Raw genomic sequence first — 182,442 nt, 5'->3', positions numbered from 1 at the left:
GAACCGAGATGCCCGCCGGTGCTGCCTACCGCCGAGATCGTCTCGGCACGCAGCTCGTCGGCCAGTTGGCGGAGCTGTTCGGGCAGCAGCTTGCGGAGATCATGGGGATTGGCGACCGTATCGAGCAACGGCGTCGCGGGAAGCAAAGACATGGCGGTGTCCTAACCGACCAAATTTGGTAACACAAAGCCCGTTTGCCGGTTGGCGCCGCAATGTGGCCTTGCAAGCACCGGCACCGGCGTGACAATCGCTCGCCGCCGCTGCTTCGGAGCCATTCGTTTGAGTACCAACACCGTCATCCATCGGATCGTCCGCCGCCCGGTGCGGCTGCTGGCGAGAACCGGCGCAACGCCGAACCAGGTGACCACGGTGCGGCTGATCACCGGGCTGATCGCCGCGGGCTGCTTCGCGCGGGGGCCGGGCATGGCGATGATCGCGGGCGGCGTCGTCTTCGTGCTGTCGATGCTGCTCGACCGCGCCGATGGCGAGCTCGCCCGCCAGACCGGGCAGATGAGCGTATGGGGCTATCGCTACGATCTCGCCTGCGACTGCCTGGCGAGCGTCGCCACCTTCATCGGCTTGGGCGTCGGCCTGGCCGGCGGCCATGGCCCGGCCGCGGTTTGGCTGGGCATCACCGCGGGTCTTGGCATCGGCATCTTGTTTGCCGAACTCAACATCCTCAATCTCGCCGATGTCCACGGCTTCGAGGTCAGCGACGGGATCACGATCGATCCCGACGATGCGATGATCCTGGTGCCGGTCCTGATCTGGTGCGGGCTCGCCTGGCCAATGACAATCGCCGCGGCGATCATCACCCCGGCGGCTGCGCTGGTGCTCGCGCTGCTAGCTGCGCGCCGCCGCTAGCGCCGGGCCGAGCGCCGCGACCAGCCGGTCGAACGCACCTGGCGGGATCGCGCCGATGCAGCCAATCCGGAACGAATCGCCCCTGGTGAGCTTGCCCGGATAGATCACGAACCCCGCCGCCGCGAGCGCGGCGTAGAAGGCGTGGAAATCAAACCCTGCCGGCGAGCGGAAGGTGGCGATAATCGGCGCCTGCACCGTACCGTCGAGATACAGCTCGATGCCGAGCGCCGTGGTGCCGCGCAGCAGCGTCTCCAGATTGGCCGTATAGCGCGCGAGCCGCGCTGCGGGGCCGCCTTCCGCCTCGAGCCGCCGCAACGCCTCGACCAGCGCCGCGACGACCTGAACCGGCGGGGTGAAGCGCCATTGGCCGTTCGCCTCGAACCCCTGCCATTGCGCGTGGAGATCGAGGCTCATCGAAGCGCTGCGGCCGGCGCAGCCCGCCAGCACCGCGCGGTCGACCAGCGCGAAGCCGATCCCCGGCGTCCCCTCGAGGCATTTGTTGCTCGAGGCGAGCACCGCCGCCGCGGGCAGCGTGCGCAGATCGATCGACAGCGCGCCGAAGCTCGCCATCGCGTCGACGATCAGCAGCCGCCCTTCTGCCGCCACCGCGCGTGCGACCTCCTCCAGCGGGTTGAGCAGACCGGTGGTGGTCTCGACATGGACCAGTGCGACATGGCTGATCGCGGGATCGGCGGCGAGCCGCTGCGCCACCGCGGCCGGGTCGACCGGCTCGCTCTCGTCCCAGCGCATCGTCTCCACCCGGTGGCCGAGCCGGGTGGCGATCGCCGCCATCCGCTCGCCATAGGCGCCGTTGATCAGCACCAGCAGCGTATCCTCGGGCCCGAGCAGCGTGCCCGCCGCGGCTTCGAGCGCATAGGTGCCGCTGCCCTGGATTGCCACCGCGACATGCGATCCCTCGCCATGCGCGACCGCGACCAGCCGCTGGCGCATCTCGAAGGTGAGCGCGATAAACGCCGGATCGCGCGAGCCCCAATCGTCGAGCATCGCGCCGCGTACCGCGGGATCGGTGGTGAGCGGGCCGGGGGTAAGCAGCAGCGGCGCGTCGGTCATCGTCATCCTTCCTGGGGCGCGGCCGGCGCCCGCTCCATCCTGTGCCACATGGCGAGCCCCGGCAGCCCGAGCGCCAGTTCGCGGCCCCGCCGGATCAGCGACAGGGCGAGTGCCTGTTGGGGCGCGATGCCGAACATCGCGCAGATCAGCAGATAGCCGCCTTCCTGCACCCCGAGTGCGCCGGGAATGAGGAAGCCGATGCCGCGCACCGCCTGCCCCAGTCCCTCGATGATCATCGCTTCGCGTAATGATGATGGCAGGTCGAGCACATGAAGCGCGCCCCAGGTCTCCAGCCCCCCGAGCAGCCAGGAAAGGAGGTGAAAACCCGCCGACGGCAGCCAGCGCCGCGGCTGGCGATAAAGATCGATCACCGCGGCGTTAAGCCCGGCGAGGTCGCGGCCGGCAGTCCAGCGCGCAACCGCACGTTCGACCAGCCGGAACAGCCCGAAGCGCTGGGCGACCACGAACGCGCCCGCCATGACGGTGGTGGCGATGATCGCGCCGATCGCCAGCGGGATCGCCTCGCCGCCGTGGGGCCCGAGGATCAGCAGGCCGACGCAGAGCAGGGTGAACACCGCCTGGGTCACCGCCTCCATCGACAGATCGACCATCACCGTGGCCATGCTCGCCGCCATCGTCGGGCCGCGTTGAGCGAGCAATCGCGCGCGCACCAGATCGCCGCCGATCTGCGCGACCGGCAGTAGTGCGTTGACCGACTCGCGGATCCATCGCAGCGGATAGGCAAGGCTGAGCCCCGGCCGCTCGCGTCGCGCGAACAGCGCGTCCCAGCCGAGCGCCGAGGCGAAGGTCTGCGGCACGTGCAGCAACGCCACCAGCAGGATGCCCCAACCGGCATGATGGAGCGCGGCAGCGATCTGGCCGACATCATTGGTGGCGATCAGCGTCGCCGCCAGCACCAGGCCGATCAGGATGGCGACGATCGCCGACCGCTTCACCGCGCCAGGAACGCCTTGAAGCGGCGCGCCACGGCCTCCGGCGTCACGGTCGGGCGGCCGAGCGTCTTCATCGACCCCGGCGCGATGCGCAGGTGGATCATCGCCGGGCCGGCTGCGGCATGGGCCTCGCGCCAAGCAACGTCGAACCCGGCGAGGTCGTCGACCAAGGCGGCATGGGCATAGCCGCAGGCGAGCGCGATCGCGGCGAAATCGACCGACGCGGAGACGGTCGCCTGGCCGCCGGTCGAATCGTGCACGCCATTGTCGAGCAGCAGGTGGACGAGGTTCGCCGGCGCCTCGGCGCCGATCGTCGCCAGCGTGCCGAGCTTCATCAGCGCGGCACCGTCGCCGTCGATCACCACCACGCGCTTGTGCGTGTTGAGCGCGACGCCGAGCGCCATGCCCGCCGCGCCGCCCATCGAGCCGACCTGGTAGAGGTGCTGCTCGCGATCGGCGAGGGTGAACAGTTCGCGGCCCGACTTGCCGGTGGTGGCGATCACCGCGGTGTCGTCGTCGGTCAGCGCGAGAAAGCGCTCGAGCACCGCGACCCGGGTCGGCCGCTCGCCGTGGCGGCGATGATCGGCGTAGCGTCCCGGCGCTGGCAGCGCGCGCGTCGGCTGGTCGAGCGCGGTGTCGGCAACATCGCCCTTGGCCATGACGAAGGCGAACGGCTGGCTGCTCGCCGCCATCGCGGCGGTCGCCTGGGCGAGCGCGGGCGCGACGTCATCGGCGGTGTTGGGGAACGGGCGCTGCTTGATCCCCATCAGCCCGAGCAGATGCTGGGTGATCTCGCCCATCACCACATGCTGCGGCTCGTCGGGCTCGCCCGGGCGGCCGCGCCAGGTGGTGATCAGCAGCGTCGGAATCGCAAACGGCGCATTGAGCGAGGTCAGCGGGTTGACCATGTTGCCGAGGCCGGAGTTCTGGCACATCGCCACCGTCTGCCGGCCGGCGAGCCAAGCCCCCGCCGCGATCGCAACGGCCTCGCCCTCGCTCGCCGCGCCGACATAGCGCAGCGAGCGATTGGAGAGGACGCCGTTGATCAGCGGCGTGAGATAGCTGCACGGCACCCCGGTGTAGAAATCGAACCCGGCCGCCGAGGCCGCGTCCATGAACGCATCGGCGGTGATCATCAGGTGAAGTTGCGCGCGTCGGCGACGTCGGCGAGCGTGTTGACGTCCATCCAGTGGCCAGTGAAATACTTTACCCGCACCGGATGCTTGGCGGCGATGCGGGTGAGCAGCAGCGGCAGGTCCGCGGTCTCGAGCAGGCCTTCCGCGTCGAGCGCGGCGATCTCGTCGCGCAGCCAGCCGGTGCCGGTCGCGCTGAACCGGGCGAGGCCGACCCATTCGCCGCTAACCGCGGCGCCGAGATCGCTGCCCATGCGGGTGAGATGCGCGGGTGCCTCGTCGAGATAGCTGCCGGAAAAGGCGTGGTCGGCGAGCACCAGATCGCGCACCGCCTTGCCCTCACGCGGCGTCGCATCGACGGCGAGGACGATGTCGGCCTTGCTCGAAAGCAGGCTCTCGAGGATATAGTTGCGGAACAGTACGTCGCCGTAGGACACCACCACCTCGCCGGACAGCACATCGGCCGCCTGCGCCAGCGAGAACACCTCGCCGGTTTCGGCGAAACGATCGTTGTCGACGGTCTTGATCCCCTTCAGCGCCACGGCGTCCTTGGCAAAGCCACGGACTACGGTGACATCGCGAATCCCGGTGTCGGCGAAGGTTGCGACCTGACGGGCGAGCAGCGACTGGCCGCGGACGTCGATCATGCACTTGGGCTGGTCGCGGGTCAGCTCGCCGAGGTCGCCGCCGGATGCCGCGAGCACCACCGCGCGCGGGCGCGGCGTCTCGGGCAGATAGCGCTTCTCGGCCTCTTCCAGCTCGGCATTGCCCATCAGCCGGAACACTTCCTTGACCGGGATCACCCGACCTTCGATGTTCATCAGCGACTGCTCGGCGTGGATCGTCTTCGCCGTCTCGCGCATCGCGGTGATCGAGGCGCGCATCAGATGGTTGGCCCAGATCACCGTTGAGATGTTCGCCTCGCGGAACTGGTCGGTCGGGATCGGGTAATAGGTCGTCGGCACGATCACGACGGGCGCGCGATTGCCCCAGCGGCGGCAGAATTCGAAGATCTCCTTGCCGTCCGCCTTCTTGGAATGGATCAGGATCGCGTCGGCACCGGCGGCGTGATAGGCCTCGGCGCGGCGCAGCGCCTCTTCCATCGGCCGGCTCGAGATGAGCGCCTCGACGCGCGCGACGATGACGAAATCGTCGCTGGTCTGGCTGTCCTTGCCCGCGGTGATCCGCCCGCAGAACTCGCCGATATCGGCGAGCGGCTGTTCCTCGCCGATGAAGGAATTGGTCTTCGGGAACAGCTTGTCCTCGATGCACACGCCGGCAATGTTGCGCTCGCCGAGCTTGCGGACGAGGCGGCGGACGTTGTTGAAATTGCCATAGCCGGTGTCGCCGTCGACCAAGATCGGCAGCGTTGTCGCGTCGGCCATATATTCCAGCACGTCGAGCACCTGGGTCCAGGACGCCTCGTTGCTGTCGCGCAGGCCGAGGCTCGCCGAGATACTGAGGCCCGAGGCCCAGATGCCGCCGAATCCCGCTTCCTCGACGATCTTCGCCGACAGGCCGCTGTGCGCCTCCATCAGGAAGGCGAGCTCGGCGCCTTCGATGGCATTACGCAGCAAGGTGGCGCGGCTCAGGCCCGGGGCGGGCGTGACGAAGCTGGTCGATTGATCGTTCATGAAGCGCGGGACTTTCGGTGGGTATAAATCACGGGCGTCGCGACGAAGCCCCCAGTGTCCTTGGCCGCGGCAAGGGCGCTCGTTATAGCCGCTTGCCCATGCAGACAAGCCAAGCCAGCCCGTCCCCTTCGGAAACAATGCGTGCCCCCGCAGATGACCAGGCGCCGATCGCGATCCTCCTTGCCGCCGGCGTCGGCCGTCGACTCGGCGAGACCCACGACGGCCCCAAGGTGCTGCTCGATTTCGCCGGTCGCTCGCTGATCGAGCGTCATCTCGAAGCGCTCGCCGCGGTGGGCGTGGACGACATCGTCGTTACCATCGGCCATGAAGCACCCGTGCTCGCCGCTGCGCTGGGGACGCGTGCCGGAACGATGCTGAACCCCGATTACCGCCAGGGCAGCCTGATATCGTTATGGGTGCAGCGCGACCGGCTCCGTGCCGGGCGGCCCGTACTGCTGATGGACGGCGACGTGCTCTACGATCGGCGCATCCTCGAGCGGCTGGTCGCCGCGCCGGGCGAGGCGGTGCTGCTGGTCGATCGCGAGCTCGAGCCCGGCGACGAACCGGTCAAGGTCTGCTTCCGTGGCGAGACCATGGTCGATTTTCGCAAAAAGCCCGAGCATGACCATGACTGGCATGGCGAGTCGGTCGGCTTCTTCAAATTTGCGCCGGCGGTGGCCGCCAGGCTCGCAGACGCCTGCGACCGTTATGTCGCCGCGGGTCGCACAGACGTCGAATATGAGGAAGCCATCCGCGATCTGATGCTCGCCCATCCCGCCGACTTCTCCTACGTGGACGTCACGGACCTGCCCTGGACCGAAATCGATTTCCCCGAAGACGTCGCCAAGGCCCGCGACGCCATCCTCCCGCATCTGGTGAGCTGACATGTCGCTGCACGATTGCCTTCCCCTGACGCCCGATGACATCGCCCATTTCGCCGAAACCGGATGGGTCGCGAAGCGCGGGCTGTTCACCCCGGCCGAGGCGGCCGAGATCGCCGGCTGGACCGACGAACTGGTCGCGCTGCCCGAGGAACCGGGCCGGCACATGGTCTATTACGAAGATAGCGTGACCACCCCCGGCGAGCGGGTGATGCAGCGGATCGAGGATTTCTGCCCTTATCATCCCGCGTTCGACGCGCTCGTCCGCCACGGCCGGTTGTCCGACGCGGTGGCGCAGCTGCTGGGCGGCCCGTCGCTGCTGTTCAAGGAAAAGATCAACTTTAAGAAGGCGGGCGGCGCTGGCTTCGAGCCGCATCAGGACCAGCAGGCGGGCTGGACCAGATATGCGCCGATGTTCGTCACCGCGCTGGTCGGGATCGATCGCGCGACGACCGAGAACGGCTGCCTCGAAATGACCAGCGCGCCGCGGATCACGACCATGGTCGGCGAGGAATGGCAGCCACTGACCGCTGAGCAGATGGACGCCTTCGCGCTGATCCCGATCCCCACCGAACCCGGTGACGTGCTGTTCTTCGACAGCTATGCGCCGCATGCGTCCAAGCCGAACCTCACCGATGCGCAGCGCCGGATCCTTTATCTCACCTACAATGCCGCCGCCGACGGCGATCACCGCCGGCAATATTACGACGACAAGCGCGCGAGCTTCCCGCCGGACATCGAGCGGGCGCCGGGCGCGACATATAAGTTCAGGGTGTGAGCTAGCGGCGACGGTCTGCGGGCGCCAACATTACGCCCGACCGCCGCGACCCCACCCGTCGTCATCCTGAACTCGTTTCAGGATCCATGGGCCGACCGTGCCGCGAGTGGCACCGGCAGGTGATGGATGCTGGAACGAGTTCAGCATGACAAGGTAAGAATGGGCCGCGGCTCATGCCCGATCCTCACCCCGCCTTGTTCGCGGCGATATAGGCGTCGACCTGCTCCTCGAGCACGTCGAGCGGCAGCGCGCCGCTGCCGATCACGACCTCGTGAAACGCCCGGATGTCGAAGCGCGGGCCGAGCGCAGCCTCCGCCTTGTGGCGCAGCGCGGTGATCCTGAGCTGGCCGACCATGTAGCTCGTGGCCTGGCCCGGGTTGTTGATGTAGCGATCCACTTCCTTGACGACGTCGCGCTGCGACAAGGGCGCGTGCTCGGTGAAATAGGCGATCGCTTGCTCGCGTGACCAGTGCTTGGCGTGGATGCCGGTATCAAGCACCAGTCGGCACGCCCGCCAGATCTGCAGCGAGAGCATGCCGAATTCTGAATAGGGATCCTTATAGGCGCCCATCTCCTTGGCGAGCCGCTCCGAATAGAGCCCCCAGCCCTCGGTATACGCGCCATAATAGCCGAACCGGCGGAACTTGGGCACGCCGGTCAGCTCCTGCGCGCGCGCGATCTGGAAGTGGTGGCCGGGTGCGCCCTCATGATGGGCAATGCCCTCGACCTGGGGTTTCTGCACCTGGTTCATGTCGGCGAGGTTGACGTAGAAGATCCCGGGTCGCGAACCATCCGGCGCGGGCTGGTCGTAGAAGGCGACCGCGGCGGTGTCCTGCCGCCAGGTCTCCACCGCGCGCACTTCGAGCGGCGCCTTGGGCAGGCGACTGAAGAAGCGCGGCGCCGCCGCCATGATCTCGGCAATCGCGGCGCGCGCGTCGGCGAGATATTGCTGCCGACCGCCATCGGTGTTGGGATATTTGAACTTGGGGTCGGTGCGCAGCGCGGTGAAGAATTCGCCGAGCGTGCCCTTGAAGCCGATCCGCTGCTTCACCGCCTCCATCTCGGCGGTGATCGCCTTGACCTGGTCGAGGCCGATCTGGTGGATCTGGTCGGCGGTCAGCGCGGTGGTGGTGTAATAGTTGAGCCGCGCGGCATAATAAGCGTCGCCATTGGGCAGGCTCCAGGCGCCGTCATTGCCCTTGGCCTTGGGCTCGATCTCGTCGAGCGCGGCGAACAGCGTATCGAATCCCGCGCGGAACGGGCCGGTGAGCGCCGCGCTCGCCTCGCCGATCAGCCGCTGCTTGGTCGCGTCCGGCACCTTAAGCGCGCTGACCTTCTTCTTGACGTCGGCGAGCAGCGAACTGTCGGGGCCATTGTCGAACGGCGCGCCGGTGATCACCTTGTGGGCATCCGCCCGCGCCGGCGCAAACACCATCTTCGGCGGCACGATGCCGTGCGCCGCCTGATCGCGCATCGTCGCCGCGACCTCGGCCATCACCCGCCGGCTGTCGCGCAACCGGGCGATATACGCCTCGGCATCGCCGACCGTGTCGATCCGATGCTCGTTGATGAGGAACACCGGAATGTTGCCCGCCGGGCTGCCGTTGGTCGAGACCGGAAAATCATAGTTGCGGAACGCGAACTGGCGACGGTCGGTCTCCACCTGATCTTCGAACAGGCGGTAGCTGAGCCGCGCACTGGGGCTCAGCCGCGCCGGGGTGAAGCTCTTGCGGAGATCCGCGAGCTGTTTTTGCTCAAGCGCCATACGGCGTTGCGCGCCGGCGTCGGTATAATCGTCGAGCTTGCTGTAATCGGTCTTAAGACCGAGGCTGGTCATCGTCTGCGGGCTGAGTGCGACCTGCTGGTCGAACGCGGCATCGAGGAACGTGAGCAGGCGGGCGTCTTCCGCAGCGGTGGCCGGAGCCGGCTGGGAGACCGGCGCGGAGGACTGTGGGGCGGCCGCGACGATTGGGGCCGCCATCGATCCGATGAGCAACAGGGCAAGCGAGCGTCGCATGATCACGGAGGCAGATCCTTCGGGCGGGAGCAGTCGAGCGGGTGATGCTATCGGGCGGTATGGTCGGGCGCAATGCGCGTGGCCTGGCACGGTCGTCATCAGACGATATGATCGAGAACCCAGCCCACACCTCTTGCGAGTGAGTTGCATTATATGTCATGGCGCGATGGCGGCGGGGATGATGTCGCGCGACGCAAGGAGGCATCGGGGTTGGACGGCAGTGACATCGACGCAGCGCGCGCGGGTATGGCTGCCGAGTTGGTGCCGCCGACGCGCCGAGCGGCTGCGTCGACCGACGCGGGGTCGGCGGTTCCGCCAGCCAAGCGCAAGCGCAAGTTCCGCTCCTGGTGGATGAAGCAGCTCCACACCTGGCATTGGATCAGCGCGGCGCTGTCGCTCGCGGGCATGCTGCTGTTTGCGGTCACCGGCCTCACCCTCAACCACGCCGGCAGCATCGGCGCCACGCCCCGGGTCACCACGCGGGCGGCGACGCTGCCGGCGCCGCTGCTCGCCTTGCTCAAGAAGACGCCCCCTGCCGCCGACGCGCCACTGCCGGCCGCGGTGTCGGCGCATCTCGCGATGGCGGTCGGCCTCGATGCCGCGGGCAAGCCCGCCGAATGGTCCGACGATGCCTATGTCGCCCTGCCCGGCCCCGGTCGCGACGCCTGGGTGAGCATCGATCGCAGCACCGGCGCGGTGTCCGCCGAGATCACGGATCGTGGCTGGGTGTCCTACCTCAACGACCTCCACAAGGGCCGCAATGCCGGCACGGTCTGGTTCTGGTTCATCGATGCCTTCGCCGCCGCCTGCATCGTCTTCACCCTCACCGGTTTCCTGCTGCTCCAGCTCCACGCCCGCCATCGGCCCTCCACCTGGCCGCTGGTCGCGGTCAGCCTCGCCATCCCGGTGCTGATCGCGTTGTTCCTGATCCATTGACGACCACCCACGAATGGTGCCCGACACGATGCACAAGTCCCTGCTCCTCACCGGCCTGATCGCGGCGCCCGCGACCGCGGGCACGGTCAGCGTCACCATCCCGCGCGTGGCCGTGGCGGAATATCACCGGCCCTATGTGGCCGGCTGGCTGGAACCCGCCGCCGGCGGCGCGGCGAAGACGCTGTTCGTCTGGTATGACGTCAAGAAGCGCGGCAACGAGCCCGGCACCAAATGGCTCGCCGATCTGCGCAGCTGGTGGCGCAAGGGCGGGCGCAGCCTCGCCCTGCCCGCCGACGGCGTCAGTGGCGCAACCCGCGCGCCGGGCACCTATACCGTGCCGCTCCCCGCCAATCTGCCCGCCGGCCAATATGTCCTCCACGTCGAGGCAGCGCGCGAGACCGGCGGACGCGAGCTGGTGTCGCTGCCGATCTCGGTGCCCGCGAAGGCCGCCGCCACTGCCGGCACCACCGAACTCGGTGCCGTGTCCCTCCGCTGAAAGGCCTGACGATGTTGAAGCAACGAATCCTCGCCGCGGTCGCCCTGATCGCGATCGCCGGTCCGGCGCTGGCGCACCGCCCCTGGCTGGTGCCGTCCGCCACCACCTTCTCGGGCACCGACGATTGGGTGACGGTGGACGCCGCCATTTCCAACGACCTGTTCTACCCCGACCACTTCCCGATGAGCACCGACGGCATCAGAGTCTGGGCACCCGATGGCTCGACGGGCCAGATCGAGAATGCCGCCAAGGGGCGCTATCGCTCCACCTTCGACGTCCATCTCGACAAGCCCGGCACCTGGAAGATCGGTACCGAGGACACCAACGTCGGCGGCACGTTTACGCTCAACGGCGAGGAATGGTCGGTCGGACGCCGGCGCGGGCCACCACCGGGGGCCAGCGCGGGTGTCGGCGCCGGTGCGGGCCGCGAGCGGCCGGCAGGCGCGGCGATGCCGCCCCGTGCGCAAGCTGCTGGCGGCGCAGAGGGCCCCGGCGGCCCGGGCGGCCGAATCCCTCCGGCACACAGCGTCGCCACGCTGGCCGAGATCCCGGCCGGTGCGACCGATCTCAAGCTCACCGAGACGATCAGCCGCAACGCGATCTTCGTCACCGCCGGCGCGCCTACGCAGACCGTGTTCAAGCCCAGCAACAAGGGGCTGGAGATGGTGCCGGTGACGCATCCGGACGAGCTGGTCGCCAACGAGCCGGCACGGCTGCGCTTCCTGATCGACGGCAAGCCTGCCGCCAACCTCAAGGTGACGCTGGTGCCCGGCGGCAAGCGCTATCGCGACAGCGAGGGCGCGCAGGACCTTACCACCGGCGCCGATGGCGTGCTCACCATCCGCTGGCCGTTCGCCGGCATGTACTGGCTCAACGCCACCGCCAGCGACGATCACCCGAGCACCCCGCGCGCCGCCCAGCGCCGGATGAGCTACACCAGCACCCTGGAGGTGCTCGCCCCGTGATCGGCGCGGCGCCCGCCGCCGCTCCCCGCCACGCCGTGCCGCTGGCGATTGATCCCAACGCGCTCGCCGCGATCGATCCCGGGGCGACGATCGCGCGGCTTGGCGGCGAGACGATGGGCACCGGCTGGCGTGTGCTCATCGCCATGCCCGCGGGCGCCGCGGTCGAGCCGCTGCACACGGCGATCCAGCAGCGGCTCGACGGGCTGGTCGCGGAAATGAGCCACTGGCTGGCCACGTCGACGCTGGGCCGGTTCAACCAGGCGCCCGCCGGCAGCGCGACCGTGCTCCCCCCCGATTTCGCCCATGTCATGGCCGCCGCGCTGGACATCGCGGCGCGTTCGGGCGGCGCGTTCGACCCTGCGCTGGGGCGGCTGACCGATTGCTGGGGCCTCGGCCCGCGCACCGTGACCCAGCCGCCGGCGGCCGACGCGATCGCCGCCGCTCGGGCAGCGTCGGGATGGCAGCGGCTCGCCTTCGATCCTGCGGCGCGCCGGCTGCACCAGCCCGGGGGCGTGTGGCTGGACCTGTCCGGCATCGCCAAAGGCCACGCCGCCGACGCGGTCGCGGCGACGATCGCGGCGGCAGGCCATGACCATGCGCTGGTGGAAGTGGGCGGCGAATGCGTCGGGCGCGGCATCCGCCCCGATGGCGATCCCTGGTGGGTCGAGCTCGAGGCGCCGCCCGGCGTCGCCCTGGCGCCGTTGCGGGTCGCGCTTCATCAACTCGCGGTCGCGACCTCGGGTGATTATGTCCGCGGCGCCCACACCCTCGACCCGCGCACCGGTCGGCCGATCGGCCATGACACCGCGGCGGTGAGCGTGCTCCACGCCTCCGCGATGGTCGCCGATGCCTGGGCGAGCGCGCTCACCGTGATCGAGCCGGAGGCGGCGCTGGCGATGGCGACGCGCGAGCAGCTGGCGGCGCGGATCGCCTCGCGATCGGGCCGCGAGTGGCTGAGCCCGGCACTGGCAGCGATGCTGTAGCAACGTCGACGGGGCAAAATATCGAGCATCTTCCCTGTCGTTTTCCGCTGTCGTTCAGCGTAGAGCGAGGTTGATCGTGCGAGGGTCTGCGCGATCCTACAAGGGCCGATATGCACAGCATCTCCACGACGACTTCCCGCTTGATCCGCACCGTCGCGGCCTCCGCCCTGCTGGCATCGCTGCCGTTTTCGGCGGTGGTCGCCCAGACCAACCCGTTGCCCGTGGACCAAGGCCAGACCCCGCCGCCGCCGGTCTCGCTGCTGCCCGCGCCGATGCCCGCCGCGCCACTGCCGACGTTGAGCGATGCGCAGGCCAGGCAGCTCGCCAAGCTGCTCGATGCCGATCGCCTCGCGCAGGGGCTGAGCACCTCAGGCTCGCTGCCGGTCGGCGCCGGCGACAGCGACCGGCTGGTGCGCGAGGCGCTCGATCACGCTCGCGCGGTGCACGCCGGTCGCCTCGCCGAGGCCGATTTCCAGCGCGACTGGGGCCTGCGTCCGCCCGCCTTCGATCCGTTGCCCGGCTTTGCCGACGCGGTCCGCCGTGACCGGCTCGCGGCCTGGTTCGCCGCGCTGCCGCCGCCCTATACCGGCTATGACAGCCTCAAGACCGGGCTCGACCGCTATCGCCAGATCGCCGCCGACGGCGGCTGGGCGACGCTCGCCGCCGGCCCCGACATGACGATCAACGCCACCGGTCCGCGCGTTGCGGCGTTGCGCAAGCGCCTCGCGATCGAGGACAAGTCAGTGGCGGCGAGCGGCGACACGTTCGACCTCGAACTGGTCGAGGCGGTGCGCCGCGCGCAGCGCCGCTATGGGCTCAATCCGAGCGGCATCGTCGCCGGCCAGACCCTCGCCGCGCTCAACGTGCCGGCCGCGCAGCGCGTCCACCAGATCATGGCGAACATGGAGCGCTGGCGCTGGCTGCCGCAGGATCTGCCGCGCGACCGTATCCAGGTGAACATCGCCGCCGCGGTGCTCACCGTGTTCGACGGCGACAAGCCGGTCACTTCGATGCGCGCCGTCACCGGCCGCCCCGGTGACGAGACGCCGATGCTGTCGTCGGCAATCCACAGCGTCGTCATCAACCCGCCGTGGAACGTCCCGACCGGGATCGCCACCAAGGAGCTGTGGCCCAAGGAGAAGGCCAACCCCGGCTACTTCCGCCGCAACGGCTTCAAGGTGATCGATGGCACGCGGCTGCAGCAGCAGGCCGGCGACCAGAGCGCGCTCGGCCGCTTCAAGTTCGATTTCGCCAATCCCTATTCGGTCTATCTCCACGACACGCCATCGCGCGCCAAGTTCGCCAGCTTCAGCCGCCTCGCCAGCCACGGCTGCGTGCGCCTGGAAAAGCCGGAGGAACTCGCGAACCTGCTGCTCAAGGGCGATGCGACCTGGACACCCGAGGCGGTGACGGCGGCGGTCGACAAGGGCGACACCGTCCGGGCGCGGCTCGCCAAGCCGGTCGCGGTGTACCTGCTCTATTGGACGGCATTTGCCAGCGGCAACGGCCAGATGAATTTCCGTGACGATCCCTATGGGTGGGACGGCACGCTCGCCGCAAAGATCGAGGCGCGATCGGCGCGCCAGGCGCTCGCGCCACGGTGAAGGGACAGATGATGACGATCAGGATTACCAAGACCCGGCTCGGCCTGGCCACCGCCCTGCTCGCCGCCGCGGCGCTTGCCGGTTGTTCGAAGGCGCCGCACGACGACGCACCGGTGATGGAGAATGCCGTCACCGACCCGGGGGTGCCCGAAGAGGCGGCGCCGACGCCGGCACCCGAACTGCCGCCCGCGCCGGCGGTGGAGACCAACGCCAGCGTCGCCACCCCGCCGCCCGAGGCCGAGATCGCGCCCGACGTCCAGGTCCAGGACGATGCCGATGCCACCGGCATGACCGCGCACATGCCGCGCGACGAGCAGCCCGCGAACAACACCGAGCCGCAGTGACCCGGCAGATCATGCAACGAGGGCCGGCGGTGGTGCTAGCCGGGGCCGCGCTGCTGCTCGGCACCGCCGGCGCAGCACGCACTGCGCCGGCGCTCAGCCCGCCGGCGACGGCACGCGCGGTACGGCCGGTGTCGGCGATCCTGGTCGATGCCCGCGACGGCAACGTGCTCTATGCCCAGGGCGCCAATCTCGTCCGCCGGCCGGCCTCGCTCACCAAGATGATGACGCTGTTCCTCGCATTCGACGCGCTGGACAGCGGCAAGCTGTCGCTCGGCGATCGCGTGCCGATCTCGCGCAAGGCGGCGAGCCAGCAGCCATCCAAGCTCGGCTTGCGCCCCGGCAGCTCGATCACCGTCGATCAGGCGATCCGCGCCATTGCGGTGAATTCGGCCAATGACGTCGCGGTCGCGCTCGCCGAAAAGCTCGGCGGCAGCGAAGCCGCGTTTGCGGCGCAGATGACCGCCAAGGCGCACAAGCTCGGCATGCACGAAACCGCCTTCACCAACGTCACCGGCCTGCCCGGCGCCAACGTTACCACCGCCACCGAGATGGCCAAGTTGGCGATGGCGCTGCTCAACCAGCATCCGCGGCGCTACGCCTATTTCAGCACCCGCACGTTCGACTGGGGCCCCCGCCGCCTCCAGAACCACAACCACCTGCTCGGCAAGTTCGACGGGCTGGACGGGATCAAGACCGGCTATACCGTCGAGGCCGGCTTCAACCTCGCCGCCTCCGCCAAGCGCGGCCGCCGCCGGCTGATCGCGGTGGTGCTCGGCGAAAAGAGCGTCGCCGCGCGCGACCAACGGGTGGCGCAGATGCTCGACGAGGGTTTTGCGAGTGTCGACACGCAGAGTGCGATGGGAGCCCCGTAGCAGTCAGGATAACCGTCACTGACCGGCGTCGGTGACGATCGCCGTCTGCCGCGCCGCGGGATCGCGGCGGCGGGCGAGGACGATGCCCGCCAGATTCTTGGCGCGCGGCACCTGCCTGAGCCGAAGCCGCGGGATCGCGGCGGCGCCCGCGCGGAAGGCGGCCAGATACTCTTCGAGCTGCGGGCTGGTGCAGCGCCAGCGCCCCCGCGCCTGCTCCACCACCAGCGTCGAATCGCCGACAAAGGTGACGTCCTGCAGCCCCGCCGCGGTCGCCAGCTCGAGTGCCAGCAGCAACGCCAGCCACTCGGCCTGGTTGTTGTCGCCCGTGCCGAGGCCAAGGCGGACGTGCGCCTCGCCGCGGATCACCGCCGCCGCCTCCATCGGCCCGGGGTTGGGGTGGCAGCCGCCGTCGAAGAACACCTTCATGGCGCGGGCGCGATCACGGGATGAGCACCGTCGCGCCGTCGGTGTCGCCTGCCTCGAGCGCGCGGTGCGCGGCGGCTGCATCTTCCAGCGCGAACCGCTGGCCGACCCTGGGGCTGATCGCGCCCGAGGCGAGCATCGCGAACAGCCGGTCGGTGCCCGCCTGGCGCTCGTCCCGGCTGCGGTAGTAATCGAACAGGGTGGGTCGGGTCACGAACAGCGACCCCTTCGCCGCCAGCGTCCCGATCGCAACGCCCTCGATCGGGCCACCGGCGTTGCCATAGCTGACGATCAGCCCGCGCCGCGCAGTGGCGTCGAGCGTCGCCGGCCAGGTCGCCATGCCGACGCCGTCGAACACCACCGGCACGCCCTCGCCACCGGTGAGCTCGCGGACTCGCTTGGCGACATCCTCGTCGCGGTGGCGGATGACATGGTCGGCGCCCGCCGCCGTTGCCTGCGCCGCCTTGTCGACCGAGCCTGCGGTGCCGATCACGGTGGCGCCGATCGCCTTCAGCCAGCCGACCATCAGATGACCGACGCCGCCGGCCGCCGCCCAGACCAGCACGGTCTGGCCGGGCTGGACCCGCGCGCACCGCTCGATCAGGCATTCCACCGTGCTGCCCTTGAGCAGCAGCGCCGCCGCCACTTCGTCGGTGACGTTGTCGGGCAGGCGGATCAACTCCGCGGCGGGCAGGTTGCGTGCGGTGGCATAGGCGCCACGGGTTGGCCCGAAGGTGCCGACCCGGTCGCCCGGCGCAAACCCCGCGACGCCATCGCCGACCGCCTCGACCACGCCGGCCGCCTCGCTGCCGAGCCCGGTGGGCAGATCGATCTTGTAGACCCCGCTGCGATGATAGGTGTCGATATAGTTGAGGCCGACCGCGTGGTTGCGCATCCGCACCTCGCCCGGGCCGGGCGCCGGCAGGTCTACATCCACCCAGCGGATCACCTCGGGGCCGCCGACCTGCTCGACGCGGGCGACACGCTCGCTCATCGCGTCGCTCCGCTGCCGAGGGTCACGGCAAGGCGTCGGGCGGGCTGGGTCATCGTCGGAAATCCTCGCATGATCGGAGAAACTGATCGCGCGGCGAACGCCTGGCCGCGAACGCGGGTTGCACCGCGCCTCAGGCAAATAGGTCCACCACCTCGGCATCCTCGGCAACCGCCGCGAGCAGCAAGGTGCGATGGCAGTGGCACGGATCGCGCTCGTAGCAGAGCAACGCGCTCGGCATCTCGGCGGCAAGCCCGAGCATGATCGCCGCCTGCGCCTGCGCCTCGGGCAAGGCGAGCTGCCCGTCGTAAACCGCTTCGAGCGTCGCGACATCGCCCTTCTTGGCGGCGTCGCGGCCGGCCTTGGGCGTGCCGAGCGCCTTCAGGTGGACATAGCCGATCCCCGCCTCGGCGAGCGAAGCCGCCAGCGACGTCTTGGAGAAGCCCGGCCGGCGCGACAGCGGCAGCGCGCGCACGTCGATCACGCGCCGGACGCCCGCCTTGTCCAGCGCAGCGATGAACTCGCTCATCGTGGTCGCTTCATAGCCGATGGTGAAGATGGTGGTCATCGTCGCAATATGGCGCGCGAGCGATTACAGGCAATATCATGACCAACCACGACATCCATATCATCGGCGGCGGGCTTGCCGGTTCCGAGGCCGCCTGGCAGCTTGCCGAAGCCGGATTCAGCGTCCGCCTGTCCGAGATGCGCGGCAGCGGCGAGGCCACCGCGGCGCACAAGACCGATGGGCTCGCCGAGCTCGTCTGCTCGAACAGCTTCCGCTCCGACGATGCCGACAGCAACGCCGTCGGCTTGCTCCACCAGGAGATGCGCGCGATGGGCTCGCTGATCATGCGCGAGGCAGACCGCCACAAGGTGCCTGCCGGCTCGGCGCTGGCGGTGGACCGCGACCTGTTCTCGCAAAGCGTCACCGCCGCGCTCGACAGCCACCCGCGCGTCACCCTGGTGCGCGAGCGGATCGACGCGCTGCCGGACGGCCCGGCGATCATCGCCACCGGCCCGCTCACCGCGCCCGCGCTCGCCGAGGGCATCGGCGCCGAGACCGGGCGCGAGGCGCTCGCCTTCTTCGATGCGCTCGCGCCGATCGTCCACCGCGACAGCATCGACATGGACACCGCCTGGTTCGCCAGCCGCTGGGACAAGGGCGAGGGCAAGGACTACATCAACTGCCCGATGAACAAGGACGAGTATCTCGCCTTCCATGCCGGGCTGGTCGGCGGCGAGAAGACCGAGTTCAAGGAATGGGAAAAGGACACGCCTTATTTCGACGGTTGCATGCCGATCGAGGTGATGGCGGAACGCGGGGTGGATACGCTGCGCTACGGGCCGATGAAGCCGGTCGGCCTCGATGATCCGCGCACCGGGCGCTGGCCCTATGCGGTGGTGCAGCTGCGCCAGGACAATGCCCAGGGTACGCTGTGGAACATCGTCGGCTTCCAGACCAAGCTCAAGCATGCCGAGCAGGTCAGGCTGTTCCGCACCATTCCCGGGCTGCAGAACGCCGAGTTCGCGCGGCTGGGCGGGCTGCACCGCAACACCTTCATCCGCTCGCCCGAACTGCTCGACGCGACGCTGCGGCTGAAGAGCCGGCCCAACATCCGCTTCGCCGGCCAGATCACCGGCTGCGAGGGTTATATCGAGAGCGCCGGGATCGGCCTGCTCGCCGGCCGGTTCGCCGCCGCCGAGCTTGCCGGCACCACGCTGGTACCGCCGCCGGTGGAGACCGCGTTCGGCGCGCTGCTGGGCCATATTACCGGAGGTGCCGAGGCCGAGACCTACCAGCCGATGAACGTCAACTTCGGCCTGTTCCCGCCGATCACCGGCCGCACCAAGAAGGCCGATCGCAAGAAGATGTACACCGAGCGCGGCCGCGCCGCCCTGGCCGCATGGCTCAGCTCTCCTGGTCTGCCGCCGACTCAGCCGGCGGACACTTCACCCGAACCGGCGTTTTCCGCTTGACCGCGGTGGTGGCGAATTCGGTGGCGTCCATACCGCCGGATTGGTCGCCATCGGCGGCGGCGAACTTGGCGGTGGCCTTGATCGCCCATTCGTCGAAGCTCAGCCGCCCGTCGCCATCGGTGTCGAGCCGGGCATAGGCCTTGCGCCGCGACGCGAGATACTCGTCGCGCGTCACCTTGCCGTCGCGATCCTTGTCGTAACGCGCGAAGCGCTTCTCCTCGCGGGTAGCGGGCGTCGCCTCGGGGGCGTCGTCGGGCAGCGCCGAAGCATGCCCCGCGCCCCGTGCCGCGGCGGCGCTGGCGCTGGCGAACGGCAGCGCCCGGCGGGTCTCGCCATGCCCGCCGATCATCATCACCACCGCCGCAATTCCCGCCGCCACCGCACCCGCACCTGCCACATATCGCCACATTGCCGCTCTCCCCCGCGGCGAGGCTAGCAGCCGCTGGGACCGCGACAACCTGCGGTGATTACGGGATCAGCGGCCGGTCGCGCGCAGCCGCAGCAGCGCCGCTAGCTGTCGTGCCCGTGTCCAGCGGCCCGGTGCCGGCGCAAGCGCGAAACGGGCGAGCAGCGCCAGCGCCGCGAGCGGTCGCCCCGCCTGCGACCAGGGCGTCGCCAGCGCGGCTTTTACCCGGTCGCCAGCGAGTGTGGCGGCCATATCGCCGATCCGCAGATCGCTGACGTGGCCGGCGAGATCGGCGAGCGCCCAGCCTTCGCCAGCCCGCTCGATCGCTTGGTCGCTAGCGCCGAGCACCGCCGCCATCGCGGCGAACAGCCCGCCGCCCCGCGCCTCGGCAAAGCTTGCCACCGCGTCGCGATCGAGCGGCTCGCGCAGCAGCATTTCCCAGCCGTCGATCACCCGCGCCAGGCTTGCACCGGAGACCCCGGCCGGGATCACCGCCCCGGCAAGCGCCTGCAGCACCGGCTGCGCGGGCGGGCGGCCATGGTCCAAGGCGATCACGGCCTCGCGCCACCAGGTCAGCCGCATCTGCCCGACCAGCGGCTCGCGCGTGGAAGCCAGGATCGCCCCCATCTCGCGATCGAACGCTGCCAACGCCTCGAGCGCGGCGCGAAACGCTGGCGGCACGGGCGCGAACGCCAGCGCCATCATCGGGGTAAACGAACTCGCGTCGGTCATGCAGCACTATCCACAGGGTAGGCTTTACCGCAATTTTCGCCGCCGGCGAGTAGCCACCGATGGTCTGGGGATGTCCCATGCCATCGAAAGATCGATCGCCTTGAACCGACCTACGCGCCTTGCTCCGACATTGACCAGGCTGGCGCGGGACCGGCGCGGCAACGTTCTTGCCCTGTCGGCGGCGGCGCTGGTGCCGATGATGGCGATGATCGGCGGCGCGATCGATCTCAGCCGGCTGTACATGGCCAAGACCCGCCTGCAGCAGGCATGCGACGCCGGCGCACTCGCCGGGCGGCGTGCGATGAACGATGTCCACATGCTGTCCGACAGCGAGAACGACACAGCCCGCAGGTTCTTCGCCTTCAACTTTCCAGAGCACACCTACTCGGCGACCACCGTCAATGCGGTGTACACGCTCGGCGACGTCGGCGTCGTCAACGGCCAGGCCTCGCTCAGCATGCCGATGACGATCATGCACATGTTCGGGATGGGCAATAAGACGCTGAGCGTCACCTGCCAGTCGACGCTGCTGATCCCCAACACCGACGTCATGTTCGTGCTCGATGTCACCGGGTCGATGGCCCAGACCACCGGCAGCGACACCGTGTCGAAGATCGACGGGCTCAAGCAGGCGGTGAAGGACTTTTTCTCGGCGCTCGGCGCCGGCGCGGCAAGCGGCCCGGGGCGGATCCGCTACGGCTTCATGCCCTATTCAAGCAACGTCAACGTCGGCAAGATCGTGCAGGGGATCAGTGCCAGCTATATAGCTGGCGGCACCTCGCCGGAACAGCCCAACTATCGATCGCGCAAGGCCATCACCACGGTCGATCATTATCTGGACACGTCAGGCTACGGCACCGAAGGCCCGAAGACCTCGGGCAGTTCGACCGATTCCACGGCCAGCGCCTGGACCAACTGGGTCGACGTCGGCGGCTCCGCCGCGAACTATTCGGGGATCACACAAAGCGCCTGTTCGGCAAAGACGCTTCCCAACTCGAGCACCACCAATACCGGTTCACCGTCTGAAACGATGACTGGCCGCGAAACAGTCGCGTACCCCGACACAAGCCAGACGAGCTATTACTCCTCCGCTCAGGGCAAGACGAAGACGAGATACCAATACGTTTGGACCAAGTCCAACGGCCAAGGTAGCAGCGCCGTGGGCACTTGCCGGCTGCAGTCGTCGACGCAGACCTATACGACCACGACGACCTCGACGACTGATCGCAGCGTCACGTGGTTGTCTCGCGACAAATTCGATCGTTGGGTCTACCTGCTCAGGAACGACATCGACGTGGCGCCGGTGGTGCAGAACGGCACCATGACCAACCCTGCCTATTGGTCCGGCTATTACACGGGCACCAATCCCAATACCGATGGTGCGCCGACCACCGTCGGCTGGGGCGGCTGCATCGAGGAGGCACGCACCAACAGCGGTATCACCGCGACGTCGTCGCTGAGCATTCCGTCGGATGCCTACGACCTGCAGATCGATCTCAAGCCCAATTCCGCCGACACCAGGTGGAAGCCGTTCCTCCGCGACATCCAATATGATGCCGGCGGCAACTGGCTCGGCCGTAGTTCGGGGTGGGTGAACAGCAATTATGCCGCCTGCCCGCGTCAGGCGAGCCCCCTCACCCAATACACCTCCGATTACGTCAGCAGCACCAAGTCGTCGGCCGCGTTCACCAGCTATGTCGATGCACTCGCGCCGGGTGGTTTCACCACCCACGACATCGGACTGATCTGGGGGGCACGTTTCCTGTCGCCGGACGGCATCTTCTCGGCGACCAATGCTGATTCGACAGGTCCCGGCGGCTATCAGATCTCGCGGCACATCGTGTTCATGACCGATGGCACGCTCGAGATCAGGACCAACAACAACGATGCCTGGGGGATCAACAACCTTGAAGGTCGCGTCGCCGCGTCCGGCACCGATCAGAACGGGCTGACGGATATCCACCGCCGCCGCGTCAGCATGATCTGCAACGCCATGAAGGGGAAGGGCTTCACCGTCTGGGTGGTCGGCTTCGGCATCACCACCATGCCCCAGGAGCTGCAGGAATGCGCCAGCGACAGCAACCATTGGTCGCTGTCGAACAACGCGGCCGAGCTCAAGGCCCGCTTCCAGGCGATCGCCCAGACCATCGGCGGCCTCAGGCTCTCGCAATGAACCGCGCCCTTGTCCAAGACCAGCGCGGCGCCGCCGCCGTCGAATTCGCCATCGTCATGATCCCGTTCCTGCTGCTGCTGATGGGCGGCATGGATCTGGGCTATCAGGCCTATCTGCGGGCCACCGTCACCGGCGCGGTCGAGCGCGCGGCGCGCCAGGCGACGGTTGGCAACCGCACCCAGGCACAGATCGTCACGCTGATCAGAAACGAGGTGCGCGCCATCCTGCCGCTCTCGGTTCGCGACGATCCCGATGCGATCTCGGTGACCCCGCTCAACTATTACAACTTCTCCAGCGTCGGCGGCGGCGAGCGGATCACCGGCGATACCGCGCCCGTCGGCGTCTACAACAGCACCGACTGCTACGAAGACCGCAACGGCAACGGCCATTACGATGCCACCGGCGGTGGCGGCAGCGGTCTCGGCACCGCGGACGACATCGTCTATTACACCGTCACCGCGACCGCGCCGCGGCTGTTCGGCTTCACCTCGCGGATCGGCTGGGGCGCCAATGTCGTCGCCACGACGCGCACGCTGATCCGCAACCAGCCTTATGGTGCCCAGCAGGTCGTGATCCGATGCTCGTGACCCTTCACGGCATCGCGCGCGCCGCCGCCCTCGCCCGGCGTGTCGGTACCGACCACTCCGGGCTCGCGCTGATCGAATTTGCCTATGCGCTACCGCTGCTGCTTACGATTGCGCTCGCCGGCACCGAGGTCGCCAATCTCGCCATCACCGTGCTGCGGGTGAACCAGCTAGCGATGCTGGCGGCGGACAACGCCGCGCGCGTCCGCAGCTCGATCGACGACACCGACATCAACGAGATCATGACCGGAATGCGGTTCGCCGGCTCGGGGATCAAGTTCGGCAACTACGGCCGGGTGATCATCTCCAGCCTGCAGGCCAATGGCCAGACCGGCAACAAGGCCGGCTACAAGATCGACTGGCAGCGCTGCTTCGGCGCCAAGATTGCTACTTCCAAATACGGTGTCGCCGGGACCGGTGCGACCAATGCTGCCATCCCTTACGGCGTCAAGCCAGGCGGGCTGGCGACCAACGTGGCGGAAGGCACCGTACCCACCCCCAATGGCGCGCTGATCACCGCGGAGATCACCTATACCTATCATCCGCTGATCGCGCCGGCGTTCATGGCGCAGCGCGACCTCCATGCGACGCAGACCTTCCCGGTGCGCGATCGCGCGCAGCAGACCCTGACCAACAACACCGCCATCGCGACCGCCAACCAGCGGCTCTGCGACAACAATCACCTGTCGGCGACCTGATCGGCGCACCACCTTTGCGTAGGCAAAGCGGCTACCAACAAGAAGGGCGCGGTAGCCTTCGCTGCCCGCGCCCTTCTCACCTTCAAGCTCGTTAATCGATCACCCCTTGGGGATGATCTTGCGCACCGTCGCGATCACCTTGTCGGCGGTGATCAGCGCGAGCTTCTCGAGGTTGGCGGCATAAGGCAGCGGCACGTCCTCGTTGGCGACGCGCAGCACCGGCGCGTCGAGGTCGTCGAAGCCTTCTTCCATCACGATCGCGGTGATCTCCGACGCGATCGAGCAGGTCGGCCAGCCCTCTTCCACCACCACCAGGCGGTTGGTCTTCTTGAGGCTCTCGAGCACCGTCTGCTTGTCGAGCGGGCGCAACGTGCGCAGGTCGATCACCTCGGCGTCGACGCCTTCGGCGGCGAGCTTCTCGGCGGCTTCGAGCGCGAGCCCGACGCCGATTGAATAGCTCACCAAGGTGATGTCCTTGCCCTCGCGCATGATCCGCGCCTTGCCGATCGGCAGCACGTAATCGTCGAGCTTGGGCACCTCGAAGCTGCGGCCGTACATCAACTCGTTTTCGAGGAACACCACCGGGTCTTCCGAGCGAATCGCCGCCTTGAGCAAGCCCTTGGCATCGGCGGCGTCATACGGCGCGATCACGATCAGGCCGGGGACGGATGCATACCAAGGCGCGTAATTCTGGCTGTGCTGCGCGCCGACCCGGCTCGCCGCGCCGTTGGGGCCGCGGAACACCATCGGGCAGCGCATCTGGCCGCCCGACATATAGTTGGTCTTGGCGGCCGAGTTGATGATGTGGTCGATCGCCTGCATGGCGAAGTTGAACGTCATGAACTCGACGATCGGCTTGAGCCCGCCCATCGCCGCGCCGGTGCCGATCCCGGCGAAGCCATATTCGGTGATCGGCGTGTCGATCACGCGGCGCTCGCCGAACTCCTCGAGCAGGCCCTGGGTGACCTTGTACGCGCCCTGATATTGCGCGACTTCCTCGCCCATCACGAACACGCGGTCGTCCGCGCGCATCTCTTCGGCCATCGCGTCGCGCAGCGCCTCGCGGACGGTGAGCTTGACCATCTCGGTACCGGCCGGGATCGCCGGATCGGCCTTGCCCGGCTTTTCCGCCGCGGCGACGAGCTGGGTGGTGCCGGTCTCCTGCGCCTTGGGCGCGTCCGACTGGACTTCGGTGTTCTGGTCCGACGGCGCCGGCGCCGCAGCCTCAGGGGCCTTAGCCGGGGCGGCAGCCGCCGAGTCGGCGCTCTCGCCGTCCTCGAGCAGCGTCGCGATCACGGTGCCGACCTTGACGTTATCGGTGCCCTCGGCGACGGTGATCTTGCCGATCGTGCCCTCGTCGACGGCTTCGAACTCCATCGTCGCCTTGTCGGTCTCGATCTCGGCCATGATGTCGCCGGACTTGACGGTGTCGCCTTCCTTGACGAGCCACTTGGCCAGCGTGCCTTCCTCCATCGTCGGGGACAGCGCGGGCATCTTGATCTCGATCGCCATCAGTAGGACTCCACCAGGACGTCGGTATACAGCTCGGCCGGATTGGGCTCGGGCGTGCTCTCGGCGAAATCGGCAGCTTCGTTCACGACCTTGCGGATCTCCTGTTCGATTTTCTTGAGCTCGTCTTCCTTGACGCCCTGCTCGTCGAGCAACTTCTTGACGAATTCGATGGGGTCGGACTTGTCGCGCACCGCCTGCACTTCCTCGCGACTGCGATACTTGGCCGGGTCGGACATCGAGTGGCCGCGATAGCGGTAGGTCTTCATCTCGAGGATGATCGGGCCCTTGCCTGCGCGGACCCAGGCGAGCGCCTCCTCGGCGGCACCGCGGCAGGCGAGCACGTCCATGCCGTCCACCTGGATGCCGGGGATGCGGAAGCTCTCGCCGCGGCGATAGAGCTGGTCCTCGGCCGACGAGCGGTTGACGCTCGTCCCCATCGCATATTGGTTGTTCTCGATCACATAGACGATCGGCAGCTTCCACAGCTCGGCCATGTTGAAGCTCTCGTACACCTGGCCCTGGTTCGACGCGCCATCGCCGAAATAGGCCATGCAGACGCCACCGTCGTTGCTGTACTTGTGCTTGAAGGCGAGGCCCGTGCCCAGGCTCACCTGCGCGCCGACGATGCCGTGGCCGCCGTAGAACTTATGCTCGGTGGAGAACATGTGCATCGAGCCGCCCTTGCCGCGGCTGATGCCGGCCTCGCGCCCGGTCAGCTCGGCCATGATCACCTTGGGGTCGATGCCATAGGCGAGCATGTGGCCGTGATCGCGATACCCGGTGATCACCGAGTCCTTGTCGCCGTCGAGCGCCGACTGGAGGCCCACCGCGACCGCTTCCTGGCCGATATAGAGGTGGCAGAAGCCGCCGATGAAGCCGAGGCCGTAGAGCTGGCCCGCCTTCTCCTCGAAGCGGCGGATCAGGAGCATGTCCTTGTAGAATTTGAGCAGATCGTCGCGGGTGGCGTCGAACGGCCTGGGCTCGTTCGGGCGCTCGCGGTTGGGCGCAGGCGGTTCGGCAGTACGGACGGGCATTTTGGCCACGGGTTACCTCGGAGGTCCTGGGGAGATGTGGCGCCTATAGGCCCGGTTCGCCCGGAACATCAATTCCCCGGTATGCCGGTTCGCCGTTACGGTTTGTTTCGGGACAGTCCGTTGGCGCACAACCGGATGGAATGCCGCCGTTATTCCTCGCCCCGTCGTTCCCCTCACCGCCGCAAATGCCAAGTTTGTTGCCCTTTGCCCGCCCCCGCGCCAAAGCCGGCGCCGATGACCCACGCTCCGCATCCGTTCCGGATCGCCAACTTCCGTGCCTATTGGGCCGCACGCCTGTCGATGACGCTGGCCCAGAACGGCATGATCATCATCATCGGCTGGCAGACCTATGCGATCGCCAAGCGGACGATGACGCCGTCGCAGGCCGCCGCGCAATTGGGGCTGATTGGCCTGCTCCAGTTCCTGCCGCTGTTCCTCACCACGCCGATCACCGGCTGGGTGGCGGACCGGTTCGACCGGCGCTGGATCGCGAGGCTCACGATTTCGCTGCAGCTCGCCTGCGCGCTGGTGCTGGCGGTGACCACCTATCAGGGCACGATCGGCCTGCCCGTGATCTTCTCGGTCGCGGTGGCGCTGGGGCTCGCCCGTGCCTTCGCCGGCCCGGCGCTCGGCGCGCTCGCCCCCAATCTGGTGCCGCGCGAGGTATTGCCCACCGCGATCGCGCTCAGCTCCACCTCGTGGCAGGTCGGCGCCATCGTCGGCCCGGCGCTGATCGGCTACGCCTATGGCCACTCGCCGGGGCTCGCCTATTCCCTCGCCAGCGGCCTGTTCGCGCTCGCCGCGGTCGCGATGTTCCTGATCAGCCCGGTGGCGCGCAGCATCACCCCCGGCAAGGCTCACCCGCTCCGCCAGATCGTCGAGGGCCTCGTCTATGTGGGCCGCAACAAGCTGGTGCTCGGCGCGATCACGCTCGATCTGTTCGCGGTGTTCCTTGCCGGCACCACCGCGCTGCTGCCGATCTACGCCGCCGACATCCTCAAGGTCGGCGAAGGCGGCCTCAGCGCGCTCGCCGGCGCCCCCGGGGTCGGCGCGATGCTGACCGCAACCTTCTTCTCGATTCGGCCGCTCAAGACCAATGTCGGCCCCAAGATGCTCGGCGCGGTCGTGGTCTATGGCCTCGCGACGATGATGTTCGGCATCTCCACCTGGCTGCCGCTCAGCCTCGCCGCGCTCGCGCTCGCCGGCGCCGCCGACATGTTCTCGGTCTACATCCGCCAGTCGCTGATCCAGCTCTACACGCCCGACACGATGCGCGGTCGGGTCGGCGCCGCCTCGCAGCTCACCATCTCGGCGTCCAACGAGCTCGGCGAGGCGGAATCGGGCTTCCTCGCCGCCGCTTTGGGCCCGGTCGGCGCGGTGCTGGTCGGCGGCGGCGGCGCGGTGCTCGTCACCGTGATCTGGACCTTCCTGTTCCCGTCGCTGCGCAACGCACGGACCTTCGATCCGCCCCCGACGTTGATCGATCCGATCCCTGACCAGCCCAAGCTCAACCCCATCGACACCAAGGAAACGGAGCAAGCACGATGAAGGCCACCACTGTCCTTGAGACCATCGGCAACACCCCGCACATCCGCATCCAGCGGTTGTTCCCCAACTCCGAAGTCTGGATCAAGTCCGAGCGGGCGAACCCCGGCGGCTCGATCAAGGACCGCATCGCGCTCGCGATGATCGAGGCGGCGGAAGCCGCTGGCGATCTCAAGCCGGGCGGCACGATCATCGAGCCGACCAGCGGCAACACCGGCGTCGGCCTCGCCATGGTCGCCGCGGTGAAGGGCTATAAGCTCGTCCTCGTCATGCCCGAATCGATGTCGCTCGAGCGGCGCCGGCTGATGCTCGCTTATGGCGCCACCTTCGATCTCACCCCGCGCGAGAAGGGCATGAAGGGCGCGATCGAGCGCGCGATCGAGCTGGTCGAGCAGACGCCCGACGCGTGGATGCCGCAGCAGTTCGAAAACCCGGCCAACATCGACGTCCACGTCCGCACCACCGCACAGGAGATCCTCGCCGATTTCGCCGACTCGCCGATCGACGTGCTGATCACCGGCGTCGGCACCGGCGGCCACATCACCGGCGTCGCCGAGACGCTCAAGAAGAGCTGGCCCAACCTCAAGGTGTTCGCGGTCGAGCCCGCCGCCTCACCGGTGATCGCCGGTGGCCAGCCCGGGCCACACCCGATCCAGGGGATCGGCGCGGGCTTCATCCCCAAGAACCTCCACACCCAGGCGATCGACGGCGTGATCGAGGTCGACGCCGCGGTCGCCAAGGACATGGCGCGCCGCTCGGCGACCGAGGAGGGCCTGCTGATCGGTATCTCGTCGGGTGCGACGCTCGCCGCGATCCTCCAGAAGCTGCCCGACCTGCCCGATGGCGTCCGCGTGCTCGGCTTCAACTACGATACCGGCGAGCGCTATCTGTCGGTGCCGGACTTCTTGCCCGAGCAGTGAGCGCCCTCGCCCCGGCGCGCAGCCCTGCCACCGTCACCGGGGGCCTGCGCGCGATCCTCCTCGCAACCGCGGTCGCCGCGATCGCGGTACCGGCCTATGTCGTCACCCATGCGCCGGCGATGCCCCACCGCCATCGGCCGCGCGTGGTGCTGCCGCCGCCGCGGGTGGTGCCGGCCGCCGAGGTGCCGGCGGTGGAGCCGGTCGCCTTCGTCGACCTCAGCCCCGACGATGCCCGCGCCTATAATGCCGAGGTGCCGTTTTCGACCGAGCCCAATCCGGCGGCGCGCCCGTTCCGCTTCGTCGGCAGCGACGAGGAACGCGCCCGCGCCACCGACTGCCTCGCCGCCGGCGTGATCTACGAGGCCGGCGACGATGCCACCGGCGAGCGCGCGGTGGCGCAGGTGATCCTCAACCGGCTGCGCCATCCCGCCTTCCCCAAGACGGTGTGCGGCGTGGTGTTCGAAGGTGCTGAGCGCAGCACCGGCTGCCAGTTCACCTTCTCCTGCGACGGTGCGCTGACCCGGTGGAAGCCGTCGGATGCCGGTTGGCGCCGCGCCCGCGAGGTGGCGACGCTGGCGCTCGCCGGATCGGTCTATGCACCGGTCGGCTATGCGACCCATTACCATACCGACTGGGTGGTGCCTTATTGGCAGTCGAGCCTCGACAAGATCGCCGCGGTCCACACCCATCTGTTCTTCCGCTGGAGCGGCTGGTGGGGCACGCCGCCGGCGTTCAATCGCCATGTCGATCCCCACGAGCCAGTGATCGCGCAGCTCGGCCTCCTGTCCGACGCGCACAAGACCGGCGCCGCGCTCGAACAGGCCGCGGCGGCCCTGGCCGAGGTGGCGACCGTCACCGGCGCCGCGCCGACGCCGGTGGCGAGCGACAATGCGAGCTTCCTCGTCACCATCCCGCGCGGCACGCTTGCTGAGGGCTATCCCGCGCTCGCCAAGCAGGCGTGCGGCGACCGGCCGTCGTGCAAATATTCCGCCTGGGCGGATCCGGCGGCGACCCCGACCGCGCTGCCGCTCGAGCCCGCCCAGATCGCGGCGATGACCTTCAGCTATCTGCGCGACCGCGCCACCGGCGTCGACAAGGCGCTGTGGAACTGCCAGCAGGTCCGCCGGCCCGACCGCAGCCAGTGCATGAAGCAGCAGGTGCTGGTCACCGCGGTGCCGGTTGCCGCGGCGCCCCCCGTGGCGACGGCGACACCCGCCGATGGCCCGGCCGTGCTCGACGGCGTGCGCCGCAAGACCGCGACCGCCGAGGCGCCCGCGCCGGCGAAGACCGACGCCCCGGCCAAGGAACGCCGCTCGACGATCATCCGCCGCGCGCCGTCGCGACTGCCGATGGGCGGCACCGACTAGCCAGCGCCCGCTTTCCCCGTCGTCCTGAGCTTGTAGAACCGCACGAACCTCAAGGTGCTTCGACAGGCTCAGCACGAACGGTGGAATGAGTCGGCGCCGCTCCTCCTCCTCCGTTCGCCCTGAGCCTGTCGAAGGGCCTGGGTCTCCAACTGCTTCAACAGGCTCAGCACGAACGGCGGGATGTGTCGGCGGCCCCCTCCTCCTCCGTTCTCCCTGAGCCTGTCAAAGGGCCTGGGTCTCCAGCTGCTTCGACAGGCTCAGCACGAACGGGCGGAGGTTATGCAATCCGCCCTTCGCCAGCATCGAGTCCCTAGCCTCGGCGCCGGCCTCACGCCGCCCGGAACATCTCCGGCGGCAGCGCCATCAGCGATTCGGCGCCGCCCTCGATCTTGCGCCGCAGCGCGCCGGCATCGGGCATGATCCGCTCGGCGAAGAAGCGCGCCGTCACCAGCTTGGCGTCGAGGAACGCGGCATCGCCCTCGCCCGCGGCCTTCAGCGCCGCTGCGGCCCGCGCCATTCGCAGCCACATCAGTCCAACCGCGACGATCCCCATCAGATGCATGTAGCTCACGGCGCCGGCACCGACATTGTCGGGGTTCTGCATGCCATTGGCCATGAACCACATCGTCGCCGCCTGCAGCTGGCCGAGCGCCTTTTCCAGCCCGATCGCGATGGCGGCGGTCGCCTCGTCGTCCTTGCCCGCCGCCGCCTCCTCGGCGACGATCGCGAAGAACGCCTGCACCGCGCGGCCGCCCTTCTGGGCGAGCTTGCGGCCGACCAGATCCATCGCCTGCACGCCGTTGGTGCCCTCGTAGATCATCGCGATCCGCGCATCGCGGACATACTGTTCCATGCCCCATTCGGCGATATAGCCGTGGCCGCCATAGACCTGCTGCGCGTTGGTCGCGATCTCATAGCCCTTGTCGGTGCCGACGCCCTTGATCACCGGGGTCAGCAGCCCGATCAGATCAGCGGCCATCTGCCGCTCGTCCTCGTCGACCGCGCGATGCTCGAGATCGACCTGGAGCGCACCCCACAGGCAGAGCGCGCGCAGCCCCTCGGTCCAGGCCTTGCCCTCCATCAGCATGCGGCGGATGTCGGGGTGGACGAACAACGGATCGGCCTTTTCGTTCGGCTCCTTGGGGCCGGTCAGCGCCCGGCCCTGGCGGCGGTCGCCGGCGTAGATCACCGCATTCTGATAGGCGACCTCGGCGATACCCAGGCCCTGCAGGCCGACGCCCAGCCGCGCCGCGTTCATCATGATGAACATCGCGGCGAGGCCCTTCATCTCCTCGCCGACCAGCCAGCCCTTGGCCGCATCATAGTTCATCACGCAGGTCGAGTTGGCGTGGATCCCCATCTTGTGCTCGATCGACCCGCAGCTCACCGCGTTGCGCGCACCGAGGCTGCCGTCGTCGTTGACCAGCACCTTGGGCACCACGAACAGCGAGATACCCTTGGAGCTGTCCGGCGCCCCCGGCGTCTTCGCCAGCACCAGGTGGATGATGTTGTCGGTCAGGTCATGCTCGCCCGCCGAGATGAAGATCTTGGTCCCGGTGATCGCATAGGAGCCATCGGCCTGCGGCTCGGCCTTGGTGCGGATCAGCCCCAGATCAGTGCCGCATTGCGGTTCGGTGAGGTTCATGGTCCCGCCCCATTCGCCCGACACCATCTTGGGTACGTAGAGCGCCTGCTGCTCGGCCGACCCTTGCGCGACCAGCGCCGCGATCGCGCCATGGGTCAGCCCCGGGTACATCGCGAACGCCATGTTGGACGAGATCATATATTCCTGGAACGCCGTCGACACGACGTGCGGCATGCCCTGGCCGCCATGCTCGGGCTGGTTGCCGAGCGTCGCCCAGCCGCTCTCGACATATTGTTGATAGGCTTCCTTGAAGCCGTCGGGCGTGGTGACGGTGCCGTCGTCGTGGCGCGTGCAGCCCTGCTGGTCGCCCGACAGGTTGAGCGGGAACAGCACCTCGGCGACGAAGCGGCCGCCTTCCTCCAGCACCGCGTCGACGACATCGGGCGTCGCCGCCTCGAACCCCGGCACATTGGCGTGGCGCTCGAGGCCGACGACATGCTCGAGCACGAAACGGGTGTCGCGGACGGGGGGCGTATAGCTCGGCATGGGATTATCCTCTCTCGTCTTGGGCGCGGCCTGCTTCGAGCAGGTCCACGAATTCGGTCAGTTCGGTGATCGCGGCATCGATGTCGTGCTTCTGCCGCTCGAGCGTTTCCACCCGCGCGCGGCACCGGTCGATCGCGGTCTGGCGCTGGGCGCGACGGCCATCGCCGAGATCGTAGAGATCGATCATCTCGCGAATCTCGCCGAGGCTGAACCCCACCCTTTTGCCGCGCAGAATCCAGGCGAGCCGCGCGCGATCGCGGTGCGAATAGATCCGCTGGGTGCCACGGCGCTCGGGTGCGATCAGCCCCTCATCCTCGTAGAAACGCAGCGCCCGCGCGGTGACGTCGAACTCCGCGGACAGGTCGGAGATGGAGAACGACTCGCGATCGTCGCGAGGGTCGATCACGGCATAAGCAGGTGACGTGGCCATGGCCCGAACTACCTGACCTTTACGTCAACGTCAACCTGTGCAGAGCGGCTTGCCACTGGGCGCGCGCAGCGTTTCCGCCTCCGACGCCGAGGCGCTCAGCCGCTCCACCGACACCGCCGACAGCGTCGCTCGGCCGGTGCAGAGCGCGTCGCAGGCGGCGGGCAGATCGGCCGGAAAGCTCAGCCGCTCGCCATCGAACTGGGCATCGAACCGGCAGCCGCCGAAGCTCACCGCCACCTTGTCGCCCGATTGCCGCGCTGTGCCCGAGGCGACACAGCCCTGCCCCTCGCCATAATCGATCAGCACGCCGAGCCGGAGATTGCGGCTGTCGCCGGCGGCGGCAGGCACCACGCACATCCGGTCGGTCTCGCGCGCCCAGGAGCCGACGAGGCTCGCGCGTGCCGGATCGGCGACAATCCCCGCCGCGCGGGCCGCCTGCTCCAGCTGCGCGCCGGGCGAGCGATCCACCGCCGCGGGCTCGTCGCCGCACGCCGCCAGCATTAGCGCCGCGGTGATCACGATGCGCCTCATGCCACCGGCACGAGCGCGTCCCCCTCGAGCCGGCGGTAGAAACAGCTCGCCGCGCCGGTGTGGCAGGAGGGACCGGCGGGATCGGCGATCACCCACAGGGCATCCTGGTCGCAGTCGATCCGCATCTCGACCACGCGCAGCACGTTGCCCGAGGTTTCGCCCTTCTTCCACAGCCGGGCGCGGCTGCGCGACCAGAAGGTCGCCTCGCCGCTCGCCCGGGTAAGGGCCAACGCCTCGGCGTTCATGTGCGCGACCATCAGCAGCGCACCGGCGCGGTCGGTCACCACCGCGGTGATCAGCCCCGCGGAGTCATATTTGGGATCGAGGACAAGTTCGGTTTCGCGGGGATCGGCCATGACGCTTCCTATCCCGACCGCCGCCGCGACGGAAGCGCCGCCGCTGGTCCCAACTCTCTTCTACTTGTGGTCCCGGATCGCCTTGGCTAGGCCCGCCTTGTCGAGCTTGGAGCGTCCGGCGATCCCGATCTTGCGTGCCTCTTCCAGCAGGTCCGCCTTGCTGCGCGCCTCCAGCTTGGTGCTGCGATGATCCAGCGAGCCATTGGCCTTGGCGTTGGCGATCCGCGCCGCCTTTTCCGCCGAATTACCTTGGCTTCGCAGCTCTTCGTACAGGCCGTCGTCCTTGATCTGACGGCCGTGATCCTTGGCCATGGGCTCTCTCCTTCCGGGGTGCGAAAACCCGCGATGAGACGGATGGGTTCGTTTTCCTGTGACAAACACGCGACAAATCCGCCCGCGGTGCCTATATGGCGCCTCGCACGCCCCACCTGCCGCCCCGCATCACGTGAGCCCTGCCATGCTGACTACTCATCCGTTCGACGACGACAAACTCCGCGAAGAGTGCGGGGTATTCGGTGTCTCCGGTAGCGACAGCGCTGCCGCGCTCGTGGCGCTGGGCCTCCACGCCCTGCAGCACCGCGGCCAGGAGGCGGCCGGCATCACCAGCTTCGACGGCCATCATTTCCACACCCATCGCGCGATGGGCCATGTCGCCGGCAATTTCGACCGCGACGACGTCATCCGCGCGTTGCCGGGCGACCATGCCGTCGGCCACGTCCGCTATTCCACTACCGGCGAAACGGCGCTGCGCAACGTCCAGCCGCTCTATGCCGAGCTCGCGAGCGGCGGCTTCGCGGTCGCGCACAATGGCAACATCTCCAATGCGATGAAGCTGCGCCGCGAGCTGATCCGCCGCGGCTCGATCTTCCAGTCGACCAGCGACACCGAGACGATCATCCATCTCGTCGCCACCTCCAACTATCGCACGCTGCTCGATCGCTTCATCGATGCGCTGAAGCAAATCGAGGGCGCCTACGCGCTGGTGGTAATGACGCCCGAGGGCATGATCGGCTGCCGCGATCCGCTAGGCATTCGCCCGCTGGTGATGGGCCGGCTGGACGGCGCGGTGATCTTCGCTTCCGAAACCGTCGCGCTCGACGTCTGCGGCGCCACCTTCGAGCGCCAGATCGAGCCCGGCGAACTCGTCATCGTCCAGGGCGACGAGGTCCGCTCGATCCGTCCGTTCGCGCCGATGGCGCCGCGGCCGTGCATCTTCGAATGGGTCTATTTCTCGCGCCCCGACTCGATCGCGGGCGATCAGTCGATCTATACGGTGCGCAAGGCGATCGGTGCCCAGCTCGCGATCGAATCGCCGGTCGAGGCCGATCTGGTCATCCCGGTGCCCGATTCGGGCGTGCCCGCGGCGATCGGCTATGCCCAGCAATCGGGCATCCCGTTCGAGCTCGGCATCATCCGCTCGCATTATGTCGGCCGCACCTTCATCCAGCCGGGCGACAAGGTCCGCCACCTCGGCGTCAAGCTCAAGCACAACGCCAATCGCGCGCTGATCAAGGGCAAGCGGATCATCCTGATCGATGATTCGATCGTGCGCGGCACCACCAGCCTCAAGATCGTGCAGATGATGCGCGATGCCGGTGCGGCGGAGATCCATATGCGCATCGCTTCCCCGCCGACGCGGCATAGCTGCTTCTACGGCGTCGACACGCCGGAACGTGCGAAGCTGCTCGCCGCCAAGCTCGATCTTGGCGGAATGACCGACTTCATCCATGCCGACAGCCTGGAATTCGTCTCGATCGATGGGCTCTACAAGGCGCTCGGCGAAGCCCGCCGCGCCGAAATCCGTCCCAAATATTGCGACGCCTGCTTCACCGGCGACTATCCGACGACGCTGACCGACCATGACGATACCTCGCCGGTCGATCAGTTCCAGATGCTCGCCGAGCGCGTGATCTGATCATCGGCGTGACCAAGCCTCTTCAGGACCAGATCGCGATCGTCACCGGCGCCAGCCGTGGCATCGGCGCCGCGACCGCGATCGCGCTGGCGGCACAGGGCGCGCATGTCGTGCTCACCGCCCGCACCGCCAAGGATCTCGAGGCGGTGGAAGAGGTGATCTTCGCCGCCGGCGGCTCGGCGACGATCGCGCCGCTCGACCTCACTCAGACCGACAGCATCGCGCGGCTCGCCATGGCGATCGGCGAGCGCTGGCAGGCGCTTGACCTGCTCGTGCTCAATGCGGCGATGCTCGGCAGCCTGGCGGCGGTGCCGGCGATCGACCCCAAGGAACTGGCGCAGGTTCTCACCCTCAACATCAGCGCGCAGGCGGCGATGATCTCCGCGTTCGATCCGATGCTGCGCCGTGCCCGGGCCGGTAAGATCATCGGCCTCACCTCCAGCGTCGGCCGCCGCCCGCGCGCCTATTGGGGGGCCTATGGCGCCTCCAAGGCGGCGTTCGAGACGTTGCTCGGCGCCTATGGCGACGAAGTGTCCGAGATCAGCCGCATCCGCACCGCGATCATCGATCCCGGCGCCACCCGAACCAAAATGCGCGCGCGCGCTTATCCGGGCGAGGATCCGCAATCGGTGAAGGAACCCGCGGTGGTAGCGGACCGCATCGTCGCGCTGGCGATCGAGGGCTTTGCCGAAGGCCATGTCGAGCGCGTCGACGCCTGACGGGCACCGTCATCCCAGCGCAGGCTGGGATCTCTGGCGCCTCTTTCCGCTCCATGGCGAAAGGCCCCAGCCTGCGCCGGGATGACGATACGGCTCAGCCCTGCTTCACCAGCGTGACCAGCGCGACATCGATCCCGCGCCCGCGAAAGCCGCCTTCGCAATACATCAGATAATAGCGCCACAGCTCGCGAAACTTACGGTCGAGCCGCGCCGGCAGCCGGCCGTCGTGATCCGCCGCGTCGAACCGCTCATACCAGTGGCGCAGCGTCTGCGCATAATCGATCCCGAACGCCTCGTGATCGGTCCATGCCAGCCCGCGGGCCTCGGCGAGCGCGCGAAAGCGGCTGTCGGAGAGCAGCATGCCGCCGGGGAAGATATAGCGCTGGATGAAATCGACGCCGTCGGCATAGGCGGGGAACACGTCGTCGGCGATGCTGATATATTGGATCGCCGCCCGCCCGCCGGGCTTGAGCACCCGCGCGATCGTGTCGAGATAGGCAGGCCAGTAGCGCTGCCCCACCGCCTCCACCATCTCGATGCTGGCGACGGCATCATAGGTGCCGGTGACGTCGCGATAGTCGGTCAGCGCCACGCTCACCCCGGGCAGCGCTTGGGCATCCACCACCGCCTTCTGCTCGGTCGACAAGGTAAGCCCGTGGACTCGCCTGCCGCCGGCGCTGGCCGCCGCGGCGAACGATCCCCAGCCGCAGCCGATCTCGAGGATGGCATCGCCCGGCTTGGTACCGGTCCGCGCGAGCACCGCGGCGAGCTTGCGCGCCTGCCCCGTCTCCAGCGTGTCGCCGCGCGCGAACATGGCGCTCGAATAGGTCATGCTCGGGTCGAGCCACTCGCGGTAGAAATCGTTGCCGAGGTCGTAATGGTCGGCGATGTTGCGGCGCGATCCGGTGCGGCTGTTGCGACGCAGATAGTGGTAGAAGCGCAGGGCCAGCCGCGACAGGCCGCCGGCGCGCGCCACGCTCGCCAGGGGCACGCGGTTGCGCATGAACAGGTCGAAGAGCGGCACCGGATCGGGGCTGGTCCAGTCGCCCGCGGCCCAGCCTTCGTACCAGCCCACCGAGCCGCCGGTGGCGAGCCGCACCAGCGCCCGCCAGCGCCTGATCACCACGATCGGCACCGGCCCGGGCTTGCGCCCGCCGAGCAGCCGCTGCGATCCGTCCGGCAGCCGCGCCTCGATGCCGCCTGCCTCCAGGCCGGCATCGATCCGGTCAAGGAAGCGATGGAAGATCGGCGCGACCAGGCGGGCGGCGCGGCGCGGGCGGTTATGTTGCTGGATCGTGGCCCGGGCGTTCATCGCGCGGCTCATGCCGCAGCGCAGGCCGATGGGGAAGATGGCAATGCTGGGTCCGCCTTCCCCGCTACAGCCCGAATGCTTCCCCCAGCGTCATGATCGCGCGCACGTGCCGTTCCGCCAGCACCATCGCGTCGTCGCCATAGCCACCGCCCACCGTGCTCGCCAGCGGCACGCCTCGTTCACGCGCCAGCCCCGCCACCAGCCGCTCGCGGCGCGCCAACCCGTCGTCGCTCAGCGCCAGCCGACCCAGCCGGTCGACCGCCAGCGGGTCGATCCCCGCCTGGTAGAGGATCAGCTGCGGCCGCACCTCGTCGAGGAACGGCGCCAGCGTCTCGGCGAGCAGCCGGCAATAATCATCGTCGCCGGTCCCGTCCGCGAGCGGCACGTCCAGCGTCGAGCGGGCCTTACGCGCCGGGAAGTTCTTCTCGGCATGGATCGAATAGGTCGCAATCCCCGGCCGACCGGCGAGCAGCGACGCGGTGCCGTCTCCCTGGTGGACGTCGCAATCCACCACCGCGATCCGCTCGACCTCGCCCTCCTCCACCAGCCGCACCGCGGCGAGCGCGAGATCGTTGAACACGCAATAGCCAGCGCCGGTGTCGGCCAGCGCATGGTGGCTGCCGCCGGCGGTGTTGGCAGCAAAGCCATGCGCCAGCGCCAGCCGGCCCGCGAGCCAGGTGCCGCCGGGTACCGCCTGCGCGCGCCGCGCCACCTCGGGTGTCACCGGAAAGCCGATCCGCCGCGTCTTGGCGGGCGGCACCCGCACTTCCAGCACCTCGGCGACATAGTCGGGATCGTGCACCGCCTCCAGCCAGGCGAGCGGCATCGGCTCGGGCTGGTGCCAGCCGACGCGGGTCCCCGCGGCGACTAACAGGTCGCGGATCAGCCCGTTCTTGTTCCAGCGATAGGTGGAGCGCGCCGGCGCGGGCGCGACATAGGCGGGATGGTGGACGATCGGAATCACCCCGCCTAGGTAGGAAGCCCGCCGCTTCGCCCCAAGCGGCGCCGGAGTGCCGCATGACCGATCCCGCCGCCGCCCCTCACGTCCGCCCCGATGTCGCGAGCTTCCTCGGCTATCTCAACAATCTTCCCGGGCCGCATACTCACCAGATGACGCCCGACGAGGCGCGCCGGCAGTTCGTGGCGATGAAGGATGTCGCCGATCTGCCGGTCGGCGAGCTGGCGACGATCATGGACCTGGCGATCCCGGGCCCCGCGGGCGCCATCCCCGCCCGCCTGTTCGACGCCCGCGCCGCGCGAGAGCCGGGGCCGGCGCTGGTTTTCTTCCACGGCGGCGGCTTCGTCATCGGCAATATCGATACCCACGCCAGCCTGTGTGCCGAGTTCGCCCGCGTGCTCGATCTGCCGGTGATCTCGGTCGATTATCGGCTCGCGCCCGAGCATCGCTGGCCCGCCGCCCCCGACGATTGCGAGGCCGCGGCGCGCTGGGTGGCGGGCAGCCCCGCCGTGCTCGGCCGCGCCGTCACCAGCCTCGTCCTTGCCGGCGACAGCGCCGGTGGCACGCTGGCGATCGTCACCGCGATCGACTTGCGCGATGCCCCCGCCGCGGTGCCGGTGATCGTCCAAGGCCCGATCTACCCGGCCGCCGATACCGCCACGCACTACCCTTCCTTCGCCGCGTTCGGCGAAGGCTATCTGCTCAGCCGCGAGACGATGATGTGGTTCGCGGATGCCTATGCCGCCGACGTCGGCCATCACCGCGGCTCGCCGATGGCGGGCGACCTGGCCGGCCTGCCGCCGGCGGTGGTGCTCACCGCCGGGCTCGACCCGCTGCGCGATCAGGGCCGGGCCTATGCCGGCGCGCTCGCCGCCGCCGGCGTCCCGGTCGTGTTCCGCGAAGCGGCGGGCACCATCCATGGCTTCGCCACCCTGCGCCGCGCGATCCCGTCGAGCCGCGGCGACATCGCCGGCTTCCTCGCGGCGCTCAAGGCGACGATCGGGGAAGCCGAAGCCGCACGGGTGATGCTACAGGCGGCGGCATGAGTGATTCTCTCCCTTATCGTCCCTGCGCCGGCGTGATGCTGATCAATGCCCGGGGCCAGGTGTTCGTCGGCCAGCGCATCGATACCACCGTCGAGGCGTGGCAGATGCCGCAGGGCGGGATCGACCGCGGCGAGGAGGCGGCCACCGCCGCGATCCGCGAGCTCGGCGAAGAAACCGGCGTCACCCCCGACAAGGTCGAGCTAATCGCCGTCGCCCCCGACGAACTGTTCTACGACCTGCCGGCGGATCTCGTCGGCAAGGTGTGGCACGGCAAGTGGCGCGGTCAGCGCCAGCGCTGGTTCCTGTTCCGCTTCCTCGGCGAGGACAGCGACGTGAACATCGCCACCGACCACCCGGAGTTTCGCGCCTGGCGCTGGAGCGACCCCGCCGATCTCCCCGCGATGATCGTGCCGTTCAAGAAGACGCTGTACGAGCAGATACTCGCCGCATTCGCACCACAGCTCGGCGCAGCCGCCGCGCGCTAGGATGTCGCTGCCGATCGGCCTGGCTAAGGGTGTAGCCGTGCGTAATTTGCTTGTTTTGTTCGCCGTGCCGCTGCTGCTCGCCAATGCAGCCGCGCCTGGAGCGCCGGGCAATGATCCGGTGCCGATCCCGGCGGCGATCCGCTCGATGCTCGATGCCGCGATCCAGTCCGGCAACGACGGCGATGTATCGGTGGTGGTGAAATATGCCCGTCTCGCCGATCCCGCGAGCGCCGATGCCGTGCTCGCCATCGCCCAGAAGTGGCGCAGCGACCGCGCCACCGCGCGTAACGAGAAGATCAAGCAAGCCCGGGTGTTCGATCTGTGGACCGGCAAGGCCGAGCTCGGCGGTTATCTCACCACCGGCAACACCAAGTCGGCGGGTGGCAGCGCGGTGCTCGATCTCGTCCGTGAAGGCCTGCGCTGGCGCCACAAATTCCACGCCCAGGCCGATTATCAGGAAAACGACAACATCACCAATCGCGAGCATTATCTCGCAAGCTACGAGCCCAACCTCAAGATCGACGACCGGCTCTATATTTACGGCTCGGCGCAGTATGAAAGCGACCGCTTCCTCGGCTATTTCGATCGTTATTCGGCCTCAACGGGGTTCGGCTACAGCGCGATCAAGTCGCCTGCAATCCGGCTCGATGTCGAGCTCGGGCCCGCTTATCGCTATACCTCGTTCACCGACGACACGATCCAGAGCAACGTCGCCGCGCGCGGCTCGGCGGTGTTCAGCTGGAAGATCCTCCCCGGCCTGTCGGTCACCGAGAACGCCAATGGCTATTTCCAGAGCGCCAATTCGACGCTGAGCAGCACCACCGCAGTAACCGCCAAGCTGATCGGGCCGCTGTCCGCCTCGCTGTCATACAATCTCCAATATGAAAGCGAGCCGCCGGTGGGATCGGTCTCCACCGACACAGCGACCCGCGCATCGCTGGTGTACAGCTTCTGATCCTTGCCGCTAGGATGCCGCAATGACAGGGCTTTCAACGGCGGAACAGGCAGCAGTCGATCGGATCGACCAGGCGGCGATGCTCGCCCGGGTGGAGACCTGGGCGGCAATCAACAGCGGCACGCGCAACCTCGCCGGCGTTGCGACGATGGCCGGCCTGCTCGCCGACGCGGCCGCCGCGCTGCCCGCTACCATTCGCCTGGTCGAGCCGACTTCGGTCGACGCGGTTGATGCCGATGGCCGGGTCAACGCGCTGGCGCACGGCCGGCATCTCCACGCGGTGGTCCGCCCGGAGGCGCCGGTGCAATTGCTGTTCACCGGCCACATGGACACGGTCTACGGCCGCGATCACCCGTTTCAGGCCCTCCACCATCGCGACGACGGCACGCTCAACGGTCCCGGCGTTGCCGACATGAAGGGCGGCCTTGCGGTGATGCTAGCCGCGCTCGATGCGGTTGAGGCCAGTCCTGCGGCGGCCGACCTCGGCTATGAGATCGTGATCAACAGCGACGAGGAAACCGGCTCGCTGTCATCGGCTTCGCTGCTCGCCGAGGCGGCGCGCGGCAAGCACGCCGCGCTTACCTACGAGCCCGCGCTCGCCGACGGCACGCTCGCCGGCGCGCGCGGCGGCACCGGCAACTTCTCGATCGTGGTCCGCGGCCGCAGCGCCCACGCCGGCCGCAACCCCGATGATGGCCGCAATGCGATCGTCGCCGCCGCTGACCTCGTGCTCCGCCTCGCCGAGGCGCGCAGCCCGCACCTGTCGGTCAACCCCGCCCGGATCGATGGCGGTGGCCCCAACAACGTCATCCCCGACCTCGCGGTGGTGCGCGTCAACTTCCGCCCGGCGAATGTGGACGAAATCGCCCGCGCCCAGGCGCATATCGACGCCGCCGTCGCCGCGGTCGCAGCCCGGCACGACGTCCACCTCGAGCTCCACGGCAGCTTCAATCGTCCACCCAAGCCGATCGACGCGGGCGCCGCCCGCCTGTTCGCGCTGATCGGCGAGGCCGGCGGCGATCTCGGCCTCGATATCGGCTGGCGCGCGACCGGCGGCGTGTGCGACGGCAACAACATCGCGGCAGCAGGGGTACCGGTGGTGGATACGATGGGGGTTCGCGGCGGCTCGATCCATTCGGCGGACGAATATATGATCGTCGACAGTCTCGCCGAACGCGCGGCGCTCTCCGCCGTCACCATCCTGCGTCTTGCCGCACGGGGCCGGCCATGAGCTACCGCATTCGCGCCGCCACCGTCGACGATCTCCAGCATCTCTACGAAATGGCCAAGCTCACCGGCGGCGGCTTCACCAACCTGCCGCCCGATCGCCGCGCGCTGCGCGCCAAGCTCGAGCGCAGCGACGAGGCGTTCGCGCGCACCGACGACAGCCTGGCCGACGAGGCTTTCGTGCTGGTGCTCGAGAATGTCGCCACCGGCGACGTCCGGGGCACCTGCCAATTGTTCACTCAGGTCGGCCAGCGTCACCCCTTCTACAGCTATCGCCGCGGCACGCTGACCCAGCACAGCAAGGAGCTCGGCCGCACCTTCCGTGCGGAGATGCTCTCGCTCGCGACCGATCTGGAGGGGAGCTGCGAGGTCGGCGGGCTGTTCCTCCACCCCGGCGAGCGCGCCGGCGGGCTTGGCCTGCTGCTCGCGCGCAGCCGCTACCTGTTTATCGCCGCGCACCGCGCGCGCTTTGCCGATCGCATCCTCGCCGAACTGCGCGGGATCATCGACGAGGCCGGCGGCTCGCCTTTCTGGGACGGGATCGCCGGCCGCTTCTTCGGCATGAACTTCCAGGATGCCGACGAATTCAACGCGATCAACGGCCACCAGTTCATCGCCGATCTGATGCCCAAGCATCCGGTGTACATCGCCATGCTCACCGACACCGCCCGCGCCGCGATCGGCCTGCCGCATCCCAACGGCCGCGCCGCGATGCGCATGCTCGAGAACGAGGGCTTCGCCTTCGACAATTACGTCGACATCTTTGATGGCGGCCCGACCATGACCGCACGCACCGATCGGGTGCATTCGGTGGCCGAGGCGAAGCGCGCCTCGGTGATCGCGATCGATGCCGATGGCGGGGTGGAATCGCTGGTCGCCACCGGCCGGTTGGCGGACTTCCGCTGCACCTTCGGGCAGGTTCGCACGGTGGGTGACACCGTGGTGCTCTCCACCGACTGCGCCTGGGCGCTCGGCGTCAACGAGGACGATGACGTGCTTCACGTGGGCCGCTGGTGAGCGCCGGGATGAAGCTGGTCGAGATCAACTTCGACGGCATCGTCGGGCCGAGCCACAATTATGCCGGCCTGTCGCCGGGCAACCTCGCCGCCACCGCGCATGCCGGGCAGCTGTCGCGCCCCCGCGCCGCTGCGCTGCAGGGCATTGCCAAGATGCGCGCCAACCTCGCGCTCGGGCTCGTCCAAGGTGTCCTGCTGCCTCATGCCCGCCCCGACCACCGCTGGCTGGCGGCGCTCGCCACCACCCAGGCCGACGCCCCCCGGCACCTTCAGGCGCAGGCGATGTCCGCCTCGGCGATGTGGGCCGCCAATGCCGCCACTGTCTCGCCCGCGCCCGACACCGCGGACGGCCGCTGCCACTTCACGGTCGCCAATCTGATGACGATGCCGCATCGCAGCCACGAATGGCCCGAGACGCTCGCGCAGCTCCGCCTCGCCTTCGCCGCCGACGCCTTTGCCGTCCACGGCCCGATCCCGGCGCCGTTCGGTGACGAGGGTGCCGCCAACCACATGCGGCTGTGTGCGCGCCACGACACGCCGGGGATCGAGATCTTCGTCTACACCCTGCCCGGCGGCCCCTTCCCCGCGCGCCAGCATCGCGATGCCAGCGAGGCGGTCGCGCGCGCTCACCGGCTCGATCCGGCGCGCACCCTTCTGGTCCAGCAATCACCCGAGGCGATCGCCGCCGGCGCCTTCCACAATGATGTCGTCGCGGTCGCCAACGAGCGCGTGCTGTTTGCGCACGAACAGGCGTTCGCCGACCGGGACGGCTTCTACGCCGATTGCCGCCGCCTGCTGCCCGAGGTCGAGATCGTCGAGGTGCCCGCTGCCGAGGTCAGCCTCGCCGATGCGATCGCCTCCTATCTGTTCAATGCGCAACTGGTGACGACGGCGGCCGGCATGGCGCTGGTGGTGCCGAGCGAGGCGCGGGCCAATTGTGCGGTATGGGGCTGGCTTGAGCGCCACGTCGCCGGCAACGGCCCGATCCGCCGGGTCGAGGTGGTCGACGTCACCGAATCGATGGCGAACGGCGGCGGCCCGGCGTGCCTGCGCCTGCGCGTTGTCGCCGATCCGGCCACGGTCGATCCGCGCTTCCTGGTCGACGAGGCTGCGCTCGATCGGATCGCCGCGACCGTCACCGCCACCTGGCCGAGCGAGATCGATCCCGGCGATCTCGGCCGCGACGCGCTGATCCGCGATGTCGAGGCCGCGCGTGCCGCTCTATTGGAAACGTTGCACCTGTCGGGTTAACTGACAGCTAACCATATCAGCCTCGGCTGGAGTGGCGGATTTCTGGGATTGGCATTGTCCTTGCTGATCACCCGGCATGTGGAACCGTATCCGTCGCCTGTTCATCATCAAGACCAAGTTCGAGGCCTTCCTGATCATCTACGGCCTCGGGCTCGGCGCGGTGGAACGGGGCATGCACTATCTGCAGCAATATCCCGGCTATGGTGGCTGGCTGCTGTTCGCGGCCTGCCCGGTGGCGGTGTTCATGGCCGGCGGCCAATTGATCGATTCGGTCGAACGACGGCAGGGGGACCCGCACGCCCGCTAGGGCGCGGCACAGGATAAGTTGATCGCGCGCGGCGAACCGGCCACTATTTGAGGTGGCATGAGCGGGCCCACCCATCTCGATCGCCTCGAAGCCGAGAGCATCCACATCCTGCGTGAAGTCGTCGCCGAGGCCGAGCGCCCGGTGATGCTCTATTCGGTCGGCAAGGATTCCGCGGTGATGCTGCATCTCGCGCGCAAGGCCTTCTTCCCGGCACGGCCGCCGTTTCCATTGCTCCATGTCGACACCACCTGGAAGTTTCAGGCGATGTATGCGCTGCGCGACCGCGCCGCGGCGGCCGCCGGCATGGAGCTCATCGTCCACAAGAACCCCGACGCCGCGGCGGCCGGGATCAACCCGTTCGATCATGGCAGCCGCCACACCGACCTGTGGAAGACCGAGGGGCTGAAGCAGGCGCTCACCACCGGCGGCTATGATGCGGCGTTTGGCGGCGCCCGGCGCGACGAGGAGAAGAGCCGTGCCAAGGAGCGGATCTTCTCGTTCCGTTCGGCCGGCCACGGCTGGGATCCCAAGGCGCAACGCCCCGAGCTCTGGCATCTCTACAACGCCCGCATCCACCGCGGCGAAAGCATCCGCGTCTTCCCCCTGTCCAACTGGACCGAGCTCGACATCTGGCAATATATCCTCGCCGAGGGCATCGAGATCGTGCCGCTCTACCTCGCCGCACCGCGGCCGACGGTGGAGCGCGACGGCATGCTGCTGATGGTCGACGATGATCGTTTCAGGCTGCGCGACGGTGAGGTGCCGGTTGAGCGCTCGATCCGCTTCCGCACCCTTGGCTGCTATCCGCTGACCGGTGCGGTGGAGAGCGAGGCGACCACGCTGACCGCGGTGATCCAGGAGATGCTGCTCACCACCACCTCCGAACGCCAGGGCCGGGCGATCGACCACGACCAGAGTGAAAGCATGGAAAAGAAGAAGCGCGAGGGGTATTTCTGATGGGCCACTCCTCCCGCGTCCGCGTCGCCGGGGCAGACGCATGACCGCCTACACCCCCGACGCGCTGGTCGCCGCCGACATCCACGCCTATCTCGACCTTCACGCGCGCAAGTCGATGCTGCGCTTCATCACCTGCGGCTCGGTCGATGACGGCAAGTCGACGCTGATCGGTCGCCTGCTCTACGATTCCAAGACGATCTTCGAGGACCAGCTCGCCGCGCTCGAGGCGGACAGCCGCCGGCTCGGCACGCAGGGGCAGAACATCGATTTTGCCTTGCTGGTCGACGGCCTCGCCGCCGAGCGCGAGCAGGGCATCACCATCGACGTCGCTTATCGCTTCTTCGCCACCGAGAAGCGCAAGTTCATCGTCGCCGATACCCCCGGTCACGAACAATATACCCGCAACATGATCACCGGCGCGTCGACCGCCGATTGCGCGGTGATCCTGATCGACGCGCGCAAGGGCGTGCTAACCCAGACGCGGCGCCACTCGTTCCTCGCGCATCTGATCGGCATCCGCCACATCGTGCTCGCGGTGAACAAGATGGATCTTGTCGGCCATGATCAGGCGCGTTTCGACGCCATCGTCGCCGACTATGCCGAATTCGCCGCCTCGATCGGCATCGCCGGCTTTACCGCCATCCCGCTGTCCGGGCTCAGCGGCGCCAATGTCGCGAGCGCCTCGCCCGACATGCCCTGGTACATCGGCCCGGCGCTGCTGCCGCATCTAGAGGCGATCCCGGTCGAAGCCGATCGCGCCGCCACGGCGCCGTTCCGCATGCCGGTGCAATGGGTCAACCGCCCCAACCTCGATTTCCGCGGGTTCGCCGGCACGATCGCCAGCGGCACGGTCCGCCCCGGCGACGCAGTGCGCCTCGTCCCCTCGGGCCGCACCACCAGCATCGCCCGGATCGTCAGCTTCGCCGGCGATCGCGACCAGGCGAGCGCCGGCGACGCGATCACCCTGGTGCTCGCCGACGAGGTCGATTGCTCGCGCGGCGACGTCATCGCGGCGGCGGAGCACCCGCCCGAGGCCGCCAACCAGTTCCTCGCGACGATGGTCTGGCTCGCCGACGTTCCGCTGGTCCCCGGCCGCGGCTATTGGCTCAAGCTCGGCACCCAGACGGTCGGCGCCACCGTCCAGCCGCCGCGCCACGTGGTCGATGTCAACACCCAGGCCGAGCTCTCCGCCAAGACGCTCGCCCTCAACGACATCGGCGTCGCCGAGGTGTTCACCGACCGGCCGGTCGTGTTCGCGGCTTATGCCGAGTCGCAGGAGCTCGGCGGCTTCATCCTGGTCGATCGCGAGACCAACACCACCGTTGCCGCCGGCATGATCGCCCACGCGCTGCGCCGTGCGCAGAACGTCCACTGGCAGTCGATCGACATCGGCCGCGAGGCGCATGCCCGTCAGAAAAGCCAGGCACCGCGGCTTCTGTGGTTCACCGGCCTGTCGGGCTCGGGCAAGTCGACCATCGCCAACCTCGTCGAGAAGAAGCTCCACGCGCTCGGCCGCCACAGCTTCCTGCTTGACGGCGACAACGTCCGCCACGGCCTCAACAAGGATCTCGGCTTCAGCGATGCCGACCGGATCGAGAACATCCGCCGCGTCGGCGAGGTCGCCAAGCTGATGACCGATGCCGGGCTGATCGTGCTGACCGCCTTCATCTCGCCGTTCCGCGCCGAGCGCGCGCTGGTCCGCAGCCTGCTGCCCGCCGGCGAGTTCGTCGAGATTTTCGTCGACACGCCGCTGGAAACGGCGGAAGCTCGCGACGTGAAGGGATTGTACGCCAAGGCGCGCGCCGGAGAGATCGCGCATTTCACCGGCATCTCCAGCCCGTATGAGGCGCCTGAGGCGCCCGAGATCCGCGTCGACACCCGGCGCGAAAGCCCGGAGGCCGCCGCCGAGCGGATCGTCGAGCATGTCTTGGGCGTATGGAGCCCGGACCTGTGACCCCAAGCCATGACTGATGCCGATCTCGCCCGCGCGATCGCGCTCGAGGCCGGCGCGCTGCTGCTCGACATCCGCGCCCATAGCGGCTGCACCGGCCGCCTCCTCGGCGACCGCGGTGACGAGGATGCCAACCAGCTGATCATCAGGCGCCTGCGCGCCGCGCGCCCGGCCGATTTCATCCTCTCGGAGGAGTCGATCGACGACACCGCCCGCTGTGCTGCCAGCCGGGTGTGGATCGTCGATCCGCTCGACGGTACCCGTGAATATGCCGAGGGCCTCGCCGATTGGGCGGTCCACATCGGCCTCGCGGTGGATGGCCGCCCCAGCATCGGCGCGGTCGCGGTGCCCGCCGCCGGCAAGGTCTATGTCACCAGTGACGCGCCTTATGATCACCCCTGCAGCGATCCACCGCGGATGGTGGTCAGCCGCACCCGCGCCCCCGACGTCGCCCGCCGCGTCGGCGAGGCGCTCGGCGCGACGCTGATCCCGATGGGTTCGGCCGGTGCCAAGGCGATGGCGGTGGTCGACGGCCGCGCCGATATCTACCTGCATGACGGCGGCCAGTTCGAATGGGACAATTGCGCGCCCGCCGCGGTGGCGCTTGCCGCCGGGCTGCACGCGTCGCGGATCGACGGCGCGCCGCTGGTCTACAATTGCCACAACCCGCTGTTGCCCGACCTGCTGATCTGCCGCCGCGACCTTGCCGCCCCGGTGCTCGCCGCGATCGCCGCGGCAGGCTGACCAGACCGGGCGAATGCCCCTCACCCGTTCGTCGGTTGCCCTTGGACGTCCTGACCTGCCGCGGGTGCCCCCGCATAACGCCGCGCGATCAGCGCGCAGGCGATCAGCTGGATCTGGTGGAACAGCATGATCGGCAGCAGCACCACGCCCACCTGCGCCGCCGGAAACAGTACCCCGGCCATCGGCACTCCCGAGGCCAGGCTCTTCTTCGAGCCGCAGAACAGCAGCACGATCGCATCCTCGCGGCTGAAGCCCAGGGCCCGCCCGACCAGCCAGGTCACCCCCAGCACCACGCCGAGCAGCACCGCGCACAGCAGCAGGATGATCCCGAGACTGGCGGGAGACACCCGGTGCCACAGCCCCTCGACCACCGCGGCGCCGAACGCACTATAGACCACCAGCAGGATCGACCCGCGATCGACCACGCCGAGCAGCGCCTTGTGGCGGCTGACGAAGCCACCGATCCACGGCCGCAGCAACTGCCCGGCGACGAACGGCACCAGCAGCTGCAGCACGATCGATTCGACCGCGCCAAGCGAGATGCCGCTCCCCCCGCCACCCATGCCGCCGATCAGCACCGCGACCAGCGCCGGGGTGAGCACGATGCCGATGAGGTTGGAAAAGGATGCGCTGCACACCGCCGCGGCGACATTGCCGCGCGCGATCGCGGTGAAGGCGATCGAGGATTGCACCGTCGAGGGCAGCAGGGTGAGGAACACCATGCCGATCGCAACCGGCGCGGTGAGCCCGGGCACGTGGCTCATGGCGATCCCCAGCAACGGAAACAGCACGAAGGTGGTCGCCAGCACCGCAGCGTGCAGCCGCCAGTTGCGCGCGCCCTCCCAAATCGCCTCGCGCGACAGCTTGGCGCCGTGGAGGAAGAACAATAGCACGATGCCGACATCGGCGGCGTAGGCGACCACCGTGGCGGCCTCGCCGCGGGCGGGTAGCACCGTGGCAAGCAGCACGGTGGCGAGCAGCATCAGGATAAAGGGCTCGAACAGCGACAGGAAACGGCGGATCATGCGCCGGCCTTAGCGGTCCTGCCGGACCTTGGCATCCCCGAGTCCGGCGGATCAGGCGATCCGCTTCAGCCGCATCGCCGACCAGTCCTGATCGATCGCGATCTGGCTCACCGTGTCCAGCCGGCGCGTGATCATTGCCGCCCGAATCAGGTCGCGATTGAGGTCACGGGCCAGAAGGGAGGTCAGCTTGGGATAGCCGACCCACAGGATGCAGCCCTCGCCGAGGCGCGGCAACCATGTGTCGAGGCCTGCGTCGAGCGCGGCGCGGTCAGCGGCGAACAGCAGCACCACCTCCGCCTGGTCCGGCGCGACCCGCGCCTCGGGCCGCCCAATCGCGGCGTCCACCGCCGCCGGTGCCTCGATCACGGCGAGGCGACGATCGCCCTTCACCTGCAGCCGTTCGCCAATCGACTTGTCCGACATCGCGTCCTCCTGCCTTCGCCGGCAACGCTTGCCGACGATGCGAGATTATCGCCGCACGTCTGGATGGGAAGGGCAGCACCGATCGCCGCCACAAACAACAATCCCCGCCAAGCCGGGGCTTGAGCGGGGATGGTGGTGCACCCAGAGCGATTCGAACGCCCGACCCTCAGATTCGTAGTCTGATGCTCTATCCAGCTGAGCTATGGGTGCATTGGAGGCGCGCTGATAGCAGACCGATGAAACCACGCAAGTGCGTTGCGTCACTTTTCTCCGCCGCATAGACCCGCGTCATGAAAATCACCGCCGCCGCTCTCGCGTGCCCGATCGTCCTCGCCCCGCTACTCGCGGCCTGCGCCACCGACTCGGGCACCTACCCTTCGCTGGCGCCGCGCCCGATCGAGAAGCTCGGGTTCGCCGAACCCGCCACCAGGCCGGTGGAGGCCAAGCCGGATCCGGCGCTTGATGCCAGGATCGCGACGCTCGGCACCTCGCTCGAGGGCGTCGCCAATGGCTTTGCGGCGGATGCCGCCAAGGCCGATGCGGCAGGCCGCAAGGCGCGCGGTGCCGCGGTCGGCAGCGATGCCTGGCTCGATGCGCAGACCGCGCTTGCCCAGCTCGACGATTGGCGCGCGCAGGCGTCGTCGCTTCTCACCGACCTTGACCAAGCCGCGAGCGATCGCGCGGCGAGCCTAGCGCCCGCCTATCCGGCGCTGACCACCCTGCGCGGCAAGGCCCAGGAAGAGGTCGACGCGCAGACCGCGACCATCACCCGCCTGCAGCACGCCCTACCCGCCGCCTAGGATGAGGGGCGGGCGGCGCCGATCAATGCTGGCGCCACTTGAGAAGCGGCAGGATGGTCGAATAATCATCGGTCCAGGCGGCGAACCCCGGCCGGGCGTGGATCGGCGCCCAATCGGCATCGAGCGCCTTGAGCGCCTTGAGCGCATTCGGGTTACGTGACAGCGCGATCCACTGGCTCGGCGAGGCGCCTGGTTCGAGCGGCGTCGGCCGATACATCAGCTGCAGCGCGCTCCAGCCGCCGTCATGCGCCGCAGCCGCCACCACGGGTTCGAGATCGAGGAAGCGATTGGAAATGTGCACCAGCAAAAGCCCGTCGGGCGCGACCACCCGCGCATACGTCGCGAACGCCTCGGCGGTCATCAGATGCATCGGGATCGCGTCGGACGAGAAGGCGTCGAGCGCGAGGAGATCGAGGCTCGCTGGCGTGTCGTGCGACAGGCTAATGCGCGCATCGCCGAGCCGGATGGTCGGCCGCGGCAGGCAATCGCGCAGATAGGTGAACTGCCCGGTGTCGCGCGCAATCCGCACCACCGCGGGGTCGATCTCGTAGAAGCGCCATTGCTGGCTGGGCCTGGCGTAGCAGGCGAGCGTGCCAGTGCCGAGCCCGACCACGCCGACCTGCGCGTGGGGACCATAAAGCGCGTCGAGCAGTTCCATCGCCTGGCCGACGCCCGAGCCCCGCGCATAATAAGTGGTCGGCGTACGTTCGCGCACCGGACTGCCCTTGAGCTGGATGCCATGCACCGTGGTGCCGTGATCGAGCTCGCGCACCCCGGACCGTTCGCGCACGGTGTAGACGCCGAAATAGCTGCGCGTCCGCGCTCCGCTCTCCCACGACAGCGCCACCGAGCGGTAGCCGCCGAACAGCGTCAGCGCGGAAGCGAGGATGATCGCATAAGGCAGCTTGTTGCCGACCGAGAGCAGGCCGATGCCGGCGATGACGATGAACGCCACGCCCTGATGGCCCTCGCCGAACAGATCCTGCGGCCCCGCAAAGGTCAGCACGAACAGGACCAGCAGCGCGACGGCGATCGCGCCATAAGCGGCGAACTTGCCGTTGCCCCACCATAGATTGCGGATTCCGGCGGTGAGATAGACCTGCGGCACCAGCAGCCCGGCGGCGAAGATCAGCAGCGGATATTCGTAGGTCCAGTCGAACAGCACCGGCGCGATCAGGCCGGCGAACACGCCGCCGAGCGCGCCGCCGAGCGCCATCGCCAGATAGAAGCCGGTCAGCCGGTCGGGCGCCGGGCGCAGCCGGTAGAGGTGGGTGTGCAGCGCCACCGACACCATGAACAACAACAGGAGCGCCATCGAGACGTTGATCAGCGGCTGGGCGTTGAACCCGCCGATCATCACGCCGCCGAACAGCAGCACGGTGATCGGCGCCACCCGGGTGAGCAGGTCCGCGGTCTCGCGTCGTGCGGCGAAGGCGATGGTGAAGCTCAGCAGATAGAGGCCGAGCGGCAGCACCCACAGCAGCGGCATCGCGACGATGTCGGTGGTGATATAGGTGGAGGTCGCCAGCATCAGCCCCGAGGGCACCAGCGACAAGGCGATCCAGTGGAGCACGCGGCGGCGACTGGCCGGCGCGCTGGTCGGCAGCACGTGCGCAGCGACCGCGGCGCGCGGCAGCCGGGTTGCGCAGGCGAGCACCAGGGCGATCACCAACAGATAACCGCCGCTCCACAGCCAGCTCTGGCCATGCAGCGCCATCAGCGGCTCCACCAGCAGCGGGTAGGCGATCAGCCCGGCGAAGCTGCCGACGTTTGACGCAGCATAGAGCGCATAGGGATCACCGCCGCGGCTCGACAGCGCGAACCAGCGCTGCACCAGCGGTGCCTGCGCCGCGATCGCGAAGAACAACGGCCCGATCGACGCGCCGAGCAGCAGCGGCACGCCAAGCGCCGGCGTGAGCGTCGCCGGCAGATCGATCGCGACGAGGCCGATCGGCAGCCAGGCCGCGGCGACCAGCAGCACGCCAAGGTGGATCGCCGCCTGCGCGCGCGGCTTCAGCGCGCCCAGCGCATGGGCATAGGCATAACCGCCGAGCAGCAGCGTCTGGTAGACCAGCATCGCCGAATTCCACACCGCCGGCGCGCCGCCGAGCCGCGGCAGCGCCATCCGCGCCACCATCGGCTGGACCAGGAACAGCAGGAACGATCCGGCGAGGATCGTCACCACGAACAGGGCTCGGCCACCCCGCCCCATCGTGCCGGCGGTATCGGCCGCGGCGCGATCAGCCATTCATCAGCCGCGCGGCATGAGCGGCATGATAGGTCAGCACGCCCGAACAACCGGCGCGCTTGAACGCCATCAGCGTCTCCATGACGAGCGCGTCGCGGTCCCCCGCCCCGGCCGCCACCGACGCCTCGATCATCGCATATTCGCCCGACACTTGATAGGCGAACACCGGTACCTCGAAGCGCTGCTTCACCCGCACGATGATGTCGAGATAGGGCAGCCCGGGTTTGACCATCACCGTGTCGGCGCCCTCGGCCAGGTCTAGCGCCACCTCGCGCAGCGCCTCTTCGGCATTGGCGTGGTCCATCTGGTACGTCTTCTTGTCGCCCTTCAGCAGCCCGCGGCTGCCGACCGCGTCGCGGAACGGGCCGTAGAAGCCGCTGGCATATTTGGCGGCATAGCTCATGATCTGGACATTGTGGGCGCCCTCCCCCTCCAGCGCGGCGCGGATCATGCCGATCCGGCCGTCCATCATGTCCGATGGCGCGATGATGTCGGCACCGGCCCGCGCCTGGTTGAGCGCCTGCTCGATCAGCAGCTCGGCGGTGGTGTCGTTGACGACATAGCCGGCCTCGTCGACCAGTCCGTCATGACCGTGGCTGGTGTAGGGATCGAGCGCCACATCGGCGAGCACGCCGACCTCGGGCACCGCTTCCTTGAGCGCGCGGATCGCGCGGCACATCAGGTTGTCGGGGTTGAGCCCTTCGCGCCCGTCCGGGGTCTTGAGCTCCGCCGGCGTGTAGGGAAACAGCGCCACGCACGGGATGCCGAGGTCGCGGGCCTCCTTGCCGCGGGCGATGATGCCGTCGACCGACCAGCGCGACACCCCCGGCAGCGCTCCGATCGGCTGTTCCACGCCCTCACCATCCACCACGAACATCGGCCAGATCAGGTCGGCAGGCGTCAGCACGGTCTCGGCGTGCAGGCGCCGGCTCCACGCGCTGGCACGGGTGCGGCGAAGACGAAGGGCGGGATAGCTGGACATGCGCCGGCTTTGCGGGATCGGACGGCGAATGCCAAGCGTTGCGGGGGCGTAACTTGTGGGATGATCGAGTGAACGCCATCAAGTCCGCCGCGCTGATCGTCAACGCCAAGTCCCGTAAAGGACAGCGGCTGTTCGAGCGCGCCTGCGCGGCGATGGCCGATCTGCCCTATCCGGTCGACGCGCATGCGGTGGAGGAACCCGAGGACCTCGAGGACACGGTCAACAAAGCACTGGCGAAGAAGCCCGATCTCGTCATCCTCGGTGGCGGCGACGGCACGATCAGCGGCCTTGTGGACCTGCTGGTCGGCAAGAACGTGATCCTCGGCGTGCTCCCGCTCGGCACCGCCAACAGCTTCGCGCGCACCCTTGGCGTGCCGCTCACCGTCGAGGGCGCGATCGAGGTGCTACGCAGCGGCCATCCCAAGCGGATCGACCTCGGCATGATCGACGGCGACTATTTCGCCAATTGCGCGGCAATGGGGATCAGCCCGCAGATTGCCGAAACGGTGCCGCACAACCTCAAGAAGGTGCTCGGCCGGGTCGGCTATCTCGGCTGGGCGGCGTGGCAGTTCGTGCGCTTCCGGCCGTTCACGCTGATCGTCGGCGACGGCACCCAGGAACACCGCATGAAGGTGGTCGAGGTGCGCATCTCCAACGGCCCCTATCACGGTGGCCAGGAACTGGTGGACGCCGCCGAGGTCGATTCGGGCGAGATCGTCATCCAGGCGGTGTGCGGCCATGTGAAGCGCAACCTCGTCAAGAACTGGGTTGCCAGCGTGTTCCGCCACGACGCCCGCCACGAGCACACTCGCGACTTCCGCGGCAAGAGCCTCACCGTCCGCACCGAGCCGCCGCTGCCGATCTCGATCGATGGCGAGGTGCTGGCCAAGACTCCGGTGACGGCGAAGATCGCCGCCGGCGTGATCGAGGTGATGGTGCCGATCGAGGCGTAGCACGAAGACCCGCCCTCTCGTCGGCTCGGCATGGCTCCAGCCTACCCCGTCGGCTGCAACCGCCCGCCCGGCTCGCCCGCGGCATGGGCATGCTCGCCCGCCTCGTCGGGGTCCGGCGGCACCACCACCGAGCCGCGCCGCCAGTTGCCGTACCGGTAATAAGCGATCGCCATCGCCAGGTTCACGCACGATCCCAGCGGAAAGCTCCACCACAGGGCATCCGCGCCGATCCAGCCCCGCGCGCCGAGCGCGAAGCCGAGCCGCACCGGGTACATCGCCACGATCAGGCAGATCAGCGGCGCGATCACCGCGCCATTGGCGCGCACGGTGGCGAACAGCACCATGGTCATGCCGAAGATTACGAAGTTCCAGCTCGCGATCAGCTGGATGTGGCGCGCGATCGGCAGTGCCGGCGAGCCGCCGGTGACGAACAGCGTCATCACTTCGCGGTCGAACAGCAGGATCGCCACCACCATCGCCCCGGTCAGCCCGACGGTGTAAAACAGGCCGTAACGGGTGATGTTGCCCACCCGGTCCCACCGCCCCGCGCCGATATTCTGCGCCGCCATCGCGCTCACCGCAGCGCCAATCGCCATCGCCGGCATCTGGATATAGGTCCACAATTGCTGGCTCACCGCATAGGCCGCGGCGGTATCCACGCCCAGCCGGTTGACCAGCCCGACCATGGTAAGCCCCGCGGTGCTCATCACCAGCATCTGCGCGCCCATCGGCAGCCCCTTGCGGATGATCGTCGCCGCCAGCGTGCGGCTCGGCACCAGCCAGGCGAGCTCATGGCCCTTCAGCCGGATCGGCAGGTCGCGCGCATAGACATAGGCGACCAGCCCGAGCGCCGAGATGTGGTTGGCGATCAGCGTCGCCGTCGCCGAGCCGGCGATGCCCATCTTCGGGAACGGCCCGATCCCGGCAATCAGCAGCGGGTTGAGCCCCGAATCGAGCACCACGCTCAGCGCCATGAACCACAATGGCGTCATTGAATCGCCGGTGCCGCGCAGCCCCATCATCAGCAGCACCAGCAGCATCGAGGCGGGCAGGCCGAGGAAGATCACCTGAAGGTAATCCTCCGCCAGCCCCATCGCGCTGCCGGGCGTCGCGAGCAGCCTCAGGATATCGGCCGAGAACATCCAGCCGGCGAGCGCGATCGCGACCGAACCGCCGAGCACCAGCCCCACCGCCGAGCCGAACGCCCGCCGCGCACCCTCGAGGTTGCGCCGCCCGAAGCTCTGCCCGACCAGGATGGTGGCCGCCATGCCGAAGCCGAACACCGCGCCGAACATCAGGAACATGATGATATTGGCGTTGGACGTCGCCGCCAGCGCCCCCTCGCCGAGGAAGCGCCCGACCCAGATCGTGTTGATCGAGCCGTTGAGCGACTGGAGGATGTTGGAGCCCAGCGTCGGCAGCGCGAAGGCGAGCAACGTCGAGCCGATCGAGCCGCTGGTGAGGTCGCGCTGGAGCTTCGCCAAATCCTGTCCTCTCCTGGGTCGTGGATCGCTCAACAGTCGAGCGTTGAGGGCGATCCCGCCCGCTTGTTCCGCACCGACCAACACCGTCACCTTAGAGAACGCTGGGGTCTCATGCGGCTCCTTCTCGAATTGAGCCGCACGAGATGCCAGCCTGCGCTGGCATCTCGTGCGGGGAGCTTACCCCAGCCGCGCCAGCGCTGCCCCCAGCCGCTCGGCCTCGGCCGCCTTGTCGGCATGATCGGCCTTGGCTTTTTCCACCGCCTCGGGTTTGGCGCGCTCGACGAAGCTCGCATTGCCGAGCCGCCCGGCGAGGGCATCGCGCTCCTTGGCGGCGGCGGCGATCGCCTTGGCCAGCCGCGCCTTTTCCGCCTCGAGATCGATCACGCCCTCGAGCGGCAGCACATAGGTTGCCTCGTCGACCACCACCTGCGCCGCGCCACCCTCGGCGTCACCCGCGGCGAGCGTCACCCGCGCCAGCCGAGCGAGCACCGCCGCCTGCCGCTCGAGCCGCCCCGCGGTCTCGCTGCCGGCGTCGCGGACGTGGAGCGCCAGCCGCGCACCCGGTGGCACGTTGAGCTCGGTCCGCGCCGCGCGCACCTCGCTGACCAGCCGGATCAGCCAGTCGATCTCCTGCTCCGCCGCCGGATCGAGGCTGCGCGCATCCGCGATCGGCCAGCGCGCGACGATCAGGTCATGGTCGCGATCCGCCATCGCATGCCATAGCTCCTCGGTGATGAACGGCATGAACGGGTGGAGCAGCACCAGGATCTGGTCGAGCACCCAGCCAGCGACCGCCTTGCTCTCCGCGTCGATGGCGCCGCGCTCGTCGCCCACCGACACCGGCTTGATCAGCTCGAGATACCAGTCGCAGAACCGGCTCCACACGAACTGGTAGATCGCATTGGCCGCGCCATCGAAGCGATAGTCGGCCAGCGCCAGATCCACCGCCTGTACCGTCCGGATCGTCTCGGCGATGATCCACTGGTTGACCGCGAGCGACGCCTCCGGCGCCTCGAGCGTCGTCGACCCGCCGATGCCATTGGCCTGGCAGAAGCGGCTCGCATTCCACAGCTTGGTCGCGAAGTTGCGATAGCCCTCGACCCGCTTCTCATCCATCTTGATGTCGCGGCCCTGGCTCTCCATCGCCGCCATGAAGAAGCGCAGCGCATCGGCACCATATTGGTCGATCAGCCCCAGCGGGTTGACGACATTGCCCTTCGACTTGGACATCTTGGCGCCATCGGCGGCGCGGACCAGGCCGTGGAGGTAGAGCGTGCGGAACGGCACGTCCGCCATGAAGTGCAGCCCCTGCATCATCATCCGCGCATCCCAGAAGAACAGGATGTCGAAGCCCGAGATCAGCACGTCATTGGGGTAGCGGCCGCCAAGCGTCGGATCGGCGGCGTCGGGCCACCCCAGGGTTGCAAACGGCCACAGCGCGCTCGAGAACCAGGTATCGAGCACGTCGGGATCGCGCACCAGCGCCACGCCCTCGCCGGCTGCCGCCTGTGCTTCCGCCTCGGTCTCGGCGACGAACACCCGGCCGTCGCCGGCGAACCATGCCGGGATCTGGTGGCCCCACCACAATTGCCGCGACACGCACCACGGCTGGATGTTCTCCATCCAATTGAAGAAGGTCTTCTCCCAGGTCTTCGGGACGATCTTGATCTTCTCCGAGCGCACCGCCTCAATCGCCGGCCGCGCCAGCGTCGCCGCGTCGACATACCATTGATCGGTCAGCCACGGCTCGATCACCACGCCCGATCGGTCGCCATAGGGCGTCTGGATCGTACGCGGTTCGGCGTCATGCGCCTCGCCGTCCTTGTCGAGGTGCGGCACCAGCACGCCCGCATCCTTGAGCAGCTGGACGATCGCCTTGCGCGCCTCGGCGCGATCGAGCCCGATCAGCGCATCGGGGATCAGCCCGTCAGCGGTCTGGACGATGCGCGCCTTGGCATCGAGCATGTTGAGCATGTCGCGCGCGGCGATCCCGGCGCGCACGCCGACCTCGAAATCGTTGAAGTCGTGCCCCGGCGTGATCTTCACCGCACCCGAGCCAAGCTCGGGGTCGGCATGGTCGTCGGTGATGATCGGGATCAGCCGACCAGTGATCGGCAGGCGCACCTGCTTGCCGACCAGCGCCGCATAGCGCTCGTCGCTCGCATTCACCGCCACCGCCATGTCGGCGAGCATCGTCTCGGGCCGCGTCGTCGCCACCCGGATGGTGCCGCTGCCATCGGCGAGCGGGTAATCGAGGTGCCAGAAGCTGCCCTTGATCTCGCGCGTCTCCACCTCGAGGTCCGAGATCGCGGTGCCGAGTCCCGGGTCCCAGTTCACCAGCCTTTTGTCGCGGTAGAGCAGGCCCTGGCGGTGCAGCTCGACGAACACCTTGAGCACGGCCTTGGAAAAGCCCTCGTCCATGGTGAACCGCTCGTTGGTCCAGTCCATCGAGCAGCCGAGCCGGCGCAGTTGCTGGGTGATCTCGCCGCCGCTCTCCTGCTTCCAGGCCCACACCTTGGCGATAAAATCCTCGCGGCTGAGATCGGTGCGCTTCTCGCCCGCCGCCGCCATCTGCCGCTCGACCACCATCTGCGTGGCGATGCCGGCGTGATCGGTGCCGACCACCCACAGGGCGTCCTTGCCCTTGAGCCGCGCGTGGCGGACGAGGATGTCCTGCAGCGTGTTGTCGAGCGCGTGGCCGATGTGGAGGCTGCCGGTGACGTTGGGCGGCGGGTTGACGATCGTCCACGGTTCCGCGCCCGGACGGTCGGGGCGGAACAGCCCGTTCGCCTCCCAATGCTGGTACCAGCGGGTTTCGATCGCGGCGGGGTCGAAGGTCTTGGGAAGGTCGCTCATGCGGGTGGCTTTAGCGGGGCAAGGCGCGGTTCGTCACCCCCCACCGGGCTTCGACCACCAAGCTGCCAGCTCGGCCCTCATCCGCTACCACCGCACCGATCCGTCACCCCAGCGAACGCTGGGACCTCAAGCGGCTCCTGTCCGCCCGTGCCCCACGAGACCCCAGCTTTCGCTGACGTGACGGCGTCAGGCAGGGGCCAGAGCAACATCGGATATGGAACGCCTACTTCCCCGTCCACTTATCCATCCAGCCCAGCACCTCGCGATACCATTGCCGGCTGTTGGCGGGCTTGAGCACCCAATGGTTCTCGTTCGGGTTCACCACCAGCCGTGACGGGATGCCGCGCCGCTGCAGCGCGGTGAACGCCGCCAGCCCCTGGGTATAGGGGATACGGAAGTCCTTCTCGCCGGTGATCACCAGCATCGGCGTCTTCCAGTCCTGGACGTAGTTCACCGGGTTCCATTTCTCGAACGCCGCGGGGTCCTCATAATAGGCCTTGCCGCCATGCTCCCATTCGTCGAACCAGAGTTCCTCGGTTTCGTACGCCATGGCGCGGGCGTCGAACACGCCGTCATGCTGGACGATGCACTTGAACCGATCCGCCCAGCGGCCCTCGATCCAGTTCATCATATAGCCGCCATAGGACGCCCCGAGCGCGCAGGCGCGGTCCCCGTCGAGCCAGCCGAACTTGGCGGTCGCCGCGGCGAGCCCCTTCTGCAGGTCCTCGAGCGGCCAGCCGCCCCAATTGTTGCTGATCGCGTCGGTGAAGGCCTGGCCGTAACCCGTCGACCCATGGAAATCGACCGCGACCAGCCCGTAGCCACCCCCGGCGAACACCGCCGGGTTCCAGCGATACGACCAGCTGTTGTCGCTCGATCCCTGCGGCCCGCCATGGACCATATAGGCGACCGGCACCTTGCCGGTGCTGCCATAGGGCTTTACCGCATAGCCCCAGACGGTGTCGCCATGCGCCCCGACGAAGTTGAAGCGCGAGACGCTCGGCATGTCGATTCCGGCAAGCCGGGCAGCGTTGACGCTGGTCAGCCGCACCGGCCGGCCCTTGCCCGCCAGGCTGTAGAAATCATCGGGCGCGACCAGGCTGTTCATCGAGAACACCACGCCCTTCGGCGTCACCGCCACGCCCGAGACATGGCCCTGCCCGGTCAACCGCGTCGGCTTGCCGCTCGCCGCATCGACCGACCACAAGGGGTTTTCCTGCGTATCCTGCGCGGTGACGTAGATCTTCTTCGAATCGGCCGACCAGTTGATCGACCCGACCGACCGGTCCCACCCCTCGGTCAGCGCACGCACCTGGCCGCTGGCGAGATCGCGCACCATCAGCACCTGCCGATCGGCTTCGAACCCCGGCCGCTTCATCGCCACCCAGGCGAGGCTGCGGCCGTCGGGCGACACCGTCGGCAGCGTGTCGGTCGCCTGGTTGGCGGCGGTCAGGTTGACCGGCGCCGCCGAGCCATCCGCGGGCGTCGCCCAGATGTCGAGATTGGTCGAGCGCGGCTCGTTGGTGCCGGCGACGCGCAGCGCGAAATAGACGGTCTTGCCGTCCGCGCTCCATGCGGTTTCCTCGGCCCCGCCAAAGGGGCGCGACGGCGCGTCGCCATCCAGCCCATGCTCGATCGCGACGCCGTCGCCCGGCGCGCCGGCCGACGTCAGCGGCAGCACGAACAACTGCGAGTGGGTGCCGTCCGCCCATGTATCCCAGTGGCGCACGAACAATTTGTCATAGACGCGCGCCTCGCCGGCGCCGGGATCTTTCTTGGCGAGCGCCGGCGCCAGGCTCGGCGCGTTGGGCAGCCGATCGGCGAAGATCAGCACCTTGTCAGCCGCCGGTGATACCTTGAAGCCGGCGAACCCGCCCTGGAACCCGGTCAGCTTGCGCGGCGCACCGCCGGCCACCGGAATCGACCAGAGGGCGTCGTCGCCGCCCTTGTCCGACTGGAAATAGACGGTGCTGCCGACGATCTGCGGCGCATTCTCGTTTACCTCGGGTTCGGCGAGCAGCTTCTCGGGGCGAGACCCCTTGCGCGCCAGGTCGAGCTTCCACAGGTCATAGCGACCGCGGTTGGCGGCGAGATCGGTCTCGCGCTGCGCCCACACCAGCCAGCGGCCGTCCGCCGACACGGTCGGCGCGCCGATCCGGCTGAGCGTGGTGACATCGTCGATGGTCAGCTGGCGGGCGGCAGCGGGTGCCGCGAGCGTGAGGGCGAGCAGGCTCGCCGCGAGGGTCTTCTTCATGTCCCAGGTAAAGCAGATCGCGATCAGCCGGGCAACGACGCGCCGCGGGGCTCTGGCGCTTATCCCAGCCGACCGTCATTCTGAACTTGTTTCAGGATCCATGGCCCATCGCCGGCCGCGAGCTTGCAGAAGCGGCAGGTGATCGATGCTGAAACAAGTTCAGTATGACAGTCGATCGAGCGGACGCAGCGGAAACCCCGCCACGCCAGCCGTCGGGCCTCGTCCTCAGCGCACCTGCGCGGTAAGCTTGGCGATCTCGCGCGCGACGATGGTCTCGACCATGTCGGGCAGATGGGCATCGAGCCAGTCGCGCAGCATCGGCCGCAGCATCTCGCGAACCAGACCCTCCAGCGTGCCGTCGCCATTGGCATCGGGCTTGGTGATCAGCTTGCTGAGCGTCTCGAGCGCGCCGAGGCTCGCCGCGGCAGTCTGTTGCGACAGGATGGATTCGGGCTGCTGGCTGGTCATGGCTGGCTTGGGCGCAAGCGCCTCTGGCTCCTGTTGCGGGATGGATGGCGCCGGCGCGGGCGCCGCTGCCTTGGGGGCCTTCACCGGCTGCAGATGGGGCGGAACGCGCGGCGCGGGCGCCGGCTCGGCGCGCGCGATCGGCTCGGGAATGGGATCGCTGAGTTCGAGCACTTCGCTGTCGTCATCGTCATAGTCGGCGTCGACGACGGGTGGCGGCGCGGCGCGCGGCGCGCGGCGGGTGCGCGGCTGGCTGCCGTCCCCCTCCTCGGCGATGATCCGTTTGATCGACGACAGAATCTCTTCCATCGACGGTTCGACGCTCAAATCTCCCATCGCCCTGCTCACCCCTGTGCGACCCGCCCTAACGGCGGCTCGGTGCGTCAGCACCTGTCGTCAATGCCGGGCTCCTGTCAACCGGCGTATCGAGCAAAGGATCCGATGGCTTTGTGACTGTGGCATTTTGCGCAGGGCTCGCCGCGGTCGAGGTCGCCACTGCCGCCGGCTCCCCGTCGCTGGAGAAATCGCTGATCTTGTGATGGACGCGGTTGTAGTTCGCCACCGGATCGTACAGCGCGCCGCCGTCCAGCCCCAGATCGCGCGCCTCGGCATTGCCCATCGCCGCGAGCAACGCGAAGCCGGCGACATAGGCGTCGCGTCGCGCCGTCACCAGCGTCACCTGGCTGTTGAGCAATTCCTGCTCGGCGTTGAGGATGTCGAGGATGGTGCGGTTGCCGACGCCGTTCTCGGCGCGCACACCCTCCAGGCTGAGCTTGTTGGCGTTGACCGCGACTTCCGACGACTGGATCACCTGCTGCGCCGAGGTCCAGGCCGCATAGGCCGATCGGGTCTGCGCGATCACCGTACGCTCAGTGGCGGTGGCGTTCTCGATCGCCTGCGAGCGCAGCGCCTCCGCCTGGCGGACCTGCGCGCCGACCCGGCCGCCCTGGAACAGCGGCACGGTCACGCCCACCCCCAGCGTTCCCGAGGTGCCGGACTGGCCGACGCGGATGCCGCTGCCGGCGCCGAGAGCGCCGAGGTAATTATAGTAATTGCCGCCGCCGCCGATCGATATTTGCGGCAGCCGGCCAGCCTTGGCGACATCGATGTCATAGCGGGTGGCATCGCGCAGCCGTTGCGATGCCAGCAGCTGCGGGCTGTCGCGCAGCGCGGTGGTCACCGCGATCTGCGGCGTCGCCGGCAGCCCCGGAATCGCCGGCGGCTCCTCGAGCGTTGCCGGCGGGGTGCCGATCACGCGGATATAGGTCTCGCGGCTGGTGATCAGGCTCGCCTCGGCCGATTGCAGCTGCCCGCGCGCCACCGCCAGTCGCGCCTCGGACTGGGCGACGTCGGTGCGGGTGAGATCGCCGACCTGAAAGCGGTCGCGGCTTGCCTGAAGATTGACCTCGAGAACGTGGACGTTCTGCTGGTTGAGCCCGACGATCGCCTCGTCGCGGATCACGTCCATGTACGACTGCACCACCGCGGTGAAGAGATCCGATTCGGTGCCGCGCAACGTCGCCCGGCCCGCATCCACCCGGGTCTTGGCCGCGGTGATCGCGTTGCGCACCCCGCCGCCATTGTAGATCGGCACCGTCACCTGTCCCGAACTGGTCAGCTGGCGCGCCGGATTGGCGAAACTGTTGTTGCCGTTGAGCACATTGTTGCCATCGGCGGCGAACAGATTTTCGGTGTAATTGCCGGTGAGGTTGATCGACGGCAACCCGGCGGCGCGCGCGATCGGCACATTCTCGTCGGTCGCGCGCTGCGCTGCACGCTGCGCGGTGATCGTCGGATTGTCCTTGTAAGCCTTGACCAGCGCGTCGCGCAGCGTCTCCGCCCCGGCGGGTATGCCGGTCAAGACCAAGGCTGCCCCGGCAAGGAGCAGAAGCCGTGTCGTCATTCTCCTCCCCTCCCCCGGGATCAGTCTAGAAGCGAAATCCTGTCGGCGTCGAAAAGCCCGGCAGCTTCGCGCATTCGCTGTCGGCAAAAGCGCTGAGCCCGAAACCGCCATCGGTCTTGCGGCCGCTGGCGAGCCGCGTCACGCCGTGATCGATCAGCCCGGTGACCACGCGCCCGTCGGACCTTACCTGGCCGACCAGCGCATCGGACACCGCCTCGACCGCGCCGTCGATCACCAGCACGTCATAGGGGCCACTGGCGGGATGCCCACCGGTGAGCGGCGCCTCGACCAGCTCGACCGAGCCGAAGCCGGCCAGCGCCCCGCGCGCCAGCGCCACCAGCGCCGGATCCTGCTCGACCGCGACGACATGGGCGACGATCTCGGCAAGGATCGCTGCGGTATAGCCGCCCGCGGCGCCGATCAGCAGCACCCGATCGGTCGGACGCAGATAGGCTTCGGTGAGCAGCCGCCCGGTCGCCATCGGCAGGTTGATGGTCCGCCCGCCGCTCACCGGCAGCAGCGCGTCGCGATAGGCGATCTCGCGCAGCTCGGCGGGCACGAACGCCTCGCGCGGCACCCGCGCCATCGCCGCGATCACGCGTTGGTCGCTCACCGCGGTGGTGCGCAACTGGCTGGACACCATCGCGGTACGCATCGCCTGCGACGATGACGAAAGGGCGCCTTGGAACTCGGCAGTATCGAAGCTGGTCGTCATGATTACCCCTGTCGCACAACTGTCTTAGCTGTGCAATACACTTCTTGGTCAGCCGATCTGTACCGCGCAGCAGGGGCGTCGCCAAGCGGATGCTGCGCCCGGTGCGTCCTCGCCAGCAAAAATGCCATTCAGGCGCCGGCGACCGGTAAGCCTAGAATCGTTGCGTCTGGCCCGCCGCCGGTCTTGCCCGTAGAGGGCGGCGATGCTCCCAGCTTATTACCACCGCTTCATCGATTGGATCGGCGACGGCACCGGCCTGCCCGACACGATGCTCCACATCCACGCCGGCATGGCGGTGCTGATGATCGCACGGGTGCTCAGCCGCCGTGCGCTCGGCAGCTTCGTGCCGCTGTCGGTGGTGGCGCTCGCCGAAGGGATGAACGAGCTGATGGACCGGCTCAACTACGGCTCGTGGCGCTGGGAGGACACCTCGTCGGACATCGTCAACACGATGTTCTGGCCGACGGTGATCTGCCTCGGCATCCGCTTCCGGCCGCTGCTGCGGCACCGCCGCTGACGGCACGCCCGGCGCTGGAAGGTGGAGGCCCGACCGGGAATCGAACCCGGGTGCAAGGATTTGCAGTCCTCTGCGTCACCACTCCGCCATCGGGCCTCAGGAGCGTGGGAGGGCGGCTGATGGGAGGTTTTTCCCGGCCGGTCAACCACCCGCGTGGCCGCCGGGGTAAATTCCCCACGGGGCTGCCGCCGAGGGCCGTCGCGCGGCACGAGATGTGGCCTTGCCGGAAAGCGCAAGCAGTCCAGCACCGCGCCCGTCGGATCGCCGCAGCAATGGCGCAAAGCGCGCAGCGCTTAGATCAACCAAGGACATCGCCCTCTTGTCAGGCGCGCAGGACAGCACGAATCCACGGCGAGCCGCCGGCCTCTTGGGTCGTGGGTGGTGGCTCGCCGAGGAAAACGCTCAGTTGCTGTCCGAATCGTCGTCGTCATCGCTGTCGGCGATGATGATTACGCCGGCGATCACCGCCACGACTGCGATCGCCGCGATGATGAAGCCGCCACCGGCAAGATTGTTCTTCTTGGCCGTCGGGGTACCGATCCGCGCCGATTTCGCGACCGACAGGCTGGCAGCCGGGTTCGCCGGTGCCGCCGCAACTGGTGCCGCCACCAGCGCGGCAGCGGCTAGCGCCAACAGGGATTTGGCAATCATGATGCGCCTCCTCTTGTGAGTGCCGAGTGCATGCCCTTCACTGACTATTTACTATAGGACTGCGACGAACCGTGTATTGATCGCGACGGAATGTAACGCACATTTGCTTTCATTACCTGGTTTAACGATCATAGTTAGAGCGACTTCAGTGGACGTTCACCCGATTTGCCGTCGCATCAACGCCTCGACCAGTGGCAGGTCGGCCGGCGGCATCGCGAGACCCGCCATATCCTCGGGTAGCGCCCAGCACAGCTCGCTCGCTTCCAGCGCCTGAGGCACGCCCCGCCACGTGGAAACGGCATAAAGCAGCAGCAGCAGGTGCCGGCGCCCGAGATCGGCGCTGGCGAAGGCGGCCGGGGTGAGGTCAGCCACATCGACAACAATGCCGAGCTCCTCGCCGAGTTCGCGCACCAGCGCCGCCTCGGGCCGTTCGCCGGGCTCGATCTTGCCTCCGGGAAACTCCCACAGGCCGGCCAGTTCCTTGCCGTCGGGGCGACGCTGGAGCAGCACCCGGCCCTCGCCGTCGATCAGCGCCGCGGCGACCACCGGCAGCAGGGTCGAGAACATGACAGCCGTGTCAGCCATTCATTAAGCACTCCTCCGGTAATCACCCCGCATGCCATGCCGCCGCCTCATCCAGCAACTGCGCGCCCGTCTGCCGCGCGTTCTTCGCGACAGTCGCGGCGCCACGGCAATTGAATATGGGCTGATCGTCGCGCTGATCGTGATCGCGATGATCGTCGCGCTGAAGAACCTCGCCAGCACCACGATCGGCATGTGGAACAACGTCAGCACCAAGGTCGACCAGGCCAGCTGACCGTAAAATCCGCAGGCGCTTTAAACCTTTGGCAACCTCGTCACGGTATCCAGCACAGGCTGCTCCGGTCCGTCCGGTCCAGCCGGGTGACTGAAGCTTTGAATATGGAGACCGGAATGCAGAACATTCGCAAGTTCATCAAGAACTCCAAGGGCGCGACCGCGATCGAGTACGGCCTGATCGCTGCGCTGATCGCCGTGGCCGCCATCGCCGCCATGCAGGGCCTGGGCAACAAGCTCAAGACCACGTTCAACAACGTGTCGACCAACATGTCGGCCACGTAAGCACTGTCTTCTACCAGACAGGCGAAGGGCGGCGGAACCACGGTTCCGCCGCCCTTTTCATTAAGATCGGCCGCCGTCTCGCTCCACCCGGCGCTGGCCATCAGCCAGCAAGTCGGACCACCCGTGGGCGCGTCTACAGCCGCCCCATTGCCAGGAACTTCTCGCGCCGGCTCTGCCGCAGCGCCTTGGCGTCCATGCCATCGAGCGCCGCCAGCGCCTCCTCGATCGCATCGCCCAGGCTCGCGATCGCCACGTTGGGTGCGCGGTGCGCCCCGCCGAGCGGCTCGGTGACGATGGTATCGATCACCCCGAACGATTTGAGGTCCTGCGCGGTGACGCGCATCGCTTCGGCGGCGTCGGCGGCCTTGTCGGCGGTGCGCCACAGGATCGACGCGCAGCCCTCGGGGCTGATCACCGAATAGATCGCATGCTCGAACATCAGCACGCGGTTGCCCGCGGCGAACGCCACCGCGCCGCCCGAGCCGCCCTCGCCGACGATCGCGGCGATCACCGGCACACCGGCGTTGAGGCAGGCCTCGGTGGAGCGCGCGATCGCCTCGGCCTGGCCGCGCTCCTCGGCCTGGATGCCCGGGAACGCCCCCATCGTGTCGATCAGCGTCACCACCGGCAGCCCGAAGCGGTCGGCGAGTTCGACCAGCCGGATCGCCTTGCGATAGCCCTCGGGCTTGCCCATGCCGAAATTGTGCCGCAGCCGGCTTGCGGTGTCGTCACCCTTCTCATGGCCGATCGCCATCACCTTGCGGCCGCGGAAGGTGGCAAAGCCGCCCATGATCGCCTGGTCGTCGGCAAAGGCGCGATCGCCCGCCAGCGGCACGAACTCGTCGAACAGCCCGGCGGCATATTCCTTGAAGTGCGGCCGCTCGGCGTGGCGCGCGACCTGCGTCTTCTGCCACGGCGTCAGCTTGGCAAACGTGTCCTTGAGCAGCTTGTCGGACTTTGCCTGAAGCCGGGCGATGTCGGCGGCGAGATCCACCTCGCCCTCGGCGGCGGTGTCGCGGAGTTCATCAATCCGCCCCTGCAGCTCGGCGATCGGCTTCTCGAAGTCGAGGAAACTTACCATGAGCGGCGGTTAAGCGGGCCGCGCGGCTACGTCAACGAGGAGGCTTGGCGAGGCGGCGCATCGGCGAGGGGGTGGCGGGTGTTGACCAGCTCCACCAGCCGGCTGGCGTCGACATGGGTATAGATCTCGGTGGTGGCGATATCGGCATGGCCGAGCATCGATTGCAAAGCACGCAGGTCGGCACCGCCCTCGAGCAGATGGGTGGCAAAGGCATGGCGCAGCACGTGCGGGCTGACCCGGTCGGGCGGGATGCCCGCCTCCGCCGCCAGCGCCTTGACCAGCTGGTACAATCGGATCCGCGACAGATGCCCCTTGCCTGAGGGGAACAGCCAGGCGCGGTCAGCGGCAACGTGATCGCGCCACACCGCCACCGCGGCGCGGGCGCGGTCGGAGATCGGCACCAGCCGCTCGCGCCCGCCCTTGCCCTTGAGGATCAGGAACGGCCGGTCCGGCGCCACCGCGTTGCGCGGCAGGCTGACCAGCTCGGTGGCGCGCAGCCCGGATCCGTAGAGCAGCTCGATCAGCGCCGACAGCCTGAGGTCGTTGGCCAGGGGGTGCGCCGCCCCGATGCGCTCGGCGATGACGGCAAACAGGCGGTCGACGTCGGCATGGCTCAGCACCTTGGGCAGCGACCTGCCCGTGCCCGGCCGCGGCAGCGCTGCGCCCGGATCATCGGCGCGCAGCCCCTCGTCGGCGAGAAAGGCGAAGAACCGGCGCAGCGCCGCCGATTTGCGCGCCACCGTCGAGCGCGCCAGCGGCATCCAGTCCGCCGCCAGCGCCTGCAGCGCCGCGGTATCCGCCGTCGCGAGGCCACCATCGATCGCGGCGGATGCCAAGGCGAGGTCGCTGCGATAGGCGGCGACGGTGTTCGCTGCCGCACCGGCCTCGGCGCTCAGCATCTCGAGGAACCGTTCGATCAGCGCGCGATCCGTCGCCATGTCGCCGCCCCCCGCTTCCCTTGCCATATCACTCTTCCGCCCCCCCTCCGTTCGCTCTGAGCCTGTCGAAGGGCATGAGTCTCAATGTGCTTCGACAGGCTCAGCACGAACGGCATAGTTGGTTCGGCGCGTCAGCCGCGCGCAATCGCCTCGGCGGCGATCATCCGCGCTTCGCCATCGAGCCCGACGCCGCGCAGCGCGCTGACGATCCGGTACAGCATTGCCGGCGCGACGCCTTTCCACGACGAGGTCTGCATGCCGATCGCGGCGAGCAGCACCACCGTGCCCGGCTGGTTGGCAGCGACAGCGCGGTCGAGCGCCTCGGTCCAGCGGTTGGTGGCACCGACCCGCACGTCGAGCGCCTGCGCTGCCCGCTCGACGTCTTCGGGCGACAATCGCCCGAGCCCGGCGAGCCCCGCAAAGAACAGCCGCTGCTTGAACGCGGCGTCACCGTGGCCGGCATAGGTGGAAAGGTCGCGATAGCTGCGCCGTGCGTCACGGTCGGGATCGGCGAGCAGGATCATCGCCCAGGCGTCGCTGCCTTCGGGCACCGCGTCCAACCACCGCGCCGCGCTGCGATCGAACCCGGCCGACAGCATCGATGCGACCAACCAGCCGGCATCGTTGATGCCCGTGCTAGCGGGCAGGCGCCCGGCGGCGCCCGCAGTCAGCACCAGCCGCGCATAAGCGGGATCGGCACTGGTCGCGCCCCACAATTGCCGCATCGCCGTCACCCGCCCATCGTAGGTCGGCGCGGCATAGGCCGCCTGCAGGTCGTTCGCCGCTGCGGCGGCCTGGCTCGGCATGTCGTCCGCGGCATCAACCGCGCCATAGGCATCGACCAGCGCTGCCGAGGACAGCACGCCCTGCGCCGCCGCCGCTTCCGCCGATCCCAGTCGATCGGCCAACCGGATGCTCGGCGACAGCGCATACCAATAGCGCGTCTGCGCGCCGGACGATCCCAGCAGTTCGTCGGGGATCGCCACGCCGGTCGCGGTGGCGAGGCCGAACCGCCACGCGCTCAGCCGGTCCACGCCGGCCCATTCGATCGTCACCGCCTGGCCGCCGTTGGGTCCGGCGCCGACCACCTTCTGGGTCAGCTGCAGGTCGACCCCGGTGGCGATGTTGCGCCGCCGCGCCGCGGTCAGCAGCGCCTTGGCGCGCGCCGGCTCGCCGACCAGCCCGGCACAGATCGCCTGCGCCATCGTCCAGCCGCGCTCATGCGTGGTGGCGAGGGCCGCGTCGGCGAGCGGGCACAGCTCGGCCGGGTCGCCGGTCGCAAGCGCGGTGTTCATCGCCACCTGGTAGAGCTTGGCCGTATAATGGGCGTTGTCGACGCTCTGGACCACCGCGCGGGCCGCCACCGCCTCGCCCATCCGCAGCAACAGCCAGGCGCGCTCGGCGGCGAAGTCGGCGCCGTTGAGGTTGGTCGGCGTCTGTACCTGCGCCGCCAGCGTCCGCCGCAGCAGGATCGACAGCCAGCGCGACGGCAGCGGCGCCGCGGTGCGCCGCATCAGCCCTTCGAGATACCGCCCATCGGCATCGCCGAACGCATCCGCCGCCAGCGCGCCCTCGCGGGGTCCCGCCGGTCCGACCAGATCGAGCGAGCGCCGCGCCGACACCGGCATCTCATATTGCGCGAGCACCGCGGGATCGATCGTCGCCGGGGTCGGCGTCGGCGACGGGGTCACACTGGGTGCGGGAAGCGGCAGCGGCTGCACCGCCGCGAGCGGCGGCACACCTGGCGTCGCCACCGGTGCCGGCGCGTTGCCCGTCGGTCGCGGCGTCGGCGCCGGCGGCGCGGCAGGCTCGCCAAACCCCGGCGGCAGGATCGACTGCGGCTTGTCCTGGCCAAAGGCCGGCAGCCCGGCGACGGCGCCGGTGACGACCAGCGCCAGCAGCGCGACGCCGGCGCGCGCGCTAGCTGAGATTCGCAAGCGTCACGGCCTTCTCGACATGGGTCTGCGGCCGCTCGCTGGCCCGGCCAGCCAGCAGGAACAGCCCGCCCACTACCACCACGACGAGGACGATGACCGAGATCGCGAAGCGTGACATACCAAACCTTGTGAACTGACGCCGCCGGAGCCTGTTGCCCGGCGGTTGCCCGCTGTATAGCGCGCTGAGCCATGTTGCAAAGCGCCAACCCCCGGCCGGTCGGGCCCGACGGTCTACCCGCACGCCCGATCGTGCTGGTCGGGCTGATGGGCGTCGGCAAGTCCACGGTCGGCCGCCGCCTCGCCAGCCGGCTGCGCCTGCCGTTCGTCGATGCCGACCACGCCATCGAGGAAGCCGCGGGGATGACCATCCCCGAGATCTTCGAGCGGTTCGGCGAGCCCTATTTCCGCGACGGCGAGCGCCGCGTCATCGCCCGGCTGGTCGACGGCCGCCCCAAGGTGATCGCCACCGGCGGCGGCGCGTTCATCAACGACGAGACCCGCGCGCTGATCCTCGCCGAAGCCACCGCGATCTGGCTCAACGCCCACCCCGACGTGCTCGCCGAGCGGGTCGGCCGCCGCGACACCCGGCCGCTGCTGCGCGGCCGCAACCCGCGCCAAGTGCTCGCCGAGCTCGCCGCGGTCCGCAACCCGATCTACGCCGAGGCGCACATCCACATCGTCAGCAACAAGGGCCCGCACGAATCGACCGTGCAGGCCATCCTCAAGGCCATCACACCCAAGGCGCCCCCCGCATGACCACCATCACCGTGTCGCTCGGCGCGCGCAGCTATCCGATACATATCGAGGCGGGCCTGCTCGCCCGCGCCGCCGAGCATCTCGCCCCGCTCGCCCGCGGCCGGCGGATGGCGATCGTCACCGACGAGCATGTCCGTCCCCATCTCGCCACCCTCCAGGCGTCGCTCGATGCCGCCGGGGTTGCCAGCGAGGCGATCGTGCTGCCGCCGGGCGAGAAGACCAAGAGCTGGGCGCAGCTCGAGGCGCTGTGCGACGCGCTGCTCGCGCTCGGCATCGAGCGCGGCGACCATGTGATCGCGCTCGGCGGCGGCGTGATCGGCGACCTCGTCGGCTTCGCCTGCGCAATCCTCAAGCGCGGCTGTCGCTTCGTCCAGATCCCCACCACGCTGCTCGCCCAGGTCGACAGCTCGGTCGGCGGCAAGACTGCGATCAACACCCGCGCCGGCAAGAATCTGATCGGCGCCTTCCACCAGCCCGCGCTGGTGCTGATCGACCCGCTGGTGCTGGAGACGCTGCCGCCCCGCGAGCTGCGCGCCGGCTATGCCGAGGTCGTCAAATACGGTCTGATCGACGACCCTGGTTTTTTCGAATGGTGCGAGGCCAATGGTGCCAAGCTCCTCGCCGGCGACCTGCCCGCGCGCGAATATGCCATCGCGCATGCCGTCGCCGCCAAGGCGCGGATCGTCGCCGCCGACGAGCATGAAACCAACGGCATCCGCGCGTTGCTCAACCTCGGCCACACCTTCGGCCATGCACTCGAGGCCGAGGCCGGTTTCTCGTCAGCGCTGATCCACGGCGAGGGCGTCGCCGCCGGCTGTGCGCTCGCCTTCGCCTTCTCCACCAGCCAGGGCATCTGCACCGGCCAGGACGCCGGCCGCGTCGCCGCCCATTGGCGCCAGGTCGGCCTCCCCGACGGGCTCGCCGCCGCCGGCATCGCCGCGTCGGGCGCCCGCCTCGTCGAGCACATGCGCCACGACAAGAAGATGGCGGCGGGCACCCTGCCCTTCCTCCTCGCCCGTGGCATCGGCGAGACCTACCTCGACAAGAATGTCGACCTCGCGGTGGTCGAGCAATTCCTCGACGCGCAACCGCGCTGAACACAGCCCACGCCGCCCGTCATCCCAGCAATCCGGGATAGCGGGCGGGCGCGACGGTAGCCGTGATGGCCCCGGTCAGAACCGGAAGCGCACGCCGAGCGAATAGGCCCGCTCGATATACAGCACCTGGCGGCGATAATTGCCGTCGTCATATTGGCGGTCGCGCTGGATCGGGTTGCCGAGCAGATTGACGATGTCGAAGGCCAGCGTGATGTTGGGCAGCGGGGTCATCGTCGTCGAGAAGTCGAGCTGCCCACGACCCTTTTCGATCGTCGGATGCGCAATCGGGTCGAACGTCTCCAGCGAATAATAGGACACGAAGTCGGAGCGGTAATTATAGGCGAGCCGCGCCGAGAAGCGTGGCTTCTCGTACAGGGCGATTACGTTGTACGCCCATTTCGACACGCCGGGGAAGCGCTGCTGCTGGTTGTCGTAGGTGGCGCCGAAGTTGGGTTGGAGATCGCCCTTGGCATCGATGAAGGTGCCGTTGGCCTGGACGCCGAACCCCTTCGCCCACTCGGGCAGCCCGTTGATGTCGAGGAAGCTCGTAAACTGCACTTCCGCGCCCTGGAGACGGGTGCGACCGAGATTGACCGGCTGGTCGACCGCGACCAGTCCATAGGTCGGATCACGGTAGACGTTGTTGACCGTGGCCAGGAAGCCCTTGACGTCGTGGCGGAATACCGCCGCCGTGAACGAACCCGTGCGCGAGAAGTAATATTCCAGGCTGACGTCGTAGTTGTTCGAGGTCAGCGGCTTCAGATCGGGATTGCCTTCCGAGCCGCCCCGCGCGCAATTGCGGCTGTTGTAGGTCGAACTCGTCGGATCGAGGCACGGGCTGCCTGCGGGGAACGTGGGCGGGGTGCCCAATGTCAGATTGGGTCGCAGATCGATGAAGTTCGGCCGGGTCCGCGTCTTGGTATAGGCGAGCCGCAGCTGCAGCTTGTCGGTGAACGCGATGCGCGCGCTGCCGTTCGGCAGATAATCGGTATAGTCGTTCTTGGCCGTGCTCGGGGCGATCACGCCGTCGATGTTCGACGTGGCATCGACGCGAGTCTTGGTCTTCACCGCGCGCAGGCCGGCCAGCCCGTCGATGGTGATGCCGCCGAGGTCGAAGCCGTATTTCAGCTGCGCATAAGCCGCGTAGGACTTTTCGTTCGCCCGGAAGCGCTGCAGCGGATCGAAGGCGACGGTCCCTGCCGGCTCCTTGAAGAAGGTGCGCAACGCGGCCAGATTGTCGCGGATGCTGTCGCGGGTCATCGCCGCATAGGCGACGTTCGGCTGTGCATTGTTGAAGGTGAAGCCTGGCAGGGTGGTCCGCACGTCAGCCCCCGGAAGCGAGGTCAGCGGTATGGCCTGGTCTTCGAAGAAGACGTTCGGCGCCCCGTTGACGCCGGGGATAGCGACGTTGTTGTAGATGCTGCCGAAATCGCGCGCGGCGTCACGATCGTCATAGCGTACGCCGAGCTGCAGCCGCTTGAGGAAACCGAGGTCGAGGTCGTAGGAAAGGTCGGTGCGGGCCTGCCAGTCCTTGCCGCTCACCACCGTCAGTTCCTGGTATAGGCCACGGGCGACGAAATTGGCCGGATCGGCGATGTTGTAGTTGAGGAAGGTCTGCGACGGGCCGCCATCCTTGTCCGCCGACACGTCGAAGTTCGAGAAGTGGCTCGGCACGCCGCGCGTGGCATAGTCGACGTTGACCAGATTGGCGGTGTAGGTGCTGTCGGTATAGGCCACATCGGCCGAGATCTGCAGCCGGTCCTTGGTCCAGTTGGCGCCGACGCCCCCCTGGTAGGTATCGGTCTTGCCGTTGAACGAACCGGTATAGCCGTCGGGTCGCACCGCGCCGCTCACGACCGCGCTGGCGATCTGGTTGGTGCCCGGGATGGTGGTCACGTCCGTCAGCGTGATTGCGCCGAAGTTCGGGATGAACATCCAGCGGTTGTAATCCTTCGACCGGAAGCCCTGATACAGGCCGTCGGCGTAGATCTCCAGGTTGGAGGTTGGCTTCCACTGGAAGGCGGCATTGGCAGACGGCCGATAGCGCGCGCCATAGCCGAGGAAATTGCCCTGCGCGTCGGGGAAGCGGAGACCCGCCGCGGCACCGGGCGCGCTGTTCCCCACCGTGCCGTCTGCATTGGGCGTATTGGTTGTGGCGATCACCACCGACTGTTCGCGCGAGGAATCCATGAAGTTGATGCCGACATAGGACGCATTCAGCAGCAGCCCCATTTCGCCGATGCCGGTGTTCCAGCGATCGCTGATCAGCAGGTTGCCGTTGGGCACGATCTTCTCGGACTGCTGCGAGAGCACGCCGTTCAGCGAGCCGGACAGCTCGAAGCCGTTGAAATCGAACGGTCGACGGCCGCGCACGTTGATCTCGCCGGCGATCCCGCCCTCGATCTGGTTGGCAAGACCCGACTTGTACACCTCCAGCGCGGCAACCGTACCGGCGGGAAAATCCTGGATCTGGACGTAGCGCCCCTCGGCAGTGAAGATCTGCCGGCCATTATAGGTGGTGGTGAGATCGGGCAGGCCGCGCACGGTGACACCCGCCGACTCGCCGCCACCGCGGGTCACGGCGACGCCGGCGACACGCTGCAGCGCCGACGAGGCGAAGGTGTCGGGCAGCTTGCCGATATCCTCGGCAACGATCGCGTCGACGATGCCGTCGGAGGTGCGCTTGATCGTCTGCGCCGATTCGAGGCTGCGGCGAAGGCCGGTGACGATGATGTCGCCGCTACTTTCGGTGGGGCTTTCCTGGGTCGAAGGCTGGGGCGTCGCTGGATCGGCACTCTGGTCGGAGGCGGTGGTCGGCTTGGGCAACTCCTGCCCGGTCGCCTGCACATCGCTCGCGCTCGTGGCCACCTGATCCGTCGTCTGTGCAGTTGCCGGCGTCAGTCCCGCCAGTGCCATGGTCATGGTCGCCACGGACGCGCACAGAAGTGCCTTCGCTTTCATACCCTCTCCCCTTCATTGCCGCGATTGTTGTCTGGCGGCTAACGGCTCCTGCTAAAATGATTGTGTCCGCGTCGCAACACGATTTTGTCCGACATATACGAATTGTGGCGAACTGCGTTCGATCAGCAACAATTGCCGGTTTTTATCGCCACGAAGACGGGGCAGGTTGCAAGCGATGACTACGTCCGGCTTGTCCGCCGGCCGGCGCGGCTACCCCGCCGTCACCAGCGGCGCATGCCGGTCGACCAGGATCGCGCTCGCCTCGTTCATCCCCACCACCTCGACGACGATGCCGTGGCGGCGCATCGCCGCGACCACATCCTCGAGCGCGCCGACCGCGGTAATGTCCCACAAATGCGCGGCGCGCAGGTCGATGCGGACGGCGCGCGCGCTGTCGCGCAGATCAAAGCGATCGGCGAAGATTGCGGCGCTGGCGAAGAACACCTGCCCGCTCACCGTGTAGACCCGGGTATCGCTCGCCGCGTCATAGCCGATTGCGACGTCCATCATCCGCGTCACCTTGAACGCGAAGAACACCCCACTCAGCAGCACGCCGATGCCGACGCCGGCGGCAAGGTCGTGCGTCGCAACCGTCACCGCCACCGTCGCCAGCATCACCGCACCCGATACCTTGGGGTGCCGACCTAGGTCGCGCAGCGAGCGCCATGAGAAGGTGCTCGCCGAGACCATGATCATGATCGCGACCAATGCCGCCACCGGCACCTGCGCCACCCAGTGGCGCAGCGGCACCATCACCACCAGCAGGAACACGCCCGCCACCAGCGTCGACAGCCGCCCGCGCCCGCCATAGCGGACGTTGCCCACCGTCTGGCCGATCATCCCGCAGCCGGCGATCCCGCCAAACAGGCCGGCGGCGATGTTGGCGAGGCCGAGCCCGGTGCATTCCTTTGCCTTGGGGCTGGTAGTCTCGGTGAGCTCGTCGACCACGCTCGCGGTCATCATCGATTCGAGCAGGCCGACCGCGGCCATCGCCAGCGCATAGGGCGCGACGATCGCGAGCGTCGCCCAGTCCAGCGGCACGCCCGGCCAGCCGAGGTGCGGCAGCGACGCCGGCAGCCGGCCGAGATCGGCGACGGTGCGCAGCGGCATCGGCACCCAGATGCTGATCGCGGTGAGCACCACGATGCAGATCAGCGGCGAGGGAATGGCCTTGGTGACGCGCGGCACCAGATAGATGATCGCCAGCCCCAGCGCGATCATCGCAAAGGTATGCCAGCTCACGCCGAGCATCTGCGGCACCTGTGCCGAGAAGATCAGGATCGCCAGCGCGTTGACGAAACCGGTGCGCACCGATCGCGACACGAAGCGCATCAGCACGTCCAGCTTGGCGAGTCCGAAGCCGACTTGGAACAGCCCGGCAAGCAAGGTCGCCGCGAGCAGATACGGCAGGCCATGGGCATGGACCAGCGCCGCGGCGACCAGCGCCACCGATCCTGCCGCGCCCGAGATCATCGCCGGTCGCCCGCCGGTGAAGGCGATCACGATTCCGATCACGAACGAGGCGAACAGGCCGACTTCGGGATCGATCCCGGCGACGAACGAGAAGGCGATCACCTCGGGGATCAGCGCAAAGGTGCCGACCATGCCGGCGAGCACGTCGCGGCGGGCGGCGGCGGGGCCGGCATACCATTGGCTCCGGTAGCGGGAGAAGGAGAAGGTCATGATCGAGAAAGTCCGCATGAGCCGCTGCGCGCGCCGCCAGGCGGTGCGCGGGTCAGGTGCAGGGCATTGCGTTGTCCGGCGGATCGGCGGCCGGAATAGCCACCCGGAATTTCACCGGGTCCAAGCGAATGCCGGCCGCATAGTCGCTGCCGCCGCCCGGTGCAATCGCACGGCCGTTCGTCAGCCGCGGCAATTCCACGAATCCACCCATCAACTTCGTCATCCTGAACTCGTTTCAGGATTCATGGCCCGCCCTCTCGGCCAAGCGGAACGGTGCGGCCATGGATGCTGAACCAAGTTCAGCATGACGAATGAGAGGCCCCTACCCCCGCAGGCGCCATGCCAGCCACAACCAGCCGCCGATCAGCAGCGCGCCGCCGATCGGCGTGATCGCGCCGAACCAGCGCGGCGCACCGATCGCCATTAGGTACAGCGTGCCCGCGAACAGCGCGCCACCGACCACGAACAGCCACGCCGGCCCGCGCGCCTCCATCCGCACCGCGACCAGCGCCGCGACCGCGTGGATCAGCTGGTAGTGCCCGCCGGTCTTGAGCCATTCGGCGGCCTCGCCGTGGGCGCCATGCGCGCCGAACGCCCCTGCCGCCACCGCGAGCGCGCCGGACAGCGCCGCCAGGATCGCGACGATCATCGCGGCTCATTGCCCCAGGGCTGCTGCGCCGCGACCAGCGAGCGCGCGGCACGGATGTCGCCCGCCTCGATCTGGATGCGCAGCCGCTCCTTGTCGCGCGCGCGGTACGAGCTTTCGGCGCGGTCGATGTCGGCGGTCGAGACGCCGAGCCCCTGCAGCGCCACCCGCGCCATCTTCACCGCCGATTCGAGCACCTCGCGCACCACATAATCGGCCGACCCCTTCTTGAGCTTGACCAGCGCCCGCCGGTCGAATGCGCGCACGTAGATCGCCGCCTTGGGAAAGGCCTCGTGCACGCCTTCCAGCGTGTCGGGCTCGATCTGGTCGCCATCCATGCAGAAGCAGATCATCTCGGCATCGGCGGCGCCGGCCTGACGCAGCAGGTCGAGCCGCGTGCCGTCGCCATAATAGACCTTGGCGCCGAACTCACCGGCGATGTCGATCATCTCGATATCGGTGTCGATCAGCGTCACCGGAATGTCCTGCATGCTCAGCATCTGCCCAACCGTTTGGCCGAACCGGCCGTAGCCGACGATGATCGCATTGGCGCCGTCCGCCTTGGGCCCGTCGCGCTGCTGGTCCTTGGCCACCGGCTCCTCGCGGAAGCGGCGGGTGATGCCCATCAGGAACGGCGTGGTCGCCATCGACACGGTGATGATCGCGGTGAACAGGCTGACCGCCTCGGGCGCGACCAGATAGCCCGCCTGCGCCTGGGCGAACAGCACGAAGCCGAACTCGCCGCCCTGGCTGAGCAGCAGCCCCAGCGCCAGCGCGCTGCGCCAGGTCATCTTGAAGCCCATGCCGATCGCGGAGATCACCGCCGTCTTCGTGGCGATCAGCGCCAATGCCATCGCGATCACGAACACCGGCCGCTCGGCGATGGCGTTGAGATCGAGCAGCATGCCGACCGCGAGGAAGAACAGCCCGAGCAGAATCGAGCGGAACGGCTCGACATCCGCCTCCAGTTCGTGGCGATACGGGCTGTCGGCGAGCATCACGCCGGCGATGAACGCGCCGAGCGCGGTCGACAGGCCCAGCGCCTCCATCACCGCCGCGCTCGCGATCACCGTGAACAGCCCGGCAAACACGAACATCTCGCGCTCGCCGAGATTACCGATCAGCCGGAACAGCGGCCGCAGCAGGAAGCGCCCGGCGAGGATCAGCCCGCCAACCGCCACCAGCGTGTAGATCGCGAGCAGCCAGCCGGGCGGCGCGTTGGCGTCCGCCGGGTTGCGGCTCAGCGCCGCGACGATCGTGATCAGCGGCACGATCGACAGGTCCTGGAACAGCAGGATCGAGAAGGCGCGCTCGCCAAACGGCGTGCGCAGCCGCCCCGCCGATTGCAGCATCGGCAGCACCTGCGCGGTCGACGACAGCGCCAGCGGCAGCCCCAGCGCGAGCGCCGCGGGCAGCGAGAACCGCCCGAACAGCCACACCACCGCGGTCAGCGCCACCCCGCACAGCGTCACCTGGATCAGCCCGAGCCCGAAGATCTCATGCTTCATCCGCCACAATCGCGACGGGTTGAGCTCGAGCCCGACGAGGAACAGCAGCAGGGTGATGCCGAGCTCGGCGATCCCCATCTTGCTCTCGGCATCGCCAACCAGCCCGAGGACATGCGGCCCGACCACCGCGCCTGCGACCAGATAGCCCAGCGTCGCGCCGAGCCCCAGCCGGCGGAACAGCAGCACGAAGAACAGCCCGGCGCCGAGCAGCACCATGCCGTCGCGCAGCATCGATCCCGGTGCGGCATCATGCATGCGCGGGCGCTCCGTCGGCGGTGGCCCGCGCGGTCGCGGCGGCTTCGGCGGCGGCCTCGAACGCGAGCCGGATCGAGGGGTGGCGCGCGGTATAATCGAGCGCCGGCGCGAACACGTCCATCCCCGGCCAGTCCGGCGCCGCGCCCTCGCGCGCCAGCCAGGCGGTCAGCCCGTCGCGCGCCGCGGCGAGCTCCTCGGGGGTGCGCCCGAGCACATGCGCGGCGAGCAGCGACGACGATGCCTGGCCGAGCGCACAGGCGCGCACCAGCAGCCCGACGTCGCTCACCCGCCCCGCCGCGTCGACGCTGACGTCCACCGTCACCCGGCTGCCGCAGATCGGCGAGCGCCGCTCGGCGCTTGCCATCGGCGCCGGCAGCCGCTCATGGTGGGGGATCGAGGCGGCGAGCCGCAGGATCTCGGCATTGTACAAAGGCGCGGTCATGACGGGTCGCTCTCGTTGCCGGCGGTGGCGGCGGCGGGGTGGGCGGCGGATGGCGTGCGGCTGCCGAACACTGGCAGCCCGCGGCGGCGGCGGTCGACGAAATCGGCGATGCTGGCGCTGGTCGCGTTGAGCAAGGGATAGGTGCGCGAGTTGGTCATCCATGCCGGCCGCCGCGACGGGCCACCGCCGACCGTGTCGATCACCAGCGTCGTCAGCAGGAACGCGAGGCTCGCGAGGATCAGGCCCTTCAAGGCACCGAACCCAAAGCCCAGCGCGCGATCGACCGGACCCAGCACCGAGGTCCGCGTCCGGTTGCCGATCGCGGTCGCGACCAGCCGGCCGCCGAGATAGGTGACGCCGGCGATGATCGCGAACGCCGCCACCGCCGCGCCCGAGACGGTGCCGATGCTGCGGCTCAGCATCGCCGCGAGCGGCACGTGGAACAGCTTCAGCATCGCCACGATCGCCACCCAGGCGAACAGCGACAGCACCTCGGTGACGAAGCCGCGCTTCAGCCCGAGCAACGCCGCCAGCGCGACGCCGATCAGCACGATCATGTCCAATGCGGTAAGCCCCATGGGATCTTGATAGGGGCCCGCGCGCCGGATCGCTAGGGTGGGGTTACAGGGGTGCCCCGACCGGACTGCCCGCTGCCGCCTACCGTCGCCCCAGCGCAAGCTGGGTGACGATGGAGGAGCAGGAGCACCAGCGCCGCCCAAGCCGTCGCCCCAGCCCCAGCCCCAGCCTCACCCCCGCCCGAGCATATGATCCACGAACTGCGCCAGCGAGCGGAACCCCGACAGCCGCAGCGGCCCTTCGTCTTTGGCCATGCCGATCGGCACCATTGCCCGCTCGAAGCCGAGCTTGCCCGCTTCCTTCAAGCGCAGCGGCCCATGCGCCACCGGCCGCACCTCGCCTGACAGCGCGACCTCGCCGAACGCCACCGAATCCACCGGCATCGGCCGCTCCGACAAAGCCGAGATCAGCGCCGCCGCCACTGCGAGATCCGCCGCCGGGTCCTGCACCTTGTAGCCGCCCGAGACGTTGAGATAGACCTCGCACGCCGAGAAGGAGAGCCCGCAGCGTGCCTCGAGCACCGCGAGGATCATCGCCAGCCGGCCCGAATCCCAGCCCACCACCGCGCGCCGCGGCGTCGCCCCGCTCGCCAGCCGCACGGTCAGCGCCTGGATCTCGACCAGCACCGGCCGCGTGCCTTCCAGCGCCGGGAACACCGTGGTTCCCGTCACGCCCTCGTCGCGGTGGGTGAGGAACAGCGCCGACGGGTTGGCGACCTCGGTCAGTCCCTCGGTCTGCATCGAGAACACGCCGATCTCGTCGGTACCGCCGAACCGGTTCTTGATCGCGCGCAGGATGCGATACTGGTGGCTGCGCTCGCCCTCGAAGCTCAGCACGGTATCGACCATATGCTCGAGCACGCGCGGCCCGGCGATGCTGCCGTCCTTGGTGACATGGCCGACCAGCACCACCGCGGTGCCGCGCTCCTTGGCGAAGCGGATGAACTCCTGCGACGACGCGCGCACCTGGCTCACCGTGCCGGGGGCGCCTTCGATCAGGTCGGAGTGCATGGTCTGGATCGAATCGATGATCAGCAACGCCGGCGGCGCGGCGAGCCCCAGGGTGGTGAGGATGTCGCGCGTCGAGGTCGCCGAGGCGAGCTGCACCGGCGCATGGCCGAGCCCCAGCCGCCGCGCGCGCAGCCGCACCTGGTCGGCCGCTTCCTCGCCCGAGACATAGGCGACGCTCATCCCCGCCAGCGCCATCTTTGCCGCCGCCTGGAGTAGCAGCGTCGACTTGCCAATTCCCGGATCGCCGCCGATCAGGATCGCCGATCCTTCGACGAAGCCGCCGCCGAGCGCGCGGTCGAGCTCGGCGATCCCGGTCGTCATCCGCTCTGGCAGCGCGATCTCGGCATCAAGCCCGACGAGCTGCAGCGCCCGCCCGCCCGATTGCAGGTTATGCTTGGCGTGGAACGGCGTCGCCGCGGTATTGGCCTCTTCCACCAGCGTGTTCCACTCGGCACAATCGGCGCACTGCCCCTGCCACCGCGACGCCACCGACCCACAGGCCTGGCACACATAACGCTTCTGGATCTTCGCCATCCCGCCCCCCTAGCAGAAGCGGAACGATAGGGGAACAGAGCTGGAAAAAGTCCGTCTCCTCGGCGGCCGGAACCCCGCCGGATTAGCCTGGGCGGTCGAAGCAGAAGAGCACCCAAGCCACCGAATCGACAAGATCAAGCGCACTTATCGTTGACGATCCGGTAACCATCAAAGTGTCGTCCGTCTTTCTCGTAAGCAACGATCCGAGCCGCACCACGTTGTCCCCGGGTATCTTCACACCAGGAGAAGCATCGTGTCGAACAATCACGCCGTATCGAAGCTCGATGACCTGATCGTCACCACGATCGACAGCATCAAGGGTTATGACCATTCGGCCGAACACGCCAAGGACAGCGCGTTCGCGTCGTTCTTCGCGGACATGGCGCAGGAGCGACGCCAGGTCGTGGCGCTGCTCCAGGACGAAAGCCGCCGCCTCGGCGGCACCCCGGCCGATTACGGCTCCGCGGCCGCGACCATCCATCGCCGCGTCGAGGATCTGCGCCGCGTGCTCGGCGGCGGCGACACCGCGCTCGCCAGCGAGGTCGAGCGCGGCGAGGATTACCTCAAGGAGGAGTTCGAGCGCACCCTCGACGATGCCAAGATGGAGCCTGCCACCCAGGGCGTGATCCGCGACGCCTATCAGTCGGTGCTGCGCGGCCACGATCGCGCCCGCGAGCTCAAGCACGGGCTGCGCGCCGCGGCCTGATGGCCATGCTGTCTCGGGTCGGGGCGCGGCGATGAGCCTCGCCCTGGCCGAGCTGATGCGCCCGCCCGCCGGGCTGGCGTTGGATTTCAGCCAGCCGCCCGGCGAGCCCGCCTTGGTCGGCGCCGATTCGATATCGTGGCGGGTGTTCCGCAACCCGGTGTCGCTGTTCGTCGGCGGCGTCGCCGCGGTGCTGCTCGAGCTCGCCGAGCCATCGGTCTGTGCAGGCGTCTGGGATCACAGCAGCTTCCGCCGTGATCCGGGAATGCGCCTGCGCCGCACCGGCTTTGCCGCGATGGTCACCGTGTATGGGCCGCGCACCGCCGCCGAGGCGATGATCGCGCGGGTGGTGCGCATGCACGGCAAGGTCTCGGGTACCGATGCCGCCGGCCAGGCCTATCACGCCAACGATCCGCGCCTGCTCGACTGGGTTCAGGCGACCGCGAGCTTCGGCTTTGTCGAGGCGTACAGCCGCTTCGCCGAGCCGCTGTCGCCGGCGGAGAGATCCACCGCCTTTGCCGAGGCCGCACCCGCCGCGCTTCTCTACGGCGCCACCGGGGCGCCGCGATCCTGGCCGGAATGGGAGGCGCTGCTCGCGCGCACCGCGCCGACGCTGACCGGCACGCCCGTGCTCGCCGATTTCCTTGACATCATGACGCAGGCGCCGATCCTGCCCGCCCCGCTGCGCTGGCTCCAGCGCCTGCTCGTCCGTGCCGCGGTGGAGATGATCCCGCCGCCGGTCCACGCTCTGCCCCAGCTGGATGGCCGCGGCCTCCGCCGCGGCGAGGAACGGCTGGTCCGCCTGCTCGGCAGCGCCGCCCGTTATCTGCCGATGGGCTCTCTGCCACCCGGCCAGGCGGCCCGGCGCGTCGCCGCGCACTGATCGCGGCGCATTGCCAATCGCCGCCGCAAGCGGTTCGCAATGATGGCCCTGCCGCCCTTGCCCCGCTATGGCGCCGCTCGACATGAATCCGAAGGACATCCGCCTCGCCCTGTTCAGCGGCAATTACAATTACACGCGGGATGGCGCCAACCAGGCGCTGAACCTGCTGGTGGCGCATCTCCTCGCCGCCGGCGTCGCCGTGCGCGTCTATTCGCCGACGATCGATCCCCCCGCCTTCCCGCCGGTCGGCGATCTCGTCTCGGTGCCTGCGGTGCCGATGCCGGGCGGCCGCACCGAATATCGGCTCGGCCGCTATCTGCCGCGTGCGGTGCGCGACGATCTCGAGCGGTTCGCGCCGACGATCGTCCACGTCTCGGCGCCGGACCTGCTCAACCATGGCGCGGTCACCTGGGCGCGCCGCCACGGCGTGCCCTCGGTCGCCTCGCTGCACACCCGGTTCGAAACCTATCCGCGCTATTACGGCATCGGCTTCGTCGAGCCCGCGCTCCAGTGGATGCTGACCCGCTTCTACAATCGCGTCGATCGCGTCCTCGTCCCCAGCCCCTCGATTGCGACGCTGCTGCGCGCCTGGGGCGTCATCACCCCGATCGGCATCTGGTCGCGCGGGATCAACCACGATCGCTTCAAGCCGGCGCGGCGCAGCCTGGAATGGCGCCGCAGCCTCGGCATCGCCGACGGCGAGGTCGCGGTCGGCTTTCTTGGCCGCTTGGTGAAGGAAAAGGGCCTGGACGTGTTCGCCCGCGTCATTGACCAGCTGCGACGCCGCGGCGTCGCGCACAAGGTGCTGGTGGTCGGGAAGGGCCCGGCGCAGGACTGGTTCGCCGCGCAGGCGCCCGAGGCGATCTTCGCCGGCTTCCAGTCGGGTGACGACCTCGGCCGCGCCGTCGCCTCGATGGACGTGTTCTTCAATCCGTCGGTCACCGAGACCTTCGGCAACGTCACCACCGAGGCGATGGCCGCCGGTGTCCCCGTGGTTGCGGCGCGCGCGACCGGCGCGGTCGATCTGATCGAGGACGGCGTCACCGGCTATCTGGTCGAACCCACCGATATCGCCGGCTATGCCGATGCGATCGCCCGCATCGTCGCCGATCCGCAGCTCAAAGCCAGCATGGGTGCCGCCGGCCATGCCGACGCCGCCGGTTATCTGTGGGACACCGCCAACCAGGCGGTGCTCGACACCTATCTCGCGATGCTGGGCGACCACGCCAAGGCCGCCTGAGCCACCACCGGCTTGCCCGGCATCGGTCATCGCTCAGCCGTCATGCCGGCGACAGCTGCATCTTCCCGAGGCACGCCCACCGCCGGCCCCGCAGGACCGAGCGACAACCTACCCCTCGCGCCAGTCGAACGTCAGCGGCGCCTCGCGAAACGCGAACCGGTCGAGGTGGCTCGCCACCACCTCGCGCATCCGCTCGCTATCCTCCGCCTCCGGCACGGTGAGCACCACGTCGAGCGATTCGCTATCCGCCTGCATCGCCAGACGCGCGCCGTTGGGGAAGTCGATCGTCCCTTCCTCGGCCGTGAACACCACCGTCATCTTGTGGCTCCAGTGCTTGGCGAGTTGCTGGAGGTAGCGGCTCGCCGAATGGGTCGGCACCCGGGCAACGGAAATGCTCATTTCAGCCTCTCGATCTTCTGCGCGACTTCGTCGATCAGCGCCGCCACGTCGTGCAGCGTATCTTCGGTGATGTTACCCTGCTCGAGCCGGTTCTGCACCGCCATCCGGAGGTTGCCCATCGCGCGGCGCAGCGGCGCGCCGTTGGTGCGCTCGCGATGCTCGCCCACCGCCGCCAGCCGGGCGAACAGCGCCTCGACCAGCTCGGCATTCTGCTCGAGATGCGCGCGGCCCTCGTCGGTGATCGCGAACCGCTTCTTGGCGTCGTCCGACTGCTGCTGCGCGGTCAGCCCCATCTCGTCGAGCATCGACAAGGTCGGGTAGACCACCCCCGGGCTCGGCGCATAGGCGCCGCCGGTCAGCGCCTCGATCGCGCGGATCAGCTCATAGCCGTGCCGTGTCTCGTCGGCGATCAGCTTGAGCAGCACCAGCCGCAACTCGCCGCCGTCGAACATCCGCGGGCCGCGGCCACGCGGGCCGGCGCCGCCCTTCCACGCCATATATTCCTCGCCATCGCGGCCCCCGCCGCCGCGCGGGCCGCAGCCGCGAGGTCCGTGGTGGCCGCCATGATGGCCGCCGTGGCGATGCTGCCCGCGCTCGCCGCGGCCCCATCCTTCATGTCCCATACCGAATCGCATGATCGTCTATCTCCTGTGTATCACGATAGCGCTAAGATATATCTTTCTTGTAGTTGCGCAAGAGCGTTCAAGATATATCTTCGATCTCGACCGCGAGCGATATGCGTGATGATAGCGAAGTTACGGATGACGCGGAGGGCGGCGCACCCTACCTTGGCGGGCATGGCCGACCTGTTCGCGGGCTTCGATCCCCCTCCTCCCGACGAGGCGCCCGGCGCCAACGCGCCCCTCGCCGATCGTCTGCGCCCGCGGCTGCTCGCCGACGTCGTCGGCCAGGAGCATCTCACCGGCCCCGAGGGCGCGATCGGCCGGATGGTCGCCGCCGGCCGCCTGTCGTCGATGATCCTGTGGGGCCCGCCCGGCACTGGCAAGACCACCATCGCCCGCCTCCTCGCCGCCGCGGTCGACCTGCGCTTCGTCGCCATCTCGGCGGTGTTCTCCGGCGTCGCCGATCTCAAGAAGGCCTTTGCCGAGGCGCGCGACCATGCCCGCATCGGCAAGCGCACCCTTCTTTTCGTGGACGAGATCCACCGCTTCAACCGCGCCCAGCAGGACGGCTTCCTGCCTTATGTCGAGGACGGCACGGTGACGCTGGTCGGCGCCACCACCGAGAACCCGTCGTTCGAGCTCAATGCCGCCGTGCTCAGCCGCGCCCAGGTGCTGATCCTCCACCGCCTCGATGCCGCCGCGCTCGGCCAGCTGCTCGACCGCGCCGAGGCCGTCGAGGGCCGGCCGCTGCCGCTCACCCCGGCGGCGCGCGACGCGATCATCGCCAGCGCCGATGGCGACGGTCGCTTCCTGCTCAACCAGGCCGAGACGCTGTTCTCGGTCGCGCTCGATGCGCCGCTCGATCCCGCCGGCCTGTCGAGCTTCCTCCAGCGCCGCGTCGCCGTCTACGACAAGGACCGCGAGGGCCATTACAACCTCATCTCGGCGCTCCACAAATCGATCCGCGGCTCGGACCCGCAGGCGGCGCTCTACTATCTCGCCCGCATGCTCACCGCCGGCGAGGAGCCGCTGTTCCTGCTCCGCCGCCTCACCCGCGCCGCGGTCGAAGACATCGGCCTCGCCGATCCCCAGGCGCTGGTCCAGTGCATCGCCGCCAAGGACACCTATGACTTCCTCGGCTCGCCCGAGGGCGAACTCGCGATCGCGCAGGCCTGCCTCTATCTCGCCACCGCGCCCAAATCGAACGCCGCTTACAAGGCCCAAAAGGCCGCCTGGCGCAGCGCCAAAGAGACGGGCTCGCTGATGCCGCCCCAGAACATCCTCAACGCGCCGACCAAGCTGATGAAGCAGATCGGCTATGGCGCCGGCTACGCCTACGATCACGACGCCGAGGACGGCTTCTCGGGCGCCAACTACTGGCCCGACGAGCTGCCCCCGCAGACCTTCTACGAACCCACCGAGCGCGGCTTCGAGAAGCGCCTCTCCGAACGCCTGGCCTATTGGTCGCAGTTGCGGGCCGAGCGGCAGGGATGAAGCGGCCGATCAATTAGCCGTGGCGGGCTGATGATCGGCAGGCGCGGAACATCTGTTCGCCGCATCCGCTTGGCTCGCAACGACCAGGAGAGAGACGATGGACGATAGCCGCGTGTGGAGCTTCGAGCAGAGCCTGTGGACCGAGGGCGCGGAGAACTACCGCGAGAAGGTCGATCAGGAGGTGGTGATGGTGTTGCCCAGACCGCCGTTCGTGTTCACCGGAGAGGCGGCGATCAGCGCCGTCGCCGACACCCCGGTGTGGGACAGCGCCGAGTTGACCGAGCGGCAGGTGTCGCGACCGCAGGAAGGCCTCATCGCCATCGCCTACAAGGTCGATGCCCGGCGCGGCGGCGAGGCCTACGAGGCCCATTGCACCTCCGTGATCCGTCGTCTCGAGCATGAAGTATGGCGCGTGATCCAGCACCAGCAGACGCCCGTGCTCACCAAGGCGAGCTGAGGTTGCGGTTGATGGTCGCGGCGGGCGGGTCGCCGCTCGCCTGCCGCGTACCTGCCTCCGACCTGCGGCCGGCGTCCACAGGCTTGAACGGCGGCCGAAGTCATCGCCGCCGCGTCCCGGGCAGTACAGCAAGCAAGTGATGATGCGGAATGCCTGAGGGCTGATAGCCGCTACTGTGGTCCCCCTGCCGTTGGCGCGGCAGGGCAATGCGACGACACTGCCAGCACGGCCGCGCGACAGGATGCACCTGGCCGCCCAATAACGGTCTCGGCGCAGACCAAGATTAGGCCGCGATCTAAACAGGATCGGGAACCCGTCACGCGCCTGGACGCTGATAAGAGCAAACGTGGTAAGCACGTCGCAAGGGAGAGATGGATGACGACCGTTCTTACCGGCCTCGGCAGTGTCGCCATTGCAGCGTTGTCGATCGGCTCCGCCGCGGCGGAGGTCGCGAACGACGGCGCCTCCCTGAGGGAAAACGTCGGCTACACCATAGCCACGCCGGTCTCTCCCTCCAGCGCGACATCAACGGTTTCACCAAGCAGCGTTCCCCAAGCCATGGAACGCCTCAGTCGGAGCGACACGACAGCGGACGTATCGCTGGGGACCATCTATGCAGGGGGCAAGTTCGGCACGGGGTCGAACACCACGATCTGGAGCTCGGCACTTGGCGCTCGCGTCCGTTTGGGAGATGTGGCGCTCACCGCATCTCTGCCATGGATGCGGATCGAAAGCCGTTCAACGATCTTCACCGGGATTGATGCGACCCCCATCCTGGTGGCGCCGAACACCTCGCCCGCAAGAAGAACCGTCAAGGGTTTTGGGGATCTTACCCTGGGCGCATCCTACACGATTGCGCCAGACTCCTCACCGATCGAGATCGAGCTGTCGGGACGCGCCAAAATCAACACGGCAAGCGATCACAGCGGCTTGTCCAGCGGCAAGAACGACTATGCCGTCGGCACCGATGTATCGCTGCCGATTGGCAAGATCACGCCTTTCGCGTCGTTCAGCTACAGGTTCCTCGGCGATACAGCTGTCTACGACCTGAGGGATGGTCCGGCAGCATCGGCCGGCGCCTCATACGCGCTGAGTTCCGACAGCTTTCTGCTGGCGTCTTATCATTACTCCCGGGCTGCAACCCGACTGGTGGACGACGCGCACGAACTCTTTGCCGGGGCTTCTACCAGGATCCCGGGATCACCGCTCAGGCTCACCGGATTCGCGACTGCCGGCCTGTCTCGGGGCGCCGCGGCCGCTTCTGCGGGTCTGGCCCTCTCTGCCAGCCTCGGACATCGCAATGCCCTCTGATGCGGCACTTCGACCGCGGGGAACGCATCATCGATGCTGAGGCGCAGGAAACAGGCCGCCGAGGCCATTCAGCGCATCTACGCCATCGGCGACGTCCACGGCCGGTACGATCTGTTTCGCCAGCTGATGCACATCATCGAACGTGATCAAGCAGATCGGTCACCAATGCCGACACAGGTGCTGCTGCTGGGCGACATCGTCGATCGGGGTCCGGACTCGGCCCGAATGGTTAAAGGATGCATGAACCTGACCGCATCCACCGACCGTTTCATGGTGTTGAAGGGCAACCATGAGGAGATGATGGTGAAGGCCTTGAAGGGCGACCTGACGGTGTACCGACACTGGCTGACGTTCGGCGGCCGGGAAACTCTGATCAGTTGGGGCGTAGATCCCTTGATAGCCGAAGGACCTGCCACGATGGACAACCTCGCCAGTGCCGCAGCTACCGTAGGGACGGAGCCCGTGGCATGGCTCGAGAAGCTGCCCCTGCAGTATCGCCATGGCGATTACCTGTTCGTTCACGCAGGCATCAGACCAGGGATTTCGCTGAGGCGGCAGCATCCTGATGATCTGTTGTGGATCAAAGACGACTTCCTCGAATCCGACGCGTCGCATGGTCCGGTGATCGTTCACGGCCACTCCATTTCCGAAGCGCCGGTGTTCCGCACCAACCGCATCGGGATCGATACGGGCGCCTATCGCTCTGGCCGTCTGACGGCGCTTGCGATTGAAGGCAGTCAGCGCTGGACATTGAATACGGCCGAAGATCCAGCTTCGGACGGTGAAGACACCCTCGAATTGTCAACGCGGATGCGTTTGGCGCCAGCCTCTGCGCAGGCAGATCGTCATGATGGCGCGAGCGCATGAAAGCCATCGTCAGCGCCTTCGGCGACGAGCGTTTGGACACGGATCTGGCCACGATCCTCAAGCTGTCGAATGCGCAGGCTCCCGCGGGCGCCACGCCATCGGCCCGACGAGCGCTGACGTCGCTTGGGGTGTCGCGCCGGGCATCAGCCACCATCGTAACGGCGCTGTCATTTGCGCTGCTCGCTGGCGCGGGGCTCGTGCTGCTGAACTATGCCTCGAATGATGAAGCCGGTCCGACGACAAAGGCAGGTTCGTCGTCAGAGTTGGTGCCCACAGCGACAACAAAGGCGGCGGATACGGTCGTCGTTGCGTCGGCTCCGCCCACGAACGTCAACCATCGACGCCGGCCGGCTGGATCGCTGCGACGACACGAAGATGAGCCGAGCTTTGCGTCGACCACCGCAGGTGACACGGCGCCTACCCCGGCGCCGACCAGTGCTGCCAACCTCGCCACCGCAGACGCGCCAGCCGACACCGCTGGACAGGCGTCGTCGTCAGGCACCGCGGACGACAGAGGATGGACGCCGGCAGCGGCTCGGACCGAAGCAGACGAGCCGCGGGCGATCGCTCCGATCCAATCGGATGCCGAGCTGGCGGTGGCGCGCGCCCGACGAGACAGCGTGGCCGCTATTCGCGGGCTGCGGAGACAATAGCGATCGGCGACTTCTCGTCTCTCGGGACAATCTATGTCGAGGATTGCGGCACGGTGTCGGGTAAGAGCAGCCAGGGATGTTAGCTTGATCGCTAACATTCCGCGGTGGTCGATGCGCGACTTCGATCCAGTGTAGCCGGTCGCTGCAGATTTGATGGTGCCGGTTGCAGGAATCGAACCCGCGACCTTCGGTTTACAAAACCGCTGCTCTACCAGCTGAGCTAAACCGGCACTGGCCGCCCCATGCGACAGCCGCAGGCGCTAGTCCAGCCCTCGCGCGACGCAATGTCTCAACCGCCGGCAGCGGCGTCGCGCGGCGCCAGCCCGAGCAGCACGGTGGGGATGAGTTCCGACACGGTGGGGTGGATCGGCACCGCCCAGCGCAGCACGGACACCGGCTGATCGGCGTTCATCATGTCGAGGATGCCGTGGATCGCCTCGTCGCCGCCGGTGCCGAGGATCGCCGCGCCGAGGATGCGCTGCGTCTCGGCGTCGGCAACGATCTTGATGAAGCCCTTGGTCTCCCCCTTCTCCACCGCGCGACCGACCCGAGTCATCGGCCGGGTCGAGACCAGCAACGGTCGTCCCGAGGCCGCCGCCTGCGCCTCGCTCATGCCGACGCGGCCGAGCGGCGGGTCGATGTAGAGCGCATAACCGGGAATGCGTTGGTCAAGCCCGCGCTGCTCGCCGTCGAGCAGATTGGCGGCGACGATCTCGAAGTCGTTGTAGGCGGTGTGGGTGAAGGCGCCGCGGCCGTTGCAATCGCCGAGCGCCCAGATCCCCGGCACATTGGTCTGCAGTCGATCGTCCACGGTGATGTAACCGTGCGCATCGGTGGCGACGCCGGCGACGTCGAGCCCGAGATCGTCGGTATTCGGTCGCCGGCCGACCGCGAGCAGCACGTGGCTGCCGACCACCGTCGGCTCGCCCGCGGTGCAGTTGACCGACACCGCAACCCCCTCGGCATGTCGGGCGAAGGCGATGCACTCGGCGCCGGTGCGTACCGCGATGCCCTCGTCTTCGAGGATTTCCCGCACCGCTTCGGCAATGTCGGCATCCTCATGCCCGATCAGCCGCTCGCCGCGTTCCACCACCGTCACCGCAGCGCCGAAGCGGCGGAACATCTGGGCGAACTCCAGCCCGATATAGCTGCCGCCGACCACCACCAGATGATCGGGGACGACGTCGAGCGCGACCATGTCGGTATTGTCGAGATGCGGGACCTCGCCGAGGCCGGGCATCGCCGGCACGCTGGCGCGCCCACCGACGTTGAGGAAGATGCGCGGTGCGGTGAACGACCTCCCCTCCACCTCGATCACCTGCGGCGCGGTGAAGCGCGCATGGCCGCGCACGAAGGTGAGCCCGGTCATGCCTTCGAACCAGCGCTCGTTGCCGGTGCGGGCGTTCATCGTCACCTGGTGAGCGCGCGCGGCGACGGTCGCCATGTCGATGCTGATCGCCCCGGCATTGACGCCATACTCGCCGCCGCGGCGGGCGAGATGCGCGGCATAGGCGCTCGCGACCATCGTCTTGGTCGGCATGCAGCCGGTGTTGACGCAGGTGCCGCCGACCAGGTGGCGCTCGATCAGCACCACGCTCATCCCCGCTGCGGTCAGCCGCCCCGCCAGCGGTGGCCCCGCCTGACCGGCGCCGACGATGATCGCGTCGACCTGCTCTGTCACAGGTGGCCGATCACCAGCACGACGGCGACAATGGCGATCACGTCCTCGATCAGCGCCGCCGGCAGGTCGCGGCCAAAGGCAGCGGCCAAACGCGCCCGCAGTGCCGCGCCGCCATAGGTGCCGATCACCGCACCGACCACGCCCAGCACCACGCCGGTCGCCAGCGCACCGAGCCCGATGCCGATCGCACCACCGGCGACGCCGCCCGCAACCAGCCGCGCGCCGAACTGCGCGGGCACCTTGCGGCTGGGGGTGGAGGGTAGTTGATCGGTGATCAGCTCACCGATGGCGAGCAGCGAGATGATCCATGGCGTGTAGCGCCAGCCGAGGAACGCGAGCCAACTGCCATCGAGATCGAGCCGGCCAAGCGCGGCCGCCCAGGATACGGCGACCAACGCCATCGCCGCGCGAAGCCCCGCGATAATGCCGACGACCAATGCTAGAACGATCACGGGCCTGCCCTCCCTACCATCGAGGACGGGAAGGTCCCATGGCCGATGCCCGACGTCAATTCGATTCGCCCGCGTAACCGTCAGCGGGCGATGGCGACGTTGTTGGTGCGATCCTTGTCGGGCAGGTGATGCTCGGGATCGAGCTCGGCGCGGATCACCGGCGTCGCGCCCGGCACCGCGATCTGCGTCGCCGCCTGCCGGATCCAGGTCTCCGCCGGCAGCCTGATGTCCTGGGTAGCGCCGCCGCGGAAGGTGACGCGCAGCGTCACCGGCATCACCAGTTTGTCGCGCGCCTCGACCGTCACCAGCGAACCCGGCACGCCAGCCTTGGCGGGGAATGGCGCGATGCCGCCGACCGCCAGGTCCATCTGCCAGTTGTTGGCGTACCAGCCGTTCCACCACCACGACAGGTCTTCGCCGCTGTCGCTCTCCATCGCCCGGAAGAAGTCGGCCGGTTTGGGATGCTTGAACGCCCAGGCGGCGATGAAGCGGCGGAAGGCGGGGTCGAACCGCTCGGGGCCAAGGATCTCGTCACGCAGCAGCCGCAGGCCGAGCGCCGACTTGAAATAAGTCACCGGGTGGCGCCACTGCTCCACCACCGTATCGGCGCGCGACAGGATCGGCGGCGCGGTCGGGTCGGCGAGCACCGGCAGGATCTCGTCCACCGGATTGCCGCCGCCCGGCGCATATTCGCTGTCGCGCTTGGGCGCATATTCGCCGCGGTTGAAGTCATCCGACTGGAAGGTGTCGATGAAGGTGTTGAAGCCCTCGTCCATCCACGCGTGGCGGCGCTCGTCGAAGCCGACGATCATCGGAAACCAGCTGTGCCCGATCTCGTGCGCGGTGATCCAGAACAGTTGCTTGCCGGCGTCATCGATCCCGTCGAACACGATGCCGGGATATTCCATGCCGGACGCCGGCCCGGCGACGTTGACGGCGGCGGGCCAGGGATAGCGGAACCAGCGCGCCGAGAAGCGCTCGACCGAATCCTTGAGGTATTCGGTCGAGCGGCCCCATCTGGCCTCGCCCGCGCTTTCGGCGGGGTAGAAGGACATGGCGAGCGAGCTGCCGCCGCCCGGCAGGTTGATCCGCGCCGCATCCCAGGCGAACGCCGCCGACGCGCTGAACGCGACGTCGCGGGTGTTGTCCATCCGGTAATGCCAGGTGCGCGATCCGCCCTGCCGCGGCGGGGCTGCCACCTCACCCGGCGCGCGGATCATCACCGTCGCATCGCTCGCCTTCGCCCTGGCGAGCTGCGCGCGCTCGTGCGCGGTGAGCACCTCGTCGGGGTTCTGCAGCTCGCCCGATCCGGCCACCAGCATGTCGGCCGGCACGGTCAGCCAATAGTCGTAATTGCCATAATCAAGGTAGAATTCCTGCGCGAGATACGGCAGCGGATCCCAGCCGCGCAGATCGTCATAGACGGTGATGCGCGGATACCATTGCGCGATGCTGAAGATCGCCTGCCCGCTCTTCGCGGTCAGCCAGCCGGTGCGCCCGCCGAATGCGTCGGACGGCACCACATAATGATAGCGCAGCCGCAGGGTCAGCTTGGCGCCGGCAGCGAGCGGGGCGGCGAGGCGCAGCTGCGCGCGGGTATCGACGACCAGCGGCGTCACCGTCTGCCAGCGGCCGCCGACCTGCAGCTCGACCGCGTCGAGCGTCATGCCCTCGGTGTAGCCGCCGGCCACGCCGCCCTCGGCGAAACCGCCACGCGAACCGGGCCGGTAGAGGTTCTGCTCGAGTTGCAGCCAGAGCACGTCGAGCGCCTCGGGGCTGTTGTTGGCATAATCGACCTCGACGCTGCCGGTGATCGTCTTGCGCGTCGGATCGAGCGTCGCGCGGATCCGGTAATCGGCGCGGTTCTGCCAATAGGCCGGCCCCGGCAGCCCGTTGGCGGCGCGCACCGCGCCTGACGGCTGCTCCATGACGAAGGGCGCAAAGGTCTCGCGCGGGGCGTAGCGGCTGGCCACCGGGGCAGCGCCCGCCGGAACGGCGGCGGCGAGCAGGCCGAGGAGAGAGACGCCGACAAGGCCGAACGACGAACGGTGCGTATTCACGGCATCTCCTGAGACAGACCGCGACGGGCTAACAAAGCCGCAGGCAAACTTCCATAGCGCCCCGTCGATCAGATCGGCGCCGCCGGCAGCGGCCCGCGCACCGCGCGCCGGGCCGAGGCGACCAGCCCGCCGAGCGCCAGCATCGACGAGACCAGCGTCGCAACCGCCGCACCGATCGCGCCGAACTGCACCATTGCCACGATCGCGATCGCGAACAGCGCGATCACCGCGGTCAGGCGGATGCGGAAGATCTCGCGCGAGCGGCCGGTGCCGAGCAGCATCGGCTCGAAGCCGACGCTCATCACGTCGAGCGCGGTGGCGAGGCTGAGCAGCACCAGGATAGGATAGGCGCCCTTGAACGCGCTGCCGCCGACCAGCTTGAGGATCGGATGGCCGAGGATCGGCGCCAGCACGCAGATCGCCGCCCCGGTGGTCACCGTGAAGCGGGTCGCCTGGCGGAACAGCTTCTGCAGCCGATCGGCCGAGCCGCTTTCGTGCGCGCGGGTGAACTCGGGGAAGATCGCGCGCGAGAACATGTCGCCGAGCCGCGCCAGCGCCTGGCTGAGCTGGAAGGCAAGCCGATAGGCACCGGCCGCCGCCTGCCCCGCGATCACGCCGACCAGCACGATCAGCAGCTGCTTGCTGCCGGCATCGAGCGTCGAGTTGACGTTCACCGTCCAGGCGAAATGCCAGAAGCCGGCATGCTCGCGCGGTACCCCGACAGCGCCGCGCAGCGGCCCGATGACGCTGCGATCGGTCAGGATCGCTGCCGTCCAATAGACCAGCGCCGTGACGATCTCGGCGATCGCCCAGGCCATCAGGAAGCCGCTGACGGTGGCGCCGGACAGCACCGCGACGATCGCACCGGCAAAACGCGCGATCGGCGTCACCGCATCCGCCGCCGCGCCGATCGAGAACCGGTCGTGCAGCCTGAGGATGCCGACCGGGGTGGAACGGCTCGACAGCAGCAACACCCAGCAGAACAGCATCGCCTCCTCGCGCAACTCGCCCGACCAGCCGAGATGGGGGCCGATCAGGGCGATCACGGCGGCGGCAATCACACAGCCGACCAGCGCGGCGCCGAGATCGAGCAACGCGCAGAACCGGGTAAGCCGGCCGAGCGCCGCCTGCTGCCCCTCGCCGAGCAGCGCCACCCCGTAGCGGACCACGATCTGCCAGGATTGGAAGGTGACGAATCCCGCCACCGCCTGGCCGGCGCTGAGGATCAGGGTGAACTGGCCGAACCGCTCCAGCCCCAGGCTGCGCGTCGCCAATCCCAGGTAGACGAGGCTCAGCACCGCGCCGACGCCCTTGCCGGTCAGCAGCCAACCCACGTTCTGCAACGCCCGACGAAACGAACTCGACTGACTCATGTACCCTTCATCGGCTTTCCGTCTGGACGTTTCCCGCACTAAGGGGCGGGCATGCGGATCGCGTTCCTCTATATCGCCGAAGCGTACCAGTGCTACCATGGTGCGGCGATCGCGCTCGATCTCGCGGCGAGACCCGGCTGGGAGGTCGTGAGCTATTACAACGATCCCGACACGCCGCACCATCTCGAACGAATCCGCGCCGCCTATGACGCGCCACCGCTGGACATCCGGCCGCTACGCCGCAGCGCCTTCACCCGCGCGATGCAGCGCATCCGCATTCTCGGCATGTTCAAGGATCTGGTGATGCGCGACAATGCCGCCGCGCTCGACGGCTATGACGCGATCGTCGCGGTTGAGGACACGGTGGCGAGCATCCGCCGCTTCGGGGTGCGGCGGCCGGCGCTGATCTACATCCCGCACGGCGCTGGCGATCGCGCGCGCGGCTTCGTCAAGGAGGTCGCCCGGTTCGACTATGTGTTGCTCGCCGGCGACAAGACTGCCGCGCGGATGCTCGCCGACGGGTTGGTGCGTGCCGACGGTTACGCCGTCACCGGCTCCGCCAAGCTCGACACCGCCGAGCGGCTTGCCGATGCGACCGGCCTGCCCTTCGCCACGAGCCGGCCAGTCGTGCTCTACAACGCCCATAAGGCGCCGCGGCTCGGCTCGTGGTCCCGCTTCATCGAACCGATGCTAGCGGGGTTCGCCGCGGACCACAGCCTCAACCTGATCGTGGCGCCGCACGTGAAGCTGTTTCGCCGCCGCGACGAGGCGGTCCGCCGCCGCTGGCAGGCGCGCAGCACCGCCAACGTGCTGGTCGATCCCGGCTCCGACCGGTGCGTCGACATGAGCTACACCACTTCGGCCGACATCTATGTCGGCGACGTCAGCAGCCAGGTGTATGAATTCCTCATCCGCCCGCGGCCCTGCGTGTTTCTCAACGCCCATCGCATCGATTGGCGGGACGATCCGAGCTTCGCGCACTGGCATCTCGGCGACGTCGTCGACGATCCGGCCGCGCTCATGGCCGTGATCCACGCCGCTCCCGCCCGGCACCATCTGTACCGCGAGCGGCAGGCAGCGCTCGCCCGCGCCTCGCTCGGCGATGGCCGCCCCGGCGCCGCGATGCGCGCGGCAGATGCGATCGCGCGGTTCCTCGCGCGATGAAAATCGGTTTCCTGTTCAACCATGACGCGCTTCACCAGGTGCGGCACACGGCACCGGTCATCGCCGAACTCGCGCGCGATCCGGCAGCCAGCGTCTCGGTGCTGACCTCTAGCCCGGCGCAGGAGGCGGAGGTGCGGGCGCTGCTCGGCGAGCAAGCGGCGACTGTCCGCTTCGTCGCGCTGACGATCGGGCCGGTCGCCCGCGCGCTCGACGCCGGGCTGCGCTGGATCGCGCCGTTCCGCCGGGTCGCGATGCTGCGCGAGAACCTCGCCATCTTCGCCGCGCTCGACGTGCTGGTGGTACCCGAAACCACCTCACTGATGCTGCGCGACCGGTTCGGGCTGCGCGACCTCAACTATGTCTGGATCCCGCATGGCGCCGGGGACCGGTCGGTTGGCTTCAGGGCGGTCGCACGCGGGTTCGATCTGGTGCTGCTCTCTGGCGAGAAGGTGCGCGATCGCATGCTCGCAGCCGGCGTGATCACCCCCGATAATCACGCCATCATCGGCTATCCCAAATTCGACACCGTCGCATTCGGCAGCCCACCACCGCGGCTGTTCGCCAACCACCGGCCGACCGTACTCTACAACCCGCATTTCGATGCGGCGCTGTCATCCTGGTATGACTGGGGCCGTCCGATCATCGATTGGTTTGCCGGCCAGCGCCGCTTCAACCTCGTCGTCGCGCCGCATGTGATGCTGTTCCAGCGCCGCTGGCACGCGTCGGTGGAACATCGGCGGATCAGGTCGCCTGGCGGCGTGCCTTGCCTTGCCGGCGCCGATCACATCATCATCGATCCCGGCAGCGAGTGCTCGGTGGACATGACCTACACCCGGTCTGCCGACATCTATCTCGGCGACGCCAGCAGCCAGATCTACGAATGGATCGTCCGCCCGCGACCGGCGATCTTCCTCAATCCCGGACACGCGCCGTGGCAGGGCGACGCCAATTTCGCGCACTGGCGGCTTGGCGAAGTCATTGATCACCTTGACCAACTGCACCCCGCGCTGGCACGGGCGATGGACGATCCCGATGCGTTCCGGGCTCAACAGGAAGCGGCGCTCGCCAGCACTTTCAGCGTCACCGATGAGCCCGCGGCTCGTCGCGCCGCCCGGGTCATCATGGAGCGGTTCGGCTGACCTGCGCCGTGGCGATCATGGCAAATTGATGACGGCGATCGGAATATATTTTTCATCTGCCCGTCACATTTCTGTAGCCGCTTGCCGCGCTGGGGAATTACAGCGTTCTGGTGAACGGAAGCATTTACGACTTCGGGGCGCTGCCGCGGCTTGCCCTCCAGCCGACAGGTGATCGGCCCTTTACGGTCACGCGCCCGCCGCGCGTCGGCGGCCGACGTCTGCGGCTCGCGGGCCTGATCAGCAATCCGCGCAGTCATCGCAACATCGGCGGCAGCATTGCCGCGCTTGGCCGGTCGGACGTGATCGGTGCCGCCCCGGCGACCCGCGCCGAGCTGCGCGACGTCCTCGCGATGTTCGCCAGCAAGGATATCGACCTGCTGATCATCGACGGCGGCGACGGCACGATCCGTGACGTGCTGACCTGCGCCGGCGACGTCTGGGACACGGGCTGGCCGGACATCGCCATCCTGCCTTCGGGCAAGACCAATGCGCTCGCGGTCGACCTTGGCCTGCCGGACGGTTGGAGCCTGGACGCCGCGCTCGCCGCTGGCCGCCAGGGCCACACCGTCAGTCGTTCGCCGATCGAGATCGAGCAGCGCCACACCCAATCGCTCGCGGTGCGCGGCTTCCTGTTCGGCGCCGGTGCCTTCGTCGACGCCACCGAACTTGCCCAGCAGACCCATCGCGCCGGCGCCTTTAACAGCATCGCGGTCGGCCTCGCGCTCGCCTGGGGAATCGGCCAGACCTTGTTCGGCCGGGGTACCAGCGCTTGGCGTGCCGGCAGCCGCATCGGGCTCGGGTTCGATGACCGCGCGGTCCGGATGCACGACACCCGGCCCGATGGCACCGATGACCGCTATATCATGCTCGCCTCGACGCTCGAGCGGCTGCCGCTCGGGCTCAAGCCGTTCGGCAGCCAGCGGCCCGGGCTCAAGCTGCTGGTGGTCGATGCACCGCCGCGGCGGCTGGCGATGATGCTCGCGCCTCTGCTTGCCGGCCGCGAATCGCGTGCGCTCGAGAAGCATGGCTATCATCGCATCGACGCCACCACCGTGACGATCGATACCGATACCAGCTTCATCCTTGATGGCGAAAGCTTCCCGCGCGGCCATTACGTGTTGCGCCGTGCGCCGGCGCTGCGCTTCGTCGTGCCGTGACCGACACGCTCGGCGCGTTCGTTGAACGCGCTCTGGCTGCCCAGATCGTCCCCGCGGTGGCGACGCTGGCGAGCCAACTCGGTGCCGATGCGAAAGCCTGCTCGGTGCTGTTCTACGGCTCGAACCTGCGCAGTGGCGCGCTCGACGGCGTGCTTGACTTCTACGTGCTGACTCCCGGGTCGGTCGAGCACGGCATGTGGCCGACGGTAAGCTATCGCGAGATCGAGATCGACGGCGTGATGCTGCGCGCGAAGATCGCGACCATGCGCCTCGCCACCTTTGCCCGGGCCGCTGCCTCTCGGACTCTCGACACCACGATCTGGGCGCGCTTCGCCCAGCCGGCCGCACTCGCCTGGACCGCCGACGAGGCCGCGGCGCGCCTTACCCGCGACGCGGTCGCGGCGGCGGCGGTATCGGCGGCGCGCTTTGCGGCGGCGCTGGGGCCGGACGCCGGCGCCGCGGTAGACTATTGGCGGGCGCTGTTCCGCGCTACCTATGCGGCCGAGCTGCGGGTGGAACGCAGCGGCCGCGAGGAACAGTTCATCGCCCGTGATCACGATCATTACGTCGCGCTGCTGCCGCTCGCTTGGACGGCCGGCGGGGTCGGTTTCACCGCGGAAGGCGATCGCTACCGGCCGCAACTCGCCCCGGACAGCCGCGCGCGTCTACTGCGCGCATGGCGCCAGCGCCGCGCGATGGGCAAGCCGATCAACATCGCCCGACTGGTCCGCGCCGCCTTCACCTTCGACGGCGCGGCGCGCTACGGGGCGTGGAAGATCGAACGCCATACCGGTGTCGCCGTGCGCCTGACGCCATGGCGCGAACGCCATCCGGTGCTCGCCGCGCCCGGCGTGCTCCTTTCCGTCTGGCGCGCGCGCCGTGGTTGATCCCGTGGCCACGCCGAGAGCGCTGATCCTGGCCGGTTCGCGGCCCGGGGTCGATCCGTTCGCGGCCGAGGCCGGCGTGCCCCACAAGGCGCTGATTGCGCTTAACGGCAGCACCCTGCTCGCGCGGGTCGCCGCGAGCCTGCATGGGGCGGGGATCGCCACGGTCGGCGTGTCCGCCTCACCCGGCCCCGTCAGCGATGCCGCCGCCGCACTCGATTTGCGGGTGATCCCCGCCGCGGCCGGGCCGAGCCTCAGCGTCGGCGCGGCGCTGGCGGCGCTCGGCACGCCGCTGGTGGTGACCACCGCGGATCATGCCTTGCTGGAGCCGGCATGGGTCCGCGACTTCCTCGCCGCGGTACCGCCCGCCGCCGACGTCGCGGTGCTGCTCGCGCGGCGGGAGAGCATCGAGGCGGCGTTGCCTGGTTCGAAGCGCACCTATCTGCGCTTTGCCGACGGCGCCTGGTCCGGCTGCAACCTGTTCTATTTCGCCACCCCCCGCAGCGCCGCCGCGCTGGCGCTGTGGCAGTCGGTGGAGGCGGATCGCAAGCGGCCATGGCGTATCGTCCGCCGCTTCGGCCTCGGCATGCTGGTGCGGTACCTGCTCGGTAGGCTTACCCTGCGCGACGCTGTCGCCCATCTCGGGCGGCTGGCCGGGATCGAGGCCGCGGTGGTCGAAAGTCCCTATGGGCTTGCGGCGGTGGACGTTGATTCATCGGCGGATCTGGCAGCGGTACGCGGCATCGTCGAACAAGGCCGCCTGCAGCCGTAATCGCGCCGTGCGGGGCAGCATTACTCCTGCCACTCGAGCACCGGCCAGCCTTGCGCCGCCGCCAGCCGCCGCAGCGGCTTGTGCGGATTGACCGCGAACGGCTCGTCCGCCCAGGCGAAGGTCGGCGCGTCGGAGCGGTGATCCGAATAGAAGCGCACTATGGCCTGCTCACGCGCGATTCCCTGCTCGCGCATCCACGCCTCGATCATCGCGAGCTTGGCCGGACCATAGCAATTGTCGCCGGTGACCTGCGGCAGGATTCGCCCCGCCACATCACGCGTCGCGCGGGTCGCGATCAACGCATCGGCGCCGACCGCGCGCGCGATCGCCTCGGCATAGAAGTCATAGGCGGCAGTGGCGATGACGATGGTGAAGCCCGCCGCACGATCCGCGGCGATCTGTGCCCGCGCCGCCGGGTAGATATGCCGCACGCCGAAATCGCCAGCGAAGGCCTCGGCAAGCGCTGTCGCCTCGTCGCCGGTGAGCGTGCCGAGCGCCGCCCGGTGCATCACCTGCTTGAGCGATCGCCGGTCGATCGCGCCGAGCTGGTTGAGCAGCGCCGCACCGATCACCACCGGTGCCAGCGCCCAGCGCCATGGCGCCCGGGCACGCACCGCGGCAATCAGGAACGGCGTCCAGGTCGGCCGCCGGGTGATCGTCCGATCGAGGTCGTAGATCGCCAGCCGATGCGCCCGGCGATCCGGCAGATCGGTCACGCAGCGACCGTCGATCAGCGCGCCATCACCGCCGCCTGGTCGACCGGCACCACCGGCAGCCACACCCGGCTGGCATTGGCGCCGCCGCGCTCGATCGTCACCGTCGCCTTCCGATAGTCGGAGGGCTGCGCCAGGAAGATGTTGGGCACATAGGTCTGCGGGTTGCGGTCGTAGAGCGGGAATTGGCTCGACTGGATCTGGATCATGATCCGGTGGCCCGGCTGGAACACATGGTTCACCGTCGGCAGGCGGAAGCTATATTCCTGCACCTTGCCCGCGGGGATCGCCGAGGGCTTGCTGACGCTCTGGCGATAGCGGCCGCGGAAGATGTCCTGGCTGATCGCCAGCTGATAGCCACCCATCTTGGGATCGCTGGCATTCTCGGCCGGGAACACGTCGATCACCTTGACGATGAAATCGCCGTCGGTGCCGGTGGTGCGCGCGAACAGATCGGCGATCGGCGCGCCCGAGACGCGCACCGGCCGGGTCAGCACGTCGCCCTTGTAGCTCAGCACGTCGGGCCGGCCGTCGACACCGCGCTGGTCGCTGACCAGCCAGTCGCCCCAGCGCCCGTCCTCGAAGTTCACCGGGCGCGGCAGGTGCGGCACCGGCTTGGCGGGGTCGGACACATAGCTGTCCTCGCCGGTCGCCAGCTTGGCGAAGCCGAGCGAACTGTCGGCGCCGAGATAGATCGGCGTCAGCGGCGCGGCACACCCCGCCTTGCACGCCAGCGGCCAGCTGGTGAGCTTGTCCCAATGGTTCTCGCCGGTGTTGTAGATCGCCGCGGCGGGCAGGTTCGCGGCCGGACCGTCCTTGAGATACTGGTCGAACAGCGGCAGCACCATCTGCTCGCGAAACTGCTGCGCGGTGTCGCCATTCCACTGGAACGGCCCGAGGCTGCGGCCCTCGCGATTGACCTGGCTGTGGCGCCACGGCCCCATCACCAGATGGTTGTTGCCGATCTTGCCGGCCGCCTTCAGCGCCTCCCAGCTGTGGATCGCGCCATACATGTCCTCCTGGTCCCACAATCCCTGTTCCCAGATCGTCGGCACGTCGGAGGGGTTGGCGGCGATCAACTTGTCAAGCGCCTGGCCCTGCCAGAAGGCGTCATAGGCGGGGTGCGACACCATCCGCTGCCAGTAAGGCAATTGATCGTAGCCCGACTTCTTGGCCCAGGCCCCGGCCGAGCCGATCTCGCGGAAATTGTCGTAATCGTCCCACCCGCCGGTCGGCGGCGCGGTGCCGGCGCCCTTGTAGCCGGTCTGGCTGCCGAGCCAGGCGATGTTGGCGAGGCGGAAGGCGCCGTTGTGGAACCAGTCGTCGCCCATCCAGCCATCGACCATCGGGCTCTCGGGCGCCGCCACCTTGAGCGCGGGGTGCGGATGAAGCAGCGCCATCACCACCGTGAAGCCCTCGTAGGACGAGCCGATCATCCCCACCCGGCCGTTAGATTCGGGCAGGTTGGCCTTGTTCACCAGCCAGTCGATGGTGTCATAGGCATCGGTGGTGTGATCGACCTTGGTCGGGTTGAGCGGGCCGATCACCGGGCGGGTGACGACGTAATCGCCCTCCGAGCCGTATTTGCCGCGAATGTCCTGGTAGACGCGGATATAGCCGTCCTTGACGAACATCTCGTCGGACAGCGGCAACGTCGCCAGCATGCTCGAACTGTCCGCCCGATTCGCGCGCGCCTTGGCGTTATAGGGGGTGCGGGTGAGCACGATCGGCGCGTTGGTGGCGCCCTTGGGCACCACGATCACCGTGTAGAGCTTGGTGCCGTCGCGCATCGGGATCATCACCACGCGCTTGTCATAATCGTTCTGCGCCGACGGCGGGGTGAACGTGGCCGGGATGTCGCCGGCCGCGGCCTGCGCGGTCGCCGCACCATCCTTGCTCCCCGGCGGCATCTGCTGCGCCACCGCCGGCGAGAGAATCAGCATCGACACGGCAGCGAGCAGCATTGGCTTGATCATGAAGCGGGTATCCGACCGGGACAGTTGATGCGCCTACGTGACGCGACCGGCGCGCGAGAGCAACCGCGATTGTGGCCGCGCCGCCGCGTGAGATGGATTTGTGCGGGCGACGAACCGAAGCGCAAGCCGCTTGCCTTTGCTGCCTCGCTTGCCCACACCGGCAGCTGTGCCACGGCACTAATTGCCGCCGTCGCGATGTAGGAAAATGTGGTCTGTCACACCATTAGTGGTGGCACTAAGCTGCATCAGACGCCATATGTAGGCAACAGAATCATGGCCAGCACCAGCCCCGCGTCCCTGCATCCAGGGCGGGCGTTCGCGCGCCGACGAACAAGGAACGCTCGATGACGAACACCCATGCCGGCCCGCTCGATCAGCCGGTCACCGTCCACATCTGGCGCGAGAAATACCGGCACGGCAACGAGGCGACCCCGTCGGCCACCTTCGCGCGCGTCGTCGACGGCGTTTATGCCAAGGACGCCGCGCATGCCCCCAGCGGGCTCGCTGCGCTCGAGGCCCGTGACTGGGTGCCCGGCGGGCGGATCTTCGCCGGCGCCGGCACCGGCAAGCGCGTCACCTGGATCAACTGCTTCGTCAGCCCGACGATCCAGGACTCGATGGATAGCGAGCCCGATCTGCCCGGCACCGGGATCATGCCCGCGCTCAACGTCGCCGCCTTCACCCAGCAGCAGGGCGGCGGCATCGGCATGGATTTCGGCACGCTGCGCCCCGATGGCGCGGTGGTCGGCCGCACCGGCTCGATCTCGTCGGGCGTGATCCCGTTCATGGTGATGTGGGACGGGATGTGCGTCACCATCCGCTCCAGCGGCTCACGCCGTGGCGCGATGATGGGCGTGCTCCCGGTCTGGCACCCGGACGTGCTCGCCTTCATCACCGCCAAGACCCGCAAGGACTTCCTCAAGAACTTCAACGTTTCGGTCACCGTCACCGACGATTTCATGGCCGCGCTGGAGAAGGGCGAGGACTGGGACCTCGGCTTCCACGTGCCGCGCGCCGATGGCCAGCATGTCGGCGTCACCGAAAAGGACGGCCGACCCTGGTATATCTACCAGCGCCTGCCCGCCGCCGAGCTGTTCGACCTGATCACGCGCACCACCTATGAGTTCGCCGAGCCCGGCGTGATCTTCATCGATCGCGTCAACAAGCTCAACAACCTCAATTATTGCGAGACGATCGCCGCCACCAACCCGTGCGGCGAGCAGCCGTTGCCACCGAACGGCGATTGCGACCTCGGCCACGTCAACCTCGCCAACATGGTGCTCGATCCGTTCACCGATCGCGCCCGGGTCGACTGGGAGCGGCTGCGCGCCGCGGTCGCCACCGGCGTCCGCTTCCTCGACAACGTCCTCGACACCTCGCCCTTCCCCACCGCGGAGCAGAAGGCGGAGGCGCTCAACAAGCGCCGCATCGGCCTCGGCTATACCGGGCTCGGCAATCTGCTCCAGCAGATGATGGTCCGCTACGGCCGGGCCTCGGTACCGCTGGTCGAGCAGGTCGGCGAGGCGATCGCGATCCAGGCCTATCGCACCTCGGTGGAACTGGCGCAGGAGCGTGGCGCCTTCCCGGCCTATGATGCCGAGCAGTTCGCCAGGGCGCCCTTCCTTCAGAAGCTGCCTGCCGAGCTGCGCGCTGCCATTGCCGAGCACGGCATCCGTAACGGCGTGCTGCTGACGCTGGCGCCGACCGGCACCACCTCGATCTTCTACGGCAACGTCAGCTCGGGCGTGGAGCCGACCTTCAGCTGGCACTACAACCGCACCGTCGTGATCGAGCAGACCGCGGTCGAGCAGAAGACCGAGCAGTTCGAGGTCCAGGATTACGGCTGGTATCTCTACACCCGCCTGCCCGGCTATGACGCGTCGGCGCCGCTGCCCGATTACATGGTCGGTGCGCTCGAGCTGTCGGTCGACGATCACATCGCCGTCGCCGCCGCCGCGCAGCGCTGGGTGGATGCCGCCATTTCCAAGACGATCAACTGCCCGGCCGAGATGAGCTACGAGGCGTTCCGCGAGGTCTATCTCACCGCCTATCACGAGGGCATGAAGGGCTGCACCACCTACCGTCCGAGCGGGGTGCGAGGCTCGGTGCTGTCGATCAAGGAAGACGCCAAGCCCGCCGTCGCCGCCGAGGCTGCCCCGGCGGTCAACAACGACGACATCCTCACCCGCCCGCAGGTGCTGCCGGGCAAGACGGTGAAGATCAAATGGCCGATCGATGGCGAGAATTATTATCTCACCATCAACGACTATACCCATGCCGACGGCCGCCGCGTGCCGTTCGAGATCTTCATCTCGACCTCGTCGGTGGAGAATTTCGAAACGATGGCGGCGCTGACCCGCACGCTCTCGGCTGCCTGCCGGCGCGGTGACGCGACCTTCCTGTTCGAGGAGCTGGAGCGGGTCCATTCGCCCAAGGGCGGCGCGCTGGTCCGGCTGGAGCATGAGAAGAAGGGCACCTACGCCCCCAGCCTGATCGCGCTGATCGGCCGGATCCTGCGCCAGCATTCGGCGCCGCAGCAGGAACTGTTCGCCGAGGAGGTCCCCGAAACCGGCGAGACCTGTCCGAACTGCAAGCGCAACACCGCGCACAAGATCGAAGGCTGCCTCACCTGCTACCAGTGCGGCTACAGCAAGTGCGGCTGAGCTGAGCTAATCTGGCCCACCGCCGTCACCCCAGCGAAAGCTGGGGTCTCTGGCGGTTATTGCCGTCCGCTCGGCTCAACGATCTCAGCCTCCGCTGGGCCGGTAGTCCTGCGACGGTCAGCTGGTGCTGCATCCGGTGGTCCGGCTCGACCAGGTGACGTTGAGGATCGTCCACCGCCCGCCGTCGCGGATGAGATCGAAATGGTCGGTGCCGCAATGCAGCGGCTTGCCGTTCATGGTCAGCGTGTATGGCGCCCACACCATCGCGACGTCGCCATCCACCTCGATCGCGGGGTCGCTGAGCCGCTCCTCGAGCCGCGGACCGCCCGGCTTGAACAGGGCGGCGAATTCGGGCCAGCTGTAATGGCGCAGCCGGCTGCCGCCAGCCGTCTGTTCCATCGCGGTCGCCCCGCCCTCGGGCCGGACCTGCGCGATCACGCCGGCACCGTCGTTCGCCGCCATCGCGCGGAACAGCGCATCGATCGGCGCCATCACCGCCGTCGCGTCGGGATCCGCATAGGGCACGGGGTTGGCGGGCGGCAGCTTGTCGCTCGGCGCGCTTTGCAGCGCGAGCAGCAGCGGCAGGATCATGGCAGCGGTCCTCATACGGTGGCAGCATCGCTGTCTAGCGCAAGACGGCCGGTGATGGCGCGCCTTTTGCGATGGCATTGACGATCGAGCCGGGAAGATCGATTTTCGGCGCAGCGTGCGATCACCGTTCTCGGTGACCTCGCCTGCCCATGTGCGCGTATCCCTTAGCCAAGGAGGATCACATGCCCATCCGTCCCGCCATCATCCCGGTGCTGCGCTACGCCGACGCCCCGGCCGCGATCGACTTTCTGTGCCAGGCGTTTGGCTTCAGCCGCCATGCGATCTATCCCGATCCCACCGATTCCAGCGTCATCCACCACGCCCAGTTGATCCGCGACGGCGAGATGATCATGCTCGCCTCGGCGCTGCAGACGCCGTTTGCGACAGCCGCGGGGATGCGCACCGTCAAGCAAGCGGGTTGCACCACCCAGTCGATCGTCGTGGTGGTCGACGATGTCGACGGCCATGCCGCGATCGCCCGCGCTGCCGGGGCGGAGCTGTTCATGCCGCCGGAGGATCAATCCTATGGCGGCCGCAGCTACAGCGCCCGCGATGTGGAGGGCAACGTCTGGACGTTCGGCAGCTACGATCCGTTCGCTGCCGCGCCCTGATCCTCACAATAGCGAACTGACCAGCCGCGCGACGTTCTCGATGACCTTGCGCCGCCGCGGCCGGGCACGCCACGTCGCGAGATCCAGCGTGTCGCTGCCTGCCAGATAGCCGTGCTGGATCGTCTCCACGCTGGTGATCGAGCTCGTGTCGAACAGCAACAGGCTGGCCTCCTCGTTGAGCTGGAACGAGCGCAGGTCGACGTTGCTCGAACCGAGGATCGCGAGCCGCCCGTCGATGCTGATGTTCTTGGCGTGGAGCAGGAAATCGCGGAACAGATGCACGCCCACGCCCGCGACCAGCAGGTCGTCGTAGAAGGAACATTGCGCCAGGTTGACGAGCCGCTGGTCGACCACCGCCGACACCACCAGATCCACCGTCACGCCGCGCGCCACCGCGGTGCGCATCGCCCCCATCACCGCATCGTCCGGGATGAAATAGGGCGTGACGATGATCACCCGCGAAACGGCCTGGTGGATCTGCCAGACGAGCAGCGTCTCGAGCCCCTCGAGCGGGAAATCGGCGCCGCTCGGCAACAATTGCGCCCGCGCATCGCCGGCCGGCGCCGGGATCGGCGGCGGCGGCGCCGGCGGCTCGCCGGTCTCGATGCTCCAATCGGCCGCCACCACTGCGCCGAGGCCCGCCACCACCGGTCCGGTTAGTCGCGCCACTAGCTCGCGGTTGATCACGCCCGGCCGGAAATCCTTGGCGACGATGTTCTGTGATCCGGCATAGCCGATCGCATCGTCGACCACGAACAGCTTGCGATGGTTGCGCATGTCGCGGCGGGTACGGCGGCCGAGCAGCCTGAATGGCAGCGCCTCGCGCACCTCGACCCCCGCTGCTGCCAGCGACCGGCGGATGCCCCGCCGCCAATGATGCGAGCCGACCGGATCGAACATCACCCGACAGCGGACGCCGCGCGCCCGCGCCCGGCGCAGCGCGTCGACCACGAGCAGGCCGGTGGCGTCGTCGGCGAAGATATAGACCAGGAGGTGCACGCTGTGCCGTGCCGCATCGATATCCGCGACCAGCCGCGCGATGGCGGCGTCATAGTCGTCGATCAATTCGATGCGATTGCCGTCCACCGCCGGCAGGAAGCCAAGCGTGCCCGCGAGCGCCGCGGCTGGGCCGTCCGCCTTGCGGGGCCGTCCGTCGTCAAGCCGCGTCGCCACCTCGGCAAAATACGGCCGCAGCTTGCGGAACCGCGCCGTCCGCCAGCCGGGAAAGCGCGGGTTGCCGATCGCGAGGAACAGCAGCAGGCCGGCGATCGGCAGGAAGAAGATCAGCAGCAGCCAGGCGCGGCTCGCCGCGGGCGTGCGCCGCAGCGGCACGATGCCCAGCGCGCCGAGGCGGATGATCCATTCCGCGGCAAGGTAGAGCGTGCCCGGCGCGATCGGCATGTGCTGCATCATCCCGGCTCCGCTCTACCGCAGCGGGCGGGTTCAGCCAAACGGGCGATCGATCGACGGCTGCGGGTCGGTGAACCAGGCTGCGCCGGTCTCGGTGACGTGGAAATGGTCCTCGAGCCGGACGCCGAACCGCCCGGGCACCACGATCATCGGCTCGTTGGAAAAGCACATGCCCGGCGCCAGCGGGGTGCGGTCGCCGCGCACCAGATAGGCCGGCTCGTGGATCGACAGGCCGATGCCGTGGCCGGTCCGGTGCGGCAGACCCGGCAATCGATAATCGGGGCCGAGCCCGGCCTTCACCAGCACCGCGCGCGCCGCCGCGTCGACGCTCTCGCACGGCGCCCCCGGGCGCACCGCCGCGAACGCCGCCTGCTGCGCCTCCTGCTCGATCTCCCAGATCGCGCGCTCGTCGTTGCCGACCGTGCCGAAGGCATAGGTGCGGGTGATGTCGGAGTGATAGCCGTCGATCTGGCAGCCGGTGTCGATCAGCACCAATTGGTCCTCCTCGAGCTGCTGATCGCCCGGGAGGCCGTGCGGGAAGGCCGTCGCGCGGCCGAACTGCACCGCACAGAAGTAAGAGCCCGCTACCGCGCCCAATGCGCGATGTGCCGCGTCGATGAAGCGAATAACCTCGCTTGCGGTGATGCCGGGGGCCAATATCAGTGCCGCGCGCCGCTGCACTTCCAGCGTCATCGCCTTGGCCTGAGCTAGCAAAGCCAGCTCCGCTGCGCTCTTGATCATCCGGCAGCCGTCGATCACCCCGACACCATCGGCCAGCTCCAGCCCGCTGCCCGCCGCGGCGAGCGCGCTCGCCATGCCATAGGGCAGCTGCGGATCGAGCAGCAGCCGGCGGGTGCCCGCCGCTGTCATCGCATCGACGACCAGCGCGTATGGGCTCTCATCTTCCTCCCACAGGCGCAGTTCGCCGGGAATGCCGAGCACCGCCTCGAGCGATCCCTGTTCGAACCGCGGGCAGATGAAGATCGGCTCGCCCGCTACCGGCAGCAGCATCGCCACCAGCCGCTCGGTTGCGCCCCATGGCACGCCGGCGAAATAGCGCAGGCTAGCGCCGGCGCCGACCAGCAAGGCGTCGGCCCCTGCCGCCGCGATCAGCGACCGGGCACGATCCAGCCGCTCTGCCCGCTCGGCGGCGGTGATCGGCGCCGCCTGCGCCGCCCATGGCTGAAGCAAGGCCAGCTGTTCGGCCGCAGTCGATCCGCCGATGGTCATGCACGTCGTCCTTTGTTGAAGCGCTGGAGCGAAAAGGCCTCGATCGATACCGGTGGCGCCGCGCCGGCGACCAGCGAGGCGACAATCCGCGCGGTGATCGGCGCGAGGGTGAGCCCCAGATGCTGATGCCCGAACGCATAGAACAGATTTGCGAAAGCCGTCGAGCGGCCGATCGCCGGCAGATAATCGGGCAAAGTCGGGCGCGCGCCCATCCAGTGCCGGAAGGGGCCGTCGATCGGCAAGCCGAGCTCGCGGACATGACGCTCGAGCCGCTCCCATTTGCGCGGATCGGCGGGGGCGTCCGGATCACCGAGTTCGACGAAGCTCGCCGCCTGAACGCAGTTGGCATAGCGGGTTACGATCATCGAGCGGTCCTCGAATACCACCGGCGGCAGGTCGGCCGGCCAGCGTTCGGCGGCGGCCCGGATGTGATAGCCCCGCTCCGCGATCATCGGCACGGCGACGCCAAGGCTCTGCATCAGCGCTGCGGAGCGAACGCCCGCTGCGACCAGCACCTGATCACACGCGTGGCCGGCGATAACGACCCTGCCCGCTTGCTCGGCGAGCTGCGCTCGCTCGCGGACGATACGCCCGCCCCGCGCGATCACAGCCGCGTCCAGCGCGTCGGCCATCTGCCCGAGATCGGCGATCTGCCCGCTGCCGCTGAACCGGATCGCGCCGGCGATCCCCGGCGCTAGTTGCTCCAGCCATCGCAGCGTCGAGGCATCGACGTCGGCGATCCGCGCGGTGCCGATCGCCGTCTCGCCCCAGCGCCGCCGGCCGTGGAATGCTGTGTCCGCGCTTTCCCAGGCGACGACGTGGCCGTCACGGCGCAGCAGCGCGCTCGCTCCCACCTGCTCGGCGAGGCGCTGCCAAGCGGGCATCGCCGCCGCCATCAGCGGGCCAAGTGCCGCCGTCCCCGCCGCAAACCGCGTGGGAGTGGACGCCGCGGCGAGCCGGGCTGCGAACGGCAGCCACGTCCGCACCATCGCCGGCGGCAAGGAAAGCGCACCGCCGCGGCTGAACAAGCGCCCCGGCGCCGACCGCAACGCTGCTGCAGATGCGAGCGGCTCGACCTGCTCGACCGCGATGTGCCCGGCATTGCCCCATGAAGCAGCCGCGCGGTTGCCATCCGCCTCGAACACCGTCACGCTTGCGCCACTGTCGAGCAGCGCCACCGCGCAACACAGCCCGACGATGCCGCCGCCGACAATCCCGATAGAGCGCACGCTAATCTCCTGTTGCGCTGCAGCCAACGCTTTCGTATACGGTATATATAAACAATCGCAGGAAGGTCGATACCGAATGTCCGTCAAGTGGAAGGGTGTGTTTCCAGCCGTGACGACGCAGATCCGCGAGGATCTGTCGATTGATTTGGCCGATACGCAGCGCGTCGTCGATGATCTGATCCGTGACGGGGTCACCGGCGTGATCGCGCTTGGCACCGTGGGCGAAAACAACTCGTTCGACTTCGACGAAAAGGTCGAGGTGCTCACCGCGATCGTCGAGGCCGTCAACGGCCGCGTCCCCGTCGTGACCGGGGTCTCCGAATACGACACTCGCCGTGCGGTCCGCTATGCGCAGGCTGCCGAAGCCGCTGGCGCGGATGGCCTGATGCTGCTGCCGCCGATGGTCTACGTACCCAAGCCGCTTGAACTGGTTGCGCATTTCAAGGGCGTGGCGACCCAGGTCGGGCTGCCGATCATGCTCTACAACAACCCGCCCGCTTATCGCACAAACATCGACAATGAGGTGCTCGCCGCGCTCGTCGACGTCGCCAACATCGTCGCGGTCAAGGAATCGGCACCGGACACCCGTCGCTTCACCGACGTGCGCAACGCCTTCGGCGACCGCTACGTGCTGTTCGCGGGGCTCGACGACGTCGCGCTCGAGGGCCTGTACCTTGGCGCCCAGGGTTGGGTCTCGGGCCTCACCAACGCCTTCCCGCGCGAATCGGTTGAGCTGGTCGCGGCATTCGAGCGTGGCGATCATGCCAAGGCGATGGAAATTTATCGCTGGTTCATGCCGCTGCTCCACCTCGATGCCGAACATGACCTCGTCCAGTCGATCAAGCTTGCCGAGCAGGTCATGGGCCGCGGTTCCGAGCGGGTGCTGCCGCCGCGTTACCCGCTGGTCGGCGAACGCCGCGCCGAGGTGATCGCGATGGTCGAACAGGCCGCGGCGACCCGGCCAAGCCTCGCCCCCGCCAAGGCAGCCTGATAGGCACCAGCGATGCGCCACACCTTCTTCTGCATCGACGGCCACACCGCCGGCAACCCCGTCCGCCTGGTTGCGGGCGGGGCGCCCCTCCTCAAGGGGGCGTCGATGTCGGAGCGGCGGCAGGATTTCCTCACGCGGTTCGACTGGATCCGCACCGGTCTATGCTTTGAACCGCGCGGGCATGACATGATGTCCGGCGGCTTCCTTTACCCGCCGACGCGCGCCGATACCGATATCGGCATCCTGTTCATCGAGACCAGCGGCTGCCTGCCGATGTGCGGCCATGGCACCATTGGCATGGTCACCTTCGGCCTCGAGCACGGGCTGATCCAGCCCGCCGAGCCCGGCAAGCTGCGCGTCGAAGTGCCTGCCGGGGTAATCGACATCGCCTATGAGACCGAGGGCGACAAGGTCACCGCGGTACGGATCACCAACGTGCCGGCCTATGTCGCCGCCAAGGGCATCCAGGTGGATGTCGAGGGCATCGGCCCTTTGTCGATCGACGTCTCCTATGGCGGCAATTATTATGCGATCGTCGAGCCGCAGGGCCGCTACACTGGGTTGGACGATCTCGGCGCGAGCGAGCTGATCCACCTCAGCGGGCTGATCCGCGAGGCGATCCGCGCCAAGTTCGAGCCGGTCCACCCGCTCGATCCCACCATCCGCGGCGTCAGCCACATCCTGTGGGCGGACAAGCCACGTGGGGACGGCGCCGATGGCCGCAACGCGGTCTTCTACGGCGAAAAGGCGATCGACCGGTCGCCGTGCGGCACCGGCACCTCGGCACGTTTAGCCCATCTCGCCGACAGTGGCCGCCTCGCCGTCGGCGAGCGCTTCGTGCACGAAAGCTACATCGGAAGCCGCTTCATCGGCCGCGTCGAAGCGGAGACCACACTCGGCGACACGCCGGCAATCGTACCGTCGATCGAGGGATCCGCGATCGCCACCGGTTTCAACACGATCTGGATTGATCGCAGCGATCCGTTCTGGGAAGGTTTCCAGGTCACGTGAGCCGCGGGCCTCTCCGCCGCTCTCTTTCCTGCATCGGAGCCAGGTCATGAGCATCGTCGTCCGCACCTTATCTGAGCAGGTGTTCGAGATCGTCCGCGAGCAGATCGTCACCGGCAAGCTGCCCGGCAATGCGCCGATCCGCCAGGATGCGCTGGCCTCCGAACTCGGCGTCAGCAAGATTCCGTTGCGCGAGGCGCTCGCCCGGCTCGAGCAGGAGGGCCTGCTCTCCAGCCACGCCAATCGCGGTTATGCGGTGCGGCCGATGTCGGCCGAACAGGCCGAAGAGATCTTTGCGCTGCGCCTAAACATCGAGCCCCAGGCCGCCGCTTATGCCGCGACCATTGCCGACGACGCGGATCGTGACAACGCTCGCATCGCCTTTGAGGAGCTGGACAGCGCCGCCGGCGAGCGCCTCGCCGAAGTCGCGGTGCGCAACCGCGTGTTCCACACCGCCCTTGTCCGGCCCGGTCGCAGGCTGCTGACCACACAATTGGTGGAGCGGCTCGCGATCCTTGCCGAGCGTTATGTCGTCGCGCACCTGCAGCCCGCCGGTCGCGAGGACCGTGCCCATCTCGAGCATCGCCAGTTGCTCGATGCCTGGCTCGCCCGTGACGAAGCGCAGATGGCGACGCTGCTCGCCAGCCACATCCAGTCGACGCTGACCGATCTTCGCGGCCAGCTCGGCGCCAGCTCTTACTGACGCAACACCATGGGGGGTGCCAATGTTCGGACCACGTAAATCGCTCGATTCCCCGGCATCCCAACTACAAGGCCTCGCCAAGACGCTGAGCTGGCCGCATCTGATCGCACTCGGGGTGGGCGCGATCGTCGGCACCGGCATCTACACGCTGGTCGGCGTCGGCGCCGAACGTGCCGGCCCGGCGGTGATCCTCGCCTTCGTGATCTGCGGCGTCATTTGCGGCTGCGCGGCGCTCGCTTATACCGAGCTTGCGACGCTGATCCCCGCCGCGGGCAGCGCCTATACCTTCAGCTACACCGCGCTCGGCGAGGGCATCGCCTGGGTGGTCGGCTGGAGCCTGATCCTCGAATACTCGCTCGCCTGTTCCACCGTTGCGGTCGGCTGGTCGGGCTATCTGGTCGGCTGGATCGAGGCGGCGGGGATCCATTTGCCTCATGCCCTGCTCGTCGGCCCGCACGGCGGCGGGCTGATCAACCTGCCCGCGGTGCTGGTGGCGCTCGCGGTGATGGGCATGCTGATCCTCGGCACCCGCCAGAGCGCGACACTCAACATCGTGCTGGTGATCATCAAGCTGGTCGCGCTGACCATCTTCGTCGTCTACGCCGCGCCTGCCTTCAAGGGCGCCAACCTCCACCCGTTCATGCCCTATGGCTTCGGTTCGGTGGAATCCGGCGGCCACAAGCGCGGGGTGATGGCCGCGGCGGCGATCGTGTTCTTCGCCTTCTACGGCTTCGACGCGGTCGCGACCTCGGCCGAGGAAACCAAGAACCCCAAGCGCGATCTGACGATCGGCATCGTCGGCTCGATGCTGGTGTGCACGGTGATCTACATGGCGGTGGCGGTGAGTGCGATCGGCGCCCTTCCCTTCACCCAGCTCGCCAATTCGCCCGAGCCGCTGGCGCTGGTGCTGCGGCAGCTGAGCCAGCCGTTCGCGGCGCAGCTCATCGCGCTCGCCGCGGTGATCGCGCTCCCGTCGGTGATCCTGGTGATGATGTACGGCCAGAGCCGCATCTTCTTCGTGATGGCGCGCGACGGCCTGCTGCCCCGCCGTCTCGCCACCGTATCCCCGCGCACCGGCGCGCCGACGCTGATCACGCTGCTGACCGGCCTGTCGATCGCCGCGGTCGCCGGCTTCTTCCGGCTCGACGAGATCGCCGAACTTGCCAACGCCGGCACGCTGATCGCGTTCATCTCGGTCGGCGTCTGCCTGATCGTGCTCCGTCGCACCGCGCCCGATCTGCCGCGGCTGTTCCGCTGCCCGGCCGCCTATGTGGTTGGTGGACTCACCGTGCTCGGCTGCCTCTACCTGCTCGCCAGCCTGCCGACCTCGACCCTGGTGCGCTTCGTGATCTGGAACGCCGCCGGGCTGCTGGTCTATTTTGCCTATGGACGTCGCCACAGCGACGCCGGCCGGCTGGTCCCTGCGAAGGCCTGAGCGACGATTAAAGCGGCGGGAGAACGAGGCAAAGAGGCAGTCTGCGCGTCAGGCGACCAGCCTCGCCCGCCGCGCAATGGCGTCACCCCCGCGAAAGCTGGGGTGTTTCGCCGCTTTTGCTGGGCATTGAACGTAAAGATCCCAGCGGTCGCTGGAATGACGAAGAGACCCTTCGACGCTCAAGGCGCGCCGCTCTACAAAGTGGAGGGACCCCGGAGCGGCTCCGGGGTGACAGCGGCTCACATGTCGAGCCGCACTAAACCCTCCCTTACTCTTCGTCGGGATACGGCCCTTTGCCGCCGGCCGCGATCAGCTGGTCGGTGCGTGCCTCGATCACCGGGATCGGCACCGAGCCCATCTCCAGCATCGCATCATGGAAGGCGCGGATGTTGAACTTCGGCCCGAGCGCCGTCTGCGCCTTGGCGCGCGCGTGCTGGAAGGCGAGCTCGCCCATGTAATAGGACAAGGCCTGACCCGGCCAGGCGATGTAACGGTCCACCTCTGTCTCGATCTCATGATCAGACAATGCGGTGTTGTCGTGGAGATAGGCCTGCGCCTGCTCGCGGCTCCAGCCCTTGGCATGGATGCCGGTGTCGACGACGAGCCGCGCCGCACGCCAGGCCTGGTAGCTCAGATAGCCGAACAGGTCATAAGGCGTCTCGTACATCCCCATGTCCTCGCCGAGCGCCTCGCAATAAAGCGCCCAGCCCTCGCCGTAGACCGAAAGATAGGTATCGCGCCGAAACGCCGGCAGGTTCTTGTTCTCGGCGGCGAGCGGCATCTGGAAGGCGTGGCCCGGCGCACTCTCGTGGAGCGTCAGCGCCGCCTGCGAATAGAAGGGGCGCGACGGCAGGTTCCAGGTGTTGACGAGGTAGATGCCCGGGCCGCCGCGGCCGCCGGTGTAGAAGGGCGCGAGATCGTCCGGCACCGGCTTGATCGCGAACCGGCTACGCGGCAGATGGCCGAACCATTGCGAGGCCTTGCCGTCAAATGTCTTGGCGATCCATGCGGCGCGATACAGCAGTTCCTCCGGCGTCTTGGGATAGAATTGGGGATCGGTGCGCAGGTGGTTGAAGAACGCCTGCAGGTCGCCCTTGAACTTCACCTCGCGCATAACGCCATCCATCCGCGCACGGATCTTGGCGATTTCGGCCAGGCCCAGCGCGTGGATCTGCTCGGGCGTGATGTCCTGCGTGGTATATTCGCGGACCTTGGACAGATAATAAGCATGACCGTCGGGCAGGTCGTAGGCGGCGAGCGCGGTGCGGGCATGCGGAATATAGTCGTTGCGCAGGAAGGCGAGCAGCTTGACATGCGCCGGCACCACCGCCTCGGTGATCGCCGCGATGCCCTGCTGGCGCAACGATGCCTGGTCCGCGGCAGGGATCGTCGAGGGAAAGGTCTTGAAGGGCGCGTAGAAGGGCGAGTCTTCCACCGTCTTGGCGTCCACCACCTGGGCAACGCCGATGTCTCGGCCCTGCAGCGTCACCTGCGACGGGGTGAAGCCACGCGCTAGGCCGGCGCGCATATTGGCGGTCTGCTGGTCGAAATAGCGCGGCACCTCACGCAGCATCGCGATATAATTGCGATAGTCTTCGACACTGCGCTGCGGCTCGCGGGCGGCGCCGGCGATATCGCCCCAGAAGCTGGTGTCGGCGGTGAGCGGCTTTTCATAATCGCGGAAGCGCTGTTCGGCGAGCAGCGCATCGATCTGCTGCTTGTACACCGCAAAGTTGACGCGGTTGGCAGGGCTGAGCCGCACCGGCGTGATTGCGGCGAGCTGCTGCGATACCTGGGTCCAGCGCGCCAGCCGCTCGGCCTGCGCTGCCGGGCCGACATCGGGCAGATGCGCCTGGCCGTTGGGATTATCCTCGTCGCGCGCCGTCTGATGCTGTCGCCAGCTGTACTCGGCGGTGTAGATCGCCTCGAACCTCTTGTCCGGGGAGGCGGCGCGCGTTGCCGGGCGGGCCGCAGGTTTAGCCTCCGACGCGACCGGCGCCAGCATCGTCGTCGCGAGGGCAAGGCTCAGCACCAGGGTTCGCATCGTCATTCTCCTTGGGCCAGGGCCATGATGTCTCGGTAGAGGGCCGGCGCGATCACCACGCCGTCAGCGAGGCTGCGCGCGCGGGCTTGGTAGCGCCGCTGCGATGGCAGGCGCGCCCCCTGCCCTTCGATCGCGGCGAACATCGCTTCGGCGCGGGCGAGATGATCGGCCACGGCATCGCCGAGGAAGCCTGCAGGGTCGATGGCGACGATCAGCTCGCCGCCGATCGGCGAGCCGCCGCGACCGCCATCGGCCGCGATCGACTCGCGGCTGGTCATGTCGCCGATCAGCGGACCTGCGAGCAGCTCGACCATCGCCGCGAGCGCCGATCCCTTGTGGCCGCCGAAGGTACGCATCGCGCCTGCCAGTACTGCCTCGGCATCCGTGGTCGGCCGGCCGGCCGCGTCATAGCCCCAACTATCCGGCACCGGCTTGCCGGCGCGGCGGTGCAGCTCGATCTCGCCGCGGGCGACGGCGCTGGTGGCGAAATCGAACACGAACGGGTGCCCGCCCGGCCGCGGCCAGCCGAAGGCGATCGGATTGGTGCCGAACACCGGCTCGGTGCCGCCCGCGGGCGCAACCCAGGCATGGCTCGGGGTAAAGGCAAGCGCCACCAGCCCCTCGCTGGCGAGCGCCTCGACCTCGGGCCACAGCGCGGCGAAATGGACGACGTTGTTGAGCGCCAGCGCGGCAATGCCGTAGCGACGCGCCTTGTCGGCGAGCAGTCCGCGGCCGCGTTCGAACGCCAGCTGGGCAAAGCCGCCGCCGCCATCCACCTTGACCAGCGCGCGGGCCGGCTCGCTCACCGCCGGCACGGCATGGGTGACGACCACGCCGCGGGCGATGCTGTTGGCGGCGACCAGCAAGCGGTAGATGCCATGGCTGGTGCAGCCGTCGCGCTCGCCCGCCACCATCGTCTCCGCGACCGCCGCGGCATGATCCTGCGACAGTCCGGCGCCGAGCAGCACCCGCCGGGCCAGCACGCGCACCTCGTCGAGCGTCAGGCGGACGCCCTCGTCGGCCTCACTCACGCGATGCTGCCGGGCTTGGCGGTGAACAGGCGCACACCGAACACCGGCCCTGCCGACGAGCGGTCACGCGGCACGAAGCGGATCTTGATGCTCGCCTTGCCCTTGGTGAGCGCGAGCGGCAGCGGATATTCCAGGTCGAAGAACTTGCCGGGTTTGTCCGCCTCGAGATGCTGGGTGGCGATTTTCACATTGTCGACGAGGATGTCGAAGTCGCGCCCGCGCTCGTCGCCCCAATAGGTCGCCTGCAGCACCAGCTGACCGGGTTTGGTCTTCATCGCAAATTCGAAGAACCCGCCCGATCGCGCGTCGCGGCCATTCCGGCCGCGATAGCTCACCGGATAGGAGATGTCGGAGGTGAGATTGTGATCGCGCTCGGGCTGCATCTCGCCGAGGTGCATCACGTCCACCGAACGGGCAGCGATGTCGCGGGCCTTGGCCTGCTCCGCAGTGAAGGCGGCTTCCTCGCTCTTCCACGCCGCCTCGGTGAAGCGCTTGAAATAGACCGCGCTGCGCCGGTCATACTGGCTGTAGAAGGGCACGAACGACAGGTCTGCCGGACGGATGATGCCTTGCGTCGCATAGGTCGCGCGCGCCGGATCCGTCGGGGTAAAGCGACCGAGCAGATCCTCGCCGACCATTGCCGGATCGGCGCTATCCCATTTGGTCTCGTTGGGGCCCAGATCGGCCGCCATCACCATCGGCCCGCGCAGGAAGGCGATGGTGTTCGAATCCCCCGGCGCCGACTCAATTCGCAGGTCGAGCGGCAGGGTGATCGCAACGGTATCGCCTTTCTTCCAGCGCCGGTCCACGATCGCATAGCCGCCCTCGATTGCCGGGGTCACCGGCTGGCCGTTGACCGTCACCACCGCCTGCCCGCCGGCCCAGCCGGGCACGCGCAGCGCAATGGCGAAGCGGCCAGGCTTGGCAAGCCCGGTCAGCGTCAGTCGCGACTCCGGTTCAAACGGATAGCGAGTGTCGAGCGTCAGATCGGCGCCACGCGCCTTCCATTGCGCCTCGGCGGGAATGTAGAGATTGACCAGCAGGGTGCCGTCGCCCTCCCAGAAGATCGCCTCGCCATGCTTGGCGTGGCTCTCCATTCCGGTCCCGACGCAGCACCAGAAGGCGTCATCGTCCGGCGTCGAATAGCCGCGATCGGCGCCGGTCATCAACGGCGTCATGTAAGTGAAGCCGGCATTCTTCGGGTTCTGCGCTGCCATCACATGGTTGAGGTGGGTGCGCTCGTAATAGTCGAACAGCGCCCCATCGGGTTTCCAGCTGTAGAGGTGCTGGGTCAGCTTGAGCATGTTGTAGCTGTTGCAATGCTCGCAGGTCTGCTCGGTGATGTGGGTGGCGATCGTGTCCGGCTCGGAGAAATACTCGCGGTCGGCATTGCCGCCGATCACATAGCTGTGATGCTGGGTGACGGTGGTCCAGAAGAAGCGCGCGGCGTTCGCCGGCTCGGGCTTGCCGTTCAGCTCGTGAATACGGGCGAGGCCGATAAGCTTGGGCACCTGCGTGTTGGCGTGAAAGTTGGCGAGCTTGTCCTGCCCCGCGACCAGCGGGTCGAGCACGCGGTGGTCGTAGACCCGCTCGGCGACCGCGAGCCACTTGCGGTCCCCGGTGCGCGCGTAGAGCTCGGCGAAGCTCTCGTTGAGCCCGCCATATTCGCAGCTCAGCAACTTCTCCATCTGCTCGTCGCTAAGCGCCGCGAAGACGCGCGCGAAATACTCGCCCAGTCCGGTAGCGACGGCAAGCGCCTGGGTACTGCCCCAGGCCTGATGGACGTCGAGCAGACCCGCAAAGGTCTTGTGCACCGTATAGAGCGGCGACCACGAGCCGTTGAGGTCGAACCCGCCCGACTTGATCTCGCCCCTCATTACCTCGGGGAAGATCTCCTCGCCGTCGACGACGGTGCCGTCCTTCCGCTTGCGCCCGAGCGCGCCGACATAGCCGGTACCGCGCTTGGCTTGGGCCCGCGCCAGCTCGGACACGATGTAATTGGCGCGCGTTCGGCATTCGGCGTCACCGGTCTGCTCGTTCATCTTGACCAGCGCGGTGAGGTAATGGCCGAGCGTATGGCCGGCGATCGTGTCGCTTTCCCAGCCGCCGTAGAGCGGCGCCTTGGCGGGCAACCCGGCATAGACCATGAAATTGTGCAGCAGCCGATCGGCACTGAGCCGCAGCAGATAGGCGCGGTTGACCTCTACCGCCGTGGCATAGGCCGAAGGCCGCAGCCGCACCGCGGCGAGCGGTAGCGGCTTGGCGCTGGCCGGCAGCAGCCCCGCGCCACGCGCGCGGGCAATCCCCTGCGCCGGCACCAGCGTCACCGCCGCCATTCCCCACATCAATTCCCGCCGCGTCGCCCGCATGTCCACTCTCCGTCTGGATATCGTATACTAAGCTGAAGGGTAGATGGCGCAAGGGTGTAATCACGCGCGCCTTCAGTGCAGGGCCGGCGCTTCATTCCACGCAACCGTAGATTGATCGGCGAGATTGCGCAGGAAAAAATCGAACTGCCGACGGGCGACATAGTCGATCGGGCCGGTCGAGCGGCCGACGCTATGCTCGGCGCCGGGCACCACCAGCAGGTCGAAATCCTTGTTGGCCTTGATCAACGCATCGGCGACCTGCAGCGTCGAGGCCGGATCGACATTGCTGTCCTGCTCGCCGACGATCATCAGCAGCTTGCCGGTCAGCCGATAGGCGTTGTCTACGCCCGAGGCGGCGGCATAGCTCTTGTCCACCGGCCAGCCGAGCCACTGTTCGTTCCAGCTGATCTTGTCCATGCGATTGTCGTAGCAGCCGGCATAAGCGACGCCGACCTTGTAGAAATCGCCATGGAACAGCAGCGCGTTGAGGGTGCTCTGCCCGCCCGCCGAGGCGCCGTAGATGCCGACGCGGCTGATGTCGTACGACGGGTCCTTCGCCGCCATCGCCTTGTGCCACAGGATCCGGTCGGGAAAGCCGGAGTCGGCGAGGTTCTTCCACGCCACGTCCTGGAACGCCTTGGAGCGATTGGCGGTGCCCATGCCGTCGATCTGAACGACGATGAAGCCAAGATCGGCCTGCTCCTGCATGCCGATCACCTTGTCGCCGCCGGCATGATAGCCGAACGGCCAATAGCCCTTGGGTACGAAACTGTCGTGCGGGCCGGCGTAGATGTTCTCGATCACCGGATAGCGCCGGGCCGGATCGTAGTTGCGCGGGCGCACCACCACGCCCCAGATGTCGGTGACGCCATCGCGCCCCTTGGCGACGAACACCTCCGGCGCCCGGAAGCCGGCGGCGCGCAGCGCGCTGTCGTCGCCCTTGGTGATCGTCGCGACCAGCGTGCCGTCGGCACGGTGCAGTTCGCTGATCGTTGGCAGGTCGACGCGCGAATAGGTGTCCACGTAGCGCGTCATGTCTGGCGAGAAGCCGACATCGTGGTCGGCGTTTACCGGGGTGAGCGCGGTCAAGTGGCGGCCGTCGAAGTCGACGCGATAGGCGTGGCGAAAATAGGGATCCTCCCCCGGGTTCATCCCGCTGGCGACGAACCAGATCTGGCGCTTGGCATCATCCACCTTGATCACGTCGCGGACCACCCACCGGCCGTTGGTGATCCGATTCTTCACCCGCCCGTTGCGACCATCGATCAGGTAAAGCTGATTCCAGCCGTCGCGCTCGGACTCCCAGACGATTTCGTTGCCGGACTCGTCGACCTCATGAGCAAAGCGACGATCGGCGTAGACGAAGGTCCGGGCGTCCTCGGTTACCGCGGCATGCGCTACGCCGCTGTCGGCATCGACGGCGATGATCCGCGCCTGGCCGAAGCCGCGACGGACGTAATCGAACGCGACGCTGCGGCCGTCGCGACGCCAGCGCGGGCTGGAGAGCTGGTAGGGGTTGGGGAACAACGCCGGGTCGATCACCGTCTCGCGGCCACTGGCGACGTCGAACAACACCGGCTGCTCCTGATCGATCGCGTCGCCGGGCTTGGGATAGAGCTGGCTCTGCAGCCCCGGCTGGATCTGCCCGGCCGGCGAGGATTCCACCCGCAGCACATGGCGCTGATAACCGGGGCGGACCCGGTAGATCATGATGTGCCTTCCGTCCGGCGACCAGCGCAGCGTCTCAGGATCGTAGAAGTCGCCGGCCGAGCCGTCGCTGCTCAGCCGAACCGCCGGGCTGTCGTCGCGACGAACGACGAGATTGTCGCCCTGGACGAAGGCTGTCCACTGGCCGTCCGGCGATGGCGTGGGGCTGTTGTCCGCGGGTACTGAAAGATCGCGGACCACGCCGAACCCGCGCGGGCGGCGAGACTCTCCCGCCACCTCGGGTGCGCAGCGATAATCGACGATCCCGCATTGCCAATCGGCCCCTTCGAGCGTGAAGGTGATCGCCTTGCCCTCGTCGGCGAATGCGATATCGGCGAACGGCAAATGGAGCGGGTCCACTGTCTCGTGCCGTGCCGCACCGAGCGCCGTCGCCAGCCTGGCCGCGTCGAACGCCGGTGTCTTGGCCAGCGTGCCGGCATCGACCGCCTCGAACGCGAACCCGCCCGCCACCGTCTTGCGATAGACGAACCGGCGGCTGTCCGCCGACCAATGTGCCGGCCACGCCACCTCGCGGGTGAGATCCTGCCACGCCCGCCGCAAGCCGATCGAGCGAGTGACATCGGCGGCGGTGGGCCCCGGCGCCTGTTGCGCGTGGAGCACGGTCGAGGCGCAGAACAGGGTCAGCGCGAGCGCACCGAAAGGCCGGCGAAAACGGGACATGGGGATCTTTCGATTGGGTGATAGGCGGAATGAAGCGGGAAGCAGCAGCGCTTCAGGCTGTGCCGATCAGCGGCAGCATCGCCGGCAGCAGCCCCTCGGCATGCGCCTCCAGGCGGATCGCGCCGCCCCGCGGCCCCGCCTGAACCAGCGCCATCGCCAGCCCGTTGAAGGCCGAGCGCGCGCTGGCATGATCCGGCTCCAGGCTGCGCGGATCGCCGTTGCCGACACCGAGCAGCGTTGCATCGCCCGCCAGCGTGAAGGCGATGCGATTGGCCGCCGTAGGCACCTCGCGGCGCTGACCGTCGAGCACCGCCGCGCGCACCACCGCCACTTCGCCGGGGGCAAGGTGCCGCCGATCGCTCGACAGCCCGATCCGCGCCGCCGCCCCGGTGGTCTGGCGCTCGGCAATCATGATCCGCTTGCCGGCGCGAAAGCCGTGCGCGGTTATCCGCCCCGGTGCGTAATTTACCTGCCACTCGAGATGCTTGTTGCGCGTCACTGCTTGGCGGCCGAGGCTCTCGCCGTTGAGGAACAGTTCCACCGCGTCGCAGTTGCTGTGCACCCAGACCGACACCGGCTGGCCCTCGCGCCCCGCCCAGTTCCAGTGCGGGAACAGGTGCAGCACCGGCTCGGCGCTCCACCAGGCGCGATAATAATGGTAATTGTCCTTGGGGAAGCCGCACAGGTCCATCTGGCCGAAATTGGAGGCATTCTCCGGCCAGCGCTCGAACGGCGTCGGCTCGCCGCGATAGTCGAACCCGGTCCACACGAAGCCGCCGGCGAGGAAGGGTCGCGCGTCGTAAAAGCTCCACCACGTCTCCGCGGTGGTCGCCCAGCGCGGGAACTCCTGGTCATAGGCCGGCACCACGCCCGCCTTGTCGTCGCGCGCGTATTCGCCGCGGGTCATCACCGTGCTGCCGGTCTCGGTGCCGATCATCGGTGTGGTCGGGTGCGCGGCGTGAAATCCGTCGATCGCGTCGAGATAATAGTTGCAGCCCATCACGTCGAGCACGCGCGAGGCGCCCTCGCCGAACTTACCGTTAAAGGCCTCGGTCACGGGCCGGGTGCCGTCGAGTTCGTAGACCTTGCGCTTCATCGTCTCGGCGATTCGCGCACCGGTCTCGGTGCCGCGGTGGATCTCCTCGTTGCCGATGCTCCAGATGAACACACTCGGATGGTTGCGCCCTTGGCGGACGACCCGCTCGAGTTGGCTAATTCCCTCGGCGTTGCTCGACATCTGGCGGGTCTCGTCCATCACCAGCATACCCAGCCGGTCGCAGGCATCGAGGATCGCGGGTGCCGGCGAATGGTGCGTCGAGCGATAGGCGTTGGCACCCATCGCCTTTAGCTGCTCGAGCCGCCAGACGTGGAGGCTGCCGGGCACCGCAAAGCCGACGCCGGCATGGTCCTGGTGGTTGCAGGTGCCCTTAATCTTTACCGGCTTGCCGTTGAGGAAAAAGCCGTGATCCGGGTCGAAGCGAATGGTGCGTATGCCGAACCGGCACTCGTCGCGATCGACGACGGTGCCGCCCACCAGAATCTCGGTCACCAGCGTGTGAAGGTGCGGCGTTTCGAGCGACCACAAAGCCGGCTGGGCAATCGAGGCATGCTGCGTCGGTGCCACCTCGCCCCAGGCCTGCAATTGCAGCGGATCCGAAACGAGCACCGCCAGCACGCGACGGTCTGGGCCAAGGATAGTCGAGCGCACCACGGCTTCGGCAGCGGCGCCATGGTTCGCGATCTCGGTGGTGACGCTCACCTCGGCGCCGGCCGCGGTGACGGTGCAGCGCGCCGTGGCGCCCCAGCGGCGCACATGCGCCGGTGCCGCCTTGACCAGCCGCACATGGCGGTAGAGCCCGGCCCCTTCGTACGACCAGGCCTCGCCGAGGCTGACGTCGCAGCGCACCACGAGTATATTGTCGGCGTTCGGCTTGGCGAAATCGGTGACGTCGACTTCGAACGGCGCATAGCCGCTCTCGTTCGATCCCACCACGAAGCCGTTGAGGATCACCAGGCAGTCGCGCGATACGCCATCGAACTGGAGCAGCAGCCGACGGTTGGCATCGGCGGCATCGAGGCGGATGATGCGGCGATACCAGCCGACGCTGGTCGCCGGCCACAGCCGCCCGAGCGGCTTGAAGCCCTGATAGGCGCCGGTCTTGTCGCGGTCGCTGCCGGCGGGACCGAACTGCTCGAACGGCAGGTCCACCGCCCAGTCATGCGGCAGGCCGACCGCCGTCCAGCCGGCGTCATCGAACGTAGCCTCGGCCACCGGCGTGCCGACGTCGCCCGATTTGCCATAGGTATCGTGGCTGCCGCCGAAGCCGAAGTCGCTGGCGGGATCGGTCGCATGGCCAAGGTGAAAGCGCCAGCCGTCGTCGAGCGGCACCACGATGCGCGGGCTCGCTGGCGAGGTGGCGGTCGAGTTGCGGCTAACGGCACCTGCTGCCGCGCCCGGCGCCATCACCGCCAAGGCCGTCGCCCCGCTGGTTTTCAGAAGGTCGCGACGGCCAAGATCGTTCATGAGGTTACTCGTGTTGCAGCAAGGCCGGACGCGCTGCGCCCGGCCTGCCCGGCTTAGAAGTTAACGGTCGCACCCACGAAGATCGTGCGGCCGAGGGTATCATACACGCCCGGATAGGTGTTGCCGTTGCTGAACGAGGAGAGGATGCCGGAGGCGATCGCCGGCGCATCCTTGTCGAGCAGGTTATTGACACCGGCGCGCAGCGACAATCCCTTGCCGACCGAGACGGTGCCGGCGAGATCGAAGTAATTGTACACGGGGATCCGGCCATTCACGGCACTTCCGGTGCCGTTGAGGAACGAGTTGTCGGACAGCGACGACAGCTTGGTGCTGTCGATGTAGCGCCATGCCAGCGACAGGGTCGCGCCTTCCGGCATGATCCAGGTCGCGCGCATCACGTGGCGCCACTTCGGGTTGGGCTGACCGCAAGTGTAGCCGAAGTATCCGTTGCAGTCGTAGGTGCCGAGGCCCGGCAGCGGCTCGGACACCTGGTTGAACACGCGCGTGCCGACCAGGTTGAGATTGACCTTGCCGAACGAGCCCATGCCAAGGGTGTAATCGGCAGCGATGTCGAGGCCCGACGTCTTGAGCGAGCCGGTGTTGTAAGTGGTCGAGATGATATAGCCATCGGTGCCGAAGATCGCGCCGGAGCGCGGGTCACGCTTGAACAGGCCGCAATAATAGGGATCGCCGGTGGCGATGCACTGGCTGATCGCCAGCGACGGCGCGACCGAGCTGATATAGTCCTTGATCTTGATGTGGTAGTAATCGAGCGACAGCGTGAAGTTGCGCAACTTGCGCGGCGTCAGCACCACGCCCGCGGTATAGGTGTCGGCGGTTTCCGGCTTCAACGCGGCATTGCCGCCGAACTGACCCGAGCATTGCGTGGAAGGACAGGCAATGATGCTGCCATATTGCGCGGCGGTGACGCCGGTCAGCTGACAGGCGGCCAGCGATGCCGTCGGCGACGCACCCGAGCAGGGATCCTGGGCCGCGACGTTGCCCACCGTCTGCGCGGCGAACAGTTCGCCCACGTTCGGCGCGCGGATCGCGCGGTTGTAGCTCAGACGCACGCGCCCGTCCTGCGACGGCGCCCAGCTGAGCTCGCCCTTGTAGGTCCACACGTTGTACGTCGAGCTGATCCCGGACGACCGCTGGTCGTTGTTGTAGGATGAGTAGCGGAGGCCGCCGTTGAGGGTCAGCGCATGAGCAAACGGCAGGTTCTGCAGGATCGGCACTTCGATCTCGCCATAGCCCTCGTTGACGGTGATCTGCCCGTCTGATGGCGCCGAACCGTTCTGCAGCGCGATCGCATCGACGGTGAAGTTGAGCGTTTCGCGGCGATGCTCGAAGCCCAGCGCGATGTTGACGCCGCGGCTCGCCCACGGGCTGGTGATGCCGAAGGTGCCAAGATCGCCGGTAAGGTTGGCCGAGACCACTGACAACGAATTGCGCGACGCGGTGTTGCTTTCCGAGAACAGATAGGCGGCCTGATCGGCGGTGATGCTGTTCGCCTGGAAGACGTTGATCGGCACGCAGGCAGGATCACTGCCGTCGATCACCGACTGGCAGGTCGGAACGCCGTTGACGTTGACGACGTTGAGCGCGCGCTGCGCCTTCACATTGTCGACGTTGTTCATGTACGTCTCGTTATATTTCACGAGCGAGTACAGGTAGCTGACGTCATAGTTGAAGCCGTGGCCGATGTCGCCACGGATGCCCGCCTGATAGCGGTAATCCTGGTGGCGCAAGTCGTCGCGGCGCGACTGGCCCGAGCCCAGGCGATAGCCGATCAGCGTATCCTGAGTCGCCGCCGTGCCGGCGTTGGCACCGCACAGCGCGGCCTGCTGGGTCGCGCTCATCAGCGGGTTGTTGCACGGCACGGAGAAGGCCGTCCCGAAGAACAGCGCCGATGGCGCCACCTGCGAGAAGGTATGATCCTTCATGTACATGAAGCTGCCATAGACCTCGGCAGCCGGCACGATCTGGAACTTGGCGAAAGCGCCGCCGGTGTAGCGCTCGTCGGAGCGCTGGAAGTAGTTGGTGGGCGAATAGTTATAGGCGAAGCTGGAGTCGTACGGCACCCAGCTCTTGCTGCCATCCTTGCTGTTGGCGAGGGTCTTGCCCTGGTTTGGACCCCCGAGCGGCGTAAAGGCGCCGTAGGTGCCATTGCTCGAGCCGCCACAGGTCAGGCCGGTGCCGGCTGTGGTATCGGAATCGACTTGGTTGAGCGCGCACGCCGAGACATCGCGGGTCGATTCCAGCACCGGGTCGGCATGACGATAGCCGCCGTAGACGGTGATGTTGCCGCGGCCGTCTGCAAAGTTCTTGCCGTAGGCGGCGTTGATGTCCTGCTTGCCGCCGTCGGCGACATGGCGCGGTGCGCTGCTGTAGCCGGCAGCATCGGTCAGCCCGCGCAGGTAGCTGTCGTTGTTGACATGCTGGGTAAGGCCGCCCTGAACGTCGAGGCGCAGCCCGTCGAGATGGTCCTTGAGCACGAAGTTGACGACGCCGGACAAGGCATCCGAGCCGTACACCGCAGAGGCGCCGCCGGTGACGACGTCGATCCGGTCGATCAGCGACGAAGGCACGAAGTTGAGATCGATCGCCTGCGAGGGCATCAGCCGCTGGCCGTTGAGCAGCGTCAGCACGCGGTTCGAGCCGAGATTGCGCAGGTTGACGTTCGAGGTGCCGTCCGAGCCGTTCGAGACGTTCTCATTGGCGTCGGCGGTGAACTGCGGCAGCCGGTTGAGCACGTTCTCGACCTGGATGGCGCCGGTATATTTGATCTCTTGGTTGCTCACCGTGGTGATCGGGCTGTTGCTCTCCAAGTCCGGCCGGCGAATCCGCGTGCCGGTCACCACGATCGTATCGTCCGCCGCAGCGGCGGCGTCGGGCACCGAGACCGCTTCGGTGGGGGCCTCTGGGCCCGGCACGACCTGCGCATAGGCGCTGGTCGAGAGCAGCATGGCGATGAATGCCCCTGCGCAAGCGCGCTGACGATTGGTGCCGACGAACGATGTCATGAGGTGGCCGCTTCCCTTTTTCTATCTACCACCAATCCATCACGCCGTTACTCGTTAGTCAAATACATTATACGATATCCGCTTCTAACGCATTGTTGCGTGGTTTTGAGGTCACACAAACGAAAATGGCCGGGACGCGAGGGTCCCCATCCCGGCCGTGCGTGCGGAAGCGTCCAGCCGTTACGGCCCGACGTCTCCGGTCTCGGCGTGGAAGTGCTTGCCGGGCGCGACACCGAAGCCGATCTTCTGCGAAACCGCATCGTTCCAGCCATAGGGATCGGTGCGCACCGCAACCCCGCCCTGCCCGTCCGGTACCACCGTATCGTAGAGCAGCCTCACCGGGATCTGCTGCGGCAACTTGACGAAGGTCTCCTTGCCGGTCGCTCGCGCCTGGTTCCATTCGTCGGTGACGCCTTCGGCCGCGGCGATCACCCCGGCAAAGCCGAGCGCATCGAACACCCGGATGCAGCCATGGCTCAGCTGGCGCTGATTCTTGTCGAACAGCGTCTTGGCCGGCGTGTCGTGGAGATAGATCGCGTGATCGTTCTGCATGTCGAATTTGACCAGGCCGAGCGAGTTCTGCGGGCCCGGCTGCTGGACGATCCAGCCATCCTTCCACGCCATGTTGTGCTGGTGCAGATAGGCCGCGCTCTTGCCCTTGAGATCCTTCTCCTGGATCGACCGAGGGATCGTCCAGGTCGGATTGGCGACCAGGCGGAAGATCGGCGAGCCGAGCTGCGGCGTCGGCGTCTCCGGATCGCCGACCACCACCTTGCGGCTGTCGACGACCTTGCCGTCGCGCCAATAGTTGAGCCGCGCGGTGGCGAGGTTGACGTCGATCCGCGTTGCCGGTGGCGCCCGGTCGAGCCAGCGCTGGCGTTCCAGCGCCACCGCCGTCGCGCGCGCGAGATCGGCGGGCGACTGGTTGAGCAGCTCGAGCGTGTCGGCGCCGATCTTGCCGTCGGGCTCGATCCCATAGTCGGCCTGCAACCGCTTCACCCCGGCCGCGACTGCCGGCGTGTAGACCGGTGACGGCGAAGTCGAGCCAGTGGCGCGCGGCGCGGCCTCGGCAGGAAGATACTCATTGTCGACCAGTCGCGCGGCGATGATCGGCACGCGGGGGTTGCTGTCGCCGATCTCGATCGGCTTTTCCACCGGCGGGATCGCGCCGGGCGTGCCGGCGCCGGCATCCTTGCGGTAGCCGAGATAGGCCTTGGAGAGTTGCTTGTACGTGTCGTTCTGCGGCGCCAGCGAGCCGAGCCAATCAGCGAGCTTGCCTGCCTTCAGCGCTCCGAGCAGCCCGACGCGCACGTCCGTCGTCGGCCGCGGCAAGGTATAAATCTTGTAGAGCTGGGTCGGATCGGTGACGCCATGCGCGAGCGCGCCGGCATAGAGCAGTGCCGCGCGGGTCAGCCCCGCCTCGCGTGCCGCGGGGCTCGAGTCCTTGGCGGGCAACGGCACCTGCCACTGGTCGAGGCCGTGCGCAGCGCGGTGATCGATCGCGTCCACCAGCGCCTTCGCCGAGCCATCGGTCCAGGCCGCCTGCCAGTTGTTTGCTGCGTAAAAGGCCTTGCCATCGGCATCGCTCGCTGCAGCCTGGAGATCGGCCTGAGCGATGCTCGGCGGCGTTCCGGTGGTGGTGGCGGTGGAATTGCTGGTCGTCGTCGAAACCTGGCAGCCGGCTAGCGCAATTGAAGCCAGCAGCGCCGTGGTGATATGACTGGTACGCACCCGAATCCCCTTGATGATCTAGACGGGGAACGAGGGGCACGGCGGATCGATCCGTTTGCGTATCGAACACCGGCTGAGAATTGCGCGAATGATGCCAGCGCATCGGGTCTTGGTTGCGCAAACGGCTTACCAAGCGCGCGCAAAGTGCCTACTCACCCGCCGGTTCCGCCTGGAGAGATGATGCCATGAAGACCCGCGCTGCCGTCGCCTTCGAAGCCAAGCAACCGCTCGAGATCGTCGAGCTCGATCTTGAAGGCCCCAAGGCCGGCGAGGTGCTGGTGGAGATCATGGCGACCGGCATCTGCCACACCGATGCTTATACGCTCGACGGGCTCGACAGCGAGGGCCTGTTCCCGAGCGTGCTCGGCCATGAGGGCGCGGGCATCGTCCGCGAGGTCGGCGCCGGCGTCACCTCGGTTGCGCCGGGCGATCACGTCATCCCGCTCTACACGCCCGAATGCCGCCAGTGTAAGTCGTGCCTCAGCGGCAAGACCAACCTTTGCACCGCGATCCGCGCCACCCAGGGCAAGGGCCTGATGCCCGACGGCACCACCCGCTTCAGCTACAAGGGCCAGCCGATCTTCCATTATATGGGCTGCTCGACCTTCTCGAACTTCACCGTCCTGCCCGAGATCGCCGTCGCCAAGATCCGCGAGGACGCGCCGTTCAAGACCAGCTGCTACATCGGCTGCGGGGTCACCACCGGAGTCGGCGCGGTGGTCAACACCGCCAAGGTCCAGGTCGGCGACAACATCGTCGTGTTCGGCCTGGGCGGCATCGGCCTCAACGTGCTCCAGGGCGCCAAGATGGCCGGTGCGAACAGGATCATCGGCGTCGACATCAACCCCGATCGCGAGGAATGGGGTCGCCGCTTCGGCATGACCGACTTCATCAACCCCGCCGGCCAGTCGCGCGAGGAGACGATCGCAGCGATCCTCGCGCTCACCGACGGCGGCGCCGACTTCACCTTTGATTGTACCGGCAACACCGAAGTCATGCGCACCGCACTCGAGGCCTGCCACCGCGGCTGGGGCACCAGCATCATCATCGGCGTCGCCGAGGCCGGCAAGGAGATCAGCACCCGGCCGTTCCAGCTCGTCACCGGGCGCAATTGGCGCGGCACCGCGTTCGGCGGCGCCAAGGGACGCACCGACGTGCCCAAGGTCGTCGACTGGTACATGAACGGCAAAATCGAGATCGATCCGATGATTACCCATGTCCTCACCCTCGACGAGATCAACAAGGGCTTCGACCTCATGCACGCCGGCGAGAGCATCCGCAGCGTGGTGCTGTTCTGATCGAGCGGGCGGGCGTGCGGGCGCCTGTCCGCAACCGCTAGTCACCAATCACGAAAGGAACCCGATGTTCAGCCACATGATGCTCGGCAGCGATGATCTCGAGCGCTCGCGCCGCTTCTACGACGCCCTGTTCGCCGCGATCGGCGGGCCGGCCGGACAGATCGATCGCTATGGCCGGCTGTTCTACGCGCACAACGGCGGTCGTCTGCTGATCACCCGCCCGATCGACGGCGCGCCAGCCACCGCCGGCAACGGCAGCACCACCGGCTTCGTGATGGCCAGCGCCGAGCAGGCCGATGCCTGGCATCAGGCTGGCGCTGCCAACGGCGGCACGCCGGTGGAGGACGATCCTGGTATCCGCCAGGGGCCCGTAGGGCCGCTCTACCTTGCCTATCTGCGCGATCCCGATGGCAACAAGCTGTGCGCGCTCCACCGGCTGCCGGTGCCGGCATGACGGTCGAGACGCTGTCGACCAACCGTGCGTTCGGCGGCACTCAGGGCGTGTACCGGCATCAGTCGAGCGCCACCGGCACGTCGATGACCTACTCGGTCTATGTGCCGCCACATGAGGAAGGTACCGCGCTGCCGGTGGTGTGGTATCTCTCCGGCCTCACCTGCACCCACGCCAACGTCACCGACAAGGGCGACTATCGCCGCGCCTGCGCCGCGCTCGGCCTGATCTTCGTCGCGCCCGATACCAGCCCACGCGGCGAGGGCGTCGCCGACGATCCCGCCAGCGCCTATGACTTCGGCCTCGGCGCCGGCTTCTACGTCGACGCCACCGAGCCGCCGTTCGCCGCCAATTACCGGATGTGGCGCTACGTCACTGATGAATTGCCGGCACTGGTCGCGGCCGAGTTTCCAGCCGCCGACATGGCCCGTCAATCGATCATGGGCCATTCGATGGGCGGCCATGGCGCGCTCACGATCGGCCTCACCTATCCCGACCGCTACCGCGCCGTCTCCGCCTTCGCGCCGATCGTCGCACCCGCTCGAGTGCCCTGGGGCGAGAAGGCGCTCGGCGGCTATCTCGGGCCTGACCGCGCCGCGTGGCGCGCGTATGACGCGGTGGCACTGATCGAGGATGGCGCGCGCGCGCCGGCGCTGCTCGTCGACCAGGGCGACGCCGACCAGTTCCTTGCCGAACAGCTCAGGCCCGAGCTGCTCGCCGCGGCCTGTGCCGAGGCCGGAATCGATCTGACGCTGCGGATGCAGCCTGGCTACGACCACAGCTATTATTTCATCGCTACCTTCATGGCCGATCACCTCGGCTGGCATGCCGAGCGCCTCGGCCGAGGCGCCGCGTCCTAGTCGATCAGCGGATATCGCGCGCGCAGGTCGTCGGCGACCCGCTCGACCTCGGCGATCTCGTCATAACTGCCCGACGGCGACACCGACCAGTTGCAATGCGCGTGGGTGGCACGATCGTAGACCCGCACCTCGCCGAGCACGATCCGCCAGCGCCGGCGGTTGCCGCCGGCCTCCTTCACCAGGGTGGCGAGGAACAGGTCGCGAAGATCGGCAGCAGTCATCGCCGGCGCGCCTAGCATCGCCGGCGCTCCCCCGCTAGGCGGCGATCATGCAGACCGACATCGCCATTTCCCGCGCCGCCACCCTCCGCCCGATCGGTGAGATCGCCGCCGCGCTGGCGATTTCGCCTGCCGCGGTGGAGCCCTACGGCCACTACAAGGCCAAGCTCGACGTCACCCAGCTCGATCTCGCCGCAAGCCCGCGCGGCAAGCTGATCCTGGTCACCGCGATCAACCCGACCCCCGCTGGCGAGGGCAAGACCACCACCTCGGTCGGGCTTGCCGATGCGCTCAACCGCACCGGCCGCAAGACCGTGCTCGCGCTGCGCGAGCCCTCGCTTGGCCCATGCTTTGGCACCAAGGGCGGCGCCACCGGCGGCGGCCATGCCCAGGTGGTGCCGATGGAGGACATCAACCTTCACTTCACCGGCGATTTCCACGCCATCACCGCGGCGCACAATCTGCTCGCGGCGATGATCGACAACCATGTCTATTGGGGCAACGCGCTCGACATCGACGTGCGCCGGATCAGCTGGCGCCGCGTGCTCGACATGAACGATCGCGCGTTGCGCGATGTCGTCCAGTCGCTCGGCGGCGCCGCCAACGGGTTTCCGCGCGAATCGGGGTTCGACATCACCGTCGCGTCCGAGGTGATGGCGATCCTCTGCCTCGCCGAGGATCTCGAGGATCTCGAGCGCCGCCTCGGCCGTATCGTCGTCGCCACCACCCGCGACAAGCGGCCGGTGACGGCACGCGACCTCAAGGCCGATGGAGCGATGGCGGTGCTGCTCGCCCAGGCGATCAAGCCCAATCTCGTGCAGACGCTCGAGGGCAATCCCGCGCTGATCCACGGCGGCCCGTTCGCCAACATCGCCCATGGCTGCAATTCGGTTATCGCCACCAAGACGGCGCTGGCGCTCGGCGACTATGTCGTCACCGAGGCAGGGTTCGGTGCAGACCTCGGCGCCGAGAAGTTTTTCGACATCAAATGCCGTCAGGCCGGCCTCGCCCCGGCCGCGGTGGTGATCGTCGCCACCGTCCGCGCGCTCAAGATGAACGGCGGCGTCGCCAAGACCGATCTCGGCCGAGAAGACGTCGAGGCGGTGCGCCGCGGCGCGGTCAACCTCGTCCGCCATATCGAGAACGTCCGCCAGTTCGGCGTCCCCGCGGTGGTCGCGATCAACCATTTCGATGCCGACAGCGCCGCCGAGACGAGCCTGGTCCAGGAGATCGTCGCCGCGCATGGCACCCGCGCGATCCTCTGCCGCCATTGGGCCGAGGGCGGGGCCGGCGCGGTCGAGCTCGCCGAGGCGGTTGCTGCGCTCACCGCCGCCGATGCCGCGCAGTTTTCGCCGATCTACGACGATGCGCTGCCGCTGTTCGACAAGATCAACACCGTCGCCACCCGCATCTACCGCGCCGAGGAAGCGATCGCCGCGCCGTCGATCCGCGCGCAGCTCACTGCCTGGGAGCAGGCAGGCTATGGCCACCTCCCGGTGTGCATGGCCAAGACCCAGTACAGCTTCTCGACCGACCCGGCCTTGCTCGGCGCGCCGACGGGCCATGTCGTCCCGGTCCGCGAGGTACGGCTGGCGGCCGGCGCTGGGTTCATCGTCGCGATCTGCGGCGAGCTGATGACCATGCCCGGCCTCCCGCGCGTGCCCGCCGCGGAGGCGATCCGGATCGATGCAGACGGGCTGATCCAGGGACTGTTCTAACCGCGTCGGCCCTCCACCCGCCACCCTAGCTTCCGCTGGGGTGGCGGTGAGAACGATGTTGTCTTACCCCCTCAATAATCCTTCGATACCCGCACGTTGGCGCTCTGCCGCCCCAGCGTCGAAATGCTCGACAGCAGCGACAGCCAGCGCGTCACCTGGAACTCCACCTGGGTCGCCGAATAGCCCTGCCCGTCGGTAACAATCTCGGCGTAGAACTTGCGCGTCACATATTTGCCCGCGGCGATCGACGTGCCTTGCCCGGTCTGCGGATCGGCCGGCAGGATGCGCAGCCGATCGAGACCGGCGGCGCGGCGCACCGCGTTTATCGGGTTGAGCCCGTTGCCGCCATTCTGCAGCGCCGCCACCGCCGCGGCGAGCTGCAGCGCCTCCGGCGCCGACAGGCTGGTGATCGAGGTGCCGAACAGCAGGCGTGACAGCAGTTCGTCCTCGGGCAGCGCGGGCGTGCTGGTGAAGCTGATCTCGGGCTTCAGCGCATAGCCGGTGACGCGGATCGTCGCGCTGAGCCCGGTGCTGTCGGCATTGGCGGCGATATCGAGCGCAGGGTTGGCGGGGACCTCGCCGGCAAAGCGGATCACCCCGCGGTCGAGCTCGAACTTGCGCCCGGCGAACTCATAATCGCCGCGGATCAGCTTGGCCTCGCCGTTGATCGCCGGATTGGCCGGCTGCCCGGCGATGCGCAGGTCCGCCGACCATTCGCTGCTCAGCCCGAGCCCGCTGACGCTCACCGCATTGGGCGCACGCGCCTTGATCGCGAGCGTCCACGGCGCGGTCGGCGCCTCGTCTTCTTCTGCTCCACCGGGCAGGTTGATCTCGCGGATGTTGAGCTGTGGCACCGCGCTTGCCGCGCTCGCCTGGCCGAGCCGGTAGCGGCTGCGGTTGAGCACCACGTCGCCGGCGATGACGCCACCGGCGCCGTTCGAGGTGAAGGTCAGCGGCCCGGTCACGGTCGCGCCGATGTCGTCGCGGTTGATCATCACCGCGCGATCGGCGTCGAGCTTGATGGCGAGGCCGATGCCGTGCTGGGCGGCAAAGTCGAAGCCGCCGCTGCCCGTCACATGCCCGCCCTTGCCGGCATCGGCGGCGAAGCGATCGATCTGCAGCCGCGAGCCGCCGAACCGCCCGCTCGCCTGGACGTTGGTGAGCACCGTCCCAGTGGTCGCGCTCTCGATCCGCGCATTGTTCGCCTGGACGACGCCGCGGATCGCCGGTGCGGCGACGCTGCCCGACACGTCGGCGCCGATCGACACCGGCCCGGACAGGTCGAACAATTCCACCCCGGTCAGCCGCCACAGGGTGTCGGCCGGGCCACCGTAGCGCAGCTGCGCAAACAGGGGCGCATGGGCGATTCGCGTCGCCAGATCGCCGCCGCCGAGCGGCGTCAGCAGCGCCTGCGCGCGTCCGATCGTCTTGCCGCCCGATGCCATCACCGCACGGACGCCGAGTTTGTCGGCGGAGAGGATACCGGCGATGCCGACGTCGATCGGCCGTGACGACAGCACCAGTCCGGCGCGGCTCAGCCCGCGCACGGTGATGTTGGTCTTGCCGGTCGGCGCCCGCCCCGCCGCGACGTCATAGGCGACCGTGCCCGACACGGTGCCGCTCAGCCCCAGCCCGGGATAGCCGATGTCGAGGATCGCCAGCGGCATGCTCGTCAGCGTCGCGGTGATTCCGGTGCCCGCGTCGCTGAACCGGCCGCCGACCTCGGCCTCGCCGCCGGCGAAGCTCAGCCGGGTCGGCGCGAGCCGCCAGCCGGCATCATCGCCATCGCCCTCGCGGGTCAGCACCGCCGGCGCGAGCAGCTTGAGCGGCCGGCGATCGAGCGTGCCCTGGGCACTGATCGCATAGCGGCCGTCGCTCACCTCGGTCACCGTCTGGATATCGAACGCCCGCCCGCGCGATCCCGCGATCGAGGCACGGATCTCGCCGACGCCGCCACGCAACCGCATGTTGCCGGCAAATCGGGCGAGGCTCAATTGTCCGCGCCGCACCCCCGCGCCGGTCGCGGTCGCCTCCACCGACGTGCCCGCGGGATCGAGCAGCGTCACCAGATCGAGATGGCCGCGGCGCAGGACCGCGCCGGCCAGCGTGGCGTTGGTGGCGTCGAGATGCCCCTCGATCCGCTGGATCGTGCCGACCGGCCGGAACAGCAGATCGCCGGCAAGGCCGCCGCCGTTCACCGTCAACTTGCCGTCGAACCCGCCATCGACCACGGCCAGCCGTCCCGCGGCATGGGTCCCGGCGACGTCGAGCCGGGCGATGTCGATCACCGCCTGGCCGCCCGGCGGCAGCAGGATCGCGCCGGCACCGTTGAAGGCGCCGATCCGTGATTGCCCCTGCGCGGTAAAGCTGAAGCCTTGCGCGGTCGGGTCGAGGTGCGCGCGGACGTTGGCGAGCCCCAGCGTCGCATTCGGGCTGGCGAAGACGAGGTCGAGCGTCGGCCGGTCGATCCTGCCGTCGAGCCGCAGCGTCAGCGGGCCGTAGCTCGCCTGACGGCCGCTGCCCTCGAAATAGAAGGTGCCGTCGCGCCGCCGGTAGCCCTGCCCGCGCAGGGTGAGCTGCGGCGAGGTCAGCAGCAGGTCGGTGAAGTGGAGGATACCGTCGGGGGTCCGCTCGAGGTTGCTGACGAGGTGCGGCAGGCCGCCGGTGAGGCTGCGAAAAAAAAACGCATTGTCGAGCCGCAGCATCTGCGCGGTACCGCGCCCTACCACCCGGGTGCCATGCCCGTTCGCGCCCGGCACCACCCGCAACGTCGACGACACGTCGACCACACCCAGCCCGGGGATCAGATAGCGCCCGAGCGCGCCGTTCAGCCCTACCTCGTAGCGCCCGGTGCGCAGGTCGAGCGCGAGCATGATCCGGGCCGTCAGCTTGTCGGAACGCAGTTGCAGATTGTCGCCGGTGAGCAGGGTCGGCGTCACCTTGAGCACGCCATCGACGCTGAGGTTGCGCAGGATGCCGCCGGCGACGTCGCCCACCCCCGTCACCCGGCCGGCGGTGAAGCGCGAGGTGACGAGCACCGGCGCCCTGGAGAGCCGCCCATGGCCGACGAGATGCGCCTGCTCGAATCCGGTGTTGTCGAAGGCGAAGCGCGGCGCATCGATCCGATAGTCGAACCGGGCGGATGCAAACGCCCCATCGAGGATCGCGCGCAATTCCATGCCCTGCCCGGTCATGTTGCCGAACAGCGCGGGTGGCCGCAGCAGCCGCGCCTTGATCCGCACATTGCGCCAGGCATTGCCGGCAAGATCGATCACGCCCTGTGTCTCTACCGCAAGCGACGGCGAGCGCAGGCTGAGCTGGCCATCGAGCCGGCGATCGGCAAAACCCGCGCTGCCGTTGACCAGCACCCGCGGGCTGCTCAGCCGCTGCAGCTTGCCGGTGAGCAGCGACCCGGGCGCCAGCGTGCCCGACAACGTGTAGCGCCCGACCTGCGCGCTCAGCGCCAGCGCGCCGACCCGCTGCGCACCCGCCACTGCCACGGCGCGCCCGTGCCAGGCCGTCCAATGGCCATCACCGTCGACGTCGAGCGACACCGGCGCCCGCACCCCCGCCATCCGCGCCAGCACGCCGCCGGCGGCGCCGCGCGCCTTGACGGCGAGTTCGAAGCGGTTGCGATCGGGCTCGGCATCGATCCGCACCGCCAGCCGGTCGGTGCCCGCGACCAGCCCGTCGAGGCGGACGAAGGCGCGGCCGGCATGGATGTCGGCGCGGCCGGCGAGCTGCCCCACCCGTGGCGTGCCGAGCACCGGCCGGGCGAGTTCGAGCCGCTCCACCGCCAGGGCACCGATATGGATATCGAAGTCCGGCAAAATCGGGCCGCGCCGCTTGGCGGGCCGGGTGTGCGGCGCATGCAGCAGCATCGCCCGCGGGATCGCCAGCCGCTCGATCTCGAGCCGGTTGTGCAGCCAGCGCCACGGCTGCCAGTCGAGCGCCACGTCGGGCGCCTCGAACAGCAGCCCGTCGAGATCATAGACGCGCAGGTCCTTGAGGCGGGTGGCGCCGTAGAGCGAGCCGTCGATCCGGCCGACGGTGAAGCGCAGCCCGTTATTGGTGCGGATCTGGCCGATCCGGTCCGCCACCCAGCGATGGCCGAGGCCGGTATCGACGATCGCCAGCGCCGCGGCCAGGATCAGCGCGAGCGTGACCAGACCGGCCGCCAGCCAGCGCAGCCAGCGCCTCAAAACGCCTGTCCCAGCGAGACGTAGACGCCGAGCCGGCTGTCACCGGGCTTGGGATTGAGCGGCGTGCCGACATCGACGCGGATCGGCCCGAAGTTCGAATAGTATCGCACGCCGATGCCCGCGCCATATTGCAGCGTCGAGAAGGTCGGCAGCGCCGAGGTGTAGATGTTGCCGCCATCGAGGAACGGCACCACGCCGAAATTGCCAAACGCCTTGACCCGCGCCTCCACCGAGAATTCGGCAAGGCTGCGGCCGCCGATCGGATCATTGTTGACATCGCGTGGCCCGATCGCCTGATAGGCATAGCCGCGTACCGAGGCGCCACCGCCGGCATAGAAGCGCCGTGACGGCGCGATCTGGTCGCGCGGCGCACCGAAAATCGAGCCGATCCTCACCCGCCCGGCGAGCACCAGCTTGTCGCCCAATGGCTGGTATCCGCTCGCATCGATCTGCGCGCGCGTATAACCGAAGACGGCGCCCTGCAGCGACAGCTCGGGGCTGAGCCGCCCGCCGAGGCGGAAACCCCTGGTTGGGTTGAGCAGATCGTCCGAGCCGTCATAGTTGAGCGTGGTCGGCGCCGCGGCGATGAAGAAGGTCCGCCGCCGCGGCTGGCCGGTCGAGGCGATCACGTCGCGCTCGTCGGACGCCACCAACTCGCCGCCGAGCGACCAGGTCCAGGTCTTCTGGAAGAAGATGTTGGTCTGCCGCTCCAGGCTCGCCGACAGCGAAAAGGTCTTGGCATCATAGGCGTCGCGCTGGGTATGCGCGGCGGCGAGCTGCCCGGTCAGCACCCGGTCGCGGCCCTCGAAATTATTACGGCGGAAGATGATGCTGCCGAGCTGCTCCTTGGTGCCGAGCACGCCGCGCAAGGTCAACCCGCCTTCGGGCGGAAACAGGTTGCGATCGGTCCAGCTGAGTTCCGCACGTGCGCCCTCGCCGGTGCCATAGCCGAGCTCTCCTGCGACCGTATGCTGCGGCGCCGGCTCGAGCTTCACGCCGATGTCGACCACCGCCGGATTGCTGCCATCCACCGGCTTGATCTCCACCGACGAGATCAGCCCGGTTTGGATCAGCGCGCGGCGCAGATCGTCGAGCGAACTCTGGTTGAACGGATCGCCGGGCGAAAAGCGCGCGATCTCGCTGACGTGATCGGCGCCGAACACCTTGTTGCCCGGAAGCGCGACGATGCGGCCGAACCGCCGCTGCGTGCCCGGGCTGACCGGCAGGTCGAGCGTCGCGGTGCGGGTCGCGTGATCGACCACGATCTCGGGCTGGCCGATGCTGGCGAAGGGAAATCCCTCCTGCCCCACCCGCGTCTTGAGCTGCGCCTCGCCGGCGACCACCGCATCGGCGTTGACCGGGTCCTGCGGCTTGATCCCGAACGCCGTGGTGAGATCGTCCGCCTTGGCGCCGGCGGCGGCGATCCCGCCAAGCGTGACGCCGTTGAAGCGATACAACGTCCCCGGCTCGGCCTCGAGCACCACCAGCGGCCGCGCGCCCTGCTCCACCCGTGTCGTCACCCGCGCATCATAATAGCCTTCGCCGCGCAGCAGGGTGCCGAGCAGATCGGCATCCTCGCGCGCCCGGCGATCGATCTGCGCGGCATTGGCGGCCTTGCCACGGTTGGCGGCAAGCGTCGACAGCTGGGTAAAGCGCTGGCGCAGCAGCGGCGTCGCGACCTCGTCGATGCCGTCGAGCCGCCAGGTGTAGCGGGTCTCGGCGGCGCTGTCGGTCGATTGCTGGGGTGTGCTGGCGATAGCGGCATCCGTGCCCAGCTCGGGCCAGGCGACACCGATGTCGGGCAACGCCGCCATCGGTGAATTGGGGTCGAGCGGCGGCAGCTCGGCAGGCGCGGTCTGCGCCGCGGCCGGGTCGGCGAGCAGAAGAACGGCCGTCGCACCAAGCCCCAACCATCCCGTGCGCACCACCATGACCGGGTTCTAGCCGCGACAAGGTTAATGGAACAGTGCCGATGGCCGGCGTTGGTCGCCGCTTTGGCCGTCATTCGGCCCGGTGCGGCGCGCGAGACCGGCGCTGGCGTCGACGCAGGCGCCATGGCAAGGTCGGCGCATGGCAACTTCCCCACCCGCAGCCGCCGGCGGCGTGCTCATCGCGTTCGGTGCTCTCGCCGGCGCCGGCGCCGGCCTCGCCCGCGGCCAGGTCACGATCGGCTTCCTGATCGGCATCGCCGCCGGGATCCTCGCCGCGATCGCCGTCTGGCTGGTGGACCGCCGGCGCTAGGCGCCCGCCGCATCGGGCTGGCAGGATGACGATGTCGGCTATTGCGGGTCGGCTATTGCGGCGCCCGCATCAGCCACACCACCCGGCCGATCAGATCCACCCGACCGCGCCCGACCGGGGGCGCCGCTGGATTGTCGCTCGTCGCTACCAGCCGCGTGCCAAGCCGCGCCACTCGCTTCACCATCACCGCGCCCTCAACCCTGATCACGAAGATCTCGGCGCGCGCGCTCGCCGTCCGCCGCGCCAGATCGACGAGGATGAGATCGCCATCCATCAGTCCGGGCTCCATCGAGTCGCCGCGTACCCGCACGATCCCCGCCTGCCCCTCGCGCAAACCAAGCCGCGCCGCGAGCGCTGGGTCGATCGCCTCGGCGCCCAGCACCAAATCGTCGTCGACCAGCGTTCCGGGCCCGGCCGACGCGCTGACATCGAGTCGCGGCACCCGCCACGCCTGCGCCGCCGCCGCGCCCCCCAACGCTACTTCGTCGATCCCGAAATAATCGGCCAGTCGACGGCGGTCGTCCTCGGCCAGTCGCTTCGGCGTACCACGGCTTACGAACTGCTGCAGATAAGCGGCATTGCGCCCGAGCATCGCCGACAGCGCGGCAAGGCTGTCGCCCCGCGCCGCGGCGGCGGCGACCAGCACCGCGCGTGGATCCCTGCTCGTCACCCACCAACCCTACCGTAGGAAATTTCCTAGACAAGTTGGAAAATGCAGAACAGACCAGGAACATGATTTGAGTCTCGGAGGGTTTCCACATGTCCATACTACCCAAGATCGACCGCTATCTGCGCGCGACGCGGATGCCGCCGACCAGGTTCGGCAGGCTTGCCGTCAACGACCCGCGGCTGGTGGGGGATCTCCAGCGCGGCCGCCACGCGGGCCAACGGCTGGTCGCGCGGATCGAGGCGTTCATCGAGCAGAGCTCGCGATGAGCCGCGGCTTTCCACGCCTTACCACCGCGACGCGGCTCGCCCGCGCGCTCTGCCACAGCGCCCGCGACGCCGGCTGCGCCGTTGCCGTCATCGACCAGTCGGAGCGGGCCTGGTCGAGCGCCACCTTTACCGGCGCCACCCATCAGTTGCAGCTATCCACAGAGCCCGGCGCTGCACTCGACGCCTGGCTCGCAGGCTTGGCCGAGCAGGAATGGACGCTGCCGGGTCAGTTGGTCGCGGAATGCAGCGTCGCCCCGGCCGATGGCCTCACCGGGCACCGGACGATCTCGTTCCTGCTCATCGCTGAGGCCTGAGCCGCGACTCGCGCGCGCCGACGGTAAAGCCGCTATGCTGGGCGTCATGGTCACCTATCGCAGCTATCTCCGCCTTCCCGAACTGCTCGCCGTCCAGACTCCGCTCAGCGGCGTGCACGACGAACTGCTGTTCGTGACGATCCACCAGGCCTCCGAATTGTGGATGAAGCTGTGCCTCCACGAACTCGGCGAGGCCCGGCGCCGCATCGCCGCCGACGATCTGCCGCCCGCGCTCAAGATGATGGCGCGGGTGAGCCGCATTCAGGCGCAGCTGATCCAGTCGTGGGAGGTGCTCGCAACCATGACGCCCGCCGATTATGCAGCGATGCGCGGCAGCCTCGGCAGTTCGTCCGGCTTCCAGTCCGATCAATATCGCCAGCTCGAATTCATCATGGGCAACCGGAACGCGGCGATGATCGCGCTGTTCGACGAGCCCGAGGTACGCGCCCGGCTCGAGGACGAGCTGGACCGCCCCAGCCTGTACGACGAGGCCTTGCTGCTGCTCGGCCGCCGCGGGCTGCCGGTGCCCGACAACGTCGCCAGGTGTGACTTTCGTGACCTTCGCCCCGCATCGGCACAGGTGGAGGCTTGCTGGGCGGCCATCTACAGCGACACCGATCGCTATTGGGACCTCTATGAGCTCGCCGAGAAGCTGGTCGACCTCGAATATCATTTCCAGCTCTGGCGCTTCGGCCACCTCAAGACGGTGGAGCGCGTGATCGGCTTCAAGACCGGCACCGGCGGCACTGCCGGCGTCCCGTATCTTGCCCGCGTGGTCGAGCAGCGCTTCTTCCCCGAGCTGCTCGACGTCAGGACGAAGCTTTGATGCGGCGAACCGCGGGTAGATGACGGCATATTCATTTTGATATAACGTAACATGGACGCTAGGCTGTGTTCGCACCCGCACAAGATCACGGAGTAACGATGTTCCGATTCACCCTGCTGTCCAGCGTCGCGCTGGTCGCTGCCCCCGCCGCCGCCCAATCGACGACGTCGACCACGCCAGCGTCCACCGCCACCACGGACCAGAGCCACGACATCATCGTCACCGCCGCGGTCGAGCGCAGCGAGGCCGACGTGCTCCAGGGCACCTCGGTGATCACCGGCGAGGAACTCACCCGCAACCTGCGGCCGACGATCGGCGAAACCCTCGCCCGCCAGCCCGGCGTCTCCGCCACCTCGTTCGGCCCGAGCGCGTCGCGGCCGATCCTGCGCGGCTTCCAGGGTGATCGCATCCGCGTGCTCACCGACGGCATCGGCTCGATCGACGTCTCCAACACCTCGGTCGATCACGCCGTGATCATCGATCCGCTGCTCTCCGAGCGGGTCGAGGTGCTGCGCGGCCCGTCGGCGCTGCTGTTCGGCTCGTCCGCGGTCGGCGGCGTGGTCAACGTCATCGACACCCGCATCCCGCGCACCGTGCCCGCCAACGGCTACCGGCTGAATGGCATCGCCAATTACGGCTCGGCCGCCAACGAGCGGTCGGGCGGCCTGGCGGGCGACGTCGCGGTTGGCGAGCATCTCGTCCTCCACGCCGACGGCTCCTATCTGAAGTCCGACGACCTGCGCACCGGCAAGGGCTACATTCTCTCGCCCGCCGCGCGCGCTGCCGCGCTGTCGCAGGTCGGCCTGCCGCAGAACACCGATGAGCCGATCGATTTCGCGGCCTCGGCAGCGTTGCGCGATCGCCTGCCCAACACCGCCGCCGAAACGTGGACGGCGGGCGCCGGCGCGACGATCATCACCGACACCGGCAGCCTTGGCATCTCCTACAGCCATTATGACAGCCTCTACGGCGTGCCGATCCGCTTCGCGACCGAGGTCGGCCAGGAGCAGGAGGCGCCGCGGCTCGACGTCGTCCAGAACCGCGTCGACCTGCGCGGCGAAGTGAACACCGGCGGCGATTTCATCAGCAAGATCCGCATCCGCGCCGGCCAGGCGAGCTACCGCCACTTCGAGCTCGAGGAAGATGGCTCGGTCGGTACGGCGTTCTACAATAACGGCCTTGAGGGTCGGCTCGAGCTGGTCCAGGCGGACCGCGGCGGCTGGCAGGGCGCGTCTGGCGTCCAATATTTCAACCGCCAGTTCAACGTCCAAGGCGATGAGGCCTTCCTGCCCAAGAACGAAACCAACCAGATCGGCTTCTTCACGCTGCAGCAGTTTTCCGCCGGCAGGTTCAAGGCCGAGGGCGGCGTCCGCTACGAAGTCTCGGACGTCCGCGCGCAGACCCCGGACGACGACCTGCGCTTCTTCAACGGCAGCCGCAGCTTCGATGCGGTATCCGGCTCGCTCGGCGCGTCCTACGGCCTCACCGACCGGATCCGCATCGGCCTCAACGCCTCGCGCACCGAGCGCGCGCCGACCGCGGAGGAGCTGTTCGCCAACGGCGGCCACGCCGGCACCCAGGCGTATGAGCTCGGCAGCCCCGATTTCCAGCTCGAGAAGAGCTGGGGGCTGGAAGGCACGCTCCACGTCCATGGCGATGGCTACAGCCTCGATGCCTCGGCCTATTACAACTGGTTCACCAACTACATCTCGGAGAACCAGGTCGATCCGGCGATCTGCCAGGCCGCCGCAGCGCCGTCCGGCCGCGAGGTCGATCTGCCCTGCTTCCAATATCAGCAGGTCGACGCCCATTATTACGGCTTCGAGGCGCAGGGCTCGCTGCGCCTCGCGAAGATCGGCGGCTACACGCTCAACGCGGATCTGCTCGGCGATCTGGTCCGCGCCAACATCGTCGACCAGAGCCCGGTGCCGCGCATCCCGCCGGCGCGGGTGCTCGGCGGCATCGAGGCGCAGGGTGATCTCACCACCGGCCGGATCGAGGTGGAGCACGTCTTCCCGCAGAACCGCATCGCCCCGTTCGAGACACCGTCGGATCCCTACACGATGGTCAACGCCTCGGTGTCGCTGTCGCCCTGGGGCAAGGACAGCAAGACCAGCCTGCTGCTCTCGGCCAACAACATCTTCGACGTGCTGGCCCGCCGCCACGCCAGCTTCCTTCAGGACTTCGCCCCGCTCGCCGGCCGCGACATCCGCGTGACGCTGCGCTTCGGGATCTGAACAAGCCTCGTTGTTATCCCGGGCGATCCCGGGATGACGGACCGAGCGTCAAGCCTTGCACCCCCAGCCGCCACCCCGTACCGCGCCTTCAAAAGGAGAGACAAGGATGGCCGGCATGGGCAAGTTCGACTGGGCAGACCCGTTCCTGCTCGACGAGCAACTGAGCGACGACGAGCGCATGGTCCGCGATACGGCGCGGGCCTATGCCGAGGACAAGCTCGCGCCGCGGATCATCGACGCGTTCGCCCAGGAACATACCGATCCCGAAATCTTTCGCGAGATGGGCGCGCTTGGCCTGCTCGGCCCGACCATCCCGGAGGAATATGGCGGGGTCGGCGCCGGCTATGTCAGCTACGGGCTGGTCGCGCGCGAGGTTGAGCGGATCGACAGCGGTTACCGCTCGATGATGAGCGTCCAGTCCAGCCTGGTGATGTACCCGATCCACGCCTATGGTTCGGAAGAGCAGCGCCGCCGCTACCTGCCCGGCCTCGCCAGCGGCGAGCTGATTGGCTGCTTCGGCCTCACCGAACCCGACGCCGGCTCCGATCCCGGCGGCATGACCACCCGGGCGAAGAAGACCGCCGACGGCTATGTCATCTCCGGCGCCAAGACCTGGATCAGCAACGCGCCGATCGCCGATGTGTTCGTGATCTGGGCCAAGTCCGATGCCCATGACGGCGCGATCCGCGGCTTCATCCTCGACAAGGGGCTGAAGGGCCTCGCCGCCCCCAAGATCGACAACAAGCTGAGCTTACGCGCCTCGATCACCGGCATGGTGATGATGGACGAGGTCGCGGTCGCCGACGATGCGCTGCTGCCCAACGTCGAGGGGCTGAAGGGCCCGTTCGGCTGCCTCAACCGTGCCCGCTACGGCATCAGCTGGGGCGCACTCGGCGCCGCCGAATTCTGCTTCCATGCCGCGCGCGCCTACGGGCTCGACCGCAAGCAGTTCGGCCGCCCGCTGGCTGCCACCCAGCTCTTCCAGAAGAAGCTCGCCGACATGGAGACCGAGATCGCGCTCGGCCTGCAGGCATCGCTGCGCGTCGGCCGGCTGATGGACGAAGGCAAGTTCGCCCCCGAGATGGTCTCGATCGTCAAGCGCAACAACGTCGGCAAGGCGCTCGACATCGCCCGGGTGGCGCGCGACATGCACGGCGGCAACGGCATCTCGGGCGAGTATCAGGTAATGCGCCACCTGATGAACCTCGAGACGGTCAACACCTATGAAGGCGCGCACGACGTCCATGCGCTGATCCTCGGCCGCGCCATCACCGGCATCGCCGCCTTCTGATGCACGGCGCGCGCCCTGCCCTGCGCACCGCCGTGCGCCTGCCGCGGCGGGAGCGCGTTACGCGCTCAGGGCTCCCGCACCGCCAGGCAGAAGCTGGCTTCCTTCACGGCCGGCCCGTCGCCCCTGGCATAGCCGACCACCAGCCGCCCGCGCCCGGCCCTGGTCGGCCTGAACCGCAGCACCTGCGTCTGCGGCCCGCCGACCACCATGCCGCCGCCGGCCACCGCGCCGGTCGCCATCTCGCCGACCTGCTCGAACCCGGCGCCGCTGCGCAGGCGCCAGCTATAACCCGTCCCCGCGCTCGCCGGCAGCATCAGCTGGAACGGCGTTCCCACCGCCACCGGATAGCAGATCGCCGGATCGCTGGTGGCGCGGAGCGTCAGGATGGTCTGCGCCGGGGCCCCGCCCGCGCACGCCAGAGCGAGCAGCCCGGCAGCCCACCATCGCTTCATCGTGCCGTTCCTCCTATTCCAGCCATGATCATGATCACGATCATGCGGCGCGCTGGCCGGTGAGCGCAACAGCCAACACCCCGCTTGCCGGCCTCAAGGTGCTCGAGCTCGCGCGCATCCTCGCCGGTCCCTGGGCCGGGCAGGTGCTCGCCGATCTCGGCGCCGAGGTGACCAAGGTCGAAAGCCCCGCCGGCGACGACACCAGGACCTGGGGGCCACCGTTCGTCGACAATCCCGATGGCAGCCGCGACGCCGCCTATTTCCACGCGTGCAACCGCGGCAAGGCGTCGCTGGTGGTGGATTTCACCACCGCCGAAGGCCAGGCCCGGATCCGCGCGCTGGCCGCCGAGGCCGACGTGCTGATCGAGAATTTCAAGGTCGGCGGCCTCGCCAAATACGGCCTCGATTATCCCAGCCTCGCCGCGCTCAACCCGCGGCTGGTCTATTGCTCGATCACCGGCTTCGGCCAGACCGGACCCTATGCGGCCCGCGCCGGCTACGACTTCATCATCCAGGGCATGGGCGGGATGATGGACCTCACCGGCGAACCGGATGGCGCGCCGCAGAAGATCGGCGTGGCGATGGCGGACATCACCACCGGCCTCTATGCGGTGATCGCGATCCAGGCGGCGCTGGCGATGCGCGCGCGCACCGGTCGCGGCCAGCATCTCGACCTCGCGCTGCTCGATACCATGACCGGGGTGCTCGCCAACCAGGCCGCCAATTACTTCGCGAGCGGCGTCAGCCCGGCGCGGCTCGGCAACGCCCATCCCAACATCTGCCCTTATGCCGTGTTCGAGACCGCCGATGGCTGGTTCATCCTCGCGGTGGGCAACGACGCGCAGTTCCGCGCCTTCTGCGCCGTCACCGGCCTGGTTCCCAAGGAGGGCTGGGCGACCAACGCCGGCCGCGTCGCCGATCGCGAATGGCTGACTGACGCGATCACCGCCGCCACCCGCGGCATCGCCCGCGACGACCTGCTCGCGCTGCTCGAGGCGGCAGGGGTGCCGGCGGGACCGATCAACACCGTCGAACAGGCGTTGACCGATCCCCAGGTCGTTGCGCGCGGCATGGTCCTGCCCGGCGAGCGCCTGGCCGGGCTGCGCACCCCGATCCGCTTTTCCGATGCCGAGCTGGCCCCCCTCGCCCCGGCACCGCGACTGGGCGAACGACCGGCCTGACCGGCGCCGGACGCAAAAAGGGCCCGGGCAGCAAGCCCGGACCCTTCGTGATCGGCGGTCGAGCCGCCTGTCGCTACCGGTCAGTAGGTGCCCGGGAAGCTCTTGTTGAGGTTGCGGCTGTCGCTCGATGCCTCGCTGCTGGCGCTTGCTGCCGAGCCCGTTCCAGTAGCGGCGCTCCGGTCCTGCCCGGCAAACCGCTGGTCGGTCTTGTCGTCGCCGAACAGCGCCTGGTTGCGCTCCTCGTCCTTCCACGCCTTCTTGGCGTCGGCCGCGGTCTGGCTCAGCGTCACCTTGCCCTCGACGCTGGCGATCCAGCTCGACGGGAAGGAGTGATGCCGGCCACCGGCGTCGACGTCGTTCTTGGTCAGCAGGATGCGATCGCCGCGCACCTTGTCGACCGTGCCGACATGCTCGCCGTCGGAGCCGACCACGTCCATATGCTCCTCGACCTTGTTCAGCGCATCGCGCTGCGACTGGCGCGAGGTCCGCCAGGTCGAGAACTCATTCTCGAACTTGGCACGATGATGCTGGCGGTATTCGTCGTAGTCGCGATCGAGCGCCGCGATCTGGCTGCTGCGCCAATTGTGATAATCCGCGTCGCGATGCTGCTGGTGACGCTCGCCGGCGCCATAGCCGCGATCGTCGTAGCGCGAATCCATCTCGCGACGGCGCTCGGCATCATCGTCGCCGAACCACGAGCGGACCTCGTCGCCGGCGCGCGCCAGGAAGCCGCGTTCCTCATAGTCATAGCCCTGCGGCTGACGACCATAGCCGCGGCCCTGCTGCTGCTGCTGGCCGCGATAATCGTCATCATCGGCATGGCGCCGCGCGCCGACGTCTTCGAAGCGCCGGCCATCGGAGCCATAGCTGCCGTGATAATCGGACGAGCTCGAGCGCGCATCCGCGCCATAGCGACCGCGCGAGAACTGATCCTGGTCCGACCGGCCGTAGCGTGGGTCCTGCCCCGACGGACGCCCGCCGTAACTGCCTTGGTCGCGCTGGCGGTTGAACTGGTCGCGCTGGCCATACCGCTGGTTGCCATAGTCGCGATTGCCATAGCCCTGGCGGTCGCGATCCCGGCCGCCGATCTCGCCGGCCGCCTCGTAATCGCGCGCGCTGGAATAGCTGTAATCGCGACCTGACCCGTAATCGTGGCCAAAGTCGCCGGGATCGGAGCGTCCGTTACCCTGCGGGTTTCCGGGATAGCGTTCATAGCCCATGATCGTCTCCTCGAATATCATCCTGCGGCTGCCGGCGGCGTCGTTGCAGCGCCATCGTGCGTCCAGGCTTAACAAAGATCGAGAAACGGGTTCGTTCCTGCCGTTCCGGCCGCGAAACGGGTGACTGCCGCAGGCTTGTGTCGGGCCGCCGCAGCATCGATCGAGGAATTTTCACAAGGGTGAACCGGCGCCGTGTTGCATCACCCGAAAAGGCCGGCTAATGGCGGCGCTCCCGGCCATGCCGGGTGCCGGGCGCGGGGCTGTAGCTCAGATGGGAGAGCGCTGCAATCGCACTGCAGAGGTCAGGGGTTCGATTCCCCTCAGCTCCACCACGCCCGTCGCCGTCGCATCGTTACCAAGCCGGCCGCACGGTCTGATTGCAGCGAATGCACTCAGCATCTCGCAGATTGCATTTGCCACAACTGGAGCCTCCTCTCATATCGCGGCCGTGCTGCATTGCAGCAAGTTGCTCCAGAGGTTCGCATGTTCAGCCTGATCGCCCTGTATTTCGAGTATCGGAAGCTGAAGACGCAGTCCGCCACGCTGGCCGTGACTGCCGCTCGCCCGGCCAACGATGCCGGCGATGCCAAGGTTCTCCAGCGCGCGGCCTGATTATTGCCGCTGCCGTCGTCCGAATGTGGGCTGACGCGTTAGAGGCGGACCATGTCGTCGCCTCCTGTTGCCATTCCCGCCGCCACGCTGATCGTCATCCGCGACCGGATCGGCCGGCCGCCTGATCTGCTGATGGTCGAGCGGGCCAGGACGATGGCCTTCGCCGGCGGCGCCCTGGTCTTTCCGGGTGGCCGGATCGATCCGGGCGACGAGGCGCTGGCGGCGCTGCTTGACGCCGGCGACGATGGCGCGGCCCGGGTCGCCGCCATCCGCGAGACGATCGAGGAGGCCGGCATCGCGATCGGCCTCGAGCCACCACCCTCGCCCTCGCAGATCGCCTTGCTACGGCGCCGGCTCCATGCCGGCGACAGCCTGGCAATCGCGCTCGACGGGACCGGCCTCCGGCTCGCGCTGGACCAGCTGCACGCCTTCACCCGCTGGGTACCGGCCCATCGCCACACGCGGATCTTCGACACCCGCTTCTTCCTTGCGCGCGCCACCGACGCCGAGCACGCGAGCGTCGACCATACCGAGAACGTCCGACTGCTCTGGGCGGGCGCCGCGCAGCTGCTCGCCGACGCGGCGGCAGGCGCGGCAACGATCATCTTCCCGACCCGCCGCGTGCTCGAGCGGCTGGCAGGCCTGGCAAGCTTCGCCGACGCGCTGGTTGACGCCCGGCGCTACCCGCCAGTGACGATCACGCCCTATGTCGAGGACCGCCGCGGCGTGCCGCACCTGTGCATCCCGGAAGGGGTCGGCTATCCTGTTACCGCCGAGCCATTGTCGGCAACGGACCGCGGGTGACCCGCTCATCTTGGCCGGCCCGGGCGCGGCGCGCGGTCGGCAGGATGCTCGCGGTGGTGCTGATCGCCGCGCTCGGCCTGCTGCTGTGGGGGATCGCCAAGGGCCGTCCGCAGAACCTGCCTTGGACGCCGCTCGATCTCGGCGAGCCGATCGGCTTTGCCACCGGCGCCAAGCTCAACCGGCTCGGCGGCGACGCCCCCCTGTGCCGGGCGCTGCTGGCCGGCGCGGGGATCGGCTTCACCCGCCTGCCCCCACGCCACGAGGGCGACCGCTGCGGCTATGACGATGCCGTCCGCCTGACCGCCGGCGGCGCCCGCCAGATCGACTGGCGACCGCCGGGGCTCGGCACTTCATGCGGAGTCGCCGCGTCGCTGGCGGTGTGGGAGTGGGAGGTTATCCAGCCGGCAGCACAGGCGCGCTTCGGTACCCGCGTCGTCGCGATCGATCATTTCGGCAGCTATGCCTGCCGCCGAATCTATGGCGGCTACACCGGCAGTTGGAGCGAGCACGCCAGCGCCAATGCGGTGGACATCGCCGGCTTCCGCCTGTCGGACGGCACCCGCGTCACCGTGGCGCGCGACTGGGCGGGCGGCGGCGCCAAGGCGGCTTTCCTGCACGATGTCCGCGACGGCGCCTGCCGGCTGTTCGCGACCACCCTCTCGCCCGACTACAATGCCGCGCACCACGATCACTTCCACCTCGATCAGGCGCGCCGCGGCAGCATGGGCTGGCGCGCCTGCCGCTAGCGGCGACGCATGGCTTGCCTGCATGGACTTGGGCGTCCAGCTTGACTAGATCGCGCGCATGAACGCTCCCGCGCCAGAGGTAATTTCCCTCGGCTGCCGCCTCAACATCGCCGAGAGCGAGACGATCCGGACGCTGATCGCGGGCCGTGACATGGTGGTGGTCAATTCGTGCGCGGTCACCAATGCCGCGGTCAAGCAGACCCGCGCCGCCATCCGCCGCGCGCGACGGGCGCGACCCGGCGCGCAACTGGTCGTCACCGGCTGCGCCGCGCAGATCGACCCGGCGAGCTTCAGCGCCATGCCCGAGGTCGACCGCGTGATCGGCAATGCCGACAAGCTCAGCGCCCGCGCCTTCGAGGCTGACGAGGCGGTGATCGTCAGCGACATCATGCAGGTCCGCGAGACGGCACCGCATCTCGCCGCCAGCTTTTCCGCCCATGCCCGCGCCTTTGTCGAGGTGCAGAATGGCTGCGATCACCGCTGCACCTTCTGCGCCATCCCCTTCGGCCGCGGCCCGAGCCGCTCGGTGCCTGCGGGCGGCGTGGTCGAGCGGATCGCGCAACTGGTCGACGCCGGTCACGGCGAGATCGTGCTCACCGGTGTGGATCTCACCAGCTATGGCCATGATCTCCCCGGCGCGCCGACGCTCGGGCTGCTCGTCGAGCGGATCCTGCGCCACGTGCCGCGCCTGGCGCGGCTGCGGCTGTCGTCGCTCGATTCGATCGAGATCGACGATCGCCTGGTCGATCTGATCACCGGCGAAGCGCGGATCATGCCCCACCTCCACCTCTCCTTCCAGGCCGGCAACGACCTCATCCTCAAGCGGATGAAGCGCCGCCACAGCCGCGCCCAGGCGGTGGAGATGGTCGAACGGCTGAAGGCGCGCCGCCCCGCGCTGGCGATCGGCGCCGACCTCATCGCCGGCTTTCCCACCGAGGATGAGGTGATGTTCGCCGACACCCTCGCGCTGATCGACGATGCCGACATCGTCCACGCCCATATCTTCCCCTTCTCGCCGCGCGCCGGCACCCCCGCGGCGCGGATGCCCCAGGTCGATCCGGTTATCGCCCGCGACCGTGCCGAGCGCCTCCGCACCGCCGCGGCGCGGCGCAAGGCCGCCTGGCTGCGGACGCTGGTCGGCACCGACCAGTCGGTGCTGGTCGAGCGCCCCGGCACCCGCGGCCACGCCGGCAATTTTGCCGACGTCCATCTCACCGTCCCCCAGCAGCCCGGCGACGCCACCCGCATCGTGATCACCGGCGCCACCGATACCCATTTGATAGGCACTGCAGCATGAGCACCACTCCCTCCTGGCACGAGAAGCTGCTCGGCGGCTTCCGCAAGACCTCCGACAAGCTGGTCGGCAATCTCGCCGGGCTCGGCGGCGCGCGGCTGGATGCGGAAACCCTCGACGATATCGAGGAAGCGCTGATCGCCTCCGATCTCGGCCCCGATACCGCCGGCCGCATCCGCACCCGGCTCGCGGAGGGGACGTTCGAGCGCAACATGGAGGAGCTCGGCATCCGGCTGGTGGTCGCCGAAGAAGTGGAGAAGGCGCTTGCACGGGTCGCCACTCCGCTCGAGGTGACCGCCTTCCCGCGCCCCCAGGTGATCCTCGTCATCGGCGTCAACGGCTCGGGCAAGACCACCACCATTGCCAAGCTCGCCCACCTGCTGATGGAGCAGGATTACGGCGTCATGCTCGCCGCCGGCGACACCTTCCGCGCCGCCGCGATCGGCCAGCTGAGGACCTGGGCGGACCGGGTCGGCGTGCCGATCGTCACCGGCCCCGAGGGCGGCGATGCCGCCGGCGTGGTCTGGGACGCGGTCAAGAAGGCGACCGAGACCGGCATCGACGTGCTCATCGTCGACACCGCCGGTCGCCTCCAGAACAAGCGCGAGCTGATGGACGAGCTCGCCAAGATCCGCCGCGTGCTCGGCCGGATCAACCCGGCAAGCCCGCATGACGTGGTGCTGGTGCTCGATGCCACCACCGGCCAGAATGCGCTCTCGCAGATCGAAGTGTTCAAGGAGGTCGCCGGCGTCACCGGCTTGGTCATGACCAAGCTCGATGGCACCGCCCGCGGCGGCGTGCTGGTCGCCGCGGCGGAGAAATACGGCCTGCCGATCCACGCCATCGGCGTCGGCGAGGGCATGACTGACCTCCGCCCGTTCGACCCCGCCGAAGTCAGCCGCATCATTGCCGGCGTCGACCAGGGAATCGCCAAGTGACCAGCTCGCCCCACCCCGCCGTCGTCGTCGCCCCGGCGCACGATGCCTCGCCCGGCCTGCGCATGGCGCTGGAATACGGCCCGCTGCTGGTGTTCTTTGCGGTCAACTTCCTCGCCCCCGCCGCGGCGACTATGCGGCTGGTGGCGACATCGACCAGCTTTCTCTCCGAGCTCGACCGCGCCGGCGCGCTGGTGATCGCGCGCATCATCGTCGCCACGGCGGCGTTCATGCTGGCGACCGTCGCGGCGATGATCGTGTCGCGGGTGAAGCTCGGCCGGGTATCGCCGATGCTGTGGATCTCTGGCGCGTTCGTGGTCGTGTTCGGCGGTCTCACCGTCTATTTCCACGATCCCAAGTTCATCCAAATGAAGCCGACCTTCGTCTATGCGATGTTCGCCGCGGTGCTCGGCTTCGGCCTGCTCACCGATCGGCCGCTGCTCCAGGGCCTGCTCGGCGCGGCCTATCCGGGGCTCACCGCCGAGGGCTGGCGCAAGCTCACCCGCAACTGGGCGCTGTTCTTCCTCGCCATGGCCGCGCTCAACGAGGGCGTGTGGCGATCGACCAACTGGGATTTCTGGGTCGGCTTCAAGCTGTGGGGCGCGATCCCGCTCACCCTGCTGTTCGCGCTCGCCAACGTGCCGATGCTGCTGCGTCACGGGCTCAACACCGGCGACGAGCCGGCGGTGCCGGTGGAATGATCTGGACGGTCACGCCACCGGCTACCTGTTCGTCACCCCCAGCTAAGGCGGGGGTGACGTATTCGGGTCATGCCGCGCCGGGCATGACTCGTTGCCTCACGCGTCGAAGCGCTTGCCTGCCTCGTCCCAGTTGACGATGTCCCACCACGCCTTGAGATAGCCGGGGCGGTCGTTCTTGTAGGTCAGGTAATAAGCGTGCTCCCACACGTCGTTACCCAGGATCGGCGTGCCCTTGTCGGCGACGTCGTCCATCAGCGGATTGTCCTGGTTAGGCGTCGAGGTCACCTTGAGCGCACCCGACGAATCCTTGATCACCCACGCCCAGCCCGAGCCGAACTGGCCCGCGCCCTTGGTGTTGAAGTCTTCCTTGAGCTTGTCGAGGCCGCCATAGGCGTCGATCGCGTCCTTGAGCGCGCCCGACGGCTGGGTCGAGCCCTTGGGCCCCATGATCTTCCAGAAGAAGTCGTGGTTCCAGAACCCACCGCCATTGTTGCGGACCAGCGGCGGCTGGGTGGAGATGGTGGCGAGGATCTCCTCGATCGTCTTGCCGGCGAGCGACGGGTCCTTCTCGACCCCCTCGTTGAGCTTGGCGGTGTAAGCAGCATGATGCTTGTCGTGGTGGAAGGTCATGGTCTCTTTGGAGATCACGGGCTCCAGCGCGTCATAGTCATACGGCAGGGGCGGCAGGTCGAAAGCCATGGAATCCTCCATTGATGGTTCGGCAGCGAAACGCGTGCGGGCCGCAAATGGTCCCCTGCCGTTCGTTACGCAACCGTCTCCAGGCACGCCTCGTCGCCATCCGCCGTTGCGGCGGGACAGCGATCGGGAACGTCAGCCCTCGCCCGCCTTGATCAGGTCGTGGCGCCGCAGCGCGTGGCGCAGCTGGTCGTAGCTGAGGCCGAGCGCCTCGGCGGTGCTGCGCTGGTTGAAGCGATGTTCGGCGAGGCTGCGCGCCAGCAGCTCGCGCTCGAACCGCGCGACCCGGGACTTGAAATCGGACGGCCCTGCTTCGCAGGCGGCGACCACATCGTCCTCCGGCAGTGACGGGGCAGCGCTCGGCGTCGGTGCGGCCGCCGTCGATGCGGCAGGCGCACCGCTGCCCTGCGGCCGATAAGGCGAGGCGAATGGATCGATCTGCAGCGCGTCCACCGGCCCGTCGCTGGTCCAGCGATAGACCGCTCGTTCCACCGCGTTGCGCAGCTCACGGACATTGCCTGGCCAGCGATGGGTGGTCAGCGCATCGAGCGCCGCCGGGCCGAACCCCGGCCAGCGGTCCCAGCCGATCTCCGAGGCCATCCGCCGCCCAAAATGGTCGGCGAGCACGACGATGTCGCCGGCCCGCGCCCGCAGCGGCGGCAGCGTCACCACCTCGAAGCTCAGCCGGTCGAGCAGATCCGCGCGAAACTCATGCCGATCGACCTTGTCGGGCAGATGCTCGTTGGTCGCAGCGACGATCCGCACGTCCACCCGCAGCGGCCGCGACGAGCCGATCCGCGTGATCTCGCCATATTCCACCGCGCGCAGCAGCCTGTCCTGCGCCGCCATCGACAGCGTGCCGAGCTCGTCGAGGAACAGCGTGCCGCCGTCTGCCTCCTCGAACCGCCCGGCCCGCGCCTTGGTGGCGCCGGTGAACGCGCCCGCTTCATGGCCGAACAGTTCGGCCTCGATCAGGCTCTCGGGCAGCGCCGCGCAGTTCATGATCACCAGCGGCTGATCCCAGCGCGGGCTCAGCCGGTGCAGCCGCTCGGCGACCAATTCCTTGCCGGTGCCACGCTCGCCGATCACCAGCACCGGGCGGTCGAGCGCGGCGGCGCGCGACGCCTGTTCGAGGGCGTCGAGAAAGGCGCCGGACTGTCCGATGACCTGCGATGTGCGCTCCATCACCAATGTTTGGCGTGAATTCCCAATCGTCTGCAAGCCCAGACCGCGTCTGGCGCGGCAACTTTCGCTCAACCCTCTGTAAATCGGCCTTTTTGAAAACTGGCACGAAGGCTGCAAAGCTTCTGGCATACCGCTTCACGGCGGTGACAAGGTTCAGAACTTCAGGAGGAAACAATGTTCAAGTCCGATCTCGGTCGCACCGTTGCCGCCATCGCCTGCACCCTCGTCCTCAGCGCGACCTGCGTCGCCGGGGCGGTGGGTCCGGCAGCCGCCGGCACCAAGGCGGCCCCCGCCATGGCCCAGCGCCTCCAGGCGTAATTGGCCATACCGGGGCGGGTCCTTATCCCTCGCCCGCCCCGGCACTTATTCCAGGAGCACCACCACCGATGGGCATTTTCTCCCGCACCCGCGACATCGTCGCTGCCAATTTCGCAGATCTGCTCGAGAAGGCGGAAGATCCCGCCAAGATGATCCGCATGATCATCCTCGAGATGGAGGAAACGCTGGTCGAGGTTCGCGCCTCCGCCGCGCGCACCATCGCCGACCAGAAGGAGATGCGCCGCCACATCGCCAAGCTCGATCAGCTCCAGGACAATTGGACCGAGAAGGCCGAGCTGGCGCTGAGCAAGAACCGCGAGGATCTCGCCAAGGCGGCCTTGGTCGAAAAGCAGAAAGCGGCCGACATGGCCGATCAGCTGAAAGCCGAAGTCGGCGTCCTCGACGATGCGTTGCGCGCCGCGGAAGAGGATATCGCCAAGCTCCAGAAGAAGCTCAGCGAAGCCCGCACCAAGCAGTCGAACGTCCAGACGCGGCTCGAGAGCGCCAACAACCGCTATCGCCTGCGCGAGATGTACGCCGGCCCCAAGACGCACGAGGCGTTCAGCCGCTTCGATGTCCTGGAGCGCCGGGTGGACGATGCCGAAGGCCGCGCCGAGGCGATGGGCCTGGGCGCGCTGCCCAAGACGCTCGAGGAAGAGATCGCCGAGCTGCGCGCCAGCGACAAGGTCGATGCCGAACTGGCAGCGCTGAAGGCGCGGCTGAGCGGCAACACCAGCCGGGAGGGTTGAGATGCTGGACGAGGTTCTGCTCCCCATCATCATCTGCGGGATGCTGTTCATCGGCCTGCCGTGGATCCTCTTCCACTATGTCACCAAGTGGAAGCAGGCGCCCAAGATCACCGACGAGGACGAGCGGCTGCTCGACGAGATGTACAATCTCGCCCGCCGCCTCGAGGAACGGGTCAACACCGTCGAGCGGATCGTCGCCGCCGACAACCCGGACTGGAAGCCGCATCTCGATGCGCCCCAGTCCACCTACCAGATCGATCGGAGGAACTGAGATGTCCGCCAGCCGCACCAAATTCTACCTCGACAAGCAGGACGCGAAATGGGCCGGGGTCTGCTCCGGGATCGCCGACTACACCGGCGTCGATGTCACCCTCATCCGCGTCGCGGTGGTGGTGCTGACCCTGGTGACCAGTGGCTGGGTGTTCCTCGGCTATCTCGCCGCCGCCTGGCTGGCGCCGACCAAGCCGATCGGCCTCTACCAGGACGCCGACGACCAGAAGTTCTGGCAGGGCGTGCGCAGCAACACCAGGCGCTCCACCGCCGAGGTGCGCAGCAAGTTCCGCGACATCGATCGCCGGCTCGCCGACATCGAGACGCACTACACCAGCCGCAACAGCCAGCTGGCCAACGAAATCGACGCCCTGCGCTGAGCCTGGAAGGCTCGCGAGCGGCAAAAGGGGAGAATAGACATGGACATGGGTTGGATGGTTCCGGTGGGGGTAGTCGGCGCGATTTCGGCGCGGCACGCCTTCACCACCTGGGTGAAGGCCAAGCATGGCTACCCGATCGAGGAAGAAAGCCGCCGCAGCCGGCGCAATCGCGGCGCTGCCGGCAGCGACATCGAGGCCGAGCGCAAGATCATGCTGCTCACCAACGAGAACGACAAGCTGACCGGCCAGGTCGGTCGCCTCGAGGAGCGCATCGCCGTGCTCGAACGCATCGCCACCGATCCCGCCGAGCGCACCGCCCGCGAGATCGAAGCCCTCCGCGACCGCTAGGAAGGAGCCCCGTGATGGGACCGGATCATGTCTTCTTCATGTTCGTCGGCGCGGCGATCACGCTCGCCATCCAATGGTACGGCCGCCGCAAGGTCCGTCAGGCGATCGCCGCCCCGGATCTCGACGCCCGCCGCAACATCGAGCTGCTCGATGCCGAGAACAGCCAGCGGATCGGCCAGATCGACCGGCTGCAGGAACGCCTCGCCACGGTGGAGAGCATCGTCACCGATCGCTCGCACCGGTTGGGCCACGAAATCGAGCAGTTGCGCAGTCGATAACCAGGGGGCAGACCATGTTGAACGGCTTCACCATCTTCATGCTCGCGGTCGTCGTGGTCGGACTGCCGGTCGTCCTCGGCATCGGCAGCGAGATCTTCAAGCGCTGGCTCGATCACAAGGAGCGGATGGCCTCCGCGCTCAACGCCCAGGCGGCGGAGAAGGCGGCGCAATATGCCGCCCATACCGAGCGGCTGGAGCAGCGGGTGCGGGTGCTGGAACGGATCGCCACCGATCGCGGCGCCGATCTTGCCGACGAGATCGCCCGGCTCGAACACCCGCCGCTCAACTGAACTGCTCCTCGCAACACGGAGTATCACGGCCATGAACCCGCTTGAACTGGTCCTCGGCATCGTCATCGTCGTGACGATCGCCAAGGTGCTGAGAGACCGATACCATTATCAGGCACACGCCCGACCGGCGGCCGACAGCGTCGAGGCGCTGCGGCTTCAGGACGAGGTCCGCGCGCTCAAGGAACGCGTCCAGGTGTTGGAGCGCGTGATCACCGACAACCATGGCAGCGCCGATCTGGATCGCCAGATCGAGCGGCTGCGCGACCGCTGAAAGGAGGCGGACCATGACCGATCCCACTACCTATCTCACCCTGTCGCTCTCGGCGCTCGCCGGGCTCGGCATGATCGTCACCGCAAGCCTGTCGGGCTGGCGCGGCTGGCTGGCGCTCAAGCACCAGCAACTCGATCAGGAGCATGAGACCGCCGCCCCCGGCCCCTCGGCCGGCTCGCGGATCGAGATCGCCGATCTCAAGGAGCGCATCAAGAAGCTGGAAGCGATCGCCGCCGGCGTCGATCTGTGACCGTTGGCGGGAAGGCGCCGGCGCGGAAAGGCTTCCAACCCGCGCCGCGCCCCTGTACCGCGCGGCCATGTCCAGCCCCCCGCCAAGCGCCATGCCGACCCTGGCCGATGTCCGCGACGAATATGACTTCCTCGATCCCGACGATCGCTACCGGCTGCTGATCGATCTCGGCCGCGCGCTGGAGCCGATGCCCGAAGCGCTCAAGACCGATGCCACCCTGGTCCGCGGCTGTTCCGCCTCGGTCTGGGTCTATCCCACCGCCCGCAACGACGGCACGCTCCACTTCCTCGCCGATTCCAACGCCGCCATCACCAAGGGCATCATCGCGCTGGTGCTGCTGACGGTGCAGGACCAGCCCGCCGCGGCGATTACCGCCACCGACATTCCGGCCGAACTCGCCCCGTTCGATCTCGGCAAGCAGCTCAGCTCCAACCGGACCCAGGGCATCCCCAACATGATCGCGCTGATCCGCGACAGCGCGGCACGGCTAACGGGCTAGATTTCCAGCCGGGCGGCGACCTCGCCAAGCTCCGCGCCTTCGGGGATGCTCAGCCACTCGGTGGGTCGTCGGCTGTCGATCACGATCACAGCGCGCTTGGGGCAGAGGCCGAGGCATTTGGTCTCGACCACGCCGAGCGTGCTCTTGCGGCCCTTGCCGCCGCCAAGCAGCTGTCGCAGCGCCTTGGCGAGCGAGCTGTGCCCCTTCTTGCCGAACCCGCCATTGATCTTGCGGCTACATTTGCCGCACACCAGGATCGCGCCCTGCCAGTCGCTGCGGATCCGCTTCAGCGTGGGCGCCACTCACGCTGCTCCTCGGCGGTACGCAGGATCTCATAGGCCGCCTGGACTGCCTGGAAGCGGACGGCGGCATCGGCGTCGCCGGGGCGGACGTCGGGGTGGTTTTCCTTGGCCATCCGCCGCCATGCCGCCTTCACGGCATCGAAATCGGCATCGCTCTCCAGCCCCAGCGCCTCCAGCGCGCGCAGTTCGTCGCGCGAGCGGGTGCCGTCACCGGGACCGCCCCAGGCGTAATGCTTGGATTGCGTGTAGCCGGCCGCGGTGCTGCTTTCGGACGCCTCGCGTGCCGCGGCTTCCTCGGCGTTGAGCCCCTCGAAATAGTTCCAGCCGCGGTTGTACTCGCCGGCATGGGTTTCGCAGAAATACCAGCGATCGGGATTATTGGGCGATTTGGGCGCCGGGCAGTTGCCCGGTTCCTCGCAGCCGTGGCGATCGCACAGCCGCACCTGCGTTGCCTCGCGGCCGGAGCCATAGCCCCGCCAGCGGGGAAAGCCCCAGTCGTTCGATCGAGAGGTGGTACGCGCCATCGGCCCGACATAAGCCGTTGAACCGCTGGCGCAACCGCCGTGGACGGCTCAGCCGATCTTGAACGACACGCCCTGCGTGTTCGCCCCGCAGCCGAGCGCGCCGGCGGGCCGGTAGCTCTTGGCATAGGTCGCGCCGCTCACCGTCTGCACGCCGGCGCGGGTAAACACAAACGGCGGGTAGCTGACGATCGCGCGCTCGTTGAGCACCTTGCCATCGGCGGCGATGTCGAACTGGGTGCGGGTCCAGCCCTCGAAGCCCCAGACGCGGGCCTCGTCGGGGAAGGTGCCGCCGTAATGCAGCAGCTTGGGCGGGTTGTCGCTCAGCGCGCATTGGTCCGCGGACAGGCCCGATTGCGCATAAGCGGCTTGCGCCGCCTCCTTGTTGCCGCGATCCTCCTCGACCGACGCGGTGCGGATCAGTGCGCCCACCCGCAGCGGATCGTCGCGACCGAGCCCCGGCAAGGCTGCAGCCTGCTGCAGCAGTGCGAGCGCGGCATCGCGGGTCCTGCCCCGCTCATTGTCGGCCAGCATCAGCAGCAGCGCCGCGCGGGCGCGCGGGTCGCTGGCGTAAGGCTGCTCGCTCAGCATCGGCGTCACGAGGCGGCGGAACACGCCGGGCCTGTAGCTCTCGGCCTTGGCACTGGTCCGCGCGGCGATGTCGAGCCCGAGCCGCGCGGTGACCGGCGCATCGGCGGCGTTGGCGATCGCCAGCGCCCGTGTTGCGAAGCCCACCCGCTCCTCGCGCGGGACCACCGGATTGTCGATCAGCGCGACCAGCGCCGGCAGCGCCGCGAGCGACGCGCCCTGTCCCTGCGCCTCGGCCTTCGCCAGCGCCGCCCGCTGGCCGCCGAGCGCGAGCGCATCGCCCACCGTCTGCTCGGCCACCGGCTGGCCCTTGTCGGTCAGCCAGCGGGTAAGGTCGGCGGCCAGCCCGGCGCTCACCGATGGCCGCTCGAAGGCGAGGTTGCAGCGCATTTCCACCCGCATATTGTAGCGGAAGAACGTCGGCATCCGCTTCACCTGCTCCGCCGTCCACGACCATCCCCCCGCCGCTCGCGCGAATTCCAACGCGACGGCGCCGCCGCCGGCGGCATAAACCGGTCGTGCCGCAACGACGCTGCCATCGTCGGCAATCGAGAATTCGACCACCGCCATGTCCGCGGGCTTCAGCCCGGCCTCACCGCCGCAGTCGGGCGGCGTCATCTCGACCGCAGGGTTGAAGCTGCCCGAACGCAACCGCCCGGCGCCGGTCATCGCCATGTAGTGGCGTGCCTCGTCGGTATTGCCGGACAGCAGCAGCGCGATCGCGGCGTTGGATCGCGCGGAGACGTCGTTGAGGTCGGTCGCTTCGGTCAGCCCGCCCATCAGCTTGACGGCAGCAATGGTCGCCACGCGCGCGCCCGGAAGGTCACCGCGATTGAGCAGCAGCACGCCCTTCGCGGTGACGAACTGCCCGCGCACGACATCGTCCACCTTGCTGGCGGCTATCAGCGCCTCGGCTCGCGTTGCCGCCGCCGCCGCGCCGTCTGGATCGGTGAAGGTCTTGGTCTTGATGATCGCGAGCAGGGTAGACAGCTTGTCGGTCGGGGTCGCCGCCAGGGGTTCCGCTTGGTCATAGGCTGCCGCGGCGCTGGCATAGTCCACCGCATTCTGAGCGATCCGGCCGAGGTTGTAGAAGGCGTTCCACCGATCCTCGCGCAACGAGGGATCGTTCGCCGGCAGCCCGGCCAGCCCCTCGCGGGCCGCAATCACGGCATCGTCCTTGCGGTCGAGATCGAGCAGCACCGCGCTCTTGCGCACCAGCACGATCGCATGGCTGCGGCCGTTGGTGCCGACCCGCCGGTCCAGCGCTTCCCACGCTGCCAGCGCCGCAGCTTTGTCGGCGCCGGCCGATAGCGCCGCCGCCGCCTCGAAATCCTGCTGCACGCTATGCGAGGGTTGCTGCGCGGCCGCGCCCGCCATCAGACAAAGCGCCAGTGCCATCGCACCAGCCCTGCTCGTCACCCGAATCATGGCATCCCCCCAGCCGATTTGGCACGAATGTGCTCACCAAGCCGAAAAAATGCCAGAGGGTCTGTAAGCCGGGTTCTGTCCACCGGCATCAAGCCGGATAGGCGACCATTCCTCTCGGACGACGCTTGCGCGCCGCCTCCAGCAATCAACCCGGGTGACGAGCTGAAACGAAGCCCATGTGCCACCCCTATTCGATCTTGCTCCCGGTGGGGTTTACCATGCCGCTTCCGTTACCGGTCGCGCGGTGCGCTCTTGCCGCACCCTTTCACCCTTGCCCGCCCGAAGGCTTCATCCCGAAGGATTAGGCGGTCTGCTCTCTGTGGCACTGTCCCTGGGGTCGCCCCCGCCGGGCGTTACCCGGCACCGTCGTTCCGCGGAGCCCGGACTTTCCTCGACACGCTTGCGCGTGACGCGGCCGCCCGACCCTCTGGCACCCTCCCCTTAGTCGTCCCCCTGGGGTTTGGGAAGCAATAGCGCGAGCAGGATCATCCGGCATTCGGCATCCACCTCGCCGTCGATCAGCTCCGGGCGAAAGCGGCGCTGGAAGGCCATGATCGCCGCCATCGCATCGGACACGTCATAACCGAACCGCTCGAGCGCGAGCAGGAAGCCGCCCTGGGTCCACATCGGATCCATCAGATGTCGCGTCGGCCTCGGCAGCGCCAGCCGCAGCCGGGCGAGCTGATACCAGGGGAACAGCTCGCCCGGGTCGCGCTTGCGGGTCGGCGCAATGTCCGAATGGCCAACGACATTACCGCGGGTGATGCCGTGGCGCTCCTTGATCGCCGCCACCAGCGGGATCAGCGCGGCGATCTGCTGCTCGGTGAACGATCGATAGCCCCAGTCGTGCCCCGGGTTGACGATCTCGATACCGATGCTTGCCGAATTGACGTCGGTGACCCCGCGCCAATGTGACCGGCCGGCATGCCAGGCGCGGTTGTCCTCGGCGACCATGCGTAGCACCGTGCCATCCTCGTCAACCAGATAGTGGGCGGAGACCTTCGCCGCCGAATCGCACAGCCGCGCGATCGCGGAGGCCGCATCCTCCATGCCGGTATAATGCAGCACGATCATGCTGATCGGCAGCGTCCGCTCGTCGAAGTTCGGCGACGGCGTGTCGATAATGGTCATGCACCCCTCGTAGCCGCAAAAGGCGGGGGGCGTACAGAGGGCTCAGGCGGCGTTGCGGGTCCCGGGCGCAGGGCTGGCGACCCGCTCGTAGAAGCCGCGCAGCCGCTTGCTCGGCTCGAACTCGCGAGTCTGGCCGATCACCGTCTCACCGGCGCCGAGCACCAGCGTGCCGCCCGGGCGCAGCGCGCCGGCGAGTCGCGCGAATACCTGGGCCTTGATCGGCGGCGCGAAGTACAGCAGTACATTGCGGCACAGCACGATGTCGAACTGGCCGGGGGGCGCCGGCTCCGCCGCCAGATTGTGGCGGCGGACCGAGATCGCTCGGGTCAGCTCGGGGCTGGCGACCCAGTCGGCGCCCGCCGCCTCGAACCAGCGCATCATCCGGCGGATCGGCAGGCCACGCTGGATCTCGAATTGGGTAAAACGCGCTTCCCGGGTACGCGCCACTGCGGCATCGGACACGTCGGTGGCGACGATCTCGGGCACCGGCACGCCGCGGTCCTGCTGGCGCTCGGCAAACAGCATGGCCAGCGACAGCGGCTCCTGGCCCGACGAGCAACCGGCACACCAGATCCGCGGGCGTCGGCCGGTAGCCTCCACCGCGGTTGCCGCCTCGATGATCGAATCGAAGATCAGGGCGTCGCGAAAGAATGACGTTTCCCCGTTCACCAGCGCTTCGACGATCTGATCCCCCACCATCGTATCCCGTCCTTCCAACAGCACCCCGACCAGCTGATCCAGCGTTTCCAGCCCGCGATCGCGCAGCAGCGGTTTGAGCGCGGTATCGATCCGCCACGATCGGTTGCTCGCGATCTGCTGCCCGGTCCGCGCCTCGAGCAGCGCGGTCAGCACGCTTACCGCGATCGCCGAGGCACCGGGGATGGTCGGCAGGCCGGTCATGGCCGCCGCCGTGCCGCCGCGAGGCGACCGATCTCGTCGGGCGGCATCACCGCCTGGGCGAGGCCCTGTGCCGCCACCGCGCCGGGCATGCCCCAGATCACCGAGCTCGCCTTATCCTGCACCACCACGCAACCACCGGCCGCATGCACCGCCAGCGCGCCTTCGGCGCCGTCGCGGCCCATGCCGCTCAGCACGATGGCGAGCACGCGCGGACCGAACACCTCGGCGAGCGAATCGAACATCGGATCCACCGATGGCATGCAGCCGCTGGTCACGCTTTCGCGAGAGAGGCGGATGGAGGTGCTGCCGTCGCGGAGGCGCACGCAGCGCACATGGGCGTCTCCCGGCGCGACAATGATGCGCCCCGACCTGATCCGCAGCCGATCGGTCGCGACGTCGCACGGGCGGCCGCCGAGCACGGCGAGCTGCGCAGCGAAATAGGGCATGAACGAGGCCGGCAGATGCTGGGTGACCAGGATCGGCAGGCGGAAACTTGGCGGAATGGTCCGCAGCAACTGGCTCAATGCGTGGATGCCGCCGGTCGAGGCGCCGATCGCGACGATATCATAGTCGTCGTGGCCCGGCATCGGGCTGACCGATGCTGCCGCGACAGCCGACATGGTGCCGATGCGCGCCGGAGCACCAGCTGCCGCGGGCGCTTCGGCCGACAGCGGCATCGGCACGGCCGCGCCGTCGTTGAGCCGGCGCAGCTTTTCGACCAGCGCCTCGCCGAACCGCGACATCAAATGCCCCGGCGCAGGCTTCTCGAGCGTGTCGGCCGCGCCGAGCGCCAGCGCCTGCAGCGTGGTGGCCGCTCCCTCGCTCGCGCAGGAAGAGACGATCACCACCTTGGCCCCGCGGCCCGCCGCGAGCAGATCGGGCAGCGCGGTGATCCCGTCGGTGCCCGGCATCTGCACGTCGAGCAGGATGAAATCGACGCGTTGACTGGCCAGAAAGGCCATTGCCGCCGCCGCGGTGGACACCGAATCGGTGACCGAAAAACTGCCGCTGGCATCGATCATCCGGGCCATCACGGCCCGGGCGACCGCTGAATCGTCGACGATCAGGACGCGCGCCTTGCCGGGTTCGGGCAGGGCACATGCGATAGGGAAATGTGCCATGTGGCCGAGCCCTTCAGGGTCAGGCCATGCCCACAATCTGAAGCTTCGATTCCAGCGTGTCGCGGTCGAACGGCTTCATGACATATTCGTCCGCTCCGGCTTCGATCGCGGCACGAATATAGGCCATGCCGTTCTCGGTGGTGCAGAACACCACCTTGGGCCGCGACGGGATGCTCGATTCGCGCAGCGCGCGCAGGAAATCCATCCCGCTCATCACCGGCATGTTCCAGTCGAGCAGGATCACGTCGGGCGCGGATAGCAGGCACGCATCGAGCGCCTCACGGCCATCGCAGGCCTCGCTGACGGAAAAGTCGAGTGTTTCAAGGATATGGCGGGCGACCTTACGGATCACCTTCGAATCGTCGACAACGAGGCAGGTCTTCATGAATGGGCCTTTTTGTGCGGTGGCGCGGGATCGTTATGCCTGGGAAGCGTAAGCGGGGCGTTAAGCTGCAAGACGATTACGGATCAGGCGGCGAGCGCCTGGGACGGGATCAGCGCGGCGAGGTCGACGATCAGCATCGGCTCGCCGTCGCGCTCCACCAGCCCGGTGCCCGCGGCGGCCCAGCCGCGGTCCAGCGCCAGGCCGGACGACAGCGGCTGGCGTTCGAACAACGCCACGTCCTCCAGCGAATCAACCAGGATGGCATAATGGTGACCATCGAAGCGGGTGATGATCGCGCGGCGGGTGCTCGCGGGGGTCGGCTCGAGGCCGAGCGCGGTGCCGGTGTCGATCACCGTCACCACCCGGCTGCGCAGCGCCACCAGCCCGCGCACCGCGGCCTCGGCGCGCGGCACCGCCACCACCTCGGCAATGTCGACCACCGAATCGACCTGACCCGCCTCGATGGCGACGCCGCGGCCGGCGATATGGGCGATCAGGAACAGTTCCATCAGCGGCCTCCCGCCACGTCCGCCAGCGCCGCGATCAGCGCGGGCCGGTCATATCGATAGATGCTGGTATCGTCGGGCTCGGCGGCGCGCTCGCGACGCAGGCGCACCAGCGGCGCGTCGCTCGCCGGCGGGTCGACATCGTCCATCGCCAGCGCCACGCTCGCCGTTTCGCCGACGGGCCGCTGCGTAACGCAGCGATAGCCCGCCGCCTCCAGCGTCGGCTTGAGAAAGGTTTCCATCCAGCCCGAGCCGTCGCCCTGCAGCCAGCAGAGCGGCTGGTCCTCGGCCGGGCGTTGCTCGTCGGCGAACAAGGCATGCGCATCGACCACCTCGACCTGCTCGTCGCCGACGATCACCACGCCGGCGATTGGGCCGTTACCCCGCGCGGGGGAGATCTCCGCCGGCAGGACGACGATCTCGGTCGCTTCGGCAATCGCATAAGCGAGCTCGCAGGCGCCATCGGTGAGCCGCAGCACCGCTACCTCGTGGCGCTGCTCGAAGCCGGCGACGGCGTGGAGCGGCACCAGCGCGCCGCCGATGGCGAGGCGCAGCCGGCCGCCAGTCAGCCGGATTGCGTCGGTCGAGACGGTTTCCACGCGATCGATCGCCGCGAGCGGCATCACCCGGCGCTGGCCGTCGAGGTCGTCGAACAGAAGCGCGCGGATGCCGGTCGTCGCCTCGGCGACGATGGCGTCGTCGGTCGCGGCGGCACGTTGGAACTTGAGGCCGGCGACGGCGGCGATCCCCGATCCGTCGAGCAGCAACATCGGCAATCCGCTGTCGGGCAGCGTCTGGCCGGCATAGACACCGGTCGCCATCACCGCCGGCGCCGCGGGCTTGACGACCAGCTCCTCGGTATCGAGCACCTCGTCGATCGCCAGCGCGTAATCGCCGTCGCGCGTGGAGACGATCGCGAGCGTGCCGGGCTCGCCGCCGCCGAGGCCGAGCACATCGCCCAGCCCTACCAGCGGCAGCCGCTGGCCGCGGACCGTCGCCACCATCGCATCGCCGACCGAGTCGATCCGCACCGAATCGCCGCGCACCCGGACGATCTCCTCGACCGACTGGCGTGCGATCGCGAAGCGCTGGTCGCCGACGCCGAGCACGATGGTGGAGATGATCGACAGCGTCAGCGGCACGTGGATGACGATCGTCAGCCCCCGGCCCGGCTGGTTGGCGAGCACGATCCGCCCGCCGATCTGTTCGATGTTGGCGCGGACCACGTCCATGCCGACGCCGCGGCCAGAGATCGCCGTCACCATGTCGCGGCTGGAGAGGCCGGCGTGGAAGATAAGGTCGAGCTTGGCGGCCTCGTCCATCGCGGCGAGCTCGGCGCCGGTGTAGAGCCGCTGCTCGCGCGCCTTGGCGACGAGCCGGTCGACATCGATGCCACGGCCGTCGTCGGCAACCTCGATAAGGATCTGGTTTCCCGACTGGCGCGCCGATACCAGCAGCTTGCCGGCCTCGGCCTTGCCCGCCGCGCGGCGCTCGGTGGCGAATTCGATGCCATGGTCCACCGAGTTGCGGATGATGTGCACCAGGGGATCACGCATCAGCTCGATCATCTCGCGATCGAGCTCGACGTCCGAGCCGTCGATCGACAGCGCCACCATCTTGCCGAGTTCCGCCGCTGTATCGCGCACCATCCGCGGCAGCGCCGAAAACAGCGCGTCGATCTTCTGCATGCGCGTTCGGGTGACGGTGTCGCGCATCTCGGCGACCGTCAGCGACAAGCGCTCCAGCGCCGCCTCGATTCGCGGATCGACCTGCTCGTCGCGCAGCCGGCGGGCCAGCTCGTTGCGCGCCAGCACCATCTCCGACATGCCGCTCATCATCCGGTCGAGCAGGTCGACGTTGAGCCGTACCGAGCGGGTATTGCTGCGTGGCGCCCCGGCAGGCTGCGCCTGCACCGCGACGATCGGCTGGGCGTCCTCGGCCAGCGCCGCGATCAGTTCGTCTTCATTGGCATCGTCCAGCGCCACGCCGGCATCGATCGCCTCGACCAGCTCGCCGATCCGGTCGACGATCGCGAGCACCGCATTGACCAGCGCGGTGGATGGCGTTCGCTTGCCCTCGCGCGCCGCGGCGAGCACGTCCTCGGCGGCATGGCTCAGCCGGGCGAGCCGCGGCAGATCTAGGAAACCGCAGCTCCCCTTCACCGTGTGCACGAAGCGGAAGATGGCATCCAGCCGGGCGCGATCGGCGGGATCCGCTTCCCACGCGACGATCTCCCCCGAGAGCGCATCGAGCGTCTCGCGGGTCTCGGCAATGAATTCCTGAAGCAGCTCGTCCATGGGCCCCCAGCGGTCTGAGGGTCGTCTTGGCCGAGAAGGAGTTAAGGGGCCGTTTACTGGCTACCTGCGCGATCAGCCCGCGTTGAACACCGCGCCCAGGATCAGCACGTTGTCGGCGGGCTCGACGATCTGCACCGCGCCGCCGGCCTCGGCCGCCAGCGTGTGGACCAGATAGGCCGCCGCGGCGCGCGGCGTGACGCCGCCCGGCCGCTCGCCGTCGGTCAGCGTCGCGCGCAGCTCGGGGTCGAGCACGATCCGCGGCCCTTCGATCTTGACCACGATCTCGAGCTGGCCCTCATTCTCCTCGCCGCCGACCGACAGCGTGCCGCCGCGTACCAGCGCCTCGCTGGCGATCAGCGTCAGGTTAAGCAACACCTTGATCGCGCCCTTGGGCAGCGCATCGGATTCGACGAACCAGCCAAGCTCGATCCGCTTGTTGTCCACCAGCAGGCCCTCGATCGCCGCCTTCGCCTCGCGGGTGTCGACGCTCTCGCCGAAACCGCCCGCGGCGCCGAAGGCGAGCCGGAAGAACTTGAGCTTGTTGGCCGAGGCTCGCGCGCTCTCGGTGAGTAGTTCGAATACCCGGGCGCGCATCTCGGTATCGGTCTCGTCGGACAAGAGCTCGAGCCCGTTGTTGAGCGCGCCGACCGGCGACAGCAGGTCATGGCACAGCCGCGAGCAGAGCAGGCTCGCAAAATCGACCGGGCTCACTGGCATTGTTCGTCCCCTGGTAATTGCCGTCTCTCTGGCGAAGCCGACTCGGCCGCGCAAGAGATTGCGACGGGATCGAACCGCCCGTGGATCGTGCCGTCCGCCACCGCGCGCCAGCCGCGCACGAGCCCCCCCGCCACGATCAGCCACAGCGATCCATCGGGCGCCGCATCGTTCGCGTCGCACGCGGAGGGCAGCGCAACGCCGTTGGGATGCGAGTGGTAATGGCCGATTGGGCGTGCGCCGCCGGCTCGTGCCACACGATGAGCGGCGAGCAAGGCGGCAGGATCGATCTCGAACCGGCGTGCCGGCGCCGCGGCGACGTTGCGGCAGGGCAGAATGGCGCTGACGCGGTCGGTGTCGCCGAGCAGCAGCCCGCAGATCTCCTCCTCCGGAGAATTTGCCGCTGCATCCTTGATGCGCTGCAGCAGCTCGCTTGAAATCTCCACCGTCACGCCCACATCACTAGGCCATGGACCGGGGGGTTTCCATCATCGAAGCGCTGATCGCGCCTGACGCCGACGGGTGGCGGCTCGACCGTGCGCTTGCCGATGCGGTGCCGACGCTGTCGCGCGAGCGCCTCAAGGTGCTGATCGCGAGCGGCGCCGTATCGCGCGCGGGCGCATTGTTCCGCGATCCGGCGAAGAAGGCGACGGCCGGCGACACCTTCGCGCTGGCAATCCCCGATCCTACGCCCGCGCATAACGAGGCGCAGGATATTCCGCTCGTCGTCGCCTATGAGGACGAGCATCTGATCGTGATCGACAAGCCGGCCGGTCTGGTGGTGCATCCCGCCGCCGGCAACTTCGACGGCACGCTGGTCAACGCGCTGCTTCATCATTGCAACGGCAGCCTGTCCGGAATCGGCGGGGTCGCGCGGCCGGGCATCGTCCACCGTATCGACAAGGACACGTCGGGGTTGATGGTCGCGGCCAAGACCGATCGCGCGCACGAGGGGCTCGCCCGACAGTTCCACGACCACAGCATCGATCGCCGCTACAAGGCGATCGTCGGCGGCGTGCCGCGACCGGCGGAGGGCACCATCGACGCGCCGCTCGCGCGCAGCGCCCAGAATCGCAAGAAGATCGCGATCGTCGCCGGCGGCAAGCGCGCGGTCACCCATTTCCGCACCGTGCAGCGCCTCAAGGAAGCGGCGCTGGTCGAGTGTCGGCTCGAGACGGGGCGAACCCACCAAGTGCGCGTCCACATGACCTCGATCGGGCATGCCTTGTTGGGTGACCCGGTCTATGGTAGAACAAAAGGTGCTCAGAAGGCGCTTCTCGAAACCCTCGGTTTCCGCCGTCAGGCCTTGCACGCGGCGCACCTCGGGTTCATCCACCCGGTGAAAAATACCGCTTTGGCGTTCGAGAGCGAAATGCCTGCCGACATGCAGGAACTGTTCACCGAGCTTCACGTATAGAGACGAGCCGTTCTTCGCCGCACTGCGGGATAAACGCCTCCACAGAAAGGGAGATCAGATCATGGCAGCACGCAGCAACGTCCCGGCGACGATTCCTGCCCTCGGCGGCGAGCAGAGCCTCAACCGCTATCTGTCCGAGATCAAGAAATTCCCCCTGCTCCAGCCGGAGCAGGAATATATGCTCGCCAAGCGCTTCCAGGAGCATGGCGACACGGAGGCGGCCGCCCAGCTCGTCACCAGCCATCTGCGCTTGGTCGCCAAGATCGCGATGGGCTATCGCGGCTATGGCCTGCCGACCTCCGAGCTGATCTCCGAGGGCAACATCGGCTTGATGCAGGGCGTCAAGAAGTTCGAGCCCGATCGCGGGTTCCGCCTCGCGACCTACGCGATGTGGTGGATCCGCGCCTCGATCCAGGAGTACATCCTGCGGTCGTGGAGCCTAGTAAAGATGGGCACCACCGCGGCGCAGAAGAAGCTGTTCTTCAACCTGCGCCGGATGAAGTCCAAGCTCGACGCGTTCGAGGACGGCGATCTCAAGCCCGAGCATATCACCAAGATCGCCACCGATCTGGGCGTGGCCGAGAGCGACGTGATCAGCATGAACCGCCGCATGGCGATGGGCGGGGATACCTCGCTCAACGTCTCGATGCGCGAGGATGGCGAAGGCCAGTGGCAGGATTGGCTCCAGGACGATGCGCCGCTGCAGGACTCGGTGGTTGCGGAGGCGCAGGAGGCCGATGTCCGCCACGGCATGCTGGTCGATGCGATGGATGATCTCAACGATCGCGAGAAGCACATCCTTACCGAGCGCCGGTTGACCGACGATCCCAAGACGCTCGAGGAACTGAGCCAGGTCTATGGCGTCAGCCGCGAGCGCGTCCGCCAGATCGAGGTTCGCGCCTTCGAGAAGCTGCAGAAGGCGATGATGCGTCTTGCCGGCGAGAAGCGACTGCTCGCCGCCGCGTAACCATGGCCGAACGGACGGGCCGCACCGTCGTCATTGGCGGCGGGGCGGCCGGCATCGCCGCCGCCCGGCGGCTGTGGGACGCGGGCACGGACGTGCTGCTCCTCGAAGCGGGGAGCCGCCTCGGCGGCCGCGCCCGCAGCTTGACGCTGGACCTCGCACCAGCTTCCTTCCCCATTCCCGCGGCCGTCACCGTCGACGCCGGCTGCGGCTGGCTTCATTCGGCGCGTCGCAATCCTTGGACGCGGCTCGCCGAGCAGACCGGCGCCGCGATTGACCGGTCGTCGCCCAATTGGGACGTGCAATGGCGTGATCTCGGTTACTCGCCGGCAGAGCAGCAGGCGTTCGGCGAGGCTTGGCACCGCTGGGAAACCGCCGCCCGCGCCGCCGCCGACGGCCCCGACCAGCCGCTCTCCGCCTTCATCGCCCGTGACGACCGCTGGCGGCCAATGATCGATGCGATCTCCGGCTATGCCAATGGCGCGCCGCTCACCGCCGTCTCGCTCCACGACTGGCTCGCTTATGAGGATGCGTCGACCGCCGACAATTGGGCGCTGCCCGGTGGCTATGGCACGCTGATCGCGGGCCATGCCGGCAGCGTGTCGGTGCGGCTCGGCACGCGTGTCACCCGCATCGATCACCGCGGCATCGCGCTGCGCATCGATACCGATGCCGGCACGGTGGACGCCGATCACGCGATCGTCTGCGTCCCCCCCACCGCGCTTGCCGCGATCGCCTTCGATCCGCCGCTGCCCGCGAAACACCACGCTGCCGCCGCGCTGCCGCTCGGGCTTGCCGACAAGGTTTTCCTTCAGGTCGACCGGATCGACTGGCCCTCCAACAGCCACCTCATTGGCAATCCGCATAGCGGCTGCTCCGCGAGCCATCGGCTCTCGCCGTTCGGCTGGCCGATCATCGAAAGCTTCTTCGGCGGCGATTGCGCCGAGGCGCTGGAAGAGGAAGGCGCCGCCGCTGACTTCGCCATCACCGAGCTCGTCGCGCTGCTCGGTGCCGACTGGCGCGCCCGCCTCACCCCGCTGGCGGCGACGCGCTGGCGCCACGAGCCGCACATCCACGGCAGCTACAGCCACGCCCGGGTCGGCCATGCCGGTGACCGGCAGATCCTGGCGGCGCCGGTGGACGATCGTCTGTTCTTCGCCGGCGAAGCCTGCTCGCGCGAGGACTTCTCCACTGCGCATGGCGCCTACCTGACCGGCGTCGCCGCGGCCGAGGCGATCCTCGCTGTGCGCCGCCCGGGGGCTTGATGGCGCGCGCCGCCGCCGTAAGGGTTGGCGCATGATCCGCCTTCTCAGCCTGCTCCTCAAGGCCGCCCTGATCTTCGTCGCCGTCACCGTACTGTGGGTCGGCATCTACCGCGTCGTACCGGTGCCCTTCACCTGGACGATGATGGGCGACGTGCTCAACGGCCATGGCGTCACCAAGCAGTGGATGTCGCTCGACGAGATGGACCCGGACATGCCGCGCGCCGCGATTGCCGGCGAGGATTCGCGCTTCTGCACGCACCACGGCTTTGATTTCCGCGCCATCGCCGGCGCGGCGGTCCGTAACGCGGAGGGCGGGCGAATCCGCGGCGGCTCGACGATCAGCCAGCAGACCGCCAAGAACGCCTTCCTGTTCCAGGGCGGTGGATACATCCGCAAGGCGTTCGAAGCCTATTTCACCGTGCTGATCGAGACGCTGTGGGGCAAGAAGCGGATCATGGAGGTGTATCTCAACATCGCCGAGACCGGGATCGGCACCTATGGCGCCGACGCCGCGGCGATCCGCTATTTCCATCACGACGCGACCCACCTCTCGCCAACCGAGGCCGGCCGAATCGCCGCGGTGCTGCCGCTGCCCAAGAAACGCGCGGCGATCGACCCGCACGGCTTTGTCCGCCAGCATGGCAATGCGCTGTCGCGATATGTCGGTGTGGTCCGCCGCGGCGGGCTGGACAGCTGCCTGCGCTAGGGGTGCATGATATCAGCCACCAGGCTAGCCTATCTGGCAGTTACGAGGGCCCTGTCCCGGCGTCTACCCCGCCTCAACCGATCCTCAAGAGGCGTCGTGGATGCCGGAACATGTCCGGCATGACGGAGCAGGAAGTACGCTGAAAAGCTAATCCCAACGCAAAACGGGGAGGAACCCCAAGGTCCCTCCCCGCCTCTCCTCTGCCCGCAGGCAAAACGCGCGTTATTTGGTGTCGTCGATCGCGCCGCCCGCCTTGTCGGCCGTCTTCTCGACGCTCTTCGCCGCCGAGGTGATTGCGTTGTTCTTGGCGTTCTCGCTGCCCTGGTGAACGAACAGGAAATAGCCGCCGATCAGCACCGCGATAAGCAGCACGATGGCAATGGCGACTCCGCCGCCACCGCCGCCGCTGCGCTCGATCACGGTGGTGTGCGTGGCGGTCGGGGTCTCTACGACTCGTTCTTCAACCATGGTGGCACCCTCTTCTAATGGTAGGGGCTCAACGCCAGGTGCCGCCAGGTTGTTCCTCAGGCGTAACGGGATCAGAACGGCAGCTTGAAGCCCGGCGGCAGTGGCAGCCCGCTGGTCATCTTCGCCATCTCGGCGCCGCTTGCCGCGTCGGCCTTGGCGCGCGCGTCGTTGAGCGCGGCGACCAGCAGGTCCTCGAGCATCTGCTTCTCGGACAGTTCGATCAGCGAATCATCGATCGCGATCGACATCATCCGTCCCTTGGCCGATGCCCTCACCTTGACCAAGCCGCCGCCCGAGACGCCCTCCACCTCGATCGTATCGAGGCCGTCCTGTGCCTTCTGCAACTCGTTCTGGACGTTCTGCGCCATGGCGAGAATTTCATCGATATTCTTCATGCTATGCTCCGTTGTCCTGGCCAGCTTTCCAGCTGCGCGTCCGGGAAGGCGGCCAGTGCTGCCTTGACCAGGGGGGTGTCGAGAACCGCCGCGCGGACGGCATCGGAATCGGCCTTGGCCTGCTCGCGCAAGGTAGGCGCCCCGGGCGCATCCTCCAAGCTGATCTTCCACACCTGGCCGGTCGATCGCTTGAGCGCCTCGGCGGCGTCGCGCAATGCGTCCGCCGACACCGGCCGCGAGCCGGACAGCACCAGCTCGGGCGCCTCGTAGCGGACCACCCGAGCGCCATTGGTTAGCTGCGCCGCCACGGCAAGATGGCCGTTTTCCTCGAGCAGGTGGATCAGCCCGGCGAAGTCGCGCGGCGGCCCGGCCGGCTCGGCGGGGACCACCGGCTCGGCCGCGGCCACCGGTGCGGCGAGCGCCGGCGCCGCAGCCGGCGCAGCCACCGAAGGCGCGGCGATCCGGCCACTGGCGATCTGCCGCGCAAGCTCGCCCGGATCGGGCAGCGTCGAGGCATGGATCGCACGCAGCAACGCCATCTCCGCCGCCTCGATCGGCAGCGCCGCCTTGGCGATCTCGTCATGCCCCTTGAGGAACAACTGCCACAAGCGGTGCAGCGCCGCGAACGACAGCGTGCCCGCCCATTCGTGACGCGCGTTTCGCTCCTCGACCGACTGGGCGGGGTCGTCCGCGGTGCCGACCTTCGTCAGGGTGATGCCATGCACGGTCTCAAGCAGCGCCCGGAACACCGAGAGCGGATCGACGCCATAATCATATTGCCGGCGCAGTGAGGCGAGCGTGGCCTGGCTGTCACCCCTCAGGATCATCCCCAGCAGGTCGCGCACCGCACCGCGATCCGACAGGCCGAGCATCTGCCGCACCGCCTCGGCGGTGACCGCGCTGCCCTCGATGCCGGCGTGCGCGATCGCCTGGTCGAGGATCGACAGCCCGTCGCGCGCCGATCCCTCCGCGGCGCGCGCGATCAGCATCAGCGCCTCGGGCTCGGCGACCATGCCTTCCTCATGCGCGACAAAGGCGAAATGCTCGGCGAGCTTCTCGGCGGTGATCCGCCGCAGGTCGAATCGCTGGCAGCGCGACAGCACGGTGATCGGCACCTTGTTCACCTCGGTGGTGGCGAACAGGAATTTGACGTGCGCGGGCGGCTCCTCGAGCGTCTTCAACAGCGCGTTGAAGGCGTTCTTGGAGAGCATGTGGACCTCGTCCACGATGTAGATCTTGAACCGCGCCGATACCGCGGCATAGCGCGACGCATCGATGATCTCGCGGACGTCGTCGACCCCGGTGTGGCTCGCCGCGTCCATCTCGATCACGTCGATATGTCGTCCCTCGGCAATCGCGCGGCACGGCTCGCATACCCCGCAGGGATCGATCGTCGGCCCGCCTTGCCCGTCGGGGCCGATGCAGTTGAGCGCCTTGGCGATCAGCCGCGCGGTGGAGGTCTTGCCCACCCCGCGTACGCCGGTCATCAAGAAGGCATGCGCCAGCCGGTCGCGCTTTATCGCATTGCCGAGCGTCGTCACCATCGCATCCTGGCCGATCAGCTCGCTGAACGTCTGCGGACGGTATTTGCGCGCGAGCACGCGATAGGCGGTGTCTGCCTTCGCCGCCGGCTGGGGCGGCTCGCCCAGATCGAAAGAGTCGGCCATGCCGATCATCTAGGCGGAACGGAGGGGGAATGTAAGGTCGGCGTTCGCCGCCGGGCGGTTCTGCCACGATACGGTCAGCGCGGCATCGAAACCAGCAAATCGGGTGTTAGCTGCCCCTGGGAAGCAGGGCGTCGCGGCAAGGCCGCGTCGTCAGACGGGCTATGCCCGCTGATCACGCTTACGCCATGAGAGGCGGTCGCGGTGGGAGCCGGGACGACCCGCGGCGAAATCGTTGTGGCTGCTTCCTTCCGGACCTGACCAAGTTGGCGACGACCACGTCCGCCCGACTCCCGCGCTGCCTATGGCGGGGTCGGGCGGGATGATCAAGTCGGCTTAGCGGCGGACCGTCCGGCAGACCTTGACGCGATGATGGTTGCGCCACTTCCAGTCGCACACCGTACGGGTGCGGTGATGGTAGCCGCGGCGCTCGTCGTGGCGCACCACGGTGCGCTCATGGACGACGGTGCGATGCTTTTGCGCTGCTGCCGGGGCAATCGCGATCGGGGCGAGACCGGTCAGCGCGACGGCGCCGGCGGTGAGGATGGACAGAAGCTTCACAGACTTACTCCTCTACTGGTTAGTTGTCGTGGCGTAACGATCTCGCCACGGTTCGGTTGCCTCAGCGATACACGCGGAAACAACGGCGGACGGGATGGTAGCGGCCGTGATGGATCCGGCAGACCACCCGGGTGCGGCCATAGCCACGATGGCGACCATAGCCGCCGCGGTAATAACCGTGGTGCGGACGATAATCGCCGCGGTGGTGGCGATAACCGCCGTCATAGCCGTAACGTTGCGCTTCGGCCGGCGCGACCGTGCCAACCAAGGTGCCGATCGCCAAGGCACCGGCGCCGAGCAATGCAACAAGCTTCATGATTGCTACTCCTTTTCACACGCCCGGGATGGCCGGACAGGAGACTAAATCCACCTTTTGCCGTGCATGTTCCATGAACGTGTCGTTGTCGGAACGACAGCATCGCTGACGAAGCAGCAACCCGCTGCAACGAACGGATTTCGGGCGTTCAGCTGCGATCGATCACTGCTGCGGGATGCGGACCGTCAGCGTATCGAGCCCCGCCGTCAGCCTGATCTGGCAAGCCAGCCGGCTGGTCCGCGTCGCTGCCGGAGCGAGGTCGAGCAGATCCTCTTCGTCCTCGCTCGGTGGCGGCAAGCGGTCGAGATCGGCGGGATCGATCAGGACATGGCAGGTCGCGCAGGCGAGGTCGCCGTCGCAGATCCCCTCGAGCGGCTGGCCGTCGGCCTGCGCGACGTCAAGCAGCCGCGCCCCCACCGCGGCCTCCACCTCGCTGGACGTGCCGTCGGCGGCGATGAAGCGCACGCGGATCATGCCGGCATCCGCTGGCGATCGGCCGCCGCCATCAGCTGGTCGAGTGCCCCGCGCAGCTCGTCCGCGCCGGTGTAGCGCCCAAAGCCAAGGCGGATGCTCGATCGCGCCTCGGCATCGCTCAGCCCGAGCGCGCGAAGAACATGGCTAGGCCGCCCCGACCCGCTGGCGCAGGCCGACCCTGCCGAGAAGGCGAGCGTCCGGCAATCCGACATCAGTCGCGCCACATCCAGGCCGCGACGACGGACGTTGAGGTTGCCGCGATAGCGCCGGTCGGCAGCGCCGTTGAGCTGCCAGTCCACCTCGCCGCCATCGATCCCGAGCCGCTCGATCGCGATCTGCCACAGCCGCGCGACATGTGCTTCATCCTCGTCGGCCCGCGCCGCCATCAGCATCGCCGCGGCACCGAAGCCCGCGCATAGCGCCGGCGACAGCGTGCCGGACCGCCCCGCCGCCTCCTGGCCGCCGCCATGGAGCAGCGGCGCCAGCGTCACGCCGTCGCGGATCCACAAGGCACCGATCCCCTTGGGACCATGGATCTTGTGCGCCGAGATCGCGATCAGGTCACATTCGCGGGGGATCGCGACCCGGCCATAGCCCTGCACCGCGTCGCACAGGAACAACGCGCCCGCCCGATGCGCCGCCGCGGCAAGCTCGGCGATCGGCTGGATCACGCCGATCTCGTTGTTGACCAGCATCGCCGCGACCAGCCCGGTTCCCGGCGCGACCGGCACCGCCACGGCAACCAGCCCGGCGTCGTCCACACCGAGCAGCGTCGCCGCGCGCCCGCTCGCCGCCACCGTGTCGAGCACCGCAGCATGCTCGGTCGCGACCGAGACGATCGGCCCGCTGGTGCCTTTGATCGCCCAGTTGAGCGATTCGGTCGCCCCGCTGGTGAAGCTCACCGTCCCCCCAGGCGGCAGCAGCGCCGCGATCGCGTCGCGCGCCACCTCGACCGCCGCGCGTGCCGCCCGGCCCTCGCGATGCGCCGAATGCGGGTTGGCGTGCTGCCGCTCCAGCCACGGCAGCATCGCCGCCAGCGCCTCGGGCGCCAGCGGGGTGGTCGCCTGATAATCGAGATATGTCATGCCGCGCTGCGCCGCGTGGTCCGTGCCATCGCCCGCCAGCCGGCGATGAACGCGTCGACCTCGGCCTCGCCCGTCGATCGCCCGAAGCTCACCCGGATCACCTCGCGCATCGCCGCCTCGCCCCAGCCCATCGCCGCGAGCACGTGGCTCGGCTTCATGCTGCCCGAGGAACAAGCGCTGCCCGCCGACACCGCGAACCCCGCGCCATCGAGCAGGATCAGCTGCGCGGCGGAAGCCACCCCCGGCAGCCGGTACGAGCCGATCGCGGGATGGCGCGGCGCGCCGGCCGCGACGATCTCGCCGCCCGATCGCGCGATGCCGTCGTCGAGCCGCGCGCGCAGCGCCGCCAGCCGCGCGACATCCTCGGGCTCGGCCAATGCCGCGGCATAGCCGAGTGCGCCGGGCAGGTTCTCCGTGCCCGGGCGATAGCCCCGCTCCTGCCCGCCGCTCGGGTGCAACGTCGCCAGATCGCGGACCAGCAGCGCACCGATGCCCGGTGGCCCGCCGCGCTTGTGCGCCGAGAGCACGATGACATCGGCCACGTCCACCAGCCCCGGCCCCGCCGGCATCTGCGCCGCATCGACCAGCAGCAGCCCGCCGGCCGCGCGCACGATGGCCGATATCGCGTCGAGCGGCTGGCGCACCCCGGTCTCGCTGTTCGCCCATTGCACGCAGACCAGCGCCGGGCCGCCGTCGCCGAGCGATCGCTCCAGCGCGTCGAGCGCGACCAGCCCGTCACCATCCACCGGCAGCATCGCCGCGTCCCCGGCGGCGCGGATCACCGCATCATGCTCGACGGCGCTGATCAGCCGCCGGACCATGACGCTGCGCCCCAGCGCGATCGACAGCGATTCGCTCGCGCCGCTGGTCAGCAGCGTCTCGCCGCGCCAACCATAAGCCGCCGCAATATCGCGCCGTGCTGCCTCGAGCGCCGCCCGCGCCGCCCGGCCCTCGGCATGCGGCGACGACGGATTGGCCCACAGCGCCTGCCCGCGCGCCACCGCCTCGCGGACGCCGGTGGTCATCGGCGTGGTCGCGGCATGATCCAGATAGATACGGTGGGCCAGGATTCGTTCCAATTGCGTGACGGTGTCCGCCCCTTATATAGCGGCCAACATTGTGCGCTCCACCGGGGCGCCTTCCTTTTACGGTGCGAGTGTTCATGCCCGAAGTCATCTTTCCCGGCCCCGAAGGTCGTCTCGAGGGCCGTTTCGCCCCCGCCCCCCGCCCCCGCGCGCCGGTGGCGATGATCCTCCACCCGCATCCGAGCGCGGGCGGCACCATGAACAACCGCATGGTCCAGGAGCTCTACAAGACGTTCCAGCGCCGCGGCTTCGCGACGCTGCGCTTCAACTTCCGCGGCGTCGGCAAGAGCCAGGGCACGTTCGACAACGGCGTTGGCGAATTGAGCGACGCGGCGAGCGCGCTTGATTGGGTGCAGAGCTTCCACCCGGAAGCCTCCACCACCTGGATCGCCGGGGTCAGCTTCGGCGCCTGGATCGGCATGCAGCTGCTGATGCGCCGCCCGGAGATCCGCGGCTTCATCTCGGTGGCGCCGCCCGCCAACATGTACGATTTCAGCTTCCTCGCGCCCTGCCCCTCGTCGGGGATCATCATCCAGGGCGAGAATGACGAGGTCGCCACCCCCGGTGCCACCCAGAAGCTGGTCGACAAGCTGCGCACCCAGAAGCACATCACCATCCACCACGACACCATCCCGAAGGCGAACCACTTCTTCGAGCATGAGATGCCCGAGCTGATGGGCAGCGTGGATCGCTATCTCGATATGCGGCTGGATCCCAACTCGCCGATCCGCTGAGATCACGGGTTCCCGCGCCAGCGGGGCCCCATGGCGACCTAGGACGTCGCCTGCCCCGTGCTCCTGCACGCGCAGCTGCACGGGGACGCGGTCACAGCTGCCAGATCACCACATTGCCGAGCAGCACCGCGGCCATGATTAGCAGCAGCACGCCCTTGCGCACATCGCGCCGCCCAGCGATCATCGCCCCGCCGCCGATCAGGCAAGCAAAACAGCCAAGCATCGCAATCGCCGGCGCTGCCTTGGCAATGGTGGCGATTAGGTCATTCATGATCTGATCCCGCCGTCATTCCGAATGGCAACGTCAAGGCCAGCGATTCGGCCTCCCCCTTAACCGTCGTTATGCTGAACTCGTTTCAGCATCCATGGCC

The 182,442-nt window shown here is 68.2% G+C and carries 178 protein-coding genes, 4 tRNA genes, 2 other RNA genes and 1 other annotated feature; of the genes, 88 read left to right on the top strand and 96 right to left on the bottom strand.

Going from position 1 to position 182,442, the window contains the following annotated elements; translation table 11 throughout:
• The coding region (locus tag AC07M8_RS04150) for a 1-deoxy-D-xylulose-5-phosphate synthase N-terminal domain-containing protein (RefSeq protein ID WP_495173149.1) at positions 1–152 on the bottom strand (152 nt) is incomplete at its 3' end.
• 127 nt (positions 153–279) lie between these two features.
• On the opposite strand from AC07M8_RS04150, the gene AC07M8_RS04145 reads away from it, so the two are divergent.
• Positions 280–864, top strand: coding sequence for a CDP-alcohol phosphatidyltransferase family protein (locus tag AC07M8_RS04145; RefSeq protein WP_495173111.1), 585 nt, complete (start codon positions 280–282; stop codon positions 862–864).
• On the opposite strand, the gene AC07M8_RS04140 is transcribed toward AC07M8_RS04145, so the two are convergent.
• From AC07M8_RS04140 to aepX, 4 genes are read right to left on the bottom strand one after another with little or no spacing between them, the layout of a single operon-like run.
• Positions 844–1,935: a 2-aminoethylphosphonate--pyruvate transaminase gene (locus AC07M8_RS04140; RefSeq protein WP_495173110.1), complete on the bottom strand. Its 1,092-nt coding sequence runs from the start codon at positions 1,933–1,935 to the stop codon at positions 844–846. The genes AC07M8_RS04145 and AC07M8_RS04140 overlap by 21 nt on opposite strands.
• 2 nt (positions 1,936–1,937) lie before the next feature.
• Positions 1,938–2,891, bottom strand: a complete 954-nt coding sequence (locus tag AC07M8_RS04135; RefSeq protein ID WP_495173109.1) for a lysylphosphatidylglycerol synthase domain-containing protein — start codon at positions 2,889–2,891, stop codon at positions 1,938–1,940.
• Positions 2,888–4,024 (bottom strand): phosphonopyruvate decarboxylase, encoded by a 1,137-nt coding sequence (gene aepY, locus AC07M8_RS04130; protein WP_495173108.1) that lies wholly within the window; start codon positions 4,022–4,024, stop codon positions 2,888–2,890. The genes AC07M8_RS04135 and aepY overlap by 4 nt, the downstream gene beginning before the upstream one ends.
• A complete protein-coding gene (aepX, locus tag AC07M8_RS04125) occupies positions 4,024–5,655 on the bottom strand; it encodes a phosphoenolpyruvate mutase (RefSeq protein ID WP_495173107.1) in 1,632 nt (543 codons plus the stop codon). The genes aepY and aepX overlap by 1 nt, the downstream gene beginning before the upstream one ends.
• A gap of 137 nt (positions 5,656–5,792) precedes the next feature.
• On the opposite strand from aepX, the gene AC07M8_RS04120 reads away from it, so the two are divergent.
• On the top strand, positions 5,793–6,539 hold the full coding sequence (locus tag AC07M8_RS04120; RefSeq protein ID WP_495173106.1) for a phosphocholine cytidylyltransferase family protein: 747 nt from the start codon (positions 5,793–5,795) through the stop codon (positions 6,537–6,539).
• A 1-nt stretch (position 6,540) separates the two neighbouring features.
• Positions 6,541–7,314, top strand: coding sequence for a phytanoyl-CoA dioxygenase family protein (locus tag AC07M8_RS04115; RefSeq protein ID WP_495173105.1), 774 nt, complete (start codon positions 6,541–6,543; stop codon positions 7,312–7,314).
• 184 nt (positions 7,315–7,498) lie between these two features.
• Here AC07M8_RS04115 and AC07M8_RS04110 read toward each other — a convergent pair whose 3' ends face one another.
• On the bottom strand, positions 7,499–9,337 hold the full coding sequence (locus tag AC07M8_RS04110; RefSeq protein ID WP_495173104.1) for a DUF885 domain-containing protein: 1,839 nt from the start codon (positions 9,335–9,337) through the stop codon (positions 7,499–7,501).
• Positions 9,338–9,577: 240 nt separating this feature from the next.
• Between AC07M8_RS04110 and AC07M8_RS04105 the strand changes: the two genes are divergently transcribed.
• The 7 genes from AC07M8_RS04105 (at position 9,578) to AC07M8_RS04075 (ending at position 15,531) form a co-directional block, all read left to right on the top strand.
• Positions 9,578–10,267 (top strand): PepSY-associated TM helix domain-containing protein, encoded by a 690-nt coding sequence (locus AC07M8_RS04105; protein WP_495173103.1) that lies wholly within the window; start codon positions 9,578–9,580, stop codon positions 10,265–10,267.
• A 28-nt stretch (positions 10,268–10,295) separates the two neighbouring features.
• Positions 10,296–10,763: a DUF2271 domain-containing protein gene (locus AC07M8_RS04100; RefSeq protein WP_495173102.1), complete on the top strand. Its 468-nt coding sequence runs from the start codon at positions 10,296–10,298 to the stop codon at positions 10,761–10,763.
• A gap of 11 nt (positions 10,764–10,774) precedes the next feature.
• Positions 10,775–11,728: a DUF4198 domain-containing protein gene (locus AC07M8_RS04095; RefSeq protein ID WP_495173101.1), complete on the top strand. Its 954-nt coding sequence runs from the start codon at positions 10,775–10,777 to the stop codon at positions 11,726–11,728.
• Positions 11,725–12,711 carry an FAD:protein FMN transferase gene (locus tag AC07M8_RS04090; protein ID WP_495173100.1) on the top strand — a complete coding sequence of 329 codons (987 nt, stop codon included), beginning with the start codon at positions 11,725–11,727 and terminating at the stop codon, positions 12,709–12,711. The genes AC07M8_RS04095 and AC07M8_RS04090 overlap by 4 nt, the downstream gene beginning before the upstream one ends.
• Before the next feature lie 110 nt (positions 12,712–12,821).
• Entirely contained in the window at positions 12,822–14,315 is a 1,494-nt protein-coding gene (locus tag AC07M8_RS04085; protein ID WP_495173099.1) for a L,D-transpeptidase family protein, read from the top strand.
• An 11-nt stretch (positions 14,316–14,326) separates the two neighbouring features.
• Positions 14,327–14,659: a hypothetical protein gene (locus tag AC07M8_RS04080; protein ID WP_495173098.1), complete on the top strand. Its 333-nt coding sequence runs from the start codon at positions 14,327–14,329 to the stop codon at positions 14,657–14,659.
• Positions 14,656–15,531 carry a D-alanyl-D-alanine carboxypeptidase family protein gene (locus AC07M8_RS04075; protein WP_495173097.1) on the top strand — a complete coding sequence of 292 codons (876 nt, stop codon included), beginning with the start codon at positions 14,656–14,658 and terminating at the stop codon, positions 15,529–15,531. The genes AC07M8_RS04080 and AC07M8_RS04075 overlap by 4 nt, the downstream gene beginning before the upstream one ends.
• Before the next feature lie 15 nt (positions 15,532–15,546).
• On the opposite strand, the gene AC07M8_RS04070 is transcribed toward AC07M8_RS04075, so the two are convergent.
• The 3 genes from AC07M8_RS04070 to AC07M8_RS04060 form a co-directional block, all read right to left on the bottom strand.
• A complete protein-coding gene (locus AC07M8_RS04070; RefSeq protein ID WP_495173096.1) occupies positions 15,547–15,957 on the bottom strand; it encodes a reverse transcriptase-like protein in 411 nt (136 codons plus the stop codon).
• A gap of 13 nt (positions 15,958–15,970) precedes the next feature.
• Positions 15,971–16,948 (bottom strand): quinone oxidoreductase family protein, encoded by a 978-nt coding sequence (locus AC07M8_RS04065; RefSeq protein ID WP_495173095.1) that lies wholly within the window; start codon positions 16,946–16,948, stop codon positions 15,971–15,973.
• 130 nt (positions 16,949–17,078) lie between these two features.
• Positions 17,079–17,513: a DUF488 domain-containing protein gene (locus AC07M8_RS04060; RefSeq protein WP_495173094.1), complete on the bottom strand. Its 435-nt coding sequence runs from the start codon at positions 17,511–17,513 to the stop codon at positions 17,079–17,081.
• A gap of 38 nt (positions 17,514–17,551) precedes the next feature.
• On the opposite strand from AC07M8_RS04060, the gene trmFO reads away from it, so the two are divergent.
• Positions 17,552–18,925: a methylenetetrahydrofolate--tRNA-(uracil(54)-C(5))-methyltransferase (FADH(2)-oxidizing) TrmFO gene (trmFO, locus tag AC07M8_RS04055; protein WP_495173093.1), complete on the top strand. Its 1,374-nt coding sequence runs from the start codon at positions 17,552–17,554 to the stop codon at positions 18,923–18,925.
• On the opposite strand, the gene AC07M8_RS04050 is transcribed toward trmFO, so the two are convergent.
• Together AC07M8_RS04050 and AC07M8_RS04045 are read right to left on the bottom strand one after the other, a co-directional pair.
• On the bottom strand, positions 18,858–19,334 hold the full coding sequence (locus AC07M8_RS04050) for an EF-hand domain-containing protein (RefSeq protein WP_495173092.1): 477 nt from the start codon (positions 19,332–19,334) through the stop codon (positions 18,858–18,860). The two genes, trmFO and AC07M8_RS04050, sit on opposite strands and share 68 nt — an antisense overlap.
• Positions 19,335–19,400: 66 nt before the next feature.
• Positions 19,401–20,063: a squalene/phytoene synthase family protein gene (locus AC07M8_RS04045; RefSeq protein WP_495173091.1), complete on the bottom strand. Its 663-nt coding sequence runs from the start codon at positions 20,061–20,063 to the stop codon at positions 19,401–19,403.
• A gap of 130 nt (positions 20,064–20,193) precedes the next feature.
• Between AC07M8_RS04045 and AC07M8_RS04040 the strand changes: the two genes are divergently transcribed.
• From AC07M8_RS04040 to AC07M8_RS04030, 3 genes are read left to right on the top strand one after another with little or no spacing between them, the layout of a single operon-like run.
• Complete coding sequence (locus AC07M8_RS04040) at positions 20,194–22,236, top strand: TadE/TadG family type IV pilus assembly protein (protein WP_495173090.1); 2,043 nt, start codon at positions 20,194–20,196, stop codon at positions 22,234–22,236.
• Positions 22,233–22,823, top strand: a complete 591-nt coding sequence (locus AC07M8_RS04035) for a TadE/TadG family type IV pilus assembly protein (protein WP_495173089.1) — start codon at positions 22,233–22,235, stop codon at positions 22,821–22,823. The genes AC07M8_RS04040 and AC07M8_RS04035 overlap by 4 nt, the downstream gene beginning before the upstream one ends.
• Positions 22,814–23,518, top strand: a complete 705-nt coding sequence (locus AC07M8_RS04030; protein WP_495173088.1) for a TadE/TadG family type IV pilus assembly protein — start codon at positions 22,814–22,816, stop codon at positions 23,516–23,518. Before AC07M8_RS04035 ends, AC07M8_RS04030 begins: the two co-directional genes overlap by 10 nt.
• Positions 23,519–23,617: 99 nt before the next feature.
• Here AC07M8_RS04030 and AC07M8_RS04025 read toward each other — a convergent pair whose 3' ends face one another.
• Together AC07M8_RS04025 and pdhA are read right to left on the bottom strand one after the other, a co-directional pair.
• Complete coding sequence (locus AC07M8_RS04025; protein WP_495173087.1) at positions 23,618–25,030, bottom strand: pyruvate dehydrogenase complex E1 component subunit beta; 1,413 nt, start codon at positions 25,028–25,030, stop codon at positions 23,618–23,620.
• Complete coding sequence (gene pdhA / locus AC07M8_RS04020; protein ID WP_267396268.1) at positions 25,030–26,064, bottom strand: pyruvate dehydrogenase (acetyl-transferring) E1 component subunit alpha; 1,035 nt, start codon at positions 26,062–26,064, stop codon at positions 25,030–25,032. The genes AC07M8_RS04025 and pdhA overlap by 1 nt, the downstream gene beginning before the upstream one ends.
• Before the next feature lie 234 nt (positions 26,065–26,298).
• Here pdhA and AC07M8_RS04015 point away from each other — a divergent pair, with 234 nt between their 5' ends.
• The 3 genes from AC07M8_RS04015 to AC07M8_RS04005 are packed head-to-tail and all read left to right on the top strand — an operon-like array spanning position 26,299 to position 29,896.
• A complete protein-coding gene (locus tag AC07M8_RS04015) occupies positions 26,299–27,612 on the top strand; it encodes an MFS transporter (RefSeq protein WP_495173086.1) in 1,314 nt (437 codons plus the stop codon).
• On the top strand, positions 27,609–28,529 hold the full coding sequence (cysK, locus tag AC07M8_RS04010) for a cysteine synthase A (protein WP_495173085.1): 921 nt from the start codon (positions 27,609–27,611) through the stop codon (positions 28,527–28,529). The genes AC07M8_RS04015 and cysK overlap by 4 nt, the downstream gene beginning before the upstream one ends.
• Entirely contained in the window at positions 28,526–29,896 is a 1,371-nt protein-coding gene (locus AC07M8_RS04005) for a cell wall hydrolase (protein ID WP_495173084.1), read from the top strand. The genes cysK and AC07M8_RS04005 overlap by 4 nt, the downstream gene beginning before the upstream one ends.
• A 328-nt stretch (positions 29,897–30,224) precedes the next feature.
• Here AC07M8_RS04005 and AC07M8_RS04000 read toward each other — a convergent pair whose 3' ends face one another.
• The 5 genes from AC07M8_RS04000 to AC07M8_RS03980 are packed head-to-tail and all read right to left on the bottom strand — an operon-like array spanning position 30,225 to position 33,656.
• Complete coding sequence (locus tag AC07M8_RS04000; RefSeq protein WP_495173083.1) at positions 30,225–32,027, bottom strand: acyl-CoA dehydrogenase C-terminal domain-containing protein; 1,803 nt, start codon at positions 32,025–32,027, stop codon at positions 30,225–30,227.
• A 4-nt stretch (positions 32,028–32,031) separates the two neighbouring features.
• Complete coding sequence (locus tag AC07M8_RS03995; protein WP_267396236.1) at positions 32,032–32,457, bottom strand: MerR family transcriptional regulator; 426 nt, start codon at positions 32,455–32,457, stop codon at positions 32,032–32,034.
• A gap of 30 nt (positions 32,458–32,487) precedes the next feature.
• Entirely contained in the window at positions 32,488–32,988 is a 501-nt protein-coding gene (locus AC07M8_RS03990) for a hypothetical protein (RefSeq protein ID WP_495173082.1), read from the bottom strand.
• Positions 32,985–33,344 carry a phosphoribosyl-AMP cyclohydrolase gene (hisI, locus tag AC07M8_RS03985; RefSeq protein ID WP_495173081.1) on the bottom strand — a complete coding sequence of 120 codons (360 nt, stop codon included), beginning with the start codon at positions 33,342–33,344 and terminating at the stop codon, positions 32,985–32,987. The genes AC07M8_RS03990 and hisI overlap by 4 nt, the downstream gene beginning before the upstream one ends.
• Before the next feature lie 60 nt (positions 33,345–33,404).
• Positions 33,405–33,656, bottom strand: a complete 252-nt coding sequence (locus tag AC07M8_RS03980) for a DUF7218 family protein (RefSeq protein ID WP_495173080.1) — start codon at positions 33,654–33,656, stop codon at positions 33,405–33,407.
• A gap of 145 nt (positions 33,657–33,801) precedes the next feature.
• Here AC07M8_RS03980 and purF point away from each other — a divergent pair, with 145 nt between their 5' ends.
• Together purF and AC07M8_RS03970 are read left to right on the top strand one after the other, a co-directional pair.
• Entirely contained in the window at positions 33,802–35,259 is a 1,458-nt protein-coding gene (purF, locus tag AC07M8_RS03975) for an amidophosphoribosyltransferase (RefSeq protein ID WP_267396232.1), read from the top strand.
• 8 nt (positions 35,260–35,267) lie between these two features.
• Positions 35,268–35,978, top strand: coding sequence for an SDR family NAD(P)-dependent oxidoreductase (locus tag AC07M8_RS03970; RefSeq protein ID WP_495173079.1), 711 nt, complete (start codon positions 35,268–35,270; stop codon positions 35,976–35,978).
• A gap of 94 nt (positions 35,979–36,072) precedes the next feature.
• On the opposite strand, the gene AC07M8_RS03965 is transcribed toward AC07M8_RS03970, so the two are convergent.
• Together AC07M8_RS03965 and AC07M8_RS03960 are read right to left on the bottom strand one after the other, a co-directional pair.
• Positions 36,073–37,290, bottom strand: coding sequence for a class I SAM-dependent methyltransferase (locus AC07M8_RS03965; RefSeq protein WP_495173148.1), 1,218 nt, complete (start codon positions 37,288–37,290; stop codon positions 36,073–36,075).
• A 64-nt stretch (positions 37,291–37,354) separates the two neighbouring features.
• Positions 37,355–38,254 carry a histone deacetylase family protein gene (locus AC07M8_RS03960; RefSeq protein ID WP_495173078.1) on the bottom strand — a complete coding sequence of 300 codons (900 nt, stop codon included), beginning with the start codon at positions 38,252–38,254 and terminating at the stop codon, positions 37,355–37,357.
• 53 nt (positions 38,255–38,307) lie between these two features.
• Here AC07M8_RS03960 and AC07M8_RS03955 point away from each other — a divergent pair, with 53 nt between their 5' ends.
• From AC07M8_RS03955 to AC07M8_RS03910, 10 genes are all read left to right on the top strand, one after another.
• On the top strand, positions 38,308–39,294 hold the full coding sequence (locus tag AC07M8_RS03955) for an alpha/beta hydrolase (protein ID WP_495173077.1): 987 nt from the start codon (positions 38,308–38,310) through the stop codon (positions 39,292–39,294).
• The gene (locus tag AC07M8_RS03950) at positions 39,291–39,779 is read left to right on the top strand and encodes an RNA pyrophosphohydrolase (RefSeq protein WP_495173076.1); all 489 of its coding nucleotides are present in this window, start codon (positions 39,291–39,293) and stop codon (positions 39,777–39,779) included. Before AC07M8_RS03955 ends, AC07M8_RS03950 begins: the two co-directional genes overlap by 4 nt.
• Positions 39,780–39,816: 37 nt before the next feature.
• A complete protein-coding gene (locus tag AC07M8_RS03945; protein ID WP_495173075.1) occupies positions 39,817–40,734 on the top strand; it encodes a DUF481 domain-containing protein in 918 nt (305 codons plus the stop codon).
• 22 nt (positions 40,735–40,756) lie between these two features.
• A complete protein-coding gene (locus AC07M8_RS03940) occupies positions 40,757–41,965 on the top strand; it encodes a hydrolase (protein WP_495173074.1) in 1,209 nt (402 codons plus the stop codon).
• On the top strand, positions 41,962–42,978 hold the full coding sequence (locus AC07M8_RS03935; protein ID WP_495173073.1) for an arginine N-succinyltransferase: 1,017 nt from the start codon (positions 41,962–41,964) through the stop codon (positions 42,976–42,978). The genes AC07M8_RS03940 and AC07M8_RS03935 overlap by 4 nt, the downstream gene beginning before the upstream one ends.
• Positions 42,979–42,986: 8 nt before the next feature.
• Complete coding sequence (locus tag AC07M8_RS03930) at positions 42,987–44,228, top strand: N-succinylarginine dihydrolase (protein ID WP_495173072.1); 1,242 nt, start codon at positions 42,987–42,989, stop codon at positions 44,226–44,228.
• 76 nt (positions 44,229–44,304) lie between these two features.
• Positions 44,305–44,535 carry a hypothetical protein gene (locus AC07M8_RS03925; protein ID WP_495173071.1) on the top strand — a complete coding sequence of 77 codons (231 nt, stop codon included), beginning with the start codon at positions 44,305–44,307 and terminating at the stop codon, positions 44,533–44,535.
• Between the two features lie 57 nt (positions 44,536–44,592).
• Positions 44,593–45,492: a sulfate adenylyltransferase subunit CysD gene (gene cysD / locus AC07M8_RS03920; protein WP_495173070.1), complete on the top strand. Its 900-nt coding sequence runs from the start codon at positions 44,593–44,595 to the stop codon at positions 45,490–45,492.
• 40 nt (positions 45,493–45,532) lie between these two features.
• The gene (gene cysN, locus AC07M8_RS03915; protein ID WP_495173069.1) at positions 45,533–47,446 is read left to right on the top strand and encodes a sulfate adenylyltransferase subunit CysN; all 1,914 of its coding nucleotides are present in this window, start codon (positions 45,533–45,535) and stop codon (positions 47,444–47,446) included.
• A gap of 9 nt (positions 47,447–47,455) precedes the next feature.
• Positions 47,456–48,187 (top strand): 3'(2'),5'-bisphosphate nucleotidase CysQ, encoded by a 732-nt coding sequence (locus tag AC07M8_RS03910; RefSeq protein WP_495173068.1) that lies wholly within the window; start codon positions 47,456–47,458, stop codon positions 48,185–48,187.
• A gap of 20 nt (positions 48,188–48,207) precedes the next feature.
• On the opposite strand, the gene AC07M8_RS03905 is transcribed toward AC07M8_RS03910, so the two are convergent.
• From AC07M8_RS03905 to AC07M8_RS03895, 3 genes are all read right to left on the bottom strand, one after another.
• Positions 48,208–49,212, bottom strand: coding sequence for a bile acid:sodium symporter family protein (locus tag AC07M8_RS03905; RefSeq protein WP_495173067.1), 1,005 nt, complete (start codon positions 49,210–49,212; stop codon positions 48,208–48,210).
• Positions 49,213–49,263: 51 nt separating this feature from the next.
• A complete protein-coding gene (locus AC07M8_RS03900) occupies positions 49,264–49,635 on the bottom strand; it encodes a hypothetical protein (protein ID WP_495173066.1) in 372 nt (123 codons plus the stop codon).
• Positions 49,636–49,768: 133 nt separating this feature from the next.
• Positions 49,769–49,845 (bottom strand) — tRNA-Arg (locus AC07M8_RS03895).
• An 80-nt stretch (positions 49,846–49,925) separates the two neighbouring features.
• On the opposite strand from AC07M8_RS03895, the gene AC07M8_RS03890 reads away from it, so the two are divergent.
• Positions 49,926–50,435, top strand: coding sequence for a hypothetical protein (locus AC07M8_RS03890; RefSeq protein ID WP_495173065.1), 510 nt, complete (start codon positions 49,926–49,928; stop codon positions 50,433–50,435).
• 22 nt (positions 50,436–50,457) lie between these two features.
• On the opposite strand, the gene AC07M8_RS03885 is transcribed toward AC07M8_RS03890, so the two are convergent.
• Positions 50,458–52,683 carry a fused MFS/spermidine synthase gene (locus tag AC07M8_RS03885; RefSeq protein ID WP_495173064.1) on the bottom strand — a complete coding sequence of 742 codons (2,226 nt, stop codon included), beginning with the start codon at positions 52,681–52,683 and terminating at the stop codon, positions 50,458–50,460.
• Positions 52,676–53,665, bottom strand: coding sequence for a porphobilinogen synthase (hemB, locus tag AC07M8_RS03880; RefSeq protein WP_495173063.1), 990 nt, complete (start codon positions 53,663–53,665; stop codon positions 52,676–52,678). Before hemB ends, AC07M8_RS03885 begins: the two co-directional genes overlap by 8 nt.
• Positions 53,666–53,733: 68 nt before the next feature.
• Here hemB and AC07M8_RS03875 point away from each other — a divergent pair, with 68 nt between their 5' ends.
• Positions 53,734–54,618, top strand: coding sequence for a diacylglycerol/lipid kinase family protein (locus AC07M8_RS03875; RefSeq protein WP_495173062.1), 885 nt, complete (start codon positions 53,734–53,736; stop codon positions 54,616–54,618).
• 41 nt (positions 54,619–54,659) lie between these two features.
• Here AC07M8_RS03875 and AC07M8_RS03870 read toward each other — a convergent pair whose 3' ends face one another.
• The 6 genes from AC07M8_RS03870 to AC07M8_RS03845 all read right to left on the bottom strand — a co-directional run bounded on the left by AC07M8_RS03870 (position 54,660) and on the right by AC07M8_RS03845 (position 64,295).
• Positions 54,660–56,102, bottom strand: coding sequence for an MATE family efflux transporter (locus tag AC07M8_RS03870; RefSeq protein WP_495173061.1), 1,443 nt, complete (start codon positions 56,100–56,102; stop codon positions 54,660–54,662).
• Positions 56,103–56,279: 177 nt separating this feature from the next.
• Positions 56,280–58,958 carry a valine--tRNA ligase gene (locus AC07M8_RS03865; protein ID WP_495173060.1) on the bottom strand — a complete coding sequence of 893 codons (2,679 nt, stop codon included), beginning with the start codon at positions 58,956–58,958 and terminating at the stop codon, positions 56,280–56,282.
• 223 nt (positions 58,959–59,181) lie between these two features.
• The gene (locus AC07M8_RS03860) at positions 59,182–61,212 is read right to left on the bottom strand and encodes a S9 family peptidase (protein ID WP_495173059.1); all 2,031 of its coding nucleotides are present in this window, start codon (positions 61,210–61,212) and stop codon (positions 59,182–59,184) included.
• 225 nt (positions 61,213–61,437) lie between these two features.
• Complete coding sequence (locus AC07M8_RS03855; protein WP_495173058.1) at positions 61,438–62,013, bottom strand: DUF2497 domain-containing protein; 576 nt, start codon at positions 62,011–62,013, stop codon at positions 61,438–61,440.
• A gap of 28 nt (positions 62,014–62,041) precedes the next feature.
• On the bottom strand, positions 62,042–63,580 hold the full coding sequence (locus tag AC07M8_RS03850; protein WP_495173057.1) for a TolC family outer membrane protein: 1,539 nt from the start codon (positions 63,578–63,580) through the stop codon (positions 62,042–62,044).
• Between the two features lie 25 nt (positions 63,581–63,605).
• Positions 63,606–64,295, bottom strand: coding sequence for a protein-L-isoaspartate O-methyltransferase family protein (locus AC07M8_RS03845; protein WP_495173056.1), 690 nt, complete (start codon positions 64,293–64,295; stop codon positions 63,606–63,608).
• A gap of 202 nt (positions 64,296–64,497) precedes the next feature.
• Between AC07M8_RS03845 and AC07M8_RS03840 the strand changes: the two genes are divergently transcribed.
• Positions 64,498–64,812 (top strand): hypothetical protein, encoded by a 315-nt coding sequence (locus AC07M8_RS03840; protein WP_495173055.1) that lies wholly within the window; start codon positions 64,498–64,500, stop codon positions 64,810–64,812.
• A gap of 22 nt (positions 64,813–64,834) precedes the next feature.
• Here AC07M8_RS03840 and AC07M8_RS03835 read toward each other — a convergent pair.
• From AC07M8_RS03835 to AC07M8_RS03825, 3 genes are all read right to left on the bottom strand, one after another.
• A tRNA-Cys gene (locus tag AC07M8_RS03835) sits at positions 64,835–64,908 on the bottom strand.
• Between the two features lie 306 nt (positions 64,909–65,214).
• The gene (locus AC07M8_RS03830) at positions 65,215–65,463 is read right to left on the bottom strand and encodes a hypothetical protein (RefSeq protein ID WP_495173054.1); all 249 of its coding nucleotides are present in this window, start codon (positions 65,461–65,463) and stop codon (positions 65,215–65,217) included.
• A gap of 156 nt (positions 65,464–65,619) precedes the next feature.
• Positions 65,620–66,048 carry a (deoxy)nucleoside triphosphate pyrophosphohydrolase gene (locus AC07M8_RS03825; protein WP_495173053.1) on the bottom strand — a complete coding sequence of 143 codons (429 nt, stop codon included), beginning with the start codon at positions 66,046–66,048 and terminating at the stop codon, positions 65,620–65,622.
• 31 nt (positions 66,049–66,079) lie between these two features.
• Between AC07M8_RS03825 and AC07M8_RS03820 the strand changes: the two genes are divergently transcribed.
• Both AC07M8_RS03820 and AC07M8_RS03815 read left to right on the top strand, forming a co-directional pair.
• Positions 66,080–66,280 (top strand): Flp family type IVb pilin, encoded by a 201-nt coding sequence (locus AC07M8_RS03820; RefSeq protein ID WP_495173052.1) that lies wholly within the window; start codon positions 66,080–66,082, stop codon positions 66,278–66,280.
• A gap of 116 nt (positions 66,281–66,396) precedes the next feature.
• A complete protein-coding gene (locus tag AC07M8_RS03815; RefSeq protein WP_495173051.1) occupies positions 66,397–66,564 on the top strand; it encodes a Flp family type IVb pilin in 168 nt (55 codons plus the stop codon).
• 133 nt (positions 66,565–66,697) lie between these two features.
• On the opposite strand, the gene AC07M8_RS03810 is transcribed toward AC07M8_RS03815, so the two are convergent.
• The 4 genes from AC07M8_RS03810 to AC07M8_RS03795 form a co-directional block, all read right to left on the bottom strand.
• Positions 66,698–67,645: an acetyl-CoA carboxylase carboxyltransferase subunit alpha gene (locus AC07M8_RS03810; RefSeq protein ID WP_495173050.1), complete on the bottom strand. Its 948-nt coding sequence runs from the start codon at positions 67,643–67,645 to the stop codon at positions 66,698–66,700.
• Positions 67,646–67,671: 26 nt separating this feature from the next.
• Complete coding sequence (locus AC07M8_RS03805; RefSeq protein ID WP_495173049.1) at positions 67,672–68,583, bottom strand: tyrosine recombinase; 912 nt, start codon at positions 68,581–68,583, stop codon at positions 67,672–67,674.
• Positions 68,584–68,714: 131 nt separating this feature from the next.
• Positions 68,715–70,520, bottom strand: coding sequence for a hypothetical protein (locus AC07M8_RS03800; RefSeq protein WP_495173048.1), 1,806 nt, complete (start codon positions 70,518–70,520; stop codon positions 68,715–68,717).
• Positions 70,504–70,638: a hypothetical protein gene (locus AC07M8_RS03795; protein ID WP_267396166.1), complete on the bottom strand. Its 135-nt coding sequence runs from the start codon at positions 70,636–70,638 to the stop codon at positions 70,504–70,506. The genes AC07M8_RS03800 and AC07M8_RS03795 overlap by 17 nt, the downstream gene beginning before the upstream one ends.
• A gap of 71 nt (positions 70,639–70,709) precedes the next feature.
• Here AC07M8_RS03795 and AC07M8_RS03790 point away from each other — a divergent pair, with 71 nt between their 5' ends.
• Positions 70,710–71,276 carry a shikimate kinase gene (locus AC07M8_RS03790; protein ID WP_495173047.1) on the top strand — a complete coding sequence of 189 codons (567 nt, stop codon included), beginning with the start codon at positions 70,710–70,712 and terminating at the stop codon, positions 71,274–71,276.
• Complete coding sequence (gene aroB / locus AC07M8_RS03785; RefSeq protein ID WP_495173046.1) at positions 71,273–72,373, top strand: 3-dehydroquinate synthase; 1,101 nt, start codon at positions 71,273–71,275, stop codon at positions 72,371–72,373. The genes AC07M8_RS03790 and aroB overlap by 4 nt, the downstream gene beginning before the upstream one ends.
• A gap of 75 nt (positions 72,374–72,448) precedes the next feature.
• Here aroB and AC07M8_RS03780 read toward each other — a convergent pair whose 3' ends face one another.
• The 8 genes from AC07M8_RS03780 to radA form a co-directional block, all read right to left on the bottom strand.
• Complete coding sequence (locus AC07M8_RS03780; RefSeq protein WP_495173147.1) at positions 72,449–75,295, bottom strand: TonB-dependent receptor; 2,847 nt, start codon at positions 75,293–75,295, stop codon at positions 72,449–72,451.
• A gap of 249 nt (positions 75,296–75,544) precedes the next feature.
• Entirely contained in the window at positions 75,545–77,017 is a 1,473-nt protein-coding gene (locus AC07M8_RS03775) for a SulP family inorganic anion transporter (RefSeq protein WP_495173146.1), read from the bottom strand.
• Between the two features lie 52 nt (positions 77,018–77,069).
• Positions 77,070–77,240 carry a hypothetical protein gene (locus tag AC07M8_RS03770; protein ID WP_495173045.1) on the bottom strand — a complete coding sequence of 57 codons (171 nt, stop codon included), beginning with the start codon at positions 77,238–77,240 and terminating at the stop codon, positions 77,070–77,072.
• Positions 77,087–77,142 (bottom strand) — a sequence feature (sul1 is cis-regulatory element that is thought to sense ions involved in sulfur or methionine metabolism; They are found in Alphaproteobacteria). Its footprint overlaps the gene before it by 56 nt.
• Before the next feature lie 99 nt (positions 77,241–77,339).
• Positions 77,340–77,666 (bottom strand): DUF423 domain-containing protein, encoded by a 327-nt coding sequence (locus tag AC07M8_RS03765; RefSeq protein WP_267396162.1) that lies wholly within the window; start codon positions 77,664–77,666, stop codon positions 77,340–77,342.
• Positions 77,663–79,426, bottom strand: coding sequence for a cation:proton antiporter domain-containing protein (locus tag AC07M8_RS03760; protein ID WP_495173044.1), 1,764 nt, complete (start codon positions 79,424–79,426; stop codon positions 77,663–77,665). Before AC07M8_RS03760 ends, AC07M8_RS03765 begins: the two co-directional genes overlap by 4 nt.
• Positions 79,419–79,868 carry an iron-sulfur cluster assembly scaffold protein gene (locus AC07M8_RS03755; protein ID WP_495173043.1) on the bottom strand — a complete coding sequence of 150 codons (450 nt, stop codon included), beginning with the start codon at positions 79,866–79,868 and terminating at the stop codon, positions 79,419–79,421. The genes AC07M8_RS03760 and AC07M8_RS03755 overlap by 8 nt, the downstream gene beginning before the upstream one ends.
• Positions 79,865–80,446, bottom strand: coding sequence for a CvpA family protein (locus AC07M8_RS03750; protein WP_495173042.1), 582 nt, complete (start codon positions 80,444–80,446; stop codon positions 79,865–79,867). The genes AC07M8_RS03755 and AC07M8_RS03750 overlap by 4 nt, the downstream gene beginning before the upstream one ends.
• Before the next feature lie 168 nt (positions 80,447–80,614).
• Positions 80,615–81,988, bottom strand: a complete 1,374-nt coding sequence (radA, locus tag AC07M8_RS03745; RefSeq protein WP_495173041.1) for a DNA repair protein RadA — start codon at positions 81,986–81,988, stop codon at positions 80,615–80,617.
• A gap of 253 nt (positions 81,989–82,241) precedes the next feature.
• On the opposite strand from radA, the gene AC07M8_RS03740 reads away from it, so the two are divergent.
• The 3 genes from AC07M8_RS03740 to AC07M8_RS03730 all read left to right on the top strand — a co-directional run bounded on the left by AC07M8_RS03740 (position 82,242) and on the right by AC07M8_RS03730 (position 84,814).
• The gene (locus AC07M8_RS03740; protein ID WP_495173040.1) at positions 82,242–82,694 is read left to right on the top strand and encodes a ferritin-like domain-containing protein; all 453 of its coding nucleotides are present in this window, start codon (positions 82,242–82,244) and stop codon (positions 82,692–82,694) included.
• 31 nt (positions 82,695–82,725) lie between these two features.
• Positions 82,726–83,574 carry an oxygenase MpaB family protein gene (locus tag AC07M8_RS03735; RefSeq protein WP_495173039.1) on the top strand — a complete coding sequence of 283 codons (849 nt, stop codon included), beginning with the start codon at positions 82,726–82,728 and terminating at the stop codon, positions 83,572–83,574.
• A gap of 82 nt (positions 83,575–83,656) precedes the next feature.
• Entirely contained in the window at positions 83,657–84,814 is a 1,158-nt protein-coding gene (locus tag AC07M8_RS03730) for a glycosyltransferase family 4 protein (protein ID WP_495173038.1), read from the top strand.
• A gap of 108 nt (positions 84,815–84,922) precedes the next feature.
• Here the strand turns inward: AC07M8_RS03730 and AC07M8_RS03725 are convergent, their stop codons facing one another.
• Positions 84,923–85,213 (bottom strand): DUF2218 domain-containing protein, encoded by a 291-nt coding sequence (locus tag AC07M8_RS03725; protein WP_495173037.1) that lies wholly within the window; start codon positions 85,211–85,213, stop codon positions 84,923–84,925.
• The gene (locus AC07M8_RS03720; RefSeq protein WP_495173036.1) at positions 85,210–85,848 is read right to left on the bottom strand and encodes a PadR family transcriptional regulator; all 639 of its coding nucleotides are present in this window, start codon (positions 85,846–85,848) and stop codon (positions 85,210–85,212) included. The genes AC07M8_RS03725 and AC07M8_RS03720 overlap by 4 nt, the downstream gene beginning before the upstream one ends.
• 162 nt (positions 85,849–86,010) lie before the next feature.
• Between AC07M8_RS03720 and AC07M8_RS03715 the strand changes: the two genes are divergently transcribed.
• From AC07M8_RS03715 to AC07M8_RS03695, 5 genes are all read left to right on the top strand, one after another.
• Positions 86,011–87,330, top strand: coding sequence for a replication-associated recombination protein A (locus AC07M8_RS03715; RefSeq protein WP_495173035.1), 1,320 nt, complete (start codon positions 86,011–86,013; stop codon positions 87,328–87,330).
• 97 nt (positions 87,331–87,427) lie between these two features.
• Positions 87,428–87,787, top strand: a complete 360-nt coding sequence (locus AC07M8_RS03710; RefSeq protein WP_495173034.1) for a DUF4440 domain-containing protein — start codon at positions 87,428–87,430, stop codon at positions 87,785–87,787.
• 375 nt (positions 87,788–88,162) lie between these two features.
• On the top strand, positions 88,163–89,098 hold the full coding sequence (locus AC07M8_RS03705; RefSeq protein ID WP_495173033.1) for a transporter: 936 nt from the start codon (positions 88,163–88,165) through the stop codon (positions 89,096–89,098).
• 33 nt (positions 89,099–89,131) lie between these two features.
• Positions 89,132–89,965: a metallophosphoesterase family protein gene (locus AC07M8_RS03700; RefSeq protein ID WP_495173032.1), complete on the top strand. Its 834-nt coding sequence runs from the start codon at positions 89,132–89,134 to the stop codon at positions 89,963–89,965.
• On the top strand, positions 89,962–90,618 hold the full coding sequence (locus AC07M8_RS03695) for a hypothetical protein (RefSeq protein ID WP_495173031.1): 657 nt from the start codon (positions 89,962–89,964) through the stop codon (positions 90,616–90,618). The genes AC07M8_RS03700 and AC07M8_RS03695 overlap by 4 nt, the downstream gene beginning before the upstream one ends.
• A gap of 154 nt (positions 90,619–90,772) precedes the next feature.
• Here AC07M8_RS03695 and AC07M8_RS03690 read toward each other — a convergent pair.
• The 5 genes from AC07M8_RS03690 to AC07M8_RS03670 all read right to left on the bottom strand — a co-directional run bounded on the left by AC07M8_RS03690 (position 90,773) and on the right by AC07M8_RS03670 (position 96,145).
• Positions 90,773–90,848 (bottom strand) — tRNA-Thr (locus AC07M8_RS03690).
• A gap of 59 nt (positions 90,849–90,907) precedes the next feature.
• Positions 90,908–92,299 carry an FAD-containing oxidoreductase gene (locus AC07M8_RS03685; protein ID WP_495173030.1) on the bottom strand — a complete coding sequence of 464 codons (1,392 nt, stop codon included), beginning with the start codon at positions 92,297–92,299 and terminating at the stop codon, positions 90,908–90,910.
• Complete coding sequence (locus AC07M8_RS03680; protein WP_495173029.1) at positions 92,296–92,751, bottom strand: DUF4126 domain-containing protein; 456 nt, start codon at positions 92,749–92,751, stop codon at positions 92,296–92,298. Before AC07M8_RS03680 ends, AC07M8_RS03685 begins: the two co-directional genes overlap by 4 nt.
• Positions 92,752–92,831: 80 nt before the next feature.
• Entirely contained in the window at positions 92,832–94,811 is a 1,980-nt protein-coding gene (locus AC07M8_RS03675) for a M1 family metallopeptidase (RefSeq protein WP_495173028.1), read from the bottom strand.
• A gap of 68 nt (positions 94,812–94,879) precedes the next feature.
• Positions 94,880–96,145, bottom strand: coding sequence for a lipopolysaccharide biosynthesis protein (locus tag AC07M8_RS03670; protein WP_495173027.1), 1,266 nt, complete (start codon positions 96,143–96,145; stop codon positions 94,880–94,882).
• A gap of 90 nt (positions 96,146–96,235) precedes the next feature.
• On the opposite strand from AC07M8_RS03670, the gene AC07M8_RS03665 reads away from it, so the two are divergent.
• The 5 genes from AC07M8_RS03665 to AC07M8_RS03645 all read left to right on the top strand — a co-directional run bounded on the left by AC07M8_RS03665 (position 96,236) and on the right by AC07M8_RS03645 (position 101,300).
• Positions 96,236–97,348, top strand: a complete 1,113-nt coding sequence (locus AC07M8_RS03665; RefSeq protein WP_495173026.1) for a CDP-glycerol glycerophosphotransferase family protein — start codon at positions 96,236–96,238, stop codon at positions 97,346–97,348.
• Positions 97,345–98,487: a hypothetical protein gene (locus AC07M8_RS03660; protein WP_495173025.1), complete on the top strand. Its 1,143-nt coding sequence runs from the start codon at positions 97,345–97,347 to the stop codon at positions 98,485–98,487. The genes AC07M8_RS03665 and AC07M8_RS03660 overlap by 4 nt, the downstream gene beginning before the upstream one ends.
• 110 nt (positions 98,488–98,597) lie before the next feature.
• Positions 98,598–99,644, top strand: a complete 1,047-nt coding sequence (locus AC07M8_RS03655) for a diacylglycerol/lipid kinase family protein (RefSeq protein WP_495173024.1) — start codon at positions 98,598–98,600, stop codon at positions 99,642–99,644.
• Complete coding sequence (locus AC07M8_RS03650) at positions 99,641–100,531, top strand: hypothetical protein (protein ID WP_495173023.1); 891 nt, start codon at positions 99,641–99,643, stop codon at positions 100,529–100,531. Before AC07M8_RS03655 ends, AC07M8_RS03650 begins: the two co-directional genes overlap by 4 nt.
• A 4-nt stretch (positions 100,532–100,535) precedes the next feature.
• Complete coding sequence (locus AC07M8_RS03645) at positions 100,536–101,300, top strand: nucleotidyltransferase family protein (RefSeq protein WP_495173022.1); 765 nt, start codon at positions 100,536–100,538, stop codon at positions 101,298–101,300.
• 20 nt (positions 101,301–101,320) lie between these two features.
• Here the strand turns inward: AC07M8_RS03645 and AC07M8_RS03640 are convergent, their stop codons facing one another.
• On the bottom strand, positions 101,321–102,016 hold the full coding sequence (locus AC07M8_RS03640; RefSeq protein ID WP_495173021.1) for an HAD family hydrolase: 696 nt from the start codon (positions 102,014–102,016) through the stop codon (positions 101,321–101,323).
• A 14-nt stretch (positions 102,017–102,030) separates the two neighbouring features.
• A complete protein-coding gene (locus AC07M8_RS03635; protein WP_495173020.1) occupies positions 102,031–103,989 on the bottom strand; it encodes a CocE/NonD family hydrolase in 1,959 nt (652 codons plus the stop codon).
• A gap of 344 nt (positions 103,990–104,333) precedes the next feature.
• Here AC07M8_RS03635 and AC07M8_RS03630 point away from each other — a divergent pair, with 344 nt between their 5' ends.
• Positions 104,334–106,652: an adenosylcobalamin-dependent ribonucleoside-diphosphate reductase gene (locus AC07M8_RS03630; protein WP_495173019.1), complete on the top strand. Its 2,319-nt coding sequence runs from the start codon at positions 104,334–104,336 to the stop codon at positions 106,650–106,652.
• Between the two features lie 117 nt (positions 106,653–106,769).
• Here the strand turns inward: AC07M8_RS03630 and AC07M8_RS03625 are convergent, their stop codons facing one another.
• Positions 106,770–107,243: a nuclear transport factor 2 family protein gene (locus tag AC07M8_RS03625; RefSeq protein ID WP_495173018.1), complete on the bottom strand. Its 474-nt coding sequence runs from the start codon at positions 107,241–107,243 to the stop codon at positions 106,770–106,772.
• A gap of 182 nt (positions 107,244–107,425) precedes the next feature.
• Here AC07M8_RS03625 and AC07M8_RS03620 point away from each other — a divergent pair, with 182 nt between their 5' ends.
• The gene (locus tag AC07M8_RS03620) at positions 107,426–107,854 is read left to right on the top strand and encodes a VOC family protein (RefSeq protein ID WP_495173017.1); all 429 of its coding nucleotides are present in this window, start codon (positions 107,426–107,428) and stop codon (positions 107,852–107,854) included.
• A 3-nt stretch (positions 107,855–107,857) separates the two neighbouring features.
• Here AC07M8_RS03620 and AC07M8_RS03615 read toward each other — a convergent pair whose 3' ends face one another.
• Genes AC07M8_RS03615 through AC07M8_RS03605 form a run of 3 tightly spaced genes read right to left on the bottom strand, consistent with a single transcriptional unit; the run spans position 107,858 to position 111,723 of the window.
• The gene (locus AC07M8_RS03615) at positions 107,858–109,264 is read right to left on the bottom strand and encodes a phospholipase D-like domain-containing protein (protein ID WP_495173145.1); all 1,407 of its coding nucleotides are present in this window, start codon (positions 109,262–109,264) and stop codon (positions 107,858–107,860) included.
• A 33-nt stretch (positions 109,265–109,297) separates the two neighbouring features.
• Complete coding sequence (locus tag AC07M8_RS03610) at positions 109,298–110,494, bottom strand: M24 family metallopeptidase (RefSeq protein ID WP_495173016.1); 1,197 nt, start codon at positions 110,492–110,494, stop codon at positions 109,298–109,300.
• Complete coding sequence (locus tag AC07M8_RS03605; RefSeq protein ID WP_495173015.1) at positions 110,491–111,723, bottom strand: NAD(P)/FAD-dependent oxidoreductase; 1,233 nt, start codon at positions 111,721–111,723, stop codon at positions 110,491–110,493. The genes AC07M8_RS03610 and AC07M8_RS03605 overlap by 4 nt, the downstream gene beginning before the upstream one ends.
• Positions 111,724–111,799: 76 nt before the next feature.
• Here AC07M8_RS03605 and AC07M8_RS03600 point away from each other — a divergent pair, with 76 nt between their 5' ends.
• The 4 genes from AC07M8_RS03600 to AC07M8_RS03585 are packed head-to-tail and all read left to right on the top strand — an operon-like array spanning position 111,800 to position 115,860.
• Positions 111,800–112,714, top strand: coding sequence for a dihydrodipicolinate synthase family protein (locus tag AC07M8_RS03600; RefSeq protein WP_495173014.1), 915 nt, complete (start codon positions 111,800–111,802; stop codon positions 112,712–112,714).
• Positions 112,715–112,726: 12 nt separating this feature from the next.
• Positions 112,727–113,725: a 4-hydroxyproline epimerase gene (locus AC07M8_RS03595; RefSeq protein WP_495173013.1), complete on the top strand. Its 999-nt coding sequence runs from the start codon at positions 112,727–112,729 to the stop codon at positions 113,723–113,725.
• Positions 113,726–113,771: 46 nt separating this feature from the next.
• The gene (locus AC07M8_RS03590) at positions 113,772–114,425 is read left to right on the top strand and encodes a GntR family transcriptional regulator (RefSeq protein ID WP_495173012.1); all 654 of its coding nucleotides are present in this window, start codon (positions 113,772–113,774) and stop codon (positions 114,423–114,425) included.
• Between the two features lie 22 nt (positions 114,426–114,447).
• Positions 114,448–115,860 (top strand): amino acid permease, encoded by a 1,413-nt coding sequence (locus AC07M8_RS03585; protein WP_495173011.1) that lies wholly within the window; start codon positions 114,448–114,450, stop codon positions 115,858–115,860.
• Positions 115,861–116,128: 268 nt separating this feature from the next.
• Here AC07M8_RS03585 and AC07M8_RS03580 read toward each other — a convergent pair whose 3' ends face one another.
• The 7 genes from AC07M8_RS03580 to AC07M8_RS03550 form a co-directional block, all read right to left on the bottom strand.
• Complete coding sequence (locus AC07M8_RS03580) at positions 116,129–117,910, bottom strand: DUF885 domain-containing protein (RefSeq protein WP_495173010.1); 1,782 nt, start codon at positions 117,908–117,910, stop codon at positions 116,129–116,131.
• Positions 117,907–118,935: an Ldh family oxidoreductase gene (locus tag AC07M8_RS03575; RefSeq protein WP_495173009.1), complete on the bottom strand. Its 1,029-nt coding sequence runs from the start codon at positions 118,933–118,935 to the stop codon at positions 117,907–117,909. Before AC07M8_RS03575 ends, AC07M8_RS03580 begins: the two co-directional genes overlap by 4 nt.
• On the bottom strand, positions 118,932–121,304 hold the full coding sequence (locus tag AC07M8_RS03570; RefSeq protein ID WP_495173008.1) for a beta-L-arabinofuranosidase domain-containing protein: 2,373 nt from the start codon (positions 121,302–121,304) through the stop codon (positions 118,932–118,934). Before AC07M8_RS03570 ends, AC07M8_RS03575 begins: the two co-directional genes overlap by 4 nt.
• Before the next feature lie 72 nt (positions 121,305–121,376).
• The gene (locus AC07M8_RS03565) at positions 121,377–123,692 is read right to left on the bottom strand and encodes a DPP IV N-terminal domain-containing protein (protein WP_495173007.1); all 2,316 of its coding nucleotides are present in this window, start codon (positions 123,690–123,692) and stop codon (positions 121,377–121,379) included.
• Positions 123,693–123,744: 52 nt separating this feature from the next.
• The gene (gene galA, locus AC07M8_RS03560) at positions 123,745–126,216 is read right to left on the bottom strand and encodes a beta-galactosidase GalA (protein WP_495173006.1); all 2,472 of its coding nucleotides are present in this window, start codon (positions 126,214–126,216) and stop codon (positions 123,745–123,747) included.
• A gap of 53 nt (positions 126,217–126,269) precedes the next feature.
• A complete protein-coding gene (locus tag AC07M8_RS03555) occupies positions 126,270–129,242 on the bottom strand; it encodes a TonB-dependent receptor domain-containing protein (RefSeq protein WP_495173005.1) in 2,973 nt (990 codons plus the stop codon).
• A gap of 180 nt (positions 129,243–129,422) precedes the next feature.
• The gene (locus AC07M8_RS03550; RefSeq protein WP_495173004.1) at positions 129,423–130,973 is read right to left on the bottom strand and encodes a L,D-transpeptidase family protein; all 1,551 of its coding nucleotides are present in this window, start codon (positions 130,971–130,973) and stop codon (positions 129,423–129,425) included.
• Between the two features lie 185 nt (positions 130,974–131,158).
• On the opposite strand from AC07M8_RS03550, the gene AC07M8_RS03545 reads away from it, so the two are divergent.
• The 3 genes from AC07M8_RS03545 to fghA all read left to right on the top strand — a co-directional run bounded on the left by AC07M8_RS03545 (position 131,159) and on the right by fghA (position 133,582).
• Positions 131,159–132,271, top strand: coding sequence for an S-(hydroxymethyl)glutathione dehydrogenase/class III alcohol dehydrogenase (locus AC07M8_RS03545; RefSeq protein ID WP_495173003.1), 1,113 nt, complete (start codon positions 131,159–131,161; stop codon positions 132,269–132,271).
• Between the two features lie 64 nt (positions 132,272–132,335).
• Positions 132,336–132,725 carry a VOC family protein gene (locus tag AC07M8_RS03540; RefSeq protein ID WP_495173002.1) on the top strand — a complete coding sequence of 130 codons (390 nt, stop codon included), beginning with the start codon at positions 132,336–132,338 and terminating at the stop codon, positions 132,723–132,725.
• Positions 132,722–133,582 (top strand): S-formylglutathione hydrolase, encoded by an 861-nt coding sequence (fghA, locus tag AC07M8_RS03535; protein ID WP_495173144.1) that lies wholly within the window; start codon positions 132,722–132,724, stop codon positions 133,580–133,582. Before AC07M8_RS03540 ends, fghA begins: the two co-directional genes overlap by 4 nt.
• On the opposite strand, the gene AC07M8_RS03530 is transcribed toward fghA, so the two are convergent.
• Complete coding sequence (locus AC07M8_RS03530; RefSeq protein ID WP_495173001.1) at positions 133,579–133,803, bottom strand: hypothetical protein; 225 nt, start codon at positions 133,801–133,803, stop codon at positions 133,579–133,581. The genes fghA and AC07M8_RS03530 overlap by 4 nt on opposite strands.
• Before the next feature lie 47 nt (positions 133,804–133,850).
• On the opposite strand from AC07M8_RS03530, the gene AC07M8_RS03525 reads away from it, so the two are divergent.
• Complete coding sequence (locus AC07M8_RS03525; protein WP_495173000.1) at positions 133,851–135,518, top strand: formate--tetrahydrofolate ligase; 1,668 nt, start codon at positions 133,851–133,853, stop codon at positions 135,516–135,518.
• 71 nt (positions 135,519–135,589) lie between these two features.
• Here AC07M8_RS03525 and AC07M8_RS03520 read toward each other — a convergent pair whose 3' ends face one another.
• Both AC07M8_RS03520 and AC07M8_RS03515 read right to left on the bottom strand, forming a co-directional pair.
• Complete coding sequence (locus AC07M8_RS03520; RefSeq protein WP_495172999.1) at positions 135,590–139,720, bottom strand: translocation/assembly module TamB domain-containing protein; 4,131 nt, start codon at positions 139,718–139,720, stop codon at positions 135,590–135,592.
• Positions 139,717–141,651: an autotransporter assembly complex protein TamA gene (locus AC07M8_RS03515; protein ID WP_495172998.1), complete on the bottom strand. Its 1,935-nt coding sequence runs from the start codon at positions 141,649–141,651 to the stop codon at positions 139,717–139,719. Before AC07M8_RS03515 ends, AC07M8_RS03520 begins: the two co-directional genes overlap by 4 nt.
• Before the next feature lie 139 nt (positions 141,652–141,790).
• Here AC07M8_RS03515 and AC07M8_RS03510 point away from each other — a divergent pair, with 139 nt between their 5' ends.
• Positions 141,791–141,961, top strand: coding sequence for a hypothetical protein (locus AC07M8_RS03510; RefSeq protein WP_495172997.1), 171 nt, complete (start codon positions 141,791–141,793; stop codon positions 141,959–141,961).
• 52 nt (positions 141,962–142,013) lie between these two features.
• On the opposite strand, the gene AC07M8_RS03505 is transcribed toward AC07M8_RS03510, so the two are convergent.
• The gene (locus AC07M8_RS03505) at positions 142,014–142,631 is read right to left on the bottom strand and encodes a S24 family peptidase (protein ID WP_495172996.1); all 618 of its coding nucleotides are present in this window, start codon (positions 142,629–142,631) and stop codon (positions 142,014–142,016) included.
• A gap of 89 nt (positions 142,632–142,720) precedes the next feature.
• Here AC07M8_RS03505 and AC07M8_RS03500 point away from each other — a divergent pair, with 89 nt between their 5' ends.
• From AC07M8_RS03500 to AC07M8_RS03480, 5 genes are all read left to right on the top strand, one after another.
• Complete coding sequence (locus AC07M8_RS03500) at positions 142,721–142,897, top strand: hypothetical protein (protein ID WP_495172995.1); 177 nt, start codon at positions 142,721–142,723, stop codon at positions 142,895–142,897.
• Complete coding sequence (locus AC07M8_RS03495) at positions 142,894–143,211, top strand: hypothetical protein (protein ID WP_495172994.1); 318 nt, start codon at positions 142,894–142,896, stop codon at positions 143,209–143,211. The genes AC07M8_RS03500 and AC07M8_RS03495 overlap by 4 nt, the downstream gene beginning before the upstream one ends.
• Positions 143,212–143,245: 34 nt before the next feature.
• Positions 143,246–144,037, top strand: a complete 792-nt coding sequence (locus tag AC07M8_RS03490) for a tryptophan 2,3-dioxygenase (protein WP_495172993.1) — start codon at positions 143,246–143,248, stop codon at positions 144,035–144,037.
• Positions 144,038–144,135: 98 nt separating this feature from the next.
• On the top strand, positions 144,136–146,274 hold the full coding sequence (locus tag AC07M8_RS03485; protein WP_495172992.1) for a TonB-dependent receptor: 2,139 nt from the start codon (positions 144,136–144,138) through the stop codon (positions 146,272–146,274).
• Positions 146,275–146,380: 106 nt separating this feature from the next.
• Entirely contained in the window at positions 146,381–147,565 is a 1,185-nt protein-coding gene (locus AC07M8_RS03480; RefSeq protein WP_495172991.1) for an acyl-CoA dehydrogenase, read from the top strand.
• 65 nt (positions 147,566–147,630) lie between these two features.
• Here AC07M8_RS03480 and AC07M8_RS03475 read toward each other — a convergent pair whose 3' ends face one another.
• The gene (locus tag AC07M8_RS03475; protein WP_495172990.1) at positions 147,631–148,017 is read right to left on the bottom strand and encodes a protease inhibitor I42 family protein; all 387 of its coding nucleotides are present in this window, start codon (positions 148,015–148,017) and stop codon (positions 147,631–147,633) included.
• Positions 148,018–148,076: 59 nt separating this feature from the next.
• On the opposite strand from AC07M8_RS03475, the gene AC07M8_RS03470 reads away from it, so the two are divergent.
• Entirely contained in the window at positions 148,077–149,198 is a 1,122-nt protein-coding gene (locus tag AC07M8_RS03470; protein ID WP_495172989.1) for a CaiB/BaiF CoA transferase family protein, read from the top strand.
• Positions 149,199–149,278: 80 nt separating this feature from the next.
• Here the strand turns inward: AC07M8_RS03470 and AC07M8_RS03465 are convergent, their stop codons facing one another.
• Positions 149,279–150,418 carry a DUF2171 domain-containing protein gene (locus AC07M8_RS03465; RefSeq protein WP_495172988.1) on the bottom strand — a complete coding sequence of 380 codons (1,140 nt, stop codon included), beginning with the start codon at positions 150,416–150,418 and terminating at the stop codon, positions 149,279–149,281.
• 256 nt (positions 150,419–150,674) lie between these two features.
• Between AC07M8_RS03465 and AC07M8_RS03460 the strand changes: the two genes are divergently transcribed.
• The 7 genes from AC07M8_RS03460 (at position 150,675) to AC07M8_RS03430 (ending at position 155,510) form a co-directional block, all read left to right on the top strand.
• Positions 150,675–150,750, top strand: a tRNA-Ala gene (locus AC07M8_RS03460).
• 151 nt (positions 150,751–150,901) lie between these two features.
• Complete coding sequence (locus tag AC07M8_RS03455) at positions 150,902–151,030, top strand: hypothetical protein (RefSeq protein ID WP_495172987.1); 129 nt, start codon at positions 150,902–150,904, stop codon at positions 151,028–151,030.
• A gap of 51 nt (positions 151,031–151,081) precedes the next feature.
• Positions 151,082–151,834 (top strand): NUDIX hydrolase, encoded by a 753-nt coding sequence (locus tag AC07M8_RS03450; protein WP_495172986.1) that lies wholly within the window; start codon positions 151,082–151,084, stop codon positions 151,832–151,834.
• 44 nt (positions 151,835–151,878) lie between these two features.
• Entirely contained in the window at positions 151,879–152,580 is a 702-nt protein-coding gene (locus AC07M8_RS03445; RefSeq protein WP_495173143.1) for an extensin-like domain-containing protein, read from the top strand.
• 58 nt (positions 152,581–152,638) lie between these two features.
• On the top strand, positions 152,639–153,877 hold the full coding sequence (mtaB, locus tag AC07M8_RS03440; RefSeq protein WP_495172985.1) for a tRNA (N(6)-L-threonylcarbamoyladenosine(37)-C(2))-methylthiotransferase MtaB: 1,239 nt from the start codon (positions 152,639–152,641) through the stop codon (positions 153,875–153,877).
• A complete protein-coding gene (gene ftsY / locus AC07M8_RS03435) occupies positions 153,874–154,812 on the top strand; it encodes a signal recognition particle-docking protein FtsY (protein WP_267395995.1) in 939 nt (312 codons plus the stop codon). The genes mtaB and ftsY overlap by 4 nt, the downstream gene beginning before the upstream one ends.
• Positions 154,809–155,510 (top strand): septation protein A, encoded by a 702-nt coding sequence (locus AC07M8_RS03430; RefSeq protein ID WP_495172984.1) that lies wholly within the window; start codon positions 154,809–154,811, stop codon positions 155,508–155,510. The genes ftsY and AC07M8_RS03430 overlap by 4 nt, the downstream gene beginning before the upstream one ends.
• Before the next feature lie 96 nt (positions 155,511–155,606).
• On the opposite strand, the gene AC07M8_RS03425 is transcribed toward AC07M8_RS03430, so the two are convergent.
• Entirely contained in the window at positions 155,607–156,209 is a 603-nt protein-coding gene (locus AC07M8_RS03425; protein ID WP_495172983.1) for a superoxide dismutase, read from the bottom strand.
• A 132-nt stretch (positions 156,210–156,341) separates the two neighbouring features.
• On the bottom strand, positions 156,342–157,391 hold the full coding sequence (gene pspF / locus AC07M8_RS03420; RefSeq protein WP_495172982.1) for a phage shock protein operon transcriptional activator: 1,050 nt from the start codon (positions 157,389–157,391) through the stop codon (positions 156,342–156,344).
• 174 nt (positions 157,392–157,565) lie between these two features.
• On the opposite strand from pspF, the gene AC07M8_RS03415 reads away from it, so the two are divergent.
• The 10 genes from AC07M8_RS03415 (at position 157,566) to AC07M8_RS03370 (ending at position 161,044) form a co-directional block, all read left to right on the top strand.
• The gene (locus AC07M8_RS03415; protein ID WP_495172981.1) at positions 157,566–157,709 is read left to right on the top strand and encodes a hypothetical protein; all 144 of its coding nucleotides are present in this window, start codon (positions 157,566–157,568) and stop codon (positions 157,707–157,709) included.
• A gap of 68 nt (positions 157,710–157,777) precedes the next feature.
• Positions 157,778–158,458, top strand: a complete 681-nt coding sequence (gene pspA / locus AC07M8_RS03410; RefSeq protein ID WP_495172980.1) for a phage shock protein PspA — start codon at positions 157,778–157,780, stop codon at positions 158,456–158,458.
• A gap of 4 nt (positions 158,459–158,462) precedes the next feature.
• Entirely contained in the window at positions 158,463–158,729 is a 267-nt protein-coding gene (pspB, locus tag AC07M8_RS03405) for an envelope stress response membrane protein PspB (protein WP_495173142.1), read from the top strand.
• A 1-nt stretch (position 158,730) separates the two neighbouring features.
• Positions 158,731–159,108 (top strand): envelope stress response membrane protein PspC, encoded by a 378-nt coding sequence (pspC, locus tag AC07M8_RS03400; RefSeq protein WP_495172979.1) that lies wholly within the window; start codon positions 158,731–158,733, stop codon positions 159,106–159,108.
• 45 nt (positions 159,109–159,153) lie between these two features.
• Positions 159,154–159,456, top strand: coding sequence for a hypothetical protein (locus AC07M8_RS03395; RefSeq protein WP_495173141.1), 303 nt, complete (start codon positions 159,154–159,156; stop codon positions 159,454–159,456).
• Positions 159,457–159,470: 14 nt separating this feature from the next.
• A complete protein-coding gene (locus AC07M8_RS03390) occupies positions 159,471–159,734 on the top strand; it encodes a hypothetical protein (protein ID WP_495172978.1) in 264 nt (87 codons plus the stop codon).
• 14 nt (positions 159,735–159,748) lie between these two features.
• Positions 159,749–160,024, top strand: a complete 276-nt coding sequence (locus AC07M8_RS03385) for a hypothetical protein (protein ID WP_495172977.1) — start codon at positions 159,749–159,751, stop codon at positions 160,022–160,024.
• Between the two features lie 31 nt (positions 160,025–160,055).
• Entirely contained in the window at positions 160,056–160,295 is a 240-nt protein-coding gene (locus AC07M8_RS03380) for a hypothetical protein (protein WP_495172976.1), read from the top strand.
• A 13-nt stretch (positions 160,296–160,308) separates the two neighbouring features.
• The gene (locus AC07M8_RS03375) at positions 160,309–160,545 is read left to right on the top strand and encodes a hypothetical protein (protein WP_267396005.1); all 237 of its coding nucleotides are present in this window, start codon (positions 160,309–160,311) and stop codon (positions 160,543–160,545) included.
• Positions 160,546–160,636: 91 nt separating this feature from the next.
• A complete protein-coding gene (locus tag AC07M8_RS03370; protein ID WP_495173140.1) occupies positions 160,637–161,044 on the top strand; it encodes a SufE family protein in 408 nt (135 codons plus the stop codon).
• Here AC07M8_RS03370 and AC07M8_RS03365 read toward each other — a convergent pair.
• The 12 genes from AC07M8_RS03365 to AC07M8_RS03310 form a co-directional block, all read right to left on the bottom strand.
• A complete protein-coding gene (locus tag AC07M8_RS03365; RefSeq protein WP_495172975.1) occupies positions 161,041–161,346 on the bottom strand; it encodes a (2Fe-2S) ferredoxin domain-containing protein in 306 nt (101 codons plus the stop codon). The two genes, AC07M8_RS03370 and AC07M8_RS03365, sit on opposite strands and share 4 nt — an antisense overlap.
• On the bottom strand, positions 161,331–161,870 hold the full coding sequence (locus tag AC07M8_RS03360) for a J domain-containing protein (RefSeq protein ID WP_267396008.1): 540 nt from the start codon (positions 161,868–161,870) through the stop codon (positions 161,331–161,333). Before AC07M8_RS03360 ends, AC07M8_RS03365 begins: the two co-directional genes overlap by 16 nt.
• 48 nt (positions 161,871–161,918) lie before the next feature.
• Positions 161,919–163,853, bottom strand: a complete 1,935-nt coding sequence (locus tag AC07M8_RS03355; protein ID WP_495172974.1) for a hypothetical protein — start codon at positions 163,851–163,853, stop codon at positions 161,919–161,921.
• A 78-nt stretch (positions 163,854–163,931) separates the two neighbouring features.
• An RNA gene (gene rnpB, locus AC07M8_RS03350) (RNase P RNA component class A) lies at positions 163,932–164,314 on the bottom strand.
• A gap of 10 nt (positions 164,315–164,324) precedes the next feature.
• A complete protein-coding gene (locus AC07M8_RS03345) occupies positions 164,325–165,014 on the bottom strand; it encodes an N-acetylmuramoyl-L-alanine amidase (protein WP_495172973.1) in 690 nt (229 codons plus the stop codon).
• Positions 165,015–165,056: 42 nt separating this feature from the next.
• Positions 165,057–165,914: a CheR family methyltransferase gene (locus AC07M8_RS03340; protein WP_495172972.1), complete on the bottom strand. Its 858-nt coding sequence runs from the start codon at positions 165,912–165,914 to the stop codon at positions 165,057–165,059.
• The gene (gene cheB / locus AC07M8_RS03335) at positions 165,911–167,035 is read right to left on the bottom strand and encodes a chemotaxis-specific protein-glutamate methyltransferase CheB (RefSeq protein WP_495172971.1); all 1,125 of its coding nucleotides are present in this window, start codon (positions 167,033–167,035) and stop codon (positions 165,911–165,913) included. The genes AC07M8_RS03340 and cheB overlap by 4 nt, the downstream gene beginning before the upstream one ends.
• A gap of 19 nt (positions 167,036–167,054) precedes the next feature.
• Entirely contained in the window at positions 167,055–167,420 is a 366-nt protein-coding gene (locus tag AC07M8_RS03330; RefSeq protein ID WP_495172970.1) for a response regulator, read from the bottom strand.
• Between the two features lie 83 nt (positions 167,421–167,503).
• Positions 167,504–167,929, bottom strand: a complete 426-nt coding sequence (locus AC07M8_RS03325; protein WP_267396014.1) for a chemotaxis protein CheW — start codon at positions 167,927–167,929, stop codon at positions 167,504–167,506.
• A complete protein-coding gene (locus AC07M8_RS03320; protein ID WP_495172969.1) occupies positions 167,929–170,223 on the bottom strand; it encodes a chemotaxis protein CheA in 2,295 nt (764 codons plus the stop codon). The genes AC07M8_RS03325 and AC07M8_RS03320 overlap by 1 nt, the downstream gene beginning before the upstream one ends.
• Before the next feature lie 72 nt (positions 170,224–170,295).
• Positions 170,296–170,940 carry a histidine phosphotransferase family protein gene (locus tag AC07M8_RS03315; RefSeq protein ID WP_495172968.1) on the bottom strand — a complete coding sequence of 215 codons (645 nt, stop codon included), beginning with the start codon at positions 170,938–170,940 and terminating at the stop codon, positions 170,296–170,298.
• Positions 170,931–171,389: a M67 family metallopeptidase gene (locus AC07M8_RS03310; protein ID WP_495172967.1), complete on the bottom strand. Its 459-nt coding sequence runs from the start codon at positions 171,387–171,389 to the stop codon at positions 170,931–170,933. The genes AC07M8_RS03315 and AC07M8_RS03310 overlap by 10 nt, the downstream gene beginning before the upstream one ends.
• A gap of 17 nt (positions 171,390–171,406) precedes the next feature.
• Between AC07M8_RS03310 and AC07M8_RS03305 the strand changes: the two genes are divergently transcribed.
• The 4 genes from AC07M8_RS03305 (at position 171,407) to mtgA (ending at position 175,289) form a co-directional block, all read left to right on the top strand.
• A complete protein-coding gene (locus tag AC07M8_RS03305) occupies positions 171,407–172,354 on the top strand; it encodes an RluA family pseudouridine synthase (RefSeq protein ID WP_495172966.1) in 948 nt (315 codons plus the stop codon).
• A 61-nt stretch (positions 172,355–172,415) separates the two neighbouring features.
• Positions 172,416–173,321 (top strand): RNA polymerase sigma factor RpoH, encoded by a 906-nt coding sequence (gene rpoH, locus AC07M8_RS03300; protein ID WP_495172965.1) that lies wholly within the window; start codon positions 172,416–172,418, stop codon positions 173,319–173,321.
• Between the two features lie 2 nt (positions 173,322–173,323).
• On the top strand, positions 173,324–174,583 hold the full coding sequence (locus AC07M8_RS03295) for a flavin monoamine oxidase family protein (RefSeq protein ID WP_495172964.1): 1,260 nt from the start codon (positions 173,324–173,326) through the stop codon (positions 174,581–174,583).
• A gap of 31 nt (positions 174,584–174,614) precedes the next feature.
• The gene (gene mtgA, locus AC07M8_RS03290) at positions 174,615–175,289 is read left to right on the top strand and encodes a monofunctional biosynthetic peptidoglycan transglycosylase (protein WP_495172963.1); all 675 of its coding nucleotides are present in this window, start codon (positions 174,615–174,617) and stop codon (positions 175,287–175,289) included.
• 222 nt (positions 175,290–175,511) lie between these two features.
• On the opposite strand, the gene AC07M8_RS03285 is transcribed toward mtgA, so the two are convergent.
• The 9 genes from AC07M8_RS03285 to AC07M8_RS03245 form a co-directional block, all read right to left on the bottom strand.
• Positions 175,512–175,757, bottom strand: a complete 246-nt coding sequence (locus AC07M8_RS03285; protein WP_495172962.1) for a hypothetical protein — start codon at positions 175,755–175,757, stop codon at positions 175,512–175,514.
• Positions 175,758–175,828: 71 nt separating this feature from the next.
• Entirely contained in the window at positions 175,829–176,152 is a 324-nt protein-coding gene (locus AC07M8_RS03280) for a YbaB/EbfC family nucleoid-associated protein (protein WP_495172961.1), read from the bottom strand.
• Complete coding sequence (locus AC07M8_RS03275) at positions 176,149–177,819, bottom strand: DNA polymerase III subunit gamma/tau (protein ID WP_495172960.1); 1,671 nt, start codon at positions 177,817–177,819, stop codon at positions 176,149–176,151. The genes AC07M8_RS03280 and AC07M8_RS03275 overlap by 4 nt, the downstream gene beginning before the upstream one ends.
• 199 nt (positions 177,820–178,018) lie before the next feature.
• Positions 178,019–178,112: signal recognition particle sRNA small type (gene ffs, locus AC07M8_RS03270), an RNA gene on the bottom strand.
• A 40-nt stretch (positions 178,113–178,152) separates the two neighbouring features.
• Complete coding sequence (locus AC07M8_RS03265; RefSeq protein WP_495172959.1) at positions 178,153–178,377, bottom strand: hypothetical protein; 225 nt, start codon at positions 178,375–178,377, stop codon at positions 178,153–178,155.
• Positions 178,378–178,438: 61 nt separating this feature from the next.
• Positions 178,439–178,693 carry a hypothetical protein gene (locus AC07M8_RS03260; protein ID WP_495172958.1) on the bottom strand — a complete coding sequence of 85 codons (255 nt, stop codon included), beginning with the start codon at positions 178,691–178,693 and terminating at the stop codon, positions 178,439–178,441.
• Between the two features lie 162 nt (positions 178,694–178,855).
• Positions 178,856–179,167 (bottom strand): 2Fe-2S iron-sulfur cluster-binding protein, encoded by a 312-nt coding sequence (locus AC07M8_RS03255; protein WP_495172957.1) that lies wholly within the window; start codon positions 179,165–179,167, stop codon positions 178,856–178,858.
• Entirely contained in the window at positions 179,164–180,252 is a 1,089-nt protein-coding gene (locus AC07M8_RS03250) for a cysteine desulfurase family protein (protein WP_495172956.1), read from the bottom strand. Before AC07M8_RS03250 ends, AC07M8_RS03255 begins: the two co-directional genes overlap by 4 nt.
• The gene (locus AC07M8_RS03245; protein ID WP_495173139.1) at positions 180,249–181,277 is read right to left on the bottom strand and encodes an aminotransferase class V-fold PLP-dependent enzyme; all 1,029 of its coding nucleotides are present in this window, start codon (positions 181,275–181,277) and stop codon (positions 180,249–180,251) included. The genes AC07M8_RS03250 and AC07M8_RS03245 overlap by 4 nt, the downstream gene beginning before the upstream one ends.
• Positions 181,278–181,414: 137 nt before the next feature.
• On the opposite strand from AC07M8_RS03245, the gene AC07M8_RS03240 reads away from it, so the two are divergent.
• Positions 181,415–182,071 carry an alpha/beta hydrolase gene (locus AC07M8_RS03240; RefSeq protein ID WP_267396030.1) on the top strand — a complete coding sequence of 219 codons (657 nt, stop codon included), beginning with the start codon at positions 181,415–181,417 and terminating at the stop codon, positions 182,069–182,071.
• Positions 182,072–182,162: 91 nt separating this feature from the next.
• Here AC07M8_RS03240 and AC07M8_RS03235 read toward each other — a convergent pair whose 3' ends face one another.
• Positions 182,163–182,342: a hypothetical protein gene (locus AC07M8_RS03235; RefSeq protein WP_267396031.1), complete on the bottom strand. Its 180-nt coding sequence runs from the start codon at positions 182,340–182,342 to the stop codon at positions 182,163–182,165.
• Between the last annotated feature and the right edge of the window lie 100 nt (positions 182,343–182,442).

It is taken from the genome of Sphingomonas sp. GW821-FHT09E03, assembly GCF_059416225.1.
Note: the sequence above shows the minus strand (reverse complement) of the source record. Positions and strands in the feature narration are given on the sequence as shown.

Excerpts from the sequence above, each read along its gene's own strand:
- AC07M8_RS04140 (WP_495173110.1), bottom strand. The coding sequence starts at position 1,935 with ATGACCGACGCGCCGCTGCTGCTTACCCCCGGCCCGCTCACCACCGAT.
- aepY (WP_495173108.1), bottom strand. The coding sequence starts at position 4,024 with ATGATCACCGCCGATGCGTTCATGGACGCGGCCTCGGCGGCCGGGTTC.
- aepX (WP_495173107.1), bottom strand. The coding sequence starts at position 5,655 with ATGAACGATCAATCGACCAGCTTCGTCACGCCCGCCCCGGGCCTGAGC.
- AC07M8_RS04120 (WP_495173106.1), top strand. The coding sequence starts at position 5,793 with ATGCGTGCCCCCGCAGATGACCAGGCGCCGATCGCGATCCTCCTTGCC.
- AC07M8_RS04115 (WP_495173105.1), top strand. The coding sequence starts at position 6,541 with ATGTCGCTGCACGATTGCCTTCCCCTGACGCCCGATGACATCGCCCAT.
- AC07M8_RS04105 (WP_495173103.1), top strand. The coding sequence starts at position 9,578 with ATGGCTGCCGAGTTGGTGCCGCCGACGCGCCGAGCGGCTGCGTCGACC.
- AC07M8_RS04100 (WP_495173102.1), top strand. The coding sequence starts at position 10,296 with ATGCACAAGTCCCTGCTCCTCACCGGCCTGATCGCGGCGCCCGCGACC.
- AC07M8_RS04095 (WP_495173101.1), top strand. The coding sequence starts at position 10,775 with ATGTTGAAGCAACGAATCCTCGCCGCGGTCGCCCTGATCGCGATCGCC.
- AC07M8_RS04085 (WP_495173099.1), top strand. The coding sequence starts at position 12,822 with ATGCACAGCATCTCCACGACGACTTCCCGCTTGATCCGCACCGTCGCG.
- AC07M8_RS04080 (WP_495173098.1), top strand. The coding sequence starts at position 14,327 with ATGACGATCAGGATTACCAAGACCCGGCTCGGCCTGGCCACCGCCCTG.
- AC07M8_RS04070 (WP_495173096.1), bottom strand. The coding sequence starts at position 15,957 with ATGAAGGTGTTCTTCGACGGCGGCTGCCACCCCAACCCCGGGCCGATG.
- AC07M8_RS04065 (WP_495173095.1), bottom strand. The coding sequence starts at position 16,948 with ATGAGCGAGCGTGTCGCCCGCGTCGAGCAGGTCGGCGGCCCCGAGGTG.
- AC07M8_RS04060 (WP_495173094.1), bottom strand. The coding sequence starts at position 17,513 with ATGACCACCATCTTCACCATCGGCTATGAAGCGACCACGATGAGCGAG.
- trmFO (WP_495173093.1), top strand. The coding sequence starts at position 17,552 with ATGACCAACCACGACATCCATATCATCGGCGGCGGGCTTGCCGGTTCC.
- AC07M8_RS04050 (WP_495173092.1), bottom strand. The coding sequence starts at position 19,334 with ATGTGGCGATATGTGGCAGGTGCGGGTGCGGTGGCGGCGGGAATTGCG.
- AC07M8_RS04045 (WP_495173091.1), bottom strand. The coding sequence starts at position 20,063 with ATGACCGACGCGAGTTCGTTTACCCCGATGATGGCGCTGGCGTTCGCG.
- AC07M8_RS04035 (WP_495173089.1), top strand. The coding sequence starts at position 22,233 with ATGAACCGCGCCCTTGTCCAAGACCAGCGCGGCGCCGCCGCCGTCGAA.
- AC07M8_RS04030 (WP_495173088.1), top strand. The coding sequence starts at position 22,814 with ATGCTCGTGACCCTTCACGGCATCGCGCGCGCCGCCGCCCTCGCCCGG.
- AC07M8_RS04025 (WP_495173087.1), bottom strand. The coding sequence starts at position 25,030 with ATGGCGATCGAGATCAAGATGCCCGCGCTGTCCCCGACGATGGAGGAA.
- pdhA (WP_267396268.1), bottom strand. The coding sequence starts at position 26,064 with ATGCCCGTCCGTACTGCCGAACCGCCTGCGCCCAACCGCGAGCGCCCG.
- AC07M8_RS04015 (WP_495173086.1), top strand. The coding sequence starts at position 26,299 with ATGACCCACGCTCCGCATCCGTTCCGGATCGCCAACTTCCGTGCCTAT.
- cysK (WP_495173085.1), top strand. The coding sequence starts at position 27,609 with ATGAAGGCCACCACTGTCCTTGAGACCATCGGCAACACCCCGCACATC.
- AC07M8_RS04000 (WP_495173083.1), bottom strand. The coding sequence starts at position 32,027 with ATGCCGAGCTATACGCCCCCCGTCCGCGACACCCGTTTCGTGCTCGAG.
- AC07M8_RS03995 (WP_267396236.1), bottom strand. The coding sequence starts at position 32,457 with ATGGCCACGTCACCTGCTTATGCCGTGATCGACCCTCGCGACGATCGC.
- AC07M8_RS03990 (WP_495173082.1), bottom strand. The coding sequence starts at position 32,988 with ATGAGGCGCATCGTGATCACCGCGGCGCTAATGCTGGCGGCGTGCGGC.
- hisI (WP_495173081.1), bottom strand. The coding sequence starts at position 33,344 with ATGGCCGATCCCCGCGAAACCGAACTTGTCCTCGATCCCAAATATGAC.
- AC07M8_RS03980 (WP_495173080.1), bottom strand. The coding sequence starts at position 33,656 with ATGGCCAAGGATCACGGCCGTCAGATCAAGGACGACGGCCTGTACGAA.
- purF (WP_267396232.1), top strand. The coding sequence starts at position 33,802 with ATGCTGACTACTCATCCGTTCGACGACGACAAACTCCGCGAAGAGTGC.
- AC07M8_RS03965 (WP_495173148.1), bottom strand. The coding sequence starts at position 37,290 with ATGAACGCCCGGGCCACGATCCAGCAACATAACCGCCCGCGCCGCGCC.
- AC07M8_RS03955 (WP_495173077.1), top strand. The coding sequence starts at position 38,308 with ATGACCGATCCCGCCGCCGCCCCTCACGTCCGCCCCGATGTCGCGAGC.
- AC07M8_RS03950 (WP_495173076.1), top strand. The coding sequence starts at position 39,291 with ATGAGTGATTCTCTCCCTTATCGTCCCTGCGCCGGCGTGATGCTGATC.
- AC07M8_RS03940 (WP_495173074.1), top strand. The coding sequence starts at position 40,757 with ATGACAGGGCTTTCAACGGCGGAACAGGCAGCAGTCGATCGGATCGAC.
- AC07M8_RS03935 (WP_495173073.1), top strand. The coding sequence starts at position 41,962 with ATGAGCTACCGCATTCGCGCCGCCACCGTCGACGATCTCCAGCATCTC.
- AC07M8_RS03930 (WP_495173072.1), top strand. The coding sequence starts at position 42,987 with ATGAAGCTGGTCGAGATCAACTTCGACGGCATCGTCGGGCCGAGCCAC.
- AC07M8_RS03925 (WP_495173071.1), top strand. The coding sequence starts at position 44,305 with ATGTGGAACCGTATCCGTCGCCTGTTCATCATCAAGACCAAGTTCGAG.
- cysD (WP_495173070.1), top strand. The coding sequence starts at position 44,593 with ATGAGCGGGCCCACCCATCTCGATCGCCTCGAAGCCGAGAGCATCCAC.
- cysN (WP_495173069.1), top strand. The coding sequence starts at position 45,533 with ATGACCGCCTACACCCCCGACGCGCTGGTCGCCGCCGACATCCACGCC.
- AC07M8_RS03910 (WP_495173068.1), top strand. The coding sequence starts at position 47,456 with ATGACTGATGCCGATCTCGCCCGCGCGATCGCGCTCGAGGCCGGCGCG.
- AC07M8_RS03905 (WP_495173067.1), bottom strand. The coding sequence starts at position 49,212 with ATGATCCGCCGTTTCCTGTCGCTGTTCGAGCCCTTTATCCTGATGCTG.
- AC07M8_RS03900 (WP_495173066.1), bottom strand. The coding sequence starts at position 49,635 with ATGTCGGACAAGTCGATTGGCGAACGGCTGCAGGTGAAGGGCGATCGT.
- AC07M8_RS03890 (WP_495173065.1), top strand. The coding sequence starts at position 49,926 with ATGAAAATCACCGCCGCCGCTCTCGCGTGCCCGATCGTCCTCGCCCCG.
- AC07M8_RS03885 (WP_495173064.1), bottom strand. The coding sequence starts at position 52,683 with ATGGCTGATCGCGCCGCGGCCGATACCGCCGGCACGATGGGGCGGGGT.
- hemB (WP_495173063.1), bottom strand. The coding sequence starts at position 53,665 with ATGTCCAGCTATCCCGCCCTTCGTCTTCGCCGCACCCGTGCCAGCGCG.
- AC07M8_RS03865 (WP_495173060.1), bottom strand. The coding sequence starts at position 58,958 with ATGAGCGACCTTCCCAAGACCTTCGACCCCGCCGCGATCGAAACCCGC.
- AC07M8_RS03860 (WP_495173059.1), bottom strand. The coding sequence starts at position 61,212 with ATGAAGAAGACCCTCGCGGCGAGCCTGCTCGCCCTCACGCTCGCGGCA.
- AC07M8_RS03855 (WP_495173058.1), bottom strand. The coding sequence starts at position 62,013 with ATGGGAGATTTGAGCGTCGAACCGTCGATGGAAGAGATTCTGTCGTCG.
- AC07M8_RS03850 (WP_495173057.1), bottom strand. The coding sequence starts at position 63,580 with ATGACGACACGGCTTCTGCTCCTTGCCGGGGCAGCCTTGGTCTTGACC.
- AC07M8_RS03845 (WP_495173056.1), bottom strand. The coding sequence starts at position 64,295 with ATGACGACCAGCTTCGATACTGCCGAGTTCCAAGGCGCCCTTTCGTCA.
- AC07M8_RS03840 (WP_495173055.1), top strand. The coding sequence starts at position 64,498 with ATGCTCCCAGCTTATTACCACCGCTTCATCGATTGGATCGGCGACGGC.
- AC07M8_RS03830 (WP_495173054.1), bottom strand. The coding sequence starts at position 65,463 with ATGATTGCCAAATCCCTGTTGGCGCTAGCCGCTGCCGCGCTGGTGGCG.
- AC07M8_RS03825 (WP_495173053.1), bottom strand. The coding sequence starts at position 66,048 with ATGGCTGACACGGCTGTCATGTTCTCGACCCTGCTGCCGGTGGTCGCC.
- AC07M8_RS03820 (WP_495173052.1), top strand. The coding sequence starts at position 66,080 with ATGCCATGCCGCCGCCTCATCCAGCAACTGCGCGCCCGTCTGCCGCGC.
- AC07M8_RS03815 (WP_495173051.1), top strand. The coding sequence starts at position 66,397 with ATGCAGAACATTCGCAAGTTCATCAAGAACTCCAAGGGCGCGACCGCG.
- AC07M8_RS03810 (WP_495173050.1), bottom strand. The coding sequence starts at position 67,645 with ATGGTAAGTTTCCTCGACTTCGAGAAGCCGATCGCCGAGCTGCAGGGG.
- AC07M8_RS03805 (WP_495173049.1), bottom strand. The coding sequence starts at position 68,583 with ATGGCGACGGATCGCGCGCTGATCGAACGGTTCCTCGAGATGCTGAGC.
- AC07M8_RS03795 (WP_267396166.1), bottom strand. The coding sequence starts at position 70,638 with ATGTCACGCTTCGCGATCTCGGTCATCGTCCTCGTCGTGGTGGTAGTG.
- AC07M8_RS03790 (WP_495173047.1), top strand. The coding sequence starts at position 70,710 with ATGTTGCAAAGCGCCAACCCCCGGCCGGTCGGGCCCGACGGTCTACCC.
- aroB (WP_495173046.1), top strand. The coding sequence starts at position 71,273 with ATGACCACCATCACCGTGTCGCTCGGCGCGCGCAGCTATCCGATACAT.
- AC07M8_RS03780 (WP_495173147.1), bottom strand. The coding sequence starts at position 75,295 with ATGACCATGGCACTGGCGGGACTGACGCCGGCAACTGCACAGACGACG.
- AC07M8_RS03775 (WP_495173146.1), bottom strand. The coding sequence starts at position 77,017 with ATGACCTTCTCCTTCTCCCGCTACCGGAGCCAATGGTATGCCGGCCCC.
- AC07M8_RS03770 (WP_495173045.1), bottom strand. The coding sequence starts at position 77,240 with ATGACGAAGTTGATGGGTGGATTCGTGGAATTGCCGCGGCTGACGAAC.
- AC07M8_RS03765 (WP_267396162.1), bottom strand. The coding sequence starts at position 77,666 with ATGATCGTCGCGATCCTGGCGGCGCTGTCCGGCGCGCTCGCGGTGGCG.
- AC07M8_RS03760 (WP_495173044.1), bottom strand. The coding sequence starts at position 79,426 with ATGCATGATGCCGCACCGGGATCGATGCTGCGCGACGGCATGGTGCTG.
- AC07M8_RS03755 (WP_495173043.1), bottom strand. The coding sequence starts at position 79,868 with ATGACCGCGCCTTTGTACAATGCCGAGATCCTGCGGCTCGCCGCCTCG.
- AC07M8_RS03750 (WP_495173042.1), bottom strand. The coding sequence starts at position 80,446 with ATGGGGCTTACCGCATTGGACATGATCGTGCTGATCGGCGTCGCGCTG.
- radA (WP_495173041.1), bottom strand. The coding sequence starts at position 81,988 with ATGGCGAAGATCCAGAAGCGTTATGTGTGCCAGGCCTGTGGGTCGGTG.
- AC07M8_RS03735 (WP_495173039.1), top strand. The coding sequence starts at position 82,726 with ATGAGCCTCGCCCTGGCCGAGCTGATGCGCCCGCCCGCCGGGCTGGCG.
- AC07M8_RS03730 (WP_495173038.1), top strand. The coding sequence starts at position 83,657 with ATGAATCCGAAGGACATCCGCCTCGCCCTGTTCAGCGGCAATTACAAT.
- AC07M8_RS03725 (WP_495173037.1), bottom strand. The coding sequence starts at position 85,213 with ATGAGCATTTCCGTTGCCCGGGTGCCGACCCATTCGGCGAGCCGCTAC.
- AC07M8_RS03720 (WP_495173036.1), bottom strand. The coding sequence starts at position 85,848 with ATGCGATTCGGTATGGGACATGAAGGATGGGGCCGCGGCGAGCGCGGG.
- AC07M8_RS03715 (WP_495173035.1), top strand. The coding sequence starts at position 86,011 with ATGGCCGACCTGTTCGCGGGCTTCGATCCCCCTCCTCCCGACGAGGCG.
- AC07M8_RS03710 (WP_495173034.1), top strand. The coding sequence starts at position 87,428 with ATGGACGATAGCCGCGTGTGGAGCTTCGAGCAGAGCCTGTGGACCGAG.
- AC07M8_RS03705 (WP_495173033.1), top strand. The coding sequence starts at position 88,163 with ATGACGACCGTTCTTACCGGCCTCGGCAGTGTCGCCATTGCAGCGTTG.
- AC07M8_RS03700 (WP_495173032.1), top strand. The coding sequence starts at position 89,132 with ATGCTGAGGCGCAGGAAACAGGCCGCCGAGGCCATTCAGCGCATCTAC.
- AC07M8_RS03695 (WP_495173031.1), top strand. The coding sequence starts at position 89,962 with ATGAAAGCCATCGTCAGCGCCTTCGGCGACGAGCGTTTGGACACGGAT.
- AC07M8_RS03665 (WP_495173026.1), top strand. The coding sequence starts at position 96,236 with ATGCGGATCGCGTTCCTCTATATCGCCGAAGCGTACCAGTGCTACCAT.
- AC07M8_RS03660 (WP_495173025.1), top strand. The coding sequence starts at position 97,345 with ATGAAAATCGGTTTCCTGTTCAACCATGACGCGCTTCACCAGGTGCGG.
- AC07M8_RS03635 (WP_495173020.1), bottom strand. The coding sequence starts at position 103,989 with ATGATCAAGCCAATGCTGCTCGCTGCCGTGTCGATGCTGATTCTCTCG.
- AC07M8_RS03630 (WP_495173019.1), top strand. The coding sequence starts at position 104,334 with ATGACGAACACCCATGCCGGCCCGCTCGATCAGCCGGTCACCGTCCAC.
- AC07M8_RS03625 (WP_495173018.1), bottom strand. The coding sequence starts at position 107,243 with ATGATCCTGCCGCTGCTGCTCGCGCTGCAAAGCGCGCCGAGCGACAAG.
- AC07M8_RS03620 (WP_495173017.1), top strand. The coding sequence starts at position 107,426 with ATGCCCATCCGTCCCGCCATCATCCCGGTGCTGCGCTACGCCGACGCC.
- AC07M8_RS03615 (WP_495173145.1), bottom strand. The coding sequence starts at position 109,264 with ATGCAGCACATGCCGATCGCGCCGGGCACGCTCTACCTTGCCGCGGAA.
- AC07M8_RS03610 (WP_495173016.1), bottom strand. The coding sequence starts at position 110,494 with ATGACCATCGGCGGATCGACTGCGGCCGAACAGCTGGCCTTGCTTCAG.
- AC07M8_RS03600 (WP_495173014.1), top strand. The coding sequence starts at position 111,800 with ATGTCCGTCAAGTGGAAGGGTGTGTTTCCAGCCGTGACGACGCAGATC.
- AC07M8_RS03595 (WP_495173013.1), top strand. The coding sequence starts at position 112,727 with ATGCGCCACACCTTCTTCTGCATCGACGGCCACACCGCCGGCAACCCC.
- AC07M8_RS03590 (WP_495173012.1), top strand. The coding sequence starts at position 113,772 with ATGAGCATCGTCGTCCGCACCTTATCTGAGCAGGTGTTCGAGATCGTC.
- AC07M8_RS03585 (WP_495173011.1), top strand. The coding sequence starts at position 114,448 with ATGTTCGGACCACGTAAATCGCTCGATTCCCCGGCATCCCAACTACAA.
- AC07M8_RS03580 (WP_495173010.1), bottom strand. The coding sequence starts at position 117,910 with ATGACGATGCGAACCCTGGTGCTGAGCCTTGCCCTCGCGACGACGATG.
- AC07M8_RS03570 (WP_495173008.1), bottom strand. The coding sequence starts at position 121,304 with ATGCGGGCGACGCGGCGGGAATTGATGTGGGGAATGGCGGCGGTGACG.
- AC07M8_RS03565 (WP_495173007.1), bottom strand. The coding sequence starts at position 123,692 with ATGTCCCGTTTTCGCCGGCCTTTCGGTGCGCTCGCGCTGACCCTGTTC.
- galA (WP_495173006.1), bottom strand. The coding sequence starts at position 126,216 with ATGAACGATCTTGGCCGTCGCGACCTTCTGAAAACCAGCGGGGCGACG.
- AC07M8_RS03555 (WP_495173005.1), bottom strand. The coding sequence starts at position 129,242 with ATGACATCGTTCGTCGGCACCAATCGTCAGCGCGCTTGCGCAGGGGCA.
- AC07M8_RS03545 (WP_495173003.1), top strand. The coding sequence starts at position 131,159 with ATGAAGACCCGCGCTGCCGTCGCCTTCGAAGCCAAGCAACCGCTCGAG.
- AC07M8_RS03540 (WP_495173002.1), top strand. The coding sequence starts at position 132,336 with ATGTTCAGCCACATGATGCTCGGCAGCGATGATCTCGAGCGCTCGCGC.
- fghA (WP_495173144.1), top strand. The coding sequence starts at position 132,722 with ATGACGGTCGAGACGCTGTCGACCAACCGTGCGTTCGGCGGCACTCAG.
- AC07M8_RS03530 (WP_495173001.1), bottom strand. The coding sequence starts at position 133,803 with ATGACTGCTGCCGATCTTCGCGACCTGTTCCTCGCCACCCTGGTGAAG.
- AC07M8_RS03525 (WP_495173000.1), top strand. The coding sequence starts at position 133,851 with ATGCAGACCGACATCGCCATTTCCCGCGCCGCCACCCTCCGCCCGATC.
- AC07M8_RS03515 (WP_495172998.1), bottom strand. The coding sequence starts at position 141,651 with ATGGTGGTGCGCACGGGATGGTTGGGGCTTGGTGCGACGGCCGTTCTT.
- AC07M8_RS03510 (WP_495172997.1), top strand. The coding sequence starts at position 141,791 with ATGGCAACTTCCCCACCCGCAGCCGCCGGCGGCGTGCTCATCGCGTTC.
- AC07M8_RS03500 (WP_495172995.1), top strand. The coding sequence starts at position 142,721 with ATGTCCATACTACCCAAGATCGACCGCTATCTGCGCGCGACGCGGATG.
- AC07M8_RS03495 (WP_495172994.1), top strand. The coding sequence starts at position 142,894 with ATGAGCCGCGGCTTTCCACGCCTTACCACCGCGACGCGGCTCGCCCGC.
- AC07M8_RS03490 (WP_495172993.1), top strand. The coding sequence starts at position 143,246 with ATGCTGGGCGTCATGGTCACCTATCGCAGCTATCTCCGCCTTCCCGAA.
- AC07M8_RS03485 (WP_495172992.1), top strand. The coding sequence starts at position 144,136 with ATGTTCCGATTCACCCTGCTGTCCAGCGTCGCGCTGGTCGCTGCCCCC.
- AC07M8_RS03480 (WP_495172991.1), top strand. The coding sequence starts at position 146,381 with ATGGCCGGCATGGGCAAGTTCGACTGGGCAGACCCGTTCCTGCTCGAC.
- AC07M8_RS03475 (WP_495172990.1), bottom strand. The coding sequence starts at position 148,017 with ATGAAGCGATGGTGGGCTGCCGGGCTGCTCGCTCTGGCGTGCGCGGGC.
- AC07M8_RS03465 (WP_495172988.1), bottom strand. The coding sequence starts at position 150,418 with ATGGGCTATGAACGCTATCCCGGAAACCCGCAGGGTAACGGACGCTCC.
- AC07M8_RS03455 (WP_495172987.1), top strand. The coding sequence starts at position 150,902 with ATGTTCAGCCTGATCGCCCTGTATTTCGAGTATCGGAAGCTGAAGACG.
- AC07M8_RS03450 (WP_495172986.1), top strand. The coding sequence starts at position 151,082 with ATGTCGTCGCCTCCTGTTGCCATTCCCGCCGCCACGCTGATCGTCATC.
- AC07M8_RS03445 (WP_495173143.1), top strand. The coding sequence starts at position 151,879 with ATGCTCGCGGTGGTGCTGATCGCCGCGCTCGGCCTGCTGCTGTGGGGG.
- mtaB (WP_495172985.1), top strand. The coding sequence starts at position 152,639 with ATGAACGCTCCCGCGCCAGAGGTAATTTCCCTCGGCTGCCGCCTCAAC.
- ftsY (WP_267395995.1), top strand. The coding sequence starts at position 153,874 with ATGAGCACCACTCCCTCCTGGCACGAGAAGCTGCTCGGCGGCTTCCGC.
- AC07M8_RS03425 (WP_495172983.1), bottom strand. The coding sequence starts at position 156,209 with ATGGCTTTCGACCTGCCGCCCCTGCCGTATGACTATGACGCGCTGGAG.
- pspF (WP_495172982.1), bottom strand. The coding sequence starts at position 157,391 with ATGGAGCGCACATCGCAGGTCATCGGACAGTCCGGCGCCTTTCTCGAC.
- AC07M8_RS03415 (WP_495172981.1), top strand. The coding sequence starts at position 157,566 with ATGTTCAAGTCCGATCTCGGTCGCACCGTTGCCGCCATCGCCTGCACC.
- pspA (WP_495172980.1), top strand. The coding sequence starts at position 157,778 with ATGGGCATTTTCTCCCGCACCCGCGACATCGTCGCTGCCAATTTCGCA.
- pspC (WP_495172979.1), top strand. The coding sequence starts at position 158,731 with ATGTCCGCCAGCCGCACCAAATTCTACCTCGACAAGCAGGACGCGAAA.
- AC07M8_RS03395 (WP_495173141.1), top strand. The coding sequence starts at position 159,154 with ATGGGTTGGATGGTTCCGGTGGGGGTAGTCGGCGCGATTTCGGCGCGG.
- AC07M8_RS03390 (WP_495172978.1), top strand. The coding sequence starts at position 159,471 with ATGGGACCGGATCATGTCTTCTTCATGTTCGTCGGCGCGGCGATCACG.
- AC07M8_RS03385 (WP_495172977.1), top strand. The coding sequence starts at position 159,749 with ATGTTGAACGGCTTCACCATCTTCATGCTCGCGGTCGTCGTGGTCGGA.
- AC07M8_RS03380 (WP_495172976.1), top strand. The coding sequence starts at position 160,056 with ATGAACCCGCTTGAACTGGTCCTCGGCATCGTCATCGTCGTGACGATC.
- AC07M8_RS03375 (WP_267396005.1), top strand. The coding sequence starts at position 160,309 with ATGACCGATCCCACTACCTATCTCACCCTGTCGCTCTCGGCGCTCGCC.
- AC07M8_RS03370 (WP_495173140.1), top strand. The coding sequence starts at position 160,637 with ATGCCGACCCTGGCCGATGTCCGCGACGAATATGACTTCCTCGATCCC.
- AC07M8_RS03360 (WP_267396008.1), bottom strand. The coding sequence starts at position 161,870 with ATGGCGCGTACCACCTCTCGATCGAACGACTGGGGCTTTCCCCGCTGG.
- AC07M8_RS03355 (WP_495172974.1), bottom strand. The coding sequence starts at position 163,853 with ATGGCACTGGCGCTTTGTCTGATGGCGGGCGCGGCCGCGCAGCAACCC.
- AC07M8_RS03345 (WP_495172973.1), bottom strand. The coding sequence starts at position 165,014 with ATGACCATTATCGACACGCCGTCGCCGAACTTCGACGAGCGGACGCTG.
- AC07M8_RS03340 (WP_495172972.1), bottom strand. The coding sequence starts at position 165,914 with ATGACCGGCCTGCCGACCATCCCCGGTGCCTCGGCGATCGCGGTAAGC.
- cheB (WP_495172971.1), bottom strand. The coding sequence starts at position 167,035 with ATGGCACATTTCCCTATCGCATGTGCCCTGCCCGAACCCGGCAAGGCG.
- AC07M8_RS03330 (WP_495172970.1), bottom strand. The coding sequence starts at position 167,420 with ATGAAGACCTGCCTCGTTGTCGACGATTCGAAGGTGATCCGTAAGGTC.
- AC07M8_RS03325 (WP_267396014.1), bottom strand. The coding sequence starts at position 167,929 with ATGGAACTGTTCCTGATCGCCCATATCGCCGGCCGCGGCGTCGCCATC.
- AC07M8_RS03320 (WP_495172969.1), bottom strand. The coding sequence starts at position 170,223 with ATGGACGAGCTGCTTCAGGAATTCATTGCCGAGACCCGCGAGACGCTC.
- AC07M8_RS03315 (WP_495172968.1), bottom strand. The coding sequence starts at position 170,940 with ATGCCAGTGAGCCCGGTCGATTTTGCGAGCCTGCTCTGCTCGCGGCTG.
- AC07M8_RS03305 (WP_495172966.1), top strand. The coding sequence starts at position 171,407 with ATGGACCGGGGGGTTTCCATCATCGAAGCGCTGATCGCGCCTGACGCC.
- rpoH (WP_495172965.1), top strand. The coding sequence starts at position 172,416 with ATGGCAGCACGCAGCAACGTCCCGGCGACGATTCCTGCCCTCGGCGGC.
- AC07M8_RS03295 (WP_495172964.1), top strand. The coding sequence starts at position 173,324 with ATGGCCGAACGGACGGGCCGCACCGTCGTCATTGGCGGCGGGGCGGCC.
- mtgA (WP_495172963.1), top strand. The coding sequence starts at position 174,615 with ATGATCCGCCTTCTCAGCCTGCTCCTCAAGGCCGCCCTGATCTTCGTC.
- AC07M8_RS03285 (WP_495172962.1), bottom strand. The coding sequence starts at position 175,757 with ATGGTTGAAGAACGAGTCGTAGAGACCCCGACCGCCACGCACACCACC.
- AC07M8_RS03280 (WP_495172961.1), bottom strand. The coding sequence starts at position 176,152 with ATGAAGAATATCGATGAAATTCTCGCCATGGCGCAGAACGTCCAGAAC.
- AC07M8_RS03275 (WP_495172960.1), bottom strand. The coding sequence starts at position 177,819 with ATGGCCGACTCTTTCGATCTGGGCGAGCCGCCCCAGCCGGCGGCGAAG.
- AC07M8_RS03260 (WP_495172958.1), bottom strand. The coding sequence starts at position 178,693 with ATGAAGCTTGTTGCATTGCTCGGCGCCGGTGCCTTGGCGATCGGCACC.
- AC07M8_RS03255 (WP_495172957.1), bottom strand. The coding sequence starts at position 179,167 with ATGATCCGCGTGCGCTTCATCGCCGCCGACGGCACGTCCAGCGAGGTG.
- AC07M8_RS03250 (WP_495172956.1), bottom strand. The coding sequence starts at position 180,252 with ATGACATATCTCGATTATCAGGCGACCACCCCGCTGGCGCCCGAGGCG.
- AC07M8_RS03245 (WP_495173139.1), bottom strand. The coding sequence starts at position 181,277 with ATGACCACCGGCGTCCGCGAGGCGGTGGCGCGCGGGCAGGCGCTGTGG.
- AC07M8_RS03240 (WP_267396030.1), top strand. The coding sequence starts at position 181,415 with ATGCCCGAAGTCATCTTTCCCGGCCCCGAAGGTCGTCTCGAGGGCCGT.
- AC07M8_RS03235 (WP_267396031.1), bottom strand. The coding sequence starts at position 182,342 with ATGAATGACCTAATCGCCACCATTGCCAAGGCAGCGCCGGCGATTGCG.